The 224279-nt window shown below is 69.8% G+C and carries 212 protein-coding genes, 6 tRNA genes, 2 pseudogenes and 1 riboswitch (1 of these 221 running past the window's edge); of the genes and pseudogenes, 92 read left to right on the top strand and 128 right to left on the bottom strand.

All coding sequences use genetic code 11. From position 1 onward, the window contains the following. Window positions 1–667, bottom strand: partial view of a response regulator transcription factor gene (locus ACZ7L5_RS25940; protein WP_471519171.1) — the 5' portion only. 8 nt of this gene lie to the left of the window's left edge; only the first 667 of its 675 coding nucleotides appear in the window; the start codon lies at window positions 665–667; the stop codon falls past the left edge of the window. An 80-nt stretch (window positions 668–747) separates the two neighbouring features. Next, entirely contained in the window at window positions 748–1452 is a 705-nt protein-coding gene (locus ACZ7L5_RS25935; protein ID WP_471519169.1) for a VanZ family protein, read from the bottom strand. A 249-nt stretch (window positions 1453–1701) separates the two neighbouring features. Between ACZ7L5_RS25935 and ACZ7L5_RS25930 the strand changes: the two genes are divergently transcribed. From ACZ7L5_RS25930 to ACZ7L5_RS25905, 6 genes are all read left to right on the top strand, one after another. Beyond that, window positions 1702–2745, top strand: a complete 1044-nt coding sequence (locus tag ACZ7L5_RS25930; RefSeq protein ID WP_471519167.1) for an ABC transporter substrate-binding protein — start codon at window positions 1702–1704, stop codon at window positions 2743–2745. 124 nt (window positions 2746–2869) lie between these two features. Further along, window positions 2870–3679, top strand: coding sequence for a siderophore-interacting protein (locus tag ACZ7L5_RS25925; protein ID WP_471519165.1), 810 nt, complete (start codon window positions 2870–2872; stop codon window positions 3677–3679). Window positions 3680–3845: 166 nt separating this feature from the next. Next, window positions 3846–5288 (top strand): lysine decarboxylase DesA, encoded by a 1443-nt coding sequence (gene desA, locus ACZ7L5_RS25920; RefSeq protein ID WP_362382825.1) that lies wholly within the window; start codon window positions 3846–3848, stop codon window positions 5286–5288. Beyond that, on the top strand, window positions 5272–6549 hold the full coding sequence (locus ACZ7L5_RS25915; RefSeq protein WP_471519163.1) for a lysine N(6)-hydroxylase/L-ornithine N(5)-oxygenase family protein: 1278 nt from the start codon (window positions 5272–5274) through the stop codon (window positions 6547–6549). The genes desA and ACZ7L5_RS25915 overlap by 17 nt, the downstream gene beginning before the upstream one ends. Continuing rightward, window positions 6546–7085 (top strand): GNAT family N-acetyltransferase, encoded by a 540-nt coding sequence (locus tag ACZ7L5_RS25910; protein WP_471519161.1) that lies wholly within the window; start codon window positions 6546–6548, stop codon window positions 7083–7085. The genes ACZ7L5_RS25915 and ACZ7L5_RS25910 overlap by 4 nt, the downstream gene beginning before the upstream one ends. Then, the gene (locus ACZ7L5_RS25905; RefSeq protein ID WP_471519159.1) at window positions 7082–8854 is read left to right on the top strand and encodes an IucA/IucC family protein; all 1773 of its coding nucleotides are present in this window, start codon (window positions 7082–7084) and stop codon (window positions 8852–8854) included. The genes ACZ7L5_RS25910 and ACZ7L5_RS25905 overlap by 4 nt, the downstream gene beginning before the upstream one ends. Window positions 8855–8987: 133 nt before the next feature. On the opposite strand, the gene ACZ7L5_RS25900 is transcribed toward ACZ7L5_RS25905, so the two are convergent. Continuing rightward, the gene (locus tag ACZ7L5_RS25900; RefSeq protein ID WP_471519157.1) at window positions 8988–10562 is read right to left on the bottom strand and encodes a beta-N-acetylhexosaminidase; all 1575 of its coding nucleotides are present in this window, start codon (window positions 10560–10562) and stop codon (window positions 8988–8990) included. 70 nt (window positions 10563–10632) lie between these two features. On the opposite strand from ACZ7L5_RS25900, the gene ACZ7L5_RS25895 reads away from it, so the two are divergent. Then, the gene (locus ACZ7L5_RS25895; protein WP_471519155.1) at window positions 10633–11517 is read left to right on the top strand and encodes a DUF4429 domain-containing protein; all 885 of its coding nucleotides are present in this window, start codon (window positions 10633–10635) and stop codon (window positions 11515–11517) included. Window positions 11518–11542: 25 nt separating this feature from the next. Here ACZ7L5_RS25895 and ACZ7L5_RS25890 read toward each other — a convergent pair whose 3' ends face one another. Continuing rightward, window positions 11543–13105: a purple acid phosphatase family protein gene (locus tag ACZ7L5_RS25890; RefSeq protein ID WP_471519153.1), complete on the bottom strand. Its 1563-nt coding sequence runs from the start codon at window positions 13103–13105 to the stop codon at window positions 11543–11545. A 208-nt stretch (window positions 13106–13313) separates the two neighbouring features. On the opposite strand from ACZ7L5_RS25890, the gene ACZ7L5_RS25885 reads away from it, so the two are divergent. Together ACZ7L5_RS25885 and glmS are read left to right on the top strand one after the other, a co-directional pair. Continuing rightward, the gene (locus ACZ7L5_RS25885; protein WP_328427477.1) at window positions 13314–13571 is read left to right on the top strand and encodes a hypothetical protein; all 258 of its coding nucleotides are present in this window, start codon (window positions 13314–13316) and stop codon (window positions 13569–13571) included. 14 nt (window positions 13572–13585) lie between these two features. Beyond that, entirely contained in the window at window positions 13586–15403 is a 1818-nt protein-coding gene (glmS, locus tag ACZ7L5_RS25880) for a glutamine--fructose-6-phosphate transaminase (isomerizing) (RefSeq protein WP_471519150.1), read from the top strand. 175 nt (window positions 15404–15578) lie between these two features. Here the strand turns inward: glmS and ACZ7L5_RS25875 are convergent, their stop codons facing one another. Further along, window positions 15579–16145 carry a GPR1/FUN34/YaaH family transporter gene (locus tag ACZ7L5_RS25875; protein WP_471519148.1) on the bottom strand — a complete coding sequence of 189 codons (567 nt, stop codon included), beginning with the start codon at window positions 16143–16145 and terminating at the stop codon, window positions 15579–15581. Window positions 16146–16294: 149 nt separating this feature from the next. After that, a complete protein-coding gene (locus tag ACZ7L5_RS25870) occupies window positions 16295–16822 on the bottom strand; it encodes a universal stress protein (protein WP_328881464.1) in 528 nt (175 codons plus the stop codon). Window positions 16823–17172: 350 nt separating this feature from the next. Here ACZ7L5_RS25870 and ACZ7L5_RS25865 point away from each other — a divergent pair, with 350 nt between their 5' ends. The 5 genes from ACZ7L5_RS25865 to ACZ7L5_RS25845 all read left to right on the top strand — a co-directional run bounded on the left by ACZ7L5_RS25865 (window position 17173) and on the right by ACZ7L5_RS25845 (window position 20612). After that, window positions 17173–17490 (top strand): hypothetical protein, encoded by a 318-nt coding sequence (locus ACZ7L5_RS25865; protein ID WP_362382840.1) that lies wholly within the window; start codon window positions 17173–17175, stop codon window positions 17488–17490. A 377-nt stretch (window positions 17491–17867) separates the two neighbouring features. Continuing rightward, entirely contained in the window at window positions 17868–19097 is a 1230-nt protein-coding gene (locus ACZ7L5_RS25860; RefSeq protein ID WP_328881462.1) for a GlxA family transcriptional regulator, read from the top strand. Window positions 19098–19198: 101 nt separating this feature from the next. Next, entirely contained in the window at window positions 19199–19801 is a 603-nt protein-coding gene (orn, locus tag ACZ7L5_RS25855; RefSeq protein ID WP_363037659.1) for an oligoribonuclease, read from the top strand. A gap of 127 nt (window positions 19802–19928) precedes the next feature. Continuing rightward, a tRNA-His gene (locus ACZ7L5_RS25850) sits at window positions 19929–20001 on the top strand. Between the two features lie 101 nt (window positions 20002–20102). Continuing rightward, window positions 20103–20612 (top strand): GNAT family N-acetyltransferase, encoded by a 510-nt coding sequence (locus tag ACZ7L5_RS25845; RefSeq protein WP_471519145.1) that lies wholly within the window; start codon window positions 20103–20105, stop codon window positions 20610–20612. 58 nt (window positions 20613–20670) lie between these two features. Here ACZ7L5_RS25845 and ACZ7L5_RS25840 read toward each other — a convergent pair whose 3' ends face one another. Next, window positions 20671–21726: a LacI family DNA-binding transcriptional regulator gene (locus ACZ7L5_RS25840; RefSeq protein WP_471519143.1), complete on the bottom strand. Its 1056-nt coding sequence runs from the start codon at window positions 21724–21726 to the stop codon at window positions 20671–20673. A gap of 347 nt (window positions 21727–22073) precedes the next feature. On the opposite strand from ACZ7L5_RS25840, the gene ACZ7L5_RS25835 reads away from it, so the two are divergent. The 4 genes from ACZ7L5_RS25835 (at window position 22074) to ACZ7L5_RS25820 (ending at window position 26935) form a co-directional block, all read left to right on the top strand. Beyond that, window positions 22074–23399: an ABC transporter substrate-binding protein gene (locus tag ACZ7L5_RS25835; RefSeq protein ID WP_471519141.1), complete on the top strand. Its 1326-nt coding sequence runs from the start codon at window positions 22074–22076 to the stop codon at window positions 23397–23399. After that, window positions 23396–24424 (top strand): carbohydrate ABC transporter permease, encoded by a 1029-nt coding sequence (locus ACZ7L5_RS25830; RefSeq protein ID WP_363047069.1) that lies wholly within the window; start codon window positions 23396–23398, stop codon window positions 24422–24424. The genes ACZ7L5_RS25835 and ACZ7L5_RS25830 overlap by 4 nt, the downstream gene beginning before the upstream one ends. Next, the gene (locus ACZ7L5_RS25825) at window positions 24421–25323 is read left to right on the top strand and encodes a carbohydrate ABC transporter permease (RefSeq protein WP_365059010.1); all 903 of its coding nucleotides are present in this window, start codon (window positions 24421–24423) and stop codon (window positions 25321–25323) included. Before ACZ7L5_RS25830 ends, ACZ7L5_RS25825 begins: the two co-directional genes overlap by 4 nt. Before the next feature lie 193 nt (window positions 25324–25516). Next, complete coding sequence (locus ACZ7L5_RS25820; RefSeq protein WP_471519494.1) at window positions 25517–26935, top strand: GH1 family beta-glucosidase; 1419 nt, start codon at window positions 25517–25519, stop codon at window positions 26933–26935. 77 nt (window positions 26936–27012) lie between these two features. Here the strand turns inward: ACZ7L5_RS25820 and ACZ7L5_RS25815 are convergent, their stop codons facing one another. The 3 genes from ACZ7L5_RS25815 to ACZ7L5_RS25805 all read right to left on the bottom strand — a co-directional run bounded on the left by ACZ7L5_RS25815 (window position 27013) and on the right by ACZ7L5_RS25805 (window position 30676). Then, a complete protein-coding gene (locus tag ACZ7L5_RS25815) occupies window positions 27013–28479 on the bottom strand; it encodes a glycoside hydrolase family 18 protein (protein ID WP_471519138.1) in 1467 nt (488 codons plus the stop codon). Window positions 28480–28586: 107 nt separating this feature from the next. Then, window positions 28587–29990 (bottom strand): sensor histidine kinase, encoded by a 1404-nt coding sequence (locus ACZ7L5_RS25810; protein WP_471519136.1) that lies wholly within the window; start codon window positions 29988–29990, stop codon window positions 28587–28589. After that, window positions 29987–30676 carry a response regulator transcription factor gene (locus tag ACZ7L5_RS25805; RefSeq protein ID WP_471519134.1) on the bottom strand — a complete coding sequence of 230 codons (690 nt, stop codon included), beginning with the start codon at window positions 30674–30676 and terminating at the stop codon, window positions 29987–29989. The genes ACZ7L5_RS25810 and ACZ7L5_RS25805 overlap by 4 nt, the downstream gene beginning before the upstream one ends. Window positions 30677–30814: 138 nt before the next feature. Here ACZ7L5_RS25805 and ACZ7L5_RS25800 point away from each other — a divergent pair, with 138 nt between their 5' ends. After that, a complete protein-coding gene (locus ACZ7L5_RS25800) occupies window positions 30815–31336 on the top strand; it encodes a hypothetical protein (protein WP_363037647.1) in 522 nt (173 codons plus the stop codon). Window positions 31337–31358: 22 nt separating this feature from the next. Here ACZ7L5_RS25800 and ACZ7L5_RS25795 read toward each other — a convergent pair whose 3' ends face one another. Both ACZ7L5_RS25795 and ACZ7L5_RS25790 read right to left on the bottom strand, forming a co-directional pair. Continuing rightward, a complete protein-coding gene (locus tag ACZ7L5_RS25795) occupies window positions 31359–32228 on the bottom strand; it encodes a spermidine synthase (RefSeq protein WP_471519132.1) in 870 nt (289 codons plus the stop codon). A gap of 46 nt (window positions 32229–32274) precedes the next feature. Beyond that, complete coding sequence (locus ACZ7L5_RS25790; protein WP_363037643.1) at window positions 32275–32715, bottom strand: hypothetical protein; 441 nt, start codon at window positions 32713–32715, stop codon at window positions 32275–32277. 292 nt (window positions 32716–33007) lie between these two features. On the opposite strand from ACZ7L5_RS25790, the gene ACZ7L5_RS25785 reads away from it, so the two are divergent. Beyond that, window positions 33008–34513 (top strand): hypothetical protein, encoded by a 1506-nt coding sequence (locus tag ACZ7L5_RS25785; RefSeq protein ID WP_471519130.1) that lies wholly within the window; start codon window positions 33008–33010, stop codon window positions 34511–34513. A gap of 28 nt (window positions 34514–34541) precedes the next feature. Here ACZ7L5_RS25785 and ACZ7L5_RS25780 read toward each other — a convergent pair whose 3' ends face one another. Continuing rightward, a complete protein-coding gene (locus ACZ7L5_RS25780) occupies window positions 34542–35138 on the bottom strand; it encodes a histidine phosphatase family protein (RefSeq protein WP_471519128.1) in 597 nt (198 codons plus the stop codon). 184 nt (window positions 35139–35322) lie between these two features. Between ACZ7L5_RS25780 and ACZ7L5_RS25775 the strand changes: the two genes are divergently transcribed. The 7 genes from ACZ7L5_RS25775 to ACZ7L5_RS25745 all read left to right on the top strand — a co-directional run bounded on the left by ACZ7L5_RS25775 (window position 35323) and on the right by ACZ7L5_RS25745 (window position 41745). After that, the gene (locus ACZ7L5_RS25775; RefSeq protein WP_471519126.1) at window positions 35323–36369 is read left to right on the top strand and encodes a phosphatase PAP2 family protein; all 1047 of its coding nucleotides are present in this window, start codon (window positions 35323–35325) and stop codon (window positions 36367–36369) included. Then, entirely contained in the window at window positions 36320–37546 is a 1227-nt protein-coding gene (locus ACZ7L5_RS25770; protein ID WP_471519124.1) for a hypothetical protein, read from the top strand. The genes ACZ7L5_RS25775 and ACZ7L5_RS25770 overlap by 50 nt, the downstream gene beginning before the upstream one ends. Next, window positions 37537–39141 (top strand): hypothetical protein, encoded by a 1605-nt coding sequence (locus tag ACZ7L5_RS25765; RefSeq protein WP_471519122.1) that lies wholly within the window; start codon window positions 37537–37539, stop codon window positions 39139–39141. The genes ACZ7L5_RS25770 and ACZ7L5_RS25765 overlap by 10 nt, the downstream gene beginning before the upstream one ends. Further along, window positions 39138–40475, top strand: a complete 1338-nt coding sequence (locus ACZ7L5_RS25760; protein WP_471519120.1) for an AAA domain-containing protein — start codon at window positions 39138–39140, stop codon at window positions 40473–40475. The genes ACZ7L5_RS25765 and ACZ7L5_RS25760 overlap by 4 nt, the downstream gene beginning before the upstream one ends. 151 nt (window positions 40476–40626) lie before the next feature. Then, window positions 40627–40992, top strand: a complete 366-nt coding sequence (locus ACZ7L5_RS25755; RefSeq protein WP_328881444.1) for a hypothetical protein — start codon at window positions 40627–40629, stop codon at window positions 40990–40992. A gap of 113 nt (window positions 40993–41105) precedes the next feature. Further along, the gene (locus ACZ7L5_RS25750; RefSeq protein ID WP_471519118.1) at window positions 41106–41681 is read left to right on the top strand and encodes a bifunctional DNA primase/polymerase; all 576 of its coding nucleotides are present in this window, start codon (window positions 41106–41108) and stop codon (window positions 41679–41681) included. Beyond that, window positions 41672–41745 (top strand) — tRNA-Lys (locus tag ACZ7L5_RS25745). The genes ACZ7L5_RS25750 and ACZ7L5_RS25745 overlap by 10 nt, the downstream gene beginning before the upstream one ends. Window positions 41746–42077: 332 nt before the next feature. Here the strand turns inward: ACZ7L5_RS25745 and ACZ7L5_RS25740 are convergent. Then, on the bottom strand, window positions 42078–43508 hold the full coding sequence (locus tag ACZ7L5_RS25740; RefSeq protein WP_471519116.1) for a M6 family metalloprotease domain-containing protein: 1431 nt from the start codon (window positions 43506–43508) through the stop codon (window positions 42078–42080). A gap of 384 nt (window positions 43509–43892) precedes the next feature. Between ACZ7L5_RS25740 and ACZ7L5_RS25735 the strand changes: the two genes are divergently transcribed. Next, entirely contained in the window at window positions 43893–45722 is a 1830-nt protein-coding gene (locus ACZ7L5_RS25735) for a putative bifunctional diguanylate cyclase/phosphodiesterase (RefSeq protein ID WP_471519114.1), read from the top strand. Window positions 45723–45731: 9 nt separating this feature from the next. Here ACZ7L5_RS25735 and ACZ7L5_RS25730 read toward each other — a convergent pair whose 3' ends face one another. From ACZ7L5_RS25730 to ACZ7L5_RS25720, 3 genes are all read right to left on the bottom strand, one after another. Further along, on the bottom strand, window positions 45732–46841 hold the full coding sequence (locus ACZ7L5_RS25730) for an LLM class flavin-dependent oxidoreductase (protein WP_471519112.1): 1110 nt from the start codon (window positions 46839–46841) through the stop codon (window positions 45732–45734). Window positions 46842–46962: 121 nt separating this feature from the next. Beyond that, window positions 46963–47694: a maleate cis-trans isomerase family protein gene (locus ACZ7L5_RS25725; RefSeq protein WP_471519110.1), complete on the bottom strand. Its 732-nt coding sequence runs from the start codon at window positions 47692–47694 to the stop codon at window positions 46963–46965. Between the two features lie 26 nt (window positions 47695–47720). Then, window positions 47721–48512, bottom strand: a complete 792-nt coding sequence (locus ACZ7L5_RS25720) for a maleate cis-trans isomerase family protein (protein WP_471519492.1) — start codon at window positions 48510–48512, stop codon at window positions 47721–47723. A 182-nt stretch (window positions 48513–48694) separates the two neighbouring features. On the opposite strand from ACZ7L5_RS25720, the gene ACZ7L5_RS25715 reads away from it, so the two are divergent. Further along, the gene (locus ACZ7L5_RS25715) at window positions 48695–49702 is read left to right on the top strand and encodes a D-2-hydroxyacid dehydrogenase (RefSeq protein WP_471519108.1); all 1008 of its coding nucleotides are present in this window, start codon (window positions 48695–48697) and stop codon (window positions 49700–49702) included. Window positions 49703–49725: 23 nt separating this feature from the next. Beyond that, window positions 49726–51126: an amidase gene (locus tag ACZ7L5_RS25710; RefSeq protein WP_471519106.1), complete on the top strand. Its 1401-nt coding sequence runs from the start codon at window positions 49726–49728 to the stop codon at window positions 51124–51126. Window positions 51127–51174: 48 nt separating this feature from the next. On the opposite strand, the gene ACZ7L5_RS25705 is transcribed toward ACZ7L5_RS25710, so the two are convergent. Continuing rightward, window positions 51175–51672 carry a DUF3830 family protein gene (locus tag ACZ7L5_RS25705; RefSeq protein WP_362382882.1) on the bottom strand — a complete coding sequence of 166 codons (498 nt, stop codon included), beginning with the start codon at window positions 51670–51672 and terminating at the stop codon, window positions 51175–51177. A gap of 47 nt (window positions 51673–51719) precedes the next feature. Between ACZ7L5_RS25705 and ehuB the strand changes: the two genes are divergently transcribed. The 6 genes from ehuB to ACZ7L5_RS25675 all read left to right on the top strand — a co-directional run bounded on the left by ehuB (window position 51720) and on the right by ACZ7L5_RS25675 (window position 55895). After that, window positions 51720–52649, top strand: coding sequence for an ectoine/hydroxyectoine ABC transporter substrate-binding protein EhuB (gene ehuB, locus ACZ7L5_RS25700; RefSeq protein ID WP_471519491.1), 930 nt, complete (start codon window positions 51720–51722; stop codon window positions 52647–52649). Then, window positions 52646–53365 carry an ectoine/hydroxyectoine ABC transporter permease subunit EhuC gene (gene ehuC / locus ACZ7L5_RS25695; RefSeq protein ID WP_471519104.1) on the top strand — a complete coding sequence of 240 codons (720 nt, stop codon included), beginning with the start codon at window positions 52646–52648 and terminating at the stop codon, window positions 53363–53365. The genes ehuB and ehuC overlap by 4 nt, the downstream gene beginning before the upstream one ends. Beyond that, window positions 53365–54015 carry an ectoine/hydroxyectoine ABC transporter permease subunit EhuD gene (gene ehuD, locus ACZ7L5_RS25690; RefSeq protein ID WP_328881433.1) on the top strand — a complete coding sequence of 217 codons (651 nt, stop codon included), beginning with the start codon at window positions 53365–53367 and terminating at the stop codon, window positions 54013–54015. The genes ehuC and ehuD overlap by 1 nt, the downstream gene beginning before the upstream one ends. Before the next feature lie 10 nt (window positions 54016–54025). Beyond that, window positions 54026–54802, top strand: a complete 777-nt coding sequence (gene ehuA, locus ACZ7L5_RS25685; RefSeq protein WP_363047087.1) for an ectoine/hydroxyectoine ABC transporter ATP-binding protein EhuA — start codon at window positions 54026–54028, stop codon at window positions 54800–54802. 172 nt (window positions 54803–54974) lie between these two features. Then, complete coding sequence (locus ACZ7L5_RS25680) at window positions 54975–55733, top strand: IclR family transcriptional regulator (protein ID WP_363037613.1); 759 nt, start codon at window positions 54975–54977, stop codon at window positions 55731–55733. Between the two features lie 88 nt (window positions 55734–55821). Further along, window positions 55822–55895: transfer RNA gene (locus tag ACZ7L5_RS25675), tRNA-Lys, on the top strand. Here the strand turns inward: ACZ7L5_RS25675 and ACZ7L5_RS25670 are convergent. From ACZ7L5_RS25670 to ACZ7L5_RS25650, 5 genes are all read right to left on the bottom strand, one after another. Continuing rightward, complete coding sequence (locus ACZ7L5_RS25670; protein ID WP_471519101.1) at window positions 55861–57513, bottom strand: long-chain-fatty-acid--CoA ligase; 1653 nt, start codon at window positions 57511–57513, stop codon at window positions 55861–55863. The genes ACZ7L5_RS25675 and ACZ7L5_RS25670 overlap by 35 nt on opposite strands. A gap of 40 nt (window positions 57514–57553) precedes the next feature. Further along, entirely contained in the window at window positions 57554–58021 is a 468-nt protein-coding gene (locus ACZ7L5_RS25665; protein WP_471519099.1) for a hypothetical protein, read from the bottom strand. A 90-nt stretch (window positions 58022–58111) separates the two neighbouring features. After that, entirely contained in the window at window positions 58112–58717 is a 606-nt protein-coding gene (locus ACZ7L5_RS25660) for a lytic polysaccharide monooxygenase auxiliary activity family 9 protein (RefSeq protein WP_471519097.1), read from the bottom strand. 133 nt (window positions 58718–58850) lie between these two features. Next, a complete protein-coding gene (locus ACZ7L5_RS25655) occupies window positions 58851–59990 on the bottom strand; it encodes an SPFH domain-containing protein (protein WP_471519095.1) in 1140 nt (379 codons plus the stop codon). Window positions 59991–60047: 57 nt separating this feature from the next. Next, complete coding sequence (locus tag ACZ7L5_RS25650; RefSeq protein ID WP_471519093.1) at window positions 60048–61520, bottom strand: peptidoglycan-binding protein; 1473 nt, start codon at window positions 61518–61520, stop codon at window positions 60048–60050. A 183-nt stretch (window positions 61521–61703) separates the two neighbouring features. Here ACZ7L5_RS25650 and ACZ7L5_RS25645 point away from each other — a divergent pair. From ACZ7L5_RS25645 to glxA, 4 genes are all read left to right on the top strand, one after another. Next, window positions 61704–61777, top strand: a tRNA-Lys gene (locus ACZ7L5_RS25645). Between the two features lie 251 nt (window positions 61778–62028). After that, entirely contained in the window at window positions 62029–62745 is a 717-nt protein-coding gene (locus ACZ7L5_RS25640) for a FadR/GntR family transcriptional regulator (protein WP_363037603.1), read from the top strand. Between the two features lie 325 nt (window positions 62746–63070). Further along, window positions 63071–65071, top strand: a complete 2001-nt coding sequence (locus ACZ7L5_RS25635) for a glycosyltransferase family 2 protein (RefSeq protein ID WP_365059077.1) — start codon at window positions 63071–63073, stop codon at window positions 65069–65071. Then, window positions 65068–67005, top strand: coding sequence for a radical copper oxidase GlxA (glxA, locus tag ACZ7L5_RS25630; protein WP_471519090.1), 1938 nt, complete (start codon window positions 65068–65070; stop codon window positions 67003–67005). The genes ACZ7L5_RS25635 and glxA overlap by 4 nt, the downstream gene beginning before the upstream one ends. A 57-nt stretch (window positions 67006–67062) precedes the next feature. Here the strand turns inward: glxA and ACZ7L5_RS25625 are convergent, their stop codons facing one another. Then, a complete protein-coding gene (locus ACZ7L5_RS25625) occupies window positions 67063–68094 on the bottom strand; it encodes a glycoside hydrolase family 6 protein (RefSeq protein ID WP_471519088.1) in 1032 nt (343 codons plus the stop codon). Window positions 68095–68255: 161 nt separating this feature from the next. Here ACZ7L5_RS25625 and ACZ7L5_RS25620 point away from each other — a divergent pair, with 161 nt between their 5' ends. Beyond that, window positions 68256–69050 carry a GAF and ANTAR domain-containing protein gene (locus ACZ7L5_RS25620; protein ID WP_471519086.1) on the top strand — a complete coding sequence of 265 codons (795 nt, stop codon included), beginning with the start codon at window positions 68256–68258 and terminating at the stop codon, window positions 69048–69050. Between the two features lie 224 nt (window positions 69051–69274). On the opposite strand, the gene ACZ7L5_RS25615 is transcribed toward ACZ7L5_RS25620, so the two are convergent. The 13 genes from ACZ7L5_RS25615 to ACZ7L5_RS25555 form a co-directional block, all read right to left on the bottom strand. Next, a complete protein-coding gene (locus tag ACZ7L5_RS25615) occupies window positions 69275–69940 on the bottom strand; it encodes a class F sortase (RefSeq protein ID WP_471519084.1) in 666 nt (221 codons plus the stop codon). A gap of 2 nt (window positions 69941–69942) precedes the next feature. Continuing rightward, complete coding sequence (locus ACZ7L5_RS25610) at window positions 69943–70497, bottom strand: hypothetical protein (RefSeq protein ID WP_471519082.1); 555 nt, start codon at window positions 70495–70497, stop codon at window positions 69943–69945. Between the two features lie 113 nt (window positions 70498–70610). After that, entirely contained in the window at window positions 70611–71390 is a 780-nt protein-coding gene (locus tag ACZ7L5_RS25605; protein WP_328881418.1) for an HAD-IIA family hydrolase, read from the bottom strand. 76 nt (window positions 71391–71466) lie between these two features. Beyond that, window positions 71467–72999, bottom strand: coding sequence for an alkaline phosphatase family protein (locus tag ACZ7L5_RS25600; RefSeq protein WP_471519080.1), 1533 nt, complete (start codon window positions 72997–72999; stop codon window positions 71467–71469). A gap of 103 nt (window positions 73000–73102) precedes the next feature. Beyond that, window positions 73103–74158 carry a 2-aminoethylphosphonate ABC transporter substrate-binding protein gene (locus ACZ7L5_RS25595; RefSeq protein WP_471519078.1) on the bottom strand — a complete coding sequence of 352 codons (1056 nt, stop codon included), beginning with the start codon at window positions 74156–74158 and terminating at the stop codon, window positions 73103–73105. A 49-nt stretch (window positions 74159–74207) separates the two neighbouring features. After that, window positions 74208–75005, bottom strand: a complete 798-nt coding sequence (locus ACZ7L5_RS25590) for an ABC transporter permease (protein WP_471519076.1) — start codon at window positions 75003–75005, stop codon at window positions 74208–74210. After that, window positions 74992–75846: a 2-aminoethylphosphonate ABC transporter permease subunit gene (locus ACZ7L5_RS25585; RefSeq protein ID WP_471519074.1), complete on the bottom strand. Its 855-nt coding sequence runs from the start codon at window positions 75844–75846 to the stop codon at window positions 74992–74994. The genes ACZ7L5_RS25590 and ACZ7L5_RS25585 overlap by 14 nt, the downstream gene beginning before the upstream one ends. Next, window positions 75839–76906, bottom strand: coding sequence for an ABC transporter ATP-binding protein (locus ACZ7L5_RS25580; RefSeq protein WP_471519072.1), 1068 nt, complete (start codon window positions 76904–76906; stop codon window positions 75839–75841). Before ACZ7L5_RS25580 ends, ACZ7L5_RS25585 begins: the two co-directional genes overlap by 8 nt. After that, window positions 76903–77622: a phosphonatase-like hydrolase gene (locus ACZ7L5_RS25575; RefSeq protein WP_471519070.1), complete on the bottom strand. Its 720-nt coding sequence runs from the start codon at window positions 77620–77622 to the stop codon at window positions 76903–76905. The genes ACZ7L5_RS25580 and ACZ7L5_RS25575 overlap by 4 nt, the downstream gene beginning before the upstream one ends. Further along, window positions 77619–78743: a TIGR03364 family FAD-dependent oxidoreductase gene (locus ACZ7L5_RS25570; protein ID WP_471519068.1), complete on the bottom strand. Its 1125-nt coding sequence runs from the start codon at window positions 78741–78743 to the stop codon at window positions 77619–77621. The genes ACZ7L5_RS25575 and ACZ7L5_RS25570 overlap by 4 nt, the downstream gene beginning before the upstream one ends. A gap of 141 nt (window positions 78744–78884) precedes the next feature. After that, window positions 78885–79640 carry a GntR family transcriptional regulator gene (locus tag ACZ7L5_RS25565; protein ID WP_471519066.1) on the bottom strand — a complete coding sequence of 252 codons (756 nt, stop codon included), beginning with the start codon at window positions 79638–79640 and terminating at the stop codon, window positions 78885–78887. Window positions 79641–79671: 31 nt separating this feature from the next. Continuing rightward, window positions 79672–80583, bottom strand: a complete 912-nt coding sequence (locus ACZ7L5_RS25560; protein WP_471519064.1) for a hypothetical protein — start codon at window positions 80581–80583, stop codon at window positions 79672–79674. A 131-nt stretch (window positions 80584–80714) separates the two neighbouring features. Further along, the gene (locus tag ACZ7L5_RS25555) at window positions 80715–82070 is read right to left on the bottom strand and encodes an ROK family transcriptional regulator (RefSeq protein WP_471519489.1); all 1356 of its coding nucleotides are present in this window, start codon (window positions 82068–82070) and stop codon (window positions 80715–80717) included. Window positions 82071–82162: 92 nt separating this feature from the next. Here ACZ7L5_RS25555 and ACZ7L5_RS25550 point away from each other — a divergent pair, with 92 nt between their 5' ends. Both ACZ7L5_RS25550 and ACZ7L5_RS25545 read left to right on the top strand, forming a co-directional pair. After that, a complete protein-coding gene (locus tag ACZ7L5_RS25550; protein WP_471519062.1) occupies window positions 82163–83236 on the top strand; it encodes a Gfo/Idh/MocA family protein in 1074 nt (357 codons plus the stop codon). Continuing rightward, window positions 83236–83751, top strand: coding sequence for a heme-degrading domain-containing protein (locus tag ACZ7L5_RS25545; protein WP_471519060.1), 516 nt, complete (start codon window positions 83236–83238; stop codon window positions 83749–83751). The genes ACZ7L5_RS25550 and ACZ7L5_RS25545 overlap by 1 nt, the downstream gene beginning before the upstream one ends. A gap of 97 nt (window positions 83752–83848) precedes the next feature. Here the strand turns inward: ACZ7L5_RS25545 and ACZ7L5_RS25540 are convergent, their stop codons facing one another. The 4 genes from ACZ7L5_RS25540 to ACZ7L5_RS25525 form a co-directional block, all read right to left on the bottom strand. Beyond that, window positions 83849–84706, bottom strand: coding sequence for a fumarylacetoacetate hydrolase family protein (locus ACZ7L5_RS25540; RefSeq protein ID WP_471519058.1), 858 nt, complete (start codon window positions 84704–84706; stop codon window positions 83849–83851). A 135-nt stretch (window positions 84707–84841) separates the two neighbouring features. Next, window positions 84842–85555, bottom strand: a complete 714-nt coding sequence (locus tag ACZ7L5_RS25535) for a YidC/Oxa1 family membrane protein insertase (RefSeq protein ID WP_471519056.1) — start codon at window positions 85553–85555, stop codon at window positions 84842–84844. A gap of 117 nt (window positions 85556–85672) precedes the next feature. Next, complete coding sequence (locus ACZ7L5_RS25530) at window positions 85673–85984, bottom strand: DUF6412 domain-containing protein (RefSeq protein WP_328881403.1); 312 nt, start codon at window positions 85982–85984, stop codon at window positions 85673–85675. A gap of 72 nt (window positions 85985–86056) precedes the next feature. Beyond that, window positions 86057–86587 carry a winged helix-turn-helix transcriptional regulator gene (locus ACZ7L5_RS25525; RefSeq protein WP_471519054.1) on the bottom strand — a complete coding sequence of 177 codons (531 nt, stop codon included), beginning with the start codon at window positions 86585–86587 and terminating at the stop codon, window positions 86057–86059. A gap of 69 nt (window positions 86588–86656) precedes the next feature. Here ACZ7L5_RS25525 and ACZ7L5_RS25520 point away from each other — a divergent pair, with 69 nt between their 5' ends. Further along, the gene (locus tag ACZ7L5_RS25520; protein WP_471519052.1) at window positions 86657–88081 is read left to right on the top strand and encodes an MFS transporter; all 1425 of its coding nucleotides are present in this window, start codon (window positions 86657–86659) and stop codon (window positions 88079–88081) included. Between the two features lie 11 nt (window positions 88082–88092). Here ACZ7L5_RS25520 and ACZ7L5_RS25515 read toward each other — a convergent pair whose 3' ends face one another. Continuing rightward, complete coding sequence (locus ACZ7L5_RS25515; protein WP_471519050.1) at window positions 88093–88890, bottom strand: class E sortase; 798 nt, start codon at window positions 88888–88890, stop codon at window positions 88093–88095. 268 nt (window positions 88891–89158) lie between these two features. Here ACZ7L5_RS25515 and ACZ7L5_RS25510 point away from each other — a divergent pair, with 268 nt between their 5' ends. From ACZ7L5_RS25510 to ACZ7L5_RS25490, 5 genes and pseudogenes are all read left to right on the top strand, one after another. Next, window positions 89159–90631 (top strand): glycoside hydrolase, encoded by a 1473-nt coding sequence (locus ACZ7L5_RS25510; protein WP_471519048.1) that lies wholly within the window; start codon window positions 89159–89161, stop codon window positions 90629–90631. A 124-nt stretch (window positions 90632–90755) separates the two neighbouring features. After that, window positions 90756–91778, top strand: a complete 1023-nt coding sequence (locus ACZ7L5_RS25505) for an SEC-C metal-binding domain-containing protein (protein WP_471519046.1) — start codon at window positions 90756–90758, stop codon at window positions 91776–91778. 494 nt (window positions 91779–92272) lie between these two features. Continuing rightward, window positions 92273–92740, top strand: coding sequence for a very short patch repair endonuclease (locus ACZ7L5_RS25500; protein WP_471519044.1), 468 nt, complete (start codon window positions 92273–92275; stop codon window positions 92738–92740). A gap of 215 nt (window positions 92741–92955) precedes the next feature. Beyond that, window positions 92956–94962 (top strand): GmrSD restriction endonuclease domain-containing protein, encoded by a 2007-nt coding sequence (locus tag ACZ7L5_RS25495; RefSeq protein WP_471519042.1) that lies wholly within the window; start codon window positions 92956–92958, stop codon window positions 94960–94962. Between the two features lie 226 nt (window positions 94963–95188). Then, window positions 95189–95750, top strand: a pseudogene (locus ACZ7L5_RS25490) (helix-turn-helix domain-containing protein); the annotation flags it as partial. 168 nt (window positions 95751–95918) lie between these two features. Here the strand turns inward: ACZ7L5_RS25490 and ACZ7L5_RS25485 are convergent. Genes ACZ7L5_RS25485 through ACZ7L5_RS25475 form a run of 3 tightly spaced genes read right to left on the bottom strand, consistent with a single transcriptional unit; the run spans window position 95919 to window position 100010 of the window. Then, window positions 95919–96728: a protein NO VEIN domain-containing protein gene (locus tag ACZ7L5_RS25485; protein ID WP_471519040.1), complete on the bottom strand. Its 810-nt coding sequence runs from the start codon at window positions 96726–96728 to the stop codon at window positions 95919–95921. 28 nt (window positions 96729–96756) lie between these two features. After that, entirely contained in the window at window positions 96757–98601 is a 1845-nt protein-coding gene (locus tag ACZ7L5_RS25480; RefSeq protein WP_471519038.1) for a DEAD/DEAH box helicase, read from the bottom strand. Beyond that, a complete protein-coding gene (locus ACZ7L5_RS25475; RefSeq protein ID WP_471519036.1) occupies window positions 98601–100010 on the bottom strand; it encodes a ParB N-terminal domain-containing protein in 1410 nt (469 codons plus the stop codon). Before ACZ7L5_RS25475 ends, ACZ7L5_RS25480 begins: the two co-directional genes overlap by 1 nt. Before the next feature lie 120 nt (window positions 100011–100130). On the opposite strand from ACZ7L5_RS25475, the gene ACZ7L5_RS25470 reads away from it, so the two are divergent. Further along, window positions 100131–100820 (top strand): hypothetical protein, encoded by a 690-nt coding sequence (locus ACZ7L5_RS25470; RefSeq protein ID WP_471519034.1) that lies wholly within the window; start codon window positions 100131–100133, stop codon window positions 100818–100820. Window positions 100821–101067: 247 nt separating this feature from the next. Further along, window positions 101068–102441, top strand: a complete 1374-nt coding sequence (locus ACZ7L5_RS25465) for a DNA cytosine methyltransferase (RefSeq protein ID WP_471519032.1) — start codon at window positions 101068–101070, stop codon at window positions 102439–102441. Window positions 102442–102495: 54 nt separating this feature from the next. Here ACZ7L5_RS25465 and ACZ7L5_RS25460 read toward each other — a convergent pair whose 3' ends face one another. The 3 genes from ACZ7L5_RS25460 to ACZ7L5_RS25450 all read right to left on the bottom strand — a co-directional run bounded on the left by ACZ7L5_RS25460 (window position 102496) and on the right by ACZ7L5_RS25450 (window position 105396). Further along, window positions 102496–103092 (bottom strand): hypothetical protein, encoded by a 597-nt coding sequence (locus tag ACZ7L5_RS25460; RefSeq protein ID WP_471519030.1) that lies wholly within the window; start codon window positions 103090–103092, stop codon window positions 102496–102498. A gap of 109 nt (window positions 103093–103201) precedes the next feature. Continuing rightward, window positions 103202–104620 (bottom strand): PIN-like domain-containing protein, encoded by a 1419-nt coding sequence (locus ACZ7L5_RS25455; protein WP_471519028.1) that lies wholly within the window; start codon window positions 104618–104620, stop codon window positions 103202–103204. 143 nt (window positions 104621–104763) lie between these two features. After that, window positions 104764–105396, bottom strand: coding sequence for an ATP-binding protein (locus ACZ7L5_RS25450; protein ID WP_471519026.1), 633 nt, complete (start codon window positions 105394–105396; stop codon window positions 104764–104766). A gap of 218 nt (window positions 105397–105614) precedes the next feature. Here ACZ7L5_RS25450 and ACZ7L5_RS25445 point away from each other — a divergent pair, with 218 nt between their 5' ends. The 12 genes from ACZ7L5_RS25445 (at window position 105615) to ACZ7L5_RS25390 (ending at window position 112627) form a co-directional block, all read left to right on the top strand. Beyond that, entirely contained in the window at window positions 105615–106460 is an 846-nt protein-coding gene (locus ACZ7L5_RS25445; RefSeq protein WP_471519024.1) for a helix-turn-helix domain-containing protein, read from the top strand. Further along, entirely contained in the window at window positions 106461–106667 is a 207-nt protein-coding gene (locus ACZ7L5_RS25440; protein WP_471519022.1) for a DUF397 domain-containing protein, read from the top strand. A gap of 68 nt (window positions 106668–106735) precedes the next feature. Further along, entirely contained in the window at window positions 106736–107398 is a 663-nt protein-coding gene (locus ACZ7L5_RS25435; RefSeq protein WP_471519020.1) for an HAD family hydrolase, read from the top strand. Between the two features lie 183 nt (window positions 107399–107581). After that, window positions 107582–107809, top strand: a complete 228-nt coding sequence (locus tag ACZ7L5_RS25430; protein ID WP_467484317.1) for a hypothetical protein — start codon at window positions 107582–107584, stop codon at window positions 107807–107809. Further along, on the top strand, window positions 107787–108299 hold the full coding sequence (locus ACZ7L5_RS25425; protein ID WP_467484315.1) for a DUF6879 family protein: 513 nt from the start codon (window positions 107787–107789) through the stop codon (window positions 108297–108299). The genes ACZ7L5_RS25430 and ACZ7L5_RS25425 overlap by 23 nt, the downstream gene beginning before the upstream one ends. 30 nt (window positions 108300–108329) lie before the next feature. Beyond that, window positions 108330–109178, top strand: coding sequence for a DUF5753 domain-containing protein (locus ACZ7L5_RS25420; RefSeq protein ID WP_471519018.1), 849 nt, complete (start codon window positions 108330–108332; stop codon window positions 109176–109178). Window positions 109179–109305: 127 nt separating this feature from the next. Next, window positions 109306–109515, top strand: coding sequence for a hypothetical protein (locus ACZ7L5_RS25415; protein ID WP_471016029.1), 210 nt, complete (start codon window positions 109306–109308; stop codon window positions 109513–109515). Next, on the top strand, window positions 109425–109745 hold the full coding sequence (locus tag ACZ7L5_RS25410; protein WP_471519016.1) for a DUF7848 domain-containing protein: 321 nt from the start codon (window positions 109425–109427) through the stop codon (window positions 109743–109745). The genes ACZ7L5_RS25415 and ACZ7L5_RS25410 overlap by 91 nt, the downstream gene beginning before the upstream one ends. 266 nt (window positions 109746–110011) lie before the next feature. Continuing rightward, entirely contained in the window at window positions 110012–110452 is a 441-nt protein-coding gene (locus tag ACZ7L5_RS25405; protein ID WP_471519014.1) for a glycine-rich domain-containing protein, read from the top strand. Window positions 110453–110551: 99 nt separating this feature from the next. Then, window positions 110552–110968 carry a hypothetical protein gene (locus ACZ7L5_RS25400; protein ID WP_471519012.1) on the top strand — a complete coding sequence of 139 codons (417 nt, stop codon included), beginning with the start codon at window positions 110552–110554 and terminating at the stop codon, window positions 110966–110968. A gap of 423 nt (window positions 110969–111391) precedes the next feature. Then, window positions 111392–111634, top strand: coding sequence for a hypothetical protein (locus ACZ7L5_RS25395; RefSeq protein ID WP_383608849.1), 243 nt, complete (start codon window positions 111392–111394; stop codon window positions 111632–111634). 219 nt (window positions 111635–111853) lie between these two features. Further along, window positions 111854–112627 carry a YqeB family protein gene (locus tag ACZ7L5_RS25390; RefSeq protein ID WP_471519010.1) on the top strand — a complete coding sequence of 258 codons (774 nt, stop codon included), beginning with the start codon at window positions 111854–111856 and terminating at the stop codon, window positions 112625–112627. Between the two features lie 353 nt (window positions 112628–112980). Here ACZ7L5_RS25390 and ACZ7L5_RS25385 read toward each other — a convergent pair whose 3' ends face one another. Further along, window positions 112981–114495 (bottom strand): hypothetical protein, encoded by a 1515-nt coding sequence (locus ACZ7L5_RS25385; RefSeq protein ID WP_471519008.1) that lies wholly within the window; start codon window positions 114493–114495, stop codon window positions 112981–112983. 569 nt (window positions 114496–115064) lie between these two features. Here ACZ7L5_RS25385 and ACZ7L5_RS25380 point away from each other — a divergent pair. The 3 genes from ACZ7L5_RS25380 to ACZ7L5_RS25370 all read left to right on the top strand — a co-directional run bounded on the left by ACZ7L5_RS25380 (window position 115065) and on the right by ACZ7L5_RS25370 (window position 116839). Further along, a complete protein-coding gene (locus ACZ7L5_RS25380; protein WP_471519006.1) occupies window positions 115065–115922 on the top strand; it encodes an LLM class flavin-dependent oxidoreductase in 858 nt (285 codons plus the stop codon). 62 nt (window positions 115923–115984) lie between these two features. Continuing rightward, window positions 115985–116482 carry a hypothetical protein gene (locus tag ACZ7L5_RS25375; RefSeq protein WP_471519004.1) on the top strand — a complete coding sequence of 166 codons (498 nt, stop codon included), beginning with the start codon at window positions 115985–115987 and terminating at the stop codon, window positions 116480–116482. Window positions 116483–116536: 54 nt separating this feature from the next. Then, complete coding sequence (locus tag ACZ7L5_RS25370; RefSeq protein WP_471519002.1) at window positions 116537–116839, top strand: hypothetical protein; 303 nt, start codon at window positions 116537–116539, stop codon at window positions 116837–116839. Between the two features lie 20 nt (window positions 116840–116859). On the opposite strand, the gene ACZ7L5_RS25365 is transcribed toward ACZ7L5_RS25370, so the two are convergent. After that, window positions 116860–117219: a VOC family protein gene (locus tag ACZ7L5_RS25365; protein ID WP_363039490.1), complete on the bottom strand. Its 360-nt coding sequence runs from the start codon at window positions 117217–117219 to the stop codon at window positions 116860–116862. Window positions 117220–117344: 125 nt separating this feature from the next. Here ACZ7L5_RS25365 and ACZ7L5_RS25360 point away from each other — a divergent pair, with 125 nt between their 5' ends. Further along, window positions 117345–118904: an alginate lyase family protein gene (locus ACZ7L5_RS25360; protein ID WP_471519000.1), complete on the top strand. Its 1560-nt coding sequence runs from the start codon at window positions 117345–117347 to the stop codon at window positions 118902–118904. A gap of 29 nt (window positions 118905–118933) precedes the next feature. On the opposite strand, the gene ACZ7L5_RS25355 is transcribed toward ACZ7L5_RS25360, so the two are convergent. Both ACZ7L5_RS25355 and ACZ7L5_RS25350 read right to left on the bottom strand, forming a co-directional pair. After that, window positions 118934–120436 (bottom strand): MFS transporter, encoded by a 1503-nt coding sequence (locus ACZ7L5_RS25355; RefSeq protein WP_471518998.1) that lies wholly within the window; start codon window positions 120434–120436, stop codon window positions 118934–118936. A gap of 81 nt (window positions 120437–120517) precedes the next feature. Beyond that, window positions 120518–121885 carry a DUF445 domain-containing protein gene (locus tag ACZ7L5_RS25350; protein WP_471518996.1) on the bottom strand — a complete coding sequence of 456 codons (1368 nt, stop codon included), beginning with the start codon at window positions 121883–121885 and terminating at the stop codon, window positions 120518–120520. Window positions 121886–122118: 233 nt separating this feature from the next. Here ACZ7L5_RS25350 and ACZ7L5_RS25345 point away from each other — a divergent pair, with 233 nt between their 5' ends. Next, the gene (locus ACZ7L5_RS25345) at window positions 122119–123456 is read left to right on the top strand and encodes an SGNH/GDSL hydrolase family protein (protein ID WP_471518994.1); all 1338 of its coding nucleotides are present in this window, start codon (window positions 122119–122121) and stop codon (window positions 123454–123456) included. Between the two features lie 69 nt (window positions 123457–123525). Here ACZ7L5_RS25345 and ACZ7L5_RS25340 read toward each other — a convergent pair whose 3' ends face one another. The 4 genes from ACZ7L5_RS25340 to ACZ7L5_RS25325 all read right to left on the bottom strand — a co-directional run bounded on the left by ACZ7L5_RS25340 (window position 123526) and on the right by ACZ7L5_RS25325 (window position 127091). Next, on the bottom strand, window positions 123526–124344 hold the full coding sequence (locus ACZ7L5_RS25340) for a DUF1707 SHOCT-like domain-containing protein (protein ID WP_471518992.1): 819 nt from the start codon (window positions 124342–124344) through the stop codon (window positions 123526–123528). Between the two features lie 47 nt (window positions 124345–124391). After that, entirely contained in the window at window positions 124392–125441 is a 1050-nt protein-coding gene (locus tag ACZ7L5_RS25335; RefSeq protein WP_471518990.1) for an ABC transporter ATP-binding protein, read from the bottom strand. Between the two features lie 17 nt (window positions 125442–125458). Continuing rightward, complete coding sequence (locus tag ACZ7L5_RS25330; RefSeq protein ID WP_384187010.1) at window positions 125459–126223, bottom strand: ABC transporter permease; 765 nt, start codon at window positions 126221–126223, stop codon at window positions 125459–125461. A 67-nt stretch (window positions 126224–126290) separates the two neighbouring features. Then, entirely contained in the window at window positions 126291–127091 is an 801-nt protein-coding gene (locus ACZ7L5_RS25325) for an ABC transporter permease (RefSeq protein ID WP_471519487.1), read from the bottom strand. A gap of 238 nt (window positions 127092–127329) precedes the next feature. On the opposite strand from ACZ7L5_RS25325, the gene ACZ7L5_RS25320 reads away from it, so the two are divergent. Next, window positions 127330–129720 (top strand): transglycosylase domain-containing protein, encoded by a 2391-nt coding sequence (locus tag ACZ7L5_RS25320; protein ID WP_471518988.1) that lies wholly within the window; start codon window positions 127330–127332, stop codon window positions 129718–129720. Here the strand turns inward: ACZ7L5_RS25320 and sugE are convergent. From sugE to ACZ7L5_RS25305, 3 genes are all read right to left on the bottom strand, one after another. Beyond that, entirely contained in the window at window positions 129714–130034 is a 321-nt protein-coding gene (gene sugE / locus ACZ7L5_RS25315) for a quaternary ammonium compound efflux SMR transporter SugE (protein WP_471518986.1), read from the bottom strand. The two genes, ACZ7L5_RS25320 and sugE, sit on opposite strands and share 7 nt — an antisense overlap. A gap of 33 nt (window positions 130035–130067) precedes the next feature. Beyond that, a riboswitch (guanidine-III (ykkC-III) riboswitch) is annotated at window positions 130068–130130 on the bottom strand. Window positions 130131–130187: 57 nt separating this feature from the next. Then, window positions 130188–130544 (bottom strand): GroES family chaperonin, encoded by a 357-nt coding sequence (locus ACZ7L5_RS25310; RefSeq protein ID WP_328881377.1) that lies wholly within the window; start codon window positions 130542–130544, stop codon window positions 130188–130190. A 55-nt stretch (window positions 130545–130599) separates the two neighbouring features. Continuing rightward, a complete protein-coding gene (locus ACZ7L5_RS25305) occupies window positions 130600–130929 on the bottom strand; it encodes a DUF3618 domain-containing protein (protein WP_328427386.1) in 330 nt (109 codons plus the stop codon). 95 nt (window positions 130930–131024) lie between these two features. Here ACZ7L5_RS25305 and bcp point away from each other — a divergent pair, with 95 nt between their 5' ends. After that, window positions 131025–131492 carry a thioredoxin-dependent thiol peroxidase gene (gene bcp, locus ACZ7L5_RS25300; RefSeq protein ID WP_328881375.1) on the top strand — a complete coding sequence of 156 codons (468 nt, stop codon included), beginning with the start codon at window positions 131025–131027 and terminating at the stop codon, window positions 131490–131492. Here bcp and ACZ7L5_RS25295 read toward each other — a convergent pair. After that, window positions 131473–132015 carry a GNAT family N-acetyltransferase gene (locus ACZ7L5_RS25295; RefSeq protein WP_471518983.1) on the bottom strand — a complete coding sequence of 181 codons (543 nt, stop codon included), beginning with the start codon at window positions 132013–132015 and terminating at the stop codon, window positions 131473–131475. The genes bcp and ACZ7L5_RS25295 overlap by 20 nt on opposite strands. A 147-nt stretch (window positions 132016–132162) precedes the next feature. Here ACZ7L5_RS25295 and ACZ7L5_RS25290 point away from each other — a divergent pair, with 147 nt between their 5' ends. The 3 genes from ACZ7L5_RS25290 to ACZ7L5_RS25280 all read left to right on the top strand — a co-directional run bounded on the left by ACZ7L5_RS25290 (window position 132163) and on the right by ACZ7L5_RS25280 (window position 133579). Continuing rightward, window positions 132163–132825, top strand: coding sequence for an HNH endonuclease signature motif containing protein (locus tag ACZ7L5_RS25290; protein ID WP_471518981.1), 663 nt, complete (start codon window positions 132163–132165; stop codon window positions 132823–132825). Beyond that, window positions 132822–133517 carry an HNH endonuclease signature motif containing protein gene (locus ACZ7L5_RS25285; RefSeq protein WP_471518979.1) on the top strand — a complete coding sequence of 232 codons (696 nt, stop codon included), beginning with the start codon at window positions 132822–132824 and terminating at the stop codon, window positions 133515–133517. Before ACZ7L5_RS25290 ends, ACZ7L5_RS25285 begins: the two co-directional genes overlap by 4 nt. Next, window positions 133496–133579 (top strand) — tRNA-Leu (locus ACZ7L5_RS25280). Before ACZ7L5_RS25285 ends, ACZ7L5_RS25280 begins: the two co-directional genes overlap by 22 nt. A gap of 54 nt (window positions 133580–133633) precedes the next feature. Here the strand turns inward: ACZ7L5_RS25280 and rdgB are convergent. The 4 genes from rdgB to ACZ7L5_RS25260 all read right to left on the bottom strand — a co-directional run bounded on the left by rdgB (window position 133634) and on the right by ACZ7L5_RS25260 (window position 136059). Next, window positions 133634–134236, bottom strand: coding sequence for an RdgB/HAM1 family non-canonical purine NTP pyrophosphatase (rdgB, locus tag ACZ7L5_RS25275; protein ID WP_363039471.1), 603 nt, complete (start codon window positions 134234–134236; stop codon window positions 133634–133636). Window positions 134237–134414: 178 nt separating this feature from the next. Beyond that, window positions 134415–134819, bottom strand: coding sequence for a hypothetical protein (locus tag ACZ7L5_RS25270; protein WP_471518977.1), 405 nt, complete (start codon window positions 134817–134819; stop codon window positions 134415–134417). A gap of 147 nt (window positions 134820–134966) precedes the next feature. Continuing rightward, the gene (rph, locus tag ACZ7L5_RS25265; protein ID WP_391402086.1) at window positions 134967–135704 is read right to left on the bottom strand and encodes a ribonuclease PH; all 738 of its coding nucleotides are present in this window, start codon (window positions 135702–135704) and stop codon (window positions 134967–134969) included. Window positions 135705–135825: 121 nt separating this feature from the next. Then, complete coding sequence (locus ACZ7L5_RS25260; protein WP_328881371.1) at window positions 135826–136059, bottom strand: PTS sugar transporter subunit IIB; 234 nt, start codon at window positions 136057–136059, stop codon at window positions 135826–135828. Window positions 136060–136209: 150 nt separating this feature from the next. Between ACZ7L5_RS25260 and ACZ7L5_RS25255 the strand changes: the two genes are divergently transcribed. Together ACZ7L5_RS25255 and ACZ7L5_RS25250 are read left to right on the top strand one after the other, a co-directional pair. Next, window positions 136210–137502, top strand: a complete 1293-nt coding sequence (locus ACZ7L5_RS25255) for a PTS transporter subunit EIIC (protein WP_471518975.1) — start codon at window positions 136210–136212, stop codon at window positions 137500–137502. Between the two features lie 187 nt (window positions 137503–137689). After that, window positions 137690–138955, top strand: a complete 1266-nt coding sequence (locus ACZ7L5_RS25250; RefSeq protein ID WP_362382996.1) for a PTS transporter subunit EIIC — start codon at window positions 137690–137692, stop codon at window positions 138953–138955. 104 nt (window positions 138956–139059) lie between these two features. Here the strand turns inward: ACZ7L5_RS25250 and ACZ7L5_RS25245 are convergent, their stop codons facing one another. After that, window positions 139060–139812: an MBL fold metallo-hydrolase gene (locus ACZ7L5_RS25245; RefSeq protein ID WP_471518973.1), complete on the bottom strand. Its 753-nt coding sequence runs from the start codon at window positions 139810–139812 to the stop codon at window positions 139060–139062. Between the two features lie 254 nt (window positions 139813–140066). Between ACZ7L5_RS25245 and ACZ7L5_RS25240 the strand changes: the two genes are divergently transcribed. After that, complete coding sequence (locus ACZ7L5_RS25240) at window positions 140067–140531, top strand: type II toxin-antitoxin system PemK/MazF family toxin (RefSeq protein WP_471518971.1); 465 nt, start codon at window positions 140067–140069, stop codon at window positions 140529–140531. Window positions 140532–140594: 63 nt separating this feature from the next. Here the strand turns inward: ACZ7L5_RS25240 and ACZ7L5_RS25235 are convergent, their stop codons facing one another. The 8 genes from ACZ7L5_RS25235 to clpS form a co-directional block, all read right to left on the bottom strand. Further along, entirely contained in the window at window positions 140595–141545 is a 951-nt protein-coding gene (locus tag ACZ7L5_RS25235) for a PLP-dependent cysteine synthase family protein (RefSeq protein WP_383239337.1), read from the bottom strand. A 5-nt stretch (window positions 141546–141550) separates the two neighbouring features. Beyond that, window positions 141551–141829: a MoaD/ThiS family protein gene (locus ACZ7L5_RS25230; protein WP_328881365.1), complete on the bottom strand. Its 279-nt coding sequence runs from the start codon at window positions 141827–141829 to the stop codon at window positions 141551–141553. Between the two features lie 112 nt (window positions 141830–141941). Then, window positions 141942–142037 carry a putative leader peptide gene (locus ACZ7L5_RS25225; RefSeq protein WP_316959376.1) on the bottom strand — a complete coding sequence of 32 codons (96 nt, stop codon included), beginning with the start codon at window positions 142035–142037 and terminating at the stop codon, window positions 141942–141944. A 122-nt stretch (window positions 142038–142159) separates the two neighbouring features. Beyond that, window positions 142160–142582 (bottom strand): M67 family metallopeptidase, encoded by a 423-nt coding sequence (locus tag ACZ7L5_RS25220; RefSeq protein WP_328881364.1) that lies wholly within the window; start codon window positions 142580–142582, stop codon window positions 142160–142162. Between the two features lie 231 nt (window positions 142583–142813). After that, the gene (locus tag ACZ7L5_RS25215) at window positions 142814–144253 is read right to left on the bottom strand and encodes an amino acid permease (protein ID WP_471518969.1); all 1440 of its coding nucleotides are present in this window, start codon (window positions 144251–144253) and stop codon (window positions 142814–142816) included. Window positions 144254–144939: 686 nt separating this feature from the next. After that, window positions 144940–145350 carry a hypothetical protein gene (locus ACZ7L5_RS25210; RefSeq protein WP_365059226.1) on the bottom strand — a complete coding sequence of 137 codons (411 nt, stop codon included), beginning with the start codon at window positions 145348–145350 and terminating at the stop codon, window positions 144940–144942. 428 nt (window positions 145351–145778) lie between these two features. Next, window positions 145779–146387: a DUF2017 domain-containing protein gene (locus ACZ7L5_RS25205; protein ID WP_328881362.1), complete on the bottom strand. Its 609-nt coding sequence runs from the start codon at window positions 146385–146387 to the stop codon at window positions 145779–145781. A gap of 56 nt (window positions 146388–146443) precedes the next feature. Further along, entirely contained in the window at window positions 146444–146761 is a 318-nt protein-coding gene (gene clpS, locus ACZ7L5_RS25200) for an ATP-dependent Clp protease adapter ClpS (protein ID WP_471518967.1), read from the bottom strand. Between the two features lie 109 nt (window positions 146762–146870). Between clpS and ACZ7L5_RS25195 the strand changes: the two genes are divergently transcribed. Both ACZ7L5_RS25195 and ACZ7L5_RS25190 read left to right on the top strand, forming a co-directional pair. Beyond that, entirely contained in the window at window positions 146871–148229 is a 1359-nt protein-coding gene (locus ACZ7L5_RS25195) for a nicotinate phosphoribosyltransferase (RefSeq protein WP_471518965.1), read from the top strand. 136 nt (window positions 148230–148365) lie between these two features. Then, window positions 148366–148956, top strand: a complete 591-nt coding sequence (locus tag ACZ7L5_RS25190) for an isochorismatase family protein (protein WP_328881359.1) — start codon at window positions 148366–148368, stop codon at window positions 148954–148956. 37 nt (window positions 148957–148993) lie between these two features. Here the strand turns inward: ACZ7L5_RS25190 and ACZ7L5_RS25185 are convergent, their stop codons facing one another. Both ACZ7L5_RS25185 and ACZ7L5_RS25180 read right to left on the bottom strand, forming a co-directional pair. Continuing rightward, window positions 148994–149338: a hypothetical protein gene (locus ACZ7L5_RS25185; RefSeq protein ID WP_328881358.1), complete on the bottom strand. Its 345-nt coding sequence runs from the start codon at window positions 149336–149338 to the stop codon at window positions 148994–148996. A 146-nt stretch (window positions 149339–149484) separates the two neighbouring features. Beyond that, window positions 149485–151833, bottom strand: a complete 2349-nt coding sequence (locus tag ACZ7L5_RS25180; RefSeq protein ID WP_471518963.1) for an immune inhibitor A domain-containing protein — start codon at window positions 151831–151833, stop codon at window positions 149485–149487. 391 nt (window positions 151834–152224) lie between these two features. Here ACZ7L5_RS25180 and ACZ7L5_RS25175 point away from each other — a divergent pair, with 391 nt between their 5' ends. Next, on the top strand, window positions 152225–152482 hold the full coding sequence (locus ACZ7L5_RS25175; RefSeq protein ID WP_328881356.1) for a hypothetical protein: 258 nt from the start codon (window positions 152225–152227) through the stop codon (window positions 152480–152482). A gap of 45 nt (window positions 152483–152527) precedes the next feature. On the opposite strand, the gene ACZ7L5_RS25170 is transcribed toward ACZ7L5_RS25175, so the two are convergent. Both ACZ7L5_RS25170 and ACZ7L5_RS25165 read right to left on the bottom strand, forming a co-directional pair. Then, complete coding sequence (locus ACZ7L5_RS25170; protein WP_328881355.1) at window positions 152528–153211, bottom strand: RDD family protein; 684 nt, start codon at window positions 153209–153211, stop codon at window positions 152528–152530. A gap of 89 nt (window positions 153212–153300) precedes the next feature. After that, window positions 153301–154851, bottom strand: coding sequence for an RDD family protein (locus ACZ7L5_RS25165; RefSeq protein ID WP_471518961.1), 1551 nt, complete (start codon window positions 154849–154851; stop codon window positions 153301–153303). Window positions 154852–155264: 413 nt separating this feature from the next. On the opposite strand from ACZ7L5_RS25165, the gene ACZ7L5_RS25160 reads away from it, so the two are divergent. After that, entirely contained in the window at window positions 155265–155678 is a 414-nt protein-coding gene (locus ACZ7L5_RS25160) for an SsgA family sporulation/cell division regulator (protein WP_471518959.1), read from the top strand. 19 nt (window positions 155679–155697) lie between these two features. Here the strand turns inward: ACZ7L5_RS25160 and ACZ7L5_RS25155 are convergent, their stop codons facing one another. Further along, entirely contained in the window at window positions 155698–157104 is a 1407-nt protein-coding gene (locus ACZ7L5_RS25155; RefSeq protein ID WP_471519486.1) for an FAD-binding oxidoreductase, read from the bottom strand. 103 nt (window positions 157105–157207) lie between these two features. On the opposite strand from ACZ7L5_RS25155, the gene ACZ7L5_RS25150 reads away from it, so the two are divergent. Next, the gene (locus ACZ7L5_RS25150) at window positions 157208–158725 is read left to right on the top strand and encodes a tetratricopeptide repeat protein (protein ID WP_471518957.1); all 1518 of its coding nucleotides are present in this window, start codon (window positions 157208–157210) and stop codon (window positions 158723–158725) included. A 7-nt stretch (window positions 158726–158732) separates the two neighbouring features. On the opposite strand, the gene ACZ7L5_RS25145 is transcribed toward ACZ7L5_RS25150, so the two are convergent. The 4 genes from ACZ7L5_RS25145 to hppD all read right to left on the bottom strand — a co-directional run bounded on the left by ACZ7L5_RS25145 (window position 158733) and on the right by hppD (window position 161097). Next, window positions 158733–159311 carry a nitrile hydratase subunit alpha gene (locus ACZ7L5_RS25145; RefSeq protein WP_471518955.1) on the bottom strand — a complete coding sequence of 193 codons (579 nt, stop codon included), beginning with the start codon at window positions 159309–159311 and terminating at the stop codon, window positions 158733–158735. Further along, window positions 159301–159588 carry an SH3-like domain-containing protein gene (locus tag ACZ7L5_RS25140; RefSeq protein WP_328881351.1) on the bottom strand — a complete coding sequence of 96 codons (288 nt, stop codon included), beginning with the start codon at window positions 159586–159588 and terminating at the stop codon, window positions 159301–159303. The genes ACZ7L5_RS25145 and ACZ7L5_RS25140 overlap by 11 nt, the downstream gene beginning before the upstream one ends. Further along, window positions 159581–159877, bottom strand: coding sequence for a hypothetical protein (locus ACZ7L5_RS25135; RefSeq protein ID WP_363039440.1), 297 nt, complete (start codon window positions 159875–159877; stop codon window positions 159581–159583). Before ACZ7L5_RS25135 ends, ACZ7L5_RS25140 begins: the two co-directional genes overlap by 8 nt. A 74-nt stretch (window positions 159878–159951) precedes the next feature. Further along, window positions 159952–161097, bottom strand: a complete 1146-nt coding sequence (gene hppD, locus ACZ7L5_RS25130) for a 4-hydroxyphenylpyruvate dioxygenase (RefSeq protein WP_471518952.1) — start codon at window positions 161095–161097, stop codon at window positions 159952–159954. A gap of 137 nt (window positions 161098–161234) precedes the next feature. Here hppD and ACZ7L5_RS25125 point away from each other — a divergent pair, with 137 nt between their 5' ends. From ACZ7L5_RS25125 to ACZ7L5_RS25105, 5 genes are read left to right on the top strand one after another with little or no spacing between them, the layout of a single operon-like run. Beyond that, complete coding sequence (locus ACZ7L5_RS25125; RefSeq protein WP_328884438.1) at window positions 161235–161714, top strand: Lrp/AsnC family transcriptional regulator; 480 nt, start codon at window positions 161235–161237, stop codon at window positions 161712–161714. A gap of 26 nt (window positions 161715–161740) precedes the next feature. Then, window positions 161741–162388 carry an ABC transporter permease gene (locus tag ACZ7L5_RS25120; RefSeq protein ID WP_328427358.1) on the top strand — a complete coding sequence of 216 codons (648 nt, stop codon included), beginning with the start codon at window positions 161741–161743 and terminating at the stop codon, window positions 162386–162388. Then, on the top strand, window positions 162381–163631 hold the full coding sequence (locus ACZ7L5_RS25115; protein WP_471518950.1) for a betaine/proline/choline family ABC transporter ATP-binding protein: 1251 nt from the start codon (window positions 162381–162383) through the stop codon (window positions 163629–163631). The genes ACZ7L5_RS25120 and ACZ7L5_RS25115 overlap by 8 nt, the downstream gene beginning before the upstream one ends. Further along, window positions 163628–164503 (top strand): ABC transporter permease, encoded by an 876-nt coding sequence (locus ACZ7L5_RS25110; RefSeq protein WP_471518948.1) that lies wholly within the window; start codon window positions 163628–163630, stop codon window positions 164501–164503. The genes ACZ7L5_RS25115 and ACZ7L5_RS25110 overlap by 4 nt, the downstream gene beginning before the upstream one ends. Then, window positions 164500–165459: a glycine betaine ABC transporter substrate-binding protein gene (locus ACZ7L5_RS25105; RefSeq protein ID WP_471518945.1), complete on the top strand. Its 960-nt coding sequence runs from the start codon at window positions 164500–164502 to the stop codon at window positions 165457–165459. The genes ACZ7L5_RS25110 and ACZ7L5_RS25105 overlap by 4 nt, the downstream gene beginning before the upstream one ends. Before the next feature lie 86 nt (window positions 165460–165545). On the opposite strand, the gene ACZ7L5_RS25100 is transcribed toward ACZ7L5_RS25105, so the two are convergent. The 8 genes from ACZ7L5_RS25100 to ACZ7L5_RS25065 form a co-directional block, all read right to left on the bottom strand. Further along, on the bottom strand, window positions 165546–166337 hold the full coding sequence (locus ACZ7L5_RS25100; RefSeq protein ID WP_328881345.1) for a YlbL family protein: 792 nt from the start codon (window positions 166335–166337) through the stop codon (window positions 165546–165548). An 88-nt stretch (window positions 166338–166425) separates the two neighbouring features. Continuing rightward, entirely contained in the window at window positions 166426–167535 is a 1110-nt protein-coding gene (gene menC, locus ACZ7L5_RS25095) for an o-succinylbenzoate synthase (protein ID WP_471518943.1), read from the bottom strand. Next, complete coding sequence (locus tag ACZ7L5_RS25090; protein WP_471518941.1) at window positions 167532–168314, bottom strand: chorismate synthase; 783 nt, start codon at window positions 168312–168314, stop codon at window positions 167532–167534. Before ACZ7L5_RS25090 ends, menC begins: the two co-directional genes overlap by 4 nt. Window positions 168315–168430: 116 nt before the next feature. Beyond that, window positions 168431–169072, bottom strand: coding sequence for an IclR family transcriptional regulator (locus ACZ7L5_RS25085; RefSeq protein ID WP_328881342.1), 642 nt, complete (start codon window positions 169070–169072; stop codon window positions 168431–168433). Between the two features lie 315 nt (window positions 169073–169387). Further along, on the bottom strand, window positions 169388–171196 hold the full coding sequence (locus ACZ7L5_RS25080) for a DEAD/DEAH box helicase (RefSeq protein WP_328881341.1): 1809 nt from the start codon (window positions 171194–171196) through the stop codon (window positions 169388–169390). Window positions 171197–171335: 139 nt separating this feature from the next. Beyond that, window positions 171336–171710 (bottom strand): type II toxin-antitoxin system death-on-curing family toxin, encoded by a 375-nt coding sequence (locus tag ACZ7L5_RS25075; RefSeq protein WP_471518938.1) that lies wholly within the window; start codon window positions 171708–171710, stop codon window positions 171336–171338. Continuing rightward, on the bottom strand, window positions 171707–171907 hold the full coding sequence (locus ACZ7L5_RS25070) for a ribbon-helix-helix domain-containing protein (RefSeq protein WP_471518936.1): 201 nt from the start codon (window positions 171905–171907) through the stop codon (window positions 171707–171709). The genes ACZ7L5_RS25075 and ACZ7L5_RS25070 overlap by 4 nt, the downstream gene beginning before the upstream one ends. Before the next feature lie 63 nt (window positions 171908–171970). Then, complete coding sequence (locus ACZ7L5_RS25065) at window positions 171971–173425, bottom strand: MFS transporter (RefSeq protein ID WP_471518934.1); 1455 nt, start codon at window positions 173423–173425, stop codon at window positions 171971–171973. A 216-nt stretch (window positions 173426–173641) separates the two neighbouring features. Here ACZ7L5_RS25065 and ACZ7L5_RS25060 point away from each other — a divergent pair. After that, a tRNA-Cys gene (locus tag ACZ7L5_RS25060) sits at window positions 173642–173713 on the top strand. Window positions 173714–173748: 35 nt separating this feature from the next. Here ACZ7L5_RS25060 and ACZ7L5_RS25055 read toward each other — a convergent pair. Next, on the bottom strand, window positions 173749–174171 hold the full coding sequence (locus ACZ7L5_RS25055) for a hypothetical protein (RefSeq protein WP_471518932.1): 423 nt from the start codon (window positions 174169–174171) through the stop codon (window positions 173749–173751). Window positions 174172–174369: 198 nt separating this feature from the next. Here ACZ7L5_RS25055 and ACZ7L5_RS25050 point away from each other — a divergent pair, with 198 nt between their 5' ends. After that, window positions 174370–175032: a neutral zinc metallopeptidase gene (locus tag ACZ7L5_RS25050; protein WP_471518930.1), complete on the top strand. Its 663-nt coding sequence runs from the start codon at window positions 174370–174372 to the stop codon at window positions 175030–175032. 110 nt (window positions 175033–175142) lie between these two features. After that, a complete protein-coding gene (locus tag ACZ7L5_RS25045) occupies window positions 175143–176390 on the top strand; it encodes an LPXTG cell wall anchor domain-containing protein (protein ID WP_471518928.1) in 1248 nt (415 codons plus the stop codon). Between the two features lie 106 nt (window positions 176391–176496). Here ACZ7L5_RS25045 and ACZ7L5_RS25040 read toward each other — a convergent pair whose 3' ends face one another. The 10 genes from ACZ7L5_RS25040 to ACZ7L5_RS24995 form a co-directional block, all read right to left on the bottom strand. Next, window positions 176497–177696: an SUKH-4 family immunity protein gene (locus tag ACZ7L5_RS25040; protein ID WP_471518926.1), complete on the bottom strand. Its 1200-nt coding sequence runs from the start codon at window positions 177694–177696 to the stop codon at window positions 176497–176499. Between the two features lie 293 nt (window positions 177697–177989). Continuing rightward, complete coding sequence (locus tag ACZ7L5_RS25035; RefSeq protein WP_328881334.1) at window positions 177990–180299, bottom strand: xanthine dehydrogenase family protein molybdopterin-binding subunit; 2310 nt, start codon at window positions 180297–180299, stop codon at window positions 177990–177992. Beyond that, complete coding sequence (locus ACZ7L5_RS25030; protein ID WP_471518924.1) at window positions 180296–181939, bottom strand: (2Fe-2S)-binding protein; 1644 nt, start codon at window positions 181937–181939, stop codon at window positions 180296–180298. Before ACZ7L5_RS25030 ends, ACZ7L5_RS25035 begins: the two co-directional genes overlap by 4 nt. Beyond that, window positions 181936–182829 carry an FAD binding domain-containing protein gene (locus ACZ7L5_RS25025; protein WP_328881332.1) on the bottom strand — a complete coding sequence of 298 codons (894 nt, stop codon included), beginning with the start codon at window positions 182827–182829 and terminating at the stop codon, window positions 181936–181938. Before ACZ7L5_RS25025 ends, ACZ7L5_RS25030 begins: the two co-directional genes overlap by 4 nt. Window positions 182830–183055: 226 nt before the next feature. Next, complete coding sequence (locus ACZ7L5_RS25020) at window positions 183056–184684, bottom strand: beta-N-acetylhexosaminidase (protein ID WP_471518922.1); 1629 nt, start codon at window positions 184682–184684, stop codon at window positions 183056–183058. Between the two features lies 1 nt (window position 184685). Beyond that, window positions 184686–185537: a carbohydrate ABC transporter permease gene (locus ACZ7L5_RS25015; protein WP_471518920.1), complete on the bottom strand. Its 852-nt coding sequence runs from the start codon at window positions 185535–185537 to the stop codon at window positions 184686–184688. Between the two features lie 5 nt (window positions 185538–185542). After that, the gene (locus ACZ7L5_RS25010) at window positions 185543–186496 is read right to left on the bottom strand and encodes a carbohydrate ABC transporter permease (RefSeq protein ID WP_471519484.1); all 954 of its coding nucleotides are present in this window, start codon (window positions 186494–186496) and stop codon (window positions 185543–185545) included. Between the two features lie 47 nt (window positions 186497–186543). Further along, window positions 186544–187857 carry an extracellular solute-binding protein gene (locus tag ACZ7L5_RS25005; RefSeq protein WP_471518918.1) on the bottom strand — a complete coding sequence of 438 codons (1314 nt, stop codon included), beginning with the start codon at window positions 187855–187857 and terminating at the stop codon, window positions 186544–186546. A gap of 216 nt (window positions 187858–188073) precedes the next feature. Further along, on the bottom strand, window positions 188074–188358 hold the full coding sequence (locus ACZ7L5_RS25000; RefSeq protein ID WP_328427332.1) for a DUF3039 domain-containing protein: 285 nt from the start codon (window positions 188356–188358) through the stop codon (window positions 188074–188076). A gap of 29 nt (window positions 188359–188387) precedes the next feature. Further along, entirely contained in the window at window positions 188388–188960 is a 573-nt protein-coding gene (locus tag ACZ7L5_RS24995; protein WP_328881327.1) for a YqgE/AlgH family protein, read from the bottom strand. A 253-nt stretch (window positions 188961–189213) separates the two neighbouring features. On the opposite strand from ACZ7L5_RS24995, the gene murA reads away from it, so the two are divergent. Continuing rightward, a complete protein-coding gene (gene murA, locus ACZ7L5_RS24990) occupies window positions 189214–190554 on the top strand; it encodes a UDP-N-acetylglucosamine 1-carboxyvinyltransferase (protein ID WP_328881326.1) in 1341 nt (446 codons plus the stop codon). A 290-nt stretch (window positions 190555–190844) separates the two neighbouring features. On the opposite strand, the gene ACZ7L5_RS24985 is transcribed toward murA, so the two are convergent. From ACZ7L5_RS24985 to ACZ7L5_RS24960, 6 genes are all read right to left on the bottom strand, one after another. Beyond that, the gene (locus ACZ7L5_RS24985) at window positions 190845–191126 is read right to left on the bottom strand and encodes an HU family DNA-binding protein (protein WP_007498188.1); all 282 of its coding nucleotides are present in this window, start codon (window positions 191124–191126) and stop codon (window positions 190845–190847) included. A 372-nt stretch (window positions 191127–191498) separates the two neighbouring features. Further along, window positions 191499–192923: an NAD-dependent malic enzyme gene (locus ACZ7L5_RS24980; protein WP_471518915.1), complete on the bottom strand. Its 1425-nt coding sequence runs from the start codon at window positions 192921–192923 to the stop codon at window positions 191499–191501. Between the two features lie 313 nt (window positions 192924–193236). After that, window positions 193237–195639 (bottom strand): HelD family protein, encoded by a 2403-nt coding sequence (locus ACZ7L5_RS24975; protein ID WP_471518913.1) that lies wholly within the window; start codon window positions 195637–195639, stop codon window positions 193237–193239. 69 nt (window positions 195640–195708) lie between these two features. Continuing rightward, window positions 195709–196539, bottom strand: coding sequence for an anti-sigma factor family protein (locus ACZ7L5_RS24970; RefSeq protein ID WP_471518911.1), 831 nt, complete (start codon window positions 196537–196539; stop codon window positions 195709–195711). Next, window positions 196539–197060 (bottom strand): sigma-70 family RNA polymerase sigma factor, encoded by a 522-nt coding sequence (locus ACZ7L5_RS24965; protein ID WP_010039908.1) that lies wholly within the window; start codon window positions 197058–197060, stop codon window positions 196539–196541. Before ACZ7L5_RS24965 ends, ACZ7L5_RS24970 begins: the two co-directional genes overlap by 1 nt. A gap of 319 nt (window positions 197061–197379) precedes the next feature. Continuing rightward, window positions 197380–198003 (bottom strand): CGNR zinc finger domain-containing protein, encoded by a 624-nt coding sequence (locus ACZ7L5_RS24960; RefSeq protein WP_471518909.1) that lies wholly within the window; start codon window positions 198001–198003, stop codon window positions 197380–197382. 207 nt (window positions 198004–198210) lie between these two features. Here ACZ7L5_RS24960 and ACZ7L5_RS24955 point away from each other — a divergent pair, with 207 nt between their 5' ends. Further along, window positions 198211–198810, top strand: a complete 600-nt coding sequence (locus ACZ7L5_RS24955; RefSeq protein ID WP_471518907.1) for an anthrone oxygenase family protein — start codon at window positions 198211–198213, stop codon at window positions 198808–198810. A 20-nt stretch (window positions 198811–198830) separates the two neighbouring features. On the opposite strand, the gene ACZ7L5_RS24950 is transcribed toward ACZ7L5_RS24955, so the two are convergent. The 6 genes from ACZ7L5_RS24950 to ACZ7L5_RS24925 all read right to left on the bottom strand — a co-directional run bounded on the left by ACZ7L5_RS24950 (window position 198831) and on the right by ACZ7L5_RS24925 (window position 207958). Then, window positions 198831–199982: a uroporphyrinogen-III synthase gene (locus ACZ7L5_RS24950; RefSeq protein ID WP_471518905.1), complete on the bottom strand. Its 1152-nt coding sequence runs from the start codon at window positions 199980–199982 to the stop codon at window positions 198831–198833. Between the two features lie 239 nt (window positions 199983–200221). Beyond that, complete coding sequence (locus ACZ7L5_RS24945) at window positions 200222–201604, bottom strand: nitrate/nitrite transporter (RefSeq protein WP_471518903.1); 1383 nt, start codon at window positions 201602–201604, stop codon at window positions 200222–200224. Between the two features lie 250 nt (window positions 201605–201854). After that, window positions 201855–203033, bottom strand: coding sequence for an amidase domain-containing protein (locus tag ACZ7L5_RS24940; protein WP_471518901.1), 1179 nt, complete (start codon window positions 203031–203033; stop codon window positions 201855–201857). 115 nt (window positions 203034–203148) lie between these two features. After that, complete coding sequence (locus ACZ7L5_RS24935) at window positions 203149–204435, bottom strand: polysaccharide deacetylase family protein (protein WP_471518899.1); 1287 nt, start codon at window positions 204433–204435, stop codon at window positions 203149–203151. 49 nt (window positions 204436–204484) lie between these two features. Next, window positions 204485–206740 carry a transglycosylase domain-containing protein gene (locus tag ACZ7L5_RS24930; RefSeq protein WP_471519482.1) on the bottom strand — a complete coding sequence of 752 codons (2256 nt, stop codon included), beginning with the start codon at window positions 206738–206740 and terminating at the stop codon, window positions 204485–204487. 228 nt (window positions 206741–206968) lie between these two features. Next, window positions 206969–207958 carry a LysR family transcriptional regulator gene (locus ACZ7L5_RS24925; RefSeq protein WP_471518897.1) on the bottom strand — a complete coding sequence of 330 codons (990 nt, stop codon included), beginning with the start codon at window positions 207956–207958 and terminating at the stop codon, window positions 206969–206971. Between the two features lie 102 nt (window positions 207959–208060). Between ACZ7L5_RS24925 and ACZ7L5_RS24920 the strand changes: the two genes are divergently transcribed. Beyond that, window positions 208061–209323, top strand: a complete 1263-nt coding sequence (locus ACZ7L5_RS24920; RefSeq protein ID WP_471518895.1) for an MFS transporter — start codon at window positions 208061–208063, stop codon at window positions 209321–209323. Window positions 209324–209876: 553 nt separating this feature from the next. On the opposite strand, the gene ACZ7L5_RS24915 is transcribed toward ACZ7L5_RS24920, so the two are convergent. From ACZ7L5_RS24915 to ACZ7L5_RS24845, 15 genes and pseudogenes are all read right to left on the bottom strand, one after another. Further along, entirely contained in the window at window positions 209877–210122 is a 246-nt protein-coding gene (locus tag ACZ7L5_RS24915; RefSeq protein WP_471518893.1) for an acyl-CoA carboxylase subunit epsilon, read from the bottom strand. An 8-nt stretch (window positions 210123–210130) separates the two neighbouring features. After that, window positions 210131–211744 carry an acyl-CoA carboxylase subunit beta gene (locus tag ACZ7L5_RS24910; RefSeq protein WP_471518891.1) on the bottom strand — a complete coding sequence of 538 codons (1614 nt, stop codon included), beginning with the start codon at window positions 211742–211744 and terminating at the stop codon, window positions 210131–210133. After that, window positions 211741–212616 carry a 4'-phosphopantetheinyl transferase family protein gene (locus ACZ7L5_RS24905; protein ID WP_471518889.1) on the bottom strand — a complete coding sequence of 292 codons (876 nt, stop codon included), beginning with the start codon at window positions 212614–212616 and terminating at the stop codon, window positions 211741–211743. The genes ACZ7L5_RS24910 and ACZ7L5_RS24905 overlap by 4 nt, the downstream gene beginning before the upstream one ends. After that, a complete protein-coding gene (locus ACZ7L5_RS24900; RefSeq protein WP_471518887.1) occupies window positions 212613–214013 on the bottom strand; it encodes an MFS transporter in 1401 nt (466 codons plus the stop codon). Before ACZ7L5_RS24900 ends, ACZ7L5_RS24905 begins: the two co-directional genes overlap by 4 nt. Next, window positions 214010–214903 carry an alpha/beta fold hydrolase gene (locus ACZ7L5_RS24895; RefSeq protein ID WP_328881307.1) on the bottom strand — a complete coding sequence of 298 codons (894 nt, stop codon included), beginning with the start codon at window positions 214901–214903 and terminating at the stop codon, window positions 214010–214012. The genes ACZ7L5_RS24900 and ACZ7L5_RS24895 overlap by 4 nt, the downstream gene beginning before the upstream one ends. A 391-nt stretch (window positions 214904–215294) precedes the next feature. Next, window positions 215295–216779: pseudogene (locus ACZ7L5_RS24890) on the bottom strand (FAD-dependent monooxygenase); the annotation flags it as partial. 42 nt (window positions 216780–216821) lie between these two features. Then, entirely contained in the window at window positions 216822–218351 is a 1530-nt protein-coding gene (locus tag ACZ7L5_RS24885; RefSeq protein WP_471518885.1) for an FAD-dependent monooxygenase, read from the bottom strand. A 2-nt stretch (window positions 218352–218353) separates the two neighbouring features. Then, window positions 218354–219304: an aromatase/cyclase gene (locus tag ACZ7L5_RS24880; protein WP_471518883.1), complete on the bottom strand. Its 951-nt coding sequence runs from the start codon at window positions 219302–219304 to the stop codon at window positions 218354–218356. Window positions 219305–219398: 94 nt separating this feature from the next. Next, on the bottom strand, window positions 219399–220187 hold the full coding sequence (gene fabG, locus ACZ7L5_RS24875) for a 3-oxoacyl-ACP reductase FabG (protein ID WP_328881304.1): 789 nt from the start codon (window positions 220185–220187) through the stop codon (window positions 219399–219401). A gap of 146 nt (window positions 220188–220333) precedes the next feature. After that, window positions 220334–220609 carry an acyl carrier protein gene (locus ACZ7L5_RS24870; protein ID WP_328881303.1) on the bottom strand — a complete coding sequence of 92 codons (276 nt, stop codon included), beginning with the start codon at window positions 220607–220609 and terminating at the stop codon, window positions 220334–220336. 43 nt (window positions 220610–220652) lie between these two features. Next, a complete protein-coding gene (locus ACZ7L5_RS24865; protein WP_471518881.1) occupies window positions 220653–221864 on the bottom strand; it encodes a ketosynthase chain-length factor in 1212 nt (403 codons plus the stop codon). Continuing rightward, complete coding sequence (locus ACZ7L5_RS24860; protein ID WP_328881301.1) at window positions 221861–223147, bottom strand: beta-ketoacyl-[acyl-carrier-protein] synthase family protein; 1287 nt, start codon at window positions 223145–223147, stop codon at window positions 221861–221863. Before ACZ7L5_RS24860 ends, ACZ7L5_RS24865 begins: the two co-directional genes overlap by 4 nt. Next, window positions 223144–223473 carry a TcmI family type II polyketide cyclase gene (locus ACZ7L5_RS24855; RefSeq protein WP_328881300.1) on the bottom strand — a complete coding sequence of 110 codons (330 nt, stop codon included), beginning with the start codon at window positions 223471–223473 and terminating at the stop codon, window positions 223144–223146. The genes ACZ7L5_RS24860 and ACZ7L5_RS24855 overlap by 4 nt, the downstream gene beginning before the upstream one ends. A gap of 68 nt (window positions 223474–223541) precedes the next feature. After that, a complete protein-coding gene (locus ACZ7L5_RS24850; protein ID WP_471518878.1) occupies window positions 223542–223760 on the bottom strand; it encodes a hypothetical protein in 219 nt (72 codons plus the stop codon). A gap of 25 nt (window positions 223761–223785) precedes the next feature. Beyond that, on the bottom strand, window positions 223786–224279 hold a 494-nt coding region (locus tag ACZ7L5_RS24845; RefSeq protein ID WP_471518876.1), incomplete at its 5' end, for a biotin/lipoyl-containing protein.

Genomic DNA, 224279 nt, shown 5'->3' with positions numbered 1-224279 from the left:
GCGGGGTACCGGAGTCGATCCGGTAGCCGACGCCGGGCACCGTGGCGATGATCCATGGTTCGCCGAGCCGTTTGCGCAGTGCCGAGACGGTGATGCGCACGGCGTTGGTGAGAGGGTCGGCGTTCTCGTCCCAGGCCCGTTCGAGCAGCTCTTCGGCGCTGACGACCCCGCCCTCGGCGGCGACGAGCACTTCGAGGACGGCGAACTGTTTGCGCGTCAGCGCGACATGGCGTCCGTCACGGAAGACCTCCCGGCGGAACGGGTCGACCCGCAGGTTCGCGATCTCGCGGACCGGGGGCCGGGCATACGCCCGCCTGCGGTCGAGCGCCCTCAGCCGCAGGACGAGCTCCCGCAGGTCGAACGGTTTGGTCAGGTAGTCGTCGGCACCGATCTCGAACCCGGAGGCCTTGTCGTCGATCCGGTCGGCAGCGGTGAGCATGAGGATCGGGATGCCGCTGCCGGAGGCGACGATGCGCCGGGCGACCTCGTCGCCGGAGGGGCCGGGGATGTCACGGTCGAGGACCGCGAGGTCGTAGGAGTTGACGCTGAGCAGTTCCAGGGCGGTGTCGCCGTCGCCTGCGATGTCGGCGGCGATCGCCTCCAGCCGCAGACCGTCACGGACGGCTTCGGCCAGGTAGGGCTCGTCCTCCACGATCAGTACGCGCATACCCGCAGCCTAAGCAGCGGAACATATCGCGGACGTATCCAAGGACATGCGCAAAGACCTGTGCACACCGGACACACGACTCAGCCCGTCGGAGCCGGCGCGGGGCGAGGCCGGTCCGACGGCGCGTCCGCCGAGGTGCGCCACCAGCGGCGCGATGCCAGCGCGGCGAGCACGGCGCCGGCAGCGTTGACCAACACGTCGTCCACGGACGACACCCGGTCGAGGCGCAGCACGTACTGTGCGGTCTCGACCAGGACCGAGCAGCCCGCCCCGAGCGCCAGGATCCGCGGCACGGACGCCAGCGCCGCGAACCGCATCGGGGCGAAGAACCCCAGGGACGCGAAGACCAGCAGGTTGCCGACGATCCCGAGCGGCCCCATCGTGGCCAGGTCCCGCAGCGGCACCAGGCTCACCCGGGCGGGGGCGATGCCGGGCAGGGCGCCCGGCATCATGGTCAGCCACAGGAACGGCACGGTCCCGTGGACCATGCCCACCTCGGCCAGCGACGTCCGCCACGCCGACGGGACCCCGGCGGCACGGCGACGCCGTGCCGGCGCCCATGCCACCAGCACGGCCAACGGCAGCGCGACCAACGTCATGAGCACCACCCCGTTGAAGGTGTCGAAGCAGCCGTGCCACCGCCCTGCCAGGCACCTCGGAGCCGACATCATGAGCGGCCCCCGCACGACGAACAGGGCGCTCGCGACGCCGAGGACCGCCAGACCGAGGAGCACGATCCTGCGTGTGCGGCGGGGCGGTGCCGTCAGGGATGCGTTGGGGTTCATGCCCCCATTGGAGACGGAGGGTCCGTTGCCGCGGCGTATGCGATTTTCGATATGCCCGCGATACGCGCGAAGGCGTCAACAAGCCCTCAATGCAAGGGCGTTGAACCTTGTCGGTTCAGGTACACACCCCTCAGGGCACGCACAGCTTCGATCACAAGGGACCCACCCCTGGGAGATCAGCTCAGGTTAGGCTAACCTACCTTCGAATTGTCCGGCCGGTGATCAGCCCTGTTCGAAAGCAGCGTACCCATGTCCAACGCAAGAGCCACCCACCTCACCCGTCGCGGCATCCTCGCCGCGGGCGGCGCCCTCGGCCTCGGCGCCGTGCTCGCGGCCTGCGGGGACGACGACGCGAAAAACGGTGGCTCGGACGACGCCACGACCGCTGCCAAGTCCGGCCCCTGGGCGTTCAAGGACGACCGCGGCACCACCGTGAAGCTCGACAAGGTCCCCACCAAGATCGTGGCCTTCGTCGGTGTCGCTGCCGCCCTGCACGACTACGGCATCGAGGTCAAGGGCGTCTTCGGCCCGACCAAGACGCAGGACGGCAAGGCCGACGTCCAGGCCGGCGACATGGACGTCAGCAAGCTGACCGTCTTCGGCAACGTCTGGGACCAGTTCAACGTCGAGGCGTACGCGGCGTTCGCCCCCGAGGTCCTCATCTCCACGACCTTCGACAGCGCGGGCACCCTCTGGTACGTCCCGGAGGCCTCCAAGGACAAGATCGCCAAGCTCGCCCCGAGCGCCGCGATCTCCGTCTACGACCGCCAGATCACCCAGCCGCTGCAGAAGATGTGGGAGCTGGCGGAGTCCCTCGGCGCGGACATGAAGGCCGACAAGGCCGCCCAGTCCAAGAAGGACTTCGAGGCCGCCGCGGAGCGTCTGCGCAAGGCCGCCAAGGCCCGCCCCGAGATCAAGGTGATGGCCGGTTCCGCGAGCCAGGACATCTTCTACGTCTCCGGCACCAACCTCTCCATCGACCTCGAGTACTTCAAGGCTCTCGGCGTGAACTTCGTCGAGCCGCCGGAGAAGGCCAAGGAGGAGGGTGGCTGGTACGAGAGCCTCAGCTGGGAGAACGTCGACAAGTACAAGGCCGACATCATCATGATGGACGACCGCTCCTCGACGATCCAGCCGGCCGACATCACCGAGGCCACCTGGAAGAAGCTGCCCGCGGTGAAGGCCGGGCAGGTCATCGCCCGCTCTCCCGAGCCGATCCTGTCCTACGACAAGTGCACGCCGCTGCTGACGAGCCTGGCCGAGGCCATCGAGAAGGCCAAGAAGGTCGCGTAGGCGCTCCGCTGGGAGAGCCGGTTCATCGCCGTAGACCCACCGCACCGTGGTGAACTGCGAGTCCGCCGTGGCTGGTCGCGCAGTTCCCCGCGCCCCTTTGGGGCGCGTCACCTCAGGAGCACATATGACGACCGCCGTAGCCGCCCCGTTCCGCTTCTTCTCCCTCCAGGTCGTACGGACGCGGCGGCTCGGGCCGTCCCTGGTCCGGGTCACCTTCGCCGGGGCCGATCTGCACGCCTTCCACTCCGACGGGTGTGACCAGAGCCTGTCGATCTTCCTGCCGCACCCCGGCCAGACCGAGCCCCAGGTTCCTCTCGAACTCGGTGACGGCTGGTGGCAGGGATGGCGTGAACTCCCTGACGACGTCCGCGCCGTGATGCGGTCGTACACGCTCCGCGCCCTGCGCCGGAACCCCGACGAGATCGACATCGACTTCGTCCTGCACGAACCCGCCGGGCCCGCCTCGCACTGGGCCTCCCGCGCCGCCGCGGGTGACCGGGTCCTGCTGCTCGGTCCGGCCATCGCCGACAACCGGGCGATCCGGTTCCGGCCCCCGCAGGACACCGACCTCGTGGTGATCTGGGGCGACGAAACCGCCGTGCCCGCCGTCTCCGCCATCCTCGAAGCCCTGCCCGCCGGGACCCGCGCCCGGGTGTGGCTGGAGGTGCACGACGCCGGGGACATCCAGGACCTGGTGACCGAGGCCGAGGCCGAGATCACCTGGCTGGTCGAGGAGGACGGCCTCGATGCCGTCCGCGCCGCCGAACTGCCGCCCGCCGAGCGTCCGTACGTCTGGATCGCCGGTGAGTCCGGCCGCGTGAAGGCGCTGCGCCGGCACTTCGTCGGTGAGCGCGGGACCGACCGGCGCCGGGTGACGTTCGTCGGCTACTGGCGCCGGGGCATGACCGAGGAACAGCTGCGCGCCGCCGAGTAGTTACCGCCGGGAGCCACGTGATCACAGTCACGGTCGCGGCTGCCCTGAGTTCGCGTTACTTAGGTTAGGCTAACCTAAGTTCACGCACGCCCCAAGCACCCCGCCCCACGCACCCCGCACCACGCACCCCGCACCACACGGCCCGTCCCCACCGGAGGACCTCCCCATGCGCTCGCACCTGCTCAATGACACGACCGCGGAGCGGTACCGCAGCTCCGTGACCGAAGGTATAGAGCGGGTGGCAGCCAAACTCGCCGCCACCGACCGTCCGTTCACCGGTGTCACCGTCGACGCCCTCGCCCCGGCCATCGACGCGATCGACCTCGACCAGCCGCTGCACGACACCGCCGCGGTCCTCGACGAGCTGGAGGACGTCTACCTCCGGGACGCGATCTACTTCCACCACCCCCGCTACCTCGCCCACCTCAACTGCCCGGTCGTCATCCCGGCCGTGCTCGGGGAGGCGATCCTCTCCGCCGTCAACTCCTCCCTGGACACCTGGGACCAGTCGGCCGGCGGCACCCTCATCGAACGCAAGCTCATCGACTGGACGACCGCCCGAATAGGCCTCGGCGAGAACGCCGACGGTGTCTTCACCTCCGGCGGCACGCAGTCCAACCTCCAGGCGCTGCTGCTGGCCCGCGAGGAGGCCAAGTCCGACAGCCTGGCGAAACTGCGTATCTTCGCCTCCGAGGTCAGCCACTTCAGCGTGAAGAAGTCCGCGAAGCTCCTCGGGCTCGGCCAGGACGCCGTCGTCTCCATCCCCGTCGACCACGACAAGCGCATGCAGACCGTCGCGCTCGCCCATGAGCTGGAGCGCTGCAAGAAGGACGGCCTGGTCCCCATGGCCGTCGTCGCCACCGCCGGCACCACCGACTTCGGCTCCATCGACCCGCTGCCCGAGATCGCCGAGCTGTGCGAGCAGTTCGGCACCTGGATGCACGTCGACGCCGCCTACGGCTGCGGACTGCTCGCCTCCGTGAAGTACCGGGGCCGCATCGACGGCATCGAGCGCGCCGACTCCGTCACCGTCGACTACCACAAGTCCTTCTTCCAGCCGGTGAGTTCGTCGGCCGTGCTGGTCCGCGACGCCTCGACGCTGCGCCACGCCACCTATCACGCGGAGTACCTCAACCCGCGCCGCATGGTCACCGAGCGCATCCCCAACCAGGTCGACAAGTCCCTGCAGACGACCCGCCGCTTCGACGCCCTCAAGCTGTGGATGACCCTGCGCACGATGGGCGCCGACGGCATCGGGCAGCTCTTCGACGAGGTCTGCGACCTGGCGGTGGAGGGCTGGAAGCTGCTGGCCGCCGACCCGCGTTTCGACGTCGTGGTCGAGCCGTCCCTGTCCACCCTGGTCTACCGCTACATCCCGGCGGCCGTCACCGACCCCGCCGAGATCGACCGCGCCAACCTGTACGCCCGCAAGGCCCTGTTCGCCTCCGGCGACGCGGTGGTCGCGGGCACCAAGGTGGGCGGCCGCCACTACCTGAAGTTCACCCTGCTCAACCCCGAGACGACGACCGAAGACATCGCCGCCGTCCTCGACCTGATCGCCGGCCACGCCGAGCAGTACCTGGGAGAGTCCCTTGACCGCGCGTCCTGAAAACCCGACCAGAACCCATGACTTCGTGGGGATCGGGCTCGGCCCGTTCAACCTCGGCCTCGCCTGCCTGACCGAGCCGATCGACGAGCTCGACGGCGTCTTCCTGGAGTCGAAGCCGGACTTCGAGTGGCACGCGGGCATGTTCCTGGACGGCGCCCACCTCCAGACCCCGTTCATGTCGGACCTGGTCACCCTGGCCGACCCGACCTCGCCGTACTCCTTCCTGAACTACCTGAAGGAGAAGGGCCGGCTGTACTCGTTCTACATCCGGGAGAACTTCTACCCGCTGCGGGTCGAGTACGACGACTACTGCCGCTGGGCCGCGAACAAGCTGAGCAGCATCCGCTTCAGCACGACGGTCGCCGAGGTGACGTACGAGGACGAGCTGTACGTCGTGACGACGACCGCCGGTGACACCTACCGCGCCCGTCACCTCGTCCTCGGCACCGGCACCCCGCCCTTCATACCCGAGGCCTGCCAGGGCCTGGGCGGCGACTTCATCCACAACTCCCGCTATCTGCGGAACAAGGCGGAGCTGCAGAAGAAGGACTCGATCACGCTGGTCGGCTCCGGGCAGTCCGCGGCGGAGATCTACTACGACCTGCTCAGCGAGATCGACGTCCACGGCTACCGGCTGAACTGGGTCACCCGCTCCCCGCGCTTCTTCCCGCTGGAGTACACCAAGCTCACGCTGGAGATGACATCGCCGGAGTACGTCGACTACTTCCGCGAGCTGCCGGAGGCGACCCGCTACCGCCTCACGGCCGAGCAGAAGGGCCTGTTCAAGGGCATCGACGGCGACCTGATCAACGAGATCTTCGACCTGCTCTACCAGAAGAACCTCGGCGGCCCGGTCCCGACCCGACTGCTCACCAACTCCTCGCTGAACGGCGCGAAGTACGAGAACGGCACGTACACCCTGTCCTTCCGCCAGGAGGAGCAGCAGAAGGACTTCGACCTCGACTCGCAGGGCCTGGTGCTGGCCACCGGCTACAAGTACGCCGAGCCGGAGTTCCTCGCGCCCGTGAAGGACCGCCTGGTCTACGACTCCCAGGGCAACTTCGACGTCGCCCGCAACTACGCCGTCGACGTCACCGGCCGCGGCGTCTTCCTCCAGAACGCCGGCGTCCACACGCACAGCATCACGAGCCCGGACCTGGGCATGGGCCCGTACCGGAACGCGTACATCATCCGCGAGCTGCTCGGCACCGAGTACTACCCGGTCGAGAAGACCATCGCGTTCCAGGAGTTCTCCGTATGAGCATCGGCACTTTCACCGTCCGCGCCCTCGATCCCCTGAAGGACGCCGAGCTGCTGCACGGCTGGGTCACCGACCCCAAGGCGGCCTTCTGGATGATGCAGGACGCCAGACTCCAGGACGTCGAGCGCGAGTACATGCGCATAGCGGCCCACGAGCACCACCACGCCTACCTGGGCCTGCACGACGGCGAACCGGCGTTCCTGATGGAGAAGTACGACCCCCGGTACGTCGAGCTGGTCGGCCTGTACGAGCCCGAGCCCGGCGATGTCGGCATGCACTTCCTGGTCGCCCCCACCGACCGGCCCATCAGCGGCTTCACCCGCGCCGTCATCACCGCCGTGATGGACGTGCTGTTCGCCGACCCGGGCACCCGCCGGGTCGTCGTGGAGCCCGACGTGGGCAACAAGGCCGTACACGCGCTGAACGAGGCCGTGGGCTTTGTTCCCGACCGTGAGATCGACAAGCCGGAGAAGCGCGCGCTGCTGAGCTTCTGCACGCGCGATCAGTTCTTGTCCGCCCGAGGAGTAGCTGTATGACCCTGTCCGACGCCGTAGCGCATCTGTCCCCCCACCGCTGGGCGCGGGCCAACCGCCTCCTGATCCGCAAAGCACTCGCCGAGTTCGCGCACGAGCGGCTCATCACGCCGGAGGCCACCGGCGCCGGCGAGTACGCCGTCCGCAGCGACGACGGTCTGACGCGGTACACCTTCAAGGCGGTGATCCGGGCCCTCGACCACTGGCAGGTCGACGCCGACTCGATCACCCGCCACCGGGACGGCGCCGAACTCCCGCTCGCCGCCCTGGACTTCTTCATCGAGCTGCAGAAGTCCCTGGGCCTGAGCGACGAGGTCCTGCCGGTCTACCTGGAGGAGATCTCCTCCACCCTCTCCGGCACCTGCTACAAGCTCACCAAGCCGCAGGTCCCGGTCGCGGAGCTCGTGAAGTCCGGCTTCCAGGCCATCGAGACCGGCATGACCGAGGGCCACCCCTGCTTCGTCGCGAACAACGGGCGGCTCGGCTTCGGCATCCACGAGTACCGGTCGTACGCCCCCGAGACCGCGAGCCCGGTCCGCCTGGTGTGGCTCGCGGCCCACCGCTCGCGCGCCGCGTTCACGGCCGGTGTCGGCATCGACTACGAGTCCTTCGTACGGCAGGAGCTGGGCGAGGAGACCGTCGAGCGCTTCAACGGCGTCCTGCGCGACCAGGACCTCGACCCCGCCGACTACCTCCTCATCCCGGTCCATCCCTGGCAGTGGTGGAACAAGCTCACCGTCACCTTCGCCGCCGAGGTCGCCCGGGGGCACCTCGTCTGCGTCGGCGAGGGCGACGACGAGTACCTGGCCCAGCAGTCCATCCGGACCTTCTTCAACCGGTCCAGCCCCGAGAAGCACTACGTGAAGACGGCCCTGTCCGTCATCAACATGGGCTTCATGCGCGGCCTCTCGGCGGCGTACATGGAGGCCACCCCGGCCATCAACGACTGGCTCGCCCAGCTCATCGACAACGACCCGGTTCTGCGGGACACCGGCCTGTCGATCATCCGCGAGCGCGCGGCCGTCGGCTACCGGCACCTGGAGTACGAGGCGGCCACGGACCGCTACTCGCCGTACCGCAAGATGCTGGCCGCGCTCTGGCGCGAGAGCCCCGTCGCCTCCCTCCGGGAGGGCGAGTCGCTGGCCACCATGGCCTCCCTCGTCCACGTCGACCACGAGGGCGCGTCCTTCGCGGGCGCGCTGATCGAGCAGTCGGGGCTGGCGCCGGTGGAGTGGCTGCGCCGCTACCTGAAGGCGTACTACACCCCGCTGCTGCACAGCTTCTACGCCTACGACCTCGTCTACATGCCGCACGGCGAGAACGTCATCCTGGCCCTCAAGGACGGCGTCGTCGAGCGCGCTGTCTACAAGGACATCGCCGAGGAGATCGCGGTCATGGACCCGGACGCGGTGCTGCCGCCGACGGTCGAGCGGCTGCGCGTGGAGGTCCCCGAGGACAAGAAGCTCCTGTCCATCTTCACGGACGTCTTCGACTGCTTCTTCCGCTTCCTCGCCGCCAACCTCGCGGCCGAGGGAATCCTGGAGGAGGACGACTTCTGGCGCACGGTCGCCGAGGTCACCCGGGACTACCAGCACTCGGTGCCCGAACTCGCCGACAAGTTCAAGCAGTACGACATGTTCGCCCCCGAGTTCGCCCTGTCCTGCCTGAACCGCCTCCAGCTGCGCAACAACAAGCAGATGGTGGACCTGGCGGACCCGGCCGGCGCCCTCCAGCTGGTCGGCAACCTGAAGAACCCCATCGCAGGGCTCTGACACAGACCGGCGTGCACCCCCGGAGTACGGTCCTCCGGGGGTGCACGTCCATATGTCCGGGGCGTGGGCGCCCTTGGTCTTCAGGGGCGCGGGGAACTGCGCGGCAAGCCCCCGCCGGCCCGCAGACGACGAATCACCATGGAACCTGCGGCGACCGGTAGAACCCGATCCCCAACGCCTCCCACCGCTCAGCCTGCGCGGCAAGCCGCACCTTGTAGGCATCCCAGTCATGCGTGGAAGCCGGAGACCACCCGAGCTCCGCAACACCCGGCAGCCTCGGGAAGGCCATGTACTCGATGTCCGCGGACTTGGTGAGCGTCTCGCTCCACAGCGGCGCCTCGACACCCCGGATCGCCGAAGCGGGCGCCCCGGGAAGGTAGTTGCCGGGATCCCAGTCGTACGACCGCTTCACCTCCACCAGACCGGCCCAGTCCAGCCCCAGCGGAGTGTCCGCCGTGTACTTCATGTCGAGGTAGATCCGGTCGGCCGGGGACAGCACGATCCCCGTCCCGTTCTGCGCGGCCTTGGCGACCTGCGCCTTCTCGTCGGCGCTCGTGCCGTCCAGGCCCCAGTACTGCGCGAGAGCGCCCTTCGCCGGAGTCGCCCCGGTGAGCTGATGCCAGCCGACCACCGTCTTGCCGTACTTGGCGACGAGCGGCTGCACGCGGTCCATGAACTTCACATAGTCCTCGTGGCTGGTCGAGTGCGCCTCGTCCCCGCCGATGTGGAGGTACTTGCCCGGCGTGAGCGCGGCGAGCTCCCGGATCACGTCGTCCACGAAGTCGTACGTGATCTCCTTGTTGACGCACAGCGAACTGAAGCCGACCTCGGTGCCGGTGTAGAGCGGGGGCGCGACGCCGTCGCAGTTCAGCTCGGCGTAGGACGCGAGGGCGGCGTTGGTGTGGCCGGGCATGTCGATCTCGGGGACGACCTCCAGATAGCGGGAGGACGCGTACCGGACGATCTCCTTGTAGTCGGCCTTGGTGTAGTACCCGCCGGGACCGCCGCCGACCTGGGTCGAGCCGCCGTACGTCGCCAGGCGCGGCCAGGAGTCGACGGCGATGCGCCAGCCCTGGTCGTCGCTGAGGTGCAGATGCAGCTTGTTGATCTTGTAGAGGGCGAGCTGGTCGATGTAGCGCTTGACCTGGTCGACGCTGAAGAAGTGCCGGGAGACGTCGAGCATGGCGCCGCGCCAGCCGTAGCGCGGGGTGTCCTTGATCGTGCCGCCCGCGACCAGCCAGGGGCCCCGCTGGACGGAGTCCTTCTCGACGGCCGCCGGCAGCAGTTGGCGCAGGGTCTGGACGCCGTGGAAGAGCCCGGCGGGCCGGGCCGCGGTGATGGTGACGCCCTTGCGGCCGCTGTCGAGGCGGTAGCCCTCGTCGCCGTACGAGCCCTTCGCCAGGCGCAGTTGGATACCGCCGCCACCGTGGGCGGTGACCGGGAGGCGGTAGCCCGTGGAGGGGCGCAGGACGGCCGCGAGGTAGTCGCCGACGCGGCGGGCCTCGCGGGAGTCGTCGACGCGTATGCGGGTGTCGCGGGTGATCCGGTAGGGGGATCCGCTCGGGGCGACCGAGGCGGGCGCGGGGACCACCCGGTCGAGCGGGGTGGCCGACGCCGCCGACGCGGGGGCCGCCCCCGTCACGGAGACGCCCATCGCGACGAGCAGCAGGGAACCGAGAAGGCGAAACGATCTGTGGCGCTGTCTCACAAGGCCGTCCCTTCCATGAGCCAAGAGGTCTGGACCACTCTCTCGTGAGACTGGTGGAACAATCCACCCCATGGCGGAAATCATCCAGAAGGACGGCACGTGGGTCTTCGACGGCGACGCACTACGGCTGACTCCCGGACGGGACAAGAACGTCAGCCTGTTCCGCAAGACGCTGGGTGAACTGGTCGTCCCCCTGGGGGCGTTGGCGGGGGTCTCCTTCGAGCAGGGCAAGAAGGCCGGGCGGCTGCGACTGCGGCTGCGTGACGGCGCCGACCCGCTGCTGCACGCCACCGGCGGCCGGCTCACCGAGCCCAACGACCCGTATCAGCTGATCGTCGAGTCCGACCGCTACGGCGTCGCCGAGTACTTCGTGGACGAGGTGCGAAACGCCCTCCTGCTCGACCAGGTCCCGGCCGACCCGGTCGACGCGTACCTGCTGCCGGGCCCCTCGGTGCCCCTGTCGGTCTCCGCCGGGGACGGCACCGCGACCTTCGACGGCGAGAACATCCGCCTGGAGTGGAACTGGAAGACGGAGGACGCCAAGGCCGCCGCCGGCAGCCGCTCCCTCACGGTCACCGACCTCACGGCCGTGGAGTGGCATCCGGCGGCGGGCCTGGAGAACGGGCACCTCCGCTTCACCGTCAGGAACGCGCCCACCAAGGCCCCGCCCAAGTACGACCCGAACTCGGTGGAGCTGTGGGGCTTCAAGAAGGACCCGCTGATGGCCCTGGTCGCGGCGGCGGTCCAGGCCCGCCTCCCGCATCCGGCCAAGGCCACCGGTACGGACGTGGCGGACGCGCGACCGGAGCTGCCTTCCCCTCGGGTCGCGGCCGCCGAGGACGACCACGACGCCCTCCTGCGCCGCCTGCGCGAACTCGGCGAGCTCCATCACACGGGCGTGCTGACGGACGAGGAGTTCACCTTGGCCAAGCAGGCGGTTCTCAAGCGGATGTAGCGGACTTGCCGGGCCCCGCGTGGGCCTATTTGGCCCGGCGGGCCACCGTGAAGTGGTCGATCCGGTCACCGGTCTCGGCGATGCCCTGGACCTTCAGGGTGGCGTAGCGGCCCCGCGGGGCGGGCTGGACGTCCACCCGCAGGAACGAGTAGTTGAGGTAGCGCACCCGGGACCAGGCGACCGTCTCGTTCTGCTTGCCGTCCTTGAGGTTGACGAAGGAGGCCACGGAGTCGACCTCGTTCTCGTGCCCCTCGTAGGAGTCCGGAGCGCTGAACGCGTACAGGCTGCGGCCCGCCGCACCCGCGGTCACGTACACCACGCCCTCGGTCTCGGGGTACGCCGTGCCGCCGATCTCCAGCTTCTTCGTGACCTTGTCGCCCTTGATCACGTCCGTGCGCTCGTACTGGTGGTTGTGGCCGTTGATGACCAGGTCCACCTGGTACTTCTCGAACAGCGGCACCCACTCCTGGCGCACACCCCCCTCCGAGGCGTGCGCGGTGGAGGTGCAGTACGCGCAGTGGTGGAAGAACACGACGACGAAGTCGATGTCGTGGGCGGCCCGGAACTTCCTCAGCTGCGCCTCGAACCACTTGGTCTGCGTGCCGCCGGAGATGCCGAGGTTGGCGGGGATCTCGTACGAGACGTCGTTCGGGTCGAGCGAGATGATCGCGGTGTTGCCGTGGACGAAGGAGTAGACGCCCGGCAGGTTCTTCCGGTCCGGCCCGTTGTCGGGGAGCGTGAAGCGGGCCTCCTCGCCGCCGTAGCCGTTGGGCGAGTACCAGGCCTCCATGTCGTGGTTGCCGTAACTCACCATCCACGGCACCGACTTGGCGACGGACTCGGTCTGGGCCAGGAACTGGTCCCACACCCGCGAATCGAAGCCGGTGTCGGCGGCCTTGCCCTGGCCGGCCGGGTCGGCGTACGCGATGTCACCGGCGTGCAGGTGGAACGCCGGGTTCTGACCGAGGAGCAGGCTGTCGTTGGCGAGGCCGTGGTAGCTGACGCCCTGGTCGCCGAAGGCCGTGAAGGTGAACGGCTCCTTGTGTGCGGGCGCGGTGGTGAAGGTGCCGAGGGTGCCGAGCAGGTGCGACTCGGCGGGGTCGAAGCCCTGGTGGCCGACGCCGTAGTAGTACGTCCGGCCGGGGCGCAGGTGGCTGAGCTTGGCGTGGACGTAGTACTGGGTGTGGTCGGCGCTCGCCCCGACGCCGGCCGGGGTGTGCAGGGTGCGGACCTCGGCCTCGATCTTGCGGGAGAGGTCCCAGGGGTGGGCGCCGATCCGCACGAACGGCTTCTTCACGGCGACCGGGACCTGCCACGAGACGGTCATCTCGGTGCGTGCGTCGTTGCCGTAGGCGAGGTGGCGGCCGAAGGGGGCGACGAGGGCGCCGTCGACGGTCTCGGTGTGCGGGGCCGTCCGCGTCGGCACGGCGGCCTGTGCGGTGGCGCCGGGTACGAAGGTGCCGCCCGCGACGGCGCCCAGCGTGACGGCGCCGCCTCTGATCATCGTGCGCCGCGAGAACTTGGCGCGCAGGTACTCGTGCTGCTCGGCCATGCTCATGCGCTCGGCCAGCTGCTGGGGTACTCCCATGCGAGGAATGTCCATGGCGTCCGAAACTCGTCCCCTCAGGCAACGGGATACGGGCCGCGGTATGGACGGCTCCGGAACAGGCCCCCATGAGACCCTCAATGTTCTTCCAAGGAGGTTCAACAGCAGATTGCCAGCCGATTACCAGGCAGCTGCCCGAAATCGGGCAGGATTCTTGCGAAGCGCTCCCTCATACCTCAGGATCTACCGAGTGCACGACGACCTTGTTGATCACCTGACCCGCAGCACGCCCCTCAGCCGGGGCGAGGCACTGCGGGTGATCCAGGACGTGCTCGCCTACTTCGACGAGACGACCGAAGAGGTCGTCCGCCGCCGCCACCGCGAGCTCCAGGCCCAGGGCCTGGTGAACGCGGAGATCTTCGAACGGATCGAGGCGGACCTGAAATACCGGGCGGTGGCACCACCGGAGCTCACGCTCCGCCAGCTGCGCCGCATCGTCTACGGCTAGGGATACCTATATATATGTGCGGAATCGTCGGATACATCGGGAAGCGTGACGTGGCGCCCCTGCTGCTGGAGGGCCTGCAGCGCCTGGAGTACCGCGGCTACGACTCGGCCGGCGTGGTCGTCTCCTCCCCGAAGGCGCCCGCCCTGAAGATGGTCAAGGCCAAGGGCCGGGTGCGCGACCTGGAGGCCAAGGTCCCGGCGCGCTTCAAGGGCACGACCGGCATCGCCCACACCCGCTGGGCCACCCACGGCGCCCCCTCCGACGTGAACGCCCACCCGCACCTGGACGCCGAGGGCACGGTCGCCGTCGTGCACAACGGCATCATCGACAACGCCTCCGACCTGCGGCGCAAGCTGGAGGCCGACGGCGTCGAGTTCCTCTCCGAGACCGACACCGAGGTCCTCGTCCACCTCATCTCCCGCTCGCAGGCGGAGAAGCTGGAGGACAAGGTCCGCGAGACGCTGCGGCTCATCGAGGGCACGTACGGCATCGCGGTCCTGCACGCCGACTTCCCGGACCGCATCGTCGTCGCCCGCAACGGCTCCCCGGTCGTCCTCGGCATCGGCGAGAAGGAGATGTTCGTCGCCTCGGACATCGCGGCCCTGGTCGCCCACACCCGGCAGATAGTGACGCTGGACGACGGCGAGATGGCCACCCTCAAGGCCGACGACTTCCGCACCTACACGACGGAGGGCACCCGTACGACGGCCGAGCCCACGACCGTCGAGTGGGAGGCCGCGTCGTACGACATGGGCGGCCACGACACGTACATGCACAAGGAGATCCACGAGCAGGCCGAGGCCGTGGACCGCGTCCTGCGCGGCCGCATCGACGACCGCTTCTCCACCGTGCACCTCGGCGGCCTCAACCTGGACGCCCGCGAGGCCCGCAAGATCCGCCGCGTGAAGATCCTGGGCTGCGGCACCTCGTACCACGCGGGCATGATCGGCGGCCAGATGATCGAGGAGCTGGCCCGCATCCCCGCGGACGCCGAGCCGGCGTCGGAGTTCCGCTACCGCAACGCGGTCGTCGACCCCGACACCCTGTACATCGCGGTCTCCCAGTCCGGTGAGACCTACGACGTCCTCGCCGCCGTCCAGGAGCTGAAGCGCAAGGGCGCGCGGGTCCTGGGCATCGTGAACGTGGTCGGCTCCGCGATCGCCCGCGAGGCCGACGGCGGCATCTACGTGCACGCCGGCCCCGAGGTCTGCGTGGTCTCGACGAAGTGCTTCACCAACACGACGGTCGCTTTCGCCCTGTTGGCGCTGCACCTGGGCCGCACCCGCGACCTCTCGGTCCGCGACGGCAAGCGCATCATCGAGGGCCTGCGCAAGCTGCCCGCCCAGATCGCCGGGATCATGGAGCAGGAGGGCGAGATCGAGAAGCTGGCCCAGCAGTACGCCGAGGCCCGCTCGATGCTCTTCATCGGCCGCGTCCGCGGCTACCCGGTCGCCCGCGAGGCCTCCCTCAAGCTCAAGGAGGTCTCCTACATCCACGCCGAGGCCTACCCGGCCTCCGAGCTCAAGCACGGCCCGCTGGCCCTGATCGAGCCGGCCCTCCCCACGGTCGCGATCGTCCCCGACGACGACCTCCTGGAGAAGAACCGCGCCGCCATGGAGGAGATCAAGGCCCGCAGCGGCAAGATCCTCGCAGTGGCCCACCAGCCCCAGGAAAAGGCCGACCAGACGATCATCGTCCCCAAGAACGAGGACGAACTCGACCCCATCCTGCTGGGCATCCCCCTCCAACTCCTCGCCTACCACACGGCCCTGACCCTGGGACGGGACATCGACAAGCCGCGCAACCTCGCCAAGTCGGTAACGGTCGAGTAGTTGGCCCCTTTTCAGGGGCGCAGCCCCTGTCTTCAGGGGTGCGGGGAACTGCGCGACAAGCCCCCACGCACCCGCACAGGCCGACGAAACAGGAACGGACCCCCACGTGATGCCACCATGCACGGGGGGTCCGTTCTGATCGCCGGGGAGCCGCCCAACTCCCCAGCCGGCGCAGCTAACCGGTGGCCGTCACCCCCCGGCCCGCAGCGCGTCGCGGAAGTGCGGTCGGCCAGTGCGCGAGAACCGCGGTCGCGGCGTACCAGGCCACCGCACCCGCGGCGACGGCGAACCAGCCGCCCACCTTGGTGAGCCCGTCGTTGTCGGCGAAGCCGGCGATGGCCATGAGCAGCAGGGACACGAAGAACAACCCGTACGCGGCCTGACCGAGTTGGTCGCCCCCCGCGAGGGTCAGCGTCAGCGCCACGAGGGCGAACAGCAGCAGGAACAACCCGGCCGCGTTGGCGGACACCTGGCTGTCGGCGGAGACGGCCCAGGTGAACCACAGGGCGCCCAGCGCCACGAACGCGGTCCCGTTCGCGGAGTCATGGTCGCGCAGGGCCAGCAGGCCGGCGACGAAGAGGGCAATGCCGCCCACGTACTGGGCGATTGATACGGCGTCAGCAGCTGACACGCCGTCGATCACATCGGCGTACCCCAGCCCGAAGGCCAACAGGGTGACACCGAGGGCGAGTCGGCCGACCACGGTGGTTATTCCGCTTCCCGCAGAGACGTCGTTGTCCACGGCGGGCTCCCTTCATGCATGTGCACTTGTGCAGTGAGCGATATATGCCCTTCACAAAGGCACAAACACCTCTACGCGCGAGTAAGTTCACGTATCACAAGAAGGGGGTGACGTCCCGAACGGCTCATCTCACCTGGGACAACGGCGAGTTACGGAATGACAACGACGGGACGCTTGGCCCGCTTGGCAAGCCGCCCGGCGACGGAGCCGAAGATCCGTCCGACGATGCCGTGCGTGGAACCGACGACGATCGCATCCGCCTCGTACTCCCGCCCGACCTCTTCGAGTTCGTGGCAGATGTCTCCGCCGCGCTCGACGAGGATCCAGGGCACCTCGGCGAGATACTCCGCGCAGGCGAGTTCGAGGCCGAGCACCTCGGTGCGGTGGTCCGGCACGTCGACGAAGACCGGCGGCTCGCAGCCCGCCCACACCGTGGTGGGCAGCCGGTTGGCGACGTGGACGATGATCAGGCCCGACCCGGAACGGTGAGCCATACCGATGGCATACGCCAGGGCGCGCTCACTGGAGGTGGAGCCGTCGAAGCCGACGACGACGCCGTGCTTGAAAGCGGGGTCGCAGGAATGGCGTGGCTGTTCCGCCGCCAGGGGCTCGGCCGCCGTGGGGTCGGCGACGGGCCGCTTGCGGTCCGCGGGTTCGAAGAATTCGTGACCGGCCATGGCTGTCTCGGCGTATTGATCCTTTATGGGTGGGCCCGCGAGCGGAGCTCGCTGACGGATCCAGCAGTCTGCGGCGGAGCTGTGTCCGGGAATGGTCTTCCCAACCCCATACCCCAAGGGTACGGCGGCACGCCTCCTTCGCCCAGATCCCCGCTCTCGGTCGTTGCGGGTTCCAGGGAGCATGCACGAGGGGGCGCCCGTCACGCAATGGTTGCTGCGGTGTACAGGCGGTTTGCACAGGGTTCACCCGCGTCGGGAGGTCATGACGGCCGCGTACCAGTTACCGACCGCTCGAACATGCGTTGATCACCACGAGCCACCGCCCAGGGAGCCCAGGGAGCACGCACCCAATGTCCGCACCCCGCACACCCACCGAGGACAGCGTCACCGACGTGGTCCGCTGGGCGGCCTTCAGCTGCGTCCTCGTCCCTGTGGTGCTCCTCTGGTACGGCACCTCGCTCGCCGGCGCCGCCGGCACGGCCTTCGGGCTGGCCGCCGTGACGGCCGTGTGCCGCCTGCTGCTGCGCCAGTCGGAACGCGGCGCGGCACGCCTGAAGGCCGGGGAGCAGTTCGGCCCGACGCCCCGGCGCCGCGGACGTCACCACAGGACCGGAACAGGGGCTCATAGAGGCGGACGTCACACTGGGGGAAATACACCGGCCGGTTGACCGGTTTCCGCGCACGGGCACGCTGCTTTTCGGCCAACTTCTGGCGCGCATGCATCCCCCGCCCAGAACACCCCCCAACCCCCGTTCCACCTGCACGGAAAGGGCCTCAGGGGCCCTGCGCACCCTACGTGGATTGGCCACTGCGACAAGGCGCACTTCCCTGCACGGCCCGGGAGTGCAACGCTTCGTGATCGAATGCTTCACGCCAAGTTGCCAAGTCGACAATCTACCGAGTGCCGAACCGGCCACTCAGGCGTGACGCGACACAGTAGATTCGATCTTGACTGTCTACGGCGGGGGACTCGTGCAGGACCAAGGGGAAACGTGCAGGAGCGACACAACCGAGGAGCCGCGACCACCGAGGGGGGCTTAGCAGTATGAGCCACGACTCCACTGCCGCGCCGGAAGCCGCGGCCCGGAAGCTTTCCGGGCGACGCCGCAAGGAGATCGTCGCGGTGCTGCTGTTCAGCGGCGGCCCCATCTTCGAGAGTTCCATACCGCTGTCGGTGTTCGGGATAGACCGCCAGGACGCCGGCGTGCCGCGCTACCGCTTGCTCGTGTGCGGCGGCGAGGAAGGCCCTCTGCGGACCACAGGAGGCCTGGAACTCACCGCACCACATGGCCTGGAGGCGATCTCGAGGGCGGGCACGGTCGTAGTACCGGCCTGGCGCTCGATCACTTCGCCACCGCCCGAGGATGCGCTCGACGCTCTGCGTCGGGCGCACGAGGAAGGCGCCCGCATAGTCGGACTGTGCACCGGCGCCTTCGTCCTCGCCGCGGCAGGCCTGTTGGACGGCCGCCCCGCGACGACACACTGGATGTACGCACCGACGCTGGCCAAGCGCTATCCGTCGGTGCATGTGGATCCGCGAGAACTCTTCGTGGACGACGGCGATGTGCTGACGTCGGCGGGCACGGCGGCCGGCATCGACCTCTGCCTCCACATCGTGCGGACGGACCACGGCAACGAGGCGGCCGGGGCTCTGGCCCGCCGCCTGGTGGTCCCGCCGCGCCGGACCGGCGGTCAGGAGCGCTACCTCGATCGATCTTTACCAGAGGAGATCGGCGCCGACCCGCTGGCCGAGGTCGTCGCCTGGGCGCTGGAGCACCTGCACGAGCAGTTCGACGTCGAGACGCTGGCGGCACGCGCGTACATGAGCCGCCGCACCTTCGACCGCCGCTTCCGCTCCCTCACCGGGAGCGCCCCGCTGCAGTGGCTGATCACCCAGCGAGTGCTGCAGGCGCAGCGGCTGCTGGAGACGTCGGACTACTCGGTGGACGAGGTGGCGGGCCGCTGCGGCTTCCGCTCCCCGGTGGCACTGCGCGGCCACTTCCGCCGGCAGCTCGGCTCGTCTCCGGCGGCGTACCGGGCGGCGTACCGTGCGCGCCGTCCCCAGGGCGACCGGCCGACGGACTCGGAGCCCACGGTCGGTCCGGGCGCGATGCCCTCGGGCCCCCCGCCCAGCCCGTACGCGGAGGGCGGCCCGGTCCCGCCCCAGACGCGCCGCACCCCGGCGCCCGTGGGCCCGCCCGCGCCCTCGGAGAACGGGCGGGAGCTGTACATCGGAGGCCGGGCGACCCTGCCGGGGCAGCGCAGCGGAGCGTGACCTCATGAACGCCGGGCGGGCATCTCAGCCCGCCCGGCGTTCGTGCACGCCCACTGCGACGCGGGGCACCCAAAGACGGACGTCAGCCTTAGGGTGGTCGCATGAACGATCGCATGGTGTGGATCGACTGCGAGATGACCGGCCTCTCGCTGTCCGACGACGCGCTCATCGAGGTTGCCGCCCTCGTCACCGACTCCGAGCTGAACGTCCTCGGCGAGGGCGTGGACATCGTCATCCGTCCGCCGGACGCGGCGCTGGAGACGATGCCGGAGGTGGTGCGTCAGATGCACACCGCGTCCGGACTGCTCGACGAACTCGCCGGCGGCACGACGCTGGCGGAGGCCGAGGAGCAGGTCCTGACCTATGTACGCGAGCACGTGAAGGAACCCGGCAAGGCCCCGCTGTGCGGCAACTCCGTCGGCACCGACCGCGGCTTCCTGCTGCGCGACATGCCGACGCTGGAGGACTACCTCCACTACCGGATCGTCGACGTCTCGTCGGTCAAGGAGCTGGCCCGTCGCTGGTACCCGCGCGCCTACTTCAACAGCCCCGAGAAGAACGGCAACCACCGCGCCCTCGCCGACATCCGCGAGTCGATCGCCGAACTCCGCTACTACCGCGAGGCCATCTTCGTACCGCAGCCCGGCCCGGACTCGGACACCGCGAAGTCGATCGCCGCGAAGCACGTTCTGCCTGCTCAGTAGCGGTCCGGGAGGGGGACGAGGGGGCCGCTCGGGGCCACCGCGAAAAGCTGTGCGCGAGCACCCCTTCGGACCCTGTACACTTTTTCTCGGCCGGTCGGGGATTCCACGGAAGACATCGCCGGTCATGGTGGGTGTAGCTCAGCTGGTAGAGCACCTGGTTGTGGTCCAGGATGCCGCGGGTTCGAGTCCCGTCACTCACCCTGAGCAGTCAGCCGGTGACCTCGACACAGAGGTCACCGGCTGATCGCGTTCTGCGGCACCGACAGGACCCGGCACGCTGAGGCGAGTTGAGAGGACCCCCGTGCTGACCGAACCGATCCGCACGCCCCGCTTGGATCTCCTCCCCCTCCGGGCCGACCACGCGGCGGAAATGGCCCCGGCCCTGTCCGACCCGGCCCTGCACACCTTCATCGGCGGCTCGCCCCTCTCCGCCGAAGCCCTGCGCACCCGGTACGAACGCCTGGTCGCCGGCTCCCCGGACCCGTCCGTCATGTGGTGCAACTGGGTCCTGCGCCTGCGCACGGACTCCCGCCTCATCGGCACGGTCCAGGCCACGATCAGCGATACGACCGCGGAGATCGCCTGGGTGGTGGGCACCCGGTGGCAGGGACGCGGATACGCCCGCGAGGCGGCGCAAGGGCTGGTGGCATGGCTACGGCAGCGGGCCGCCCTGCCTCCGGTCCGCACCGTCGTGGCCCACATCCACCCCGACCACCTCGCCTCCGCCGCCGTGGCCAGGTCCGCGGGGCTGCTCCCGACGGACGAGGAGCAGGACGGCGAGACCAGATGGCGACGGGTGCTACGCCCCTGAGATCACCACACCCCTGACGTCACCACGCCCATGACATCACCACACGCCCGAAACGCCGCTACGACGACGCCCGCTCCACCAGCTCCGTGGCCAGCACCACCTGCTTCCTCTCCAACCCCCGTGACACCGCCGGCCGGCGGTCCGCGATCTCGGTGAGGAGAAGGTCGATCATGCGGCGGCCCATCTCCTCGATGGGCTGGCGGACGCTGGTGAGGGGCGGGTCCATGTGGCGGGCGATGGCGGAGTCGTCGTAGCCGACGAGGGCCACGTCGTCGGGGATACGGCGGCCCACCTCGCGCAGGGCCTGGCGGGCGCCCGCAGCCGTCACGTCCGACCCCGCGAAGACCGCGTCCAGGTCGGGGCAGCGCGCGAGAAGGGCCTCCATCGCGCGCCGGCCGCCCTCCTCCGTGAAGTCCCCCGGCTCGATCAGCTGCTCGTCCACGCCGGACCCCACGTCCCGCAGGGCGTCGCGGTAGCCGTCGACGCGGCGCTGGGCGCCGTAGACGTCGAGGCGGCCGGTGATGTGGGCGATCCGGGTGCGGCCGTGGGCCACCAGATGCTCGACGGCCGAGCGGGCGCCGCCGTAGTTGTCCGAGTCCACCGACGTCAGGGTCTCGGCGGCCGAGCGCGGGCCGCTGATCACCGCCGGGATCTCCAGCTGGGCCAACAGATCCGGCAGCGGGTCGTCCGCGTGCACCGAGACCAGCAGGACGCCGTCGACGCGGTGTGCCGCCAGGTACTGGGCCAGGCGGCGGCGCTCCTTGTCGCTGCCCGCGAAGATCAGCAGCAACTGCATCTCGGTGTCGGAGAGTTCGGCGCCGACACCCTTCAGCATGTCCGAGAAGTACGGTTCCGCGAAGAAGCGGGTCTCCGGCTCGGGCACGACCAGGGCGATCGCGTCCGTGCGGTTCGCGGCCAGGGCACGGGCCGCCGTGTTGGGGACGTAGCCGAGTTCCGCCACCGCCGCTTCCACCGCCGCGCGGGTTGCGTCGCTGACCCGGGGCGAGCCGTTGATCACGCGGGAGACGGTGCCGCGGCCCACCCCTGCGCGGGCCGCCACCTCTTCGAGGGTGGGCCGCCCGCCGCTCCGGCCCCGCGCTCCGTGGGTTGCCATGGGCTCCGCCTTCCCGCCGTTGTCTTTGCGCCGGCCTGGAATTTAACAGTCCTGCCAGGGAGAGTGACCGTTGCTGAGGGCCGGCACCCTCAGACCCCGGACGGGCTCAACTCGGTCCAGTTAACGGCCCGATAACTGAACGCAGAACTCCGCGTCCGCTCCCTTGACACCCCCGCCCGGACCGACGACCCTTCAACACATCACTTGTGGGAGCGCTCCCACAGTACCTGACACATACACATCCCGCACGTTCCCCGCCCGAGCCGCAGCGACGCAAGATGACGAACTAACGGGCCCAACAATGCCGTTGGCCGGGGGGTCGGCACGTCAGGCAACAGGAGGACGCAATGCGCACGAGTACCCGCGGGTCCCGCCGGCTGATGACCCTCGCGGTCGCAGCCGCGCTGACGACAGGGCTGCTCGCCGGCTGCGCCGAGGACTCGGACGACGGCTCTTCGGGCGAAGGCGGAGGCAACGGCGGGGGCGGCAAGACCACGCTCACCATCGGCACCTTCGGTGTCTTCGGCTACAAGCAGGCCGGTCTCTACGACGAGTACATGAAGCTCAACCCCGACATCACCATCAAGGAGAACATCACCACCCGTACCGACGTCTACTGGCCCAAGACCCTGACGCGCCTCCAGGCCGGTTCCGGCACCGACGACATCCAGGCGATCGAGGTCGGCAACATCACCGAGGCCGTGCAGACGCAGGCCGACAAGTTCGTCGACCTCGGCAAGGAGGCCGACAAGTCCCAGTGGCTGGACTGGAAGAACGCGCAGGCCACCACCAAGGACGGCAAGCTGATCGGGCTCGGGACGGACATCGGGCCCATGGCGATCTGCTACCGCAAGGACCTCTTCGAGAAGGCCGGTCTGGAGACCGACCGCGCCAAGCTCGCCGAGCAGTGGAAGGGCGACTGGGGCAAGTACGTCGACCTCGGCAAGGAGTACATGAAGAAGGCGCCCAGCGGCACCAAGTTCGTGGACTCCGCCTCCTCCGTCTACAACGCGGCCCTCGGCGGCGAGGTCGAGCGGTACTACGACAAGGACGGCAACGTCGTCTGGGACAAGTCCGCGGGTGTGAAGAAGGCCTGGAACGTCGCCATGGAGGTCGCGACCAGCGACATGTCGGCGAAGCTGAAGCAGTTCGACAAGCCGTGGGACCAGGGCTACGCCAACGGCACCTTCGCCACCGTGGCCTGCCCGGCCTGGATGATCGGCTACATCCAGGAGAAGTCCGGTGACTCGGGCAAGGGCAAGTGGGACGTGGCGGCGGCGCCGACCGCGGCCAACTGGGGCGGTTCGTTCGTCGGCGTGCCGACGGCGAGCAAGAACCAGAAGGAGGCCGTCAAGCTGGCGAAGTGGCTGACCGCGCCCGAGCAGCAGGCGAAGGTCTTCGCCAAGCAGGCCAGTTTCCCGTCGACCCCGTCGGCGTACTCCGGTCTGAAGCCGGCGACCGCGACGCAGGCGTACTTCTCGGACGCACCGATCACCGAGATCTTCTCCGCCTCCGCCGAGACCATCCCGACCCAGTACCTGGGCGCGAAGGACCAGCCGATCGGCACCGCGATCACCGACATCGGCATCCTTCAGGTCGAGCAGAAGGGCAAGTCCGCCGACGAGGGCTGGGACGCGGCCACCGCGGAGATCAAGGACGTGCTCGGCCAGTGACCAGCTCCAAAGAGGCCCTCGCGCACCCCGCGTCGAGCGCCGACGCCGCGCCCGGTGACCAGCCGGGCGCGGCCGGCCGCGCGCACGGTCGCGGTACGCCGCCGCCGGGGAGCAGTTCCTGGCGGAGCCGGCTGTACCGCTGGGACATGAAGGCGTCGCCGTACGCGTTCATCGCCCCCTTCTTCATCGTCTTCGGGGCGTTCTCGCTGATCCCGCTCCTCTACACGGCCTGGTATTCGCTGCACAACGTGCAGCTGGCGAACCTGGACGGCCAGACCTGGACCGGCCTGGACAACTACCAGAACCTGCTGTCCTCGGACTTCTTCTGGAACGCACTGTGGAACACCTTCACCATCGGCGTGATCTCCACGGTGCCCCAGCTGCTGATGGCGATCGGCCTGGCGCACCTGCTCAACTACAAGCTGCGCGGCTCGACCGTGTGGCGGGTCGTGATGCTCACCCCGTACGCCACGTCGGTGGCGGCGGCGACGCTGGTGTTCGTGCTGCTGTACTCCTGGGACGGCGGCATGATCAACTGGCTGCTGGAGTTCGTCGGTATCGACCCGGTCAACTGGCGTGAGTCCGACTGGGGTTCGCAGTTCGCGGTCTCGTCGATCGTGATCTGGCGCTGGACCGGCTACAACGCGCTGATCTACCTCGCCGCCATGCAGGCGATCCCGGCCGACCTGTACGAGTCGGCCGCCATCGACGGCGCCAACCGCTGGCAGCAGTTCATCCATGTGACGATCCCGCAGCTGCGGCCGACGATCCTGTTCACGGTCGTCGTCTCGACGATCGGCGCGACCCAGCTCTTCGGCGAGCCCCTGCTGTTCGGCGGGGTGAGCGGCTCGAAGGGCGGCTCCGAGCACCAGTACCAGACGCTCGGTCTGTACATGTACGACCAGGGCTGGATCATCGGCAACCTCGGCAAGGCGTCCGCGATCGCCTGGTCGATGTTCCTGATCCTGCTGATCGTCGCCGTGATCCAATTGCTGGTGTCCCGACGGCTGAGGAAGTCCCAATGACAACAAGTGAACTGACGACTCCTCAGGTGCCGGCCCAGAAGGTACGGCAGCCCCGGCGCTCTCGCGTGATGGGCGCGGGCAAGCAGCTGCACGCCGGTCCGCTCACCTATGTCGTCCTGGCCGTCTTCGCACTCGTCTCGCTGGCCCCGCTGGTGTGGACGGCGATCGCGGCCTCGCGCACGGACCGGCGGCTCGCGGAGACGCCGCCGCCGCTGTGGTTCGGCGGGAACCTGTTCAAGAACATGGACCGGGCGTGGGAGGAGGCCGGGCTCGGAAAGGCGATGTTCAACACCATGTTCGTCGCGGGCACGATCACCATCAGCACGGTGCTGTTCGCCACGCTGGCCGGTTTCGCCTTCGCCAAGCTGCGGTTCCGGTTCTCCGGGGTCCTGCTGCTGCTGACGATCTTCACGATGATGATCCCGCCGCAGCTGGCGGTCGTACCGCTGTATCTGTGGATGGCGGACCTCGGCTGGTCGAACCAGCTGCAGACGGTCATCCTGCCGACGCTGTGCACGGCCTTCGGTACGTTCTTCATGCGGCAGTACCTGGTGCAGGCGCTGCCGAGCGAGCTGATCGAGGCGGCGCGGGTGGACGGCGCGAGCAGTCTGCGGGTCGTCTGGCATGTGGTGTTCCCGGCCGCCCGGCCCGCGATGGCCGTCCTCGGCCTGCTGACCTTCGTGTTCGCCTGGAACGACTTCCTGTGGCCGATCATCGCCCTGAACCAGGAGAACCCGACCGTGCAGGTCGCCCTCAACTCGCTCGGCACCGGTTACGTTCCCGACCAAGCGGTGATCATGGCGGGGGCCCTGCTCGGCACGCTGCCGCTGCTGATCGCCTTCCTGCTGTTCGGGAAGCAGATCGTGGGCGGCATCATGCAGGGCGCGATCAAGGGCTGACCTGCGGTCATATCGCCCTTCCAGTACGTCTCTCGGGGCCGGGTCATTGCCGCCTCGGCCCCTCATCCCCTCGGTCTCATCCCCTCAGCCCCTCATCCCCTCAGCCCCTGATCCCCGTATCCCGTTGCCCCCCCTCCCCTCCTACCCGTCGGTCTCCACGACCCCCTATGGGAGCGCTTCCATGCCTGAGCCCATGACCTCCGTGTCGTTTCCGCCCGCCTTCCTCTGGGGCGCCGCGACGTCCGCGTACCAGATCGAGGGGGCGGTGCGCGAGGACGGCCGTACCCCGTCGATCTGGGACACCTTCAGTCACACGCCGGGGCGCACCGCCGGCGGCGAGCACGGTGACATCGCTGTCGACCACTACCACCGCTACCGCGACGACGTGGCGCTGATGGCCGAGCTCGGCCTCACCGCGTACCGCTTCTCGATCTCCTGGTCGCGCGTGCAGCCCACGGGCCGCGGCCCGGCCGTCCAGCGGGGCCTGGACTTCTACCGTCGGATGGTGGACGAGCTGCTCGCGCACGGCATCAAGCCGGCCGTCACCCTCTACCACTGGGACCTGCCGCAGGAGCTGGAGGACGCGGGCGGCTGGCCGGAGCGCGACACGGCGTACCGGTTCGCCGAGTACGCGCAGATCGTCGGCGAGGCGCTCGGTGACCGTGTGGAGCAGTGGATCACGCTGAACGAGCCGTGGTGCAGCGCCTTCCTGGGCTACGGGTCGGGCGTGCACGCGCCGGGCCGTACGGAACCGGCGGCCTCGCTGCGGGCGGCCCACCACCTCAACCTCGCGCACGGCCTGAGCACCTCGGCCCTGCGCTCGGTCATGCCGGCCCGCAACTCGGTGGCGCTCAGCCTCAACTCCTCGGTGGTCCGGCCGCTTTCGCAGGACCCGGCGGACCTGGTGGCGGCCCGGAAGATCGAGGACCTGGCCAACGGGATCTTCCACGGCCCGATCCTGCACGGCGTCTACCCGGAGACGCTCTACGCGGCGACGGAGCTGGTGACGGACTGGTCGTACGTCCTCGACGGCGACCTCGCGGCGATCAACCAGCCGCTGGACGCCCTGGGCCTGAACTACTACACACCGGCGCTGGTGTCGGCGGCCGAGACGGACGTCAGTGGCCCGCGGGCGGACGGCCACGGGGCGAGCGAGCACTCGCCGTGGCCGGGCGCGGACGACGTGCTGTTCCACCAGACCCCGGGTGAGCGCACGGAGATGGGCTGGACCATCGACCCGACCGGCCTGCACGAGCTGATCATGCGCTACTCCCGGGAGGCTCCGGGCCTGCCCCTCTACATCACCGAGAACGGCGCGGCCTACGACGACAAGCCCGACCCCGACGGCCGCGTCCACGACCCCGAGCGCATCGCCTACCTCCACGGCCACCTCTCCGCGGTCCGCCGCGCGATCGCCGACGGCGCCGACGTCCGGGGCTACTACCTGTGGTCCCTGATGGACAACTTCGAGTGGGCGTACGGGTACAGCAAGCGGTTCGGTGCGGTGTACGTCGACTACTCGACGCTCGCCCGGACGCCGAAGTCCAGTGCGTACTGGTACGGGGAGGCGGCTCGGACGGGGATGTTGCCGGCGGTGGAACCGGAGATCTAGACGGATCGGCCCCGGCCGGATGGGGGGAAGACCGGCCGGGGCACGCCCCCGTGGGCTCGATGGATCCGGTTGATTAGTCAGTTGTAGGCCGCGAACGCCTTCGAGAACGCGAACTTCTCCTGGAGGATCGAGCTGCACGTCGCGTCCGCCGCCGGCTTCTCGCCGCCCGCGCACTGCTTGTCGCGGGTCGCCGACCACATGGACAGCCAGCCGAGGCCCTTGGACTTGGCGAAGTTCACCAGCTGGGTGGCGTCGTCCACCTTGAAGATCTCGGTGACGACGTCGTTGACGCCGATCATCGGGGTGACGGCGACCGTCTTCCAGGCCGCGCTGTCGGAGAGCCCGAGCACGCTCTTGACCTGGGCCTGGGTGGCGGTGGCCGCCTGCTCGGCGTAGGTGCCCATGTCGTCGCTGTACGCGGGGCCGTAGTCCATCGCCATGATGTTGACCGTGTCGATCTGCACACCGTTCTTCTTGGCGTCGGCGAGGAGGTCGACGCCGGGCTGCGTCAGGCCCTCGGGCATGACGGGGAGGGTGAAGGAGACGTCCAGGTCGGGGTGGTCCGCCTGGAGCTCGGCTATCGCCTGGGCGCGGCGGGTGTTGGCCGCCTTGTCCGGCAGCGCGCCGCCCTCGACGTCGAAGTCGACCTTGGTCAGCTTGTACGCGCTCACGACCTTCTCGTACGCCGCCGCCAGCGCGTCCGCCGAGGAGCAGGTCGTCGCCAGCTCGCTGCCTGCGGCGCCGCCGAAGGAGACGCGGACGTCGCCGCCCTTGGCGCGCAGGTCACCGATCTGCGCGGCCACCGCGTCGGTGCCGAGGTCGGTGACGCCGCCCCACTTCGGGGTGCAGCCGCCGCCGTCGGTGACGAAGGCGAGGTTGTAGTCCTTCACGCCGGTCGCCGCCGCGCTCGCGACCATGTCGAAGGCCGGGTAGAGGGATGTGTCGATGTACGGGGCGAAGCCGGCGGTGGCGGCGGTTCCGGAGCCGGGGGTCTGCGAGGGCTTGGCGGTGGAGGTCGCGGACTGCGTGGGGGTCGCGGACCGGGTGGGGGTGGCCGTCGGCTTCGGCGGGGCGGATTCGGTGGCCGTCGGGCGGCCGCTCGGCTCGGGTGTCGCACTGTCGTCCGCGGAGCACTTCGCGTCGTCGATCAGACAGCCCGCCGGAGCGCCCGTGCCGTTGACGACGAAGCCGACCGTCACCGACTCGCCGGCGGCCAGCCCGTCCTTGTCCCACTTCGGCGGCGTCGCGGTGACGTGCTGCCCGCTCACGCTCGACTCGGCGTTCCACAGCGAGCTCAGCTTCGAGCCCGACGGCAGGTCGAACTCCAGCTTCCAGTCCTGCTGCGCCTGACCGCTGTTGTTCGTGACGACGTACTGCGCGGTGTAACCCGTCGACCAGTCGCTGGTCTTCGTGTACGCCGCTCCGATCCCTGCCGCCTGCGCGGTGCCGGTGAACACGAGCGCGGCGCCGCCGACCACGGCCGCGGCGACGAGACCGCCGATCGCTTTGTTCCTGCCGCTGACCTTGCGCCGGTGGGTGCTCATCGCGTGTCTGCCTTTGCTGTTCGGGGTGGGGGTGCGGCAGCACGCTAGCGATCTCGAATCGGGCAAACAGCCTGATCCGGGCGAGGGTTGGGGACCTTAGGGTGCGCTTAAGGAAGGGATCGGGGGCGGTTAAAGGTCGAGACCAATCTGCCCGGCCGGCGACGGCGTACCGAACCCCGGTGGCCCCTGCGCACCGGCGCCCGCGCGTCCAGCTGGATCCAGATCCGCACCTCGGTCCCGCCGAGCACCGACGACCCGATCCGTACGTCCCCGCCAGTCGACTCCGCGAGCTGCCGCACGATGTCCAGCCCGAGGCCGGTCGACCCGGCACTGCCCGAGCCCCGCCCGCGCGCCATCGCCGCCTCGGGGTCGGTTATGCCGGGCCCCGCGTCGGAGACGAGCACGATCACCGCGTCCTCGCCGTTGTGCACGTCGACCGCGAACGCGGTGCCCTCGGCCGTGTGCCGGAAGACGTTGCCGAGCAGGGCGTCCAGCGCGGCCGCCAGATCCGCCCGGGCCACGGGTATCCGCACCGGCCGGTCCACGCCCGCCACCCGCACTTTGCGGCCCTCGTCCTCCGCCAGCGCCGACCAGAACGCCATGCGCTCGCGCACCACCTCGGCCGCGTCGCACCCGGCGCCCGGGCCCGCCGCCACCGTCTGCGGCTTGGCCTCCCGGGCCGTACGGATGATCGTGTCGACCTCGCGCTCCAGTTGGGCGACGGCGGCCCTGGTCTGCTCGGCGGCCGGACCGTCCCCGAGCGACGCCGCGTTCAGCCGCAGCACGGTCAGCGGGGTCCGCAGGCGATGGGACAGGTCGGCCGCCAGCTCACGCTCGTTCGCGAGGAGTTGTACGACCTGGTCGGCCATCGAGTTGAACGCGACGGCCGCCAGCCGCAGTTCGTTTGGCCCCTCCTCCGGCACCCGGGCGCCCAGCTTGCCCTCCCCCAGCTCGTGCGCGCCCTCGACCAGTCGCTGCGCGGGCCGCACCATCCGTACGCCGAGCCGGTCGGCGACTGCGACCGACCCGACGATCAGGGCGAGGCCGACTGCGGCGAGCACGGCCCAGGCCGTGGTGAGGCCGTTGGTGACCTCCGCCTCGGGGACGTACACCTCGACGACGGCGATCTCGCCGGAGCTCAGCGCGACCGGCTGGAGCAGCGTGGACCCGCCCGCGACCTCGGTGGTCGAGGCGCGGCCCAGCCGTCGGACGGTCGCGATGTCGTCGGCGGCGGCGCGCTGCCGGCCGAGGTCGACGGCGGCTTCGTCACCGGAGGCCGGTATGTGCACGGCCATGCCCGCGTCCGACCCGGCCGAGGCGACGACCCGCTCCAGCTGGTCCCGGTCGGTGGTGATGGACAGCGCCGGGGCGACGGCGGCGGCCTCCCGCTCGGCGTTGGAGAAGGCGCGGTCGCGGGCCATCTCCCTGATGACCAGGCCGAGCGGGACGGCGAATGCGACCACGACCATGACGGTGACCGCCAGGCAGACCTTGACCAGTGCCCATCTCATCGCGGCGGCTCCAGCTTCACGCCGACGCCGCGCAGGGTGTGCAGATAGCGCGGGTTGGCGGCGGTCTCGCCCAGTTTGCGGCGCAACCAGGACAGATGGACGTCGATGGTCTGGTCGTCGCCGTACGACTGCTGCCACACCTCGGCGAGCAGCTCCTTGCGCGGGACGACGACCCCGGGGCGTCCGGCCAGGAAGGCGAGCAGGTCGAACTCGCGGCGGGTGAGGTCGAGGCTCGCGCCGTCCAACTCGGCCTGGCGGCGCAGGGGGTCGACGGTCAGGCCGCCCACGCGCAGCACGCTGGAGGGGGCCGCCTCGCCGCCGCCGGAGCGGGCCCGGCGCAGCACTGCGGACATCCGGGCCGACAGGTGCTCCACCGAGAACGGCTTGGTCAGATAGTCGTCCGCCCCCGCGTTCAGCAGCCGGACGATCTCCGCCTCGTCGTCCCGTGCGGTGGCGATGATCACAGGTACGTCCGTGATGCCGCGCAGCATCTTCAGCGCCTCGGAGCCGTCCAGATCGGGCAGACCGAGGTCGAGGATGACGACGTCGAAGCGGAAATGGGCGACCTCGCGCAGCGCCTCCAGTGCCGTGCCGACGCTGCGCACCGTGTGGGTGGCGTCGGTCAGGTGCCGGATCAGCGCCGAGCGCACGAACTGGTCGTCCTCGACCACGAGCACACTTGCCATGCGCCGCACCGTACGCCATGTGCCCGAACCCGGTCCGGGCCTGTGGACAACTCGCCCCCTGTGGACAACTCGGCGTCCATGGCCGCCGTGGGGCGACGGCGCGACACGTCCGGGACGTGTGAGGCAGTATGGCCCGCGATGCGCAGAGGACTCGTACACGTACTGGCTTGGTCGCTCGCCACGGGCGCGGCGGTCACGCTGTCGTGGTGGGGTGTCCACACGGTGATGGCCGGCACGGTGTACGACCGGCCGCGCGCCCTGCCCATCACGGCGGCCGACGGGACGACACAGGAGTCGAAGCCGCTGGCCTCGTCCACGAACCGGCCGACCCCCTCGAAGGCTCCCACCAGTCCCTCGCCGAAGCCGACCGGGACGCCCCGCACTCCGGCCCCGTCGAAGACGCCGCCGAAGAGCACCAACCCCTCCCCCACCACGTCCGGCCAGGTCAAGAGCTATGACACCGACGGCGGCCGCGCGGTCTTCGACATCGGCGAGACCTCCGCGACGCTCGTCTCCGCCACCCCTGGCGCGGGCTGGTCGATGCAGGTGTGGAAGACGGAGACGTGGATCCGGGTGGAGTTCGGCTCCGGCGCGGACCGGGTGTCGGTGTTCTGCACGTGGCACGACGGGCCGCCGCGGGTGGAGATCGGGACCTACTGACCGCCCCCGCGCTTGCGCCGGCTCATCGGAAGACGGAGGCCGGCGGCGCCGGTGAGGCGACTGCCGCCGCGTCGGTGACGGCTGCGGCACCGCCGGTGAAGTCGGTGAGGGACCTGCCGTGTTCGACCCGTCCCGGGTGCGGGTCGGAGGCGGCGAGGCGGGTCAGTTCGGCGACCGGGAGGGGCCGGTCGGCGGCGACGAGAACCGCGTTGCCGAAGCGTTTGCCGCGCAGCACGGTCGGGTCGGCGACCAGCGCGCACTCGGCGAACCGGGCGGCGGCGGTGGCGATCTGGCCGCGCAGATGCGCGAGCGGCGGCCCGTCGGCGAGGTTGGCGGTGTAGACGCCGCCGGGTCTCAAGGCCCTGCGCACGTCGTCGAGGAACTCCGTCGAGGTCAGGTGGGCGGGGGTCCGGGCCCCGCTGAACACGTCGGCGATGACGAGGTCGGCCCACCCGTCGGGCACCTTGGCGAGCCCGTCCCGGGCGTCCACCGACCGCACCCGGATCCGGGCGTTCGGATCCAACGGCAGCTCCCGCCTCACCAGTTGGACGAGGGCGCCGTCCCGCTCGACGACCTGCTGGGTGGAACGGGGGCGGGTGGCGGCGACGTAGCGGGCGAGCGTGAGAGCGCCACCGCCGAGGTGCACGGCCTGTACGGGTTTGCCGGGTGGGGCCACGAGGTCGATGACGTGACCGAGGCGGCGCTGGTATTCGAAGGAGAGGTGGGCGGGGTCGTCGAGATCGACGTGCGACTGGGGAGCGCCGTCGATGAGGAGCGTCCAGGCCCGAGCACGGTCCGGGTCGGGTATCAGCTCGGCGAGCCCTCCGTCGACCCGCTCGACGACGGCATCGACTGCGGCCGACCGGCGCCGGGCTTTCCTGGGCTTGCTCATTGGGTCATTGTCGCAAGTGGGAGGCGGCGCCGCCCGGGCAGCGGCGTCAGCTGCAGTTGTCGGCCGCCTCGATCAACCGCGCGGCCTCCCCCAGCGCCGCCCGCAGCACCGCGGGATCCGTCGCCAGGTCGGCGTCCCCGGGCGGCAGGAGCCAGTCCGAGCCCTCGACGGGCGGTTCGGGGTTCAGGTTCAGGCTCATCCCCCGGCCGTCGGTCTCCGTGCAGGTGCTGCCGGGCACGTCCCAGGCGGCAGCGGTGCCCGGCGGGACCACGAAGCCGAGGGTGTCGCAGTCGTCGTCGTGCAGGACGGGGCCCACGGCCTCCCCGGTCGCGCCCCGCCGCAGGATGTCGACCGCCTCCAGGCCCTGCCGCGCCGGAACCGTGACCACGTCGCAGCCCGCCTCCGGCGGCTCGCTGCACTGTGCGGTCGGTGCGTGCCCCACCGTCGTCGACGGCGTATGCGGAGCGATGCTCTGGCTGGTCTTCATCCCGACCTCCACCACGGAACCCCTTTTGCAGTCCGAAGAGTTCAACGCGGCGCGGCGTCAACGGCTACGGCGGAAGTCCGCCGCAAAGGATGGCAGTTCATGGCAGATCCTGTATGAGATATCCGTTTTGTAGCCAAACACTGCGTGGCGGCTCCGCTACAGCAGGTACGTTCTTGCCCGCTGGAAGCAAGGGCATCACACGGATATTCGGTACGGATACCCGGCACGGACATTCCGTTCAACTCGCCCGGATTCCGGCATGGTTCGACGGTTCGCACGAGAGGACCCGGCCATGGCGTCGTCAGAGCTGACCTCGTCCCAGTCCCCCAGGCCGCCACGGCCGAATCTCGCGTTCCGGCAGTTGCGCGGACAGCGCTCGCCGGCCGAGTTCGCCGCGGCGGTACGACGGGCCGCGCGCGAGATCGGCGAGCGGGTCAGCTGTGACGCTCGTTACGTCGGGCGGGTCGAGGCAGGCGAGATCCGCTGCCCCAACTACGCGTACGAGCGGGTGTTCCTGCACATGTTCCCCGGCCGCACGCTCACCGACCTCGGCTTCGCGCCCCGCTCGTCCGTACGCGGACGCCGGGCGCGCGCCGACGAGGATGCGCCCCTCGTGCACCTCACGAGCCCGGTGTGCGTCACGAGTGAGACGTGGGGGGCCCACGAGCCGTATGACCAGAAGGACTCGCTGAACCCGCAGGACCCGCACGACCCGTACGCCGCGTACGCCGCTTACGGAGCAGATCAGAACCACGAGAACGACGAGATCCACGAGGAGAGCGACGTGCTGCGTCGCGCATTCATGACCGGCGGGGGCGCCACGGTGGCCGCCGCCTCGCTGGGCCCCCTGGGGCTCACCTTCGACGCCGCGGCCGCGGAGCGTCCAATCAGACGTGTCGGGGGCCGCGAGGCGGACGCGTTGGAGGAGGCCGTACGCCGTATCCGGCTGCTCGACGACCGGCACGGGGCCGACGGCCTCTACCGGCGCGCGGCCGCTCCGCTGCGTGCGGCGTACGAGCTGCTCGACGCCGGTACGACCCGGCAGGCGACCGGCGACCGGATCCATTCGGGCGCCGGTGAACTGGCCATCTCGGTGGGGTGGCTGGCGCACGACTCGGGACGGTTCGACGACGCTCGCTCGCACTACGCGGAGGCGTTGGCCACGGCCCGGATGGCGGGCGACCCGGCGCTGGAGGCGCACGCCTTCTGCAACACGTCCTTCCTCGCGCGGGACGCGGGCCGGCCGCGGGAGGCCGTGCGGGCGGCGCAGGCCGCGCAACGCGTCGCGCGGCCCCTGGGCTCCTCGCGCCTGATGTCGCTGCTGGCGCTGCGCGAGGCCGGCGGCTGGGCGGGGCTCGCCGACCGCGTCGGCTGCGAACAGGCCCTCGCCCGCGCGCACGCCCTCTACGACCGGGGACACGCGGACGCCGACCCCGAGTGGATGAGCTTCTACGGCGAGGCCGAGCTGGAGATCCTGGAGGCGCAGTGCTGGTCGATGCTGGGCAACTGGCAGCGGGCCGCGCGGCACGCGGGGCGGGCGGCGCAGCTCCAGGACCCGCACTTCACGCGCAACATCGCCCTCTACACGGCGGAACTGGCGGACGACCTGGCCCGTGGGGGCCGTCCCGATGAGGCCGCGACGGCCGGGATGCGGGTGCTGGACCTCTTGGACCAGGTGCAGTCGTCGCGGGTGCAGACGATGCTGGCCGGGACGGCTCGGGTGCTGCTGCCGCACCGCAGGGCGCGTGGGGTGTCGGCGTTCCTGGAACGCCACGCGAGCGTGCCGCGCACGGCGTGACCGCCCGCGGGCCACACCGCCGGGCGCGCTATCCGGCCAGGTGCCCCAGGTCGTTCCAGCTCTCGATCGCCGGCTCTCCGTAGGCCCATCCGAGCACCGACAGTGACGTCGGGTTGAGCCGTATCCGTGCCGCGAAGTCGAGCGGCAGCCCCAGCCAGCGCGCGCCTATGGACCGCAGGATGTGCCCGTGCGCGAAGACCAGCACGTCCCGGTCCGCCTCGCGCGCCCAAGCCACCACCTCGTCGGCCCGGGCCGCCACCTCGGACAGGGTCTCGCCCTCGGGCACGCCGTCGCGCCAGATGAGCCAGCCGGGGCGGACGGCCTGGATGTCCGCCGGAGTCATGCCCTCGTAGGCGCCGTAGTCCCACTCCATGAGTGTGTCCCAGCTACGCGCGCGCTCCCCGAAGCCGGCGAGTTCGCACGTCTCACGCGCGCGTGACAGCGGGCTGGTGCGGATCTCGACCCCCGCCAGCCCGTCGTACGGCGGCCGGTGCAGGCGTTCACCGAGCAGTTTCGCGCCCTGGCGGCCCTCGTCCAGGAGCGGCACATCGGTCCTGCCCGTGTGCTTGCCGGACAGCGACCACGCCGTCTGTCCGTGCCGGGCGAGCAGGATGCGCGGTGCCATGAAGGGGCCTTTCCGGGAGATACGAGCAGCGGAATGTGTCCATCATCGCGCACGCCGCACCCGGGCAACCCGGTGGGCGATCTCTGCGTCTTGAGGGCCGGGGCGCCCGAAGGGGGCTCGCGCATACACCGTAAAGTGGTACGGCCGGTCAACCGGGCGCTGACAAGAAGGGGGAGGCGATCGGATGCCACACGCCGAAATAGCTGGCGTGGAGGCGACGCCGCGGACCCGCCTGCGCTGGTGGACCGAGCTGCCGCTGATATTGCTGGTCTACGCCTGCTACTCGGCGGGCCGACTGCTCGCCCGGGGCGACGTCTCGCACGCCGTCGACCACGGCCTGGCGATCCTGGACATCGAAAAGGCCCTGCACCTGAACGCGGAGCACCCGCTCAACCGCCTGTTCACCCGCGAGCCCTGGATCGGCGTCCCGGCGGACTTCTGGTACGCGTCGCTGCACTACCTGGTCACGCCCGTCCTGCTGGTCTGGATCTTCCGGTCCCGCACCGTGCACTACCGCGCGGCCCGCACCTGGCTGATGACGTCGACCTTCATAGGCCTGATCGGCTTCACCCTGCTGCCCACCTGCCCGCCCCGGCTGCTCGCCGAGAGCTACGGCTTCGTGGACACGATGGCGCAGTACAGCTCGTACGGCTGGTGGGGCGGCGAGGCGAGCGCGCCCAAGGGCCTCGGCGGCATGACGAACCAGTACGCGGCCATGCCGAGCCTGCACGTCGGCTGGGCGCTGTGGTGCGGGGTGATGCTGTGGCGGTACGGCGGGACGCGCCTCACGAAGGTCGCGGCCGTCGCGTACCCCCTGATCACGACGATCGTGGTGATGGGCACCGCCAACCACTACTTCCTCGACGCGGTGGCAGGCGCCGCCGTGATGGGCGCCGGGCTGCTGCTGACGCCGTACGTCCTGCGCACCGCGGACCGGGTCCGGGCGCGCTTCGCGGTGGCCGCACCCGTCGCGACGGCCTCCGTCGGCACGGTCACGAGGGGCGCCGACGCCATGGTCCCGAGCCGCGCCGCCGCCACGGTCACGAGCGGCTCCGGCGCCTCGGTCGGGAGGGGCTCAGCCGACGCTTCTTCCTCAATTGTCAGTGGCGGATGCCAGACTTCCGCGGGTGAGCGAATTCCACGGCAGCGCGAGTCCCGGTTCGGATCCGGAGCCGAGCCGAGTGCCTCTCCCCAGGACGCGGGGGACGGCGCTCCGGCACCGGCTCGCTGAGCTGCGCGGTCCCGAAGTCCCGGCCAAGGCGCTGGACGCACGCGCCCTGGCCGCCCTCGCCGCCAACCCCGGCTGCAAGCGCAGAGCCATCCTGGACGGCGCCGGGGTGAACAAGGCCGCGCTGGCGAGCGCGCTGGGCTCGCCGGCGGTCTTCGGACAGTCACAGTTCGCCTTCACACGTGGCAACGCCTTCGAGGCCAAGGTCAAGGCGGACGGCGGCGCGGAGCTGCTGCGCCTGGTCCACGAGAAGCTGGACCGCGGTGCCGAACCGCCCGCCCACGCGCGTGTGCCCGAGCTCGTCGCGTCAGGACCCGAGGGCCGCACGGCCCGTACGGCACTGGCGCTGCGCGAGGCCACCGAGGCACGCGGCGAGTGGACCCTGCTCGACCACCCCATGCTCGCGCTGGACGTCGCCGGGTCGCCGGCCTTCCTGGAGCCGGACGCCGTGGTCGTGCACCCGGACGGCAGCTGGACGGTCGTGGAGATCAAGTCCTTCCCGATGCTGGACGGTTCCGCGGACCCGGCGAAGGTGGGCGCGGCCGCGCGGCAGGCGGCGGTGTACGTGCTGGCGCTGGAGCAGATCGCCGGCCGGCTCGGCGCGGAGCCGGAGACCCGGTCGCCCGGGCCGGGGAGCGCCTCGGACAGCGCACCCGCACCGCGCGTGCGCCACCGGATCCTGCTCGTCTGCCCGAAGGACTTCTCCAACCTCCCCACAGCCTCGGCCGTCGACGTCCGCAAGCAGCGCGCGGTGACCGCCCGCCAGCTGGCCCGCCTGACCCGCATCGAGGACATCGCCGACACGCTCCCCGACGGCACCTGCTTCTCCCCCGAGCTGCCCGAGGCCGACCTGACGGCCGCCGTCGAGTCGGTCCCGGCGACCTACGCGCCCGAGTGCCTGTCCGCGTGCGAGCTGGCCTTCCACTGCCGCTCCCGCTCGCGCGCGTCCGGCGCGGTGACATCGCTGGGCCGTTCGGTGCGGGCCGAGCTGGGCGACCTGACGACGGTCGAGGGCGTCCTTTCGGCGGCCCGCGGCGAGTCCGGCGACCCGGCCGACCCGGCGGTGGCGGCCCTGCGCAGGGCCGCGTGGCTGCGAGCCGAGGCCCTCGGCCGGGACGCCCGGGACCTCGGCCGGGACGCCGGTGCCTTCGGCAAGGAGGCGGTGGCCGCGTGTCACTGATCTCCACCCTCGCCCGCCTCGAAGCCGTCAGCACGGGCCGCGCCCAGCCCGCCGCCACAGTCCGCCACCGGCACCTGTCCGAGCGGCCCCTGGTCCTCGTGCCGCTGACCACCGCCGGTGAGGCCGGCGCCCCGCTCGGCGCGCTGGTCGGCACGGACCGGGACGCCCCGCACCTGCTGGTCGTAGCGCAGCCGCGCGACCGGGACCTCAGGTTCGGCTTCCTGTCCGAGCTGGCGGACGTCGTCCTGCCGTACCTCGACGCCTTCGCCGAGGACGTCGAGGCCGCCGAGCGCAGCGAAACCGATCCGGAGACCGGCAAGCGGGTCAAGGTCGAGGTCGAACTGTGCGCGGACGCCCCGCAGTTGATCGTGCCGAGCCGCGCGGGCGTCGACTTCGTGCGCCTTCTCGGCCGCTCCATGCGCTTCCGGCGTACGGCGGAGCAGGACCCGGAGACGCCGTATCCCGCGCCCCCGCGCGTGCCGTTGCTCGGCCGCTGGCTGACCCACTTCGGCGAGCGGGCCCGCGTGCCGGGCTCCTCGCTGCTGCTGGCCATGACGGACGTGCTGACCCGGCACTGGGCGACCGGCCAGTCCACCCTGGAGGACCAGCACTTGGGCGCGCTGCTCGCGTGGATCGCCCCGCCGGAGGGCGAGACGGGCGCCGAGGCGGCCCTGCGCGCGGAGCTCGCGCGGGACCGGGACGGCCAACTGCTGTGCCCGCCCGCCGGTCCCGCCACCGACCCGGCCTTCGACAACAAGCTGCTCGCCCCGGCCATCGAGCGCTACGACCGCGCGCGTACGGCCCTCGCCGCCGCCGAGGACGGGCTGGAGGCCGATGACCGGCTCGGGGACCTGACCGCCGCCGAGCGGGAGATCCGGGCCCTCGTCGCGAGCCGGACCCGGCCCACCTGGGACGCGGTGTGGCGGGGCCTCGACCTGGTGCGGGAGCTGCCCGAGGCCGGGCGGGTCGAGGAGCGGTGGACCCGGGACCGCTGGTCGTTCACCGGCCACCGCGACCGCGTCGTGGCCGGCGAGCCGCCGCAGCCGCGCCGCGACGACGCGGTCACCGCAGCCAACAAGCTCGCCGCGCGCGAGCGCGAACAGGCCCGGCTGGAGGCGCAGGAGGCGCTCGACGACCCGCTGATGATGGCGGGGCGGCGGCTGGCCGGGGAGGCGTTCGCGGGCGAGGTCACCGATGTCGTCATGGCGTACAGCGAGGGCAAGCGGCCCAGTCCGCGCCCCCTGGTGACCGTTCGCACGGATGACCGGCCGCATTTGGGCGAGCGCGCCAAGGTGTTCCGGTCGCTGGGTGGGAAGCCTCAGTCGGCGGAGTTCGTCGGCTACGAGGGGGACTTCGGGGATGACGGCGCGCTGATGGTGCTGCGGGTGCTCGACAAGATGGGCCGCGGCAAGGAGCCGGAGGAGGGGTCGGTGCCGGAGAAGGGCGACCTGGTCTGCTTCACGCTGTTCGAGCACGAGCAGCGCGGCGGCGCGAAGCTGCCCGATCCGGAGGAGACGCCGTGGACGCACGGCGGGCCGCCCGGGGAGCAGGTGTCCGAGGCCGCCGATCCGCTGACTCAGGAGGACGTCCTGTGACGGCCGTGTTCAACCCCGGCGCCGCGGCGACGGAGGCCACCGACGCGATCCTCCACGACACGCTGCACGGCACCGCGCGCGGTGTCGTCGTGGACTCCCCACCCGGCGCCGGCAAGTCCACGCTCGTCGTCCGCGCGGCCCTCGAACTCGCCGACGCCGGGCGCCCGCTGATGGTCGTCGCGCAGACCAACGCCCAGGTCGACGACCTGGTGCTCAGGCTCGCCGAGAAGAACCCCGAGTTGCCGGTGGGGCGCCTGCACAGCAGCGACGCCGACCCGTACGACAAGGCGTTGGACGACCTGCCGAACGTACGGAAGTCGGCGAAGGCGGGCGACCTGAGCGGCCTGTCGGTCGTCATCTCGACGGCGGCCAAGTGGGCGCACGTCAAGGTCGACGAGCCATGGCGGCACGCGATCGTCGACGAGGCGTACCAGATGCGCTCGGACTCGCTGCTCGCGGTGGCCGGCCTCTTCGAACGGGCGCTGTTCGTCGGCGACCCGGGTCAGCTGGACCCCTTCTCCATCGTCGGCAGCGAGCAGTGGGCGGGCCTGTCGTACGACCCTTCCGGGTCCGCCGTGACCACGCTTCTGGCCCACAATCCGGAACTGCCCCAGCACCGGCTGCCGGTCTCCTGGCGCCTCCCGGCCTCCGCCGCACCGTTGGTCTCCGACGCCTTCTACCCGTATACCCCCTTCCGCAGCGGCACGGACCACGGCGACCGCAGCCTGGCCTTCGCGGTCCCGTCGGACGGCTCGGGCCCGGACCGGGTGATCGACGAGGCGGCTCGGTCGGGCTGGGGCCTGCTGGAGCTGCCCGCCCGGCACACCCCGCGCACCGACCCCGAGGCGGTACGGGCGGTCGCGACGGTCGTACGGCGCCTGCTGGACCGGGGCGGCGCGGCGACGTCGGAACGCTCGCCGGATCCCGCGCCCCTCACGGCCGACCGGGTCGCGGTCGGCACGGCCCACCGGGACCAGGCGGCGGCTGTCCGGGCGGCCCTGACCGAGCTGGGGGTGACGGACGTCACCGTGGACACGGCGAATCGCCTGCAGGGCCGCGAGTACGACGTGACCGTGGTCCTCCACCCCCTCTCCGGCCGCCCCGACGCCACGGCCTTCCACCTGGAGACCGGCCGCCTGTGCGTCCTCGCCTCCCGCCACCGCCACGCGTGCATCGTGGTGTGCCGGGCAGGAGTGAGCGAGCTGCTGGACGACTATCCGTCGACGGAGCCGGTGCAACTGGGGACGGTGGTGAAGTTTCCGGATGGCTGGGAGGCGAATCACGCGGTGCTGGCGCGACTCGCCGAGCATCGGGTGGCGTGGCGGCCCGGGTAGGACGCGGTGACCGTGCCTCTGACCTGCGCCCGGTGCCCACTTGCGTGGACGCGGGACAATGGACGGTGGGCCGGTCCGCTGGGGATGCCTCCGCTTGCAGGGGCGGAGGACGGTGACTTACGAGATCGGTGACGTACGAGGAGGACAAGACATGGCGGAGCCCACGCCGCGTCGGAACGAACCGCGGCTACGCCCCGCGCCCCTGCTCTTCGAGCCCGCGCAGGCGGCCTCCGACCCGGAGCACTTCTTCGACCTGGAGTCGATCGACGACCCGCAGGCGCTGCTGGCGCGGGCGACCGAGCTGACGCAGGCGTTCCGGGCGGCGACGGACCGTGCGATGGAGTTCCAGGCCATCGCGGCGGCCCAGCTGGCGGATCCCCGGCGCTTCGACCGGCTGACGCCCGCCGACATCGCCGCGCGGGCCGAGTGGACCGAGGACTACGCCAAGAAGATGGTGGAGTTCGGCAGGGATCTGATGCGGGGAGTCGAGGGACCGGGGCACGTCGATCCCGTGTGACCCCCATGGCATATGCCAGGTGGGCGGGCAAGATACGCCCTGCCACCCCGCCCTGTCCCGGTTTCCGGGAACTCTCGGGAAGCAAGCGCTCACCGTCGGTAGATGTATCTGCCATGAGCAGCACACGCAACGCCCCGTTATCGCCCGCCTCCCTCACCGCGGACGGCGCCGCCTGGCTCGCTTCCGCAGAACCGTATCCGCGCAGCACCCGGGCGCTCTGGGACGAGCGGCCGACGGCCCCCGTGGTCCTGGGCTGCGGTTCCGTCTTCGACGTCGTGAGCGCACCCTCGATCTTCGGCCGGCGCATGGTCGACCGGCTCTGGGAGGAAGGCCCGGGATCGGGGCCGGTGGCGATGCTCCGGGGCCGGATGCTGCTGTTCGCCGCGCCGGGCACGGCCCAGCGGCTGCCCTCGCTGCTGCGGTGGGAGGAGTTCGGCCGCGTGGGCGACGTCCCGCCGCTCCTGTGCCACGGCGCCGGAGACGCGGTGACCGTCCCTGGCGAGTGCGCCTCCGACGCCCCCTCCGGCTCCCGCTGGCTGGTCGCTCCCGACACCCGTAATCCCTGGTTGCCGGGCCCCGAGGTACTGGTCTGGGCGGCCGTGCGAGCGGCTCGCGCTGCCGTTCGGATATCGATTTTTCCCCACCCCGATCAGGGTGCTAAGGTCTACGACGTCAGCAGGCGCCGCTAGCTCAGTTGGTTAGAGCAGCTGACTCTTAATCAGCGGGTCCGGGGTTCGAGTCCCTGGCGGCGCACAGACAGTGAAGCCCCTCGCGGAAGCGGGGGGCCTTCGCATTTGAGGGAGCTCCCGGCCCCGTAGGGCAGGGGCGGCTGGGGGTCCGGGGTTCGAGTCCGACCCGGCACCTGCCTGGCGGCGCGCAGGTGAAAGCCTCTCGCGGAACCACGGGCTCTTCGCATGCCACCCGGCGCACAACCCGCTCGCCGGGCGCACAACCGGCCGGCCCGGCACACAACCGGCCTACGACACGTACCGCTACCGCCCCGGCACACCACCGGGCACCAGGCGTGCCCGTACCACCCCGGCGCACACCCGGCCCGCCACGCGACCCCGCGCTCGGCGCACGCGCTACCTGACCGCCGTGATCTTCACCGTCCACGCCCCCACAGCGGTCCGCCCCTCCACATCCACCCGCACGCCCTCCTCCCGCACCGTGAAGCTCTCACCGAGCCCCACCGGCGCGTCCGCGAGCGGCGGATACACGGACTCCTCCCAGCAGGCCTCAGTGTGCGGATGGGCGTCGATCACCTCGACCGGCCCGCCCCCGGACTCGGTCTCGCTGCGCACCCGGTAGACCAGCACGCCCTGCCGGCAGCCCTGCGCGTCGTTGCCGACGGAGCCGCGCACCTCGAAGGCGAGGGCGCTCTCCGGCCCGGTGGGGACGACGGCGAGCTTGATGCCGTGGCCCAGCCCGAAGCCCGGGACGGCGGCGCCCTGAGCACTGCCGTACGAACCGCCGTAGGTGCCTGCGTACGCCCCGTACGAACCGTACGAACCGACCGCTCCGAAGGGGCCGGGCGACCCCGCCGCCCCCGTCTGCGCCGGGACCCCGGGCCCCGCCGACAGCGGCTCAAGCGTCAGCCGCGTGGAGCCGGTGCCCTGCCCCTGCACGCACACCACCTGGCGGGGCTCCAGCCATCCCAGCTTCCACTTGTGCCAGCCGAACAGATCCGGCGCCATGCCGAACTGGCTGCCCATCAGGTCCCAGTCGCCGACATAGGTGTCCCAGTCACCCTTGCCGTCCACCGGGCGGTGGTACAGGTCCGGCAGGTCGAAGACATGGCCGGTCTCGTGGGCGAGGACCAGCCGGTCCGGCGGATGGTTCTCGAACACCGTGACGACGCGCCGGATGTCGGTGCCGTCGGCCCGCAGCGGGGCGTCCAGGTTGACGACCTTCGTGGCGTCGGAGTCGACGCCGGGCGCGTCCGGGTCGGCGACGAAGTAGACGATGTCATAGCGGGAGAAGTCCACCTCCCGGTCCGCCGCGGCGAGGGCGTCGCGCAGATAGGCGGCCCGGTCGGTGACGCGCCAGTCACGCTGTATGGCGTACGCCGTCGACGGACGCGGCATGCGGAGCCAGTGCCGGAGCGGATGCGGGCGCAGGGTGAATCTGCCGTAGGAGGCGCGTTCGAAGAAGCGGGTGGTGGCCGGGAAGTGGTCGGCCGTCAGTTCGGCGGGTGTCGTCAGGGGGGCCGAGTCCGGGAAGGACAGGAACACCATGACCGCGTCGAGCTCACGGTTCGGGCGCGGATAGGCGGCGTTCCAGGTGTTCAGGCCCTCGGAGTGGTGGGCCGCGGTGCGCTTGAGGGCACAGGGCGTGGGGTCGAACGGTTCGGCGACCGACGGGCCGGCGAACAGGGAGGTCGCGGCGAGCGCCGACATCGTGGTGAACACGGCGGCGGTGCTGCGCAGTCGGGGCCGGTCCCGCAGCAGGCCCAGCCCACGGAGCAGGGGGAACTGACGCGGCACGTGGACCTCCGGGAGCGGCTCGCGGGACACCGCACCCAGCCTGTGTCGGATTGTCGTACTACGTCCTGTTCAGCTGCACCAGACGGGTGAGAGCGCCGAGGGATCGTCAGAACCGACACCCCCGAATCGCTCACGGAACGTCACAACTGGTCGGGGGTCCTAAGAAGCCGTCCACGTGCGGGCAGAAACGATCTGTCAGAAGCTCGCGTCACGCGGGAACACTGAACAGTAGGTGGAAGGCCCTCGGGCCAGCCTCTATGATCGGCACACTTTCCTGACACTTTCCTGCACGGACACGGCCCGGTGGCCGCCCCCAGGGCTCGGCTTCGCTCGAGCAGGGGGGCACCCCCCTTCACCCGGCCGGCCATTCCGATGAGACCCATCCGAAGAACGAGTGCACTGCGGGAGCGAGCGGTGAGCGGAACGTCCGAAGGGCCGACGCCCGCGGCAGACCTCATCGGGGCAGCCGTGACAGAGAGTAATCAACAGCCATCCCCCGGTACCGCGGCGCCGCCCCACCCCGCCGCCTACGCAGCCTTCTCCGCCGCCCCCCTGGCGATGGCCGTGGTCGACCGCGAGGGCCTGGTGACCGGCGCCAACCCGTCCTTCGCCGACCTGCTCGGCACGACCCCCGAGGACCTCCCCGGGGCGGTCGCCGCCGATCTGGTGGACCTCGCGTCCGACGCCCGCACCTGGCACACCTACCGCGAGGTGCTGCGCGGCCGGCAGGCCGAACTGAGCTGCACGCGCCGCATCAAGCACCAGGACGGAAGCTCCCTGTGGGCGCGGGTCACGGTCGCACCCCTGCCCGGCGCGGAGCCCGGCGGCGTTCTGCTGTCCGTCGCCGACATCAGCTCCCAGCGCGAACTCCAGGCGCGGCTGCGGCACTTGCAGATGCACGACCTGGTGACCCGGCTGCCCAACCGCACCCTGTTCTTCGAGCGCCTGACGGCCGCGCTGGAGGTGGAGTCGTACGACGAGAGCGGCACCACCGGCCGAATCGGCCTGTGCTACCTGGACCTTGACGGTTTCAAGGCGATCAACGACACCCTCGGCCACCGGGTCGGCGACAAGTTGCTGGCCGCCGTGGCCGAGCGGCTCACGCACTGCGCCGAGGAGGCGGGACAGGCCAGGTCGATCCCGCCCCTGGTGGCCCGGCTCGGCGGTGACGAATTCGCCCTGCTCGTCGAGGACTCGACGGGCACCGAACAACTGGCCGACCTCGCCGAGTCGGTGCTCGAATCCCTGCGCGCCCCCTTCGACGTCTCCGGCCGGCGGCTGTCGGTGTCCGCCTCGATCGGCGTCGTGGAACGCCACGCGGCCGGCACCACCCCGACCGCCCTGATGCAGGCCGCCGACACGACGCTGTACTGGGCGAAAGCCGACGGCAAGGACCGCTGGACGCTCTTCGACCCCGAACGCAACGCCCACCGCATGACCCGCCAGGCCCTTGCCTCCACCCTCCGGCCGGCGATCGAGCGCGGTGAGTTCGCCCTGGAGTACCAGCCGTTGGTGAGCATGGACGACGGCCGGCTGCGAGGTGTCGAGGCGCTTGTCCGCTGGAATCATCCTCAGTTCGGCGTACTGGCGCCGAATCGGTTCATCGGACTGGCCGAGGAGGACGGTTCGATCGTGCCGCTCGGCCGCTGGATCCTGGAGACCGCCTGCCGCCAGGCGCAGTCCTGGCAGGTGGCCCACCCCGACGAGCCGCCGATCTTCGTGAGCGTGAACGTGGCCGTCCGCCAGGTCTGGGACTCCGACCTGGTGGCGGACGTGGCACGGATCCTCGACGAGACCGGACTCGCTCCGCATCTGCTCCAGTTGGAGCTGACCGAGTCGGCGGTCATGGGCTCGTCGGGACGACCGCTCCAGGACCTCCAGGCCCTCAGCGACATGGGCGTACGCATCGCGATCGACGACTTCGGCACGGGCTACTCGAACCTCGCGTACCTCAGCCGGCTGCCGGTCTCCGTCCTGAAGCTGGACGGCTCCTTCGTACGGGGCTTCCAGTACGAGAGCGACAACAGCGCGGCCGTTCCCCCGAACCCGGCCGACGAGGTCGTGGTCGAGGCGATGATCCAGCTGGCCCACCGGCTGGGTCTGACGGTCACCGCGGAGTGCGTGGAGACGCTGGCGCAGGCCTCGCGGCTGCGGCGGATCGGCTGCGACACCGGCCAGGGGTGGCTGTACTCGCGGCCGGTGTCGCCGGATCGTATCTCCGAGTTGCTGGGCGTACGGGTGTAGCCGATCGGGTCAGGCGGCTGGCAACCCGTAGGCGTCCGCGATGAGTTCGTAGGAGCGCAGGCGTACGTCCATGCCGGGGGCGTTGCTCGTGATCATCAACTCGTCGGCGCCGGTGCGCTTTTGGAGGTCGTCGAGGCCGGAGCGGACCTCGTCCGCGGTGCCATGGATGACGTTGGCGTTCCAGGAGTCGGCGAACTCGCGCTCCATCGGGGTGAATTCGTAGGCCTCGGCTTCCTCCGGCGCCGGGATGAGGCCGGGGCGGCCGGTGCGCAGGCGGACCATGCCGAGGGCGGCGGCCTCGACCTGGCGGCGGGCCTCCTTCTCCTCGTCGGTGGCGAGCGCGGAGACGCCGATGAGGGCGTACGGGCGGTCGAGGACGGCCGACGGCCGGAAGGACTCGCGGTACAGGTCCAGGGCCGGGATGGTGTTCCGGGCCGAGAAGTGGTGCGCGAAGGCGAAGGGCAGGCCGAGGACCGCGGCGAGGCGGGCGCTGAAGCCGGAGGAGCCGAGCAGCCAGAGCGGGGGCCGGTGCGGGGACTGGACGCCGCCGGGTGACGTCGCCTGGACCGGGCCGGGGACGGCGTGGATACGGCGGTAGGGGTGGCGGTCCGGGAAGTCGTCGTCGAGGAAGCGGGTGAGCTCCGCGAGCTGCTCGGGGAAGTCGTCGGCGCCCTCGCCGAGGTGGTCGGTGCGGCGCAGGGCGGCCGCCGTGGCGCCGTCCGTGCCGGGGGCCCGGCCGAGGCCGAGGTCGATGCGGCCGGGGGCCAGGGCCTCCAGGGTTCCGAACTGCTCCGCGATGATCAGCGGGGCGTGGTTCGGGAGCATCACGCCGCCCGAGCCGAGGCGGATGCGGGTGGTGTGGGCGGCCAGGTGGGCGAGGATCACCGCGGGGGAGGACGAGGCCACGCCCGGCATCGAGTGGTGTTCGGCGACCCAGTAGCGGTGGAAGCCCCGGGCCTCCGCGAGCCGGGACAGCTCGACGCTGGTGCGCAGGGCTTCGGTGGCCGTGTGGCCGGAGCTGACCGTGACCAGGTCCAGTACGGAGAGGGGGACGGGGGCGGTGCCTTGGGCTGTGCCCCGGATCTCGTCCGCCGTGCCCCGGGTCTCGTCTGCCGCCACGTGTGCCTCCTGCGGTTGTGCCGTGCGGTGTCCGTCCGGCGTTAACAGGAGGGTGGCTCCGGTTTATTCCCGCCGCTGTCCCTGAGGGCGGAACCCCCAGGGACGGTGGCCGAAGGGGTCACTACGCCTGGACGATCGGCTCCCTCGTGAACAGTGCGCCCAGCGCCGGAGCGTTCACTCGGCGGGCCGTGAGCCGCAGGGCCTCCCAGACCGTGACCTGGTTGGCGGTGAGGACCGGCTTGGAGAGGTGCTGCTCCAGGGCCGGGATGTGGGACGCGGTGTGCAGGGCCGTGTCCGGGAGGAGGATCGCCTCGGCATCGGGGTGGTCGGCCTCCTTCGCCAGGGCGAACACTTCCTTCTCGCCCCAGGTGCCGACCTCCGCCGCCGTGATGATGCCGGACCCCCGGACCGACACCACGTCCACGTCCCCGGCCCGCAGGAAGTCCGAGAAGAGACCCGCCACGTCGTCGGGGTACGTCGCGCCGATCGCCACTCGCCGCACCCCGAGCTCGCGGACCGCGTGCGAGAAGGCGAAGGACGTCGACGACGCCGGCATGCCCGCCGCGACGGCCAGCGTGCGCACCTGCTCGTGGGCGCCCTCCCAGCCGTAGACGAAGCTGCCGCTCGTGCACGCCCATACGACCGCCTCGGCGCCCGTCAGCCGCAGTTCCTCCACGCCCTTCGCGAGGCGCTCGGCAGAGCCCATCTGCAGCAGCGCGTCCACCCGGTGCGCGTCCTCGCCGATGTCGGTGTGCACCAGGTCGAGCCGGATGTCGCTGGCGAGCAACTGCTCGATGCGTGGATAGTCGTCCTCGGCGGAATGGCCCGGGTAGAGGAATCCGAGTGCCGTCATGTCAGCCTTCCTGCTGCTTGCTGCTCCTATTGCTGTTCCTGCTCTGGTACATCCGGTACTTCCGGAAGTGCCGCACCGCCACGCGCCGCCGGATCGATCAGCGCCTGATACGGCCCCACCGCTCGGGTACCCAGTCGGCGCAGCGCAGCCCACATGGTCACCTGGTTGGCCGAGAGCACCGGGATGCGCAGCTCCGCCTCCAGCTGGGGGATCACGTCGTAGGTGGGGAGGTTGGTGCAGCTGATGAAGAGGGCGTCGGCGGCACGGCGTACGGCCTGGCGGGCCATGTCGGCCACATCGCGGTACGGCACCTTCCAGATGTGCCGGGTCAGCCCCATGAACGCGCACCCCGTGACCACGGTCCCGGCCTCGGCGACGTAGTCCTCCAACGCCCGCGTCACCGACACGGTGTACGGCGTCACGATCGCCACCCGCCGTACGCCGAGCTCGGCCAGCGCCTCCAGGAGCGCGCCGGACGTGGTGATGGACGGCACCGCGCCAGCCCGGGTCATCGCCTCGCACATCGCCCGCTCGCCCGCGATGCCGCCGACGAAACTGCCGGAGGTGCAGGCGTAGGCGATGACCTCGGGGGCAATCGCGTTCAGGGTGCGCACGCCCTCGCTCAGCGTCTCGTGCTCGCTCACCAGGCGGGCCAGATCGAGGCTGACCTCGACCGGGACGAACGGTGTTCGGGTCAGGTGCAGCGAGACCTCGTCCGGCACCCAGCGCCAGAGTTCCCGGTCCAGCGCGAAGTCGAAGGGGGCCACGACGCCGACCCCACGCTGGGGTCGCGGTCCGCCGAGGAAGGAGATGTCCAGGGAGCTCATTGCAGGCACCGCCCTCACTACGAGAAACAGGTGAGCAACGGACCGTACGCACGCCCGTGTTGACGAAGGTAGGTTCGGGTGCGAGCGTGGTCAAACCTCGCATGTCAGACGGCCATCCGATCCAGCAGAACTCCGAGAACCGCCCCCCGCAGACCCCGGAGAGACGACCCCGTATGACGGCACCCACCCCCGGTCCGACACCCGCCTCCGGCCCCAGGCCCGACCGCCGGGCCGACGCCCCGCCCACGCTCCTCGTCCTCGACGCCGAGCCCCTCCCCCGCCTCGGCCGTCTCACCGGTCGCGCCCGCGTCGAGCACGCGGACGAGTCGACCCTCGCCGAGCGGCTGCCGCACGCCGACGTGCTGCTGGTCTGGGACTTCACCTCCCACGCCGTACGGCACGCGTGGCCCGGCGCGGGACCCCGACCGCGCTGGGTGCACACCGCCAGCGCCGGCGTGGACCATCTGATGTGCCCGGAACTCACCGAGTCCGACACCCTCGTCACCAACGCGCGCGGGATCTTCGACCAGCCGATCGCCGAGTACGTCGCCGCGCTGGTGCTGGCGATGGCGAAGGACCTGCCGAGAACCCTGGAGTTGCAGGGCGCCCGGGAGTGGCGGCACCGGGAGGGGCAGCGCGTCGCCGGCACACGCGCGTGCGTGGTCGGATCCGGCCCCATCGGCCGGGCAATTGCCCGCACGCTCAAGGCCCTGGACATCACCACCGCGCTGGTCGGCCGGACCCCGCGGACCGGCATCCACGGCCCCGACGACCTCGACCGGCTGATCGCCCGAGCCGACTGGGTGATCGCGGCCGCGCCGCTCACCGACCGGACGCACGGCATGTTCGACGCCCGCCGCTTCGGCGTCATGCAGCCCTCCGCCCGGTTCATCAACGTCGGGCGCGGACAGCTGGTGGTGGAGGACGACCTGGCCCAGGCCCTCACCAAGCGCTGGATCGCGGGGGCCGCGCTCGACGTCTTCGAGCAGGAACCCCTCACCCCCGAGAACCCGTTGTGGCAGGTCCCGAACCTGATCGTCTCGCCGCACATGAGCGGGGACACGATCGGCTGGCGCGATGAACTCGGAGTTCAGTTCGTGGAGTTGTACGAGCGGTGGGAGGCGGGCAGACCGCTGCAGAACGTGGTCGACAAGCAGCGTGGGTACGTACCCGGACGCTGATGTCTACGGCTGGAGGGCGACGCATGACGGATCTCACCGAACTGACCGCCGTACAACTCCTCGACGGCTACCGCAAAGGAGAGTTCAGCCCCGTCGACGCCACCCGCGCGACCCTGGAGCGGGCCGAGCGGATCCAGCCGGAGGTCAACGCCTTTGTGCGCCTGACCGCCGAGGAGGCGCTCGCGCAGGCCGGCGCGTCGGCGGACCGTTGGCGGCGCGGCGAACCGGCCGGGCTGCTCGACGGGGTTCCGGTCACCGTGAAGGACATCCTGCTGATGCGCGGCGGACCAACGCTGAAGGGCTCGAAAACCATCTCCGAGACGGGGAGCTGGGACGAGGACGCCCCTTCCGTGGCACGGCTGCGCGCCCACGGCGCCGTCTTCCTCGGCAAGACGACGACCCCGGAGTTCGGCTGGAAGGGCGTCACCGACTCACCCCAGTCCGGCGTCACCCGCAACCCGTACGACCCGACCCGCACCGCGGGCGGCTCCAGCGGCGGCGCGGCGGCGGCCGCGGCGCTCGGCGCGGGGCCGCTCGCGCTGGGCACGGACGGCGGCGGCAGCGTCCGCATCCCGGCGGCCTTCTGCGGCATCTTTGGCCTGAAACCGACGTACGGCCGTGTCCCGTTGTACCCCGCGAGCGCCTTCGGCACCTTGGCGCACGTCGGCCCGATGACCCGTGACGCGGCCGACGCGGCCCTGCTCCTGGACGTCATCGGCACGCCCGACTCGCGCGACTGGTCGGCCCTTCCGTCGGCGCCGGGTTCCTTCGTGTCGGGCCTGGCCGGCGGGGTGCACGGGCTGCGGATCGCCTACTCGCCCTCGCTCGGCGGACAGGTGGCGGTGCGCCCGGCGGTCGCGGCGGCGGTACGGCGGGCGGTGCAGCGGCTGGCGGGGCTGGGCGCGTTCGTCGAGGAGACCGACCCCGACTTCACCGACCCGGTGGAGGCCTTCCACACCCTGTGGTTCACCGGCGCCGCCCGGGTGACCCAGCATCTGGGCCCGCATCAGCGGGAGTTGCTCGACCCCGGCCTCAGGGAGATCTGCGACACGGGCGCCCGCCTCTCCGCGCTCGACTATCTGGCCGCGGTGGACGTCCGCATGGAACTGGGCCGCCGTATGGGCCACTTCCACGACACCTACGACCTGCTCGTGACGCCGACCCTCCCGCTCACGGCCTTCGAGGCGGGCGCCGAGGTCCCGAAGGGCTCGGGGCATCGCAGGTGGACGGGCTGGACGCCGTTCACGTATCCCTTCAACCTGACCCAGCAGCCGGCGGCCACCGTCCCCGTCGGCACGGACGGGGACGGTCTGCCGATCGGTCTGCAACTCGTGGCCGCCCGGCACCGGGACGATCTGGTGCTACGGGCGGCTCACGCGCTCTACGAAACCGGTTGGGCCGGCCTCACACCCTCCGGGACCTGACGGTCCTACCGGCGTCGATCACCTCGAGGGGCGCGCCCGGGCGACGCGTCACTCGAGGCGCCGGAACCTCAGGGACTCTCCCAGCGCCCCCGACCGCCACAGGTCGTTGCAGCCCTGGGCCAGTTCCTCCAGGCCCTCCACGATCTGGCCCCAGACGATGCCGGGCACCCAGCCCACGTCGCCGTTCAGGAGCAGGTTGTTGCGCTCGTAGAACAGGGCCAGGTCGACCACCGTCGTGCCGGGGCGGACCTCACGGTCGTAGCCGTAGGACTTGGTGCCCAGTTCCGTTCCCGCGAAGGCGAAATAGCACAAATCGCCCGGAATCGGGGTGACTGTCGGGTTTTCCAGCGGCGGCTCCGTTTCCGCGAAGGGCGGGAAGAGGGCGTAGATCTCGTTGCGGGCGTACTTGGCGTGGTAGACGTCGCCGGTCAGGGGCAGGGCGTCCCAGACGGCCGCGCAGGTGAGCGGGGCTCGGTCGTCCAGGAGTTTGGCGGTGCAGTGAATGCCCCGCTTGACCAGCGACACCTCGATGAACCGTTCAGTCATGCACTCCAGGGTGCATACATCGCATGGTCTCGGGTAGCCGCGCCGCCATGGCTCCACCTATGGAACATGTCCGAACACAAGTCGAACACAGATCCGGGACCACACGCCGGTCGCTGCTCGCGGGGGTGGCGGCGCTCGGCGCGCTGGGCGCGGCGGGCTGCTCGCGTGTGGCAACGGCCTCCACCAAGGAAGGCGGCGAGCTGCTCGACCGGCTGCGCGCCGCCGGTGTCGTACGGCTCGGAATCGCGGGTGAGATTCCCTTCGGGTACATCGACAAGAACGGTGAACTCACCGGCGAGGCACCCGAGCTGGCGAAGGTCATATTCAAGCGGCTGGGCGTGGACCGGGTGCAGCCCGTGCCCACCGAGTTCGGGTCGCTGATCCCCGGGCTACGGTCCCAGCAGTTCGACGCGGTCGCCGCCGGGATGTACGTCAACCCCGAGCGCTGTGAACAGGTCATCTTCTCCGACCCCGACTATCAGATGCTCGACTCCTTCATCGTGCGCAAGGGCAACCCGAAGGGGCTGCACACCTACAAGGACGTCGTCGAGAAGAAGGCCAAGTTCGCCACCGGGACCGGCTATGCCGAGATCCAGTACGCCGTCGAGGCGGGGTACAAGGAGAGCGACATCCTCATCGTCCCGGACCAGGTCGCGGGGCTGAACGCGGTCGAGGCGGGACGCGTGGACGTCTTCGCCGGTACGGCGCTGACCACCCGTGAGGTCGTCAAGAAGTCGGCCAAGACGGAGTCCACCAAGGCCTTCGCGCCCCTCGTCGGCGGCAAACCGCACGTCGACGGCGGTGCGTTCGCGTTCCGGCGGACCGAGACCGCGCTGCGGGACGCCTTCAACGTCGAGTTGCACAAGCTGAAGAAGAGCGGCGAACTGTTCCGCATCCTCAAGCCCTTCGGCTTCACCGAGGCCGAGATGACCGACCTCACCGCGAAGGAGCTGTGCGGCGGAGGGAAGAGCGGATGACCTCGGGACTCTGGGAACTCGTACTCCAAGGAATCTGGATCACCGTCCAGTTGCTCGTGCTGAGCACGCTGGTGGCCACGGTGGTCGCCTTCGGGGTCGGCATGGCCCGCACGCACCGGCTGTGGATAGTCCGCTTCCTCGCGGGCGTCTACACCGAGGTGTTCCGCGGGACTTCCGCCCTGATCATGATCTTCTGGGTGTTCTTCGTGCTGCCGGTCGCCTTCGGCTGGCAGTTGGTGCCCCTGTGGGCGGGCACGCTGGCACTCGGGCTGACCTACGGGGCATACGGCGCCGAGATCGTGCGCGGCGCCCTCAACTCCGTCGACCCGGCGCAGCGTGAGGGCGGCATCGCGCTCAGCTTCACGCCGTGGCAGCGGATGCGGCTGATCATGCTGCCGCAGGCGATACCGGAGATGATCCCCTCCTTCAACAACCTGCTGGTGGAGCTGCTCAAGGGCACCGCACTGGTGTCCGTCATGGGCATGGGCGACCTGGCCTTCAGCGCCAACCTGGTGCGCCTCGCGCTCCAGGAGAGCGCGGAGATCTACACGTACATCCTGGTGATCTACTTCGTCATCGCATTCCTCCTCACGCGGGGGATGCGCGGACTGGAGCGCAAGCTCAAGGCCGGTGTGGGCAAGTCCGTCGGGCGTACGCCCGACCAGGAGCTGCACCGTCCTGAAACGACCGGCGTCGGCGCGGGAGGTGCTCTCTGATGACCTGGGACTGGGGCGCTGTCGCCGACTTCATGCCGCGTTTCTGGGACGGACTGCTGCTCACCCTGCAGATCCTCGCCCTCGGCTCGCTGATCTCGTTCGCGCTGGGCCTGGTGTGGGCGCTGCTGATGCGCGCACCGAGCCGCTTCGTGCGCTGGCCGGTCGGGGCGGTCACGGAGTTCATCCGCAACACCCCGCTGCTGGTGCAGCTGTTCTTCCTCTTCTACGTGCTGCCCGAGTGGGGCATCACCGCCTCGGCGCTGACCACCGGTGTCTTCGCGATCGGGCTGCACTACTCGACGTACACGATGCAGGTCTACCGGGCCGGCATCGAAGCGGTGCCCGTGGGCCAGTGGGAGGCCGCGACGGCACTGAACCTGCCGGTGACCAGGACGTGGCGGGTGGTGATCCTCCCGCAGGCGATCCGCCGGGTCGTGCCGGCACTCGGCAACTACGTCATCGCGATGCTCAAGGACACACCCATCCTGATGACGATCACGGTCATGGAGATGCTCGGCCAGGCGCGGCTGTTCGCGCAGGACACCTTCCAGTTCACCGAGCCCCTGACGGTCATCGGTGTGGCCTTCATCTTCATCGCCTACCCGGCCTCCCTTCTCGTACGAGCCCTGGAGCGACGCCTTGTCCGCTGACACCCCTCTGATGAAAGATCCCGACGCGAGCGCCAATCCGCCGGTGGACGGCAGCGAACTGATCCGCTTCGACCACGTCACCAAGCGCTTCGGGTCCAACACGGTCCTCGACGGCCTCGACTTCTCCGTCGAGTCCGGCAAGCACGTCACGCTGATCGGCCCGTCCGGCTCCGGCAAGACGACGATCCTGCGGCTGCTGATGACCCTGCTCAAGCCGGACGAGGGCAGCATCACGGTGGCCGGGGACAAGCTCTTCCCGGCCCCCGAGAAGCAGGTCCGCGAGGTCCGCAAGAACATCGGGATGGTCTTCCAGCAGTTCAACCTCTTCCCGAACATGACCGTGCTGCGGAACATCACCGAGGCTCCGGTCACCGTCCTCGGTCTGCCCAAGGACGAGGCGGAGGCGCGCGCCCGCGAACTGCTCGACCTGGTCGGCCTCGCCGACAAGTGCGACGCCCGCCCGACCCAGCTGTCCGGCGGCCAGCAGCAGCGGGTGGCGATCGCGCGGGCCCTGGCCATGCGGCCGCAGATACTGCTGCTCGACGAGGTGACCTCCGCGCTGGACCCGGAGCTGGTCGCGGGCGTCCTCGACGTGCTGCGGGACATCGCCCGCACCACCGACATCACCATGCTCTGTGTGACCCACGAGATGAATTTCGCCCGGGACATCTCGGACCAGGTCCTGATGTTCGACTCCGGCCGGGTGATCGAGTCCGGCAGCCCGGAGAAGATCTTCAACGACCCCGAGAACGACCGCACGAGGGAGTTCCTCAGCGCTGTGCTGTGACTTCGGGACCGGCCAGTGACGTGGGCATATGCCAGCGTGCTGGTACGCAGTTGAGGGCGTCGCAATCTCGTCAACAACCGCTCACTACAAGCCTCTTGCCCGTTATCGTGAAGGAGATTGGCTGACACGAACCCGGCCCAATGAGAAGCGACGTGCGACCGCAGGGGGAACCGTGGCGCTGCAGCACGAGCCGACGACGCCGTACCACTCGGCCCAGGACGCCCTGCGCGTCCTGGAGACCGTGGCGCGGCACAGCACCGGAGTCACCGACGCCGAGCTCGCCCGGCACACGGGCATCGACCCCGAGCGCCTGACCGGCCTCCTGCTGATGCTGCGCCGCGAGGGCTACGTCGAGCAGGTGGCCGACGGCGCGTACGTCACGGGCGAGGCCCTGGCCCGCCTCGGCTCCGCGCAGGGCCGCGAGCAGGCCCTGCGCGAGAACCTCCAGCGCACCCTGGACCGGCTGCGCGACTCGGTCGGCGCCGCCGTCTACATCAGCCGGTACGTCGACGGCGAGATCAAGATCGACCAGTACGCGGCGGGGCCGGCCACCCCCGTGGTCAACGAGTGGGTCGACTTCCGCTTCTCCGCCCACGCCACCGCGATCGGCAAGAGCCTGCTCGGCCAGCTCGACCACAACGGCCGGCGCGATCATCTCTCCCGCCACAAGATGGCCCGCCTCACCTCGCGCACGATCACCAGCGACCGGGTCCTTCTCTCCCGCCTGGAGTCCCAGCCGCCGACGGTCCCCCACCTCGACCTCCAGGAGTACGCGGTGGGCACGGTGTGCGCGGCGGTCCCGATCACGGCCGGGTCGTCGGTGGGCTGCCTGGCCCTGTCGCTCCCGCTCGAGCACGCCCACCGGCTGCGCCAGGCGGCGGACGCCCTGAACCGGAACGCGGCACCGGTGCTGCTCAGCCTCGCCATCTGACGGTGGTCGGAAGCACCCCCGCGGACCAGGTAGTATTTTCTCCGTCGCCAGCCGCGAGAGCTCGAAATACGCGGTCGGCGCGAGTCATGCGCCGCTAGCTCAGTTGGTTAGAGCAGCTGACTCTTAATCAGCGGGTCCGGGGTTCGAGTCCCTGGCGGCGCACCGGTGAAGGGCCTCTCGTGGGAGCGGGAGGCCCTTCGGCGTCTTCCAGTCTCCGATACGCCTGCTCGCCGGGCGGCCGCCACCACACCGGGTCGGCGCACCGCACGCCGTCCGTCCGCAGCCGCGCCCGGTGAATCTTGTTCGTGGCCGTGACCGGCATCCGCTTCACCACCCGCACGAACCGGGGCGCCATCTTGGTCCCGAGATCGGGCTGAGCGGCCAGGAAGTCCGCGAAGGCCTCCGGATCGAAGGTCCCGGCGATCGTCGCCATCACCTGGTCCCCGGTCACCGGATCGGGCACGGCGTACACGGCGACGGCCACCGCCCCCTCGTACCGCGCCAGGATGTTCTCGATCATCGCGGCGGCCAGGTTCTCGCTGTCCACGCGGATGCGGTCGTCCGTGCGGCCGGCGAAGTAGAGATAGCCGTCACGGTCCCGGTAGAAGAGATCACCGGTCCAGTACCAGCCGTCCCGCCGCCGCTCGGCCTCCGCCTCGGGATTGCGCCAGTACCCCTCGAAGGGGTTCGGCCCCCGGTTCACCAGCTCCCCTATCGCCTCCTCGCCGTTCAGCAGCCGCCCCGCCGGATCGAAGACCGCGGGCGGGCACTCCTCCCGCGTCCGGGCGTCCAGGACGACGAGCCCGGGCCCGGCCCGGCCCACCGCCCCCCGGGGAGCCCCGGGCACCCACGGGATCGCGGCCCCGCCCTCGGACGAGCCGTACCCCTCCACCAGCCGGACCCCGAACCGTCGCTCGAAAGCCATGGCGTCCTGCGCCCCCGCCTCCGTCCCGAAGCCGAGCCGCAGCGGATTGTCGCGGTCGTCCGGGCGGGGCTCGGTGGCGAGGAGGTACTGGATCGCCCGGCCGACGTAGGTGAAGTACGTCGCCCCGTAGGCCCGTACGTCCGCCAGGAACCCGGACGCCGAGAACCGCCGCCGCAGCGCCACGCCCGCGCCGGCCGTGAGGGCGGGTGCCCAGTCGGCGATCACGGCGTTGCCGTGGAACATCGGCATGCAGACGTAGTGCACGTCGTCGGGCCGGACGCGGAACTGGTCGGCCAGCGAGCGTCCGGCGGCGGCCAGCCGACCCTGGGTGCAGATCGCGGCCTTGGGCGCGCCGGTCGATCCGGACGTGAAGTAGAGCAGCAGCCGGTCGTGCGGGACGGCACGGGTGGCGTCGGGCCGCGCGCCGGCGTACGGGGCGAGCAGGGCGTCGTACTCCGCCGAGTCGGTCAGCAGCAGGCGTACGCCGGGCAGGTCGAGGCCGGTGAGGAGGTGCAGGTGGGCCCGCTCGGTGACCAGCACCCGGCACTCGGTGTGCAGGATGTCGCGGGCGAGTTCGGCGCCGCGGCGGGTGGGGTTGATCCCGGCGACGGCGGCCCCGGCGAGGGCGGCCGCGCTCAGCCACAGGGGGTACTCGGGGGTGTTGTCGAGCAGCACCCCGATGTGCGGCTCGGTGCCGGCCGGCAACAGGTCGGCCAGCAGCGCCGCCCGGACGGCGGCCCCGGCCGCCATCTCGTGCTGAGTGAGCATCCCGCCCTCGAACCACAGCCCCGGCCGGTGGTCGTCCCACCGTGCCGCCACGAGCTCCGCGACCGTACGCCCTGTAGTGGACTCCATGGCGGCGCACGGTAGTTGACGCACCGTCAGATGTGGAGGGTCAGAAGCCGCTCATCGGGTCCGTGCCCGAGGACATGTCCGAGTAGGTGCTCATGAAACCGGCGCAGAACACCACGACCACCCCGAGGAACACGAGGATGCCGGCGGTGGCCGCCGCCTGTCTGGCGTGGCCCGGCGCATGGGCCGTGGCCACCACCTGAGCGCCCTCGGCGTAGTGGACGGTGACGAGGTCCCCCTCGACCCTCGTCCCCGGCCCGCCCTCCTCCTCGAACCGGACGAGGCGGCCGTCGCGCGCGACGAACTCGTACACGTGGTGCAGGGTGGTGTGCACGGACGTGTTGCCGTGGCCGCCGCGCACGGTCGCGTACGACCGCAGACAGCGTGCCTGCGCGGTCAGCCCGCTGTTCCACGCCCTGCGCATCTGCAGTGAGCGGAACACCACCCGGTACGCCACGAAGAGGGCCACGGCCATGATGAGACCGGGTATGACGTAGAAGATCGCGTCCATGTTCATCCCCCGAGGTCGGTGCGCCGACCCCGATGGGCCGGCGTGGGAGTGATCTACCCACGCCGGCCTGGGTTCTGACTCAAGAGAACCTCAGAACGTGACGTCCGAGCAGGCGTAGAACGCGTTGCTCGTGTCGGCGATCGTCCACACCGCGAGGATGACGTGGTGGCCGCTCAGCCCGGACGGCAGCCTGCCACTGTGCGAGAGCGTGGACGGCGGCCGCTGCCCGTTGTACGGGACCGTGAAGAACGGCGTGAGGTTGAGGTCGGACCGGGACAGGTTGTGGTTCTGGTTCCAGCCCGGCTTGGTGACGTAGTACCGGAAGTCGGTCGTGGCGTGCATGGCCGTGAACTGCCACCGGAAGGTGTAGTTCTGACCGCCGGTCACCCTGGTGGTGGGCCAGGCGCCGCCGGACGGCGTCTTCGGCGCGCTGAGCTGGCTGAACTGGCCCAGCCCGCCGCTGCATATCGACCCGTCGGCCGGGCCGGAGCCCGGGAAGCCCTTGGGGCCCTCGACGCTCTGCGGCTCCCACTGGATGGACCCGCAGTTGGTCACGGTGCCGTTCTGACAGAGCTTCTGACGGCTGATGGGGAGGTCGGTGTAGCCGTGGCTGGACGCACCCCCGGCGGAGAGCACGAGGGCTCCGGCCGTGGTGAGTCCGAGTGCGGCGGCGGACAGCTTGGTCTTTCTGCGCATGCTGCTGCTCCTGGGAACGTGGGGGAAGTTCGGCGAGCTTGCAGGTCTAGACCAAGTCTCAGATTATTGCTGACTGTTGAACATGTCCATACCAATCGGGGAACACGTTCGCCGTACCGTCACGTTCGCGCCGTCAGACGGCCGTCTCCCCCCGCCCCGCGCAGAAGGCCACCGTCAAGTCCTTGACCAGTGCCTTGCGTTCGTAGTCGTCGAGATCGACCAGGCCCCGCATGGTCAGTGTCGTCACCGTGTCCTCCACCGAGTCGACGACTGAGGTGAGCATGGTCGCCCGGGCCTGCGCGTCCAGTGCGGCGATACGGCGGCGGTGCATGGCGGCGGCGACCTCGGGGGCGTACTCCACCCGCACCGGCCGCACCGAGAACACCTCCAGCCCGACCGCGCCCGCGTCCCGCACGACCGTCCGGGTCAACGCGTCCGCGGTCACCTCGGCGGAACCCCGCGTGGCACCCGGCATCTCCACCGGCACCCGGGCGAGCGCCGCCTCGACGCACTCGCGCAAGTACAGCTCGTGATCCTCCACCCCGAGCGTCGCCCGCGCGGTGTCCCTCACCCGCCACACCACCAGGACGACCACCCGCAGCGCGACCCCGTTGCCGTCCGCCGCCTGCATCGCCTCACTGCGCCAGTGCCGCAGCCGAACGTCGACCCGGCGGCGCAGCAGCAGCGGGTTGACCCACAGCAGGCCGGTGCGCCGGACCGTCCCCTGGTAGCGGCCGAACAGCCCGAGCACCCAGGCCCGCCCGGTCCGCCCCCGCGCGAGCCCGCCCAGGCCGACGCACCCCAGGGCTCCGGCCCCCGCGTACGCCGCCCACTGCGCGGGCCCCAGTCCGGCACCCGCGGACGCGGGCAACCGCAGTGCCTCCACCGCCAGCTGCGGCAGCGCCCCGGCCCACCACGAGGTGGCCAGGCACCCGGCCGCCCCGCAGGCACCGGCGAGCACCCCCGCCGCCCCGGGCAGCACCCGCGCGGGCCGCTCCACCAGGTCGGGGTCGACCTCCGGCGCGGGACGCGGCTTCGGCTGCATCGGACGGCGCAGGCGCGGCTGCTCCCCCGTGCCCTGCCGGCGCGCCACGACCGTCGGCCGCAGCGGCACCGACACCGGTCCCGCCTCGTCGCGGAACAGCAGATGGACGGGGATCTCGGTGGTCACCTCGTTCTGGATCAGCCGCGCGGGCCGGGCAGGCACGTCGGCCGGCCCCTCGAATCCCGCGAGCCCCTCGGGTTCGGGCGTGTGAGAAGTAGTCGTGGTCATGCGTGCCTCCAGCCTCCGCGCCAGATGCGTCACAACAGTGGTTGTCGGATTGCGGCGTTACGAGAAGAGCCGCCGCCAGGTCTCGGGCCCCGGAAGGCCGTCCGCAGCGCCGCCCCGCCAGCCCTGGGCACGCTGGAAGGCCTCGACGCCCCGCCGGTCCGCCTCGCCCCAGCGCGGCCCCGGCCCGGTCTTGTAGTGCTTGCCGAACCCCTTCTTCACCAGCTGCCTGCCGAGCCGGGTGACGTATTCGTTGTCGGCGCCCGGCCGGAACATCGCCCGCCCCGGATAACCCGGCACGCCGTGCGACGCCGGCTGCGCGCGCCCGGTCCCGCCCGGCACGTCCTTGCCCTTGCCGGTCACCAGCAGCAGCCACGTCTGCGGCCCGGGCAGCCCGACCGCGTCCTGGCCCTGCCAGCCCTGCGCCTGCTGGAAGGCCTGGGTGGCCCTGCGGTCAGCGTCCGTCCAGCGCGAGGCGGGGCCGGACGTGTAGTACCGGCCGGCGCCGCGCTCGACGAGAAGCCGGCCCAGCCGGTCGACGTGCTTGTTGTTGGCCCCCGGGCCGAAATACGCCCGCCCCGGGTACGCCGTCGCACTCGGCGGGGCCCCGGGAGCGGCCGGCTCGGGGGTGGTCGGCTGAGCCGCGGTCGGCTGGCTGGTCGCCGGCTCGGTGGTGTCCTGCTTGGTGGTGTCCGGCTTCGTGCTGTCCGGCTTAGCGGTGGCTGGCTTCGCGGTCTCCTCTTTCCCGGTCTCCTGCTTCCCGGTCTCCTGTTTCCCGGTGGCCGGTTCCGTCTCCGTCGTGGCGGTCTTGAGCCCCTTGTAGCGGTAGGGCACGTATCGGTCGGAGTGGCTCGAGTAGGCGTACGGGGTGGTCTTCCGGCGGGCGTGCGGCGGTGTCGACTCGTAGGCGACGTAGTAGGTGTGCGTGTGGTCGGTCCAGCCGCCGAAAATGACGACGTGCGAGCCTTTCTCGGGGTTCGCCGGATTGTGGAACAGCAGAATGTCGCCGGGCTGCAGGTCCTTCTTGGTGATGCGTACGCCGTACTCGTGGAGGCTGCCGGTCCATTCGTTTCCGGGCAGGTTCCAGGCCATCGAGACGAAGCCCGAGCAGTCCTGCCGGTATCCGTCCGACCAGTACTTGGACATGCTGTACGGAACCTTCGCGGCGACCCATTTCTTGGCCCGCGTGATGATCTCCGCGCGGGTGGTCGCGGGCGTCTTGACCGGGCCGACCGGAGAGACCGGCTGTCCACCCGGCCCGTGCAGCGGGGCCCGGCCTCCCTGGGGTGTGGCGGGGTCGTCACCTGCGGGAACGCCCGGACGTTCGGTGATGTGGGGGGCGGCGAGGGCCGGGGCCGTATGGCCTACGGCGAGGGTCGTGGAGGCGGCTGCGGCCAGGATCAGCGCCCGGTGGGCGGCCGGGTGGCGGCCGGTCGTGGAATGCGGCAGAACGCGTCTCCAGTGAACACATCCCGGGCAGTCGCAGTCACTCGCAGGGTCGAATTCCTCGAATACCGGAGTCCGAGTCTCCATGCGATTCCCCTCACACTCCAGTTGGATATCTCCGCGGCAGTACACCCCGCCAGTCTCACAACTGTCTTCCGGACTCGCATGTTGACGGTCCGAATGGTTTACGCCCGCCCCGGAGCCCCAGGCCGCCCCGTCCTCACGGTCAGGACCACCCCCGCAGGTCATGTAGAGTGACGCCGTCAGCAAGCGCCGCTAGCTCAGTTGGTTAGAGCAGCTGACTCTTAATCAGCGGGTCCGGGGTTCGAGTCCCTGGCGGCGCACAGACAGTGAAGGCCCTCCGCGACTGCGGGGGGCCTTTCGCGTTTGGGGTGAGTCCACCCGGACCCTGGCGGGTGCGACTGGGGGTCCGGGGGTCAGCCCCCGGGAAATGCAGCATCAGCGGGTCCGGGGTTCGAGTCCCTGGCGGCGCACAGACAGTGAAGGCCCTCCGCGACTGCGGGGGGCCTTCGCCGTGGAAGCCCCTCGTGCAAGCGGGGGGCTTTTCACGTGTTTGGCCGGATACTCTCTGGTCATGGCAGCGCGTGATCTCCAGGAGCGGATCAAGAAGCTCATCATCGACCGCCGGCTGGCCTCCGGGGCCCCGCTGCCGACGGAGCCCGAGCTGATGGCTCATCTGGGTGCCAGCCGCAATTCCGTGCGCGAGGCGCTCAAGGGGTTGCAGGCGATGGGCATCGTCGAGATCCGGCACGGCTTCGGGACGTATGTCGGGACCATGTCGCTGGCGCCGATGATCGAGGGCCTCGCCTTCCGCACGGTCGCCGGGCACTACCGGGGCGAGGACACCCTGCTCCAGCTGGTGCAGCTGCGGGAGGCCGTGGAGACGGGGCTGGTGTCCCGGCTCGCGGGGCGGCTCCCGGATGCCGACCTCGTTGAACTGGATGCGCTCGTCGACCGTATGGAGGAACAGGCCGCGCGGGGCGGTGACGGCATCGCCGACACCGACCGGGCGTTTCACGCCACCCTCTACCGGGGGCTGGACAACGCGCTGCTGGGCGAGGTCATGGAGGCGTTCTGGGACGCCTTCCACCGCGTCCACACCGATCTCGGGGGTGCCCCGCAGGATCCGCTGGTCACGTGCCGGCAGCACCGGGAGATCGTGGACGCGGTGCGGTCGGGCGATGCGATACGGGCGGAGGGAGCCATACGAGAACACTTCGGCAACATCCGCGCCCGGGTATCCACGACGGGTACACAACACCCCCACAGGTGCCACAATGAGCGCGTATGACCGGTAAACACCTCGTTTCGCATCTTGCGATCATGCGGAACGGCGTAGAACTCTGGTGATTGGTTTTTCAAGATGCTGCGGATACGCGGCAGTTGGGGGGCAAGGAGCCGGTTGCCGGTTTTCGCCGGGGGGTAGGGGCCCCGTTCATGACCGCATGCCGAGGGGGGCATGATGCAACCGGAAGGTCGCTGTTCCATGTCTAAGGTGTGGAAGACGTGGTGACTGCGGCCCACCACTGATACGTCTGTGAAGGTCGAGGGGGACCGAAGCAGCCGTCAAGGAACCGACAGACACGTGGGGTTACCCGCGTGTGGGGGGATGACTCATGACGTCGACGCCGACGGGCGCCCGGCAGAACTTCGACCCGTCTCAAACCACCCAGCTAAGGGTGCCTTCGCATACCCGGACGGGTGCGTTCCGCCGGATCAAGAAGACGCTGCCGAAGTACGACTACGAGCACTACAGCCGGCTGGCCGGTCCCCTCACCCAGCCCGACCCGAACAAGCCGTACCGGGTCGAGTACCGCTCACTGATCTCGCAGGAGCCGCACCGGATCAGGGTCGCGCTGATGCTGGCGGCCGCTCCGCTGCTGTCGCTGGTCCTGCTGTTCTGGCTGCTGCAGCCGGAGCACTGGACCGAACGGGACTATCCCGCCTTCGACTTCCTGCCCGCGCTCGACATCGTGATGCTCGTCTCGATCGGTCTGATCGAGTTCTTCCGCTGCATGAACGTGCTGTCGAACGCGCACGCCACCCTCGTCGCCCGCGACCCGATCCCGGTGGTTCCCGAGACCGGCACGAGAGTGGCCTTCCTGACCTCCTTCGTGCCCGGCAAGGAGCCGCTGGAGATGGTGACGAAGACCCTGGAGGCGGCCGTCAAGCTGCGCCACCGGGGCCTTCTGCACATCTGGCTGCTCGACGAGGGCGACGACCCGGAGGTCAAGGAGGTCTGCAAGCGGCTCGGCGTGCACCACTTCTCCCGCAAGGGCGTCGCCAAGTGGAACCAGGCCAAGGGCCCGCACCGCGCCAAGACCAAGCACGGCAACTACAACGCCTGGCTCGACGCCCACGGCGACGACTACGACTTCTTCGCCTCGGTCGACACCGACCACGTGCCGCTGCCGAACTACCTGGAGCGGATGCTCGGCTTCTTCCGCGACCCGAACATCGGCTTCGTCATCGGCCCGCAGGTGTACGGCAACTACGACAACTTCGTCACCAAGGCCGCCGAGTCCCAGCAGTTCCTCTTCCACGCCCTCATCCAGCGCGCCGGCAACCGCTACGGCGCCCCGATGTTCGTGGGTACGTCGAACGCCGTACGCATCAAGGCGCTCAAGCAGATCGGCGGTCTGTACGACTCGATCACCGAGGACATGGCGACCGGCTTCGAGATCCACCGCCACAAGAACCCGGTGACGGGCAAGAAGTGGCGCTCGGTCTACACGCCGGACGTGCTCGCCGTCGGTGAGGGCCCCAGCGCCTGGACGGACTTCTTCACCCAGCAGATGCGCTGGTCGCGAGGGACGTACGAGACGATCCTCAAGCAGTACTGGAAGGGCTGGTACTCGCTGCCGCCGAGCAAGCTCTTCAACTACACGATGATGATCATCTTCTACCCGATGTCGGCCCTGAACTGGATCCTGGCGGCGCTGAGCTGTGCGCTGTTCCTGGGCCTGGGCGCCTCGGGTGTGAACATCGACCCGACGATCTGGCTGATGCTCTACGGCAACGCGTCCGCGCTCCAGATCGGCCTGTACGTCTGGAACCGCCGCCACAACGTCTCGCCGCACGAGCCCGAGGGCTCCGGCGGCGTGGCCGGCATGGTGATGTCCGCGCTGTCGGCGCCGCTGTACGCGAAGGCCCTGATCGACTCCGCGCTGCGCAAGAAGAGCAAGTTCGTGGTCACTCCCAAGGGCGATTCCGCGAGCCCCGACAGGTGGTTCGGGACCTTCCGGTACCACTGGTACTTCATCGGAATCTTCGGCGCCTCGATCACCGCCGGTTTCGTGTACGGCCACTCGCACCCGGCGATGATCATCTGGGCGACGTTCGCCATGCTGATCACCGCGACGCCGATCTTCGCCTGGCGCTACATGCTGCGGCAGGAGAGGAAGAAGCCCGCCGCGACGGTCCCGGCGCAGCCTGTGCCGGCCCAGCCCGCGCCGTACCAGCCGGAGACGCAACCGCTGCCCGCGCAGCACGCGTCCCATGCCCCGCACGCGGCCCACGCGCCGCAGCACAAACCGAGTTGGGCCGCCTCGTCCGGCAGCGGCACCGACCAGACCATGCAGATTGCCCTTGGTGGACTTGGGGGACGTAAGGAATGAACGACCGTGCAGGCCGCCGCCGCGCCCGTCGACTCGCGATAGGTACGGCGGTGGTGCTCGCGCTGGCCGGAATGAACGGGCCGTGGCTGTATCGCGTCGGCACCGAGAAATACCACCAGTACCAAATCAACAGACCCGAGTACAAAGCCGAGAACGGCAAGTGGGAGATCGTCGAATTTCCCGAGGAGTACCGCCTCAACACGATCCACGCGGCGCTCCTGCACACCGGCAAGGTGCTGCTGATCGCGGGCTCGGGCAACAACCAGGACAACTTCGACGCGAAGAAGTACGACACCCGGATCTGGGACCCGGTCAAGGGCACGATCAAGAAGGTGCCGACGCCGAACGACCTGTTCTGCACCGGCCACACCCAGCTGTCCAACGGCAACCTGCTGATCGCGGGCGGCACGAAGCGGTACGAGAAGCTCAAGGGTGACGTCACCAAGGCCGGCGGCCTGATGATCGTCCACAACGAGAACCCGGACGAGCCGATCACGCTGCCCGCGGGCACCAAGTTCACCGGCAAGGAGAACGGCAAGACGTTCGTCTCCAAGGACCCGGTGCTGGTGCCGCGCGCGAAGAAGGTCTTCGACAAGGCGACCGGCGAGTTCCTGCGCAACGACCCCGGTCTCGGCCGGATCTACGTCGAGGCGCAGAAGAAGGGCGCCAAGTACGAGACCGGAACCCAGGACAACTACCGCATCCAGGGGCTGTCCGGCGCCGACGCGCGCAACACGTACGGCATCGCGCAGAAGCTCGCCCTCGACAAGAAGGACTTCCAGGGGATCCGGGACGCCTACGAGTTCGACCCGGTCGCCGAGAAGTACATCAAGGTCGATCCGATGCACGAGGCCCGCTGGTACCCGACGCTCACCACGCTCGGCAACGGCAAGATCCTCAGCGTCTCCGGCCTCGACGACATCGGCCAGCTGGTGCCGGGCAAGAACGAGGTGTACGACCCGAAGACCAAGAAGTGGACGTACCTGACGAAGGTGCGGCAGTTCCCGACGTACCCGGCGCTGTTCCCGCTGGAGAACGGGAAGATCTTCTACTCGGGTTCGAACGCGGGCTACGGTCCCGACGACGTGGGCCGCGACCCCGGCATCTGGGACGTCGACACCAACAAGTTCAGCAAGCTGCCCGGGCTGAGCGACCCCAAGCTGCTGGAGACCTCCGGCACGGTGCTGCTGCCGCCCGCGCAGGACGAGAAGTACATGGTGATCGGCGGCGGTGGCGTCGGTGAGTCCAAGGAGGCGAGCGAGAAGACGCGGCTGATCGACCTGAAGGCCGACAGTCCGAAGTTCGCGGACGGGCCTTCGCTGGAGAAGGGCACGCGGTATCCGCAGGCCTCGGTGCTGCCGGACGACACCGTGCTGGTGTCGGGTGGCTCCGAGGACTACCGGGGCCGCGGCGACTCCAACATCCTCCAGGCGCACCTCTACCGGGCGGGCGCCAAGGAGTTCGACCGGGTCGCCGATCCGCTGGTGGGCCGTAACTACCACTCGGGGTCGATCCTGCTGCCCGACGGCCGTGTGATGTTCTTCGGCTCGGACTCGCTGTACGCCGACAAGGCCAACACCAAGCCGGGCAAGTTCGAGCAGCGGATCGAGATCTACACGCCGCCGTATCTGTACCGGGACGCGCAGCCGTCGCTGTCGGGTGGTCCGCAGACCATCAAGCGGGGCGGGACGGGCACGTTCACCTCGCAGCACGCCTCGTCCATCGAGAACGTACGGCTCATGCGGCCGAGCGCGTCGACGCATGTCACGGACGTGGACCAGCGGTCGGTGAAGCTGGACTTCAAGAAGTCCGGTGACAAGATCACCGTGGATGTGCCGACGAACCGGAATCTGGTTCCGTCAGGCTGGTACATGCTGTTCGTGACGGACGACCAGGGCACGCCGAGCAAGGCGCAGTGGGTCAAGGTCCCATAGCGGACACGCAATGGGGGCGCCCTCCGCGACGGAGGGCGCCCCCATTTCACGTAGGAGCTACTTGCTGGCCTTCGCGAGACCCAAGGCGTACTGGGCCCACCACTCGCCCGCCTTCGGGCCGCCCTTGCACTCGCCGTCCGACTCGCCCGGACGCTTCACCCACACGTATGCGTCGACCAGCGGGTCGGCGGTCTTGGTCGTGGGTGTCTCCCCCAGGGCGCGGCCCGGCGGGTTGCACCAGCGCTCGTCCGGGTTGCCCTCGGTGTAGGGGCCGTTGCCGTTGCGGCTGGTGTCGATCACGAACGGCTTGTTGCCCACCTTGGCGGAGAGCTCCTTGCCGTACTCGATCGAGTCCTCGGTCGTGTAGAAGTTGGAGACGTTGACGGAGAACCCGTCGGCCTGGTCGATGCCCGCCCGCTTCAGGGGCTCGAAGATCTGGTCGGGGTGACCCCAGCCGACATTGCCCGCGTCCACGTAGACCTTGGTGTTCTTCAGGGACTTGAGCTTGGTGATGGCGCCCTTGAGGAGGTCGTAGCGCTCCTCGTGGAACTCGCCGGGGGTGCAGCCGTCGACCAGGTGCAGTACCGCGTCCGGCTCCAGGATGACCGTCGTGTCCCGGTCCCCGATGCCCTTGGCCACACCGTCGATCCAGGTCCGGTAGGCGTTGCCGTCGGCGGCGCCGCCCTGGGAGTACTGGCCGCAGTCGCGGTGCGGGATGTTGTAGAGGACCAGCAGGGCCGTACGGCCCGCCTTGTCGGCGGCCTCGGTGAAGCCGAGTGCCTCCTGCTCGGGGCTCTCCGGGCCGATCCACTCGCCCGTCGGCTGCTCCGCTATCTTGCGGATCTCCTCGGCGTCCTCCTTCTTACCGGCCTTCACATAGGCCGCCACCTGCTCGGCCGCGTTCCCGTCCGGGTTCACCCAGAACGGGTCGGTCTCCTTGGGCTGTTGGCTGATTCCGGCGCCGGCGTTGTCGTCGGGGTCGTCGCCGTCCCCGGCGGACGAACAGCCCGCCATCAGCAGCGCCACCCCCAGCACCACCGCGGACGTCCGCGCGCGAGCCCCCCGCCAGGCCCCCCTGTTCAGGTACATCCAGCTCCCCCTCGGGTGCACTGTTCCAAGTCTCAATCCTGACATACGTGTCGTGGGGCACACGAGTTCGCCAAGCCTTGTCGGGGAGCTGTTACAGCCACTATGACGGCTGCGACGACGACAGGAGACGCAGGGCGACAGGGGAAGGGGAGGGTGCGGTCATGCACGGGAGGACCCGGGAGATACGGCTGGCAGAGGCGTTGGTGGAGTCGGCGGACACGCTCGTCGACGGGTTCGAGGCCGCGCCCTACTTATCGGGCGTCGCCGACCACTGCGTGGGGGTACTGGCCGCGCGGGGCGCGGGGTTCATGCTGATCGACGACGGGCGGGCGGTGTCGCTGGCGGCGGGCGGCGCGGACCGCGAGGTCGCCTTGGAACTGCTGCGGGCCCAGTACGGCGGCGGGCCCTGTCTGGACAGTTACAGCTCGGGGCGGCCGGTGCCGCCGGTCTCGATCGGAGCGGCCCGGACCGGCTCCCGCTGGCCCGAGTTCACGGAGCGGGCGCTCGCCCACGACATCGCCGCGACGTACGCGGTCCCGCTGCGCCGCCGGGGCCGGCTGCTCGGCGCGCTCAACGTCTTCTGCGCCGCCCACGTCGGCGATTCCCGGTCCGAGGACTCCCGGTCCGAGGACGGTACGGCGCTGCGGCTGGCGCAGCTCCTCGCCGACTGCGCGGCCCTGGGGCTGGAGAACAACACGGCGTACGTCCAGTGCCGCACCCTCGCCGGTCAGTTGCAGCAGGCGCTGTCCAGCCGGGTGCGCGTCGAACAGGCCAAGGGCATGCTGGCCGAGCGCTGGCGCATTCCCGCGGACCACGCCTTCGTGGCGATGCGGCAGTACGCACGCCGGCGCCGGCTGCCGCTGGACCGGGTCGCTCAGGAGGTCATCGACCGGGTCGCGGACGACGCCGAACTGCGTCGGGAGGCGGGGCCTGCGGACGGCGGGGAACGCACGTAGTACCCCCGCGAACTTTCTCTGGGCCCCGGCCGCCATCCGCTCTAGAGTCATTTCCGGACGACCCCAGCCCCCGGTCGGACGAGCCCCCAACTCTGGTCACACAAAGCCTCCCGCGCCGGTCGCCGGGTTACTCCCGCAGCCCGTGCGCGCGCGGTCGAGGACCAGCCCGGTCGGCGACTTCGGGGGAGCGGTCGTCGACCGGGCCAGGTGAACGGCCACGGCCGTCACAGCCCCGACCCCGTGAGGTACGCCGAGACGATCACATTCGCCGTGTAGGTGCGGGTCGCTCGGTCGAAGGTGCCGCCGCAGGTGAGGAGGCGTAGTTCGGCGCGGCCCTGGTGGTGCGTGCCGTAGGCCCGGTGGGCGTCGAAGCGGTTGCGGGGGACGATGTCGACGTCGTCCACGGTGAACTCGGCGACCTTGCCGTCGTCGCGGAGTACTCGCACCGTCGCGCCCGGCTTCAGCGTGCGGAGGCGGTGGAAGACGGCAGGGCGGCTCTCGGTGTCGACGTGGCCCACCATCAGGGCGGCTCCGACGGCTCCGGGCCTGACCCCGGCCGCGTACCAGCCGACGTCGCCGGCCTGGGCGTAGGGCGGTGGATCGATGGCTCCGTGCCGGTCGAGGCCCCGGGCGGCCACCGGTGCCTGGATGCCGAGCCCGGGGATGTCGAGGCGCTGCGGCAGTGCGTCGCCCAGCGGCCGTGCGGCGGGCGGCAGGTCCACCTGCGGCGGCCGGCCGACCGCGGCGACGTCGCCGGCCACGGGTGCGGAGATGCCCTGTTGTACGTCGGTGACCTCGCGCCCCCAGAGCCACAGCCCGAGCAGCAGCACGGTCCAGGCCACGCCCATGAGCAGCCGGCCCCCGTAGGCGGGGCGTTCGTGCTCGGCCATGGTCAGTGCGGCCTGCGCTGCTCGCGGCTGCGGCGGGCGCTGCGCAGCGCCACGGCGGTCGCGGCGACGCCGGCGAGGACCAGCCCCGTCACGGTGTGCGCCGTGCCGGGCCCGGCCTCACGGGCGTCCACGACGGCGAGCCGGGCGGTGCCACCGCCGCCGGCGGGGACGGGCGCCACGGGCGAGGCGTGGCCCGACGGCTCCGCCCCGTGCCGCGCGCCCTGCGGCCCGGCCACCGTGACCGCGCCCGCGCGGGACAGCTCCCCGCAGGCGACCTTGACGTCGTACGTGCCCGCCTTGAGCGTGGAGCGGATGCGGCTCTCGCCCGTCAGGGTGCCGTCCGCGCCGACGGTGAGGCGGGCGTCGGCGACGAACGCCTCGGAGACGGCCTTGGCGGCCCGCTCCGGGCATCCGCTCGCTCGCAGCGCGATCTCCCCGCCCGGGCGGGGAGACGACGGGCTGACCGAGACACCCCCGTCCGCCGCGTATGCCGCCGGAGTGGCGGCGACCGCGCCCAGAGCGGCCATCGCACAGAGAGTGACCCGCAGTGATCCCATCGTGAACCTCCAGTTACCTGGAGACTCCCCCCGGGGCACCCGCCCCGCATCCTCAGCGGGGCCGCACTGCTCCGTACGGGTCGTGTTGCACCCCGTTTCCCCGTCCCCGGGTTTCAGATCCGGTCGACGAGGTCCGCGATGGACTCCACGACCTTGGACGGCCGGTACGGGAAGTTCTCCACCTGCTCGGGCCGGGTCAGCCCGGTGAGCACCAGGAACGTCTGCATCCCGGCCTCCATGCCGGCCAGCACGTCGGTGTCCATGCGGTCGCCGATCATGGCACTGGACTCGGAGTGCGCCCCGATGGCGTTCAGGCCGGTCCGCATCATCAGCGGGTTCGGCTTGCCCGCGAAGTACGGCTGCTTGCCGGTCGCCTTGGTGATCAGCGCGGCCACGGCGCCGGTCGCGGGCAGCGGGCCCTCGGTCGACGGCCCCGTCTCGTCGGGGTTGGTGCAGATGAAACGGGCGCCGGCGTTGATCAGCCGGACCGCCTTGGTCATGGCCTCGAAGGAGTAGGTGCGGGTCTCGCCGAGGACGACGTAGTCCGGGTCGTGGTCGGTGAGGATGTACCCGATGTCGTGCAGCGCGGTGGTCAGGCCCGCCTCGCCGATGACGTACGCCGAGCCGCCCGGGCGCTGGACGTCGAGGAACTTGGCGGTGGCCAGCGCCGAGGTCCAGATGTTCTCGATCGGCACCTCCAGGCCCATGCGGTTCAGCCGGGCGTGCAGGTCGCGCGGGGTGTACATCGAGTTGTTGGTGAGGACGAGGAAGGGCTTGCCGGACTCGCGCAGCCTCTTGATGAAGGCGTCGGCGCCGGGAATCGGAACGCCCTCGTGGATGAGCACGCCGTCCATGTCGGTGAGCCAAGAATCGATGGGCTTGCGGTCTGCCATGTTGCTGTGCTCCTGGCCTGCGTACGGGATGAGCTGGGGGCGCCGGAACCACGGCGTACCGACGCCCCCAGAGTAATCAGGAGTGCCTGATCCTGACCCCGTCGATCACCCAGTACCAGTTGTTGGACCCGGTGTAGCGGAACCGGAAGCTCACGTTGGCGGCACCGGAGGGGACGTCGACGGAAACGGACTGCGGCTGAGAGACGACGTCGGAGGTGTAGCTCTTGACGACGGTGGGCGTGCCGCCGTTGAAGGACGCGAGGATCTGGGCCGTCTGGGAGCCCTCCTGCCGGTAGAGGGTCGTGAAGTCCAGCCGCACCTTCGTCTTGCCGGTGACGTCGTACGCGGGGGTGACGAGGGTCGAGTCGTACGTGCCGGAGAAGCTCTTGTCGGCCCACTCGTCGGAGTCGGCGACCGCGAAGACGCCGCGGGCGCGGACGTTGAGCTCACGCCACTGGTCGCGCTGGGTGCGGGACCAGAACTCGTCGGTGGCGAACGCCCAGCCGCGCCACTCGGTCATGCCGCCGGTGCCCATGGCGTTGTTGCTGACGGACCATCCGCTGGGCGGGGTGTGCGTGTAGCCGCGGACGGTCGACGGGATGCCCGTCTCGTCCGTCCGGGTGGACAGGGTGAGCGCGTCGAAGGGGTCTCCGGAGCGCTCCTGGACCGGCTTGCCGTCCAGGCCCCAGGCCGGGTCGACGGGGATGCCGAGCTGCTTGAGGACGGTCGGTACGACGTCGACGAGCCGGGTGTCGATCGGGCGGGCGCCCGCGGTGATTCCGGGGCCGGTGGCAAGGACGAAGGTGCGGCGCTCCTCGATCGAGGAGCCGCCGTGGCCGCCCGGGTCCGTGTGGCCGTGGTCGGTGGCGACGATGACCGTCCAGCGCTCGGTGGCATAGCTGGGCCGGGCCTTGATCGCGGCGCGCAGCCGGCCCACGAACGCGTCCTGGACGGCGATCTGGTCGAGGTAGGCCTGGCTGCCCGCGCCCTGGTTGTGGCCCACGATGTCGGACTGGCCGAAGTAGACGAACAGGACGTCCGGGTTCTGGTTGCGCAGCAGCGCCTCGCTCTCGGCGGCGATGGTGGCGTCGTGCCCGGTGTAGCCGTCGGCGTCGCCGTCGAGGACCAGCTTCGCGTCCGCGCCGGGGGTGACGGTGCCCTGGGTGTCCAGGGGTTTCCAGTCGACGGCGGCGTAGGTGGACAGGGCGGGCCGGACCTGGGCGAGGCGGGCGAGGAAGCCGGGGTAGCGGGCGTAGTTCTTGCCGATGAAGGTGTTGTCCTTCACGCCGTGCTTGTCGGGCCACACACCGGTGGCGATGGTGGACCAGCCGGGGCCGGAGGAGGTGGCGGCCATCGGGCCCGAGTACAGCAGCGAGGTGCCGTACGTCCCCTCGCTCATCATGGCCTTCAGGTGCGGGGCGTCGGCCGCGTCGATGCGGTCGTGACGCAGGCCGTCCATGCCGATGACGAGCACCTTGTCCTTGCTGGTGCCGTTGGGGAGCGTGGGCAGGGCGTGGGCGCCGGGCGCGGTGGAGGCGCCGAGTGCGAGGGCGGCGGCGGTCGCCGTGGTGGTGGTGAGGACGGTGCGGCGGGACAGGTGTGACGTCACGTGATCCTCCTGAGCGGTGTGTGCGGGCATGGCGACGCCCCCGGTGTGGTGCCAGGGGCGTTGCGTGGAACGGTCCGTACGGGGGTGGGTCAGCTGTCGTGGGTCAGCTGTCGGTGGCCGACTTCCAGGCGTCCACGTACGAGGTCAGGTTCTGGTCGATGTCGTCCCAGTCGGGCTCGAAGACCTCGACACCGTCGATGATCTCGGCGAGCGCGGTGGCGTTGGCGTCGGTGGCCTTGACGTCCTGGCGGGCGCTGAAGCCGCCGCCGATGTCGCTGACCTGCTTCTGGGCGTCCTGGCTCAGCATGAAGTCGAGGAGCTTCCTGCCGTTCTCGGAGTGGGGGGCGTCGGTGACGAGACCGGCGGCGTAGGGCAGGGCGAAGGTGGTGGGCTTGCCGCCGTCCTTCGCAGGGAACCAAATGCCGAGGTTCGGCATGGTCTTGGACTGGGCGAAGTTCATCTGGACGTCACCGTTGGCGACGAGCAGTTCACCCTTGTCGACCTTGGGCGCCAGCTTGCCGGTGGAGGCGGAAGGTCCGACGTTGTTGGACTGGAGCTTTCGGAGGTAGTCCATGGCGGGCTTCTCGCCGCCGAAGTCGTGCATGGCCTTGATGAGCACGGCCGTTCCGTCACCGGCGACGCCCGGAGTGGAGTACTGGAGCTTGTTCTTGTACGTGCCCTCCAGCAGCTCCTCCCACGTGGTGGGCGCCTGCTTCAGCTCGTTCTTGTTGTAGATGAACCCGAAGTAGTTGTTCACGACCGAGGTCCAGGTGCCCTCGGCGCCCTTGTCGGCTCCGCTGACCTGGTCGGAGCCCTTCGGGGCGTACTTCTGCAGCAGGCCCTTGCCGTCGGCCTGCTGGATGAAGGGCGGGAGCGTGACGATCACGTCGGCCTGCGGGTTGCGCTTCTCGCGGGCGGCGCGCTGCACCATCTCGCCCGAGCCGCCCTCGACGTACTCGACCTTGATGCCGGTCTGCTTCTCGAAGTCCTTGAAGATCCGGTCGTACCAGCCGTCGCCCTTCTCGCCCTTGAGGCCGTCGGCGCTGTAGACGGTGACGACCTTCTCGTCGGCAGCGGCGGAGTTGCCGCCGCAGGCGGTGAGCAGCGGGGTGGCGGCGAGCGACACCGCGAGGGCGATCCTGAGCGTGTTTCTGGGCATGACGAGGTGAACTCCTTGCAGTGAAAGGGGTTTGTCCAAGAGGCACTGATCAGCGGTACGAGGCTCGGGTGCGGATGCGGGAGACGGCGAACAGCGCGAGCAGCGTCGCCGCCATCAGGACCACCGCGAGGGCGGAGCCGGCGAACAGGGCGCCGCGGTCGGTGGCCGCGTAGATCAGGACGGGCAGCGGGGTCCAGTCGGGCGGGTAGAGCATCATCGTGGCGCTCAATTCGCCCATGGACAGGGCGAAGCAGAGGCCGGCGGCAGCGGTGAGGGACGGCAGGAGGAGGGGGAGCCTGACCCGCCACAGCACGTACGCGGGCCGGGCGCCGAGGGAGGCGGCGGCCTGTTCGTACGCCGGGTCGAGGCGGGTGAGGGCGGCGGACACGGACTGGTAGGCGAAGGCGGTGACCAGGACGGTGTGGGCGAGGATCACGATCTGGCGGGTGCCGTTGAGCAGGAACGGCGGCTGGGAGAACGCCACCAGGATGGCGAGGCCGACGACCACCGAGGGCACCGCCACCGGCAGGACGAAGAGCGCGTCCAGGACCCTGCGGTACCGCTTGTTCAGCCCGGCCGCCGCGAGGGCCGCCCAGGTGCCGGCGGCCAGGGCGATCAGGCTCGCGGCGGCGGCCGTGACCAGGCTGGTGGTGAGGGCCTGGAGGGCCTCGCCGCGGGTGGTTGCGCTGTAGTGGCCGGTCGTGAAGCCGGAGGGCAGCACGCTCGACCAGTTGGTGGCGAAGGAGGCGCCGAGGACGACGAGGAGCGGAAGGGCAAACAGGGGCAGGAACAGGACGAGGAACAGGGCCCATACGGCCCACTTGGCCCCGCGGCTATGCACGAGCACGGCGGCTCACCACCCGGTAGAGGCCGTAGAGGCCCACGGAGATCAGGACGTTGACGACGGCGACCACACACGCGCCCGGGTAGTCGGACTCCAGGATCGCCTTGCTGTAGACGAGCATCGGCAGGGTCGTGACGCCTTTCGCGCCGGTGAACAGGACGATGCCGAACTCGTTGAGGCACAGCACCAGCACGAGGCTGCCGCCGGCGGCGAGGGCGGGCAGCGCCTCGGGGAGGATCACGCGGCGGACGATGCGCAGCGGGCGCGCGCCGAGCGAACTGGCCGCCTCCAGCTGAGCGGTGTCCAGCTGGGAGAAGGCAGCGAGCAGCGGTCGTACGACGAACGGCGTGAAGTACGTGATCTCGGCGAGCAGGACCCCCCAGGGCGTGGTGAGGAACTGGAAGGGGCCGTCGCTTGCGCCGGTGACGTCGGTCCACAGGCCGTTGGCCATGCCGACCGTGCCGTAGATGAACAGCAGGGCCAGCGTGATCAGGAAGGACGGGAAGGACAGGAAGACGTCGATGAAGCGGGCCACCGCCCGTGCCCCGGGGAAGGGCACGAAGGCGATGACGAGCGCGATCACGAACCCGAGGACCAGACACCCGACGGTCGAGCCGGCCGCCAGCCACACCGTGGTCCACAGCGCCTCACGGAAGGCTTCGGAGGCGAAGACGTCGGCGTACGGCTCCAGTGAGGTGCCGCCGGTGTCCGGCTGGAGGGACTGCTGGACGACGAGGGCGAGCGGGTAGAGGAAGACGAGGGCGAGGAGGGCGACGGGTGGGAGGGCCCACAGCAGCGTTCTGGCCGTACCGCCGGTCCTGCCGGTGGTCACCGCGCTAGTCATGGGTGACTCCGGCGGTCAGCAGCACCGCGTCGTCCGGGGAGAAGTGCAGGGTCACCTCGTCGCCGTGGGCCGGCGGGTCCTTCAGTTCCCGCAGGTCGGCGATGACCCGGTGGCCGTCGACCTCGACGTACAGCCGGTGCGTGGACCCGCGCCACTGGATCTCCGTCACGGTCCCGGCGAGCCGGTTGGGTCCGTCGCCGAGGCCGACGAGGTGGGGCCGTACGCACAGCGTCGCCCTCGCGCCCCGCGCCGCGCCCTCCGTGTCCACCTTCAGCTCGCCGCCGCCGAAGGCGACACCGCCCGAACCCACCGTCACCGGCAGCAGGTTGGCGTTCCCGACGAAGGACGCGGTGAACTCGTTGGCCGGCGCCCGGTACAGCTCCCGCGGGGTGCCGCAGGCCTGGAGGCGGGCGCTGTCCATCACCGCGATCCGGTCGGCGAGGGTGAGGGCCTCGACCTGGTCGTGGGTGACGTAGAGGATCGTGACGTCGGGCAACTCGCGGTGCAGACTGGCCAGTTCGGCAAGCATGCCGGAGCGCAGGCGGGCGTCGAGGGCGGACAGCGGCTCGTCGAGGAGGAGGACGCCGGGGCGGATGGCGAGCGCGCGGGCGATGGCGACGCGCTGCTGCTGGCCGCCGGACAGCTCACGCGGGTAGCGGCGGGCGTAGGCCGCCATGCCGGTCATCTCCAGGGCCTCGGCGACCCGGGTGCGGATCTCGGCCTTGGAGACCTTGGGTGCCTTCTGTGCCTTCTGCGCCTTCAGTCCGAAGGCGACGTTCTCCTCGACGCGCATGTGCGGGAACAGGGCGTACTGCTGGACGACCATCCCGATGCCCCGCCGGTACGGCGGCAGGTCGGTGACGTCCTGTCCGCCGAGGAAGACCCGCCCGGAGGCGGGCCGTACGAACCCGGCGACCGCCCGCAGCGCGGTGGTCTTGCCGGATCCGGACGGCCCGAGCAGCGCCATGACCTCGCCGGGCTCGACGGTGAGGTCGAGGGAGTCGAGGACGACGTTGCCGTCGTAGGCGACGCTGACGGAGTCGAAGCGGATGCCGCTCACGTCAGCACTCCTGGCAACTCCGCGACGGAGCCGAGGACATGGGTCGCGCCGGCCTCCCGCAGTGCGTCGGAGTCGTGCGCGCCGGTCAGGACACCGGCGACCAGGCCCGCGCCCGCGCGGACGCCGCTGAGCATGTCGTAGGAGGTGTCGCCGACCACGGCGATCTCCCGGACGTCGGCGGCGGCAGCCGTCCGCAGGAGCGCGGTGAGGACCATGTCCGGGTACGGCCGCCCCCGGCCCCCGGCGTCGGCCGGGCACAGGGTGAGGGGGACGAGGTCCTGCCAGCCGAGCGCGTCGAGGATCGCGTCCTGGGTGACCCGGGCGAAGCCGGTGGTGAGGACGACGGTACGGCCGCCGGCCTGGAGTTCCTCGATGGCCTCGCGGGCGCCGGGGATCGGCGCGACGAGCCCGCCGTCGACGAGTTCGCCGTACGCCTCCTCGAAGGCCGCGTTGGCGCGCTGTGCCCGCTCCTCGTCGCCGAACAGGTACCGGAAGACAGAGATCTTGGACTCGCCCATGGTGGCGCGGACGTAGGCGAGCTTGTCGGCGTGGTCCGGGGAGCCGGGCTCGACGCCCAGTTCGGTGGCGGCCGCCGCGAAGGCCCGCTCCACGAGCCCGCCGTCGGCGACGGTCGTACCGGCCATGTCGAGCACGACCAGCCGCGTCTGCTGATTGACCGACTGCTTGATCGACTGCTTGATCGTCAACTTACTCACCAACCCAGTTCGTTCGCGGTCGTCTCGGCTATCGCGGGCGAGCAGGTCATCCCGCGCCCGCCGGGCCCGGTCACCAGCCACACCCCGTCGCGCACCTGCTGCCGGTGCACGACCCGGGTCGTGTCGGTGCACTGCGCGTACACCCCGGCCCAGCGGCGCCGGATCCTCGGCAGCGGGCGGCCGAGGAAGGACTCGACGACCTCGGTGAGGTGGTCGTAGGGGTCCTCCAGGGTGTCGAAGGCGAAGGGGTGTTCGTACTCGTGGGTGTCGCCGATGGTCAGCCCGCCGTCGGCGCGCTGCACCATGAGCAGCTGCATGCGGTGGGCCGCGGCGGTCTCGGCCTGCGGCTGCCCGGTGCCGAGCGCGTCCAGGGCGGCGGAGGCGTACGCCGGGTAGTAGCGGAAGCTGTCCGCGTCGGCGACCGAGGTGGTCAGCGGCTCGCCGAGCGGGGCGGTCTGCATCATCTGGAGGCGGACGCGGCGCACGGGCAGGTCGGGGCCGGCCAGCTCACGGACCAGTCCGCCGAGCCAGGCGCCGGTGCACAGGACGACGACGTCGCCGCTGTGGACGTCCCCGTGGTCGTCGCGGACGGCGCTGCCGCCGATGACCTCGCGGACCTCCCGGCCCGGCCTGAACGTGTAGTTCGGGGACTTCAGCAGTTCCTCGCGCAGGGCGAGCTGTGCGGTGCGCGGCTCGACGGCGGCGTCCCGTTCGCAGTACAGGGCGGCGGTGAATTCGCCGCGCAGGGCGGGGTTCACGGCCCGCGCCTCGTCGGGCGTCAGCAGCTTGTGTCCGCGGGCGGCGGCGTCCTCGCGCGCCACGGCGGCCTCGGCGACGGCGAGCTCCAGGTCGCCGCGGACGGGGGTCAGGGAGCCGTTCGGCCGGAAGCCGAGGCCCGGCACGCGGGCTCCGATCTCCTCCCACAGCTCCCGTGCCCGAAGCGCGGTCCGCAGCTCCTCGCCGCCCGCGCGTCCGCTCACCCAGATCTGTCCGAAGTTGCGCAACGACGCGCCGCGAGCCTCCGCCTCGCGCTCGATCTGTACGACCTCGTGGCCGCGTTCCACTGCTTGCCAGGCGTGCATGGTGCCCACCACGCCGGCTCCGACGACTATCACTCTCACGACGGCAACGCTCCTCGGGATCGGGTAACCGGAAGGGTCCGGCTGACAACGAGAGCGTGAACTGGCCATCACGTTTGGGCTAGACCCGTTATCTCTTCGTGATAATTGACTCCATGGCAAACAGGTCGAATTCTGTACTTTTCAGCCGTGCAGATGGGTGGTGAACGAGAACCGGTCTCCCCGGAACAGCGTCCGCACGCGCTCCAGCGGCTGCCCGTCCGTGTCCCGTGAGACCCGGTGGATCAGCAGCATCGGCAGGGCGGGCGGCGTCCCGATGAGCAGGGCCTCGCGCGGGGTCGCCAGCACGGTCTCCAAGCGCTCGTCGGCGTCGCCGAAGACGATGCCCTGTCCGTTGAGGAAGGCGTAGAAGGAGGAGTCGGGGTCGAAGTCGGCGTCCAGCCGGGGCACCCGGGCGACGGCGACGTACGTACTCTCCAGGCCGACCCGCTCGTCGTCGGCGAGCAGGACGCGCTCCATGTGCCAGACGGGTTCGCCGCGCACAAGGCCCGTCTCGGCGGCGAGGGCCGCGGGGCAGGGGAAGCGGTCGAGCGTGACGAGGCCACGGCCGGGGGTGCGCCCCTGCCGCCGTACGCCCTCGGTGTAGCTGGCCAGGGAGAGGGGCTGTTCGAGCTTGGGCCCGGCGACGACCGTGCCCCGCCCCCGCCGGCGCAGCTTGCCCTCCAGCACCAGTTCGCGGATCGCCTGCCGGACGGTCTCGCGGGCGACCTCGTACTCCTCGGAGAGGTCGCGTTCGGTGGGGAGGGGGTCGCCCTCACCGAGTTCGCCGACGAGGAGGTCGAGCCGGGCCTTCACCGCGTAGTACTTCGGGATCCGGCCGTGCTCCGGGATGCCCTGGCGCACGGGGGCGCCGGGGGCCTGGTTGTTCGGGTAGTCCACGCAGGGATCGTCGCAGACGGAGCGGGCACCCTCAGCGGCGCCTCCGCGCGACCAGCAGCGTGATGCCGGCCAGGACGAGGGCCGCGGTGGTGGCGAACGTGGCGCCGGGGGGTGTGAGTCCGGTGCGGGCCAGTTCGTCGGCGAGGGTGAGATGGCCGCGGGGGTTGTCGGCGCCGGGGGTCGCCGAGGGGTTCGCGGCGGCGGAGGCGGCAGGGGAGGCCGAGGAATCCGAGGAGTCACGGCCGGGCGGGGAGGTCGTGTCGGCCGCCTCGCCCTTACCGGTCGGGCGGGCCGGGTCGGCCGGGTCGGCGTCGATGGTGAAGCGGTAGTCGTTGGACTGGCCGACCCAGTCGCCGTCGCCCTCGTGACGCTGCACGACGGCCGCGTTGGCGGTGACCTTGTTCGGTACGGCGTCCGAGGTGACGGCGAGCCGGACCTTCACTGTGACGGTCTTGCGGGGGCCGACGGTGAAGCCGGGGAAGTCGCCGGAGTCGCCGGACCCGCCGAAGGCGCCGACGAGTTCGTCCTCGTCGGTGGTCTCGAAGCGGACGGGGTGGGGGCGGGCACTGTCCGCGGAGTCGTCCGCACCACCCTTCGGACTGCTGCTCGGACCGCCGTCCGTGCTGCCGCTCGGGCTGCCGTAGAACTCCAGGCGGGGCTGGGACGGCTTGAGGGCTCGCTCGGCGTCGATGAGGACGACGACGGGGTGGATGCCGGTACAGGTCCGGCCGGTCTTGTTGGTGAGGTCCAGGTACCAGGTGCCGAATCCGCCGCCGGCCACGTAGGTGTCGGGTCCCCCGTGGAGGCGGGTCGTGAGGGGGAAGGCCCGGTCGTCGGTGGCACAGCTGGGCAGCTCGGCCGGGGGCTCCGCGCGCACCGGAGGCGCCACGGCGAGGAGGGCGGCTGCTGCGAGGCAGAGGGAGGCGGGTGAGTGCAGTCGCATGAACACATGACCATGCCGGGTCGGGACCGGTTCCCGGCGGTGCCATTCCGTACGGCTTCGCAAGTCCGCTCGATCAGCGGACGCCCGTCGTGGGGACCGAGGGCACGGCCACTCGCCTCACCGCCGCCGACTCACCCCTCGGCCCGCCCGAACAACGGCGCCAGCAGCAACTGCGCCGCCCCCTCGGCGACCCCGCGCTCCCCGCCGGCGGCGACCCGCACCGGCACGGCGTCCTCGCCCGCGCGCCGGGCACGCTCGTCGAGGACGGCGGCGACCCCGCGTACGAAGGTCTCCGGGGCGGCCGCGACCGTACGGCCGCCCAGCAGCACGAGGTCCACGTCGAGCAGCGCGACCAGGTTGCCCGCGGCGGTGCCGAGCACCCGGGCCGCCTCGGCCAGGTCACCGCGCGCCACGGCGACCAGGCACAACGCCTCGACACAGCCGCGATTCCCGCACCCACAGGGCGGGCCGTCCAGCTGAACGACCTGATGCCCGAACTCCCCCGCTCCGGTGCGGGTCCCCCGGTGCACCGCTCCCCCGATGACGAGGCCGCCGCCGATGCCCGCACCGAAGTGGAGGTAGGCGAAGGAGGCGGCGGAAGGGATGGGTGGGGTGGTGCCGGTGGCGGGGGTGATGGACGCGGTGGCGCCTGAGGCGGAGGTAACGGGCGCGGCAGTGACGGGCGCTGTGGCCCCTGAAGCGCTCGTACCGGAGGCACTCGTACCGGAGGCACTCGTACCGGACCCGGCATTGGTGGGCGCGGCGGCGCCGGACGCCATCCCTCCCCCGAACGCACCCCCGAACGCGCCCCCCACCGCCAGCCCAAGCGCCGCCGCATTGGTGTCCTTGTCGACCACGACCGGCAGCGAGAGGCGACGGGCGAGTACGTCCCGCAGTGGGAAGCCGTTCCATTCCGGGAACCCGGTGACCCGGTGCAGCACACCGCGCCGGTGGTCGAGGGGCCCTGGCAGCGCCACGCCGACGCCGAGTACGGCACCCGGCCGACCGCCCCCGGCCACCAGCTCCCCCACCTCCCGTACGGCCCGCTCGACGACCGTCTCCGCGCCGGCCCCCAGGTCCAGCGGGGTCCGGCGCTGGGCGACCACTGCGCCCGTCAGATCGCAGAGCACGGCCGTCAGCTCGTCCCGGTCCAGATGGACGCCGACCGCATGCCCGGCCTCGGGTACCAGCCGCAGCACCGTGCGCGGCTTGCCTCCCGTCGACGCCCGGCGCCCCGCCTCCGCCGCGAGCCCGTCCTCCCGCAACCGGGCGGTGATCTTACTGACCGCCTGCGGGGTGAGGCCGGTGCGCTCGGCGAGTTCGAGCCGGCTGATGCCCTCGGCACCGGCCGTACGCAGCAGGTCGAGCACGAGCGCGGTGTTGTGACTGCGCAGGGCGCCCAGGTTCACGCCACCGAGTCCGCCCCCGCCACCAGCACCCGCACCCGCACCCGCACCGTCACCGGCACCACTCTTCGACCTGTTCACGCCACCGTCCGGGCCACTGTCCACACCACGCTTCACGCACCCATTGTCCCCGGCGCTTGCACTTTGGCAACAGCGTTGCGAAAGTGGGATCCATGAGTGCTACTCCCCTCCGCGTCGGCCTGGTCGGCTACGGCCTCGCAGGCTCCGTCTTCCACGCCCCGCTGATCGCCACCACCGAGGGGCTCGCCCTGGACACGGTGGTCACGTCGAACCCCGAGCGGCAGAAGCAGGCCCGCACCGAGCACCCGGACGTACGCGTCGCCGCCACGCCCGACGAGCTGCTCGCCCGCGCCGACGACCTCGACCTGGTCGTCATCGCGTCCCCCAACAAGACGCACGTCCCGCTCGCGACCGCCGCCCTGAAGGCGGGCCTCCCGGTCGTCGTCGACAAGCCGATCGCCGGCACCGCGGCCGAGGCACGCGAGCTGGCGGCGCTGGCCGAGCAGCGCGGCCTGCTCCTGTCGGTCTTCCAGAACCGCCGCTGGGACAACGACTTCCTGACGCTGCGCCGGCTCCTGGCCGAGGGCGAGCTGGGCGACGTATGGCGCTTCGAGTCCCGCTTCGAACGCTGGCGTCCGCAGACCAAGGGCGGCTGGCGGGAGTCCGGCGACCCGGCAGAGATCGGAGGTCTGCTGTACGACCTCGGCAGCCATGTCGTCGACCAGGCACTGGTGCTCTTCGGCCCCGTCACACAGGTGTACGCCGAGGCGGTCGTCCGGCGCACCGGCGCGGAGACGGACGACGACACGTTCATCGCGCTCACCCACGCGAACGGCGTCCGCTCCCACCTGTACGCCTCCGCGACGACCGCCCAACTGGGCCCGCGTTTCCGGGTGCTGGGCTCCAAGGCGGGCTACGTCAAGTACGGCCTGGACCCGCAGGAGGCGGCGCTGCGAGAGGGCCGGCGCCCGGACACGACGGCGGACTGGGGCACGGAACCCGAGTCGCTGTGGGGCCGGGTCGGTTCCGGCGAATCCCCGCTGACCGGCGGCGGCCGCGCCGAACCCACCCTCCCCGGCGACTACCCCGCCTACTATGCGGCCGTGGCAATGGCCCTGCTGGACGGCGGCCCCAACCCGGTGACGGCCCTGGAGGCGGCATCCGCCCTCGACGTACTGGAAGCGGCGGCCCGTTCGGCACGCGACGCAGTGGTGGTGAAGCTGTGATGACCAGCAAGACGCACAACCCGGAGATCACCCCCAAGTTCCACCCCGAGATCACCCCGTCCCTGGAGGAGCTGGAGGCCCAGGAACGCCGCCTGGTCTTCCGCCGGTTCACGTATGAGGACGCCTGGGCCCTGGGCTCGCTGCTGGTCGAGATGGCCCGCGAGCGCCAGGCCCCGGTCGCCGTCGACATCCACCGGGCCGGCCAGCAGCTCTTCCACGCGGCTCTGCCGGGCTCCACCCCCGACAACGACGCCTGGATCGCCCGCAAACGCCGGGTGGTGGAGCGTTACGGCACGTCCTCCTACGTCGTCGGCGCCCGCTTCCGCGCCAAGGGCACGACCTTCGAGGACTCCTCCCGCCTGGATCCCGAGACCTACGCGGCCCACGGCGGCTCGTTCCCCATCAACGTCGAGGGTGCGGGCGTCATCGGATCAGTGACGGTGAGCGGTCTGCCCCAGCTGGAGGACCACCGGATGGTGGTGGAGGCGCTGGAGCACTTCCTGGACAAGCAGTAGGGGCAACGCCCCTGCTGTTGTGTTTTAGGGGCGCGGGGAACTGCGCGAGCAACCACGAACCATCCGCAGTCGCCGAACAAGCGCAGCCCCCCGCCCCTCAGGCATCCTTGAACTCTTGCCGCTGGCGACCGAGCCCCTCGATCTCCAGCTCCACCACGTCCCCGGCCCGCAGATACGGCTTGGGCTCGGGCTGCCCCATGGCAACCCCCGCCGGCGTCCCCGTGTTGATGACGTCCCCGGGGTACAGGGTCATGAACTGGCTGACGTACCGGACGACTTCGGCGACCGGAAAGATCTGCTCGGCCGTGGTGCCGTCCTGCTTCAGCTCGCCGTTGACCCACAGCTTCAGGGCGAGGTTCTGCGGGTCCGGCACCTCGTCCGCGGTCACCAGCCAGGGCCCCAGCGGGTTGAACGTCTCGCAGTTCTTGCCCTTGTCCCAGGTCCCGCCCCGCTCGATCTGGAACTCACGCTCGGACACGTCGTGCGCCACGGCGTACCCGGCGACATGCGCGAGCGCCTCCTCGGCCGACTCCAGATACCGGGCCGTACGTCCGATGACGACCGCGAGCTCGACCTCCCAGTCGGTCTTCGTCGACCGGCGAGGGACCAGCACCGTGTCGTTCGGTCCGACGACCGTGTCCGCGGCCTTGAAGAAGATGACCGGCTCGGCGGGCGGCTCGGCGCCGGTCTCGCGGGCGTGGTCGTGGTAGTTCAGCCCGATGCACACGACCTTGCCGATGCGCCCCAGCGGCGGCCCGACCCGCAGCCCGGCCGCGTCCAGCTCGGGCAGCTCACCGGCGTCCGCCGCGGCGCGGATCCGGCCGAGCGCGGCGTCGTCGGCGAGCAGCGGTCCGTCGATGTCCGGCACGACGCCCGACAGGTCCCGCAGGGTCCCCTCGGCGTCGAGCAGCGCGGGCCGCTCCGCTCCCGCCGTACCGACTCGCAGCAGCTTCATGATCACAATCTCCCTCGATCGCGGGCGCCCGCCGACGGGTGCAGCCATCGGAGGACTGGTCGATCCTCCAAGGTCTACGGCCAGTCCGCAATACCCGGTTCACGTACTGGACCGCAGGCGAGGGATCCCCGGTGTTCAGCGATAGAGCACAGCCCGCTCCACCGCGCTCCACGTCGTACTGGTCACGACGTACAGCGCGGCCGCCAGCGGCACCACCGCCACGGTGAAGAGCGTGAAGAAGGACATGAACGGCATGACCTTGCTCATGGCCCCCATCCCCGGCACCGGCTCCCCGTCGACCACCGGCACCGCCGGATTCGCGGCCATCATCCGCTTCGTACGGCCGTAGTTGAACGCGGCGACGCAGGCGACGACCACGAACAGCCCGACATACACGAGCCCGGCGCCCCCGAACGCACCGCCGTCGCCGAGCGCGTCCGCCCACCGGTCCCCGAGGGGTGCGGCGAACAGCTGGTGCGACAGCAGCTCGTTCGCCTTCCCGCCGATCGTCGTGTTCGAGAACAGGTGGTACAGGAGGAAGAAGGCCGGCAGCTGGAACAGGCTGGGCAGGCACCCCGACAGCGGCGACACCTTCTCCTCGGTGTGCAGCTCCAGCACGGCCCGCTGGAGCCGCTCGGGGTTCTTCGCGTGCTTCTTGCGCAGCTCGGCGATCTTCGGCTGCAGTTCGGCCCGCGCCTTCTGACCGCGTGCGGAGGCCCGGGACAGAGGATGCACGAGCAGCCGTACGAGCGCGGTGAACAGGACGATCGCGGCGGCGGCCGCGGTGGCGCCGAACAGCGGCTGGAGCAGGTCGGCGAGTTGCTGAACAAGGTCGGCGAAAACGGACATGGGTGAGCCCTCCGAGGGTCTCGTCGTGCCGGTGCGATGAGAGAAGTGCCGGAATTCGGCATGGCGGCATGACGACCCGCGCGGGGTCACACGTGGGAGGTGCTGGAGGTGCGTGCCCTACGCGACGGTCGCCGGGAGGGCGTGTCCCGGCGCCCTGGGCCGGGGCCGGCCCGAGGCGTCGGGGTCGCGTTGTGGCAGGAATGCCGTACGGCGGGCCCGGTCGCGGATGGCCGTACGCACGCGCGTGGGCGGCACCGCGGGCGCGGCGCGCGAGGCGAGGAGCGAGCAGACGGCGAACGCGGAACCGGCGGCGGCGGTCGCGGCCAGCGCGACGGTCGCGGAGAGGCTGCCGGTGTCGAGCAGCGCGATCTCAAGGAAGAGCAGCACCAGCGCGGCGGCGGGACGCAGACGCGTCCAACTGCGGATCATCGGCGGCCCTCCCCTCGTACGGCGCACATCGACTCGTCCTGATGTTCGTTTATACAGGATGCGCAGGACCCGTCACGCCGCCGGTTCGGCCTCGATGGGCTGGAGCAGGCGCTTGGGCCTGAGCAGCGCCCGGCTGATCGGATCCGCCGGGTCCGGGTCGAGTGCCGGTCCCGGCACCATCTCGACGTCCGGGACGGGCACGACGGTTCCGCAGGCGGGGCATTCGCCGTACGGACCGAGTTCCGTTCCGCAGCCGGCGTGCCGGAAGACGCGCAGCTTCTCCTCGCCGAAGTGCTCGCGGCCCCACAGACCGAGCGAGCGCAGGGTGGGCCACAGCGCGATGCCGCGGTCGGTGAGGACGTACTCGTCGCGCGGCGGCGACTGCTGGTACCGGCGCTTGTCGAGGATGCCCTCGGCGGTGAGGGCCTGGAGGCGGGCCGCGAGGACGGCGCGCGGGATGCCCAGGTGGACGAGGAAGTCGTTGTAGCGCCGGACACCGTAGAGGGCGTCGCGGACGACGAGCAGCGTCCAGCGTTCACCGACGATCTCCAGTGCCCGGGCGATCGAGCACTCCTGTGTCGCGTAGTCCTTGCCCAGTGCCATGGCGCCCACTGTAACGCCTTTCCACCTTCTTGGTTCAATGAACGAACCTACGATGTTACGGTGGTTTGCATGCCACAGTTCAATGAACGAACTCTCACTGCGGCGGCGCCCGAGACACAGGCCGCGCCCTCCCCCGCTCCCACCGCGCAGCAGCCCGCGAACCCGCGTGCCACCCTCGCCCTCACCAGCGCCGCCACCGTCGTGGCCCTGATGACGTACACCGCGCCGATGGTCACGCTCCCGCAGACCGCCGCCGCCCTGCACACCCCGCTCTCCGCCCAGGCCTGGCTCCTGAACGGCACCCCGCTCGGCCTCGCCGCCCTCCTGCTGGTGGCCGGCAGCCTCGCCGACGACTACGGCCGCCGCCGGATCTTCGTCGCGGGCACCTTCGCCCTGGGCATCACCACGGCCCTGGGTGCCCTGACGACCACCACCTGGCTCTTCACGCTGGCCCGGGTCGCCCAGGGCGCGGCGAGCGCGGCGCTCCTCGCCAGCAGTCTCGGCCTGATCGTCCACGCCTTCCCGACCGCGCGCGGCCGCCTGCACGCGACCGGCGTCTGGGGCGCCTTCGTGAGCGGCGGCATCGCGCTCGGCCCGGTCGTCACCGGCGCGATACCGAACTGGCGGCTCGGGTACGGCGTCCTGGGCGCCGCCGCGCTGATCGTGGCGGCCCTGTCCACGCGGGCCCTGACCGAGTCCCGCGCCCCGCGCGGCGGCCGGCCCGACCTCGCCGGAGCCGTCACCTTCGGACTGGCCCTGGTCGCGCTGGTGGCGGCGCTCACCCTGGGCCGGGACGGCTGGCTGCGGGCACCCGTGGGCCTGCTGCTCCTGGCGAGCGTGGCCCTGCTCGGTCTCTTCGTCGCGGTGGAGCGCCGCACGGCGACCCCGATGATCGACCTGTCCCTGCTGCGCCGCTCCCGCTTCCTCGCCTCCTCCGCCGGCGGCCTGTTCACGGGGCTCGCGGTGATCGGCCTGTTCAGCTTCCTGCCGGCACTGCTCCAGCAGACGCTCGGACTGTCCGCGATGGACACGGCCTGGCTGTTCCTCCTCTGGTCCGGCCTGTCCTTCACGGTCGCCCTCCAGGCCCGCAGACTGTCCGGCCGGGTGTCACCGCGGTGGCAGCTGGCGATCGGCTTCACCCTCCACGCGGGCGGTGCCCTGGCGATGCTGGGCGCGCTGGACGCGGGTTCCTGGCTCCGGCTGCTGCCCGGCCTGCTGCTGGCCGGCATCGGCAGCGGCCTGCTGAACGCCGCGCTGCCACTGCTCGCGGTGGAGTCCGTACCGGCCCAGCGCGCCGCGATGGGTTCGGGCGCCCAGCAGACCTTCCGCTACATCGGCTCCTGCGCCGGAGTGGCCCTGACCATCGCCCTCGCCACGTCCGCCGGCGGCGGCCTGGCACGGGGCGCGGACATCGCGATGGTGGTGTCGGCGGGGCTGGCGCTGGTGGCGGCGGTGAGTGTGGGAGTGCTGCGGGAGCGGGGGGCAGCAGCCTGAGGGCTGCGGCTTCAGCGCGGGCGCATCGAGACGAGCTTGCCCCACACCACCAGGCGGTACTTCGAGGTGTACTCGGGCGTGCAGGTGGTGAGCGTGAGGTAGTACCCCGGGTCCTCGTACCCGTAGCCCGGCTTGACGCCGGAGCGCGGAACGGGCCCGATGACACCGCCGTCATGGGCGGCGGTCTGCGGCAGGGTCCGGTCGACGGCGTACGTGTACGTCGCGCTCCGCGTCTCGACCCGCACGATGTCCTCGGGCGCGAGCCGGTTGATGTACCGGAAGGGCTCACCGTGGGTGTTGCGGTGCCCGGCGACGGCGAAGTTCCCGGCCTGGCCGGGCTGTTGGGTGCCCGGGTAGTGCCCGACGTACCCCTTGTTGAGGACTCCGGCCTTGCTGACGCCCTCGGCGACGGGCACGCGCAGGCCCAGGCGCGGGATGCTGAGGATGGCGTAGGCCTGGGACCAGTCGGGGGCGGGCGGGGCCGCGGACCGGCGCCGGGTGCCGGGGGCCGGCTCGGACACCCCGGGGTGCGCGGAGGCGTCCGCGGGCGCGGGTTCGGCCGTGGCCGAAGGCGCCGATACGGCCGTACGGGAGTCGCCGCCCGCTCCGTCCCAGGCCCGCTCCAGGGCACGGACCTCACGCCCGGCGCCCTCCCTCGCCTCCCGGTTGGTCCACCACACCTGGTGAACGACCAGCAGCAGAAGCACCACCCCGACGGTGACGAGCACCTCCCCGCCACCCCACAGCACACGGCGCCGCAGGGCCCGCCGCCGAAGCCCGCTGTGCTGCACGACGCGAACCCGCACCATCCGTGAGCCTCCTCGGGCCTGTTCAAGCATCATTCGCCGGGCCGCCCGCACGATAGGCGCCGCCGCGCGAGGTCTCCAGACCCATGCGTGTCCGACACCCCGAACACTTCCTACACAGGTTTGCGAAAGGGCTGTCAAAACCCTCGACAACCTCACACGCCACACCCGATGCTTCCTGACGGCACGAACGGGACAAGCCACGGAGCCGGTTCGACGACGATCGACGACGACAGCGCCGACACCGGCCGTTGAGCGAAGCGGAGAAGTCATGATCCGACGTAGAACTCTGCTGGCGGCATCGGGCGGCGCACTCCTCGGCAGCGCCCTGGCGACGGGCACCGCCCACGCGGACGCCACCATCGCCGTCAACCCCGGCACCTCGTACGGCACCTGGGAGGGCTGGGGCACGTCCCTTGCCTGGTGGGCGAACGTCTTCGGCAACCGCAACGACTTCGCCGACCTGTTCTTCACCACCGACTCGGTGACGTACAACGGCACGACCCTCCCCGGCCTCGGCCTCAACATCGCCCGCTACAACCTCGGCGCGTGCAGCTGGAACAGCGTGAACGGCGAGACGATGGTCGAGTCGCCGAACATCCCCGGCTTCAAGCAGATCGAGGGCTTCTGGCAGGACTGGAACAACGAGGACCCCACCTCCTCGGCCTGGAACTGGAGCGCGGACGCGAACCAGCGCGCGATGCTGGTGAAGGCGACGGCTCGCGGCGCGACCACGGAACTCTTCGCCAACTCCCCCATGTGGTGGATGTGTTCCAACCACAACCCCTCCGGCGCGGCGGGCGGCGGCAACAACCTCCAGACCTGGAACTACCGCCAGCACGCCTCTCACCTGGCGGCGACGGCCCTGTACGCCAGGAACAACTGGGGCGTGAACTTCGCGACGGTCGACCCGTTCAACGAGCCGGCGTCGAGCTGGTGGACGGCGACCGGTACCCAAGAGGGCTGCCACCTCGACCCGGCGGTCCAGGCGGCCGTACTCCCGTACATGCGCAGCGAGTTGGACAGCCGGGGCCTGACGGGCATCCGCATCGCGGCCTCGGACGAGACGAACTACGACACGGCCCGCTCGACGTGGGGGTCCTTCGGCACGTCGACGAAGGCCCTGGTCTCGCAGGTCAACGTGCACGGCTACCAGGGCTCCGGCGGCCGTAGGGACCTCCTCTACACGGACGTGGTGACGACGTCCGGCAAGAAACTCTGGAACTCGGAGACGGGCGACAGCGACGGCACCGGCCTCACCCTGGCCTCCAACCTCTGCTACGACTTCCGCTGGCTGCACCCGACCGCATGGTGCTACTGGCAGGTCATGGACCCGTCGACGGGCTGGGCGATGATCGCGTACGACGCGAACACCCTCCAACCCACCACAATCCAGACCAAGTACTACGTAATGGCCCAGTTCAGCCGCCACATCCGCCCCGGCATGCGGATCCTCGACACGGGCGTGAGCTACGCGGCGGCGGCCTACGACGCGTCGGCGCGCCGCCTGGTGATCGTGGCGGTGAACACGTCGACGTCGGCCCAGACGCTGACCTTCGACCTGTCCCGCTTCACGACGGTGAGCGGCGGCTCGGGCGGCCTGGTCCCGCGCTGGAACACGGTGACGACGGGCGGGGACCAGTACCGGGCGTACGCGAACACGTACCTGAGCGGAAAGTCGGTGGCGGTGCCGTTCGCGGCGAAGGCGGTGCAGACATTGCAGGTCGACGGGGTGGTGATCTGAGGGGGTGATCTGAGGGGGGCGATCTAGGGGTTACACCCAGGAACGGCCTGGACCAGGCAATATCTGCCCCCTACTTCCCCCTCTCCCCTCCGTTCGGCCATCCACGGGCAGTACGGTGTCCCCCATGCGCCCCGACACGCCTGCCGAAAACGTCGACCACACCGCCGAGGCGGCACGCCTGGAGCGAACCGCCGGCCTCTACCCCGAGGACGCCGAGGCCCTGCTCCTCCAGGCCGCGGCCCACCTGGAACTGTCCGGCGACCGCCCCGCCGCGACCGCGCTCTACGACCGCCTGCTGTCGTCGTCGCCCCCCCTGGACAACCCTCACCTGGTACGAGCCCTGAAGGCATCGAACCTGTGGGAGTACGGCCACGAGGCAGAGGCCCGCGCGATCATCGAGGGCGTCCGCTCGTCCTCCCCCCGGGACCCGGCAGCGTGGGTGATCGTCGCCGAGGCCCTGGAGTCCCACGACGAGTTGGAACAGGCTCAGGAGGCCTTCACGGAGGGCGTACAGCTCCTCCTGACGGACGTGGCGGAGCCCCCGTACTCCGCGCATCCCCTCCTCTTCGGCCGCCATCGCGTACGCCGCATGCTGGGCGTGGCCCACGACGACTGGGACATCTTCGCGGACACCCTCCACTCGATGCCGATCTCCCTCGACGAACTCCACGACCCGAAGCGCGTCTGGTCCCTGGGCTCGGACAACCCGGCGGAGCTGGAGGCGGAGATCTCGCGGCTGCGGGCGGAGCTGGGCGCGTACCGGGAGGCGTTGTCCCGCCCGTTCCCGGTGGCGGTCCTGCACTGGACGGCGGACGAGCTGACTGAGCTGCTCTCCGCGTATCCCTCGCTGTCGGCCGAGTACCCCTCCCACGAGGAGCACCTGGCGACGATAGAGGGCTCCCTGCGAGAGCTGTCCTCCTCCGGCACCCCGAACCTGGGCATCGTGACGGGCACGGTCCCGTCGTACGAGGCCTTCGCCGCGTCAGAGCTCTCGTCCCCCGAGGACACGACCTTGCTGCCGCAGTACGCGACGACGCTGGCGGCCCGGGGGCGAGCGGTGGCTTGGCCGCCGCAGCGGGGGGCGGTTTGCTGGTGTGGGTCGGGGCGGGTTTATGGGGAGTGCCACGGGGTGCAGGCACCGGCGTGACGCCGCGATGACGGCGCCCGGGCGCAGCCGGGACCACCGGACGAACCGGCTACAAACTCCTCCCCTAACAAGCCCCACCCACCGGCCGCAAGCCGCTGAGCCCACCCGGCGTGCCCCGAGACGCATTCGCGCCACCAACCCTGCCCAGCCACGAAGCCGACCAAGCCCCCAACCAACCTGGGCCACCCATCCCTCCGGGCCGCCCGCTCGCTTCTCCCCCGTGCTGGAGCGGGCCGGGTCAAGGGTGGCCCGAAGGGCCATCGGCGCAGCCGACGCGGAACGCAGCGCAGCGGAGTGAAGCGCCCTTGACGCGGGCCGCGGAAGCACGACACTGCCAAGGAAGCGGGCCGCCCGACAGCACCGGCCAACTCCGGCTGGTCCCGAAAGGCCCTCAGCAGCCACAGCAACACCGCTACTCAACACGAGCAACTAGACAGACGAAGGCCCACACGCGGAAGTGCAGATGCGCCCTGCGCCCGACTACCCTCTCCGGTGTGTCCGAAGATCCCACGTGGGTAGCTCCAGAAGGTTCCTGGGCTTCGTCCGCAGCCCGTCGTCGCAACATGCAGGCGATCCGGAGCCGTGACACAAAGCCTGAGAAACTGCTCCGGCGGCTAGTCCATGCCCAGGGGCTGCGGTACCGCGTCGACGCGCGCCCCCTACGCGACCTCCGCCGGACAGCGGACATGGTGTTCGGCCCGGCCAAGGTGGCGGTCTTCGTCGACGGCTGCTACTGGCACGGGTGCCCCGATCACTACGTCCCACCGAAAACGAACCCTGGCTACTGGTCCGAGAAAGTCCTGCGCAACATGGAGCGCGACCGGGACACTGATCAGCGGCTCAGGGATGCGGGGTGGCTGGTGCTCCGTTTCTGGGAACACGAGTCGGCGAAAGATTGCGCGCTCACCGTCTGCAAAGCGGTCGCCGACAGGAAGGCACGACAGGGCAGGCCATCGCTCTGACGCGACCCGTTCCGGTCGGTAGCAGTGGGCTTGAGCCAAGTGAGCTCAGCGATGTAATAGTCCAGGCCACGAGCCCTTTCGCCCTCCCCTACGCTGTTGCCAGCGGGCGCAGCGACGTAAGTCGGCTTCTGTGGGGGGCCGTCTGGCTGGGCACGCTCTAAGGCACAGCGGCTGCGGGTGAACGTCCGCCACCGCACGGAGCACTGGGGGGCAATGTGGCGGTGGAGCGGACAAACCGCAACGTCCGGACACTCATCACGCAGATCGCGGCAGGGGAGATCATGCTCCCCGAGATCCAGCGCGGATACGTGTGGAAGGCATCTCAGGTCGCCAGACTCATCGAGTCCCTGTACCGCGGATACCCAGCTGGCTCACTTCTCTTCTGGAAGACGGGCCAACTCGCCGAGACCCGGACAGCGGCGATCGGTACACCTCAAGCCCTGCCGCCCGTCATTCCTCTGTATCTCCTGGACGGCCAGCAACGGCTCACCTCACTCTTCCGGGTCCTAACCGATCACCCAGGCGCCCAGGTCGTCTTCAACATCGAGACAGAAGCCTTCCAAAACCAGAGTGCCGCTACCCAGCGGAACCGGAAGTGGGTCAAGGTATACGACGTCGTTGGACCCGATGCCGACATGTTCGCGATTCACGGCGAGCTGAAGGCTGCTGGACTCGCCGTCTCCGAGGCTGAAATCGGGCGCCGACTGAGCGCACTGCAGAAAATCACTCAGCGCGATTTCCACATGGAAGTGCTGCATGAGTTTGAATACGAGGAAGTCGCCGACATCTTCGTCCGCGTGAACAGCGGCGGACGGGCACTAAAGACCACAGACCTCGCGCTCGCGACCCTTTCCGCACGTACACCAGGTTTCCTGGGACAGCTGGAATCGGAATCTGCCCACTGGGCCGAGCATGGGTACGGAGCACTCGACGTCAACTTCCTTATTAAAGCCTTGACATTGAGCCTGTCGACGACAGGTAAGCGACTTGCGTCCGTGGCAAAGCTGACAACTGCCAGCAGAGAAATTGTCGGAGAGGGGTGGGAGAAGGTCCGTCGAGGGCTCTCGCGTGTCGTACCTCTCCTTGAGGACAGACTTCTCATCCCAACTACAGCCCTGGTTCCGTCACTCGCTGCGCTCCATCCACTGGTCCTCTACTACGGGCGCCAGCCCCATGACGCAATTATCGCCAAAGAAGTGGAGAACGGCCTCCTGTACTGGTTCCTGGCTGCCACCGCCCGCAACCGATACGGCGGTTCCACGGACACCACGCTGACTCAGGACATTAGGATGCTTGATGCGGAGGACCCTGTAGCGGCACTGCTCGCCAACCTGGGGCTCCGCGATCACGGTCTATCCGTGACCGCGAGTGACCTGGTTGGCCGCAACCACCAAAGCCCTTACCTGATGTTCTGCTACCTGGCTGCGGCCCATGCTGGCGCGACGGATTGGTGGGACGGCGGCCCGATCTCGGAGAGTGTCGAGAAGTCCGGCAAACCGCAGTACAGCCTTGCGCACCCGGCCGTGAAACTGCGTAGTCACAGCAGAAAATACTCATCGAGCGAGATTAACGAACTCGCGAACATCGTCTTCGTCTCAGAGCAGACAGCGAAGAACATCATCGATAGCCGTTCTCCAGCTGCCTACATGCAAGATGTGGGGGCCATTGACCGCAATGCCCATGCGATCCCCAACGACCCCGCTGTTCTGGAGGCCGACGGATACCGAGACTTCCTGGCTGCTCGTAGGACTCTGCTAGCGGCGCGGATCACTGCGCTGCTCGACCAATTCCGGCCTGGTTTCTTGACTGAGGACGACACAGCAGCCGCTAGTTCCGCATCGCAGTCGCTTGTGCTTACCGGGTACACCGGAGCTGGGCGAAGCGTACTAGCTGCAGCGGCGGAAGCCGACGGTCAAAGCTGGGTGGGGTGGATTGAGCCCACGGACTTCGACGCAGCACTCGACGCTGCCGCCGCCGGGCTCGCGAGCGATGTTGCCGTGGGGGACGAAAGTGCTCCGTTGCGCATCGACGATGAAGGCAGCGTGACCTTCGGACTCGGGCCGTTCGCCATCCGCGGCTCGCTCGATCAGTGGCGGATCGCGGTCAAGGACGCGTTCGAGGACGCCCAGCCGTTGGAAGAGTGCCCCGAGCCCAGCGATGAACATTGGCCTTCGGAACCAAAAGAGTTCCTCCTCTCAGACGCGGGCGTACAGGCGATCTGAGCTCGCCCACCGACATCGTGTCTAAGGGGTGTCCTGTAAGTGCTGGCCGTCCCTGACGGGACGGCTCTGCGGTTCGACGGTCAGCCGAAGATGAGGTCGACGTCCTTGTCCAGGCAGAACCTCATGACGGCGATCGTCTGGCAGGCGTCATCGATGCGCCGTTGGAGGACGGGATCGCTGCCATCGTGTTGCCGCTGGTCGATGATCGCTTCCAGTCCGGGGCAGCATGGCCGCGCAGGCTGGTGTGACCACGGCGTCGGCGTCGTCTTGGACAGCCCCGTCCTCCGGCCTCAGCCCGCGTGCGCTCGGCAAGTTGGTGACCCAGCTGCGCCGCGAGGGGCATCGACGTAGCGGGAATGTCGGCCGTGGAAGCAGCCATTCGAGGACCAGGTTCCGCTGATAGCCGCGTACAGGCGGACCGACCTCACTCGCGGCAACTGGCCCCGTTGTTCGGGGTGTCGACCTTGACGGCCAACCAAGTGACCGACCATCTTGGGTCGAAGCTGGCGTTGCAGCCGCGCCGACGATCCGCGAGGAACGTACTGATCGTGGACGGCACGCCGGCGCCCGCCCGCGATCACCAGGTCGCTGATCAGTCCAAGAACTACCGCTACTCGACGGTCCACCAGGTCGTCATCGACGCCGGCACTCGCCAGGTCGACCTGGTCTGACGGCCACTGCCGGGCAACCGCATCCCCGACGGCGGGTACCGCGGCACCGGTCTGGTTATCCCGCACCGCCTCTACAGCAAGGACGAAGACCTCCCTTACTGGAACCACGCCTACTCCTTCGCGACTGCCGCCTCGCGGTGACGGTGTCCGTCATGAGCGGAATCGCACCGATGCACAACCCCACGCTTGCCGGATAGGCCAGGACCGACCCGGCCGTTGCTTGCCTCCCCCTGGAGTAAAGATCGTTTACGGGACACCCCTCTAGCTACAGTGGCCAGCTAGGAACTACCTAGCTAGAGAGGATCCCCTGAGCAGCTCGGGCGCAGAGTCGGCGAGCATCGGTGCGACGCTTGGAATGCCCGGTACAGGTACGTCTGGCGGTACATCAAGTCGACACGACTCCCATCGCCCCCGCGCTGTGCGGTCCGAGGGCACGTGATTCGCGATCCACTCCTTCGGAACGGCGGCCACTGCCACGAGTTGCAGCTCTGGGGTGAGTCGGACTGTCACAAGCTCCCAAGCTGGGTCGCGCAGCATCGTCTCGTACTCGTTGCGAGAGATGTAAACGGTGAGTCGGCCCGCCCGGACCGTGGTCTTCACTTCCAAGTGGGCTGAGTGCCGAGAGGCGTCGACAAAGATGTCGTAGCCGTAACCGTCGGACCAAGCCGCAACGTGTTCCACTCGGCCTTGGGCTGATTCCGAAAGCAGCTCAAGCAGCGCAAGTTCACCGGCTGAGCCGATTTGGGAACGCTTTTCAGTGTCGACTTTACCCCACACGGCATTTACCTGCGCGTACGCCTCTTCATGGGTGAGGCCCAAGGTCTCCGCCGCGCGTAGGGCGTCCTCGGGGAGTTCGTCCGGCCTGCGAATGAGAAGGTCTGCATCCTGGAACCAGGCCGCTCCGCTATACGCCATAGCCGCGTCAAAGACCCTGCAAGGCACGGGTACGCCGCTATGGGAGTCGTCCAGGAGCCCGGCCTCCCGGATCCACGCGTACGCCGCGTCGTACTGAGTCGGGGTTATGTCACTAAAGTCGCTATGCGACGTGAACAGGGCACGGACGCGCGCGTTGCCGCTGACCGGCAGCCTCTCCAACCACCGGACAGCCGCACGCAAGACTGGCTCAGGCGGCACGGGCACGGAGATGACCCATCAGAGCCTGAAGGTCTCGGTAGTCCAGGCCACCGCCAACGGCAGGCTCCTCCTCAAGGTCGGCCAGCTGCTGAACCGCAGAGTCGTCGAGGATGCGCCCCATGAAGTTCAGCTTGTCGCTGAGCCGTTGATCGACAATTTCGTCGATCGTGCCTTCTGAGGCCAGTACCGTAATGCGTGTTTCCGTGTCGGAAGCCAGACCGAGGCGGTGGATGCGGTCGAGACTCTGCAGGAAGCGGCCGGCTGCGAAGTCGCGGTCCACGTATACGGCGTCATGACAGTGATGGTGAAGGCTGATGCCCTCACCGAGGGTGCCCGGATTGGACAAAAGGACCATACAGTCGGGGTCACACCGGAACCGCTTGATCGCCTCCTCGCGATCAGCGTCGCCCATGCCGCCATAAACAAGGGCGGGCGAAAACTCGCTGAGCATGTGTTCCAGGGTGTTAAGGCTCCGCACAAAGGTGGACCAGACGAGCGTCTTACGCCCTTGGGCTGCGTTCTTGCTGATGATAGCGAGCACCTCACGGTACTTCGGTGACATCTCGTAGCTCGGGAGATCCCGCATCAAGTCGAAGAGCGGTGCGCCCTCAGGTACGGAGAGAGGAGGCACACGGTACGACAGCGGTTCATAACGCGTGGTACCGACAGCGAGCAGCGCCGGGCTGGTTGCCGCCATCAGCATGTAGACAATGATCTTTCCGAGGGACAGAAAGTCATTCTCCGCGCCAGCAGCACGAGCGGAGAACCGGCCGACAAGCGCCTCGTAAACCTCCTGATGGAGAGGCGGCATAGGAACGGTACGCAAGTTCGTGGACACAGGGGGCAGCCCAAGCTCGCCCTTGGTGGTACGAGTGAACAAAGGGCGCAGAACTTGACTTGCCTTGGCGAGGTCTCCACCGGCCACGGCTTGGATCACCTTCTGACGCCCATGGCCTGGCCAGACAAAGCCGAACAGGTTCTCCAGATCCTTGACGCCGTTAGGAGCCGGCGTGCCAGTGAGAATCAGACGGTGCCTGCTGCGCGGCCCAAGTGCGAGGCAGGCGGCACCATCTGTTCCGTCCGCTCCACGCTTCATCCGGTGAGCTTCGTCAAGCAAGAGCATGGACGGTCGCGCGGCCAGCCATTGGCCGAGTTCATTCACGACTCCGTCTTGCCGCAATCGCTCATAGTTGACGATGAGCGCGTCGGCAGCCGGATCAGCATCCTTGGAGTACACGTCCATGCGCAAGGGCTCGCTCAGGCAGTGACCGTTCTCGTACATCCAGGATTCGTAGCAAGACTTCGGACCGACGATGAGAAGGCGTTCAATGGGCTTAGCACGCCGGAGCGAGTGGAAAACGGCCAGTCCCACGCGGGTCTTACCCGCGCCAGGAACAGAGAAGTTGGCTCCGTGACGCAAGGACAGCAGCTTGGCGATGTCCCGGCGCTGGAAAGTTGTGAGATCCGCTACCCAATCAGGGCCGAGCAAGCTCTCGACCTCATCGGGATCGACTTCCCCATCCGAAGCGGCCCCGGGGTCAAGCCGCTTGGCGACGGTCTGCGCGTCGACGGCGGAGTCCGTAGCTAGTGCGGCTAGCTGAGGGTTCCAGGAGACGCTGGAAGGTTCGGGCCAGGTGGCAAGCGCCACCAGGTTCGTCAGGAGGTCGTCAATGTCGACCTCCATGGTCCCAGGTGAACGCTGGACACTGCTCTGGAACCGAAGAGCAAGACGGCGGAGTTCGCCCTCGTAACCACTACCAGCCCGGAGCCGTGCGCGGGTCACACCATCGCCAAAACCAATCTCCAGACTTGGCGCAGGAGATTGCTCAGCCATCAGTTCTCCCGCGTCGCGTCGAGCAGCCAGGCCACCCCGTTGCCCGGGGAACTGAATGTGCGTCCAGCTTGCTTGGCAAGCCGGGCAAGGCTGGCCCTCAGAGTGAGGAGAGCGTCGTCAAAGGCATCCTCGTCCAACGCACGCTTCGCCCTGGCTTCGGCGAACTCAGCGGCACACTGGTTCACGTAGTCAGCAGCATCCGTCAGGCGCTCGGGAACTGCTACCTGGCGCTTCTGGAGTTCTGCGTTCGCTCCGGCCAATTTTACGGCTGTATCGAAGGTCTTGCGTGCCGACTTGATGAGTGCGTCAGCCTGCGTCACGGCCGCGGCGCCCAGTGTGTCGCCGGCCTGTGCTGCCGCCTTCGCCTGGAGCAAGGCATCCGTAAGGGCACGGGTGGTCTTAACCGCTGCCGTGGCGTCCGGAATCGCAACGCCTGCCAGGCCGGGGATCGATACGGCAGCGGACTCTTGAGCTGCGGGCCGCAGTTCATCGGGCAGTCGTGCGGCCAGATAGCGACTGTGGAAGTCAGCTTCTGCGAGCCGCACCGTCGTCTTTGCATAGTTCAGTACCACCATCGCCAGCCGCGACTCTCTGAGCTGCTCGGCGGCGTCGCGATCGGTCTTAGCAAGCTTGGTGTAGTCCCGGTGCAGCTCTCGGAGCTTCTCCTGATGATCCTCGAAGTCGACAAGTCGGAGGACAGCGCCGTTCGTCGTCCGGCTGCGGTCAATCGCGTCATTGATCAACTGGTAGACCCAGCGGTCCTGCTGGAGAGTTGTCCTCTTAATGTTGAAGTCTCGGGCCACGTCTTCTTCGCGGCGCCCATCTGCAAGCTCGTCCTCGATCGCAATCAGACGGTTGATGTACGAGTACTCGCGCCGCTTGTCGCGGCGCAACTGCAGAGCGAGTTCAACGCTGTTGATGTCGCGACGTGACGTGTCTGCAGGGAGCACCCCGACCCGGATATCCCTAATGCCCAGGTCCCTCAGCGCTGCGCAGCGAGTGTTTCCGTCAACGAGGATGCCGTCCGGACTGATGATCCCTGGCTCCCGTTGCCCCACGTCGTCCAGCTCGTCCTGGAGCGTCATGTAGTCAGGGTCGGTCTGGTTGGGGTTGGAGGGCCGACAACGTAGCAGGTCATGCAGATACGTTTGACCAGCCTCACTCCACGGCTCTTCCTCCAGGACCCGATTGCGCTCCGGGTTCAGGGAGCGCTGAGCCCGGATGCGGTGGGTGTCAGGGTTGAAGTAGAGCATGTCGACTGGCATGGAGATCACATGCAGATGCTTCTGCTCGCCGCGCCACTCCACAGTGACCTTAGCGCTGTCCTCGGCCATAGCCTGCTTCAGCCGCTCGTCCACCAGCGAGCGAATCTTCTCGCCCTCGGGCGGAACGCCGAACTTCACAGCCATAACCAGAGCCTCCAAGGGACCAGACGCAGTGTGTCCCAGCATCATGGCAGCACCGGCTGACAGCAGGTGTACCCGTGACCCACAATCAATATCTCGATCACTTGGAGAACGGAGCATGAGGTGACGCTGCCCGCCTGGAACGACCCGGAGCTCAAGGCCGGGACCATGGTTCGCGGAGCACTATGGCTCGTCCAAGTGGTCGGCGAGGGGAACACGTTCAACAAGGAGCAGGTCCGCGAGGCTTTCCCTGGGATCTCGCAAGCTGACCGGCGGATACGAGACCTCCGAGACTACGGCTGGGTCCTCTTCACGAACTCCGACGATGCGACGCTGATGGCCGAGGACCAGCGCTTCGCCAAGGCGGGTGTCCCCGTCTGGGACCCTGCGGAACGCCGTGCCGCGGCACCGCAGAAGGCTATCTCCAGCAAGGAGAAGCAGGCGATCATGGCCCGGGATGAGTACATGTGCACCATTTGCGGCATCTCCGGCGGCGAAGCTTACCTGGACGACTCGAACCAGACAGCCGTGCTCTCCGTGACCCGACGCGCGACTGTACTGCCGGACGGCCGGGAAAAAGCCCTCTTCGTTACAGAATGCAAGCGGTGCCGCGCAGGAAGTGACGGCCAGCCCTCCCGAGCAGATGAAACTGTGGCTGCTATCCGCACTCTTGACTCGGGTGAAAGGCTACGGCTCCTGAGGTGGATCGAGCGCGGACGACGTGGTTCCACGCCACTGGACCGGGCTTGGAACGCCTACCGGCGCCTCCCCGCCGACGCCCGAGATGAGGTGCGGTCAGCTCTGGAAGGCTGACCATCTCCCCCCATCTCCCCGATGCGTGGGAACGTAGGAGGCATGCAGGTTTCGCGTGCCCCAGAACGCCACCGTAGACTTCGCAGTCCATCTGGCACGCCGCCCCAATCAAGTGCCGTCGACAAGATCGACGACTAGGGTGCTACTGCTGGATCTGTGTTCAAGCGGATGCCCGCTGTGATAGTGCGCCGAGGGCAACGGCCCCGGCACCGCGCTGGCCTAGCCCGCGCGCCTGAAAGGAGATCGAATGACGGCGTCAGAGCCCGACAGGCAGCTCGAGGTCGTCGAGATCTGCGCAGGCGCAGGAGGCCAGACCCTTGGGCTGGAGCGGGCGGGTTTTCGCCACCGAGTCGCAGTGGAACTCGATGAGAACGCCGCAATCACGCTGCGCCGAAATCTGCATGAAGTGCTCGGCTACAGCAAGGAAGAGGCGGAAGACACCGTAGCAGTCGGCGACGTTGCGGACCCCAGCACTTGGATGCCCACGGAGTACAAAGACAAGAACATCGACCTGCTCGCCGGCGGTGTGCCGTGCCCGCCGTTCAGCATCGCGGGCAAGCAATTGGGCGCCAATGACGAACGTGATCTCTTCGCCTGGGCAGTCGAACTCTGCGGTGAGATCCAACCGAAGGCACTACTGCTGGAGAACGTGCGAGGGCTCAGCGCCAATCGCTTCACGGCCTATCGGCAGCATGTCCTGGATCGGCTCCACGAGTATGGCTACATCGCCGACTGGAAACTTCTCCACGCCAACGATTTCGGCGTCGCCCAGCTGCGGCCACGGTTTGTGCTGGTTGCTCTCAAGCGCGAGTTCGCAGAGCACTTTGAGTGGCCGACGCCCCACGAGAAGAGGCCGCCCACTGTAGGCGAGCTCCTCGAAGACCTCATGGCGAGCAATGGCTGGGAGGAAGACCAAGTCGCCGAGTGGGTCAAGAAAGCCAATGACATCGCGCCGACCATCGTCGGCGGATCCAAGAAGCACGGTGGCGCTGACCTAGGCCCCACGCGGGCCAAGCGAGCATGGGCAGACCTCGGCGTGGACGCCATGGGTGTGGCCAACGAGGCCCCAGTTGAGGGGTGGCGGGCCCCGGAAGGCGTACCGGGTCCCAAGCTCACAACCGCCATGGTTGCGCGGATCCAGGGCTGGCACGACATCGAACCGCACGCGGACAGCAGCTCAGCCTCGGACAGCGAGTTCCGCTGGAGATTCCACGGACGTAAAACCTCCGTATACAGGCAGATCGGCAACGCCTTCCCTCCGCCGGTTGCCAAGGCGCTCGGGGTGGCCATTCGGAAGGCCATCCGCAAGCAGGGCGGGCGTAAGACCCTCGTAGAGAACACCGACCGCATCCTAGACCCCGTGTACAAGCTGCTCCGCGGTCTTGACCGTCCTCAGACTGTCGACCAGATCATTGAGAAGCTTGCCAAGCAAGGCACTCTCCTTGAGCAGCCAGAGATCGAGCGACGCTTGAACCACCTCGCTCACGACTTTGCGGTGACGATGACTGCGCGTTCCAGCGGAGCCATCGCTTACACCCTTGGCGAGTTCAAAGCGTTCACCGGCCAGGATGGCCATCAGCGGCACGATCTGTTCGCTCTACACCGAGCCAAGATTAGCTAGTACAGAACAGTTGAGGGACGGAGCTAACGCGAGGGTGCAACCTAAGCTGGCGAGCTACTCAGCAAGCCTCGCTATCAAACTGTCCTTCTCGGCCTGACGAAGGGCCTTCGTTTTGTTGATGACCTTCGCTACAAGCTCCGGAACCTTCGTATAGTCAATCCCCAAGTCGCCCAAGGTGTAGAACTGGCTGCCGTCCTCCTCAGACGTCACAACGTTGAAGCCCAACTCGCGGAGTTCCCTCGCGCGTCGCTCTGAATGGGTCTTGTCACCGGTGATGACGCGGAGCCGGTCGCTGTCGACCGGCTTGCCCAGAGCCCGCAGAAGGATCATGAAGAGTAGTTCGTGTATGTTGCTGCCATATGGGACCTTGAGGAACCGCTCCGGGATCCTGTCGGCGTAACGGTTCTTCATCTCTGCCTCGATGCGAGACCGCAGCTCGGCGAACTCCGGGCACTCAGAGGGTAGTTGCGACAGCAGTAAAGCCTGCATGGACTGAGCAAGGTGGCGCTTCGCGAATAGATAGGCGTCGATGAGGTCGTCCGGCGAGGAGTCCTCATTCTCGAAGGCAGACGTAAGCTCGCGCACCGAGTAGGCCGAAGTCAACCTGAGGCTCTTCCATACCTCGTACTGCTCCTCGTTCGCTGCAGGCACGGCAGCATCCTTTCTTGGTCGTGGGAGCGGAGACGGTGACGATAGCTAGCGAGGAAACGGGGCCACGGGCCGGTTTCCCTCCGCCAGCAACTGCATCCCGCAAGTTCGGTCAATGCGTGGGGCGTTGGTTCTCTGCAGCTTGCTCAGAGGCCAGCGCGCTCAGGATTCCGCGATCGGCCGCCGGCAAGGAGCCCAATAGATCAAGGAACCATGGTGCGATCCACGACGAATCCCGATGGATCCATTCCCCGGATGGCAGCACCGTGCCAGGCTTCCAGTCAGGTGCCGGAGCGTCACCGCCCCGTGTAGCCGCAGCGATGTCGACCTGAGGCTCGCCCTCAGTGACTTGCCGTCGCCGCAATTGTGCCGTAACGCCAATCAGCCACCACTGGGCAAGGCAATCCGTCGGCGTCAGCGACTCCATAATGGTGCGTAGAGTCTGGGAAGTAAGTCCAGCGGACCGGTAGGCAGTGATCGGCAGGCCGCCGGGTGGGGCAATTTTTGCAGCCGTGCTTGCTGTGACGACTTTGCCGTCGTCCAAAGCCGGAGCGGTGAACGTCTCGGACACGCGTCGAATCTCCGCATAAGTGTCCTCTGCAAGCTCTGCGTTCAGATACTCGCCAACACCCGCATAGAAGTCCGGTGGAGTCTCAAGGCGCAGCTCGGCCCCGGCACGGCGCTGAATCTCGTCCAGCAATGCAGGCCAGGGACGCTGCATCCCGTTGCTGGTGTCATACCAGTCCTCTTTGAGGTCATTTGACACAAAAAGCACGCGGCGACTCCCCTCCGGGAGCAGCGCAGCCTGTTCAATCACTTCCTCCCATATCAGGAAGTCGCCAGCTGCATTCAGCGGAGTACCCTTGCCGAAGTCCTTGAAGCCCGGCGGGATTTGATTGGGGAAACGGAAAGCCACAGCCTCATCCAATCGTCGCTGTACCAGCTGGTCATCGGGCTGATGGCCAACGCGGTTGCCATAGAGGTCCGCTACCTGCGGCAAGATCGGATCGGCCGTATCGACGTTCACCGGGGTAAGGTCATGCCCGGTTTTCAGCATGTCCAAGTGGGCCTTGAACGCTTCGCGGTACGCAGCGAGATGCTCTTTGACAGCCGCCTCGTTGACCAGTTCATCAAGGGCCTCGATCTCGCCCGGCACTCTCGCGTACTTCTCCAGTTGGGCCCGCACGGTGCCCTTCGCTGCGATGATCGCCTGACACGCTGCTTCTAGTTTTGCGTTGACAGACTTCGTGGCGTCACCGAGGACGCGCTTGCGCGACTCCAGCACGCTACGGCGTCCGCGGACGAACTCAAGACCCACTTGGTACGGCATCCACAAGCTCTGCGAGACCTGACTCAAAGCCGTGAGGACTTCCTCCCGGGACTCTGCCGTGTACTCGTAGAGGCTGAGCAGCACATTGGTGTCCAGAACGATCAGGGCGTCCTGAAAGAAGACCAGGCGTGCAGTGTCCTGCGGCGAGGGCACGGGCTGAAGCCAAGCCTGGAACCGGCGCAACAGTGCTGGGTCCTCCATGGACGCTCTCCCTGAACTCATGCAATCGCAGCCTGAGATCATCCTGACACAGGGACGAGGCGGGGAGCAGAATGGGTATGCCAGCAGAGGAATGCTCGCTCAGCGGAGCATTCCTCACGCCCACTCACCAGCGGCACCAGCACCTAAGCTGCGTGCGCTTCGGCTTCGTAGTGCATCTGAGCTCGGTCGAGAATGTCGTCTGGATCATGGCCTCGGGCGACGGTCCAGTGGAGCAAGTCCGCGATCAGCTCTACTGCCGACTCCTCCAGGCCTGCGCCCAGGCGCGTTCCGGGCAGGGAACCACCGCGAGTGGTCGCCTGGTACATCTCAAGCGTCTCCACGGCTCGCTCAAAACGTCGGCAGCCTCGCCCTGCGCTGATCGGGATCTCACACCAAACCGCCTTGCCCGCCGCGGTGACCATCGTTCCCCATTCGACCGCAAGCGCTGCGAGCAAGTGCAAGCCGCGCCCACACTCCTCATCGCACTCCGACGACCTGAGAGAGGGTGCCACACGGCTCTTGTCATGAACTTCGAACCGTAGCCGGTCCCCCCTCCGCTCGAAGATCAACGTCGCTGGTGCGCCTTCTCCGACATGCTTGAACACATTCGTCGCCAGCTCAGTGACGAGCAGCTCCGCTTCATCGGCTTCCGATGGCATGCCCCACTGGCTCAGCTGCATGGCCGTTGCTCTGCGCAGCAGGGGGACCTCTTCAGGCGCCGCCTCGAACGGCAGTACACAGCGGAGTCGGGGCTCAGTGACTTGCTTGCCAAACATGGCCACACTTCCCTCCCAAGCCACGCACATGCTGCGCCCGCCGTATCCGTACGGCTGCACTGCGTAGCGGTCTGCAACCGAGCATGGCACAGAGAAATCTCACTGTGTAACTTCTCATGAGAATCCATCGGGTGAATCTGATGGTGGGTCTGCTCCAGCCCTGCCTAGCCTGATGGGGATCCCGGGCCTGCCGCCCGGCCGCATGACGAAGGAGCCGCATGCCCGAACGGACCACGACGCGTCGTCGCCAACTCGGCGCAACAATGCGCAAGTTGCGTGCTCGCAAAGGGCTGACCCTTGAGGAGGCCGGGCGGCTCGTCGGCGTCTCCAAAGCGACAGTCAGCAGGTACGAAACCCAGGCCGGGCCGGTCAAATGGATCGTTGTTGATGCACTGTGCCGTGAGTACGGCGCAACCGAAGCCGAGCGCAGCGCAGTAGTCGGGCTGGCGAAGGACGCCAAGCAGCAGGGCTGGTGGAGTTCCTTCGCTGACTCCATCCCGGAGAGCATGAACCTGCTGCTCACTCTGGAGGACGAGGCTGTACGCGAGAGCCACTTCTCGTGCGTCTACGTTCCCGGCATTCTTCAGACACGCTCCTACAGCACAGCACTGCAGACGGCCAACGAAGTGCCACTGGAATCCTCGGAGATCGAGCGGCTGGTCGACATCCGCATGAAGCGGCAGGAGATCCTTACCCGCCCGAACCCACTGCACCTGTGGGCGATCCTCGACGAGTCGGTGATCCGCCGCGTGGTGGGGTCTCCTCAGACCATGCAAGACCAGCTAGACCGCCTGCTTGAAGCGAACGAGTCTCCTCACATCACGCTTCAGATACTGCCATTCTCCAAAGGGGCGCACGCCGCAGCGCTCGGCAGCTTCGTCATCATCGGAGGCACGGAGCCAGCCCTCGACGTCGTCTACGTCGACTTCCACACAGGCTCCCTGTTCCTGGAGAAAGACAAAGAACTGGAGCGATACAGACTTGCGTTCGAGTACCTCAGGGCGCAAGCGTTGGACATCGAGGCCTCCTCTGCCATGATCCATCACGCCCGCAAGGAGCTGTAAATGTCCGCAGGCACTCAGTCCGTCTCGGTGACGAACTGGTTCAAGTCTTCGTATAGCGGCGGCAACACGACGGAGTGCGTTGAGACCGCCTTCGTTTCGAACGGCGTGCTCATACGGGACTCCAAGCGCCCGGAGTTCTCGCATCTCGTCGTCTCGGCCACGGCATGGACCACTTTCCTGGACGGCACGCGTCGTTCTGATCGCTGATCCCGTAATTGTGAACCCAGCCTGCGGCGTAGGCCGGCGTCGTGCCGGTGCACCGCTACCCTGCCTCCATGATTCGCGCCGTGGTCTTCGATGTCGGTGAGTGTCTTGTGGACGAGACCCGTGAGTACGGAACTTGGTCCGACTGGCTAGGCGTGCCGAGGCACACCTTCCATGCGATGTTCGGGGCCGTCATCGCTCAAGGGCGCGATTATCGCGAAGCGTTCCAGGAGTTCCGGCCCGGCTTCGACCTATACGCAGAGCGCGAGAAGCGGGCAGCGGCCGGCCAGCCCGAGACCTTCGGCGAGAAGGATCTGTATGCAGACGTCCGGCCGACCCTCGCCGAGCTCCGGACCGCCGGACTGTGGCTTGGCATCGCGGGCAACCAGACTGTACGGGCGGGGAGGATCCTGCGGACGCTGTTCGCCGACGATGTTGACCTGATTGGCACGTCGGATGACTGGAACGCGGGCAAACCCGAGCCCGGGTTCTTCAAGCGGGTTGCTGAAGCCGTGCCGTTCGCTGCTCACGAGATCCTCTACGTCGGCGATCGCTGCGGCAACGACATCCGTCCAGCCGCCCAGGCGGGAATGCACACCGCGCTGGTACGTCGCGGTCCCTGGGCCACGATCCAGTGGAACAGCGCCACAGCCACTGAGCTACCGACCTTCCGTATCGAGAGCCTGCTCGAACTGGCTCATAACATCAGCCAGTTCAACGGCTGCACGCGCTGACACCCATGGACCGGCGTCACTGGGGCTGTCTGGTTCTTCTGAGCTCAAGAACCAGTTCCGGGCTCCCGACTACCAAGGCCACCCCGAGCAACTTGGCAAGTTCTGGCAAGCACCTGTCCCCCACGCGCGGCTCGGCAGCAAACTCAGGCACACGGATCATCACCCACGACGGAGGTGGACCTCATGGCCCTGCGCAAGCTCGGCAAGGACCCGGAGAGTCCGAGTGGTGGCTCTCCCACTGTGTACCTGGACGAGGGGAAGGACACGTATCTCGTGCAGGGCTGGAAGGTACTTGACGACGAACGACTGGGTCAGATGGACATCCCCGGCCACGAATCCGTGGTGGAGATCCCCCGCCGAATGGTCCAGTTCTTCTTGGAGGTACAGCGTGACGACCGTTCCGACGTTTGAGGAGCTGTTCCGCGACTGCCGTGGGTCGGCGGTGCACCTGGAGATGCGCGACTCCTACATGAAGTCGGATCCGGCCTACATCGACTGGACCGTCGGTGTCACGATCGACCCTGCGCAGAGGTGGGCCGACTGGCTCAACCTGGTGGCCGAGGCGACCGGGCGGGGCGTTAAGGTCCGTCGCGCGCGCATCGTGTCCGAGCCGGTGAGCAACTACATCCGGTTCGAGCATGAAGTGACCGACGGCCTGAACATAGCTGCGGGCGAAGAGGTGCGCTGGCTGCCTCGGCAACGGGCCACCGGGATCGCCTTGCCGGGAAACGACTTCTGGCTGTTCGACTCGTCCTTGTTGCTGGTCAATCACTTCGACGGCGAGGGCGAGTGGCTGGAACCGTCCATCAGCACAGACCCCCGGGAAATCAAGCTGTGCGACAGCGCCTTTGAAGCCGTCTGGGAAATGAGCGTCCCACACGCCGACTACCAGATCGCTTGATCAGCAGAGGTAGAGTACAGCGCCAAGACCATGTCGTCCCCATCTTCCAGCGTTCAGGCAGCCCGCAAGGCACTCGGCCAACGCCTGCGCGAGATCCGGTTCGATGCCGGGTTGAGTGCGAGAGCGTTGGCCGCACTTGCGGGATGGCATGAATCCAAGTGCTCCCGGTACGAGAGCGGGGCCCGCAGCCCCTCCGAGGCAGATCTTCGCGCATGGGCCCTCCACTGCGGTGTGCCACACCTTGCCGACGATCTCGTGACGACAGCACGCGGCATCGACGGCATGTACGTGGAGTGGCGGCGGATGGAGCGCTCCGGCCTGCGGCAGGCGCAGGAATCGGTGGTCCCGCTGTGGGAACGCACGCGGCGCTTCCGCATCTACTCGTCCTGGCTTATCCCAGGGCCTGTGCAGACGGCTCCCTACATCGAGGCCCTGCTGAGATCGATCCGCGATCGCCGGCAATTGGTCGACGACGTCGAAGAAGCCGTACGCGTCCGCATCTCTAAGCAGCACGTCGTCCATGAAGGCAACCACAGCTTCGCGATCGTGCTCGAGGAGGCAGCCCTGCGCTACCGCATTGGTGGACCCGAGGTCATGGCAGGACAGCTCGGCCACCTGCTCACCGCTGCCGCCCTCCCGTCGGTTTCCCTCGGGATCATCCCGCTGACGGCTGACCGTTCTCATATATGGCCTGTGGAGGGGTTCTTCCTGTACGACGCTGACGTAGCCAACGTTGAATTGGTGTCAGCACACTTGACGGTTACGCAGACCCACGAGATCAACCTGTACGCGCAGACCTTCGCAGCGCTCTCGGAGTTAGCCGTGCACGGATCCAAGGCCCGTGAGCTGATCACTGCGGCCATCGACTCTCTCGGGTGATTCCGGGCAAGTTCTGGCACGTTCGTTGAGGCTGCATACGGCTGCTTTCTAGCGTGATTCGCACGACGGGCCAGGTGATCCAAACTCACCCCGCGCGTCCACGACATGCGAAGCCGGAGGTGTCCCCGTGTACGCAGCCCCCGATGTGGGTGAACTCGTCTACGACACGACTCAAGACCGTGTCGGCGAGGTAATGGACTACCAAGGGGGACGTGCCGTGCTGCGCCCCTCGGGCGGTGGTATCGAATGGGAAGCTGCTCCACAAGAGCTGCGCCCCGCCGACGCCTACGATCGCTTGCGAGCACGCGTGAACGAGCTGAACGCGCGTCGGTTCTGATGGCCGTACGTACGGTGTGGCGGTTCGTGACCTACGCCATCAGCCACGTAGCCGAAGCCGGCGTGACGTGGGAAATCCACTGCGCCACATATGGCTGCGATGAGTCTCACGTCGCTGACAGGGACGATGAGTGCGCCGAGTGGGCAATGCGGCACGCGGCAGCCAAGGCCGGTCATGACCTGTTCCGTCGTACGTGCAGCGATCACGCTCGCGTCGCCGCACCGGCCTGAGCCCCGCACCACGCGGCCGGCTTCTAGTTCACGCATAAGGCGGGATGCAGCCGACGGTGCTGCGTGACTCGAGTCGCCATGTCATACGGCGGGATGTAAAACCCCTCTCCCCGAGCACAACAGGCGTTCGGCTCACAGGGAGAGGTCTACCCGAAGTTCCTCCCACAGTGAGGTGAAGCTGTGCAGTACGCAACCCCATCGCGTCCCGGGCAACAGCCGGGCACGAACCCGTCCATGAGCGACGCCAGGCCGCAGGGAGCCAAACGATGACGGCATCACCGGTCGTCACGGCGACACGCAGCGGTCGCTCTCTCGTGACCGACGCCGAATTCGACATGCTCGCCGCCTTCTGCGCCGCCGAGTACGGCCTCGAACGCTGCGTCGCCGACCGTGTCGTCGATCAGGCACTCGCCCTCGTCCATGTCATGGGCTCCACCGGCGAGGGTGCAGCCATGGCGCCTTCCGAGCTGGTTGACCCAGGCTGGCACACGCTGATCCTGCACACGGGCTGGTACGCGGAGTGGTGCGAGAGGGAGTTCGGCTACTTCCTGCACCACCAGCCGAACTCCAAGGTCCGTACGCGCGGCCTGATGGTCGATGTCGTGGGGAAGGTCAGGGCGGCCGGATTCGAGGTGGACGAACGGCTCTGGGGCACCGCCGCCGACTGCAATCCGCCTTCCTGCTGCGGTGACGGCCCCTGCTGCTAGGCAGCACTCTCCCTCAACCACACATTGGGCAGGGCGGGTTGGTGTGTCTCGGGTCCAAATCCCGGCCCCTGTCCCCCCGTGCGAGAACGGACTCACCCCGTGCCCCTCACCGAGCTGACCACGACCAGCCGCGTGACCGTCTTCCCACTCGAAGCCCTGACCGTCGCCTACACCACCCAGTCCAGCGATCGGCGCGCTCTGGGTGACATCGGGCTTGTCGCCGTCGTCGACGAGCTCAGCGAGGGGGAGGAGTTGTGGCGCCTGGCCCATGACCTGGGCGGGCGTACCGTCGGCGAGGACCAGGCCCGGTGGATCCTCACCCAGGCCGGCCGCGCCCGCATGGTCAATACGTACGCCAACCTGCCCGACGAGACATGGACGGCGCATGTCCGCCGCCGCTTCGAACTCGACGCCCTCTTCGCCAACCACGACATCCTGCTGACCGGCAGGATCGCCCTGTCAGGGCCAGGGGCAGGGTCGGCTGTCGAGAAGACGGCCGGGAGGGAAAAGCCGTGACCGGGACCATATGAGCCGGTCTCCACAGGGGTGGACATCACCGATTCCGACAAACTCGACCTTCGCGACGCGCCGTTCGATGCACCGCGCCATGCTCTGCTCGCTATGGGGACACCGCCGACTCCGTGATCGGCAAGGCTTTGCGTTTCCGGAGTGACCCCAATAGGCGGCGACAGCCTCCGGCCCTTGGCTGCGCCTGCGTGGGGTCCCCGGAGGGCCGGAAAGAGCCAGAAAGCCGTCGCTCGGGGTGGCGGGTCCTGAACGGGTGTCAGCCGCCGTGCTACGACGCCGGGCTGATTGGGCCTCACACCTCTGTGGCCCATATGGCAGCCCCAATGAGCGCCACGACGCATATCGGATTAGCCTCCCAAATGAGCGCAATGTGGATCTTTAGGTGTGCGCTCTCGACCCAAGGAGGACAAAATGCGCAAGCTTCAGAAGGCCGCTGTCGCGGCCGCGATGGTCGGGACCCTCAGCCTCATAGCCACCGGCACCGCCTCCGCTCAGCCTGCCTACGACGGTCATGGTTGTAAGTCTCACGACCAGAACATCAACCTGCTCAACAACATCGGGATTGCCAACGGCTTGGCAGGCAACCTGCTGAACGGCGAGGGATCTCCGGGCGGGCAGCACAACCACGTCGGCTCCAGCTGCGGACACCACTGATCGACAGGGGTCGTGTTACGTAGCTCGCTGATACGAGTCTCGGCGCCCGGGCGGCCTCCGCTCGGGCGCTGCGGCCTGTCTTCGATACCAAAGTTGCAGGTGCCGTAGACCGACGGCCGATGACACGGTCTGTGGCCTGCCTCCAGACTCGGCACAGCACGGGGCCGGGCAGCGCCCGCGGTCGGGACGGGTCTCGTCCATGAGAGCAGAAGCGTAGGTGTGGGGGATGTGAGGGGTACGGGGGATCTTTCGAAGAAGGGCGGTCCGTCGGTCGGCGGACCTGAGCGGGATGCCGTCGTGATCGCCGAATCGGCCTGGCTTCTCACTCTCTTCTGTGTGGGGTGCGGGGCCGTGGTCGGGTGGTTGGTCACTCTTCTGGCGAAGTGGCTCGTGAGGTTGGCTTGGGCGCCCCTCCAGGGGCCGGCCGAGCTGCTGACGTCCGTTCCGGAGCCGTGGCTCGGCATCGGGGGCGTTGGGGTGGGGGCGCTGGTGGGGCTGGTGGTGGGGTTCGTCGCCGTGCATGAGTCGTTGGCGGTGAGTGTCTCCGCCGGTCGTGTGGTCCTCAGTGTCACGGACTCTTCCCAGGAGTTCGGGCGGGATGAGATCGCCCTGGTGGTGCGGGACGGTAAGCAGCTCGTGCTGCTCGGGGCGGGCGGTATGGAGATCGCTCGGGAGGAGTGCGGGCTGTCCTGGCAGCGGGTGGCCCATGCCTTCGTCGAGCACGGTTACCGGTGGGCCGCTGAGGATCCGCATCGGGAGGAGTTCCGGCGCTGGGTTCCGGGGATGCCCGGGCTGCCCGAGGGGGCGGACGCACTGCTCAGGGCCCGGGCGACTGCGCGGGACAAGGACGAGGGCGCCGACGACGCCCGGGAGCTGCGCGGGGAGCTGCTGCGGCTCGGCGTGGTCGTACGGGACGAGAAGCGGCGGCAGTACTGGCGTATGCCCCAGGCATCTCAGACACCTCAGACACCTCGCACGTCTCAACAGCCCTGAAGCACCGACGCATCTGGGCCCGCCGGGCCTGGGCTGGGCGGCGGCTGGGAGTATTGCGCGGACACAGAGGAAGAAGGGGGATGAGCATGATCGTGCTCGTCTTGGTCGGCGTTCTCCTGCTCGCCGTCATGGGGTGCGTGTGTGTCGTTTGGGCGTCTCGGGGCGGACCAAGGTGGGTTCGTGGGGTGGCCGTTGTGACCCTGGGACTGGGCGAGGTGGTGCGGGTGTTGGGGCGTTCCGGACGTGGATCGAGGTCCGGCTCGAACTCCGGCTCGGACGACTGACGCCGTACGGCCGCGAGGCGTGCGCGGGCCGCGCCAACGTGGGTGACGGTCGGCGCGGCCCGCGCGAGGTCAGCCGGTCGTTCTCGTTCCTGTCGACGGCGGGCCGGAGGTCGCCGCCTCCCCCTTGCCCTCCGTCAGGAGCCACTCGCGGTGCAGGGCCCCCAGCGGGATCTTCTTCTGGATGATGGGCGTGCCGAATATGGTCAGTTGCAGCTGGAGGGAGCCGGTGAGGTCCACGCCGCCGTAGAGGGCGTAGGTGCCGGTGACCGAACCCGTGCCGTCGGAGGAGCCCTCCGCCGATGCCTCGGCGTGGGCGCGGACGTACGGGGCCAGGTCGGCGGTGACGCCCACGGTGCCGTAGAGGCCCACGGTGGCCTCGGCGCCGAGCGCGGCCTTGACGTCGCCGGCCGCGGTGACCGTGGCCTTGAGGGGCTCGCCCGTCATCTCGGACTCGCTGACCGGGGTCCAGCCCTCGGCCCAGGAGAAGGTGCCGCCGACGCGGAAGTCGCCCTTGATGTCCTGTTCGACGTCGACGGTGACTCGGCCGTCCGCGTTCACCTGGATGTAGCAGGTGAGGTCCAGGTTGACGACCACGGGGATCGGGCCGACCTGGATCACCGGGTCGGAGTGGAGCTCGGCGAAGGGGATGCGGATCGGCTGCCCGTTCGTCGAGCCGGCCGCGCGGCCCTTCAGGGACCACTTCGAGGCCCAGTCACCCGACAGGCCCAGGAAGGCGCCGCCGGGCGAGGCACCCGTGCCGTCGCCGGAACCGTCGTACGAGAACGCGACCTCCGGCGCGAGCTGCACGAAGCCCTCCACGGAGGCCGCCGCCGACGCCGGGGCGCCCTCGGCCGTGGCGACCGCCGCACCCACGTCGATACGGAGGCTGCCCAGCGGGAGTTTCGCGCCCTCGGGGCCAAAGTGGAGGTTGCCGGTCTTCGCCCAGGAGACCTTCACGCCCTTCAGGAGGGGCTCGACCTCCATGGCCGACGGGTCCACCGGGACCGTGCCCTTGGCCTTGCTCTCACCGAGCACGGAGTTGAGCTTCGCCGGTTCCGTGTCGACCGTCGTGTCGCCGTCCTCCGTGGCGCCCACGACCTGCGTGACCTCGGCCAGCACGCCGTCGGGGGCGCCGGGGGCGGGTGCGCTGGCGATGAAGTCGCCGACGGATACCGGGGGTTGGGCGGAGGCAGAAGTGGAGGCGGAGGGGCTGGTCGAGGGCGTCGCGGGCGAGGTGGGCGAAGGGCTGGTACCGGCCGGCGGGGCGGCGGGCGGCTTCGCCACGGACGGCGACGAGATGACGGCGCGTCCGGACTTCCTGTCGTACGAGGCGACCTTGAGGGACGACTTCTTGGCCGTGCCTCCCTCACCTCCGTCGCCGACGGCGGTGGGAGTGGCCGTTCCGGACGGGGCCGACACGACGGCGAGTTGTTCCTGGACCGCGGCCGGGTCGGGGGTCTCGGCCGCCGCCCTGTTCGCCGGGTCGGTGCTGGTCGGGGAGGTGGACGAGCAGCCCGTGATGAGTACGGCCGCGATGGTGGCAGCCGTCAGTAAGGCATGCCTCTTGAGCTTGGGTCTGTGCACGCGTGTTCCTCGGGAGCGGGGTATGGGGGTGCGCTTCGGGAGGTGACACATGGGGAGCGGGCACGCCGGTCATCCAGGCGTGCCCGTACGGCCGTTGCTGCACTGTGCGCAGACGGCGGTTACCCCCCAGTAGTCACGCATGAGCATGCCAGCACCGCGGGGGCAGCACCCGCTTTCTTCTGCCGGGGGTGGCGGTGACGTGGGTCACAGCCGACTGCTGGTCAGTTGCCGCAGTCGTCGCCGGGGTACCAGGCGCCTCCGCCTCAGGCTCAGGCTCCGGCCCGGGGGGCGGGTCCGGCTTCGGCTTCGGCTCATCCGAATACGGCGCCTCATGGCCCAACACCTCCGGCTGCCCCCTCCCCCTCCCCTCGGCTGTGCGCCGGTAATTGGTTTGTCCCGCGAAACCGGCCCGTCCTACAGTGAGTTCACTTCGAAGAGACGTTCCCCTGGAAGCAAGCCGCAGAGCGGGAACGTCCCACCTCACTGAGCCACACCGAGCTCACCCAGCTCACCGAGGTGCCGAAGGGGCGGCAGTCGTCTTTGTCGACCCCTCTTTCGGAGGCCCCTTCATGAACGTCGGTACGAACGTGGGCATCGGTCTGCCCATCGGCGACCCGGCCGCCCTGCTCACCTGGGCCCGGCGCGCGGATGCCGGTCCCTTCAGCACGGTCGGTCTGCTCGACCGGCTCGTCTACGACAACCCCGAACCGCTGGTCGCGCTGGCCGTGCTCGCCGGCGCCACCACGCGCGTCCGCGTCCAGACCGAGGTACTGCTCGCCCCGCTGCGCGACACCGCCCTGCTGGCCAAGCAGGCCGCCACCCTGGACCGGATGACCGACGGGCGGCTCGTCCTCGGCCTGGGCATCGGCGGCCGGGAGGACGACCACCGCGCCACCGGCACCGACCTGCGCACCCGGGGCCGGCGGCTGGACCAGCAGCTGGCGACGATGTGCCGCCTGTGGCACGGCGATCCCTACGGCGACGGCGTCGGCCCGATCGGCCCGGTGCCCGCCCGCCTCGGCGGCCCGGAGCTGCTCTTCGGCGGCTTCAAGCCGGCCGCCCTCGAACGCGTCGCCCGCTGGGGCAGCGGCTTCCTCGCCGCTGCAGCGCCCTCCTGGGCGGGCGGCCTGTTCGACACCGTCCGCGGGTTCTGGAAGGAGTACGGCCGCGACGGTGAGCCCCGGCTCGTCGCTCAGGTCAACGTCGCGCTCGGCCCACCGGAGGTGCTCGACGACGCCCGCGCCCGCATGCACGCGTACTACGCCTTCACCGGCATGCCCGACCGCATGGTCGACGGCCTCCTCACCACGCCCGCCGATATCCGCGCCGCACTCACGGCCTTCGCCGACCTGGGCGCCGACGAGGTCATGCTCTACTGCTACGGCCTCGACCCGGACCAGGTGGACCGTCTGGCGGATGTGCTGTGATCCCGGATCTGTGACGCCGTGTCACCGAGCCCGAGCCCGTGAGACCACTGTCTGGAGGACATGTGCTCCTGCTGTTCCTGCTGTTCGTTGTCATCGCGGTGATCACCGCGGTCGGGCTCTGTGGCTACGGCGCCCGCACTCTGGCCGACCGACGCGCCCAACGCACGGGCGCCCCCGGTTTGCTGCGCGGACTGGCGGCCCTCGCGGGCGCCGGTGCGTTGGTCATGTACGCCTGGGGGCTGCTCGCCGTCACGGGCGCGGTGATGACGGCGGAGGACGGCGGCACCGACTCGTCGCCGCCTCGGTCCTGCCGTACGGCGGGCTGGTGGGAACGGGCTAAGCAGGGCATCGAGATCGTCGACTACACGGTCACGTACGTCCCTCTCGCCTTCGTCTGCGAGACCAGTGACGGCGGGAGTTACGACAACGGCGACGTGCCCGGCTACGTCAACCCGGGTGTCCTAGGCCTCGCCCTCACCGCCGCCGGGTGCGCCATCGGCGCGGGGTACGTGTCGGAGCTGCGGGCCCGGGCCGAACTGCGGAAGGGGGAGGCCGGTTAGCCTCGGACCATCGAGGCCGGCAGGAGTTGCCGGCTGAAGTGGCGGGAGGCAGACATGGCGAAGGTCCCCAGCGCGGCGGTCGCCGCAGGCGGACTCGTCGGCGGTTACGGCGTGGCTCGCTGGACCAGGAAGCGGCAGCTCGGCGGGGCCGTACTGGCCGTCGCCGGGGCCGCGGCCGCGCAGCAGTGGCGGCAGCAGGCGGGCGGGAAGGCTGCCGGCGCGCTGACCGCCGCGTATGTCGCCGCCTTCGCCGGTTCACACCCGCTGGCCAAGAAGGTGGGCGCCTGGCCCGCCGTGTTCGGGGTGGCGGGGGCGGTGGCCCTGGCGTCGTGGGCGGTGGCGGACCGCCGGGGCTGACCCGCCCCGACCCGAGGCCGCTAGGACCGGTGGGTCAGCACATTCACCACCCGCCCGTTCGGATCCCGTACGAAGAACCGCCGTACGCCCCACTCCTCGTCCCGCAGCTCCCGTACGATCTCCGCGCCCGACGCCCTTACCTGCGCGTACACGGCGTCGACGTCCTCGACCTCCACGCTCAGGTCGGGGACGACCGGAGCGGTGCGTTCCGCGGTGAAGAAGCTGATCTGGGCGGTGGGGTTGGCGGGGGACGCCAGGGTCATCACCCAGCCCATGTTCATCACCTCCTCGAAGCCGAGCAGGCCGTAGAAGTCCCGGCTGGTCTCCATCTGTTCCTCGGACCCGACCTGGAAGTCGGGCATGATCCTGCGGATCGTCATGGGATGCGGCTCCTGATCGTCGGCCGGGGTTTTCGGTGGGCCGCGATACCGGCGGCCGGAGTTTCTGTTATGCCCGGCAGTGTCTCCCCGTCTCCTCACCGTCCCCAGCCCCAGGCACGCGAGGAATGAGCCACGTGACACGACAGATCAGCCGCCGGAGCATGCTCAAGGCCACGGGTGCGACCGCCGGAGCCGTCGGGGCAGCAATGGGCGCCGGTGCCGGAATCGGGATCGGGATCGGTACGACCGCTCTCGCGCTCCCGGCAGCCGCCGCCGGCGCCTCGTTCGCGCACCCCGGCCTCCTGCACACCCGCGCCGACCTGGACCGGATGGCCGCCCAGGTGAAGGCCGGCGCCGCTCCCCACACGGCCGGGTTCGCCAAGCTGACCGCCAACCGGCACGCCCAGAGCGGCTGGACGGCCAACCCGCAGGCGACCGTGGTCCGGGGAGGCGCGGGCCAGAACTACGCGATCCTCTACAACGACATCCACGCCGCCTACCAGAACGCCCTGCGCGGCCACGTCACCGGCGACAGCGCGCACCTCGACACCGCCGTGGCGATCCTCAACGCCTGGTCGGCCGAGCTGACCACGCTCGCCGGCAACGCCGACCGCTTCCTGGCCGCCGGGATCTACGGCTACCAGATCGCCAACGCCGCCGAACTCGTGCGCGACCACCCCGACTTCGAGCTCGGGCGGTTCCAGGAGATGCTGACCACCGTCTTCGCGCCGCTCAGCGACAGCTTCCTGGTCAAGCACAACGGCGCCGTCGTCTCCAACTACTGGACCAACTGGGACCTCACCGCCATGTGCTGCGTCCTGGCGACCGGCGTCCTGTGCGACGACAAGGCTCAAGTCGCCCGCGCGGTCGAGTACTTCAAGCACGGCGAGGGGCTCGGCTCGATCCGCAACGCCATTCCCGTCGTACGCGACGACGGCCTCGCCGAGTGGCTGGAGGCCGGCCGCGACCAGGGACACGCGCTGCTCGGCGTCGGCCTGATGGGCACCTTCTGCGAGATGGCCTGGAACCAGGGCATCGATCTGTACGGCCACGACGACAGCCGCTTCCTCAAGGGCGCCCAGTACGTCGCCAAGTGGGCGATGGGCGGGGAGGTGCCCTTCACCGCGAACACCCGCAGGAAGGGTGCGGTCAACGGCTGGTCGGGGTCGGAGACCGTGACCGAGGCCGCGCCCGTCGACCCGGCGATGACCCGCCCGATCTGGGCGATGATCGCCAACCACTACACCAAGCGCCGGGGCCTGCCGGCGTCGTACCTCACCCGGATCGCCGCGAAGGCCTCGCCGGAGGGCGGCGGCGGGGACTACGGGCCCAACAGCGGGGGGTACGACCAACTGGGCTTCGGCACGCTGACGTTCACGCGGGACAAGGTGACGGGGGCAGGGGCGGGGGCGGGCACGGGCGGTTCGGCCGGTCCGGCGGCTTCGGGGGCGGCGTCCCCGGCGGCCGGGGCGGGGGCGGGGCCGGGGTCGGGGTCGGACGCCCGGCCGCGGACGGGGGCCATGGCAACGCCCTCCGCGTCCGCCGCCTCCTCCACCGCCGGCGACCTCGCTGCCACCGGCTCCGACGACGTCGTCGGCTGGACCGCCGCCACCGGCGTCGCCGCCCTCGCCGGCGGCCTGCTCCTCCTTCGGCGCAGGGAGCGGGCCCGGGACGCATCCCAGTAGGGCTCCGCCTCCTGTCCCAGGGGGTGGGGCTACGCCCCTGACGTCTCCGTAGCCTCTGCGGTCCCCGCCTGAGCCGGCTTCGTCACCGCCGTGAGCGGCCGGGCGATGTCCTCCAGCGACCGGCGTTCCGCGCGGACCGCGAGGAAGGCCGCCACGAGGCCCGCCAGGCACATCAGCGCCGCGCCGATCTGGAAGGCGAGGACCGTGTCGCCGACCTTGCCCGTCTCGGTGAGGTTGGCGAAGAGCAGGGGGCCGCTGATACCGCCGGCCGCGGTGCCGAGGGCGTAGAAGAAGGCGATGGACATCGCGCGGGTCTCCATCGGGAAGACCTCGGACACCGTCAGGTAGGCGCTCGACGCGCCGGCCGACGCGAAGAACAGGACCGCGCACCAGCAGGCCGTCAGTGTGCCGGCGCTGAGCGTGCCCTGGTCGAACAGCCAGGCCGTGCCGAACAGCAGGATGCCCGAGAGCAGGTAAGTCGACGAGATCATGATGCGGCGGCCGACCGTGTCGAACAGCCTGCCCAGCAGCAGCGGGCCCATGAAGTTGCCGACCGCGATGACCGCGAAGTAGTAGCCGGTGTTGCCGCTCGGGACGTCGTAGAACGTGGTGAGGATCGCGCCGAAGCCGAAGGTGATGGCGTTGTAGAGGAACGCCTGGCCGATGAACAGGGAGAAGCCGAGGATCGCCCGCCTGCGGTACTTGGAGAAGACCGTGCGGCCGATCTCCACGAACGTCACGCTGCGGCGCTGGCGGATGGTGATCTCGCCCTCGGCGCGCGGCAGCGGCTCGTCCCGCTCGGCCTCCACCCGCTCCTCGATGGAGGACACGATCCGTTCCGCCTCGTCGTCGCGGCCGTGGATCAGCAGCCAGCGTGGGCTCTCCGGGACGTGCCTCCGGACCAGGAGGATGACCAGGGCGAGGACGGCGCCGAGCGCGAACGTCAGCCGCCAGCCGACGTCCGCCGGGAAGATCGCCGTGTCCAGCGCGACGATCGACAGCAGCGAGCCGCCGACCGCGCCCAGCCAGAAGCTGCCGTTGATCATCAGGTCGACGCGGCCGCGGTACTGCGCGGGGATCAGCTCGTCGATCGCGGAGTTGATCGCCGCGTACTCGCCGCCGATGCCGAAGCCGGTCAGGAAGCGGAACAGGAAGAACCACCAGGTGTGGAAGGAGACCGCGGTCAGCGCCGTCGCCGCCAGGTAGACCGCCAGCGTGATCATGAACAGCTTCTTGCGGCCCCACCGGTCGGTCAGGCGGCCCCAGAACAGGGCGCCCAGGCAGGCACCGGCCACATACAGCGCGGCGGCCAGGCCGGTGACCTGGCCGGAGGTGATCGGCAGTCCGCTGCCGGGCTCGGACAGGCGCGGCGCGATGTTGCCGACGACCGTGACTTCCAGGCCGTCCAGGATCCACACGGTGCCGAGACCGATCACGATCGTCCAGTGCCAGCGCGACCACGGGAGGCGGTCCAGGCGGGCGGGGATGTCGGTCGTGACGGTACGGCCGGTCTCGGCTTCTGCGGTGGTCATGGGCTCCCTCCCCATCGAGCGGAACCCGAGCCGAGTGCCCTCAAGGGGCCGGGTCTACGCCACCCGGACCTTGGGACGGGTCTACGCCCCCAGGGCCCGCGACACCGTGTAGATCACCAGGCCGGCGAGCGAGCCGACCACCGTGCCGTTGATCCGGATGAACTGCAGATCGCGTCCGATGTGCGCCTCGATCTTCTTCGTCGTGTGCTCGGGGTCCCAGCCCGCCACGGTGTCCGTGATCAGGGACGTGATCTCCTTGCGGTAGGTGGTGACGACGTACACCGCCGCGCCCTCGACCCAGCCGTCGACCTTGGCCTGCAGCCGCGGCTCGACCGCCATCCGCGAGCCCAGCGACAGCAGCGAGGCACGCACGCGCAGGCGCAGCTCGCTGCGCTCGTCCTCGGCCGCCGAGACGATCATCGACCTTACGGCGGTCCACGCCGACGCGATCAGGTCCTGGACCTCGCCGCGCCCCAGCACCTCGCCCTTGAGCCGCTCGACACGCGCGCGTGTGTCCGTGTCGGACTGGAGGTCGGAGGCGAAGTCGGTGAGGAAGCGGTCGAGGGCGGCACGGGCGGGGTGGGAGGGCATGTCGCGCATCTCGGTGACGAAGCGCAGCAGCTCCTTGTAGACGCGCTCGCCGACCCGCTTGTCGACGAACCTCGGGGTCCAGCCGGGGGCGCCGCCCTGCACCGCGTCCATGATCTCCTCGTCGTGCAGGATCAGCCAGTGCTGGGCCCGCGCGACGATCAGGTCGACGGCACGCTTGTGGCCGCCGTCCGCGACGATCTTGTCCAGCATCTTCCCTATGCCGGGCGCGATCTCCTGGGCGTCGGCCCGACGGGTGATCGCCTCCCCCACCACCGCCTGGACGTCCGAGTCGCGCATGACCGCCAGGGCGCCTCTGAGCGCCGCCGACAGCTCGGCCGTCACGCGGTCCGCGTGCTCCGGGTCCGCCAGCCACGCCCCCAGCCGGCTGCCGATGCCGACCGCGCGCAGGCGCTGGCGTACGACGTCCTCGGAGAGGAAGTTCTCCCCGACGAACTCGCCCAGCGAGACGCCCAGCTGGTCCTTCTTGTTGGGGATGATCGCGGTGTGCGGGATGGGGATGCCGAGCGGGTACCGGAACAGGGCCGTGACCGCGAACCAGTCCGCGAGCGCGCCGACCATGCCGGCCTCGGCGGCCGCCGCGACATAGTCCGCCCACTCTCCGGCGCCCTGGTGCGACGCCACCTTGGCGAGGACGTACACCAGTGCCACGAACAGCAGCAGTCCGGTCGCGGTGAGCTTCATCCGCCGTACGCCGCGCTGTTTCTCCTCGTCGGCGGCGGTGAACGTCGTCATCGCACGTACGGCCGATGCGGGGACGCGCCGGTTACCGGCAGCGCCCGGCCGGGCATGCTGCTCTACGTCACGCGTTCCCGTTTCTTCCGGATTCGTACGTTCCATTCCGCTCCACCCGTCCAGGATCCCCCGTACTCATTGTCCCTACCTGACCGACTCCTGGAACGAAACAAGAGTTCCCGGCGTCTGTTCGGTGGGGGGAGGTCGATGACGAACTCCGGATGAACGCCGGCGGCCCAATGGGGGGTCCGTGCAACTCCCCTCCGCCTTATGACGCATCATGAGGTGATCACATCGGAGCCTCGGGCTCCCATTCCGCCCGAGGAGACACGCACCGCATGACCAGGCGTAACGGTTATGCCTTGCTCGCCGCGATCGTCACCCTGATCGTCACGCTTTCCGCGGCCATATACGTCGGAGTCGCCTCCGACGACGGCAGCGCCACCAGCAAGAGCACCCCCACCAACGAAGGCGCCCCTCGGGGCCCCGCCGCCCCGGCCTCCACCGGCATCTGGGTCGGCGCCTGGTCGACCTCCCCGGTCGGCTCCGAGCCCGGCACCGAGATAGAAGGCCTCGCGGGCCGCTCGGTGCGCAACGTCGTGCACACCAGCGTCGGCGGTACGAGTGCCCGGATCACGCTGTCCAATCTCTACGGCCAGTCCGCGCTGACCATCACGCACGCCTCCGTCGCCGTGGCCGCCGGCACCGGGACCGCGGCGGCGATCGTGGAGACCATGCGCAGGCTGACCTTCGGCGGGAACACCACGGTCGTCATCCCGCCCGGGCAGCAGGTGCTGAGCGACGCCGTACGCATCGCCGTCCCGGCGGACACCGACATCCTTGTCACCACCTACTCCCCCACCCCGTCCGGCCCGGTGACCTACCACCCGCACGCGCGCCAGATCAGCTACGTCGCCGAGGGCGACGTCACCGAGGACGCGACCGGCGTGGCGTACACCGGGCAGGTCGGCTCCTGGCGCTACCTGACCGCACTGGACATCCTCAGCAACGAGTCCCACGGCACCGTCGTGGTCTTCGGCGACTCGCTGACCGACGGCATCACGTCCACCGAGAACGCCAACCGGCGCTGGACGGACGCCCTCTCGCGCCGGCTGCGCGCGGCGATCACGGCCCGCCAGGACGTGCCGCGCTACAGCGTCGTCAACCAGGGCATCAGCGGCAACCAGATCCTCGTCAGCGGCACCGGGCGCCCCGCGAACAACGAGGCCGGACTCACCCGCTTCGGCCGCGACGTCCTCGCCCGAACGAACGTCAAGGTCGTCGTCATCGACCTCGGCGTCAACGACATCCTGCGCAACCCCAGGCTCGCCGACCCCGACCGCATCCTCGACGGCCTGCGCGCCCTAGTCCCCCAGGCTCACGCGCGAGGCATCAAGGTCGTGGGCGCCACCCTGATGCCCTTCCAGGGCCACCGCGGCTACACCGACGCCCGCGAGAACGTACGCCAGCAGATCAACGCCGAGATCCGCAGCGGCCGGGTCTTCGACGCGGTCGCCGACTTCGACGCGGCACTGCGGGACCCGTACAACCCCCGCAAGTTCCGCCCCGACTACGACTCCGGCGACCACCTCCACCCCAGCGACAAGGGCTACGACCGCATGGGAGAGGCCTTCAACCTGGAAGACCTGAGGGGCGCGGCTCCGGCGAAGCTGTAGGGGCGACCCCTCGGCAGGCTGCGGACAGTCGCGCCGCCCGCGCGACGCCTCTCCCGAGAAGCCTGGAGCTCAGTCCTCGTCCCGCTCCCGCGACCGCCTGCCGCGGTCCCGGCGGTCGCCATGCGCATGCCGCCACATGTCCCGGTGCTCGTCGAGCATCTCGTGGTGCGCCTCGTACTGCTCGTCCCGGATCGACGCCCGCAGCTCCCGCTGCTGTTCCCGTCGCGCCAGCTTCTCCCGCCGGCGCTCCTCGCGGAGCTCCTGGCGCTGTTCCCGCGTGCGTTTGCGCTCGACCCCCACACCGCCCCAGAAGGCGAACCCGGTCACGATCACACGAGGGGCGCCCGGATCCCCCGGCACGCCCTCCTCGCGGTGGTCGAACCCGCCCATGATCCCGATCCCTCGCACGACGACCTCGACGCCTGGCGGCACGGTCACCTGCATCCCGCCCATGATCGCGATGCAGTTGATCACGACCTCGCGGTCCGCGAAGTTGGCCTCGCGCAGATCGATCTCCCCGCCGCCCCAGAAGGCGAAGCAGTTGAACCGCCGGGGCACGGTCCACCGCCCCTTGCGCTGGAACCCGGACATGACGGCGACACCCCCCGTCGACGACCCCTCGCCGCCGACGATCCGGTCCGCCCAACTCCCGTCCGGCACCCCGGCCTTCTTGACCATGTCGACCTTGGGAACGGCCACCGTGCCGACGGGCAGATCCCGGGTCAGCGGCGCCAGCTCCCCGTACGTACGCGCCCTATACGTGGCATCCAGGCGTTCCTCGAACTCCTCCATGTCGAGACGCCCCTCCGCGACGGCGTCCCTCAGTACCTCGGCGACTCGTTCACGATCTGCGTCGGAGGCACGAAGCTCCGGGACGTCGTCGGTCATGTAAGCAGCCTACGAGCAACCCCGCCCGGGGGCTACGAGATCGTGGCCTACGAGATGGCCCGCTCGGCCTGATCCGGCGGGGGCTTGGGGGTGTCCCCCAATGAGTGCAGCATCTTGGCGATCACGGCCTCGATGTCCGGCTCCCGCACCGACAGATCCACCAACGGATACTCCGCCGCGATCGCCGCCACCAGCACCGCCGCCGACTCGGCCGCCGGGAACGCCAGCCACTGCCGCGGCCCCTCCACCTTCACCACTCGCGCGGGCGGCGCCTCGATCGGCGGCAGCTCCCGCTCCAGGTCCACGACCAGCGTGCGCTCGCTCTCCCCCACCTCGTGCAGCCCGGCGAGCGGACCGTCGTACATCAGCCGCCCGTGGTCGATGACCATCACCCGTGAACACAACTGTTCGATGTCCTGGAGATCGTGCGTGGTCAGCAGCACCGTCGTGCCACGCTCCACGTTCAACTCCCGCAGGAAGTCCCGGACCTTCGCCTTCGAGATCACGTCGAGCCCGATCGTCGGCTCGTCCAGGTACACCACCTCGGGATCGTGCAGCAGCGCCGCCGCGATGTCGCCGCGCATCCGCTGCCCGAGGGAGAGCTGACGCACCGGGACGTCCAACAGCGCGCCCAGGTCGAGCAGTTCGACGAGCCGGTCCAGGTTCTCGCGGTAACGCCCGTCCGGGATGCGGTACATGCGATGCATCAACTTGTACGAGTCGATCAGCGGCAGGTCCCACCACAGCGTCGTACGCTGCCCGAACACCACCCCGATCCGGTGCGCGAGCCGCATCCGCTCGCGGGACGGGTCGATGCCGGCGACCCGGAGCCGGCCCCCGGTCGGGGTCAGGATGCCGGTCAGCATCTTGATCGTCGTCGACTTGCCGGCGCCGTTCGGCCCGATGTAGCCCACCATCTCGCCGCGCGCCACGCGGAAGGAGATCGAGTCGACGGCCCGTACCTGCCGCCGCTCCCGCTTAAGGAAACCGGTCTTCTTGCGTACCTCGAAGACCTTCTCGACGCCTTCGAGTTCGATGAACGCGTCCGCCCCGCCGTCCACGGCACTCACACCGTTCATGTCGTCCACGTCGTCCATGCCATCCACCGCTGCCCCTAACTCCCCGTGCTCCGATACGACCGCAGCCCGGCCCGCCACGCCAGCCCGGCCAGCGCACAGCACACCGCCGCCACCAGCGGCGACGCGAAGGCCGCCCAGGGAGGCAGGTCGAGCGGATACGGGCGCTCCAGCACATAGGAGGCCGGCACCCAGTTGACGAAGGCGAGCGGCAGCACGAACGTCACCCCGCGAACGAAGTCCTTCCCGAACACCGTCGGCGGGTACTGCAACAACGTGGTGCCGCCGTACGTGAAGGCGTTCTGCACCTCGGCGGCGTCCTGCGCCAGGAACTGGAAGGCCGCGCCCGCCACGAACACGGCGCAGAAGATCACCCCTCCGCAGACCAGCATCACCGGCACCAACAGCACCTTCGCCGCCGTCCAGTCGACATCGACGGCCAGCAGCCCCCAGCCCAGCACCAGCGCGCCCTGGGTGATCCGGCCCAGGCGACGCACCGCGAAGTGGTCCGCGGCGACCTGCGCCAGCACCGGGACGGGCCGCACGAGCAGCGTGTCGAACGAGCCGTCGCGCATCCGGCCGCCGAGGACGTCCATCGAGCCGAAGGTCAGGTCGGCGATCCCGAACGCCGTCGCGGACAGCCCGTACAGGAAGGCGACCTCGGGCAGCGACCAGCCGCCCAGCGAGTCGACCTGCGAGAACATCAGCAGGATCGCCACGAAGTCCAGGCCGGTCACCAGCAGGTTCCCGAAGACCGTGACGACGAACGAGGCGCGGTAGGTCATCGCGGACCGGATCCACATCCCGGCGATCAGCCGGTAGGCCCGCAGCCCCTCACCGGCCCGGGACACCCCGGTGACCCCGGAGATCTCACCCACCCTGCACCACCACCCGCCGCGTCGCCGCCGACTGCACCAGCCGCCCGGCCGCCAGCAGCACCACCGCCCACGCCGCCTGGAAGGCGTACGCCCGCAGCGGGTCGGTCTCCCCCATCAGCACGTCCGCCGGCATCTGGATCTGCGCCGCCCAGGGCAGCACCCGCACGATCTCGCCGAGGACGCCCGGGAAGGCGTTCAGGGGCAGCACCATGCCCGAGAAGAAGATCCCCGTGATCATCAGGACCTGGTTGACGCCCATGCCGTCCATCAGCCAGAACACGCTCAGGGCCGCCAGATAGCGGATCGCGAAGCTGACGAGCGTCGCGAGCAGGAGGGTGACCGCGAACGCCGCCCAAAGGGTGACGTCCGCCGGCAGCGCCATCGGGAAGAAGAGCGCGCCGAACGCGAACGGGATCACTCCCCGCCCCAGCATCTGGAACAGCGCCCGCCCCACGTCCCCGGCCAGCCACCACAGCTGGAGATCGGCCGGCCGGTACAGGTCGACGGCGATCTCACCGGTGCGGATGCGCTGCATCAGATCCTTCTCGGCGCCGCCGCCCTGGATGGCCAGCGTGGCGTACAGGCACTGGCCCAGCCACACGTAGGTGACGGCCTGGGTCTGGTCGTAGCCGCCGAGATGCGGTTTCTCGTCCCACAGCGCCAGATAGGTGTAAACGAGGATCACGCCGAAGACCGTGTTGGTGAACACTCCGGCCGCCGTCGCCGCCCGATAGGTCGCGTACCTTCTGAACCCGCCCACCGCGACGGCTAAGTACAACCGCCCCGATCCCACATCCACAGCCCTCCTCGCCCGCGCCCGGCACCGAAGCGCAGGAGCCTAGTGCGCGCGCGGCAGGCGCTGCCAGCCAATTTCCGGGCACCGCCCGGCGCGAGAGTCTGCTCACTTTCCGCAGACACGCGCCGGTTTCCGGGAACGGAACGCCCGGTGCGAGAGTCTTCAGCAATGGGGGCGCATTAGGCGTACGAGGCGTACGGGAACGTACGACGCGAAACAGGAGTCCGTGCACGAGATGAGTGACGAGCCGCAGCCGCAGCCGCAGGGACAGGCCCAGCAGCCGAACGAGAAGCCCGGGCGGCCGAAGAGGACGGGCTGGCGGCGGATCATCCCGACCTGGCGGATGGTGCTCAGCACCTTCGTCATCGGCACACTGCTGCTGTTCGGGCTGTTCTTCCTGGGCTACTCCCTGGTCAAGATCCCGCCGGCGAACGCGCTCGCGACCAAGCAGGCCAACGTGTACATGTACGCGGACGGCTCGGTGATCGCCCGCGACGGCCAGGTCAACCGGGAGAACGTCACCCTGGCGCAGATGTCCAAGGACGCCCAGCACGCGATCCTGGCCGCCGAGGACCGCGACTTCTACACCGAGTCCGCGATCGACCCCAAGGCGATGCTGCGCGCCGGCTGGAACACGGCGACCGGCAAGGGCAAGCAGTCCGGCTCCACGATCACCCAGCAGTACGTGAAGAACTACTACCTGCGTCAGGAGCAGACCGTCACCCGCAAGGTGAAGGAGTTCTTCATCTCGATCAAGCTGGACCGTGAGAAGTCCAAGAACGAGATCCTCGAGGGCTACCTCAACACCAGCTTCTTCGGCCGCAACGCCTACGGCATCCAGGCCGCCGCCCAGGCCTACTACGGCATGGACGCCAAGGACCTCGACCCGGGCCGCGCCGCCTATCTGGCCGCGCTGGTCAACGCGCCCAGCGAGTACGACGTCGTCGCCCACCCGGAGAACAAGTCCGCGGCCCTGGCCCGCTGGAACTACGTCCTGGACGGCATGGTCACCAAGGGCTGGCTCGACGAGTCCGAGCGGACGGGCATCAAGTTCCCGATGCCGAAGGAGGCGACGGCCTCCACCAACCTGTCCGGGCAGCGCGGGTACATCGTGCAGATCGTCAAGGACTATCTGACGCAGAACAAGATCGTCAGCACGGAGGAGCTGGAGGCCGGCGGCTACCGCGTCACCACCACCCTGCAGAAGAAGCGGCAGGACGCCTTCGTCGACGCCGTCAACGACAAGCTGATGTCGAAGCTGGACAAGAAGAACAACAAGGTCGACAAATACGTCCGCGCGGGCGGCGCCTCCGTCGACCCGAAGACCGGCAAGGTCGTCGCGATGTACAACGGCATCGACTACGTCAAGCAGTACACCCCGAACGCCACCCGCCGGGACTTCCAGGTCGGCTCCACCTTCAAGCCGTTCGTCTTCACCTCCGCCGTGGAGAACGACTCGACGACGCAGGACGGCCGCCCGATCACCCCGAACACGATCTACGACGGCACCAACAAGCGCCCGGTGCAGGGCTGGACGGGCGGCTACGACCCCGCGAACGAGGACGACGTCTCCTACGGCGACATCAGCGTCCGCGAGGCCACCGACAAGTCCGTCAACTCGGTGTACGCGCAGATGGCCGTCGACGTCGGCCCCGACAAGGTGAAGGACACCGCGGTCGAACTGGGCCTGCCCGCGGGCACCCCCGACCTCCAGCCGTACCCGTCGATCGCGCTCGGCACCGCCACCGCCAGCGTCCTCGACATGGCGGAGGCCTACGCCACGCTCGCCAACCACGGCAAGCACGGCACGTACACCATGATCGAGAAGGTCACCAAGGACGGCGCCGACGTCATCGAGCTGCCGGAGCGCAAGACCTCCCAGGTCATCAGCCGCGAGGCCGCCGACACCACGACGTCCGTCCTGCGGAGCGTCGTCGACAACGGCACCGCCACCGCTGCGCAGGCCGCCGGTCGTCCGGCGGCGGGCAAGACCGGTACGGCCGAGGAGGACACCGCGGCCTGGTTCGCCGGGTACACCCCCGACCTCGCCACCGTCGTCTCCGTCATGGGCCAGGACCCGGTCACGGCCAAGCACAAGTCGCTGTACGGCGCGATGGGCCTGGCCCGCATCAACGGCGGCGGGGCGCCCACCGAGATCTGGGCCCAGTACACCGAGGCCGCGCTGAAGGGGAAGCCGGTCAGCGACTTCGACCTGGAGCTCCAGGAGGGCTCCGACGTGCCCCAGTACCCGACGACCGACCCCACCCGGGGCGACGAGGGCACCGGTGGCCAGGACGACGGCGGCACCACCGGGGAGCCCACCACGGGCGGCCAGGACACCGAGGGCCAGACCGGCGGTGAGACGCCGGGTGAGACGGACGGCGGCACGACGGGTGACACGACCGGAGGCACCACCGACGGCGGCACGACGGACGGCGGCACGACCGGCGGGACCGACACCGGAGGCACCACCGACGGCGGCACGACGGACGGCGGCACCACGGGCGGGACCGACACCGGAGGCACCACCGACGGCGGCACCACGGGCGGCGACACCTCCACCGGCGGAGGCGACACCGGCGGAGGCGGAGGGACGTCCGGGAACACCGGCGGCCCCGATCAGTGACCGCTGGTCGCCTTGAGCCCCACCACGGCGACCAGCAGCAGACAGACGAAGAAGATCCGCGCGGCGGTGACCGGCTCCCCCAGCACCACCATGCCCACCACCGCCGCGCCGGCCGCCCCGATGCCCACCCAGACGCCATAGGCGGTACCGATGGGCAGGGACTTGGCGGCGTACGACAGCAGCACCATGCTGGCGACGATGCCGACGCCGGTGAACAGGCTGGGGACGAGCCGGGTGAAACCGTCGGTGTACTTCATGCCGATCGACCAGCCGACCTCGAGCAGACCGGCGACGACGAGCAGAACCCAGGCCATGAGACGCACCTTTCGCAAGGACGGAAACCATTCGGTGCGTCGTCTTTGCGTTCACCCGGTACGGCGCGTCTCGTCGGGGTCCCTTCAAAGGTAGCAAAAGGACAACGAAAAGGGCTGGCGGCAAAAGCCACCAGCCCTTTTGGAGCCGTTGAATCAGAGGTACAGCCCCGTCGAGTCCTCCGACCCCTCGAACCGGTCCGCGGCCACGGCATGCAGATCACGCTCGCGCATCAGCACGTACGCGACCCCGCGCACCTCGACCTCGGCACGGTCCTCCGGGTCGTACAGGACCCGGTCGCCGGGCTCCACGGTCCGTACGTTCTGCCCCACCGCGACGACCTCGGCCCAGGCCAGCCGACGGCCGACGGCCGCGGTGGCGGGGATCAGGATGCCGCCCCCGGAACGCCGCTCGCCCTCGCTGGTGTCCTGCCGCACGAGCACCCGGTCGTGCAGCATCCGGATGGGCAGCTTGTCGTCGTGGGTGCTGTGCTCGTTTCTGTTGGCGCTCACGCCATTGAACCTACCTGCCTTTGCCGCCTGCGTACGCCGCCGGGTCCGCCGCCGCTCAGCCCCTGCGGCGCCGGGTACCGAGGGCCAGCAGGCCCACGAGACCGACGGCGACGAGGGCGACGGGCACGATCCGCTCCAGCCGGGGCGCGCCCTCCTCGTCGGTGAACTTGGCCCGCACGTCGCTCATGGCCCGGTTGACCTCGACGTAGGCCCGCCCGAGCGTGTGATCGATGTTCGAGACGACCTTCGCCTTGGCGTCTCCGACGATCGTCTTCGGGTGCACCCGCACCCCGATCTCGTCGAGCGTCTCGGCCAGCACAGCGCGACGGGCCTTGATGTCCGCCTCGATCTGCGCCGGTGTTCTGGTGTCCGACGTGTCCGCCACCGTACGGCCTCCGAAGTGAAGCTGATGCTGTTTCCGGACAGTCTGTCAGTTCCACGCCGGACCGCACTGTCAGGCTCCCCGGTTACGCTGGTTCGATGAGCGAGCGACTCCAGCCGGGGGACGTGGCCCCCGCCTTCACCCTGCCCGACGCCGACGGCAACGACGTGTCCCTGTCGGACCACAAGGGCCGCAAGGTCATCGTCTACTTCTACCCGGCCGCCCTGACGCCCGGCTGCACCAAGCAGGCCTGCGACTTCACGGACAACCTGGAGCTGCTGGCGGGCGCCGGCTACGACGTCATCGGTGTCTCCCCCGACAAGCCGGAGAAGCTCGCCAAGTTCCGCGAGCAGGAGTCCCTGAAGATCACGCTGCTGGCCGACCCGGAGAAGACGGTCACCGAGTCCTACGGCGCCTACGGCGAGAAGAAGAACTACGGCAAGACCTACATGGGCGTCATCCGCTCCACGATCGTCGTGGACGAGGAGGGCAAGGTCGAGCGGGCCCTGTACAACGTGCGGGCGACGGGACACGTGGCGAAGATCATCAAGGACTTGGGTATCTGAACGAAACCCAGAGGTCAGGGACCAGGTCAGGCCGCCCGGGCACTGGCCTGCGCTCCTCTTTCCAAACTCCCGGCGCCACTGCCTCCGCAACACGCCTCCAGAAAAGAACCGCGCCCCTGTTGGCGTCCTGAAAGGCGATCTCCCAACGCCCCGGGTGCAGGGCGACGACGTCCCGAACGGCTCGCAGCCCGATTCCCGTACGCCGGATTCCGCGCACGACGAAGAAGCTGTTCAGCACCCGCGTGGGCCCGGTGAGACCCCGCACGAACGCGAATCCGGCAGCACTCTCGCCACTGCAGACGAGGTACGGCGCCCAGTCGGCGGAGCCACTGAAGGCAGCCTCCAGCCGCTCACTGCGGAACGTCCCGTCCGGGTTGGGCAGGTGCCCGCCGAACTCCGACATGTCGTGCCTGAACATCAGCCAGAGCCGCTCGACCGCGGGGCGCTCGGCGGGAGCGGCTCGACGGACCGTGAGGTCGCCGGGTGGGGTACGCCTGCTGGGCTGCGCTGAGTGAATGGTCATGAAAAAAGCCTCCCGGGGCGCTCGATTGCCCGAGCCCGGAAGGCTTGCCTGGTGATCCACACCATACCAGCCCTGCCGTGACCGTCCGACAAGCGGTTCGTTGCTCCGTGCGGGCCATGAACATATGACCGAGGACGGAGGCGGGCCATGGGGGCCAGTGCGTACACGAAGGAACGGTTGGAGGAGGCGGCTCGGGGGGCTCGGACGTTGTCGGAGGCACTGGGGAGGTTGGGGGTGGACCCGAAGGGCTGGAAGCGGCGGTACATCCACGAGCGAATGAAGAAGCTCGGGGTGAACATCTCGCACTTCGAGCGGGAGGGCACCAAGTGGACGAGGGCGGTCCTCGAGCCGGTGGTCGCGGCATCGAGGAGCGTTAACGAGGTTCTGCGGAGGCTCGGGCTCGAAGTGGTCGGAGGTCACCACACGAACATCTCCAGACGCATCAAGGCCTATGGCCTCGACACCTCGCACTTCACGCCGGCGGTCCGCACTGTGCGGCAGCGGAACAATCGGCGCCGTAGGACGGCCGAGGAGATCCTCGTCGAGGACACCTCGGCGGGGGCCACGCGCGTTCCGAGCAGCCGACTCAAGCGGGCCATGCGCGAGCTGGGCGTCGCGGAGTGCTGCGCTCTGTGCTCGATCGAACCGGTATGGCTCGGCGAGCCGCTTCCTTTTGAGGTCGACCACATCGACGGCAACTGGCGGAACAACCGAATCGGAAACCTGAGGCTGCTGTGCCCCAACTGCCACTCGACAACCGACAGTTACCGAGGGCGCGGCAAGCCGGGCGCCAAGGGCCGGGCCTCATGACCAGCGGAACCCAGTACACCCGGGAGCGACTGATCGAAGCAGCCCGCGTGTGTCACGACATCGACGAGGTCATCGCCTTCTTCGGCACCCGCCCGTACGGGAGTCTCCGTCGCTACCTCGCCGGACGTTTCGCTCACTTCGGCATCGACACCTCGCACTTCCGCCCGTGCGGCAGGCGTCCGCGCCCCACAGAGCGCGAACTACGCGCAGCGGTATGCCAGTCGACCTCCATCGCAGAAGTACTGCGCCGCCTGAACCGCCCGGGCAACGGCACCCAGCGCACCCAGCTGCACAAGTGGATCGCCGAGCACGAGATCTCGACCGCGCACTTCCTGGGGCAGGCCCATCAACGGGGCAAAACGTCAGTAAACGCCAAGCCCACGCACGCTGTGCTGGTCCAGCACAGCGGCACACATCGGACAACGACCAAGCGGCTGCGTCGTGCACTTCTCGAAATCGGTGTCGCCGAGGAGTGCGCCCGGTGCGGGCTGGGCCCCGAGTGGCTCGGCAAGCCCATGACGCTGGAGGTCGATCACATCAACGGGGACCGGAGCGACGACCGGCGCGAAAACCTTCGACTCCTCTGCCCGAACTGTCATGCCGTCACGAGTACCTGGTGCAGAGGAGGGAAGAGACATCAAGCACCTCCCGGTACGATGGCAGGGCTCGCGCGGCGGTGGTGCAACGGTTGACACAGCAGGTTTAGGTCCTGTGGCCCTGATAGGGCTTGAGGGTTCGAATCCCTTCCGCCGCACATGAACGGCCTGCGAATCGAAGGATCGATGCGCAGGCCGTTTCCGTGTCGGCCTCAGCCCAACAGCTCCCGCACCACCGGCACCAGCGCCCGGAACGCCTTCCCCCGGTGGCTGATCGCGTTCTTCTCCTCGGGGCTCAGCTCGGCGCAGGTCCGGGTCTCGCCGTTCGGCTGGAGGATCGGGTCGTAGCCGAAGCCGTGGGTGCCGACCGGCGTCTGGCGCAGGACGCCCCGCAACTGCCCCTCGACCACCCGCTCCGTGCCGTCCGGCAGGGCGAGTGCCGCCGCGCAGGCGAAGTGGGCGCCGCGGTGGGCTTCGTCGATGTCGCCCAGCTGGGCGAGGAGCAGCTCCAGGTTGGCCCTGTCGTCGCCGTGCCGGCCTGCCCAGCGGGCCGAGAAGATGCCGGGGGCGCCGTTCAGGACGTCGACGCACAGGCCCGAGTCGTCGGCGACCGCGGGCAAGCCGGTGGCCTGTGCCAGGGCGTGGGCCTTCAGCAGGGCGTTCTCGGCGAAGGTGACGCCGGTTTCCTTGACGTCGGGGATCTCCGGGTAGGCGTCCGCGCCGACGAGGTCGTGAGGCAGGCCTGCGTCGGCGAGGATCGCCCTGAGCTCGGTGATCTTCCCGGCGTTACGGGTGGCGAGGATGAGGCGGGTCATGGCGACCAGTATCGCGCGGGGGCCCACGCCTCCTGACGCCCCCTCGCCCGGGCCCCGGTAGGGGCGCGGGGCTGTGACATGTGCGGCTCCGCCGCGTGGGCGCGACCAGCCACATCGAACCCGCAGCCGCCCACGGCAGAACCCGCAGACGAGATGCACCCGCCCAGTCAGCGCAGCGTTACGGCGTGCAGACCTTGGTCAGCTCGCCCGCGGCGTCGGTGACGGGGCTGATGTCCGGGGTCTCGTCGCCGTTCTTGACGGAGTCGCGGACGTTGGTGACGGCCTGCTGGAGGTCGTCCACCGCCTTGTTGACGTCGGCGTTGTCCGTCTTGTCGCCGAGCTTGTCGAGGTTCTTGTCGATGGAGGTCAGCGACTCCTCGAGCTGCGTCGGGTCGTTCGCGGCGCTCTCCACGGCCTGCTGGAGTTCCGTCACGCTGTCGGCGATGGCGTCGGCGGTGCTGACGCAGTCCAGCGCCTTGTTGACGGCATCGCAGCCGGTGGTCAGCCCGGCCGTCAGCCCGACTGCCGCAATGGCTGCGGCGGCTATGGCGATTCGGCTCCGGCGGCGTCGGCTCGTGGCCATGCTTGACGTTCCCTCCCTGCTCAGGCCTCGCAGGCCCCCGTTGTGCATTGGCCGGGCGCACAGCGGTGTGCCGTACGCCCGTACCCCTAGTGACGCCAGGAACGGCGGCACGGTTGCCCGAAGCCGCAACTGCTCTTGGTGCGTCCTTTACTTTTCGAGGACCGTATCAAGGGCCTTGCGCTGCAGGTCCGCGAGCTCCCCGCAGCCCGAAACCGCCAGGTCCAGCAGGGAGTTGAGCTCTTCCCGGGCGAAGGGCTCGGCCTCGGCGGTGCCCTGGACCTCGACGAAGCGGCCGTCGCCGGTGCAGACGACGTTCATGTCGGTGTCGGCCTTCACGTCCTCTTCGTAGCGCAGGTCGAGGAGCGGCACGCCGGCGACGATGCCGACCGAGACGGCGCTGACGGTGCCGGTGAGCGGCTTGCGGCCGGGCTTGATCAGCTTCTTGCCCTGGGCCCAGGCGATGGCGTCGGCGAGGGCGACGTAGGCGCCGGTGATGGCGGCGGTGCGGGTGCCGCCGTCGGCCTGGAGGACGTCGCAGTCGAGGACGATCGTGTTCTCGCCGAGGGCCTTGTAGTCGATGACCGCGCGCAGGGAGCGGCCGATGAGGCGGCTGATCTCGTGCGTACGGCCGCCGATCTTGCCCCGGACGGATTCGCGGTCGCCGCGGGTGTTGGTGGCGCGGGGCAGCATGGCGTACTCCGCGGTGACCCAGCCCTCGCCGCTGCCCTTGCGCCAGCGCGGGACGCCTTCGGTGAAGGAGGCGGTGCACAGGACCTTCGTGTCGCCGAAGGAGACGAGGACGGAGCCCTCTGCGTGCTTGCTCCAGGCGCGTTCGATGGTGACCGGGCGGAGCTGTTCGGGGGTGCGGCCGTCGATTCGAGGCATTGAGGACATGGCGTCGAGCCTAGCCCGAGTTGCGGAAGGGCCCCTCCCGTGGTGGGAAGGGGCCCTCAGGGGTGAAGCGGAGGGTCCGTCAGGGGCCGAGGCCCGGGACGATGCCCGCGCTTCACATCATGTCTTCGATCTCCGCCGCGATCGGGTCGGCGTCGGTGCCGATGACGACCTGGATGGCGGTGCCCATCTTCACGACGCCGTGGGCGCCGGCGGCCTTCAGGGCGGTCTCGTTCACCAGCGAGGGGTCGCTGACCTCGGTACGGAGCCGGGTGATGCAGCCCTCGATCTCCTCGATGTTTTCGATGCCACCGAGCCCGGCGACGATCTTCTCAGCCTTGCTGGCCATGTTCCTTCTCCCTGATCCGAACCGCTTTGTCGCAGTAACCCACAGTTGGCCCATCTTTGCGAGCGGTCATGCCGTACGTGCCGAAGGATGACGTTCACGACAGCGGAACCGTCCGACAACTGGTCTACACCACCTTACCGAGGGGCGTCCATGAGTGCCGACAGCTCCGCCATCAGCCCGGCGCGCGCCCGCTGGAACACCGCGTTCCAGGGCCTGCAGAAGATGGGCCGCAGCCTTCAGCTCCCGATCGCCGTTCTGCCCGCCGCCGGTATCCTCAACCGGCTCGGACAGCCGGACGTGTTCGGCGACGAGGGGCTCGGCTGGGACAACGTCTCGAAGGTGATGGACGGCGCGGGCAGCGCGCTGCTCGACGGTTCGCTCGGTCTGCCGCTGCTCTTCTGCGTGGGCGTGGCCATCGGCATGGCGAAGAAGGCCGACGGCTCGACGGCGCTGGCGGCGGTCGTGGGGTTCCTCGTCTACTACACCGTGCTGCGCGAGTTCCCGGAGGACTGCCCGGGGGGCTCGACGGCGGTCCCGAACGTCGGCTGCCAGGTGGAGGACGGGACGGTGACCGTCTTCGAGTACCAGAACCCCGGCGTCTTCGGCGGCATCGTCATCGGCCTGCTGGCCGCGTTCTTCTGGGCCCGGTATCACCGTACGAAGCTGGTGGACTGGCTCGGCTTCTTCAACGGGCGGCGTCTCGTCCCGATCATCATGGCGTTCGTGGCGATCGTGTTCGCGGTGCTGTGCCTGTGGGTCTGGCCGCCGATCGGTGACGCGCTGGAGAGCTTCAGCGACTGGATGAGCGACCTGGACGCATGGGGCGCGGGAGTGTTCGGCATCGCAAACCGCGCACTGCTGGTGGTGGGCCTGCACCAGTTCCTCAACGTGCCCATCTGGTTCCAGTTCGGGACCTACACCACGCCCGACGGCGAGGTCGTGCACGGCGACATCAACATGTTCCTCGCGGGCGACCCGGACGCCGGTCAGTTCACCTCGGGCTTCTTCCCGATCATGATGTTCGCTCTGCCGGCCGCCGCCCTGGCCATGACCCACTGCGCCCGCCCCGAGCGCCGCAAGGAGGTCGGCGGTCTGATGACGTCGGTGGCCCTGACGTCCTTCGTCACCGGCATCACGGAACCGATCGAGTACTCGTTCCTCTTCATCGCGCCCCTGCTGTACGCGGTGCACGCGTTGCTGACGGGTGTGTCGATGGCGGTGACCTGGGCGCTGGGGGTCCATGACGGGTTCAGCTTCTCGGCCGGGCTGATCGACTACATCATCAACTGGAATCTGGCGACGAGACCCTGGGCGATCATTCCCATCGGTCTGTGTTTCGCCGTCGTCTATTACGCGATCTTCCGGTTCGCGATCACGAAGTTCGATCTCAAGACGCCGGGCAGGGAGCCGGACGAGGAGGTCGAGGACGCGACGAAGGCGTAGCCGGTTGGCCGGGGGCGGCGTAGCCGATTCGTCACAGAAATCGCGGGTTCCTTATCCGCCCTTCACCGTGCTACAACAGGTCTACACCACTAAGTGGTGTAGACCATGCGGCGTTTCCGCATGGCGATGAGACGCCGCCGTCCCCAGCCTTTTTCCCCGGGCGGCGCCATGCCCTCTGGAGGAAGTTGTGACCACGGCCAGCGCCGCTCCCGCGGCCGACAAGAAGAAGGGCGCCGGCGCGATGGCTGTCCTGCAGCGCATCGGCCGCAGCCTGATGCTGCCGGTGGCTGTGCTGCCCGCCGCCGCACTGCTGGTCCGCTTCGGCAACGCCGACATGCTCGGCGACCCGGAGTACCCCGCCTTCCTGACGAAGATCGCGGGCTTCATGACCGCCGGCGGCAACGCCATCCTCGACAACATGGCCCTGCTCTTCGCGGTGGGCATCGCGATCGGCTTCGCGAAGAAGTCGGACGGCTCGACCGCGCTCGCGGCGGTCGTCGGCTACCTGGTCTTCAAGAACGTGCTGGGCACGTTCACCGACGGCAGCCTGCCCAAGAAGGAAGCCATAGTCGACGGCAAGATCGTCATGGTCGAGCAGGCGGTGGACGCCAAGGTCCTCGGCGGCGTGGTCATGGGCATCGTCGTCGCCCTCCTCTACCAGCGCTTCTACCGCACGAAGCTGCCCGACTGGGCGGGCTTCTTCGGCGGCCGTCGCCTGGTGCCGATCCTGTCCGCCTTCGCGGGTCTGCTGATCGGCATCGTCTTCGGCTACATCTGGCCCGTCCTCGGCACTGGTCTGCACAACTTCGGTGAGTGGCTGGTCGGTTCGGGCGCGGTCGGCGCCGGCATCTTCGGTGTCGCCAACCGTGCGCTGATCCCGATCGGCATGCACCACCTGCTGAACTCCTTCCCCTGGTTCCAGGCGGGCGAGTACGAGGGCAAGAGCGGCGACATCGCCCGCTTCCTGGCCGGTGACCCGACGGCCGGACAGTTCATGACCGGCTTCTTCCCGATCATGATGTTCGCCCTGCCTGCCGCGTGTCTGGCGATCGTGCACTGCGCCCGCCCCGAGCGCCGCAAGGTCGTCGGCGGCATGATGTTCTCCCTCGCGCTGACCTCGTTCGTCACCGGCGTGACCGAGCCCATCGAGTTCACCTTCATGTTCATCGCGCCGGTCCTGTACGCGATCCACGCGGTGCTGACCGGTGTCTCCATGGCGCTGACCTGGGCACTCGGCATGAAGGACGGCTTCGGCTTCTCGGCCGGCGCGGTCGACTTCGGCCTGAACCTCGGCATCGCGACCAACCCGTGGGGCCTGGCCCTGGTGGGTCTGTGCTTCGCCGCGGTCTACTACGTGGTCTTCCGCTTCGCGATCACGAAGTTCAACCTGCCGACGCCGGGCCGCGAGTCCGACGAGGAGCTCGCCGAACTCCAGAAGGCCGAGGCGAAGTAGCCGGTCGGCCTGGTAGCGACGACGAAGGCCCCGGAACCGATGAGTTCCGGGGCCTTCGGGCGCGTACGGGCCTGAACCCCCGTGCGGGCCGGTGCCCGACCGGGCTAGATCTCGTACGTCTGCCTGGGCGCCGCGAGCGCCACCGGACCGTCGTAGACCTCACGCGCGTCGGCCAGGTTGGCCTGGGGGTCGGTCCACGGCGGGATGTGGGTGAGGACCAGACGGCGGGCGCCCGCGCGGGCTGCCGACTCACCCGCCTCGCGGCCGTTGAGGTGCAGGTCGGGGATGTTCTCCTTGCCGTGCGTGAAGGCGGCCTCGCACAGGAACAGGTCGGCGTCGCGGGCCAGTTCGTCCAGGGCCGCGCTGACGCCGGTGTCGCCGGAGTAGGTCAGCGTCCTTCCACCGTGTTCGATCCGGATGCCGTACGCCTCGACGGGGTGGGCCACGCGTTCCGTGTGCACCGTGAACGGGCCGATGTCGAAGGTGGACGGCTTGACCGTGTGGAAGTCGAAGACCTCGCTCATGGACGAGGCGGTGGGGGTGTCGGCGTAGGCGGTGGTCAGCCGGTGCTCCGTGCCCTCGGGTCCGTAGACCGGGAGCGGGTCGCAGCGACCGCCGTCGTGCCGGTAGTAGCGCGCCACGAAGTACGCGCACATGTCGATGCAGTGGTCGGCGTGCAGATGGCTGAGGAAGATCGCGTCGAGGTCGTAGAGACCGCAGTGGCGCTGCAGCTCGCCCAGGGCGCCGTTGCCCATGTCGAGAAGCAGCCGGAAGCCGTCGGCCTCGACGAGGTAGCTCGAGCAGGCCGATTCCGCGGACGGGAACGACCCCGAGCAGCCGACGACGGTGAGCTTCATGAAACAGAAACCTCCGCTGGCGGAAAATGAGAAGATCGAGAAGTTTGGCGTCGGGGGTCGTGCGGTTTGTCGAGCGTAAGGCGCAAAACCTTTGGTCGCTCCTCCGCCAAGGGCTGTTGTGGGCGAACTCACCTGTGGTGTCACGCGTTCGGCTGGATGCGGTGGGGGTGCCTCCCACGCTTTTAGGGCTGTGGGGGCGCATGAGGCGGAAGTGACGGCGCGCGGAGTGGGCGCGCGCCGGTACCTTCGTGCCCATGGACACGTCCTGGTGGCTCGCCCTCGCGGCGGTGGTACTGCTCGCGCTCATCGCCACGCTCGTGGACGGGTGGGGGCGGGGAAGACGGCCCGAGGGGCGGCGGACCCGGCCTCCGGCGCGGCCCGGGGGACGTACCCGGGGGCGCAGCACCGCTCGTCCCGAGCCCGCGGAGATCTGGTGGGCGAACGTGCCCTACGAGGACGGGCCGGGCGCGAAGGACCGGCCCTGTCTGGTGCTCGCGGTGCGCGGGAAGCGGGTCACGGTCGCGAAGATCACCAGTAAGTACCGGGACGAGCGGTACGGCGTCATTCCGCTGCCGCCGGGCTCGGTCGGGGACACCCGTGGGCGGGCGAGCTTCCTGGAGACGGGCGAGCTGCGGGACGTCCCGGTGTCGGACTTCCGGCGGCGGGTGGGGGTGATGGACCCGGTCGTCTGGGACCAGGTCCGTCACCTCGCCACATAGGGCGCCGTCACTCGCCCCGTCAGGGCCTCGCGGACCCCGAGCCGGCCGATCGTGCCGACCGGCTCACGCCCAGAGCTGCCCCTGGAGCGTCTCGATGGCCTCTTCGGTCGTCGCCGCGGTGTAGACGCCGGTCGAGAGGTACTTCCAGCCGCCGTCGGCGACGACGAACACGATGTCCGCGCTCTCGCCGGCCTTCAGCGCCTTGTTGCCCACGCCGATCGCCGCGTGCAGGGCGGCTCCGGTGGAGACGCCCGCGAAGATGCCCTCCTGCTGGAGCAGCTCGCGGGTGCGGGTGACCGCGTCGGCCGAGCCGACCGAGAAGCGGGTGGTCAGGACGGAGGCGTCGTACAGCTCGGGTACGAAGCCCTCGTCGAGGTTGCGCAGGCCGTAGACGAGATCGTCGTAACGGGGTTCCGCGGCGACGATCTTCACGCCCGGCTTGTGCTCGCGCAGATAGCGGCCGACGCCCATCAGGGTGCCCGTGGTGCCGAGGCCGGCGACGAAATGGGTGACCGAGGGGAGGTCGGCGAGGATCTCCGGGCCGGTCGTGGCGTAGTGGGCGCCCGCGTTGTCGGGGTTGCCGTACTGGTAGAGCATCACCCAGTCGGGGTGCTCGGCGGACAGCTCCTTGGCGACCCGTACGGCGGTGTTGGAGCCCCCCGCGGCGGGGCTGGAGATGATCTCCGCGCCCCACATGGCGAGCAGGTCCCGGCGCTCCTGCGAGGTGTTCTCGGGCATCACGCAGACGATCCGGTAGCCCTTGAGCTTCGCCGCCATCGCCAGGGAGATGCCGGTGTTGCCGCTGGTCGGCTCCAGGATCGTGCAGCCCGGGGTGAGACGGCCGTCCTTCTCCGCCTGCTCGATCATGTGCAGAGCGGGGCGGTCCTTGACCGAGCCGGTGGGGTTGCGGTCCTCCAGCTTGGCCCAGATGCGGACGTCCTCGGACGGCGACAGCCGCGGCAGGCGCACCAGAGGGGTGTTGCCCACCGCGGCGAGCGGGGAGTCGTAGCGCATGTGGATCAGGCCATGCCGCCGGCCACGGCCGGCAGGATCGTGACGTTGTCGCCGTCGGCGACCTTGGTGTTGATGCCGTCGAGGAAGCGGACGTCCTCGTCGTTCAGGTAGACGTTGACGAAGCGGCGCAGCTGGCCATCGTCCACGATGCGGGCGTGGATGCCCGCGTGCCGGGTCTCGAGGTCGGTGAACAGCTCGGCGAGGGTGTCACCACTGCCCTCCACCGCCTTCTGACCGTCGGTGTAGGTACGGAGGATGGTGGGGATGCGGACCTCGATGGCCATGGCTCAGGGCTCCTGTCGGGAGTAGTCAGTCGGGCGCGCGGCAGCGCAAGTACAGCGGGGGTGGTGCGTGTGAGGCGCCGCGGCTCACGGCCGTACGGCGGCAGGGGCAGCGTCAACAGATGGCGCTGGCGAGCCTGCACAGGTCGACGTGCAGCCGCGCCACGAGCAGCATGCCCGGCGTCTTCTCGCTCACGTCGTGGAAAACCATGGGGTCATCGTATCGATTCCCGGTCCGGCTTTTGGAATGTGATCCCACATCGCGGACGCTTTACGGCCGGGGAGTGAGACCGTGCTGTTCAGACCGGCTCAGTGAGCCGCGGTCCGCCCGGCTCAGTACGCCTCGACGACCTTGACCTCCTCCTCCGTCACCTCGCCGTCGACGATCCGGAAGGAGCGGAACTGGAACTCGCCGAGGCCGTCGGTGTCGGCGGTGGAGACCAGGACGTAGTGCGCGCCGGGCTCGTTGGCGTAGGAGATGTCGGTGCGCGAGGGGTAGGCCTCGGTGGCCGTGTGGGAGTGGTAGATGACCACCGGCTCCTCGTCGCGGTCGTCCATCTCGCGGTAGAGCTTGAGCAGATCGCCCGAGTCGAACTCGTAGAAGGTGGGCGACATCGCCGCGTTCAGCATCGGGATGAAGCGCTCGGGGCGGTCCGAGCCCGCCGGGCCCGCCACGACGCCGCACGCCTCGTCGGGGTGGTCCTTGCGCGCGTGGGCGACGATCTGGTCGACGAGGGCCTGGGTGATGGTCAGCATGCTCGTCAGGATAGACAGAGGGGCCGCTCCGTACCGAGGGATGGTACGGAGCGGCCCATATACCGGACGCCCTGAGCGGCAGCCGTCGGGAGCGCCACGAGTGCTCCCGACGGCGGGACGTCCTGGACAAGCAGTTCGGCAACGCCCCTAAGGGGCGCGGGGAACTGCGCGACAAGCCACGTCGGAGCCGCAGACGACCGACGGCCCTTTGCGGCCCCTTCAGTGAAGCGCCTAGCCGACCTTCTCGAGTTCCGGCTCGTCGCCACCGCGAGCGGTGAGCTGCGGGTTGCGCTTCTTGAGGATCGACCAGCCGACGCCCAGGGCGACGGCCCAGCCTGCCGCGACGTACAGACAGACCCGCGCGTCCTTGTCGTACGCGATCATGAAGGTCACGCCGATGAGGAAGAGGAGCGCGACCCAGCTGAACAGCGCACCGCCGGGAGCGGGGAAGGACGAGGCGCGCAGCCGGCCGGCGTCGACCGCGGCGCGGTAGCGGATGTGGCTGACGAGGATCATCATCCAGGTCCAGATGCCTGCCGCGGTGGCGACGGAGGTGACGTAGAGGAACGCCTTCTCCGGGACGACGTAATTCAGCACGACGCCGATGCCCATCAGCGCCACGGACACCGAGATGCCGACGGCGGGCGTCTTGCGGGCGGTGAGCTTGCCGAACGCCTGCGGGGCCTCGCTGTTGGAGGCGAGGTCGCGCAGCATCCGGCCGGTCGAGTACATGCCGGAGTTGCAGGACGACAGGGCCGCGGTGAGCACCACGAAGTTGACGATGCCCGCAGCGAGCGGGATGCCGATCTTGCCGAAGGCGTGGACGAACGGGCTCTCGCCCGCCGAGAACTCGGTCCACTTGACGACGGAGAGGATCACCAGCAGCGCGCCGACGTAGAAGACGACGATGCGCCAGGGCAGCGTGTTGATGGCCTTGGGCAGGGTCTTCTCGGGGTTCTCGGACTCGCCCGCGGTGACACCGACGAGCTCGACGGCGAGGTAGGCGAACATGACGCCCTGGAGCGTCATCAGGCTGGAGCCGATGCCGTTCGGGAAGACGCCGCCGTGCGACCAGAGGTTGGAGACGGTGGCGGTGTCACCGGCGTCGGAGAAGCCGAGGGTGAGCACGCCGAGGCCGATGACGATCATGCCGATGATGGCCGTGACCTTGATCATCGAGAACCAGAACTCGACCTCGCCGAAGATCTTGACGGAGATCAGGTTGACGCCGAAGAGCACCACCAGGAACACCAGGGCGCTGACCCACCGCGGGATCTCGGGGAACCAGAAGTGGATGTAGATCGCGGCGGCCGTGAGCTCGGCCATGCCGGTGACCACCCACATGAGCCAGTACGTCCAGCCGGTGGCGAAGCCGAAGAACGGGCCGAGGAATTCGCGGGCGTACTCGGCGAAGGAGCCGGAGACGGGCCGGTACAGGAGCAGCTCACCCAGGGCCCGCATGATGAAGAAGATAACGACACCCGCGAGGGCGTACATGAGGATGATGCTGGGGCCGGCCTTGGCGATGTTCGCTCCGGCACCCATGAACAGGCCGACGCCGATGGCGCCGCCGATCGCGATCATCTGGACCTGTCGGCTGCCGAGACCTCGCTCGTACCCCTCTTCCGGGGCACCCGTGGCCGTCGCGTCAGTGACCTTCGAAGAGGTCATGTGTAGTGCGCCTTTCTCCATGCCGACCCGGGCCCTTCGTCGGCCTCGGATCGGGTCTCGATCCCCCCGGATTGCTGGAGCTGTGCCCGGCCGACGATCCGTCGGCCATGTGGCGCACCCGGCCGAACATTCGGGTGGTGTTCGCCCCGGGCGGTCGTGAAGATTTATCACGGCCGTAACAGCGATCGGCTTCATGACATGTGGCGCATCACACAAGAAGAACCAGACAAACGCACCGCTACCGCCCGAATCAGGCGGCGGCGTTGACGGGATCGTTATTCGGATTTGAGCGTCCTCTGAGCGAACACAGAACCGTCACTTTCCACTACAAGAGCGTCACAAACCACGTGATGCGTGGCGTCCGGGAGCCGGTGGAGCAGGTCGACATCGCCCTCGTCGGTGATCTCCAGGCGGAGTCGGCGGCCAGGTGCGGGGCGCCGAGGGCGCCGAGCCACTGCTGGGACTCCTCGGTCGACAGCTTGGGGACCCACCGCCCTCAGCTGCGCCGGCGGAGAAACACACGTGAACGACCGAGGCCGACGGCACATCGAAGCTCCAGTGATTCGAGGCGACCAGGAGATCGGTCACCGCGTCAAACCGGAGCTTCGATGCATTCGATGCATTCGTGGCGGCATGGAAACGCGCATTACGGCGCGATGACCGGCACACTCACGTGCTCACCATGACTACGAAGAAGCCTGGAAAACCTTCCAAGACGAGCAATTCACCGGAGTGGTGTCGCCGGAGCCGTCCACCGTGCACACCTTCATCCTGTAGGTGTCCGAGGTATTGAGGTCCACGGTCTTGTAGACCGAGTTATGCGCTCCCGCCCCGTTGTACCAGGAGGCGAGAGGGTAATAAGTGATGGCGGGATCCCGCCAGTACTCCACATACGCCCGCGTGCCGTGACCGTCCGCACTGTCGTCCCAGAGTCCGAACCTGTCTCCGTCTTCGTAGAAGTACAGGCTGCCGCGGAGGACGGAGTTCACGTACAGATTGACGTTCTGGTTCGCGGCGAAAGCGGGAGTGCTGGCGCCCAGCACAATGACAGGAACGGCCGACAGCGCCGCCACCTTCGCGAGCAACCTCTTGGGCATGAAGGACTCCATTATCAATTAGGAGATGAATTGCGCCTCCACGAGATTCACAAAGCTTGCGGCTTTTGAAGATCGTCGGCGTAGCGAAATATTTATCACGCGAGACGGCGACCACCAGTGAGGTAAATCACTCGCAAAGAGGATGAAGATCGTCGAATGCGGTCGCTAGTTGGACACCTCGAATCCTGTTCGTTATCCGGAATTGAGGTTCCGCTGAGCTTCACAGAATGCGAACATTCACCGCGACCACCGAGGGTGATGATCTTGGGCGTGAGGTGACGGCCGGTGACCGTGGTGGTCGTCGGCTGGTGGGGTGGGGTGTTGGGTGAGGGCGGTGGTGCGGTCGGGCCATCGCCCCGAGCCGGGCGGAAGCACGCCGGGCGGGAACCCTCCCGCCAGGAAGCCGGCGGGGGCCTCCCGTCAGGAAGTCACGGCATCAGGGTGCCGACCAGCGTCTCCTGCAGCCCGCCCAGCCACAGATAGGCCATCACCATCGGCTTGCGCGGATCCTCGTCCGGGAGCCGGTAGAGCAGGTCGGTGTCGTCCTCGTCGGCGATGTCCAGGCGGGAGCCGATGGCCAGGCGCAGGTCGTTGAGGGCGCCGAGCCACTGCTGGGACTCCTCGACGGAGAGCTTGAGCACCGCTCCCCCCTCACCGGCGGAGGCGGTGCTGAGCCCGTCCAGGCAGCGGACCACCGTGAGCGCGTTGTCGCGCTTGCCGGCCCGCAGGTCGTTCTCGGTGTAGCGGCGGAACTCCGCGGAGTACGCCCGCTGCTCCTCGGCCTCCTTGGCCTGCGGGGTGCCCTCGGGGTCGCCGTAGGCGTCCGGGAAGAGGCGCTTGAGGACCGGGTCGGCGGGCGGTTCGCTCGGCCCGTCGTTGAACAGCTCGGCGAGCGGGTCGTCGGGGGCGTCCTCGGCGGGGCCGGGGCCGATGAGCTCCAGGAGCTGGACGGCCAGCGACCGGATGATGGAGATCTCGACGTCGTCGAGGGCGACGGCCGCACCGCCGCCGGGGAGCGGTTCGAAGGTTCCTGGCATGGAGGAGGTTCGCTACTTCCGGTCCTGTCGGGGGTTCCCGGGCTGCGGGCGAGCGGTCATTTGCGGTCCTGCTGGAGGGTGGCCCACAGACCGTAGCCATGCATGGCCTGCACGTCGCGCTCCATCTCCTCGCGACTGCCGCTGGAGACGACCGCCCGGCCCTTGTGGTGGACGTCGAGCATGAGCTTGGTGGCCTTGTCCTTCGGATAGCCGAAGTACGACTGGAAGACGTAGGTCACGTAGCTCATCAGGTTGACCGGGTCGTTGTGGACGATGGTGACCCAGGGGACGTCCGGCTCGGGGACGGCGAAGACCTCCTCCGCCGACTCGGTGCGTTCGATCTCTAGGGGAGCGGGTGACGTCACAGAGCCCATGCTGCCACCGCAGGGGGGTGGTCGCACAAACGGGCTGCGCAACCGCGCCTGTTGTGACGTCCGCCCCAGAAATCGTCAAACTGACGAGATGGGGGTAGCATCCATCTCCATGAACACAGCGGACCTTGGGCTGCCGGTGGATGTTCCCTCGACGGCGCTCTTCACGGATCAGTACGAGTTCACGATGCTGCAGGCCGCCATGAAGGCGGGCACAGCCGAGCGGCGGAGCGTGTTCGAGGTCTTCACCCGGCGGCTGCCGGAGGGGCGGCGCTACGGCGTCGTGGCGGGCACCGGCCGCGTGCTGGACGCCGTCGAGAACTTCCGCTTCGACCCGGACGTCCTCGCCTTCCTGCGCGAGCGGAAGATCGTCGACGAGGAGACCCTGGACTGGCTCGCGGACTACCGTTTCTCCGGCGACATCTGGGGCTACCCCGAGGGCGAGGTCTACTTCCCGGGCTCGCCGATCATGCGGGTCGAGGGCACCTTCGCCGAGTGCGTCCTGCTGGAGACGGTGATCCTCTCCATCCTCAACCACGACTCCGCGATCGCCGCCGCCGCGTCCAGGATGTCGTCGGCCGCCGGTGAGCGCCCGCTCATCGAGATGGGCGCCCGGCGCACCCACGAGCTGGCCGCGGTGGCCGCGTCCCGGGCGGCGTACCTCGGCGGCTTCACCTCCACCTCCGACCTCGCCGCGGGCTTCCGCTACGGCATCCCCACCGTCGGCACCAGCGCCCACGCCTTCACGCTGCTGCACGACCGGGAGCGGGACGCCTTCCAGGCCCAGGTGAAGTCCATGGGCCGGGGCACCACGCTGCTCGTGGACACCTACGACGTCGCCGAGGCGGTCCGTACGGCCGTCGAGGTCGCCGGACCCGAGCTGGGCGCCGTCCGGATCGACTCCGGCGACCTGCTGCTGGTCGCGCACCGGGTCCGGCAGCAGCTCGACGAGCTGGGTGCGACGGACACCAGGATCATCGTGACCTCCGACCTGGACGAGTACGCCATCGCCTCACTGGCCGCGGCGCCGGTGGACGCGTACGGCGTAGGCACCCAGCTGGTGACCGGGTCCGGGCATCCGACCTGCTCGATGGTCTACAAGCTGGTCGCCCGCGCGGAGTCCACCGACCCGACGGCGCCCATGGTGCCGGTCGCCAAGAAGTCCACGGGCGGCAAGACCTCCATCGGCGGGCGCAAGTGGGCGGCCCGGCGCCTCGACGAGTACGGCGTCGCGGAGGCCGAGGTCGTCGGCACCGGGCCGGTCCCGGACGCTCTCGCCGACCGGCAGCTGCTGGTCGAGCTGGTCAAGGGCGGTGACGTGGTGGCCCGTGAGTCGCTGGACGTCGTACGGGACCGGCACACCGCCGCTCGCGCGAACCTGCCGCTGTCCGCGACCCAGCTGTCGCGCGGGGAACCTGTCATCCCGACGGAATATGTCAACGGGCGCTCGGGGAGCCTGACGGGGTCGTGAAGCGAGTGCGCCCGGCGCGCTCACTCCATGCCCCCTCCCGCACCGCCCCCGAAGTCTCTAGGCTCGGAGGTTCATGGCCGGGCCCGCACGCTCCGCACCGCCCGACCTCAGCGTCCATAACCGAAGGACACCGACCATGCGCCGCGCCTTGATCGTCGTAGATGTGCAGAACGACTTCTGCGAAGGAGGCAGCCTCGCGGTGGCCGGCGGTGCCGACGTGGCCGCCGCCGTCACCGAGCTGATCGGGCAGGCGGCCGGGTCGGGCTACCAGCACGTCGTGGCCACCCGCGATCACCACATCGCCCCCGGCGGTCACTTCTCCACGAACCCCGACTTCGCCCACTCCTGGCCGGCGCACTGCGTCGCCGGCACGGAGGGGGTCGGCTTCCACCCGAACTTCGCCCCCGCGGTCGCGTCCGGCGCGATCGACGCCGTGTTCGACAAGGGGGCGTACGCGGCGGCGTACAGCGGGTTCGAGGGGGCCGACGAGAACGGGGTGCGGCTGGCGGACTGGCTGCGGGCCAGGGAGGTCGTCGAGGTGGACGTGGTGGGCATCGCCACGGACCACTGCGTGCGCGCGACCGCGCTGGACGCGGCGCGGGAGGGTTTCCGTACGCAGGTGCTGCTGGATCTGACCGCCGGGGTGGCCTCGGAGACCACGGACCGAGCGCTCGAGGAGATGCGCGAGGCCGGCGTCGAGCTGACGGGCAAGCCGGTCGTCGCCTAGGCCGCCCGGCGGCTCGTACACGCCCTCGCGCAGTGGCTCACGCCGGTGCCGCCGGGCGCCTCATCAGCGCCCTGATCGGGTGCCACAGCTCCTGGGCGAGGTCCGGGGCGATCGCGACACCGTTGTCAGGTGCCGTTCGCCATATCAGGCCGTCGGGGTGGTGCAGGACCGCCGTGATCTCGTCGGGGGTCGGCGGGGCGGCGTTGCCCCGCAGGTAGACGGCGCGCATGCCCAGATTGCGGAGCCTGGTCAGGGCTCGGGCGCGGTTGTGGGCGTGCACGAGGACACGGACGCAGCCCGTGCCGTCGGCGGTGGGTCTGGGCAGGTTCAGCGCCACCACGACGCTGCCGGTCGGCAGCTTGCAGAAACCTCCTGCGGCCATGCGGTCACACCCCCGTGCGAGTCGGTGTCAGGGTCGATGTCGGTTCCGGTGTCAATAACGGAAGCACAGGGTGCACCTAAACACGATCGGCGGCAACCCCGCCAGGGGGTCACCGCCGATAGCGCTCTGACCTGCGAAAATGCGGATTACTTCACCGCGGGACCAACTTCGAGCTCGATCGTCGAGCCGTCCTTGGCCTCCTTGACGATCTTGATCTTGGTGTTGGTGTCAGTGATCTTGACACCCGCGGTCGGGTTCGCCGCGTCGTAGTACGTGCTGGTGCGGTCGTTGAAGACCGACACCCCCGCACTCGACGGGATCTTGGTCGCGACGTCCGCGTTGTGCAGCCACATGCCGTCCGTGCGGAACTTGCTGAACGGCGAGTCGTAGGACTGGATGCGGTTGCGCATCAGCGTGCCGTCGGACCACTTCAGCGCGGTCGGGTGGGAGTCGATCGGCAGGACCAGGCCGGTACCGGGGTGCTGGCTGGTGTTGTTGTCCTGCTGGGAGGTGTCCCACTTCCAGATCAACAGGCCGTTCTGGTACGCGTAGTGCTCCACCCAGTCCGGAAGGCTCTTCGAGAAGCCGAAGTTGTACGGGCCGGTCTTCAGGGTCTTGTCGTACGACACGTACTGACGGTTCTCGGCGATGTAGTACTGCGCGTAGTCGTCCGTGATGGACGCGCCGATGCGCGAGAAGCCCTTCGTCTTCCAAGCGGCGTCGGCGGCCTCGGCGTTGTCGGAGAACACGGCCGTGCCGTCGGCGGTCACCGTGATCTGGTCGGCCGCGAAGCCCTTCTGGGCCACGCCGCCGTCCGTCTGGTAGCGGAAGCGCAGGTCGATCTTCTTGCCGGCGTAGGCGTCCAGCGGGAAGGCCAGCTTCTTGTACGCGTCAACCGTGCCGGTGATCGCCGGCTTGCCGCTGGCGTCCTTCGGGATGGCCGCACCGTCGACCGTGCCGTCGATGGCGGTCCAGTTGGCGCCGCCGTCGGTGGAGACCTCGGTGTAGAGGTAGTCGTACTCGGCCTCGATGTCGTACCAGCCGTCGAGGGTCAGCGAGGCCGCCGACTTGCCGGTGAGGTCCACCGAACGGGTCAGCGTGTTGGCGAGGTTGTCGCCGCTGCCGCTCCACCACTGGTTCGCGCCCTGCGCCGGGGCGACGATCTCGGTGGTGACCTTCTTCTTGGGCAGGTCGACCACGAGGGCCTGCTTGTGCTTGGTGTTGTACTCGGCGACGCCCAGCTTGTGCCAAGAGTTCGTCCCGGCCTTGGCCGTGTCGTACTTCAGCCAGCCCAGCTGGAGCTTGTCCCAGGCGGTCATGTCGCCCGGCAGATCACCGATCTCGTTCTTGCCGGTGCCGAGCCAGGAACCGGAGGACATCAGGGTCCAGAAGCCGGTGGAGTTGTCCCCGCCCTGGGTGTCGTAGTGGTCCGGCAGACCGAGGTCGTGGCCGTACTCGTGGGCGTAGACGCCGAGGCCGCCGTTCTCCGGCTGGACCGTGTAGTCGCCGACCCAGACGCCGGTGTCGCCGATCTTCGCGCCGCCCAGCTTGTTGCCCTCGGGGCCGGTGGCACCCGCGTCGGTGCCGAACGCGTACCAGCGGTGGGCCCAGATGGCATCGGTGCCCTGCGCGCCGCCGCCCGCGGACTCGTCCTCACCGGCGTGCACGACCTGGAAGTGGTCGATGTAGCCGTCGGACTCGTTGAAGTTGCCGTCGCCGTCGAAGTCGTAGCGGTCCCACTGGTCGAACTGCTTGACGTCCGCCTTGATCTCGGCGTCGGTCTTCCCAGCTGCCTTCTGCTGGGCGACCCACGCGTTCAGACCGTCGCTGACGACGTTCCAGACACTGGAGCAGTTGGTCTGGCCGCAGGCGTTGTTGCCGTAACGGGCCTCGTTGTAGGGCACCTTGACCCAGTCGGAGACCTCGCCGTCGACCGTGTAGCGGCCGGAGGACTGCTTCTCGTAGTACTTCTTGACCGACTCGGTCTTCTTGCCGGTGCCGAAGTACAGGTCCTCGAAGTGCTTCTGGTTGTAGTCGGCCTTCCAGGCCGTGGAGTTGTCCTTCTTGCGGTCGGGCTTGGCTATCTGGTTGTGCAGCGGGCCGGCCGTGCCGCCGAACTCGCTGACCTTGTCGCCGAACTCGACCAGGATCGTGAAGATCTTGTCGGTCTTCTCGCGGCCCAGCTCGACGTACTTGCTGTCGCCCTTCTTGCTCTTCAGCTCGACGACCTGCGAGCCGTCGCGCTTCTTCGCTTTGGTCCGGCCGGACAGGACCTGCTTCAGGGCCTCCTCGCGCTGCGCCTCCTGAGTCTTGCTCATCGGGCCGTCGAGGTTGTGGTCGGCGTGAGTGTGCTCCGCCGGGTCGTGCCGCTCGACGGACGCCGCCGGCGCGCCTTCGTCGGCCTGAGCCACCGCGAAGGTCGAGAAAGTCGCCGCTGCGGTCGCGAGCGCGACGGCGGTTGCCGCCGTTCGGAACGTCCAGGGTCTGCTGGTCACTTGCTTCCTCCCCCGCGTCCGGGCACGCGGAAGGAAGGGTCCTGGTCGTGGAGTTTCCGCGTGCGCCTGATGGACGCGTGTAGTCAAGTGACGACATTTGACTAGAGGTTAAGCAGAAAAAACAGACCTTGACTTGGACAGGTCAACGCATTATGCGGAGGTGTTGTTCGTTTAGCGGACAACGACCTTTCCGGCAATGGGCGCGTGTCGCTGTCCACTTGGTGGACGAGATGACTCCGTGCGCCCCCCGTGCACCGGCCCTGTTGGTCAGGTCACGCTTACGGTTTGTTCCACTCGGGCATGCACGCCGTTAGAGTCGGATGGCGGAACGCCCGGACGTCGGCGGAAAGCCAGGCCGAGACCCCCGTGCACACCCGATTCCGAGGACACGATGATCATGCCTCGTCCGACTGCCGCACAGCTCGCCTACGGCTCGTGCACCGTGATCTTCTCGACGCTCGCCATGCTGCTGCTGTCACAGACCAGTTCGGGCGTGGGGATCGCGGTCATCGCCGTATCGGCGCTTCTGCTCGGGCTGCTGGTCGCCATGACGGTGCCCATGCCCAAGAAGCCCCGCGTGGTGGCGGTGCGCAAGCCCGTACGCACCGAACGGGAACAGGCCGAGGAGCCTGTCCTGACCCAGTCCTGACGCACGCAGGCCGCCGGCAACCGACTCCGGTTGCCGGCGTCGGCGTCAGCTGGTGCTGACCACCACCGTCTTCGCCGACTTGTCGTGCAGGCCCTGCTTGTAGGGGCGGTCGAAGTAGCTCCAGCCACCGCAGATCACGGTCCAGATGCAGGCGCAGCAGAACGCGAACGGGATCCACAGCACCGCCGCACGGATCAGCGAGGTCTGCACGGAGGGCGTGGCGCCGTTGTCGAGGTTGGCCACCCGCATGTCGAGCAGCTTCTTGCCGAGCGTCTGCCCCGTCGTGGCGGTGAAGTAGGTGTCGTAACCGATGAAGAGCACGGCGGCGACGAGTGACTGCAGGAACGACTTGCCGTACTCCACCTTGTCGGTGTCCACGTCGTACTCGGTGACGCCGAACCCCCATGTGAGCAGCCAGACGACGACGCCCACCAGGATCATGTCGATGATGCGGGCCAGCGTGCGCTTGCCGCTGCCGGCGAGCGGCGGCATCCCGGCGAGCGGGTCGGCGGGCTGACCGCCGCCGCCGTACGGGTCGCCTCCGTACGGGCCGCCGCCGCCGTAGGGGGGCGGGGGCTGGCCGCCGGGAGGGGGCGGAGGCTGGTCGCCGTACGGCGGCTGATCACCGTACGGCGAACCCGAGCCGCCGGACGGGGGCGGGGGCTGCTTCTTGAACGGATCGTCTTCCGGGGGCTGCTGACCGGGGCCGGGAGGCGGTTCGCTGCTCATGGCCCGAGTCGACCGCGAACCGCGCGGCTCCGCATCCCGCGCGGGGCCGTCCGGGCTACGGAATCATCCGGGCCGTTTGCCGTATGCGGTCACCCCGCAACGAACGTACGCGCCGCCTTGTCGTGCCAGCACTGGTGCCAGGGCCGGTCGAACAGGCACCACAGCACGCCGACGACGCCGACGGCGAGCAGGCCGGGGATGCTGTAGACGAGCCAGCGGCGCAGGGCCGCGCCGAACACCGGGGGTTCGTGGGCCTCGATGTCCCGCACCTCCAGGCCGAGCAGCTTCTTGCCCAGCGTGCGGCCCCACTTGGCGGTGGGCAGGACCTCGTAGACCACTCCGAACAGGAGCAGCACGGCCAGGATGACGCCGAGATACGCGGAGGTCGTGCCGTCCAGCAGCCAGACGGTGACCGTCTCCCCGGAGAGCTTGGCGGCGTCGATCTTGTCGTTGACGTGGTCGAGTGCCTTGCTGCCGAGGGGGACGGCGGCCACGGCGGTGACGGCGGCCAGCACGACGGTGTCGACCAGCCGGGCTGCCAGCCGCTTGCCGAGGCCCGCGGGGCGGGCGGCGGCCTGACGCATGGCGGCCGCCTGGAACGGGTCCAGGGTCGGCGGCTTCCACGGGGCGACCGGCTGGTCGTCGCCGGGGCCCGCGAGCCGGTGCACCTGCTGCGCCCAGGACGACTGGCCGCCGCCGGAACCCGACGACAAGGGCGTGCCGGCCGCGGCCGCCTGCTGCGTGCCGCCGGACTGCTGAGGGATGCTCGGGGAGGCCTGCTGCGGGGCGGAGAAGGCCGCGGGGGCGCCGGTGGCGGCCTGGGCGGCAGCCGCGGCCCCGGCGGCCGTGTGAGCCTGTTCCTGGGCCCCTGCGGCCCGTTCGGCAGCGGCCTTCCCGGCGCCGAAGCCGGGGCCCTGCGGGGCGCCGGCCGCGGAGGGGCGGTCCGCGTCCGGACGTGCGGCGCCCGAACCGGCGGACGCGCCCGTGCTCCCGGACTGCGCCCCGGCCGCCCGGCCCTGCTGCCCCGTGCGCGGGGACAGCGCGCGGATCGCCATGGTGCCGTCGACGGGGGCGGGGCCGCCGGGGCCCGGGATGCCGGGAGTGGCCTGGCCGCCGGAGTCCGCCACGGGCCTGCGCATCATGAACGTGTCACCTGAGGCGACGCCGCCTGCGGGCGCGTCCGGTTCGGCGGGCGGTACCGAGGCGCTGCTGTCCGTGCGGGCGGTGCCGCCCGTGGCCGCCGCCGCGCGCGGGTCCCTCGGGTCGGGCTCCTGCGGGTTGCCCCAGGAGACGCGGTGGTCCTGCTCGCCGCCGAAGCCGGCCTGGTGGGCCGGGTCGGCACCCCAGGCTGACGCCGGCTCGGGCCGGCTGCCGTGCTGGGCGTCCGCCGGCAAGGGCCCCTGGGCCGGCTCCTCGTCGAAGAAGTGCGGGCCGGTCTCCTCGACCGAGGCCGGCGAGAGCCCATCGGGGTTCGCGCCGGGCGGCGGCGCGAGCGATTCGCCGTCCGTCGGCGCCGGACGGCTGGTGCCCGGCACCCAGGAGGCTCCGTTCCAGTACCGGACATATCCAGGAATGGACGGGTCCGGGTAATACCCTTCGCGGGGCCTGTCGTCACCTGGGGCCGGGGTTGGGGCGCTCATGTCCGTCGTCCGGTATCTGCTCGTGGGTCAAATAGAGGCCTCCACATCTATCAGACCGACGCAACAGGCACCGCCAGTCCCGTAGGACCCACCCCTTTCCGGGCAACCTCGTACACGTACTTCACACGAGCGGAAGCAGAACGCGACACAACGGCCCCACACCCCCGCGCCCGGCCCCGCGTCACCCGATCGGGCACGGCCACCCCCGTCGGTCGGCCGGGGGTCCGGGGGTTGGCCCCCGGGAAGACACAGCCGGACCGACGCAACAACCACCATGTGCGGTACGGCCGTGGGAGCGGGGGCGGGAAAAAGTTCTGCGGACCCGCGTAATGGTCCACCCCTGTGCTCCCTCTCCACTCGTACGGGCCCGCCCACACAGGGCAGGCATGCGTCACGAGAGAGGAACGCACGCCATGGAGCACACCGTCGTCGAGCGCGAACTGGAGCTCAGGCTGATCCTGTCGCCGGAGCGCAGCGTCTGCGTGCCGGCGCTGCTGAGCTATCACAGCGACGATCCGTACGCCGTCCACGTCGCCTTCCACATCAACTCCGAGCACCCGGTGCACTGGACCTTCTCCCGCGAACTCCTCGTGGAGGGGGTGTTCCGGCCGTACGGGCACGGGGACGTGCGGGTGTGGCCGACGAAGGTCGAGGGCCGCAGTGTGGTGCTGATGGCGCTGAGTTCGCCGGACGGGGACGCGCTGCTGGAGGCACCCGCGGCGCAGGTGTCGGCCTGGCTGGAGCGGACCTTGCGGGTGGTGCCCCCGGGGACTGAAGGCGGGCAGCTGGGGATCGACGACGCGCTCGACCAGCTGCTCGCCCAGTGAGCGGTGCCCGAGGGACGGATCAGAACAGCTTGCCCGGGTTCAGGATGTCCAGCGGGTCGAAGACCTGCTTGATGCCCCGCTGCATCTCGATCCCGACGGGGCCGATCTCACGCGCCAGCCACTCCTTCTTCAGGACACCCACGCCGTGCTCGCCGGTGATCGTGCCGTCGAGTTCCAGGCCGAGGGCCATGATCTCGTCGAAGGACTCGCGGGCGCGCCGGGACTCGTCGGGGTCGGCGGCGTCGAAGCACACGGTCGGGTGGGTGTTGCCGTCGCCGGCGTGGGCGACGACGCCGATGGTGAGCTGGTGCTTCTCGGCGATCCGCTCGACGCCCTCGATCAGGTCGCCGAGCCGCGAGCGGGGCACGCACACGTCGTCGATCATCGTCACGCCGCGCACCGCCTCCAGCGCGGTGAGGGACAACCGCCGCGCCTGGAGGAGGAGTTCGGACTCGGCCGCGTCATCCGCCGGGACCACCTGGGTGGCGCCGGCCGCCTCGCACAGGGCTCCCACGGCGGCGAGGTCGGAGGCGGGGTCCGGGGTGTCGAAGGCGGCCAGGAGCAGGGCCTCGGTCGTCTCCGGCAGCCCCATGTGCGCGAGGTCGTTGACGGCCTTGACCGTCGTACGGTCCATGATCTCCAGCAGCGACGGCACATGCCCGCCGGCCATGATCCGGCACACCGCGTCACAGGCTTCCGCCGCGGACGCGAACTCGGCGGCCAGGACCAGTTGCTGCGGCGGCTGCGGCCGCAGCGCCAGGACGGCGCGTACGACGATGCCGAGCGAGCCCTCGGAGCCGACGAAGAGGCGGGTCAGGTCGTATCCCGCGACCCCCTTGGCCGTACGGCGGCCCGTGGACATCAGCCGCCCGTCGGCGAGGACGACCTCCAGGCCGAGCACGTACTCGGCGGTCACCCCGTACTTCACGCAGCACAGGCCGCCGGAGGCGGTGCCGATGTTGCCGCCGATCGTGCACATCTCCCAGCTGGAGGGGTCCGGCGGGTAGTACAGGCCGTGTTCGCCCACCGCGCGCGAGAGGGCGGCGTTGATGACGCCCGGCTCGACGACGGCGATGCGGTCGACGGGGTTGATCTCCAGGATGCGGTCCATCTTGGTCAGGGACAGCACGATGCAGCCGTCGGAGGCGTTGGCTCCGCCCGACAGGCCCGTCCGGGCGCCCTGCGGGACGACCGGGACGCGCAGGGCGGTGGCGGTGCGCATGACGTGCTGGACCTCTTCGACGGTCCGCGGCAGGACGACGACGGCGGGGGCGCCGGCCGGGCAGAAGCTGGCCATGTCGTTCGCGTAGGCGGCCGTGACGTCGGGATCGGTGAGGACGGCCTCGGCAGGCAGACCCGCGAGCAGCCGCTCGGTGAGGTCACCCCGGGCCTGGTCGGGTGCGGCTTCGGTACGGCTCATGATCACAGCGTCGCACTCGGGGCCATCGGTGTGAACCCCACGTACGGCGGTCGGGTTCGGACGGGTGTGGTCGTCGTATTGACGCATGGCTTGACGCACAGTGAGCGCCATGGAGAACAGCGCCGCGGGGAGCAGCGGCATGGAGAACGACGCCTCGCAGGACGCGGTGCAGGACGCGGTGCAGGACGCGGTGCAGGACGCGGTGCAGGACGGACCGGGCGCGCCGGGACGTCGGCGGCGCATCCGGCGGCGGGTGCTGACGGCCGCGGTGGCGGGGTGTGCCGTGCTCGGCGGGGTGCTGGTACTGCTGCCGTGGGGTCCGGGTGGGACGCGAGCGCCGTCACCGGCACCGGGGGCGCAGGCGCTCGCCGCGGTCACCGCGGGCGTGCCGGCCGCGCTGCCCGATCTGGCGGTGCTGATCGACGAGCGGGAGAGGCATCTGCAGGCCCATCCGGGGGACGCCCGTTCGTGGGCGGTGCTGGGCGCGGCGTATGTGGAGCAGGGGCGGCGCACCGCCGAGCCGGAGTACTACCCGAAGGCCGAGAAGGCGCTGCGTACGTCGTTGAAGGTGCGGGACCCGAACGCCGAGGCGCTGGCCGGCATGGCGGCACTGGCGAACGCGCGGCGGGACTTCGGCGCGGCGCGGACCTGGGGCGAGGCGGCGCTGAAGGCGGACCGCAAGCGGTGGACGACCTATCCGGCCCTGATCGACGCCTACACGGGGCTGGGCGACCACAAGGCGGCCAAGCGGACCCTGGACCGGCTGCTGGACCTGCGCTCCGGTCCGGCGGTGCAGGCCCGGGCGGCGGCCGTCTACCGGGACCGCGGCTGGCGGGAGGACGCGGCGGTGGCGCTGTCCGACGCGGCGGCCGCCGCCGAGGCCCCGGCCGAGCGGGCCGCGTATCTCGAACGGGCCGGGCAGCTCGCCTGGGAACGCGGCGACCTGGACGTGGCCCTGCGGCACTTCCAGGCGGCCGTACGCCTCGACCCCGACCAGCGGGCCGCGCTCGCCGGGCAGGGGCGGACGCTGGCGGCACTGGGCCGTACGACGGAGGCGCTGAACGCGTACCGGGCCGCCCTCGCCAAGCAGCCGCTGCCCGAGTACGCGCTGGAACTGGGCGAGTTGTACGAGGCCCTGGGCATGGGGCAGGCGGCGCGCGTGCAGTACGACCTGCTGCGGGAGCGGACGGCACGGGCCGCGGCCGGCGGGGTGGACGACGAATTGGTGCTGGGCCACTTCGAGGCGGACCACGGCGACCCGGACTCCGCCGTGCAGCGGCTGCGCACCGAGTGGCGCCGGCAGCCGGGGGTCGCGGTGGCGGACGCCCTGGGGTGGGCGCTGTACCGGGCCGGGGAGGCCGAGGAGGCGCTGAAGTTCGCGAGGCTGGCGAACGACAAGAAGCGCGGGGGCGGGGTGCGCAGCGCGCTGTACGTCTATCACCAGGGCATGATCGAGCTGGAACTGAGGATGTCCGGGGCCGCGCGGCGGCATCTGCAGGAGGCGTTGCGGATCAACCCGCACTTCTCTCCGACGCGGGTGCCGCTGGCCGAGGCGACGTTGAAGGAGCTGGGGGAACCGTCGGTGGAGGACGTACCGGACATGGACGCCAAGCCGAAGCGGCGGTGACCCGTCCCTACAGCACCGCCGTGCCGATCAGCGCGTTGCGGCCGAGCCCCGCCAGTTCCGCCTCCGGCATCCCCTGCGTGTGCTCCGGGCGGCGGGGCAGCACCATGTAGCGCGTCTCCGCGCTGGAGTCCCACACCGTGATCCGCGTGTCGGCCGGCAGGTCGAGGCCGAACTCGGCGAGGACCGCCCGGGGTTCGCGGACCACGCGGGAGCGGTACGCCTCGGACTTGTACCAGCTGGGAGACGGGCCGAGCAGGCGGATGGGGTAGCAGGAGCAGAGGGTGCAGACGATGACGTTGTGCGTCGACGCGGTGTTCTCGACGACGCGCAGGCGCTGGTAACCGCCGTCCATGAAGCCCAGTTCGCGCACGGCCGCCGTGCCGTCCGTCAGCAGACGGGACTTGAAGTCCTCGTCGGTCCAGGCACGCGCGACTACCTGCGCCCCGCTCGCCGGCGAGGCGCCCGCGAGGAACGCGTCGATCGCCTCGTCCAGTTCCCCGCCGGTGAGCACACCCTTCTCCTCCAGGAGGGTCTCCAGGCGCCGCACCCGGCGGGCGATCGTCGCGTCGGAGTGGTCACCGCTCATCGCCACGGTCCTCTTCCAAGTAGCTTTCCCACAGATCCAGTACGACGTGATGGTCGCCCTCGCCCCACAGGTCACGCGCCCGGAACCGCACCGCGTACACCTGCTCCACCGGCACGTCCGCACGCCCCTGCGCGCTGACGTCGGCCAGTTCGGCGGGCCCTTCCGGCTCGATCACGACGCCCCGCTTGCCGCGTGCGTAGCGGGGCAGGCGGGTGTGGTGGGCCGGGTCGTGGAGGTACGTCACCACACGCGACCCCGGGGCGAAACGGTCAGCCATCGAACTCGTCCCGGTCCAGCTCGCCGGGCTCCAGCACGCCCTTGCGTTCGAGGAGGTCGCTGATCGCGAGGAACCAGCGTTCGTAGTACGACGCCGCCAGGTACTCGCGCGGCGGGATCGACTCGATCGCGTCCCGGAACTCGTTCAGATTGAAGATCTGCTGCCCGCGCAGGGCGTTCCAGATCCCGAAGACGCGCGCCTCCCAGTCGGCGTGGAAGGGCTCGGAGTCGTCCGCGGTGTCGACGGGACCGAATCCCTCGACGCCGCCGACGTCGTTGATCCTGGCCATGGGGTCAGCGTACGGCGGTACGGCGTGCGGGTCCCCCCGTGGCACCCGCACGCCGGAAGAGGATCAGCCTGCCGTCAGAGGTTCCCGCGCTTGGCCTGCTCCCGCTCGATCGCCTCGAACAGGGCCTTGAAGTTGCCCTTGCCGAAGCCCATGGAGCCGTGGCGTTCGATGATCTCGAAGAAGACCGTCGGGCGGTCCTGGACCGGCTTGGTGAAGATCTGCAGCAGATAGCCGTCCTCGTCGCGGTCCGCGAGGATCTTCAGGTCACGCAGGGTCTCGACGGGAACGCGGGTGTCGCCGACCCACTCGCCGAGGGTGTCGTAGTACGAGTCCGGGGTGTCGAGGAACTGAACCCCGGCCGCGCGCATGGTGCGTACCGTCTCGACGATGTCGTTCGTGTTGAGCGCGATGTGCTGGACGCCCGCGCCGCCGTAGAACTCCAGGTACTCGTCGATCTGCGACTTCTTCTTGGCGATGGCGGGCTCGTTGATCGGGAACTTGACCTTGAGCGTGCCGTCGGCCACGACCTTCGACATCAGGGCGCTGTACTCGGTCGCGATGTCGTCGCCCACGAACTCCTTCATGTTCGTGAAGCCCATGACCTTGTTGTAGAAGCCGACCCACTCGTTCATGCGGCCGAGTTCGACGTTGCCGACACAGTGGTCGATCGCCTGGAAGGTGCGCTGGGCGGGCGGCTCGACCATGGGGCTCGCCGCCACATAGCCGGGGAGGTACGGGCCGTCGTAGCCGGTGCGCTCGACGAGGGTGTGGCGGGTCTCGCCGTACGTCGCGATGGCGGCCAGGACGACGGTGCCGTGCTCGTCCTTCACCTCGTACGGCTCGGCGACGGACGTGGCGCCGTGCTCGATCGCGTACGCGTACGCCTGCCGCGCGTCCGGCACCTCGATGGCGAGGTCGACGACGCCGTCGCCGTGCTCGGCCACGTGCTGGGCGAGGAAGTGGCCCCAGGTGGTGGCGGGCCTGATGACGGAGGTGAGGACGAAGCGGGCGGAGCCGTTCTCCAGCACGTAGCTCGCGGTCTCGCGGCTGCCGTTCTCCGGTCCGGAGTAGGCCACGAGACGCATGCCGAAAGCGGTCGAGTAGTAGTGCGCCGCCTGCTTGGCGTTGCCCACGGCGAAGACGACCGCGTCCATTCCCTTGACCGGGAAGGGGTCGGCCTGCCGGGCGGTGTCGGGAGTGTGGTGTGTGGTCTGCGTCATAAGCGCAGCCTCACGCCATGCGGCAAGGTGCGCAATAGTTTGGTTTTCGGCTGGGCAATCTGCTCAGTGATGGGCCCGGCTCTGCGGGCTTTCTGTACAGGATGACCACCCCCAGTGGCGAGAAGAGGCGGGCTGTCGTGGCGATCGATCATCTGGACGGGCGGATCATCGTGCTGCTGGCGCGGGAGCCGCGGATCGGGGTGCTGGAGATGTCCCGGCGGCTGGGGGTGGCCCGCGGGACCGTGCAGGCGCGACTGGACCGGCTTCAGTCGAACGGAGTCATCCGCGGGTTCGGTCCCGAGGTCGATCCGGCGGCACTCGGGTATCCGGTCACCGCCTTCGCGACCCTGCAGATCCGGCAGGGGCAAGGGGCCGACGTACGGGCGCACTTGGCGACCGTGCCGGAGGTGCTGGAGCTGCACACGACCACCGGGACCGGGGACATGCTGTGCCGCCTCGTGGCGCGCTCCAACGCCGATCTTCAGCGTGTGATCGACCGCGTTGTCGGTTTCGATGGGATCGTCCGGGCCTCCACGGCGATCGTGATGGAGAACCCCGTTCCGCTGCGGACCATCCCGTTGGTGGAGCAGGCGGCGGAGGACCGGGCGCACAGCTAGCCCGCGACCTGGTGGGGTGAGTCCGAGTGAATTTCTGGGAGTACCTGGGCAACCGTCACCAGCAGCTGCTCACCGACGCCTACCAGCACGCCAGCGCCGTCTTCCAGTGCATGGTCGTGGCGACCCTGCTCGGGGTGCTGATCGGCGTGGCCACGTACCGCAGCGAGTGGGCCGGCAATTTCGCCACGCTGACCACCGCGGGCATCCTGACCATTCCGTCGCTCGCCATGATCGGTCTGCTCATTCCGATCGTGGGGCTGGGCGTGCCGCCCACGGTGATCACGCTGACGCTGTACGGCCTGCTGCCGATCGTGCGCAACTCGATCGTCGGGCTGCGCGGCGTCGATCCGTCCCTGGTGGAGGCGGCCCGGGGCATCGGCATGTCCCGGCTCACCCAGCTGCTGAAGGTGGAGCTGCCGCTCGCCTGGCCGCCGATCCTGACCGGGATCCGGGTCGCGACGCAGATGCTGATGGGCATCGCGGCGATCGCGGCGTACGCCTCAGGACCCGGCCTCGGCAATGTGATCTTCCGCGGGCTCGCGTCGCTGGGCAGCGCGAACGCGCTCAACCAGGTCCTCGCGGGCACGGTCGGGATCATCATCCTGGCGCTGCTGTTCGACGCCGCGTACGTCCTGATCGGACGGCTGACCATCCCCAGGGGGATCCGTGTCTGAGCACGAGTCCGACAGCGGCCACCACGGAGCCTCCATCGAGCTGGAGAACCTGACCAAGCGTTATCCCGGCAGCCCGCAGCCGGCCGTGGACAGCGTGAACATGGAGATCAAGGCGGGTGAGGTGGTCATCCTCGTCGGCCCCTCCGGGTGCGGGAAGTCCACGACGCTCAAGATGATCAACCGGCTGATCGAGCCGACCGGCGGCCGTATCCGCATCGGCGGCGAGGACGTCACCGACATCGATCCGGTGAAGCTGCGCCGCAAGGTCGGTTACGCCATCCAGTCCGCCGGCCTGTTCCCGCACATGACGGTCGCGCAGAACATCGGCCTCGTACCGAAGATGATCGGCTGGTCGAAGACGCGGATCGGCTCGCGCATCGAGGAGCTGCTCGACCTCGTCGGGCTCGACCCGGGCGAGTTCCACGGCCGCTATCCGCGCCAGCTCTCCGGCGGGCAGCAGCAGCGCGTGGGCGTGGCACGGGCGCTGGCCGCCGATCCGCCGGTGCTGCTGATGGACGAGCCGTTCGGCGCGGTCGACCCGATCACCCGTGATCACCTTCAGGACGAGCTGATCAGGCTGCAGCACGAGCTGCACAAGACGATCGTCTTCGTCACGCACGACTTCGACGAGGCGATCAAGATCGGTGACCGGATCGCCGTTCTGCGCGAACAGTCGCACATCGCTCAGTTCGACACCCCGGAGGCGATCCTCACCAACCCCGCCGACGACTTCGTGTCCGGGTTCGTCGGAGCCGGTGCGGCGCTGAAGCGGCTGAACCTGACCCGGGTACGGGACGTGGAGATCACCGACTATCCGACGGTGACCTTCGACGACCCGCTCCAGGAGATCTTCAACCGGCTGCGCTCCAGCGGCACCAACGAGATCCTGCTGCTCGACAAGCGCGGCCGGCCCTACAAGTGGCTGCGGCGCGGGGACCTGATGCGGGCCAGGGGTTCGCTCGCGCGGGCCGGGACGCTGGTGACCGACACGGTGACACGGGACGCCACGCTGCGGGACGCCCTGGAGGCCGTCCTCACCGACAACGCGGGACGGGTGGTGGTGACCGGGCGGCGCGGCGAGTACACGGGCGTCGTCGACATGGAGACGCTGATCAACTCCGTGCACGAGCTGCTGGAGGCGGACCGGCTGGAGGCGCTGGAGGCCCAGCACGAGTTGGAGGGTTCCCGGGCCGGGCGGACGCACGCCGAGCAGGAGGGCGACGGAGGGGAGCAGAAGGCGTGAGCACTCCCGAGACCCCGAGGCCGTCCCGGGTGCAGGAGACGTCCGAACCCGGCGAGGCGCCCGGAACCGCTGCGCCCGACCGCGACGAGCTCGACGGGAACGACGAGACCAGCACGCCCGTCGCCACGAAGCGCCCGGCCCGGAAGCTGAGTTGGCAGCGGCTCACCATCGTGCCGGCGATGCTGGTGGTGCTGCTGCTCGCCACCTGGCTGTGGTTCCAGCAGGCCGACCTCGACCCGGTCTCCGAGAACGCGCTGTCGAACGGTCAGGTCTCGCAGGCCCTGTGGGAGCAGGTCGAACTCACCGCGATCTCCACCTTCTTCGTGCTGATCATCGCGATCCCGCTGGGGATCCTGCTCACCCGGCGGGCGTTCAGGAAGGCGACACCGGTGGCCATGGCCCTCGCCAACATGGGCCAGGCGACCCCCGCGATCGGTCTTCTCGCCCTGCTGGTGATCTGGCTGGGCATCGGCCGGAAGGCTGCCCTGATCGGCATGATCGCCTACGCCGTCCTGCCCGTGCTGTCCAACACGATCGCCGGCCTCAAGGCGAACGACCCGACCCTGCTGGAGGCGGCGCGCGGTATCGGCATGTCCGCGACGGGGGTGCTGACGCGGGTGGAGCTGCCGCTGGCGGTCCCGCTGATCCTGGCGGGCGTGCGCACGGCCCTGGTCCTCAACGTCGGTACGGCGACCCTGGCGGTCTTCGGCGGAGGCGGCGGGCTGGGCGTGCTGATCACGGCCGGCATCACCAACCAGCGCATGCCAGTCCTGGTCCTCGGCTCGATCCTCACGGTCGCCCTCGCCCTGCTGGTGGACTGGCTGGCATCGCTGGTGGAAGTGCTGCTGCGGCCGCGGGGGCTGGACCTATGAGGCGGCCAACCGTCCTGCTCGCGGCGGGGTTGCTGGTGACGGCCGCCGGGTGCGGCCTGACCAGCGGCTCCCCCATGGTCGACGACGTACGGCCCGGAAGCATCGGACGGGGCGAGCCGCTGGAGGGCGCCGAACTGACGGTGACGTCGAAGTCGTTCACGGAGCAGCTCATCCTCGGCGCCATCATGGGCATCGCCTTCGAGGCGGCCGGCGCGGAGGTCCTCGACCGCACCGGCATCCAGGGCTCCATCGGCAGCCGCGAGGCGGTGCGCAAGGGCGACGCCGACGCCGGGTACGAGTACACGGGCACGGCCTGGATCACCTACCTGGGGCACAGCGAGCCCATCACCGACCCGCACGAGCAGTGGGAGGCGGTGCGCAAGGAGGACGCGAAGAACGGGCTGACCTGGCTCCCGCCGTCCGCGCTGGACAACACGTACGCCCTGGCGATGAACCAGGCGAACCACAAGAAGTACCGCACGAACGATCTCTCCGAGGTCGCCGCGCTGTCCAAGTCCGACCCCTCCGCGGTGACGCTGTGCGTGGAGGTCGAGTTCGCCAACCGGGCGGACGGGCTGCCGGGGATGCAGAAGGCGTACGGGATGAACGTACCGACGAAGAACATCACCCAGATGGACACCGGGATCATCTACACGCAGGCCGCGAAGGGAAATTGCACCTACGGCGAGGTCTACACGACCGACGGGCGCATCAAGTCCATGAACCTCGTGGTGATGGACGACAACAAACACTTCTTCCCCAACTACAACGCCGCCCCGGTGATCAACACCAAGACCCTCAAGGAATGGCCGGCCATCCCCGACGTCCTCGACCCGATCACCAAGAAGCTGAACAACACGGTCGCCCAGGACCTCAACGCGAAGGTGGACGTGGACGGGGAGGATCCGCATCAGGTGGCGTTGGACTGGATGAAGGCGGAGGGGTTCGTGAAGTGAGGAGCTGAGCTGCTCGACGCGCTACGCCGTGGACTCAGGGAGGGCCTGCGCCTCGCAACCCCGCCGCAGCCGGCCGTCGTCGCCGGCTAGCAGCTCGGTACGGTCCCCTTGCCCGACTCCAGGGCCTCCAGCGCGCCCACGGCCCCCTTCAGCGTCGTCACCGGCACCAGCCGCAACCCCTTCGGCAGTTCCGCCTTCGCGTCGCCGCACTCGGCCTTCGGTACCAGGAAGACCGTCGCCCCGTCCCGCTTGGCGGCCTGGGTCTTCAGGGAGACTCCGCCGACCGCTCCGACCTTGCCCGCCGCGTCGATCGTGCCCGTGCCGGCGATGCTGCGGCCGCCCGTGAGGTCGCCGCCCTCGCCGTTGCCGTTCAGCTTGTCGATGATGCCGAGGGAGAAGAGGAGACCGGCGCTCGGGCCGCCCACGTCCGCGAGGGTGAGGGTGACCTTGATGTTCTTGTCGTCGAGGTCCAGGTAGTTCAGGGCTGCCTCGGTCGCGGCGTCCTGGGACTCCTTCATCTGCTCGGTGTTGTACTGCTCGATCTCCCGGGTGCTCTGCCCGCTCGGGTAGACCGAGTCGCGCGGCATGACCGCCTTCTCCGTGCTGAACCAGGCGTCGATCACGTCGCCGAACCGCACGTCCGTGTCGGGGGACGTCGCCTCGATGGTCGTCATGCGCAGCTGGCCGCTCGTGTCACGGGTCGGCGCCCCGGAGATCGTGATCACCGGTTCGCCCTTGTTGTCGCCCAGCACGTTCGCCGTCAGACCGGGCTGCGTCAGCGAGAACGGCAGCGGCGCGAAGGCGGCCGTGGCGAGCAGGGCCACGACCGGCAGGGCGCAGACGGCGACGGCCCGGGGGCGCGTGAGACGAGAAAGCACGGGATCAATCTAACGTGGCGGCGGGTTCCGGCCAGGCGCAGGTCAAAGCTGCCGGGGTTTGCCCCGTTCGGGTCACGCGCAGGGCTCGTCAGGTGACGTACAGGTCGCGCCTGTCCTTCGTGAAACGCCGCAGTGTCTCCGGCACCGGCGCCACCCCGATGCCCGGCGACCGTGGCACCGGAAGGTGCCCGTCGACCAGCACGAACGGCTCCGTGATGTCCTCGGCGAAGTAGCGGCTGGACGCCGACGTGTCCCCGGGGAGCGTGCAGCCGGGCAGGGCCGCCAGCGCCAGGTTCGGGGCGCGGCCGATGCCCGTCTCCAGCATGCCGCCGCACCACACCGGCACCCCGTGCGCGTACGCCACGTCGTGCACGCGTCGCGCCTCCAGGTATCCCCCGACCCGCGCGGGCTTCACGTTCACGACCCGGCACGCGTCCATCGCGATCGCGGACGCGGTGTCGGCGGCGTTGTGCAGGGACTCGTCCAGGCAGACCGGGGTCGCGATGCGCTGCTGGAGGCGGGCGTGGGCGTACAGGTTGTTCTCCGCGAGCGGCTCCTCGATCAGCAGCAGCCCGAACTCGTCCAGCCGCCGCAGATGCTCGGCGTCCGCGAGCGTGTACGCGGTGTTGGCGTCGACCTGGAGCGGCAGGTCCGCTCCGAAGCGGTCGCGCACGGCTCGTACCGGCTCCAGATCCCAGCCCGGCTCGATCTTCAGTTTGATCCGGACGTACCCCTCGGCGAGATACCCCTCGACGTCGTCCAGCAACTCGGCGACCGTCGGCCTGATCCCGACCGACACCCCGGCCGGCACTCGCTCGCGCACCGACCCGAGATACGTGGCCAGCGGCATCCCGTACGACCGCAGCTCCGCGTCGAGGACGGCCGTCTCCAGCGCCGCCTTCGCCAGCTCGTGCCCCTTGATCCCCGCCAGCGCCGGGGCGAGGTGGGCCGCACCGAACACGGGCAGGGCGGCGACGCGCGGCAGCAGGAAGTCACGCAGGACGATCTCCGCGCCGGCCACGAACTCCGAGCAGTACAGCGGCTCGGGGTCGGCCGCGAACTCCGACCAGCCCTCGGCCGCGTCCGTGACGACGTGCAGCAGGAAGGTGTCCTTCGTCGTCATCGTGCCGAAGGACGTACGGAAGGGGCTGACCAGCGGGATCGCCACGTGGACGATCTCGACGCGTTCGAGTTTCACGAGGTGGCCTCCCGGCGGGTGAGCGTGTACCAGCCGTCCCGGGACATGTCCGTCGCCGTGAACCCGTCGGCGAAGGCCTTCGTGAACACCTCGCGCACGGCCCGCCGCCAGCCCAGCGCCAGCTCCGGGTCCGCGACCCGCAGCGCCACTATGTCGTCCGGTACGCGGCACCAGACATACCGGTCCTGAGGGTCCCGGCGCGCGAGCGGCCCGCCGTCGGGGGCCGTGTGGGTGGCGGGCGCGGCCTCGCGATCCGGGGTGCCGGGCCCGGCGTGGCCGGACTGCCCTTGCGGTGGCCCGATCAGGTTCCAGGTCACCTCCAGCCGGTCGCTCTCGTCGCCGTCGTTCACTCCGTCCGCCATGGGGCCGTAGAAGTCGACGAGGTAGCCGGTGCCGGTGGCGCCGAGTTTCACGAAGTTGAACCGGGCATTGCGGCCCACCAGCGGATCGAAGGTCCAGCGCATGGTGAGCGCCCCCAGCTCCACCGCCCAGGCCCGCTGCGCCCGCTTGATCTGCGGCCCGAGCCCCTGCTCGGCAGCGGCCAGCAGCGAGTACGTCTCGCGCGACGCCGGCGGGCCGAACACGGCGACACAGGCACCGACGAGCCGTTGTCCGTCGTACGCGGCGTGCACCGCCCCACCGGCGTGGGCGAGGCTGTTCAACGTCTCGGGCAGCAGGGGCGGTGCGGTGCGAGGCGTCTGCCATACGTCACTGAAGTAGTCGGCAACAGCGGTGAACCCGGCGGGGTCGTGGACGGTGCGGATGCTCAGTGAGGTCATGACACGAGTGTCGGAGGTGGTGCGGGGCCCTGCCTAGGGCACCCGCGCGTCAACGCAACGCCTCCGCCGCTCCCGCGCCACATCGGCGCAAGGCTCCCGCCGCCTCCCGCGCCGTATCAGCGCAACGCCTCCGCCACCTCCCGAGCCGCGTCCACGACCCGCGGCCCCACCCGCTCCGGCACCGCGTCGGCCAGCATCACCACGCCCACGCTGCCCTCGACGCCCGTCACGCCGATCAACGGCGCGGCAGCTCCGCTCGCTCCCGCCTCCAACTCCCCATGGGTCAGGGTGTATCCGGGCTCCTGCAGCGGCTGCTGCCGGGCGGAGAGTATGGCCCGGCCCGCGGCACCGCGGTCCAGCGGGTGCCGGAAACCGGCCCGGTAGGCCACGTGATAGTCGGTCCAGGTCGGCTCGACCACGGCAACGGCCAGCGCCTCCGTGCCGTCCACCAGCGTCAGGTGGGCCGTCGCCCCGATGTCCTCGGCCAGCGAACGCAGCGCGGGCAGCGCGGCCTCCCGTACCAGCGGATGCACCTGTCGGCCCAGACGCAGCACACCGAGCCCGACGCGGGCGCGACCGCCCAGGTCACGGCGTACCAGGGCGTGCTGTTCAAGCGTGGCGAGCAGCCGGTACACAACGGTCCGGTTCACGCCCAGTTTGTTGGAAAGCTCGGTGACGGTCAGCCCGTGGTCGGTGTCGGCCAGCAGCTTGAGGACGCGCAGTCCCCGGTCGAGCGTCTGAGAGGTCTCCGCGGTCACGACGCCCACTCCTTAGTGGTGAGGTCGGCAGCCCCCTCGCGGCGGATGCGTCACCGAGTCCCGTCAGTGACGCGCTTCAGAGGCCGCCGATCGGCCGGCGGCCCGGACTGACTGTCCGGACCGCGTCGCTTCACGGCTGCGCTCCGCGGCGGCGCTGCCACGGGGCGTGTGCGTAGCGGGACATTAGCGAAGCCGGTTCGCTGAGCGGAAGGCTCCGTCCAGAATCCGGGCAGCGGCCGGTACGGACCACTCCCGTTTGCCCGGATACGTACGGCGTACGGAGCCCTGCGCGCACTCCCCCGTACGCGCCCGGCGTCACCGCATCCGGGTGGCCCACTCCTGAACCTTGGCGATGCGCTGGCGCAGCTGACCGGCCGTGGCCTCGGCGCTCGGCGGCCCGCCGCACACGCGCCGCAGCTCGGTGTGGATCACCCCGTGCGGCTTGCCGCTCTGATGGACGTACGCGCTCACCATCGTGTTGAGCTGCTTGCGGAGCTCCATCATCTCCTTGTGCGAGACGACGGGCCGCCGCTCGGCGGGCAGCTCCAGCAGGTCGGCCTCGGCGTCCGGCTTCTTGCGGCTGTGCGCGATCTGCCGGGCCTGCCGCTTCTGGAGGAGCATCTGCACCTGGTCGGGTTCGAGCAGGCCGGGAATCCCGAGGTAGTCCTGCTCCTCCTCGCTCCCGGGATGGGCCTGCATGCCGAACTCGGCGCCGTCGTAGAGCACCCGGTCGAAGACGGCCTCGGACTCCAGCGCCTCGAAGGAGAACTGCTCCTGCTCGCCGGTGTCCTCGTCCTGCTCCTTGTTCGCCTCCTCCATCTCCTTCTCGGATTCGGCGTACGGGTCCTCCTCGCCCTCCTTCTTCGGCTTGTCGAGGGCGTGGTCGCGTTCGACCTCCATCTCGTTGGCGAAGGTGAGGAGGTCGGGGACCGTCGGCAGGAAGACGGAGGCGGTCTCGCCGCGCCGCCGGGACCGCACGAAACGGCCGACGGCCTGTGCGAAGAAGAGCGGGGTCGAGATGGTGGTGGCGTACACGCCGACGGCGAGCCGGGGCACGTCGACGCCCTCGGACACCATGCGTACGGCAACCATCCAGCGGTCGTTGTTGCCGCTGAAGTCGTCGATCCGCTTGGACGCCCCCGCGTCGTCGGAGAGGACGAGGGTCGCCTTGTTGCCGGTGATCTCCCGGATCAGCTTGGCGTAGGCGCGCGCGGAGTCCTGGTCGGAGGCGATGACGAGCGCACCGGCGTCCGGAATGGCCTTACGGACCTCCGTCAGCCGCTGGTCGGCGGCGCGCAGCACACTCGGCATCCACTCGCCGCGCGCATCCAGCGCCGTACGCCAGGCCTGGCTGATGGCGTCCTTCGTCATGGGTTCGCCGAGCCGCGCGGCGATCTCGTCGCCCGCCTTGGTGCGCCAGCGCATGTTGCCGCTGTAGGAGAGGAAGATGACCGGCCTCACCACGTGGTCGGCAAGGGCGTTGCCGTAGCCGTACGTGTAGTCGGCGGCCGACCGCCGGATTCCGTCGTTCCCCTCCTCGTACGTCACGAAGGGGATGGGGTTGGTGTCGGACCGGAACGGCGTACCGGTGAGGGCGAGCCGTCGCGTGGCGGGCTCGAAGGCCTCCAGGCAGGCCTCGCCCCAGGACTTGGAGTCACCGGCGTGGTGGATCTCGTCGAGGATGACGAGGGTCTTGCGCTGCTCGACCCGGTTGCGGTGGAGCATGGGCCGCACGCCGACACCCGCGTAGGTCACGGCGACGCCCTGATAGTCCTTGCCGAGCGGTCCGGCGCTGTACTCGGGATCGAGCTTGATGCCTATGCGCGCGGCCGCCTCCGCCCACTGCTTTTTCAGATGCTCGGTCGGCGCGACCACGGTGACCTGCTGCACGACATGGTGGTGCAGCAGCCAGGAGGCCAGCGTCAGCGCGAACGTCGTCTTCCCGGCGCCGGGAGTGGCGACCGCGAGGAAGTCACGCGGCTGCTCCTGGATGTACTTGTCCATCGCCCCCTGCTGCCAGGCACGCAGCTTGCTGGCGGTGCCCCAGGGGGCGCGGCCCGGGAAGGCGGGTGACAGGTGGTGGGAGTGAGAGGCAGAGCTGGAGCTGGCGGCGGTGGTAGTCACGGTCTCCGGGGACTGGGTCGGGCGGCTCGGCGTACGGGTGTTGGTGACTCGGCTACGTATGACAACCGGGCCACCCTACCGGCGGCCCGACCGTGTCCAGGGGCGAGCGGGGCCGGGTCACACGTGGGTGGGACCGACGTCACAACCGCCGCAGCCGCCCCGCGATCACGGCGATGTCTTCCTCGGCACCGGAGGCGACATCGATGACCAGGTCGTAGGCGGTGTCCTGGTCACAGCCCGCGAGGTCGGCGCCGTTGACACCGAGAAAGGTCGCGGCGGCGAGCCAGGCCGTGCGCTTGTTCCCGTCGACGAGCGGGTGGTTCGTCGCGATGGCGTGCAGCAGCGCGGCAGCCTGCTCATACAGGTCGTCGTAGGCCACGCTGCCGAACATGCGGGCGCGGGGGCGGTGCACGGCGGAGGCGAACAGCCCGGTCTCCCGGACCTCGGGGGCCCGCCCGCCGAAGGCGATCCGGGCGATCGCCGTGACCTCCGCGACCGTGAGGTGCCTGGTCATTCGCCGAGCCTCCGCAGCAGATCGGCATGGGCGTCGGCCAGCGACTCCGCCATGACCCGCACCGGCGACGACTCCCGCGCCAGCCGATGCCGTACGGCTTCCAGCGCGATGTCCTCGGGGACACGGCCCGTGGCATCCGCGAGGTCTTCGAGTTCCCGCCGGACGTCCGGCGGGAGGGAGAGGGTGAAGTCGTTCATGCGAGGACGATAGGGAGCGGGCCGTGGAGCGGGCGAGCGGTTTACGGCTCACGCCGCCGGGTCTCACCGCTCCCGCACCCGAGTGGTCACCCAAGCCCCCACCAACGCCACCCCCGCCATCGGCAGGAACACCGCCGCGAACGCCGCCGGATGCGACCCGGCGCCGGACGCCCCCGTGGCCGCATGGCTCACCGTGCCACCGCCCAGGGCGGCGAAGGCGGCGCCTCCCGCGGCCAGGAGCACGACGTTGGACAGGCCGTCGGAGATCTGGAGGGCTGCGGAGTTCGTACCGGCATCCTCGGGGGCGGACAGCTGGAGCAGCAGCACGCTCGTGGAGGAGATGACCAGCCCCATCCCGAAGCAGCCGAACGCCCATGCCACGGCGACGGTCCAGGCGGGCACGGACGCGATCAGCACGCTCGGCGCGGCGGCGATGGAGGCCGCCACCAGCACCATCCCCAGCGTCATCAGCCGGTCCCGGTACGGCTCCACCCGCGGCCGCGACTGCATCCACGAACCCAGCGCCCACGTCCCCCCGCCGGCCGCGAGCGAGAACCCGGCGAGCGTCGGCGACAGCCCTCTCTGGGTGACCAGCATCAACGGCACGAAGGACTCGGCCGCGATGAACGACCCCGCCGCGACCCCGCGCAGCAGCACCACGGACGGCAGCCCGCGCGCCGCCCGGTACGTGCCGCGCGGGAGCAGTCCGAGCACGGCCGGCACGAGCAGCGCGGCGCCCGCGACGCCGGGGACGAGGGAGAGCCACCGCAGGTCCTGGGCGGCGTACTGGAGCAGCCCCGCGCCGAGTGAGATGCCGAGGGCGAGCCGGATCCGGCGCCGGTCGAACGAGGTGCCGCGGGCGGAGGCGTCGACCGGTCCGCCCGCCCGCCGCCGTATCTGCGGCAGCGCGAGCGCGAGCGGAAACACGACGAGCACCGGAATCCCGACGAACACCCAGCGCCAGCCCAGCTGCTCGGTCACCGCCCCGGCGGCCAGTGGTCCCACGATCGACGGCACGACCCAGCTCGCCGCGAACGCCGCCATGATCGCCGGCCGCAACCGCTCGGGGTAGGCCCGCCCGACGACGACGTACAGCGCGACGATCACGAGCCCGCCGCCGAGCCCCTGCACGGCCCGCCCGAGGATGAACAGCCACATCGCCCCCGCCGTCCCGGCCAGCAGCAGCCCGGCCCCGAAGGAGGCGATCCCGGCGGTGAGCGCGCCGAGCGGCCCGCGCCGGTCCGACCACTGGCCCGCGAGCACCATCCCGAACAGGCTGGTGGTGAAGTACCCGGAGAACGCGAAGGCGTACAGCGACACCCCGTCCAGCTCCCGCGCCGCCACCGGCATGGCCGTCCCGACGGCGGTCGCCTCGAAGGCGATGAGCAGCACGACGGAGACGATCCCGATGCTCAGGGCCCGATAGTCCCGGCTCAGCACGGTTCCCTCGGACGCGGGGACCGGGGGGACATCGGATCTCTTCGCGACACCGGCGTCGCGCGGCTCGAGGGCAGTCATGTCCGCCAGCGTAAGGGCCACAACTGACATTGACCCCTGTCGGAAGGAGGCCCCGTCCCGGGACCTTGGTCGTACGACCGACGCCCGACCGACGCCGTTCATGAACGCGGTGTGGCAGTCCCATTGCAGCCCCACCGATTCCCTTGAGCGGCCCGCACACCCCCGCCTACGGTCGACTCACCGACCAGGGGGCAACCCGCCCGAAGCCGGTGCAACGGCCGTGTGCCCGAGTGGTTCAGGGGCTCGCCTGCAAAGCGAGTTACGTGGGTTCGAATCCCGCCACGGCCTCTCTTCCCCCTCGCCGACGCCCGCGTCGGTCCGCATCACAATGCAGGGCGCTGTCGGCCTCCGGCTCGCCGCCCGTTCCAGGGCATGGCTCCGATCACGGCGGAAACCGCGGCCGTCGCGGCGAGGCTTCCGGCCGTGACCATCACCACGCCGACCATGTACAGGCCCGAGGCGTCGTCCGACCAGTCGTAGAAGGCGGCGACGGCCAGGCCCATCGTGGGGCCGAAGACGGCGGCCGTGCCGCGGTGCCGGGACGCCACCCAGTACAGCGGCACCAGCAGGGTCAGCACGAGGCCGATCACCTGCCACGCCTCGTACGGGCCGGTCGTCGAGCCGTCCGGCTGTATGTCGCGGTGCTGATCCCAGCCCAGCCAGGCGGCCCAGCCCGCGAGCGATATGCCGGCCGTCACGAGGGTCGGCAGCAGGGAGGGGGCGATTCTCAGTGGTCCTTGGCGCATGGGCCCAGCGTTGCGGCCGGCCCGCCGCGCGAACAGGGCTCATGTACTCAGATCCGCCCGAGTACATGAGCCTGCTGCGCAGCGACTCGAACAGGGAGCCTCGGGCTCCCAGTTGAGGATGCGACCTGCAGTTCCGGGTGTTGAATTGCATTCGGCGCATTACTCCCCCTCCCCTCCCTCCCCTTAGCAGAGGTTGCCATGAGCAGGGAATTCTGGCTGCGCGTATGCATGACGGCAGCGATCGCTCCGCTGCTGTTCGTCACCACTGGATACGCCACCCCTGCCAAAGCGGTCGACACAATGGAGCAGGACATAGATACTGCGGTGCAAGGCGTCGACGCATTCTGGACCAGGCACTGGCCCGAATACTTCACCGGTACCTATGCGTCCCCCGGCGTGCTGGGCCTGTACGACGGCACCTCCGCCGACGTCCCCACCTGCGGCGGGGAGCAACTGGAGGCGGGCAACGCGGCCTATTGCCGACCGGAGGACTACCTGGCGTGGGACGTCGGACTCATGCGCGAGGGTTATTCGACCGGCGATGCCTATGTGTACTTCATCGTGGCGCACGAGTGGGGGCACGCCATACAAAACCGCTTGAACAGCCAACTGCAAGAAGTCGCCGGCGAACTACAGGCCGATTGCATCGCGGGAGCAGAACTCCAAGGCGCCCAGAACGACGAAACAATTGTGTTCGAAGAAGGCGACGCCAAAGAGTTGATAGAGGCCATCCACAGTGTTTCCGACGAACTCCCCTGGACCGCGGAGGGGGACCACGGGAACGCAGATCAGCGGAGCAACGCCTTCATCAGAGGGCTGGAAGGCGGAGTTGACGCCTGCTTGCCCTTGACGGCCCAGTGACAGTTCCTCGTACGGACAGCACAACCCCAGGCGCCCTCCAGGTGTCCAGTACATGACTGGACGGCCAACCTCCGGTCGCCGTACTTCCTGTCCTACGAGGAGACCCATCCGTGCGCCAGCGCATCCGCCCCTCGCACATCCGTCACTCGGCGGCCCTCGTGGCCGCTGCCGCCGCCGTCGCGGCGCTTCCCGCAGTCGTCGCCCCCGCGGCGTATGCCGAGGAGGGTGACCCCTCCCTGGTGATCTCGACTCTGCCGAGTGCGTCTCCCAAGCCCGGCGAGGTGTACGACGAGAACGTCATCATCACGAACAAGGGCACGGCGGCCGCGGACGGCGTCACCTTCCGGATCCGGCTGACCCGCGGGCTCGACTTCCCGGGGGCCGTCGAGGGCTGCACCTACTCGACCGTCGGGGACAAGGTCAGGCAGGCTCTGTGCGAGCTCGACACCGTCATCGAACCCGGCGCCTCCGTCGAGACGCCCGTACGGTTCAAGGCGCTGCCCCACGCCCTGATGGAGGCGGTCGAGTACGGCACCTCGGCCACCGGTGAGGCCCCGGGCGAAGGGTTCGACGACAGCAACCGGCGCCTGACCCTGACCGCGGACAGCACCGCCGACCTCGTCGCAGTCGGTGAGGACACGGAGGCCCTCGCGGGCGACAAGCAGTCCATCACGGTGCAGCTCCGCAATGACGGCCCCGGCTGGATCCAGAACCAGGAGAGCGACGACCAGCCGGCGCTCATGGTGCGGATCCCGAAGGGCACGACCACCACCGAAGTGCCTGAGGACTGCGCGCCGTTCGGCATCGACGGTCCGTCCGGGCCCGGGGGGACGCCGGGCAAGTCCACGTACGTCTGCTGGCCGGCCGACCACACCATCGAGGCCGGCGAGTCCCTCTCCTTCACCTTCACCCTGAAGATCGGGGAGGACACCCGGACCACCACCGGTGAGGTGAAGGCGACTTCCGTCTACGACATCCACCCGGCCTTCGACAAGAACCCCGCCAACGACAAGGCCCAGATCCGCATAGCCATCCCGACCGACAACGAGCCCGGCCCGGCCACGTCCGGCGGCTCCTCCACCGGCGGCGGTTCCACGGACGGCGGCTCCACCACGGCCGGCAACGGCAACGACCCCGAGGGTCAGTCCACCGGCGGCAACGGGAGCACGGGCGGCACCGGCTCCACGTCGTCCGGCACCTCGACTGGCGGCTCCACCGGATCCGTCGACGGCAACCTGGCCAGCACCGGCTCCGACGGCACCCCGCTCATCGCCGGCGCCGCAGCGGCCGTGGCGGCACTCGGCGGTGTCCTGGTCCTGGCCGTACGCCGTCGCCGCGCCGTCGGCAAGTCCTCCTGACGACGCCTCAGGGATACGGCGTCGTCCGCGCGACGTGGGGCTGGAGCAGGCGGGCCCTTCCAGGGTCTCGGTGATCAGCCGGTCGCCCGGCCCCGCGTCGCATGCCTCACCACACCCCGCCCACCGACTCCAGCACCCCGCTCGACTCGTCCTTGAACACCTCGGTCCAGTAGTGCCGGCCGTCCCCGCCCGCCGCCCTGATGCCGGTCGGGTCGACCGTCGACAGGACCTGGAGCATGGTCATGGCCAGCTGGTCGTAGGTGTCGGTCGTCAGTGCGTGGCCCGACTGCTCGTCGATCGCCTGCTCGCGGTGCAGCAGCCAGAGCGTGAAGGCGAGGGTGGAGACGTCCGTGTTCAGGGGGAAGAGCCTCGCCTCGGGCTCGCTCCAGTTCAGGACCGCGCCCGTCGCGCCGTCGATGACCAGGCTGTTGTCCTCCACGAGATGGCCGAGGCGTATCAAGTGACCGGCCGCGACGGGCAGTTCCGCAGACCACTCGTCGTCGGAGTAGTACTCGGCCAGCGTCTGCAGTGGCACATCGGTGTCGAGGCAGAACAGGAAGCCGTTCTCCGGCAGGCCCACCTCACGCAGGAAGCGGCGCGTCGGCTCGTGCGTGAGCGTGGCGGGGAAGTCGACCTCCTCGAAGCGCACCACCTTGCCCTGCCCGAACTCCTGGTCCAGGAGGCGCCGGGGCAGGTCCAGGGCGAGGCCCGAATGCCCGGCGCGGCCCGCCACGAGCGCCAGGGGGCGGATCAGGGCGGCCATCCTCCAGAACGGCGCCGGCTCGCCGTCCGCGCCCTCGTCGAACACCGCCAGCAGATGCCGGGACGCGTCCGCCACCGCCTGCGGGCCGTAGCGCCCCACGTAGGAGGCGAACTGGCCGCGCAGGTCCGCCAGTTCGTCCGTCGCCTCGGCGAACCGGACCAGCGTCCGCAGCGACGGCGCCAGCGCACGACGGTCCATCAGGTCGGGTCGGTCGTGCAGGAAGTACGCCGTGGAGACCTCGCCCGTCGCGCCGTCCAGCAGGACCGATTCCGTCTCCAGGCCGCCGGGGCCCAGCAGTCCGCCTATCACCAGCTGGTCGCGCAGCTCCGCCGCGAGCCGGTCCGCCGGATCGCCCGTCGAGTCCGCCACCGTCCGCAGGCCGTCACGGCACAGCTCGGCGAAGCTCAACACGCCGCTGTCGCCGGGCAGTCCGGGTCCGGTCAGCCAGCGCCGCGTCGACGCGTGCGTGACGTGCGGATCCAGCACGGCCTCGCTCAGAATGATCGCCGTATCACCGGCGTGCGTCGTGATCGTCGTGCTCATGGCTCCCCCGCATGCGCTTTCCCACCACCCCTGGGCACGACACAGCCGACCGACCGGCCCGCCGGCCCCGGCCGCCGTCCCCACTGCCCAGAACACTACGCGCCACCACTGACAACGCCCGCCGAATCACAACGCCCGCCGAATCGGCACGACCACTGACAGCGCTTCACATCATCAGACGCTCGGCCCACCCTCGCGCGTTCCCTTCTCGCGCGTTCTGTTGCCGCGAGAACTACCGCAGCGGTCTCCCGCCACGGTCTCCTTCCGCGCTCAGCTTCGAAGGGGCCGCCGGCTCACTGGCCGGTCACCACCGCCGCCTGCGGCCGGATCGGGAGGCGGTTGACGGGGCGGCCCGTAGCGGCGCGTACGGCCGACGCGATGGCCGCCGGGGACGTCACCACCGGTACCGCGCTGACCGCCTTCGCGCCGAAGGGCGCGACCACGTCCCGCTCCTCGACCAGTTTCACGATCCGGATGTCGGGGGCGTCCAGGGCCGTCGGCAGGGAGTAGCCGGTGAGGTCCGGGTGGCGGATCAGGCCGCGCGCGGAGCGCAGGTTCTCCGTGAGCGCTATACCCACGCCCTGCGTCACGCCCGCCTCGATGCGCGCCTCCAGCTGGGCCGGGTTGAGCACCCGGCCGACGTCCTGGGCGAGCGCCAGCTCGACCACGCGGACCGAGCCCAGTTCGATGTCGACGTCGACGACCGCGCGGATCGCGCAGAAGGCCATGCCCACGAAGGCGTCGCCCTGGCCGGCGTCGTTGAGCGGTTCGGTCGGGTGCGGGCGGCACTGGGCCGTCGCCCACAGTTCCTTGCCGTCCAGCGCCTCGGTGACGGTGGTCGACAGGACGCCGTCGTACGACGTGATCTTGCCGTCGGTGATCTGGAGCAGCTCCGTGGACATGCCGAACTTGTGCGCCAGGGGCTGCAGCAGCTGCGTACGGACCATCTTGGCGGCCCGTTCCACCGCGCCGCCCGACACCCAGGTGTGGCGGCCGCGGCAGCCCGCGCCCGCCGGAGGCTGGTCGGTGTCCACGGGCGCCACGTGAACGTCGTCGATGCCCAGCGTGTCCTGGACGATCTGCCGGGCCAGCGTCGCGAAGCCCTGGCCCGTCTCGACGGCCGCGCACAGCACCGTCGCCACGCCGTCGTGGACCTTCACGGTCGCCGTGGAGACCTCGTCCGCGCCCTCGGCGCCGAGCATGTGCACCATGCCCAGGCCGTAGCCCACGCCCCTTCGTACGGCACCGGGTTCGCCCGCGCCCTCGGGGCCGCCGGGCAGCAGCCACTCGTCCTCGGGCGTGTCCTTCGGGAGCGCCGGCAGGGGGTGGTCCTGTACGGCCTGGAGCAGTTCCGCGACGGGGGCCGGGCACGTCACCGTCTGGCCCGTCGGGAGTACGTCGCCCGTCGCCAGCGCGTTGCGCAGGCGCAGTTCGGCCGGGTCGACGCCGAGCTTCTTGGCCAGTTTGTCCATCTGCGCCTCGTAGGCGGCGCACACCTGCATCGCGCCCTCGCCACGCACGTGACCGGAGGGCGGGTTGTTGGTGCGTACGGCCCAGCCCTCGATGAAGGCATTCGGGACGACGTACGGGCCGCAGGCGAAGGCGACCGCGGCGGCCAGGGCCTCGGAGGACGTGTCGGCGTACGCGCCCGCGTCCAGCAGGATCTGCGCCTCGACCTTGACCAACCTGCCCTCGGCGTCCGCGTGGTGGCGGTACCGCAACAGGGTGGGGTGCCGGTGCGTATGGCCGAGGAAGGACTCCTCGCGCGTGGCCGTCAGTTTCACCGGGCAGCCGGTCTTGAGCGCCAGCAGGCCGAGCGGGAGCTGGAAGCCCTGGTCCTCGCGGTCGGCGGTGGCGCCGGGGACGCCGGTGACGACGACCTTGACGCGCTCGGGCTCCAGGCCGTAGCAGGCGGCGGCGCGGTCGCGGTCGGTGTGCGGGTCGGTCGAGGCGAGGTAGAGCTCCACGCCGCCGTCGGGGCGCGGTACCGCGAGGCCCGCCTCGGCGCCGATGGGGGCGGGGTCCTGGCGGCCGATGCGGTAGAGCCCCTCGACGACGATGTCGCCGGCCGCGTCGGGGTCGCCGTGGCGCAGCGGGATGTGGCGGATCAGATTGCCGTCGGGGTGCAGCGGCTCGGCCTCGAAGGCCTGTTCTGGGTCGGTCACCGGGTCGAGCACCTCGTACTCGACGATGACGGCCGCGGCGGCCAGGCGCGCGGTGTCCGGGTGGTCGGCGGCGACCGCGGCGATGGGCTCGCCGTGGTGGCGTACGACCTCGGAGGCGAAGACAGGGCGGTCGGCCCTGCCACGGCCCAGCAGCGGGCTGCCCGGCACGTCCTCGTGCGTGACGACGGCACGGACGCCGGGCATCTCACGCGCGTGGGTGGTGTCGATGGACGTGATGCGCGCGTGCGGGTGCGGCGAGCGCAGTACGGCCGCCCACAGCAGGCCCTCGGCCCACAGGTCGGCCGCGTACGGGAAGGTGCCCTCGGTCTTGGCGCGGGCGTCGGCGGCCGGCAGGGAGGCGCCGAGGCCGTGCGGGATCGGCTCGGGGGCGGGGGCTGCCTCCGCGGCTGTGGTCGCGGTGGCGGCTTCGTTGCTCACGTCTGGCCTCCGTCCTGTCCGTACGCCTGGTCATGCGGTCCCATGGCACCGGGGGCCTCGAACGCCGAGCGGTGGACCCCGCCGGCTCCCGGGCCCGCCTGGTGAGGGATACGCGGCTCGTCGCCGTCCTGTTCGCCGTCGTCGCCCGCCGAGTGCGCCTCGCGTTCGGCGACGACCTCCTTGACGGCCTCCACCACGCCCCGGTAGCCGGAGCAGCGGCACAGGTTGCCGCACAGCGCCTGGCGGGTCTCCAGCTCGCTCGGCGCCGGGTTGCCCTCCAGGAGGTCGTGCACGGTCATCGCCATGCCGGGCACGCAGAAACCGCACTGCACCGCGCCGCACCGCGCGAGCGCGCGCTGCACGTCGGAGGGCTGCCCGTCGGCGGCCAGGCCCTCGACGGTACGGACCTCGCTGCCGGCGGCGGTGACGGCGGGTACCAGGCAGGACGCCACGAGCCGTCCGTCGACCTGTACGTTGCACGCCCCGCACTCGCCCTGCGAGCAGCCGTCCTTGGCGCCCGCGAGGCCGAGCCGCTCACGCAGCACGTAGAGCAGCGACTCGCCGATCCAGGCGTCCGAGACGGGCCGGTCGGCGCCGTTGACGCGCAGGACGTAGGAGGCGAGGGGGTGTTCCTCGCCGGTGGGCGCCGGTGCCTCGTCGGAGGCGGCCTCCTCGGGCTCCTGCGCGGCCTCGGAGTCGGAGTGGCGGGCCTCGGCCGGGACGGACGCGGCGGAAGCCTCTGCCGGGCCCTCTGCGGCCTCTGCGGCGCCCCGGGGACCCGTGGCACGGTCGGTGGGCCCGGAAGCGGCCTGTGAGGCCTCTGAAGCGCTTTCGGCGGGGTCCTGGGCGGGCGCCTCGGCGGCGAAGTCGGGTGCGCCCGGGGCGGCCTGGTCCTGCGGGTGCGCGGCAGGCCGCTCGCCGGGCTGGTCACCGGCGTGCACGGCGTGCTGGTCACCGGCGTACGCCCCGGGGTGCCCCGGTCGTCCGGGCACGTGCCCGGCGCCCGTCGGATGCCCGGCCGCGGGCCCGGCTTCCACCGCTTCCCCGGCCACCCCGGCCTGCGCGTGCGGTGCCCACGGCTGCCCGGTCGGCTGCGGTGCCCACGGGGCGGGCGCGCCGCCCGGCAGTGTGGCCGGAGGCGTTCCGCCCCACTGCTCGACGAGCGACGACGTGGTGAACTCGCCCGATTCGTCCGGAAGGTCACCGTCGGCGACAGGGATCGACCACTGTCCGGTGACGTCGTGACGGGACGCGGCAGCGGCGTCCTGGCCTGCGGCGGTCTCCGAGAAGTTCCACTGCTGGGTGGCCCCGGGGTTGTACGTGAACTGGCCGGTGCCCCCGTCCTGCGGCACGGCGTTGGGGTCGGGCCACTGCGCGTTGCCGTCGGGCGCACCCGCGACCGGCCAGCCGCCCGGGGCGGCGGGGTCGGTGCCCGGTCCCGGCGTGACCGTTATCTGCGGGGGCACATAGCCGTGCCCGCGCGCGGCGAGCGGAGTGTCCGAGGATGCCAGGAGGGCGTCGATGCCCCCTTCGGGGAGTTTGACGAAGGCGGTGGCGCCGTCGTCGTAGTCGCCCTGAGGCAGCGGGTCCCAGCGGCCCGCGCCCTGGGGCGTGCCCTCTCCGTGCTGGTCGTCGGTCACGACAGCGCCCTCCCCAGTGCTCGTCGGGCCAGCGCGGCGACGGTGCGCCGCAGGTGCAGTACGGCGGGCGGATGCTGCGGTACGGAGCCGTCCTCGGCCGGCGTCGGGTCCGGAATGCAGGCCGCGGCGACGTACTCCCCGAAGGCGTTCAGCGCCTCGGGGACGATCGCGCGGTTGTTGTCCCAGTCGATCAGCTGGGCGACCCAGTGCTCGGCGTCCAGCGGCCTGAGCGGCATCGGCGCTATGGCGCCCACTGCGCACCTGATGCCGCGCCGGGCGGGGTCGAGGACGACGGCGACGGACGCCATGGCGCGCCCCGGGCCGGTGCGGCCCGTGGCCTTGAGGAAGACCTGCGGGGCGTGCAGCAGCGGCACGCGCACGTAGCCGATGAGTTCGCCGGCCCGCAGCATCTCCATGCCGGCCAGCAGGTGCGACACCGGGATCTCCCGGCGGGCTCCGCCCGGGCCCGCGACGATCAGGGTCGCTTCCAGGGCGGCGAGAACCGGCAGGGCGTCACCGGTCGGGGACGCCGAGGCGATGTTGCCGCCCAGCGTGCCCGCGTTGCGGATCTGCGGCGGGCCCGCGGCGCGTGCGGCGGCGGCGAGCGCCGGGATCAGCGCGGCGAAGTCGGGACGGCCCATACGCGCGTGCGTGAGGCCGGCGCCCAGCAGGGCGTGACCGTCCTGGTACTGCCAGCCGCGGATCTCGCTGATCTTGCCGAGGCCGACCAGCGCGGCGGGCCTGAGCTGCCCGGAGTTGACGGCGGCCATGAGGTCGGTGCCACCCGCGACGGGCACGGCGGCGGGCATGGCGGCCAGTGCCGCCACGGCCTCGTCCAGCGTCGTGGGCAGCGTGACGGACTGCGCCGCCTGCGGTGCGTGCGTGGTCAAACCGGCTGCCCCTTCCCGCTGCCCCACCTGGTCCCACCTGTGCTGCCGTACGGTACGTGCTGACAGGGCGGACGTGGCAACTCTGGCACATCTTCGCAGGACCCGAGGACACGGGTCCGCTAGGAGGCATTCGCCCACCTCATCGGGGAGATGGTCCGTTTTCGCACGGCATCTCCGGTGAGTACCGATTGACACTCTTCGGTGACACCTTGCCGGTTATTTTCACTTACTTGTTCGGGGGCGGGCCGTCGATCGGGCGGCCCAGGACCCCGGGGCGCCGCTGCCACGGCCGCGGCCCGGCCGGCGGACGGTAGGCGACTCCCAGGGCGTCAAGTCGCCCGTAGTGGGCGGCCATCCGCCGCTCGAAACCGGCGAAGTCCCGTTCGGCCGGGGCCGGAAGGCGGCTCCAGGCGACCTCGGCGAAGGCGGCGAGGCGCGGGAAGGTCTGGTAGTCCACGCGTGCGTGGTCCTCCATCACCTCGGTCCACACGTTGGCCTGCGTCCCGAGCACATGCCGCGCCTCGTCCGGCGTCAACTCCGCGGGAACGGGCTCGAACCGATAGACGTCCTCCAGGGTGCGGACGTACCCGATCGGCACCGGCTCGTCGGCGCCCGCGTCCTGACGGTGGTCCAGATACACCTGCTGCTCGGGACACATGACGACGTCGTGGCCCGCGCGGGCCGCCGCGATGCCGCCGGCGTAGCCGCGCCAGGACGACACGGTCGCGCCCTTTGCGAGCCCGCCCTCCAGGATCTCGTCCCAGCCGATCAGCCTGCGCCCGCGCGCGGCCAGCCACTTGTCGAAGTGGCCGATGAACCACGCCTGGAGCTCGTCCTCGTCCTCCAGACCGAGTTCCCTGATGCGCTCCTGCGCGGTCGGGGACTGCCGCCACTGGTCCTTGAGGCATTCGTCACCCCCGACATGAATGAACTCCGAGGGGAACAGCTCCAGGAGTTCCTCGAACACCCCCTCGTAGAAGCGCAGGGTGTTGTCAGTGGGGGCGAGTACGTTCGGATTGATCCCCCAGGTGTCCCAGACGGTGAGTGCGGAGGTGTCGATGACGTCGGTGTTGCCAAGTTCCGGGTACGCGGCGATCGCGGCCTGCGAGTGGCCGGGTACGTCGATTTCGGGGACGACGGTGATATGCCGCTCGGCGGCGTACGCCACGATCTCGCGGATGTCGTCCTGGGTGTAGTAGCCACCGTGCGGCTTGTCGTCCCACAGCGGGGAGGCCCGGTGGCCGAATTTGGTACGCGCCCGCCAGGAGCCGACCTCGGTGAGCCGGGGGTACTTCCTGATCTCGACGCGCCAGCCCTGGTCGTCCGTCAGATGGAAGTGGAAGACGTTGAGTTTGTGGGCGGCCATCAGGTCGACGTAACGCAGGACGCCGTCCTTGGGCATGAAGTGCCGGGAGACGTCGAGCATGAGGCCGCGCCAGCGGAATCGGGGGGCGTCCTGGACATGGATCTCCGGCAGCTGCCACTGCCGGTCGGGCAGCGGGGCCCGGCGGTAGGCGTCGGGGCCTAGCAGTTGCCGTAGCGTCTGGGCGCCCCAGAAGAGACCGGCGGGGCCGCCGCCCGCGAGATGGACAGCTTCGGGCGTGACGGCGAGTCGATAGCCCTCTTCGCCCAGGTCCTTGGCGACCACCGGGTCGATGGACAGGCGGATGACGTCGGCCTCGTCCGCCTGCCCGGGCGTCAGCGGCAGCCCGGTGGCCGCGCCCAGCGATGCGCGCAGCCAGCGTTCCGTCCGTTCCGTGCCTTCTCCCGCGGCCACCCGTGTCGCCGGTCCCAGTTCGAAGAAGCGCGAGCCCTGGCCCGTCACATGGCCCGGCGCTGGAATCAGTTCAGTCACGTCAGTCCTTTACCGCTCCGCCCAGCCCCGACACCAGCCGGCGCTGCACGAGCACGAAGAAGATCAGCACCGGAATCGTCATCACCGTCGACGCCGCCATGACGCCGCCCCAGTCCGGCTCGTCGGGCTTGTAGAAGACGAGCAGGGCCATCGGGAGGGTCGACTGGGAAGTGTCGCTGATGATGAAGGACTTGGCGAAGAGGAAGTCGTTCCAGGCCGAGATGAAGGAAAACACGCTCGTGGCCACGAGCCCAGGGAAGACCAGCGGGAAAAGGATCTGCCACAGAAATCGCGACCGGCTCGCCCCGTCGATGTACGCGGCCTCCTCCAGCGCCTCGGGAACCGCCTTCACAAACCCCCGCAGCATCCAGATCGCGAAGGGCAGCGAGAAGGCGATGTGCGGCAGGATCAGCGAGCCGAGCGTGTTCAGCTGGCCGAAGTCCCGCATCTGGAAGAACAGGGGGATCGTCAGGGCCTCCACCGGCACCATCTGGGCCACCAGAAACATGATCAGCAGGGTGGTCCGGAAGCGGAACCGGAATCGCGTCACCGCGGTCGCCGCGAGAAACGCGATCAGCGCCGAGACGATCACGACCGTGCACGCCACGACAAGGCTGTTGAGGAAGTAGCGGCCGAATTCGTTCTGCTCGAACACCCGGCGGAAGGAATCCAGGGAAGGGGCCAGCGTCCAGGGCCGTGGCTCGCTGGACTCGATCTCCCCGGCCGGTTTGAAGGCGCTGAGCACCATCCAGTACAGGGGGAAGGCCACCACTACGGCGATCAGCAGCGCGGACACCTCCGCGAGCAGCCGCCAGGGCCGCCGTACGAAGGGCACGGAACCCACGGACTTCACGGACCTCACAGTTCCTCCCCCTGCTTGCGCAGCAGCCGCAGATACACCAGCGTCACCGCGAGCAGGATCAGCAGCATCACGATGCCGATCGCCGAGCCGAGGCTGTACTGCGAGGACGCGAAGGCCTTCTGGTACGCGTACACGTTCAGCACGAGGTTCTGGCCCGCGATGCCGCCGCCGTTCGTCATGACGTAGATCTGGGTGAAGACCTTGAAGTCCCAGATGACCGACTGGATGGTCACGACCACGAGGATCGGCCGCAGCATCGGCGCCAGTACCGACCGCCAGATCCGCCACTGCGAGGCCCCGTCCAGCGCGGCGGCCTCCAGCACCTCGGCCGGTACGGAGCGGATACCGGCGTACACCGTCACCATCACGAACGGAAAGGAGCACCACACCACTTCGAGCAGGACGAGGAAGAAGGCGCTGAAACGCCCGTACGTCCACGAGTGGTCGCCCAGCCCCAGGATGCGGTTCACCGGCCCGAAGTCCGGGTCGAACAGCAACAGCCACACGGTCGACCCGGTGATGGCCGGCGTCGCCCACGCCCCCAGCGCCGCCAGCATCAACGTGAGCCGCGGCACGGCACGCACGCGCGTGAGCAGCACGGCGAGCGCACACCCGACGGCGAGGGTCGACACGACACACGCCGCCGCGAACACGACCGTGGCCAGCAGCACCTGCCAGAACTGGGAGTCCGAGAACAACTCCGAGTAGTTGCCGAACCCCTGGAAGGTGGTGGGTTCCCCGCCACTGACCTGCGCCTGCGTGTACTCGAAGAACGAGATCAGCCCGAGCTGATAGATCGGATAGACGAGCAGCCCACCGAGGACGACGAGCGCGGGGGCGAGATAGAGCCAGGGTGTCCTCCGACTGCGCCCACGCGGACGGCCTTGGGGGCGCGGGGCCTTGTTGAACTTGCGGCTACCGCCGCGCGGGCGCGACCAGCCACGATCCACCCGCACCCGCCGACGCTCCACAACCCCCGACTCACCGGGCACCCGCGTCACCCGGCGGAGCCGAACGCGGCGTCCATCTTCGTGGCCGCCTCACCCGCGGCCGCCGCCACGTCCTTCTTGCCGCTGATGACCTCCTGGAGCATGGTCGGCAGCACCAGCGAGGAGTCGATCTGCGCCCACGCGGGCGACGCGGGGACGAACTTGGTGCCGGCGGACAGGGTCTGCGCGAAGGGCTTGACGTACGGCTCCTCGGCGGCGACCTGCTGCCGTACGTCCGAGAAGGTGGGCAGGAAGCCCATCGCCCCGAACATCGAGGTCTGCGTCTTCTTCGAGGCCAGCTGCTCCATGAGGTCGACGGCCAGCGTGCGGTGCGAGGTGCTCTTCAGGACGCCGATGTTGTTGCCGCCCGCGAACGCCGGCGCGATGGAACCGGCCTTCACGCCCGGCAGCGGCACGACCGCGTACTTGCCCTTGGCCTTCCCCGCCTCCACGGCGGTGTGGCTGAAGTCGCCGCCGATCGCCATGCCCGCCTTGCCCGCGGCGAACGCGGTGATCGTGTCGTTGCCGCCCATGCCGGCGCACTTGGCGGCGGGGCAGTTGTCGTCGCTGAACAGGGACGTGTACGCCTTGATGCCCTTCTGGGCGGCCGCGCTGTCGATGGCGGAGGCGTACGAGCCGCCCTTGCCGGTGGCGAGTTCGCCGCCGTTGGCCCACACGAACGGCATCGCGCCGTACGTGTACGCGCCGCCCACCACGAGCCCGTACAGCTCGGGCTTCGCGGCGCGGATCTTGCGGGCCGTCTCGGCCAACTCGTCCATGGTCTTCGGCGCTTCGAGGCCTAGCTCCTCGAAGACGTCCGTGCGGTAGTACAGGGCGCGGACTCCGACGTAGAAGGGCGCGCCGTAGATCTTGCCGTCCACGGTGACGGACTGCTTGGCCGTGGGGTCGGTGTCCTTCGCCTCGGTCCAGTCGCCGAACTCCTCGGTGACGTCGAGGAGTCCGCCGTCCTTCACATAGCCGGCGGTGTCGGTGTTGCCGTACTCCATGACGTCGGGCGCGGACTTCGGGTCGTTGAAGGCGGCCTTGACGCGCTGGGCGCGGGTCTCGATCGGTATGTACTCGACGTCGACCTTCGTGCCCTCGTGAGCCTTCTCGAAGGCGGTGACGACGGAGTCGACAACCTTCTCCTTCGGCTTGTTGCCGACTTCCTGGAAGAGCCAGACCCGCAGGGTGCCGGTCTTCTCGTCCTTGTCGGAGGAGGAGTTGGTGGACGTCTGCGGGGCGCAGGCGGAGACGATCAGGGTGGCGGCCGCGAGAGCGGTGGCCCCAAGGAAACGGACGGACGGCTTCCTGGCGTTCATGGAGTGCTCCTCCGATGGAGTGTTGCAACATGCGCAATGACGGTTTCGCTGTGCACAACACTCGGAGGCTAGGGACTTCATGAACACGATCACAAGAGGTCTCAACCACTCTGTGACCGGCGAACGCACTCCCTGCAACGCGCGGACAGCACAAAGGCCCTCAGGGCGCGCAAAACGCACTCTGAGGGCCTTACGTCTGCCGAACGGAAGGGACCGCTACTTCTTGTCGCCGTCCTTGCCCTTGTCGCCGCCGGCGCCCATGGACTCGTAGATCTCCTTGCACATGGGACACACCGGGTACTTCTTCGGGTCGCGGCCGGGCACCCACACCTTGCCGCAGAGCGCCACGACGGGGGTCCCGTCGAGTGCGCTCGCCATGATCTTGTCCTTCTGGACGTAGTGGGCGAAGCGCTCGTGGTCGCCGTCGCCGTGGGACGTCTGCGGCGTCGGCTCTACGAGGGTTCCCGTACCAGTCCCGCGCTCGGGCTCGAGAGTGCTCATGCCGCCAAGGGTACTGAAGCTCACAGGCATCAGTTGAGCGAAGGGTCGTCCGGATAGGTGGCCACCATCGCGAGCTCGTTGCGCTGCCTGCGCAGGACCTCGCGCCAGAGTCTTTCCGGCGCCGGCGAGGAGACGTCCCCGGGCTCCGATTCGACGACGTACCAGGCACCCTCCACCAGCTCGTCCTCCAGCTGGCCGGGTCCCCAGCCGGCGTACCCGGCGAAGATCCTCAGGCTGCCCACGGCCGAGGCGAGCAGCTCCGGCGGCGCCTCCAGGTCCACGAGCCCGATGGCTCCGTGCACCCGGCGCCAGCCCAGCGGGGCGCTCTCGCCGTTCGCGTCGCCGGGGATGACGGCGACGCCGAGCGCGGAGTCCAGGGACACCGGGCCGCCCTGGAAGACGACACCGGGTTCGCCGGTGAGGTCCGCCCAGCCCTCCAGGATGTCGCCCACGTCCACGGGCGTAGGACGGTTGAGGACGACACCGAGGGAGCCCTCCTCGTCGTGGTCGAGAAGGAGCACCACCGCGCGGTCGAAGTTCGGGTCCGCCAGGGCGGGCGTGGCCACGAGCAGCCGCCCTGTGAGCGAGGACACCTCGGTCATGCCAGACATGATCCCGCATCTTCCCTTCGCGTGGGGAGGCAATGCCGGTTCGTCAGTGAATGCAGCTCAGGGCGGAAAGGAGCGTCCCCCGGCGCACGGCCGGAACGGTGACCGCTCGTACTCGTGGCGGAACGGTTCGTGTTGTGACAGACCTATGACGTTCCTGAGGCGTGCTTGGGCTTACAGAAGGGGGGTCTGCGGCGATTACCCTTTCCCTCCTGGCCCCTGCCCAACTCATCGGAACGCGAGATACATGACCGTCAACGACGATGTCCTGCTTGTCCACGGCGGAACCCCGCTGGAGGGCGAGATCCGTGTCCGCGGTGCGAAGAACCTCGTACCGAAGGCCATGGTCGCCGCCCTGCTGGGCAGCGCGCCAAGCCGACTGCGCAACGTACCCGACATCCGTGACGTCCGGGTCGTCCGCGGTCTGCTCCAACTGCACGGGGTCACCGTCCGTCCGGGTGAGGAACCGGGCGAGTTGGTGATGGACCCCTCCCACGTGGAGAGCGCGAACGTCGCTGACATCGATGCCCACGCGGGTTCGAGCCGCATCCCGATCCTCCTCTGCGGCCCCCTCCTGCACCGCATCGGACACGCGTTCATCCCCGGCCTCGGCGGCTGCGACATCGGCGGCCGGCCCATCGACTTCCACTTCGAGGTGCTGCGGCAGTTCGGCGCGACCATCGAGAAGCGGGCGGACGGGCAGTACCTGGAGGCTCCGCAACGGCTGCGCGGCACGAAGATCCGGCTGCCGTACCCGTCGGTGGGCGCGACCGAGCAGGTGCTGCTGACGGCGGTGCTCGCGGAGGGCGTCACGGAGCTGTCCAACGCGGCCGTGGAGCCCGAGATCGAGGACCTCATCTGCGTTCTGCAGAAGATGGGCGCCATCATCGCGATGGACACCGACCGGACGATCCGCATCACCGGTGTGGACACGCTCGGCGGTTACACCCACGCCGCCCTCCCGGACCGCCTGGAGGCGGCCTCCTGGGCGTCCGCGGCGCTCGCGACCGAGGGCAACATCTACGTCCGTGGCGCCCAGCAGCGCTCGATGATGACGTTCCTCAACACCTACCGGAAGGTGGGCGGTGCCTTCGAGATCGACGACGAGGGCATCCGGTTCTGGCACCCCGGCGGCCAGTTGAAGTCCATCGCCCTGGAGACGGACGTGCACCCCGGCTTCCAGACGGACTGGCAGCAGCCGCTCGTGGTGGCCCTGACGCAGGCGACCGGCCTGTCCATCATCCACGAGACGGTCTACGAGTCCCGGCTCGGCTTCACCTCCGCGCTGAACCAGATGGGCGCACACATCCAGCTCTACCGCGAGTGCCTCGGCAGCTCCGCCTGCCGCTTCGGCCAGCGCAACTTCCTGCACTCCGCGGTCGTCTCCGGCCCCACCAAGCTCCAGGGCGCCGACCTGGTCATCCCCGACCTCCGCGGCGGCTTCTCGTACCTCATCGCGGCCCTGGCGGCCCAGGGCACGTCCCGGGTCCACGGCATCGACCTCATCAACCGCGGCTACGAGAACTTCATGGAGAAGTTGGTCGAGCTGGGCGCGAAGGTGGAACTGCCGGGCAAGGCCCTCGGCTGACGACACCTCACAGCCCCGGGCGGCCCAACGCCGCCCCCGGCTGGGGGTCCGGGGGTCACCCCCCGGGCAGACACAGCATGGAGAAGCTGGTCGAGCTCGGCGCGAAGGTGGAACTGCCGGGCAAGGCCCTCGGCTGACACACGCAAGCCGATGGGGCGGCCACCCGAACCGGGTGGCCGCCCCATCGGCGTTACTGCGGCGCCCTGGAGGGGGCGCGGGGAACTGCGAGACCAGCCACGGCGGGCCCGCAGTCGCCCACGGCGCCATGCCACAACGGCGCTCGCGCGCCCTTACTTGCCCTTGGCGGCTTCCTTGAGCTTGGAGCCCGCGGAGACCTTCACGCTGTAGCCGGCCGGGATCTGGATCGGGTCGCCGGTCTGCGGGTTGCGCGCGGTGCGAGCAGCACGGTGGGTGCGCTCGAAGGTCAGGAAGCCAGGGATGGTGACCTTCTCGTCGCCCTTGGCGACAACCTCGCCGACGGTCTCGGCGAACGCGGCCAGCACGGCGTCGGCGTCCTTGCGGGTCACCTCGGCACGGTCGGCCAGCGCGGCCACCAGCTCACTGCGGTTCATGTTGTTACTCCCGTGTTCTTCTTGCTGTTGAGGCGTGCCACGCGGCGGAGCCGCATTGGGCACAGCGAAGCCGATGCTGCCAGGGTCCTCGGACAGTCCCCGGACCCGGGTCCGTCCACGGACCCTCGCGCCCAGAGACGCATCCTGCCCCTACCTGCGGCGGGAAAGCCAATCCGGCACCCGGAGGAGTCGTGAGAACACCCTTGGGAGTCACACGAAGAGAGGGCCTGAGCTTTTCGCGTCACGATAAACGGCAGCAATGGGCCCCAGGTTCCACGACGCGCCGTCACAAGGGCTTGCCGTGGCGATCCTCACAGCCCATACACATTTTTCAGGACTGTGAGGCAGCGACACCCGGTGATTACTCGATGATTACTCGGCCGAACCCGCCGCGCTGACGGACTTCGCCGCCTCCCGCACCGCACCGGCGACCGCACCCGCGACCTTGTCGTTGAACACGCTCGGGATGATGTAGTTCGGATTCAGCTCGTCCTCGGTCACCACATCTGCCAGCGCCTTCGCGGCCGCGAGCATCATGTCGGTGTTGACCGTGCGGGACTGCGCGTCCAGCAGACCGCGGAAGACACCCGGAAAGACCAGCACGTTGTTGATCTGGTTCGGGAAGTCGGAGCGGCCCGTGGCCACAACTGCGGCCGTCTGGCGGGCGATTGCCGGGTCGACCTCGGGGTCCGGGTTCGCGAGCGCGAACACGATGGCGTCGTCGGCCATGGCGGCCACGTCGTCGCCGTCGAGCACGTTCGGGGCCGAGACGCCGATGAAGACGTCCGCGCCCCGCACGGCCTCCTTCAGCGTGCCCGTCAGACCCTCGGGGTTGGTGTTGTCGGCGATCCAGCGCAGCGGGGAGTCCGCGGGGGCCTGGCGCAGGTCCTCGCGCCCGGCGTGCACGACGCCGTGGATGTCGGCGACGACGGCGTTCTTCACGCCTGCGGCGAGCAGCAGCTTCAGGATGGCCGTACCGGCCGCGCCGGCGCCGGACATGACGACGCGGATGTTCTCAATCGCCTTGCTCGCCACGCGAAGTGCGTTGGTGAGGGCGGCCAGGACGACGATCGCGGTGCCGTGCTGGTCGTCGTGGAAGACGGGGATGTCGAGGGCCTCGCGCAGCCGCGCCTCGATCTCGAAGCAGCGGGGCGCGGAGATGTCCTCCAGGTTGATGCCGGCGAACCCGGGGGCGATCGCCTTGACGATCTCGACGATCGCGTCGGTGTCCTGGGTGTCGAGGCACAGCGGCCAGGCGTCGATGCCGGCGAACCGCTTGAAGAGGGCCGCCTTGCCCTCCATGACGGGCAGCGCGGCCTTCGGGCCGATGTTGCCCAGGCCCAGCACCGCCGAGCCGTCCGTCACAACCGCAACGGAGTTCCGCTTGATCGTCAGACGCCGCGCGTCCTCGGGGTTCTCGGCGATCGCCATGCAGACCCGCGCCACACCCGGCGTGTAGATCATGGACAGGTCGTCACGGTTGCGGATGGGGTGCTTGGACTGCATCTCGATCTTGCCGCCGAGGTGCATCAGGAACGTACGGTCGGAGACCTTGCCCAGGGTGACGCCCTCGATGCCGCGCAGCTGCTCGACGATCTCGTCGGCGTGCGCGGTGGAGGTGGCGGCGATGGTGACGTCGATGCGGAGCTTCTCGTGCCCGGAGGCGGTGACGTCGAGGCCGGTGACCGAGCCTCCGTGGGACTCGACGGCCCCGGTGAGCTGGGAGACCGCGGTTCCGCTCGCGGGCACCTCCAGCCGGACCGTCATCGAGTAGGAGACGCTGGGCGCCGTTGCCATGGCCGACTTCCTCTGCTTTCACCTGTGACGCTGGATGCCGTCCGATCGTCGCACCTACCGCCGAGTAGGAGTTAGCCGGGCTTGGATTGCGAACGTATTGTTCGCCACGCCTTCCCATGAAAAGAGACCCACGTCACATTCGTGACGTGGGTCTCTCCAACGTTCATGACACCGACCCGCCATGCTCGCCTCGCGGCAAGTGGTCGCTCGTAGCGACGAAGGTTGGGCCCGGGGGCTTGGATCGAGCCGGTGCCACACCCAGGCTAACAAACCGATCCCGTAAGGCCATTCCCGTACCGGTGGTTCAGCGGGATCAATCTCGGAGCAGGTCCGGCACCCCGTTCGCGTCCGGCTCGTCGCGCTCTCCCGACACCACCGCGAGCTGCTGGGTGGCCCGGGTCAGTGCGACGTACAGCACCCGCAGGCCGGCAGGGGACTCGTCGGCGATCTCCGCCGGGGAGACGACGATCGTCGCGTCGTACTCCAGCCCCTTCGCCTCCAGGCTGCCGAGCGCCACGACCCGGTCGCCGAGCCCGGCGACCCACTTGGCCGCCTCCTCGCGCCGCTGCATCGCGACGACGACGCCGACCGTGCCGTCGACCCGGTCCAGCAGTCGCGCGGCCTCCTCGCGGACCGTCTGCGCGAGGGAGTCCCGTACGACGGTGAAGCGCGGCTCGACGCCGGTCGAACGCACCGCCGACGGTGACGTCGAGCCGGGCATGGCGAGGGCGAGCACCTTCGCCGCCAGCTGGGCGATCTCGGCCGGGTTGCGGTAGTTCACGGTGAGCTGGAAGCGACGGCGCGGGCGGGTGCCGAGGGCCTCGTCGCGGGCCTCGGCCGCCTCGTCGACGTCGGACCAGGAGGACTGGGCCGGGTCGCCGACGACCGTCCAGGTGGCGTGCCGGCCGCGGCGGCCGAGCATGCGCCACTGCATCGGCGTGACGTCCTGGGACTCGTCGACGATGACGTGGGCGTACTCGGTGCGCTCGGCCGCCAGCCGCTCGGCGCGCTCGCGCTGCGACTCCTCGCGCACCGGCATCAGCTCCTCCAGCCCGGTGAGCTGGTCGAGCGGGTCCAGGTCGCGCTTCTTCCTCGGGCGGGCCGGGGTGCCGAGGATCGACTGGAGCTCGTCGAGCATGGCGATGTCGTGCACGGAGTACCCGTCCCGCTTCAGCGAGCGGGCGACCTTGCGCACCTCACCGGGGTTGAGCACCCGGCGGGCCCAGCGGCCGAGGCGTCGCTCGTCGGCCATCGCCGTCAGGACCGCCTTCGGGGTGAGCTCCGGCCACCAGGCGTCGACGAAGGCGGTGAAGCTGTCCTCCGACATCACGTCCTCGTCGAAGGAGGCGCGCAGCTCGGCGGCGAGCTCCGGGTCGGTGTGCCGGCCGGCCCCGCCCGACTGCGCCCACAGGGCGTCGAGCAGCAGCTTGCGGGCGCGCGGACGCAGCAGGTTCACGGGTGCGGTGCCGCCCAGCGCTGTGCGGCGGATACGTTCCAGCGCGTCGGCCTCCAGCTCCAGGCGGCGCCCGAAGGCGACCACACGCAGCCGGGTGGGAGGTCCGGCGGGGGTCTGTGCGGAGGTGTCGCCGTCGTCGTCGCCGAAGGCCAGCTGTCCCGTCCGGTTCGCCGCGATGTCGCCGTTGGCGGGCCGGCGGGCATCGGCCCCGCTGCCCGGCCCCAGCTCCAGGGCGCCCCGGGCAGCCTTCCGCAGCACCTTGAGCATGCGGTACGAGCCCTTGGCACGGGCGGTGGCCGGGGAGTCGTACAGCGTGGCCTCGGCACCGTCGACGAGGGAGCCGATCGCGCGGATGGCGACCTGGCCCTCCTCGCCCAGCGACGGGAGCACGCCCTCGGTGTACGCCACCAGCAGCGGAGTCGGCGAGACGATCAGGATGCCGCCCGCGTACCGGCGCCGGTCCTGGTAGAGCAGGTAGGCGGCGCGGTGCAGGGCGACGGCGGTCTTGCCGGTGCCGGGGCCGCCTTCGACGTACGTCACGGAGGCGGCGGGCGCCCGGATGACCAGGTCCTGCTCGGCCTGGATGGACGCCACGATGTCCCGCATGGTGTGGCTGCGGGCCTGGCCGAGGGCGGCCATGAGGGCGCCGTCACCGATGACGGGCAGCTCGTCGCCGCCGAGGAACGCCTTGAGCTCGGGGCGCATCAGGTCGTCCTCGACGCTCAGCACCCGGCGCCCCTTGGAGCGGATGACCCGGCGCCGCACGACCCGCCCGGGCTCGACCGGCGTGGAGCGGTAGAAGGGCGCCGCGGCCGGGGCCCGCCAGTCGATGACCAGCGGGGCGTAGTCCTGGTCGAGCACGCCGATGCGGCCGATGTGCAGGGTCTCGGCGATGTCGGCGGTGTCGTCCTCGCGGACCGCGCCCTCGGCGGGCTCGACGGCGGTGTACGCGCCGTCGGGCCCCTTCTTGCCGTCCTTGCCGGGCAGCAGGTCGATACGGCCGAAGAGGAAGTCCTCGAACTCGTTGTTGAGCCGATTGAGGTGGACACCTGCGCGGAAGACCTGCGCGTCCCGCTCGGCGAGCGCACCGGGCGTGCCGACCTGGCCGCGCTGGGCCGCGTCGTTCATGAGGAACTCCGCCTCGTGGATCTTCTCCTCGAGGCGCTGGTACACCCGGTTCAGGTGCACCTGTTCGACGCCGATCTCCCGATCTCTCAAGGAGTCTTCGAGCGCGGTTTCCTGTGGAGCCTGAGCGGCCACCGGGCCCCCTTCTGACGTGCTGGGCAGCCGTCAACCGTACGCGAAGGGGACCCGGAATTGCTACGGCGACTACACGTCTACCTCGACGATCTTCTTTCCGCCGAATTCCATGATCTCTACGTGATCGACCTGGTCCAGGGACATGGACACGCCACCGCTGACATAGAGCGGGTTCCTGGCCTGCTCGGTCTTGGCGTCCGGGATGCCGTAGCCCCACTTCGGGACGGACCAGGAGGCGGCCGTCTCGCGCTCGCCGTCCTTGCTGACGAAGATCAGGGAACACTTGAGCGGACCCTTGACGCCCTTGAGTTCGAGGGCCGTCTCGGTGCCCCACGCCTTCTCCGACATGCCGACGGTCGCGCTGGCGCCGGTCGTCGGGTCGGTCCCCGAGACCTTGTTCTCGGTTCCGGTGAACAGGTCCTTGGCGGGGTTGGCCGCGAGCGTCTGACCGGGGCTGCCGCCGCCGTCCGAGTCGCCGCCGTTCGTCGCCACGGCCACGAACGGACCGCCGACGATCAGCGCGGCCGCCGCGGCCACCATGTAGAAGCTGCGCCGGCGCTTCTGGGCGCGGCGCTCGGCGACCTCGTCGACGAGCTTGTTCACCAGGCGCGGGCTGGGCTTCGCCGACAGGGACTCGCCGATCGCGGGTGAACCGGTACCCGGCAGGTCCGCGAGCGCGGCCAGCATCGGCTCCATCCCGGCGAGTTCGTCCAGTTGCTGGGCGCACCACTCGCAGGTCGCGAGATGTGCCTCGAAAGCGGTTGCTTCGGCGTCGTCGAGAATCCCGAGGGCATAGGCGCCGACGGTCTCGTGTTCGCTCGGAACCGGATGTCCCGTCATGGGTCCAGACATACCCGAACCGCCCATCCCGAATCCCTGGTTTCCCCCGTAAACACTCATCACGCCGTCACCCCCCGCTCCTCCAGAGCCAGCTTCATCGACCGCAGGGCATAGAAGACCCTTGAGCGAACAGTGCCGCTGGGTATGCCCAGCGTCTCGGCCGCCTCATTGACCGTACGCCCCTTGAAGTACGTCTCGACCAGGACTTCCCGGTGGGCGGGCGTCAGGTCGTCGAGTGCGTCCGACAGCGTCATCAGCCACAGCGCCTTGTCGATCTCGTCCTCCGCGGGGATGACCTCCAGCGGCGACGGATCGACCTCCTGCGGCCGGGCCTGCCGGCTGCGGTGGCCGTCAATGACGATGCGCCGGGCGACCGTCACCAGCCAGGGGCGTACCGATCCGGTCGCTCGATTGAGCTGTCCGGCGTTCTTCCAGGCACGGATGAGCGTCTCCTGCACAACGTCCTCTGCTCGTTGCCGATCACCGGCGACCAGTCGAAGGACATACGCAAGGAGGGGTCCGGCGTGCTCTCTGTACAGCGCACGCATCAGCTCCTCATCAGGTTCCGAGGGCTGGGACATGCGATGTCGGGCCCTCGATCCACGTTCATTGGCCACGACGGAATCCTTGCGCACGCCCACCTCCGATGTCCGGGGGTTCCCCCAGTCGGTCGCTCGACTACCCGTACGCAAGCGGCGCTTCGAGTGTTCAAACAGAGGCGACAGTTTTCTTCGGAGTGACGTGACGAGCGGGACATGGCAGCACATTCCCACCGTGCGATCTTTACATTTCCGTCACAACGGCAAGATCGAAAGAGTGCTTCCCTACGGCCCCGTAGGTAAACGACGTGTAATCGAAATCACTTCGACAGTCGTTCCACAGAAGCCGCATAACGGACTGTCAGGCTCGGGTGAGCGCCGCGCGGCGACGATGCCGGGCCACTCTTTCGCGGTTCCCGCAGACCTCACTGGAGCACCAGCGCCTCCTGCGCCCCCGGGACGTATCGACATAAACGATCGGACAGTTGTCGCCCTCGCACTCCCGCAGTCCGGCCCGCGCGGCCGGATCGGTGAGCAGTTCCAGGGCGTCCCGCGCGACGGCGCCGAGCAGGGCGGGGCACTCGGGCGGGTGATCCAACTGCCGCACGAGGGTGCCGTCTTCCCCCCTGACGGCACGGGGGGCCGGTGGCGCCACGCGGGCGATGTCGTTCACGCGGGCGAGCGCGATGTCGTACGACGGCCTGTCGTACGGCCTGTCGTACGACGTCCAGAGCCCCGAGCCGAGATCGCCGCGGACCAACTGGTCGATACGGCCGCGCAGTTCGCAAAAGCGCGCCACCCAGGAGGCGTCGGCGTGGGTCAGCGGTGTGCCCGGCGGGGCGAGGCCGGCCCCGACGATCCAGGCGCACAACACCTCGACGGAGTCGAACCGTTCCTCGGGGTGCGTGGTCGCGAGGAGATCCAGACAGATCCGCCCGGCGTCGAACCGCAGCTCGAACGCGCCCGTGGCCGTACCCAGTGCCATGTGCCTGTCACCGCCTAGGGGTCACCCCGGTCATGAGGGGTCGGTGAGATGCCGTGAGGAGAGCTGGGGAGAACCGTTCCCCCTAACAGTGCCTGCCCGGGGGCGGGGCCGGAACCCCTCGTACCGCCTGCGGGCCTGGACGTCCGCTTATGCGGCTGCGCGTGACGGCCATGTTCGGGGGGCCTGCGGGTCCGTTGACTGGAGGGCATGACCACAACACCGAACAGCAAAGTCGTGGGAACCGTACTGGGCGCGGCCACGGTCGCGATGGGCCTGATCGCCGGGGCCTTCTACATCTTCGCCTGCGGGGTGATGCCGGGGTTGGCGCGCAGCGATGACCGGGTGTACGTCGAGGTCATGCGCGACATCAACGACGCGTTCGAGAACCCGGTGTTCTTCCTGAGCTTCTTCGGGGCGCTGGTGCTGACGGGCGTGTCGGCGTGGCAGGTCCGCGGGACGCCCTACCGGCGGTGGGTATGGGCGGCGGCGATCGCGTACGGGCTTGCCTTCGTGGTCACCGTCCTGTTCAACATCCCGCTGAACGACAGCCTGAAGGGGGCCGGTGATCCGACCGCCCTGCGAGAGGAGTTCGAGGACCCGTGGCTGGCGTGGAATGTCGTACGGACGGTGCTGTCGACGGTGGCGTTGGGGTGCTTGGGGCGGGCGCTGGTCCGGTACGGGCGGATCTCGCGGGGTTCGGCTGAACGCCGGTCGGCACCCCGGCCATCGGACCGGCCGGCGTTTGAGGACGAGGCCCGCTCAGGGCCGAGGGCGGGGGGCTGGGGGCCGCGGGCCCCCAGAGGGTGACTCCGACGCCGGGTGCCTCCCTACCCGTCGGCGTACTTCGCGTCCGTCGCCGGGTCCAGCGCCAGCCGGTACCCCCGCTTCACCACTGTCTGGATCAGCTTCGGCGCCCCCAGGGCCGTACGGAGCCGGGCCATCGCCGTCTCCACGGCGTGCTCGTCGCGGCCGGCGCCCGGCAGGGCACGCAGCAGCTCCGCGCGGGGCACCACCCAGCCCGGCCGTCGGGACAGGGCCCGCAGCAGGGACATGCCCGCGGGCGGTACGGGGCGCAGCGCCCCGTCGACCAGGACCGCATGGCCCCGGATCTCCACCCGGTGCCCGGCGACCGGCAGCGACCGGGCCCGCCCGGGCAGCTCCTGGCACAGCAGCTGGACCAGCGGTCCGAGCCGGAAGCGCTCGGGCTGGACCGTGTCGACGCCGAGCGCCTGCAGGGGCAGGGCGGTGACGGGGCCGACGCAGGCCGGCAGGACGTCGTGGTTGAGGGCGGCGAGCAGTTCGGGAAGCAGCCCGCGCTCCTCTGCCCGCGACAGCAGGGACGCCGCGGCCGGGGCGCTGGTGAAGGTGAGGGCGTCCAGGCCTCGGGAGACGGTCGCGTCCAGCAGCCGGTCGACCGGCCCGATGTCCTCCGGGGGCAGCCACCGGTAGACCGGCACCCCGAGCACCTCCGCTCCCCCGGCCCGCAGCGCCTCCACGAACCCGGGCAGCGGCTCACCGTGCAGCTGGATGGCGACCCGGCGCCCCTCGACGCCCTCCTCCAGCAGCCGGTCGAGCACCTCGGCCATGGACTCGCTGGACGGCGACCACTCCTCCGTCAGCCCGGCGGCCCGTACCGCGCCCTTGACCTTGGGGCCGCGCGCGAGCAGTTCGACGCCGCGCAGCCGTTCCAGCAGGTCCTCGCCCAGGCCCCAGCCGTCGGCGGCCTCGATCCAGCCCCGGAAGCCGATCGCGGTGGTGGCGATCACGACGTCCGGCGTCCGCTGGATGATCTCCTTGGTGGCCGCGAGCAGTTCGCTGTCGTCGGCCAGCGGCACGATGCGCAGGGCAGGGGCGTGCAGTACGGCGGCGCCGCGCCGCTGAAGCAGCGCCCCGAGCTCGTCGGCGCGGCGCGCGGCGGTGACGCCCACGGTGAATCCCGCGAGGGGCCCGTGTTCGGGTTGCTGCTGTTCGTCGTACATAACTCTCGTCCCGCACTCGAGTTGTGATGCCTGCACCAGGGTCTCCCACCGGGGTCGGCGGGAGCGGCTCCTGATCTTCCGGCTCCAGATCTCCTGACTCCTGGTCTTCTGACTCCTGGTCTTCTGACTCCTGGTCTTCTGGCTACCGATCGCGCCCTTGGTGGTTACACCTGTATGCCGAGCGAGCCTGTCAACGGTGCGTGACAGGCTCGGTTCGACTTGATGTCGGTGGTGTTACGTCACACCTCGGCATAGCTGAGCTGCGGCTTTGCGTCGGTGGCAGGTGCCGTGTCGGTCTGCGCGGCGGCCGGGCGGCGAAGGTATACGGCCCAGGTGACCGCGAAGCAGAGGCCGTAGAAGGCGAGGAAGGCGACGAACGCGCCGGTGCCGGAACCCACGGTGAGGAACGACTGGCGGAAGGCGAGGTTGATGCCGAGTCCGCCGAGTGCGCCCACCGCGCCGATGAGCCCCATGGAGGCACCGGAGAGCCTGCGGCCGTAGGCGGCGGCCTCCTCACCTTCGAGCCCCTTGGCGAGGGCCTTCGCGTGGAAGATGCCGGGGATCATCTTGAACGTCGAGCCGTTGCCGAGGCCGCTGAGCACGAACAGGGCGATGAACGCGGTGGTGAACAGCGGCAGCGACTTCTGCATCGAGGCCACGATGATGACCGCGGTCGCGGCGGCCATGGCGACGTAGTTCCACAGCGTGATCTTCGCTCCGCCGAACCGGTCGGCGAGCGAGCCGCCGACGGGCCGGATCAGGGAGCCGAGCAGCGGGCCGATGAAGGTGACGTAGGCGGCCTGGAGCGGCGTACGGCCGAACTGCGTCTGGAGCACCAGCCCGAAGGCGAAGGAGTACCCGATGAACGAACCGAAGGTGCCGACGTAGAGGAAGGACATGATCCAGGTGTGGGCGTCCTTCGCGGCGTCCTTGGCGGCGCCGGTGTCGTTCCTGACGGACGAGATGCTGTCCATCTTCAGCCACGCGAGGGCGGCGGCGATCACGATGAACGGGATGTAGATCCCGAGCAGCAGGCGCGGCCCGCCGCTGGCACCGATGACCGCGAGCCCGACGAGCTGCACGACGGGCACGCCGATGTTGCCGCCGCCGGCGTTCAGGCCGAGCGCCCACCCCTTCTTACGGAGCGGGAAGAAGGCGTTGATGTTGGTCATGCTGGAGGCGAAGTTCCCGCCGCCGACGCCGGCCAGCATCGCGCACACCAGGAAGGTCGTGAACGACGTTCCCGGCTCCATCACGGCGAACGCGGCGACCGTCGGCACCAGCAGCAGGCTCGCCGAGACGACCGTCCACATCCGGCCACCGAAGACGGCGACGGCGAAGGTGTACGGGACGCGCACGATGGCGCCGACCAGCGTGGCCATCGAGACGATCGTGAACTTGTCCGCGGGGGTGAGTCCGTACTCCGGCCCCATGAACAGCACCATCACCGACCACAGGGTCCAGATCGAGAACCCGATGTGCTCGGAGAGGACGGAGAAGAACAGGTTCCGCCGGGCGACCTTCTCCCCGATCTCCTCCCAGAAGACCTCGTCCTCGGGATCCCAGTGATCGATCCAGCGGCCTCCCCTGCTCGCGGCGGGGGCTGTGCTCGGGGCTGTCATGACGCCTCCACGGTTCCTTCGGGGCTCGGTCGCTCTCGATTGCTCCACGAGTGGCTGATCCCGAAGGTAGGGAGGGCGCGTTTCGGGGCTGTGGCTACGGGTGACCGGAAAGGAACTTTGCTCTCACCTGATGGAGTGGAGGGCTGAGAGGTGGCGGCGGTCGGTCCCGGTGTGGCGACAGCAGGGCGGCCCCCGGCATCAGCGCCGGGGGCCGCGTCACGTCGAGCCGGCGAGGCTCGGAAGATGAAGATCAGGTGCGGTACGCGTAGTACAGAGCGTTCGGGTACGACGCGATGATGCTCGCCACCGACCTGCTGTAGGTGTTGGTGGAGTGGTACGTCAGATACGGCACGCCGCGGTTGCGGGACGTGACGATCATGGTGTGGTCCTTCGAGCCGTCCTTGTCGAAGTCGAGCTGGAGGACATCGCCGACGTCGAGCTGGTAGACGTTCGCGAGGCTGGTCGTCCGCTTCGAGTTCTGGGCGAACCAGGACCACTCGTTGACGCCGATGAACGAGTGCGACTGGATGTCGGCGTTGCCGAACCACTTGGTGTAGTCGTACACGTAGCCGGGGACGTGCTTCCAGCCGCCCGCCTTCAGGGACTGGCTGACGAAGTTGGTGCAGTCGCCGCCCGCGCCCTGGCCGTTGAAGTTCGGGTAGGCCGGGTTGTAGTTGGACCAGTACTGCTTGGCGTAGGTGGCCATGGCCGGGTAGTTCAGGCCGGACGCGGTGAAGTTCTTCGGGTTGGCCGGGCCGGGGTACGAGGTCGACGCCTTGGGCGCCGACGGCGTGGTGCTGGCGACCTTCGCGGTCATCGGTTCGACGGCCGGCCTGGCCGTCGAGTTCACGGCGAGGTCGCCCTCGTCGGTCGCCCGGATTCCCGTCAGCTGCCAGTCGCCCCGCCGGTCGGCGCTGAACGTCAGCTCGTGGTGCGCCTGGAACCCGGTGGTCCCCGGCTCGCTGCCACGGACCTTCTCGTAGGTGAGGGTGGTGGTCTCGGTGACCGCGACCTTGGCCTTGCGGCCCTTCACGCTGGTGGCGTCCAGAGTGACCGTGGTGCTGCCCTTGCTGTACTTCTCGCCCAGCTTCGCGAGCTTGTCCTTGCGCTGGTCCAGCGCGGACAGTGCGGCGTCCTCGCTGCGGGCCGTACCGGCGGACATCCTGACGTCACCGGAGAAGCCGTCGGTCAGCGGCTTGTCCCGGTTGCCCTGCCGGCCGTCGACCAGCGCGTCCGTACGGTCGGTGAAGACCGCGTCCGCCAGCCGCTGGAAGGTGGCCTTGGTCCTGGCGTCCACCGTGGGGTCGTCGACGACCGCGGCGCCCGCGCTCCAGTTGGGCAGCATCGCCGCTCCGGCGACGACCGAGGCGGCCGCCGCGCCGAGTATGGTGGCGCGTCGCCGCGTACGGCTCAGTTTCCTTGTCTTCACTGATGGTTCCCCTCTTGTCCCGGCGGACGGATGCCGGGGGCAGCGCATCTTCGCACGCCATGTGTGGCTGTTGTGCAGGGGGATGCGTGCGTGATTCAAGGACGTTATGCGAACGTCACTGGACCACGGTCGACCAGTCCGGGGACTGGGCCGGATCGAGGGTGCGCAGGCGCTCCAGCGTCGCCGGCTTCTGCACGTCCATCCAGTCGGCGAGCTCCTTGAAGGACACGCACTTGACGTCCTTCTTGGTGCACACCTCCTCGATGATCCGGTCGACGGCCCGCATGTAGATGCCGCCGTTCCAGTCCTCGAAGTGGTTGCCGATGAACAGGGGCGCCCGGCTGCCGTAGTACACGCGGTTGAAGCCCGCCAGGTAGGTGCCGACGGTCTCCTCCTCCCACTGGGGGTACCGGGCCGGGTCGCCCTCGGTCTCGCCGTCGGACTGGTTGTAGAGGAAGTTGAAGTCCATGGAGAGGCCCTGGTACTTGCCCCCCTCGTAAGGGAGCATCTGGAGCGGGAAGTCCCACATGCCGTTCTTCTTGGTCGGCCATATCTGGAAGTCGCCGGCGGAGCTGGCGTCGTAGCGGTAGCCGTAGTCCTTGGCGGCCTCCAGCAGGTTCTTCTGGCCCTCCAGGCACGGGGCGCGCCCGCCGGTGATCGCCTTGGAGACGTCGAACGGCAGCGGGGGGAGATCCGTGGCGCCGGTGTTGGTCTTCCACTTCGACACGAACGAGTTGAACTGGTCGATCTCGCTCTTCCACTCCTCGACGCTCCAGTCGCCGCCGCCCTTCTCGCCGCAGAAGTGGCCGTTGAAGTGGGTGCCGATCTCGTTGCCGTCCTGCCACGCCTTGCCGAGCTGCTCCACCGTGGTGAGGATGTGCTCGTCCGTGGGGTAGCTGATCGCCGCGGCTCCCCTGTCGTGCTGGGGCGGGTCGTACAGCGCCTTCTTGTCCTTCGGCAGCAGGTAGATGCCCGTGAGGAAGAACGTCATATGGGCGTCGTACTTCTTCGCCACCTCGCGGTAGTGGGAGAAGAGCTCGTCGTCGCCCTCCAGCGCGCCGTCCCAGGAGAAGACGACGAACTGCGGCGGCTTCTGTCCGGGCTTGAGCGGCACCGGCTTCAACTGGCCCTTCTGCGGACCGGTGTAGGAAGTGGAGCCGTCCCCCAGGATCTTGGTCCTGCCGTCCCACTGCGGTTCCTCGGCGCCCGCCCCGCCCGCCTTGTGCTGTCCCCCGGACGACGCGGTCGGCTCGGTGTTCCCCGTGCGGTTCAGCACCAGGTAGCCCGCCGTCAGCGAGGCGACGACGAGGAGCGCCGCCAGGGCCAGGAACCCCGGACGGCGTGCGGCGGCGGTGCGGCGCGCTGCCCGGGCCTTGCGGCGACGCCCAGACGGTGGCTTCATGTGCGGCTCATTCTCCTGACGGTTGGACTGCGGTACCGGGGGTCGGTGGTCAGCCGAGGGGGCTCATGGCACCGGACCAGATGCCGTAGGGGACGCTGTCGTCGGCGGTGCCGGCGAGGCCCTTCAGCGGCAGTGGTTCGAGGCTCTTGGCGAGGTCGATGCGGTAGACGACGACCGCCGTGGAGACGGACTTGTGGGTGCCGACGTACCAGGAGGCGGTGTCCTTGGGTGTCGTCCCGGCCTTCCCGGCCACCTGCGCGGTGGCGGGCGCCGCGTCGGGGTGGGCGGTCCGGAAGGCGTCCGTGAGCGCGGAGGTGACCTCCTCGGCCACGTCGGCGCCGACCGCCCGGCGCGGGTCCGGCAGGTCCAGGGAGATCTTGTCGCCGTTGTGGGTGATCCGCCGCACCGAGTACGGCTCGGTGTGCTTGCCGGCCGCGGCGAACGTGGAGTAGCCGCTGGCCATGCGGATGGCGCTGGGCGTCGAGCTGCCCATGGACAGCGTCGGCACCTGGGCCCCGATGCTGGAGCTCAGCAGACCCGCGGCCTCGGCGGTGGAGCGCACCTTGTCCAGGCCGGTGTCCATGCCGAGTTGCATGAACGGCGTGTTCACCGACAGCGCCATCGCCCGGTGCAGGGAGATCTGCCCGTACGACTTGTTGCCGTCGTTGCTGGCGGCCACCTTGCGGCCGCTGCGGTCCCAGTACGGCCCCTCCGGCGTGGTCACGGGCACGTCGTCGTCGCCGTCGTAGACGGACTCCCCGGTGACGGCGGTCGCCTCCCCGTCGCGGGTCTTGCGGACACCGTGTTCCAGACCGGCCGCGTACACGAACGGAGTGAAGGCGGAACCGGCCGGGACGGTGGTGGCGTTGGACTCGTTGTAGCCCTGCTTACGGTGGTCGGGGCCGCCGTGGACGGCGAGGATCCGGCCGTCGCCGGCCACCGACGCCGCGCCGTAGTGCACGCTCTTCGCGGCCTTCGGGTCGTCCTTCTGAGCCTTCTTGCGCGCCTTCGTGACGGCCTCGGTGAGCTGGTCCTCCCGTCTCTTGTCGAAGGTCGTGTAGATCTGGTAGCCGCCGAGGTCGTAGTCCTTGTCGGAGATCTGGGCGGCCTTCTTGGCGTACTGGGAGGCGAGTTCGACGAGGTAGTCGCTCTGCTCACCGGTGTCGTACAGCGGGTTGCGTTTCAGCGGCTCGGGGAACTTCTTGTAGGTGTCCCGCTCGGCCTGCGAGAGCTTGCCTATCTGGACCATCCGGTCGAGCGTCCAGGACCAGCGCTCCACGGCCCGCGCGCGGTTGGCGCTGCTCAGGGTCGGGTCGTACAGGCCGGCGCCCTTGAGCAGGGCGGCCAGGAACGCGGCCTCGCTGGCGTTGAGCTCGCTGACGTCCTTGCCGTAGTAGGCCTGGGATGCGCGCTGGATGCCGTAGGTGCCCCGGCCGAACCAGCTGGTGTTCAGATAGCTCTCGAGGATCTCGTCCTTGCTCATCCGGTTGTCGAGCTTGAGGGCGATCATCGCCTCGCTGACCTTGCGGCGCAGCGTCTGGTCCTGGTTCAGGTAGACGTTCTTGACGTACTGCTGGGTGATGGTCGAGCCGCCCTGGGTGTCGCCCTGGCCCAGCGTGCGGAACAGGGCGCGGGTGATGCCCTGGACGGAGATGCCCGGGTCGCTGTAGAAGCTCGCGTTCTCCGCGGCGAGGACGGCCCAGCGGACGTCGTCGGGGATGTCCTTCAGCGGCATCGCCTGCCGCTGCACCCAGCCGGTACGGGCCATGGGCGTCCCGTCGGCCCAGAAGTACACGTTGTCCTGCTGGGTGGCGTACGAGTTGAGGTTGTCCGGGATGTCGGTGGCCGCGTAGGCGACGGCGAGGAGGAGCCCGCTGAGGCCCACGCCGGCGAGTGCGCCGCCGAGCCACTGCCGCCAGGAGGGCAGCCACCGGCGCCACCCGGTGCGTCCGGGCCGGGGGTACTGCGGCCGCATCCGGCGGGCGTAGGGCGCGAGGCGGTCGGCCAGGGGGGCGAGGCGGGCGACGTGGGGGGCGAGGAAGGCCAGCACGGGCGCCAGGTGAAGAGCGGCGACGAGGCGGGGGCCCAGGGGCGGGCTGGGGGCTTTGCGGCGGTTGCGGTTTCTGTGGCGATGCTGCTGGTCGGGCGTGTCATCGCCGGGTATTCGCTGCGATGAGTCCGCCACCGCGGAACGGGATATTTCGGATATCGCCGATTCGCTTTCGGCATCGGATATGCGCTGGGACGGCACACGCAACTGAACGGTCTGGTCCACCGGAAACAAACCGGACACCTTCAGCTGCATGGTGGCGTCCCGCTCTTGAGGCTCCTCCCGCTCCTCCCCGCTCCCCCTCGGCGCCACGACCTCCCCCTCGCATTCGGTATATGCCGACCTCACAGTCCAGCGCGCCTACAAATTACCAGCGCCCTTCACAATCTCTCCACGGAGGAAAGTGTTATGTGACTCAGCACATTGGCGAATAAGGGACATTTGGCGTACAGGTGATGGCGCTCACGTCGGGCCGTTAGACGCTCACGTCGGGCCGTTAGTTGCATACACCCAGGATGTGGAGTCCGCGTCCGAGACCCATCCATCGGCGGGCGGCTCCAGCCAACCCTCTTCGGCCGCGAGCCGGGCCGCGGCGTGTCGCAGAGCGTCGAACGCGGGGTGCGCGAGGCCCTTTCGCCACACCAGCGACACCGGCGACAGGGGCACGGGGTCGGTCAGGGGGCGCAGCACGGTCCCGGGCATGGCCGGGAAGCCGACCACGGCGAGGACGGGGTGGCGCAGCTTGGCCATGATCCGCTGGAACTCCTCGTCACCGACGGCGAGCGGCGCGGGCGGAGCGACCCCGATGCCCCGCCCGTCGAAGAGCCGGTGCGCGAGGTCGGTCCACTCCGGGGTACGGGGGTTGCCGGCGCCGGCGTACACGGTCTCGCCGGCCAGCGCGGCCAGCGGCACCCGCTCCAGGGCGGCCAGCGGGTGGTCCTCGGGCAGCACGATCGCCATCGGCTCGTAGCGGACCGGCTGATGGTCGAGGCCGGCCCGCAGCGCCGGGTCCAGTCCCGCGAACCGTCCGAAGGACGCGTCCAGCCGCCCCGCGACCAGCTCCGCGGCGGCACCCGTCAGGCCGCTCTCGTAGCGGGCCATCAGCTCGTGCTCGGGGGCGAGTTCGCGGGCCCGGTGCAGGACCCGGCGGCCGGTGACCAGGCCCGGCGAGTTCAGGTCCACCAGCAGGGGCCGCGCCTGGCCGAAGGCGGCGAGCAGGTCGTCCTGGGCCTGGAGGGCACGGCGGGCGTACGGCACCAGTCGCTCGCCGTCGGCCGTCAGCGTGACGTGCCGGGTCGTCCGCACGAACAGCTCGGCGCCCAACTCCCGCTCCAGCCGCCGTACGTCCCGGCTCAGCGCCTGCTGGGCGACGTACAGGCGGGCCGCGGCACGCGTGAAGTGCAGCTCGTCCGCCACGGCGAGGAAAGCGCGCAGGAGGCGGGGGTCGAGGTGGGCGGGGGCGGCAGCGGGCATGCGGGGGAATTTACAGCTCGCGCGTCTCTCACAACACAGGTGCGTGAATCCGTGCCGAACAGGTGTTGGACCCCTTGATCCACTGCGGGCGACGGTGGGGCCATGCCGCAATCGCCGTCCACGAACGCCCCCACCCCCTCCGCCGGTCACACCTCCCGCCCGTACCGCCGGCTCTTCGCCCACCCCGGCACCCGCGCCTTCACCCTCGCGAACCTGGCCGCCCGCCTCCCCATGGGCATGTTCAGCGTGAGCGCGGTCGTGATGATCGCCGGCACCCGGGGCTCGTACGCCCTCGCCGGCGCCGTCACCGCGACCGGCCTCGCGGCGACCGCGCTGGTCGCCCCCTGGACGGCGCGGCTCGTCGACCGGTACGGCCAGGCCCGGGTCGCCGTACCCGCCACGCTCTGCGCGGCGCTGGGCAGCCTCGCGCTGCTGCTGTGCGTGCGCTACGACGCCCCCGCCTGGACCCTCTTCGCCGCGTACGCCGCCACCGCGACGACCCCCAACACCGGCGGCATGTCCCGCGCCCGCTGGGCCCACCTGCTCAAGGGCGACCCCGAGGCCCTGCACACCGCGAACTCCTTCGAGCAAGCAGCGGACGAGCTGTGCTTCATGCTGGGCCCGGTGCTCGCGGCCTTCCTGTGCGGGACGTTCTTCCCGGAGGCGGGGACGCTCGTCGGGGTGGTGCTCCTGGTGACGGGCGTGCTGGCGTTCGCGGCCCAGCGGTCGACGGAACCGCCGCCCTGGGCCCCCGCCGCCGGGGCGGCCGGCACCTCGCTGTTCCGCGCGCCGGGGATGCCCCCGCTGCTGGCCGTCTGCCTAGCCATGGGCGCGGTGTTCGGGTCGACGGAGGTCGTCACGATCGCGTTCGCGGACGCCCACGGCCACCGGGCCGCGGCGGGTGCGGTGCTCGCGCTCCAGGCGGCCGGTTCCGGTGCTGCGGGTCTGCTGTACGGGCGGCTGCGGCTCTCCGGTCCCGCCGAGTACCGCTATGTGTGGTGCATAGCCGCGATGACCGCGCTGCTGACGCTGCCCCTGCTGGCCGCGTCCCTCATCGGCTCGCTCCCGCTGCTGTGCCTCGCGCTGCTGTTCGCCGGCATGGCCACGGCTCCGACCATGATCACCAACATGGCCCTGGTCCAGCAGCGCACCCCGGACGGCCGGCTCAACGAGGGCATGACCCTCGCGGTGACCGCCCTGCTCGGCGGCATCGCGTGCGGCAGCGCGACCGGCGGCTGGCTGGCGGAGCGCCTCTCCCCCGCGGCGGCCTACGGCGTGCCGGTCACGGCGGCGGCCGCGGCACTGCTCATCGCCCTCGCGACAGGGGCCGTCGGCTCGGCGCGCGGTCGCGTGAACAGTGGGTGATCGTGCTGCCGGGTGGGGGGCCGTTGTGCTGTACTTGGGTGCAGAAGGGCCCTCGCCCGGCCGTGTGGACGGACGGTGGCCCGAGCTCAGCAGGAGCCTGTCGGATGTCCCCAAGCCGTGTGGGGATATCCGGCTACTTGCTGCACCACCAATGAAAGCGGGCCCCGCCCGAAGCGCGAACTTCGAGCGAGGCCCCGGCTCAGCGGGAGCCTGTCGGATGTCCCCAGGACCGATGGGGATATCCGGCTACCTGCTGCACCACCAGAGCAGCCACCTCCTCGCGTGCCTCGCCGCTCGTTCCGGCAGAAGCCGGATCAGCCGCATGACGAAAGTCAGTTTCTGCTCCTCGTGACCGCCCATCCGGGGGCGTCCTCCCTTCGACGTGAGGCGGCCGGCCACGGTCCCGGAGCCGCTCTCGTCGGGCCGGGCCCCGACGAGGTGGGGCCCGGAATGAAGGGAGGACGCACCCATCGGGTGCGTCACGGGGACAACAATACCGGCTACGGCGTGCTGTCGTGCGACAACGGACAGCGACGGAAGGCCAGTTGATGGCTCAGCCGTGCCAGGCCCGCGGGCATGCGTAGGTGCGCAGGCGCTCCGGGCGGGTCCAGTGGGCCGTGGTGGGGCGTTGCGGGGCGGGGGCGTGGGTGGCGTCCGGGGTGGTCAGACGCAGGGTCAGGACGGCTGTGAACGCCGCGAGTTCCTCGGGACTCGGCTCGCCGCGCAGGACCTTGAAGGACGTGGCGGCGAGCAGGTCGGAGGCGGACGGACGCGTGGCCGGGGTCCGGGGCGTGGTCATGTGGGCTCCTACTGGGGCGGGTTGCCGTGCTTGCGGGTGGGCAGGGCCGCGGACTTGGTGGCGAGCATCGCCACGGCACGGCTGAGGATCAGCCGGGTCTCGCGGGGGTCGATCACGTCGTCGACGAGGCCGCGCTCGGCCGCGTAGTAGGGGTGGACGAGTTCGTCCTTGTACTCCGCGATCTTCTGGCGGCGCATCGCCTCGGGATCGTCGGCGGCCGCGATCTCCCGGCGGAACACGACGTTCGCCGCGCCCTCCGCGCCCATCACGGCGATCTCGTTGGTGGGCCAGGCCAGGGCGACGTCGGCGCCGATGGAACGGGAGTCCATGACGATGTAGGCACCGCCGTAGGCCTTGCGCAGGACGACCGAGACGCGGGGCACGGTGGCGTTGCAGTACGCGTACAGGAGCTTCGCCCCGCGGCGGATGATGCCCTCGTGCTCCTGGTCGACGCCGGGCAGGAAGCCGGGCACGTCCACCAGGGTGATCAGCGGGACGTTGAACGCGTCGCAGAACTGCACGAACCGCGCGCCCTTCTCGCTCGCCCGGATGTCGAGCACGCCGGCCATGGAGGCGGGCTGGTTGGCGACGATGCCCACGACGTGGCCGTCGAGGCGGGCCAGCGCGCAGACGATGTTGGTGGCGAAGGCGGCGTGGATTTCCAAGTAGTCGCCGTCGTCGACGAGTTCCTCGATCACCTTGCGGATGTCGTAGGAGCGGTTGCCGTCCTCGGGGACCAGGTCGAGCAGCGCGTCGCCGGGACGGTCCGCGGGGTCGTCGGTCGGGTGGGCGGGCGGCAGTTCGCGGTTGTTGGAGGGGAGCAGCGACAGGAGGTAGCGGACCTCTTCGAGGCAGCTGCGCTCGTCGTCGTAGACGAAGTGGGCGACTCCGGAGATGCCGCCGTGCACGTCGGCGCCGCCCAGGCCGTTCTGGGTGATCTCCTCGCCGGTCACCGCCTTGACCACGTCCGGGCCGGTGATGAACATCTGGGAGATGTCGCGTACGGCGAAGACGAAGTCGGTCAGGGCGGGTGAGTAGGCCGCGCCGCCCGCGCACGGGCCGAGCATGACGCTGATCTGCGGGATGACGCCGGACGCCTTGGTGTTGCGCTGGAAGATGCCGCCGTAGCCGGCGAGCGCGGAGACGCCCTCCTGGATGCGGGCGCCCGCGCCGTCGTTGAGGGAGACCAGGGGTGCGCCCGCCGCGATGGCCATGTCCATCAGCTTGTGGATCTTCTGGGCGTGGGCCTCGCCGAGGGCGCCGCCGAAGATGCGGAAGTCATGGGCGTAGACGAAGACCGTGCGACCCTCCACCGTGCCCCAGCCGGTGACGACGCCGTCGGTGTACGGCCGCTTCGCCTCCAGGCCGAAACCCTGGGCGCGGTGTCGGCGCAGGGCCTCGACCTCGGTGAACGAGCCGGGGTCGAGGAGGAGTTCGATGCGTTCGCGGGCGGTCAGCTTGCCCTTGGCGTGCTGGCGTTCGGTGGCCTTGGGGTCGGGGCCGTTGCGGGCGCTTTCCTTGATGGTCCGCAGTTCCGTGAGCCGGTCCGCCTCGATGGTGTCCGGGGCGGGGTCGAGCACGGGAGCTTCGGGAGCTCGGGGTTCGGTGACGGTTACGGTCATGATGCCTGGGCCCTTTCCTTCCTGTTCCTGGTGTCGATGAGGGCGTGCGTCCGGACGGCGGAGGGGTCGTGGGCGCGCAGTACCGTGCGCAGGGCCGGCTGGACGGCGGAGATCAGCAGGCCGGCGTCCCGGGTGTGGAGCCACTCGGCGGGCACCGGGTGCAGGGCGGTCCGCCAGTCCTTGTCGCCGGCCAGAGCGGCGGCGCCGACATGGCCGTCGCACAGGGGCATGTTGCGCACCGTCCAGCCGGTCGGGCGCCAGGACTCGGCGGCCTCGCCGAGGTAGTCGAGGTCGGCCGCACGGGCGAGGCCGGTGCCGAGGCCCTTCAGATACGCCTCCTTGCGGGACCACAGCCGTGCGAAGGCCGTCTGGCGCCGGTCGGCGGGGAGCCGGGTGATCTCCTGCCGCTCGGCCGGGTGCAGCAGGGGCAGACAGGCGTCGACGGTCTCCGGCGACGGCAGCGCCTGGACGTCGACGCCGACGCGAGTGCGGGCGACCGCGACCAGAGCCAGGCCGTGGCTGTGCGAGAGCGAGAACTCGGGGGCGCCCGGCAGATCGACCAGGACCGGCCGGCCATGCCGTTCCCCGCACTCCTCGCACCACTCCCGGCCGAGGGGCAGGCTCCGGGGTGCTACGCCGGTGTAGACCGACAGGACCCGGCGCAGGCCCACGTGGGCGGCGACGTACATCTGCCGGTCGCTCTGCCTGCGGTAGGCGGCGGCGCGGCGCCGCTCGTCCTCGTCGAGTTCGCCGACCGGTAGGTCGCGCGGCGAGGTGGGGGGCGGCAGCAGCCAGACGTGCAGGTCCGACGGGCCCAACTCCCGGGTGCCGCGGGGGGTGTTCGGCGTGTTCGGTATGTGAGGGAGGTTCATGGGCGGCTCCCGGTGCCGGGCGTGGGTTCGGATGCGGGTTCGGATGTGGGGTCGGTTTCGGGGTCCGCCGGGCGGGGGTGCGGGTGTTCCTGGGGCCGGTCGGCCTGGGTGGTGGCCGCGGCTCGTGTGTCGCTGCGGTCGGCCACCGCCGCGACGAGGGCGGCCGTCAGGGAGAGCAAGCCGCCCGCCCACAGCGCGGAACGGGTGCCGAGGTGCGAGGTGACGGCGCCGACGAACAGGGCGCCGAGCGGGGCGCTGCCCTGCAGGATCAGGGTGTAGAGGGCCATGACGCGGCCCCGGTAGGCGGCGTCGCTGCCCAGCTGGACGCGGTGGTTGGCGGCCTGTGCGAAGTACAGGGACGCGAAGCCGGTCGGTACCAGCAGGACCAGCGCCGTCGCCAGGTTCGGCGCCCAGCCGGTGGCCGCCGCGAGGACGCCGAAGGCGCAGGCCCAGCCGATGACCAGGCGGGCCCGCGGGCGGCCCCGGCGCAGGGTGCCGGTGAAGGCGGCCAGCAGCGATCCGGCGGCGAGCGCCGCGGTGAGCAGACCGAAGGCGGCGGCGTCGGTGTGGAAGACGGTACGGGCCATGAGCGGCAGGGTCAGCTGGAGGTTCAGGCCGAACAGCGACACCGCCGCGAGCAGGGCCAGCGTCGCCACCAGGTCGGGCCGGGACCGCAGATGGGCCAGTCCTTCGGTGACCCGGGCCTGGCCCGCGGCCGGGCGGGGCGGTCGGTGCAGTTCCCCGGGCCGCATGGCGCGCAGCCCGGCCACGGTCGCCGCATAGCTCGCCGCGTTGAGCAGCATCACGGTGCCGGTGCCGGCGGCCTCGATCAGCAGCCCGGCCAGGGACGGGCCCAGCACCCGCGCGATGTTGAAGTAGGCGCCGCTGAGCGCGGACGCGTTGGGCACCAGGTCGGGTCCCACCAGCTCGGCGATGAAGGACAGCCGGGTTGGGACCTCCACGGCGTTGGCGACACCGAGGGCGAGTGCGAAGACGTAGACGTGCCACAGCTCGGCGGCGCCGCCGGTGACCAGCAGGCCGAGCAGCAGCGCCAGCACACCGGAGACGACGTTGGCGCCCGTCAGCAGGGCCCGCTTGTCGTACCGGTCGGCGATACGGCCGCCGTACAGCGTCAGCAGCAGCATCGGCGTGAACTGGAGCACGGTGACCGTGGCGAGGGCCGTGCCGGAGTCGCCGGTCAGTTCGAGCACGAGCCAGTCCTGGGCGACGACCATCATCCAGGTGCCGGTGGCGGACGCGATCTGACCGCCGGCGAAGAGACGGAAATTGCGTACGGTCAGGGAGCGCAGGCTGGTGGCCAGGAGTCGGCGGGGCGGTCGTCGGGACTTGCGCAGTGCTGTGCGACGAGGATTGCTTGGTGTCCTGGCCGGGGTCATGGACCGTCCCGCTCCGGCATGCCTTCCTCGAAGTACAGGCACTCCTCGAAGAAGGCGAGCGCGCGCAGGTGGTAGGCGCGGGCCGTCAGGCCCAGGCTGATGTTGTGCCCGGCGTCCGGCTGCCGGTCGACGACCACGCGCGGCGCGGCGCTCAGCCTCGCCCGCAGGTCGTCGAGGGCGTCGGTGTCGTGCCGCCACCACAGTTCGTGCTCGGCGAAGGTCATGCGTACGGGGACGCGCACGCGCGGGGCGAGCGCGTCGAAGACGTCCGGCCAGTCCGAGGCGGCCCGCAGCTCCAGTTCGGGGATGGGCTTCACGAAGGCGGCGCTGCGCTTGAAGGTGGCGGGCGGATAGAGGCCGAGCCGGCCCCAGTTGTGCTTCCAGCGGGCCCGGTCGGGGCCGGTCAGCAGTTCCGCGGAGCGCGGGGCGTAGCGGTGGCCGCAGCCGGAGATGTCCAGGCCCAGCAGTTCGGCGGGCGGGGCGTCGGCGGCCAGGGTGAGGGCGAGTTTGCCACCGAAGGAGTGCGCGAGCAGGAACGTACCGATGCCGATGTCGTACTCGGCGTCGAAGTGGTCGAGCGCGGCCCGCAGAACGCGGGCCTGCCCGGCGAGGTCCAGGCCTTCGGGGAGCCCGGCGGCGGAGTCGCCGTAGCCGGGCCGGTCGACGGCGAGGACCGCGTACCCCAGATGCGCTCCCAACGCGCACAGGGAGGCGTCCGGTTGGGCCCCGCCGTCGAAGTACCCCGCGCTCATCCCGGCCCCGTGCAGCGCGACCACGGTGGCACGCGGCGGCGTGCTCTCGGGTGCGCTCAGCAGGGCCGACAGGGTGTACCCGGCGGCATCGAGCGTGATCCGCCGCACGCGCGGGCCGACCGACAGGGACGTGACCATCGTGCTACGCCACCTCCGGGGTGCCGAACCAGTGGTGCAGGGCGATGACGAGGGCCTCGATACCGGTCGGGTCGTCCGCGAACGGCCAGCCGGCCTCGGGCGTCGTGGCCTCGGCCCCGCGGGGGGTGCCGGGGACGGGGCTGTCGGCAGCCGTGGGGCTGGGGATACGGCCGTCGGCGGGCGAAGGAACGGGGCCGGGAGCTCCGGCGGGCGAGCGAACGGGACGGGGAGCTCCGGGGGCCATGGGACCGGAGGCCGGCGGGCCGGAGGGCACGGCGCCGGAGGCGGGCGCGGAGACAGCGGAGACAGGCGTGTCCGCCGCCGGCGGGCCGGAGACACGGCCGTCGGCCGTCGTGGGGCCGGAGGCGGGGGCGGCGGTGGTGGTCGGTAGGCGCCGGGTGGAGGCTGTGGTGCTCTCGCCGACGGCCGCCCAGGCCACATGGCCGTCGGGGCGGACCAGCAGGGCCGTCGCGCCGGCGAAGACGCCGAAGTGTTCGGGGGTGGCCGTGACGACGGTGACCCGGTCGGCCCAGGTGGCCGCGGCCTCGCGGACGGTGGCGTCGTCGGTCAGGTCGAGCAGGACACCGCGGGCCGGGTGCAGCAGGGCCGTCGTGGTGGTCGGGGTGCCGTCGGCCAGCTGGAGCGGGCGCGGGGGCAGGCGGCGGCCGACGAGGGGGTGGGTGCCGGGGCCGAGGTCGTAGGTGATGTCGAGGTGGCTGACGACACCGGCCAGTCGGCGGCGTACGTCCTCCAGCTCCATCAGCTCGCCGAACACCTTGCGCACCGGGTCGGCCTCGGCGCCGCCGAGGAAGATCATGCCCTGCGCGCGGGTGTTCATCAGCAGCCGGGCGCCGACGGGGTGCCGTTCGTCGTGGTAGCTGTCGATGAGGGCGTCCGGCTGCTCACCGCGGATCACCGCGGCCAGCTTCCAGCCGAGGTTGACCGCGTCCTGCACGCCCGTGCTGAGTCCCTGTCCCCCGGCCGGCAGATGGACGTGCGCGGCGTCCCCGGCGAGCAGCACCCGGCCCCTGCGGTAGGCGGAGACCTGGCGGGTGGCGTCCGTGAAGGAGCTGACCCAGTCGGCGCCGCCACCGGCCAGCGACTCGCCGGTGATGCGCTCCCAGGCGGCGGCGACCTCGTCGAACTCCACCTCCTCGGGGCGGTCCCCGGCCGGCGTGCCGTCCTCGCACACGATGATCCGGTCGACGCCCGGCGCCAGCGGCGCGGCCATCACCATGCCGTTGTCCAGCCGCTCCCCCAGGAAGCGGGGCCGGATCTCGCAGCCGGTGACGTCGGCCAGGTACATGCGGCGGGTGGCCGCGAGCCCGGGGAAGTCGAACCCGGCCGCCTTGCGCACGACGCTCTGCCCGCCGTCGCAGCCCACCAGGTACGCCCCGCGCAGCCGCTGCTCGCCCTCGGGCGTGACCGCCACGATCTCGATGCCGTCGCCGTCCTCGGCCAGCTTGGCGAGTTCCCAGCCGCGCCGGATGTCCGCGCCCAGTTCGCCGGCCCATTCCTCCAGGACGGCCTCCGTCTGCGACTGGGGGACGCCCCGGGCGCCGAAGTGGGCGTCCTCCAGGACGGTGTAGTCGAACTGCACGCCGCCGAAGTGGCCCATCGGGCTCTTCTCCAGCGCGCCGAACCGCGGCAGCAGCCCGCGCTGGTCGAACACCTCCATCGCGCGGGCGGTGAACCCCAGCCCCCGGGACTGCCCGGTGGGCCGTGCCAGCTTCTCCACGACGACGACCCGGGCGCCGCCCAGCCGTAGTTCCCCGGCCAGCATGAGGCCGGTCGGCCCCGCGCCGACGACGATCACGTCCGTCACATCCGTGTCCACAGCGCTTCCCTCTCTGAACCTGAATTGAGATGATTTCATCCGTATTGCCATGACTGTGGTGTCCGGTGTCGCGTCTCCCGGTCAGAGCCCGGGATCGGGCCGTCCGAACCAGTGGCGAATCGCCGCCGACGCCGCCCACGGGTCCTCCCCCGCCCAGGCGACATGGCCGTCGGGGCGGATCAGCAGCCCGTCGGCACCGTGCAGCGGTCCGGCCGCGTCCGGTCGTACCGCCACCTGAGTGACGCGGTCGGACCAGACCTTGCCGAGCCAGCGCAGTTCGGCCCGGGCGGAGTCGGCGACCAGCAGGAGTCCGCGTCCGTCGCGCAGGGACTCGGCGACGCCGACCGGGCCGTCCGGCGTCGGCAGCGTGCCGAGCGGGAGCCGGGCGCCGAGCAGGGGGTGGGTGCCGCCGCCCGTGGGGTACCGGATGTCGAGCCCGGTGATCATCGCCGCGAGGTGGTCCCGCGTGGGTCCCGCGGCGATGAGCTCGCCGAGCAGGGTGCGCGCCGGTTCCACCTCCGGCCCGCCGAGCAACAGCAGCGCCTGGGCCCGGATGTTGGCGAGCACTCGGCGCCCGACCTCGTGCCGTTCGTCGTGGTAGGTGTCGAGCAGCCCCGCCGGGACCCGGCCGCAGGCCACAGCGGCCAGCTTCCAGCCCAGGTTGGCCGCGTCCTGGAGGCCGAGGTTGAGCGCCTGGCCGCCGCTCGGCATCTGCCGGTGGGCGGCGTCCCCGGCGAACAGCACCCGCCCGTGCCGATACCGTTCCAGCTGCTGGTTGGCGTCACCGAAGGAGTTGAGCCACACCGGGCGTCCGCCGCTCAGGTCCTCGCCGGTGACGCTTCGCCATACGTCCACCACCTCGGCGAACTCCGGCGGTCCCGTCCGCGGCCGGGCCGGGCGGCCGAAGGCGTGCACCATCACCCGGGTGACACCGCCGGGCATCCGGGCCGCGATGGCCAGCCCGTGCTCCCGGCGCTCGAAACGCCGGTTCGGGATGTCGATCCCGGCGATGTCAGCGCGCAGCAGTTCCCGGCCCGCCGGGGTGCCGGGGAAGGCCGCCCCGGTCAGCCGCCGCACGGTGCTGTCCTCGCCGTCGCAGGCGACGACATACGCCGCCCGCAGCCGCCGTACGCCGTCCGGGGTGTCGGCCGTGACCTCCACGTACCCGTCCTCCTGGGCGAGTTCGCGCACCTCCCAGCCACGGCGGACGTCGGCGCCGAGGGCACCGGCCCAGCCCTGAAGCAGTTCCTCGGTCCTGGTCTGGGGCACCTTCCACTGGCCCGAGTACGGGCCGGGCATGGTCAGGTCCATCGGTACGCCGCCGAAGTGGCCGCGCGGCTCCCGCGGCGGGTCGCCGAGCGCGTCCAGGAGCCCGCGGCAGTCGAAGAGTTCCGCCGTGCGGGCGTGCAGCGTGGAGGCCCGGGACTCCGTGGTGGGGGTGCGCAGGCGTTCCAGTACGACCACGTCGGCGCCGCCGAGGCGGAGTTCTCCGGCGAGGAAGAGGCCGACGGGGCCCGCGCCGACCACGATGACCCGGGTGGCCGGGGAGGAGTCGTCGCCCGTGACCCGGGAGGCCTCGTCCGCCAGGGCGCGGGAGGTGTCGTCGGCCATGGTCAGCGGCTCTTCTCCGCGTGGTCCCTGGCGTGCCCCAGCGTGGCGCGGCTGTTGGTGCTCAGGGCGCCCTGGACGTACTCGCGGGCGTCCTCGACGGTCGCGTCGGGGCCGAGGATCCGCTCGATGTTGTCCGGGTTGAGCACGACCGTGTGCTGCGAGGTGGCGGCGACCCCGCGCGGGTACTCCTCGAACGTCCACAGGCCGGTGTGCAGCGTCATCAGGGCCGGCAGGGTGACCTGCTTGTAGGCGATCGCGCGGTGCGGGAACGTCACCCGGTACGACTTGGTGGTGTGCGTCGAGCCGTCCTTGGCCCTGGTGTCCATCTCCAGCACCTGGAGGCCGGGGGTGGGCTCCTCGAAGCCGACGCGGGCCACGTGCGGCAGCCGGTCCACCCAGAGGTGGGCCTCGTTGATGAAGTCGTACACGTCCTTGGCGGCGCCCTCGATGAGCACCGTGTCCTCGAAGGAGAAGGTCAGCTCGCGGGTGGCGTGGGCGCGCTCGACGTTCTCCTTCAGGGCGGCCAGCTCCGAGCGGGAGTTGCGGTCGACGGCCTCGTCGATCCAGGCGAGGCCCTCGGGGTCGTCGTCGACGGCTCGGTAGTCGTGCAGGAGCCGCACCAGGGAGTCGCCGCCCGGCAGTTCCTCGATCACCCAGGCGCCGCCCATCGCGGCGACCGGGGGCGCGGAGACCTCCTGGCGGAAGGTGATCCGGCGGTTCGCGGGGTCCAGGGTGCGGCGCGAGGTCCAGCTCTTGGGGGCGCCGTTGGCGGTGGCCCAGATGCGGATGCGCTCCTCGCGCGCGCCCTTTTCCAGGTGGTCCACGTAGATGGTGGGCGGGAAGATCCGGGGCCAGTTCTCCACCTCCGCGATCAGCCGGTAGACGGCGTCGGCGGGGGCCGAGACGGTGATCTCGTGCGCCACCTCGCGGGTTGTCTCTTCCGTCGTGGTCACGTCCTCGTCCTCATCTTCCTGTGTTGGTCCGGCAGTGCGGGTGTCGGCGCCGGCGCCGGCGTCTGGAGTGGGCGCCCTCGGGAGCCGGCGGGGATCAGAAGTTGCCCAGGCCGCCGCAGACGTTGATCGCCTGAGCGGTGACGGAGGCGGCGGTGTCGGAGGCGAGGTAGCCGACCATCCCGGCGACCTCCTCCGGCGTGGAGTAGCGGCCGAGCGGGATCTTGGCCTGGAACTTCTCGAGGATCGCGTCCTCGGTGGTGTCGTAGGCGGCGGCGTAGCCCTGACGGACGCGCTGGGCCATCGGGGTCTCGACGTAGCCCGGGCACACGGCGTTGACGGTGATGCCGGTCGGGGCGAGCTCGTTGCCGAGGGCCTTGGTGAAGCCGACGACGCCGTGCTTGGAGGCGGAGTAGGGGGCGCCGAGGACGACTCCCTGCTTGCCGGCGGTGGACGCGATGTTGATGATCCGGCCCCAGGTGCGGCCGCGCATGCCGCCGGTGTTGAGCACCTCGCGGGTCATCCGGAAGACGCTGTTGAGGTTGGTGTCGATGACGTCGTCCCACAGCTCGTCGGCGATGTCGGCGGTCACTCCGCCACCGCTGCGGCCGGCGTTGTTGACGAGGATGTCGACGGCGCCGAAGCGGTCGACGGCGGCCTGCACGAAGGCCTGGACTGCGTCCGCCGAACGGACGTCCACGGCGGCGCCGTCCGCCTCCAGCCCCTCCTCCTGGAGCTGCTTGACCGTCGCGGCCACGTTGTCGGCGTCACGCGCCCCGATGAACACGCGGTGCCCTGCGGCGCCCAGCTGCCGGGCCGCGGCCAGGCCTATGCCACTGGTGGCTCCGGTGATCAGCGCGACGCGCTGCGTCTGGTGCTGCGGCATGCTCTTTCAACTCCCTTGGGTGGAGGACTACGGGGGGTGTGGGGATGGGGGGTGGTGGGGGGACGGGTGGTGAGCCGCCGCCGGGTGAGTGGAGTGGGGATGCGCCGACGGCGGCGTGATCACGAAATGTCGGGTATAGCGAGGCGTCAGGCGGCAGCCTGAGTTCCGCCCCCCAGCTGGGTGTTGACCGCATCGATCAGGGCGCGGGGCGTGTTGCTCTCCGACAGGACGTCGTCGTCCAGGACGATCCCGTACTCCCGCTCGATCCGGCCGCCGGTCTCGAGCAGCGCCAGCGACTCGTAGCCGAGGTGCTCGAAGTCCGCGTCGAGGATGTCGCCGTCGAGATCGACACTCTCCTCGGCGCCGGCGCCCTCGATGAGGATGCGCTTGAGGTCGTCGAGGGTGAACTGCTGCGGTTCCACGTGGGGTTCCTTTCGGGTCGGTTCGTTCTTCGTGGTGTGGTGGTCAGGCGATTGCCCGTACGATCGCCGCCGAGTTGAAGCCGCCGTGACCGCGGGCCAGCACCAGGGCCGTCCGCAGGACCGCCTCGCGCGGCCGGTCGACCACCAGGTCGAGGGCGTAGTCGCCGGACGGGGTGACGTTCACCGTCGGCGGGATCACTCCGTCCCGGATGGCCAGGAACGCGGTGGCCAGGTCCAGGGGGGCCGCGCCCGAGTAGAGGCGGCCCGTCATCGTCTTGGGGGCGGTGACCGGGACGGAGCGGGGGCCGAAGACCGCCGTGATCGCCTCGGTCTCGATGCGGTCGAGCTCGGGGTCGGCCGCCGCGTCGGCGAAGACCACGTCCACCTGGTCGGCCCGCAACTCAGCGTCGTCCAGGGCGAGTTCGATCGCGCGGCGCAGGGCCGGCGGGCGTTCGGTGCCCGGTGCGGGGTCGAACGTCGCGGCGTACCCGGCGATCTCGCCGTAGATCCGCGCACCGCGCGACCGCGCCGACTCCTCGGACTCCATGACGAGCAGCGCACCGCCCTCGCCCGGCACGTACCCGTCGGCGGCCCCGTCGAAGGGCAGATACGCCTGGCTGGGTTCGTCGCGCGTGGTCAGTCGCTGCGCGGCGAGCTGGGCGACCCAGCCCCACGGACAGATGGAGGCGTCCACGGCGCCGGAGACCACGATCGGCGTGCCCTTACGGATCTGGCGGCGTGCCTGCGCCACCGCGTCCAGACCGCCGGCCTGGTCGCTGACGACGACGCTGCTCGGGCCCTTCATGCCGTGCCGGATCGAGATCTGGCCGCTGTTGACCGCGTAGAACCAGGCGAACGACTGGTACGCGCTGACGTACTGGCTGCCCCGGCTCCACAGCGCCTGCAGCTCGCCCTGGCCGAACTCGAAGCCGCCCGACGAGCTCGCCGTGACCACACCCATGTCGAACCCGGGCAGGTCCTGCGGCCGTATCCCCGCGTCCGCGAGCGCCCAGTCGGCGGCGACCAGTGCCAGCCGGGTCATCCGGTCGGTCTGGGGCAGCAGCCGGCTCGGCAGGTGCTCCTCGGCCGCGAAGCCGGGGATCTCACCGGCCAGCCGCGCCGGGTAGCTCGACGGGTCGAAGCGGGTGATCCGCCCGATGCCGCTCTTCCCGGCGAGCGTCGCCGCCCAGTAGTCCTGAACTCCCAGGCCGTTGGGGGCCGTGACACCGAGGCCCGTCACCACGACCGCGTTCATGCCATGCTCCTCTCGGGACGGGCGAGCACCATCGCGCTCTGGAAGCCGCCGAACCCACTGCCCACCGACAGCACCGCGTCGGTCAGCTGCTCGCGGGCGGTGAGCGGCACGTAGTCGAGGTCGCACTCCGGGTCGGGGGTGTGCAGGTTCGCCGTCGGCGGCACCACGTGGTGCTCCATCGCCAGCGCGGACGCGGCGATCTCGATCGACCCGATCGCGCCGAGCGAGTGCCCCACCATCGACTTGATGGAGCTCACGGGAGTGCGGTAGGCGTGCTCGCCGAGGCTCTTCTTGAAGGCGGCCGTCTCGTGCCGGTCGTTCTGCTTGGTGCCGGAGCCGTGGGCGTTGATGTAGTCGATCTGGTCCACGTTCATACGGGCCTCGTCCAGCGCCACCGTGATCGCCTCGGCCATCTCCGCGCCGTCCGGCCGCAGACCGGTCATGTGGTACGCGTTGCTGCGGGTGGCGTAGCCGGCGATCTCGGCGTAGATGTGCGCCCCGCGCCGCCGCGCGCTCTCCAGCTCCTCCAGGACGAACACCGCACAGCCCTCGCCGAGCACGAACCCGTTGCGAGTACCGTCGAACGGCCGCGAGGCCTGCTCGGGGTCCTCCCGGCGCGGGGTCGTCGCCTTGATGGCGTCGAAGCAGGCCATGGTGATCGGCGAGATCGGCGCGTCGGACGAACCGGCGATCATCACGTCGGCCGAGCCCTCACGGATCAGCTCTACGGCGTAGCCGACCGAGTCGATGCCGGAGGTGCAGCCGGTGGACACCACGGTGTTGGGGCCCTCCGCGCCCACCGTCCAGGCGACCTCGGCCGAGAAGGAACTCGGGACGAAGTAGTTGTAGAGGTGCGGTACGGCGTACTCGTGGTCGACCAGGTGCAGCCGGCCGCCGTCACTGACGATCCGGTACTCCTCGTCCAGCCCCATCGTGGCACCGACCGCGCTGCCGATGGTGACGCCCACCCGGTGCGGTTCGTGGGCGGCGAGGTCGATCCCGCTGTCGGCCACCGCGCCACGCGCCGCGACCACCGCGAACTGCGCGGCCCGGTCCATCCGGCGGACCTCCTGCGGGGTGAGCCCGTGCCGGTCCGGGTCGAAGTCCATCTCCGCGGCGACCTGCGAGCGGAACGGGCTCGGGTCGAAGAAGGTGATCCCGCGCGTCGCGGTGCGGCCCTCGCTGAGCAGGTTCCAGAAGCTGTCCTTGCCGACGCCTCCGGGCGCGAGGACCTCGATCCCGGTGATGACGACCCGCGCGGGACTGTCCCGACGGCCGCTCATCGGGAGGCCTCCCAGTTGTAGAAGCGCGTGGCCATGGCGTCGGCGGGGGAACGCCAGGTGGCCGGGTCGTAGGCCTCTATGTGGGGCTTCAGGTCCTCACTGATGCGCACGAAACGCTCGTCGGACTTGGCCTTCTCGATCAGCTCGCCACCGTTGTCCGCGTCGAAGTCCTGCAAGTGGAAGTAGAGACCTCGGTAGTGGAAGAGCTGGCGGCGTCGCGTACCCATCAGATGGGGCATCTCGGTCTCGTCGAACGCGCCGAACAACTTGGCGACATCGACCGCTGAGCCCGGTTCCATCCGAGCCACGATCAAGGTGCTGTGCATGAGCTCTCTCCTTGGAAATGGTGCGTGGGAAAGGGGGCACGGAACACGGAATGGGAAGTCGAGTTCCGTCAGTCGATGCCCCGGCAGATGTGCGGATGGTCGCTGTCGTTCTCGTCGTCCTCGCCGGCCAGGAGCCAGGCGGGCGCCTGGGGCACGGGCGCGTCGTGCCCGTCGTACGACTCGGAACCCGTCCTGGAAAAGGTCTCGGAACAGGTTGCGGAGTACGCCTTGGAATACGTCTTGGAATACTTCTCGGAATACGTCTCGGAGTACGTCTCGGAGTACATCTGGTCACACCTCCCTGGGACTTCCTCAGTCCTTGATCTCGCAGATGGCTGCGCCGGAGGTGAGGGAGGTGCCGACGAGGGCGGACAGGTCCTTGACGGTGCCGGACTTGTGGGCGTTGAGCGGCTGTTCCATCTTCATCGCTTCGAGTACGACGATCAGGTCGCCTTCCTCGACCTCCTGGCCTTCCTCGACGGCGACCTTGACGACGGTGCCCTGCATCGGGGAGGCGAGGGTGTCGCCGGAGGCGGCGGGGCCGGAGTTGCGTGCCGCCCGGCGCTTCGGCCTGGCACCGGCGGCCAGCCCGGTGCGGGCCAGGGTCATGCCGAGGGAAGCCGGCAGGGAGACCTCCAGGCGCCGGCCGCCCACCTCGACCACCACGGTGTCGCGGCCGGGTTCGTTCTCGGTGTCGGTGTCGACGGGGGTGGCGAAGGGCTTGATCTCGTTGACGAACTCGGTCTCGATCCAGCGGGTGTGGACCGTGAACGGGTCGCTGGAGCCGGTCAGTTCCGGCGCGAAGG

It is taken from the genome of Streptomyces sp. NPDC107528, from assembly GCF_055639295.1.
The sequence above is the reverse complement of the archived record's forward strand: the minus strand, read 5'-3'. Positions and strand labels throughout refer to the sequence as shown.

Coding starts and splice junctions, on each gene's coding strand:
- ACZ7L5_RS25935 (WP_471519169.1), bottom strand. CDS start 1,452: ATGAACCCCAACGCATCCCTGACGGCACCGCCCCGCCGCACACGCAGG.
- ACZ7L5_RS25930 (WP_471519167.1), top strand. CDS start 1,702: ATGTCCAACGCAAGAGCCACCCACCTCACCCGTCGCGGCATCCTCGCC.
- ACZ7L5_RS25925 (WP_471519165.1), top strand. CDS start 2,870: ATGACGACCGCCGTAGCCGCCCCGTTCCGCTTCTTCTCCCTCCAGGTC.
- desA (WP_362382825.1), top strand. CDS start 3,846: ATGCGCTCGCACCTGCTCAATGACACGACCGCGGAGCGGTACCGCAGC.
- ACZ7L5_RS25910 (WP_471519161.1), top strand. CDS start 6,546: ATGAGCATCGGCACTTTCACCGTCCGCGCCCTCGATCCCCTGAAGGAC.
- ACZ7L5_RS25905 (WP_471519159.1), top strand. CDS start 7,082: ATGACCCTGTCCGACGCCGTAGCGCATCTGTCCCCCCACCGCTGGGCG.
- ACZ7L5_RS25895 (WP_471519155.1), top strand. CDS start 10,633: ATGGCGGAAATCATCCAGAAGGACGGCACGTGGGTCTTCGACGGCGAC.
- ACZ7L5_RS25890 (WP_471519153.1), bottom strand. CDS start 13,105: ATGGGAGTACCCCAGCAGCTGGCCGAGCGCATGAGCATGGCCGAGCAG.
- glmS (WP_471519150.1), top strand. CDS start 13,586: ATGTGCGGAATCGTCGGATACATCGGGAAGCGTGACGTGGCGCCCCTG.
- ACZ7L5_RS25870 (WP_328881464.1), bottom strand. CDS start 16,822: ATGGCCGGTCACGAATTCTTCGAACCCGCGGACCGCAAGCGGCCCGTC.
- ACZ7L5_RS25865 (WP_362382840.1), top strand. CDS start 17,173: ATGTCCGCACCCCGCACACCCACCGAGGACAGCGTCACCGACGTGGTC.
- ACZ7L5_RS25860 (WP_328881462.1), top strand. CDS start 17,868: ATGAGCCACGACTCCACTGCCGCGCCGGAAGCCGCGGCCCGGAAGCTT.
- orn (WP_363037659.1), top strand. CDS start 19,199: ATGAACGATCGCATGGTGTGGATCGACTGCGAGATGACCGGCCTCTCG.
- ACZ7L5_RS25840 (WP_471519143.1), bottom strand. CDS start 21,726: ATGGCAACCCACGGAGCGCGGGGCCGGAGCGGCGGGCGGCCCACCCTC.
- ACZ7L5_RS25835 (WP_471519141.1), top strand. CDS start 22,074: ATGCGCACGAGTACCCGCGGGTCCCGCCGGCTGATGACCCTCGCGGTC.
- ACZ7L5_RS25825 (WP_365059010.1), top strand. CDS start 24,421: ATGACAACAAGTGAACTGACGACTCCTCAGGTGCCGGCCCAGAAGGTA.
- ACZ7L5_RS25820 (WP_471519494.1), top strand. CDS start 25,517: ATGACCTCCGTGTCGTTTCCGCCCGCCTTCCTCTGGGGCGCCGCGACG.
- ACZ7L5_RS25815 (WP_471519138.1), bottom strand. CDS start 28,479: ATGAGCACCCACCGGCGCAAGGTCAGCGGCAGGAACAAAGCGATCGGC.
- ACZ7L5_RS25810 (WP_471519136.1), bottom strand. CDS start 29,990: ATGAGATGGGCACTGGTCAAGGTCTGCCTGGCGGTCACCGTCATGGTC.
- ACZ7L5_RS25805 (WP_471519134.1), bottom strand. CDS start 30,676: ATGGCAAGTGTGCTCGTGGTCGAGGACGACCAGTTCGTGCGCTCGGCG.
- ACZ7L5_RS25800 (WP_363037647.1), top strand. CDS start 30,815: ATGCGCAGAGGACTCGTACACGTACTGGCTTGGTCGCTCGCCACGGGC.
- ACZ7L5_RS25795 (WP_471519132.1), bottom strand. CDS start 32,228: ATGAGCAAGCCCAGGAAAGCCCGGCGCCGGTCGGCCGCAGTCGATGCC.
- ACZ7L5_RS25790 (WP_363037643.1), bottom strand. CDS start 32,715: ATGAAGACCAGCCAGAGCATCGCTCCGCATACGCCGTCGACGACGGTG.
- ACZ7L5_RS25785 (WP_471519130.1), top strand. CDS start 33,008: ATGGCGTCGTCAGAGCTGACCTCGTCCCAGTCCCCCAGGCCGCCACGG.
- ACZ7L5_RS25780 (WP_471519128.1), bottom strand. CDS start 35,138: ATGGCACCGCGCATCCTGCTCGCCCGGCACGGACAGACGGCGTGGTCG.
- ACZ7L5_RS25775 (WP_471519126.1), top strand. CDS start 35,323: ATGCCACACGCCGAAATAGCTGGCGTGGAGGCGACGCCGCGGACCCGC.
- ACZ7L5_RS25755 (WP_328881444.1), top strand. CDS start 40,627: ATGGCGGAGCCCACGCCGCGTCGGAACGAACCGCGGCTACGCCCCGCG.
- ACZ7L5_RS25750 (WP_471519118.1), top strand. CDS start 41,106: ATGAGCAGCACACGCAACGCCCCGTTATCGCCCGCCTCCCTCACCGCG.
- ACZ7L5_RS25725 (WP_471519110.1), bottom strand. CDS start 47,694: ATGACGGCACTCGGATTCCTCTACCCGGGCCATTCCGCCGAGGACGAC.
- ACZ7L5_RS25715 (WP_471519108.1), top strand. CDS start 48,695: ATGACGGCACCCACCCCCGGTCCGACACCCGCCTCCGGCCCCAGGCCC.
- ACZ7L5_RS25710 (WP_471519106.1), top strand. CDS start 49,726: ATGACGGATCTCACCGAACTGACCGCCGTACAACTCCTCGACGGCTAC.
- ACZ7L5_RS25705 (WP_362382882.1), bottom strand. CDS start 51,672: ATGACTGAACGGTTCATCGAGGTGTCGCTGGTCAAGCGGGGCATTCAC.
- ehuB (WP_471519491.1), top strand. CDS start 51,720: ATGGCTCCACCTATGGAACATGTCCGAACACAAGTCGAACACAGATCC.
- ehuC (WP_471519104.1), top strand. CDS start 52,646: ATGACCTCGGGACTCTGGGAACTCGTACTCCAAGGAATCTGGATCACC.
- ehuD (WP_328881433.1), top strand. CDS start 53,365: ATGACCTGGGACTGGGGCGCTGTCGCCGACTTCATGCCGCGTTTCTGG.
- ehuA (WP_363047087.1), top strand. CDS start 54,026: ATGAAAGATCCCGACGCGAGCGCCAATCCGCCGGTGGACGGCAGCGAA.
- ACZ7L5_RS25670 (WP_471519101.1), bottom strand. CDS start 57,513: ATGGAGTCCACTACAGGGCGTACGGTCGCGGAGCTCGTGGCGGCACGG.
- ACZ7L5_RS25665 (WP_471519099.1), bottom strand. CDS start 58,021: ATGGACGCGATCTTCTACGTCATACCCGGTCTCATCATGGCCGTGGCC.
- ACZ7L5_RS25660 (WP_471519097.1), bottom strand. CDS start 58,717: ATGCGCAGAAAGACCAAGCTGTCCGCCGCCGCACTCGGACTCACCACG.
- ACZ7L5_RS25655 (WP_471519095.1), bottom strand. CDS start 59,990: ATGACCACGACTACTTCTCACACGCCCGAACCCGAGGGGCTCGCGGGA.
- ACZ7L5_RS25650 (WP_471519093.1), bottom strand. CDS start 61,520: ATGGAGACTCGGACTCCGGTATTCGAGGAATTCGACCCTGCGAGTGAC.
- ACZ7L5_RS25640 (WP_363037603.1), top strand. CDS start 62,029: ATGGCAGCGCGTGATCTCCAGGAGCGGATCAAGAAGCTCATCATCGAC.
- ACZ7L5_RS25635 (WP_365059077.1), top strand. CDS start 63,071: ATGACGTCGACGCCGACGGGCGCCCGGCAGAACTTCGACCCGTCTCAA.
- glxA (WP_471519090.1), top strand. CDS start 65,068: ATGAACGACCGTGCAGGCCGCCGCCGCGCCCGTCGACTCGCGATAGGT.
- ACZ7L5_RS25625 (WP_471519088.1), bottom strand. CDS start 68,094: ATGTACCTGAACAGGGGGGCCTGGCGGGGGGCTCGCGCGCGGACGTCC.
- ACZ7L5_RS25620 (WP_471519086.1), top strand. CDS start 68,256: ATGCACGGGAGGACCCGGGAGATACGGCTGGCAGAGGCGTTGGTGGAG.
- ACZ7L5_RS25615 (WP_471519084.1), bottom strand. CDS start 69,940: ATGGCCGAGCACGAACGCCCCGCCTACGGGGGCCGGCTGCTCATGGGC.
- ACZ7L5_RS25610 (WP_471519082.1), bottom strand. CDS start 70,497: ATGGGATCACTGCGGGTCACTCTCTGTGCGATGGCCGCTCTGGGCGCG.
- ACZ7L5_RS25605 (WP_328881418.1), bottom strand. CDS start 71,390: ATGGCAGACCGCAAGCCCATCGATTCTTGGCTCACCGACATGGACGGC.
- ACZ7L5_RS25595 (WP_471519078.1), bottom strand. CDS start 74,158: ATGCCCAGAAACACGCTCAGGATCGCCCTCGCGGTGTCGCTCGCCGCC.
- ACZ7L5_RS25585 (WP_471519074.1), bottom strand. CDS start 75,846: ATGACTAGCGCGGTGACCACCGGCAGGACCGGCGGTACGGCCAGAACG.
- ACZ7L5_RS25560 (WP_471519064.1), bottom strand. CDS start 80,583: ATGCGACTGCACTCACCCGCCTCCCTCTGCCTCGCAGCAGCCGCCCTC.
- ACZ7L5_RS25550 (WP_471519062.1), top strand. CDS start 82,163: ATGAGTGCTACTCCCCTCCGCGTCGGCCTGGTCGGCTACGGCCTCGCA.
- ACZ7L5_RS25545 (WP_471519060.1), top strand. CDS start 83,236: ATGACCAGCAAGACGCACAACCCGGAGATCACCCCCAAGTTCCACCCC.
- ACZ7L5_RS25540 (WP_471519058.1), bottom strand. CDS start 84,706: ATGAAGCTGCTGCGAGTCGGTACGGCGGGAGCGGAGCGGCCCGCGCTG.
- ACZ7L5_RS25535 (WP_471519056.1), bottom strand. CDS start 85,555: ATGTCCGTTTTCGCCGACCTTGTTCAGCAACTCGCCGACCTGCTCCAG.
- ACZ7L5_RS25530 (WP_328881403.1), bottom strand. CDS start 85,984: ATGATCCGCAGTTGGACGCGTCTGCGTCCCGCCGCCGCGCTGGTGCTG.
- ACZ7L5_RS25525 (WP_471519054.1), bottom strand. CDS start 86,587: ATGGCACTGGGCAAGGACTACGCGACACAGGAGTGCTCGATCGCCCGG.
- ACZ7L5_RS25520 (WP_471519052.1), top strand. CDS start 86,657: ATGCCACAGTTCAATGAACGAACTCTCACTGCGGCGGCGCCCGAGACA.
- ACZ7L5_RS25515 (WP_471519050.1), bottom strand. CDS start 88,890: ATGGTGCGGGTTCGCGTCGTGCAGCACAGCGGGCTTCGGCGGCGGGCC.
- ACZ7L5_RS25510 (WP_471519048.1), top strand. CDS start 89,159: ATGATCCGACGTAGAACTCTGCTGGCGGCATCGGGCGGCGCACTCCTC.
- ACZ7L5_RS25505 (WP_471519046.1), top strand. CDS start 90,756: ATGCGCCCCGACACGCCTGCCGAAAACGTCGACCACACCGCCGAGGCG.
- ACZ7L5_RS25480 (WP_471519038.1), bottom strand. CDS start 98,601: ATGGCTGAGCAATCTCCTGCGCCAAGTCTGGAGATTGGTTTTGGCGAT.
- ACZ7L5_RS25475 (WP_471519036.1), bottom strand. CDS start 100,010: ATGGCTGTGAAGTTCGGCGTTCCGCCCGAGGGCGAGAAGATTCGCTCG.
- ACZ7L5_RS25465 (WP_471519032.1), top strand. CDS start 101,068: ATGACGGCGTCAGAGCCCGACAGGCAGCTCGAGGTCGTCGAGATCTGC.
- ACZ7L5_RS25455 (WP_471519028.1), bottom strand. CDS start 104,620: ATGGAGGACCCAGCACTGTTGCGCCGGTTCCAGGCTTGGCTTCAGCCC.
- ACZ7L5_RS25450 (WP_471519026.1), bottom strand. CDS start 105,396: ATGTTTGGCAAGCAAGTCACTGAGCCCCGACTCCGCTGTGTACTGCCG.
- ACZ7L5_RS25445 (WP_471519024.1), top strand. CDS start 105,615: ATGCCCGAACGGACCACGACGCGTCGTCGCCAACTCGGCGCAACAATG.
- ACZ7L5_RS25440 (WP_471519022.1), top strand. CDS start 106,461: ATGTCCGCAGGCACTCAGTCCGTCTCGGTGACGAACTGGTTCAAGTCT.
- ACZ7L5_RS25435 (WP_471519020.1), top strand. CDS start 106,736: ATGATTCGCGCCGTGGTCTTCGATGTCGGTGAGTGTCTTGTGGACGAG.
- ACZ7L5_RS25430 (WP_467484317.1), top strand. CDS start 107,582: ATGGCCCTGCGCAAGCTCGGCAAGGACCCGGAGAGTCCGAGTGGTGGC.
- ACZ7L5_RS25420 (WP_471519018.1), top strand. CDS start 108,330: ATGTCGTCCCCATCTTCCAGCGTTCAGGCAGCCCGCAAGGCACTCGGC.
- ACZ7L5_RS25410 (WP_471519016.1), top strand. CDS start 109,425: ATGGGAAGCTGCTCCACAAGAGCTGCGCCCCGCCGACGCCTACGATCG.
- ACZ7L5_RS25405 (WP_471519014.1), top strand. CDS start 110,012: ATGACGGCATCACCGGTCGTCACGGCGACACGCAGCGGTCGCTCTCTC.
- ACZ7L5_RS25395 (WP_383608849.1), top strand. CDS start 111,392: ATGCGCAAGCTTCAGAAGGCCGCTGTCGCGGCCGCGATGGTCGGGACC.
- ACZ7L5_RS25380 (WP_471519006.1), top strand. CDS start 115,065: ATGAACGTCGGTACGAACGTGGGCATCGGTCTGCCCATCGGCGACCCG.
- ACZ7L5_RS25370 (WP_471519002.1), top strand. CDS start 116,537: ATGGCGAAGGTCCCCAGCGCGGCGGTCGCCGCAGGCGGACTCGTCGGC.
- ACZ7L5_RS25365 (WP_363039490.1), bottom strand. CDS start 117,219: ATGACGATCCGCAGGATCATGCCCGACTTCCAGGTCGGGTCCGAGGAA.
- ACZ7L5_RS25360 (WP_471519000.1), top strand. CDS start 117,345: ATGAGCCACGTGACACGACAGATCAGCCGCCGGAGCATGCTCAAGGCC.
- ACZ7L5_RS25355 (WP_471518998.1), bottom strand. CDS start 120,436: ATGACCACCGCAGAAGCCGAGACCGGCCGTACCGTCACGACCGACATC.
- ACZ7L5_RS25350 (WP_471518996.1), bottom strand. CDS start 121,885: ATGGAACGTACGAATCCGGAAGAAACGGGAACGCGTGACGTAGAGCAG.
- ACZ7L5_RS25345 (WP_471518994.1), top strand. CDS start 122,119: ATGACCAGGCGTAACGGTTATGCCTTGCTCGCCGCGATCGTCACCCTG.
- ACZ7L5_RS25340 (WP_471518992.1), bottom strand. CDS start 124,344: ATGACCGACGACGTCCCGGAGCTTCGTGCCTCCGACGCAGATCGTGAA.
- ACZ7L5_RS25335 (WP_471518990.1), bottom strand. CDS start 125,441: ATGGACGACGTGGACGACATGAACGGTGTGAGTGCCGTGGACGGCGGG.
- ACZ7L5_RS25330 (WP_384187010.1), bottom strand. CDS start 126,223: ATGTGGATCCGGTCCGCGATGACCTACCGCGCCTCGTTCGTCGTCACG.
- ACZ7L5_RS25320 (WP_471518988.1), top strand. CDS start 127,330: ATGAGTGACGAGCCGCAGCCGCAGCCGCAGGGACAGGCCCAGCAGCCG.
- sugE (WP_471518986.1), bottom strand. CDS start 130,034: ATGGCCTGGGTTCTGCTCGTCGTCGCCGGTCTGCTCGAGGTCGGCTGG.
- bcp (WP_328881375.1), top strand. CDS start 131,025: ATGAGCGAGCGACTCCAGCCGGGGGACGTGGCCCCCGCCTTCACCCTG.
- ACZ7L5_RS25295 (WP_471518983.1), bottom strand. CDS start 132,015: ATGACCATTCACTCAGCGCAGCCCAGCAGGCGTACCCCACCCGGCGAC.
- ACZ7L5_RS25290 (WP_471518981.1), top strand. CDS start 132,163: ATGGGGGCCAGTGCGTACACGAAGGAACGGTTGGAGGAGGCGGCTCGG.
- ACZ7L5_RS25285 (WP_471518979.1), top strand. CDS start 132,822: ATGACCAGCGGAACCCAGTACACCCGGGAGCGACTGATCGAAGCAGCC.
- rdgB (WP_363039471.1), bottom strand. CDS start 134,236: ATGACCCGCCTCATCCTCGCCACCCGTAACGCCGGGAAGATCACCGAG.
- ACZ7L5_RS25270 (WP_471518977.1), bottom strand. CDS start 134,819: ATGGCCACGAGCCGACGCCGCCGGAGCCGAATCGCCATAGCCGCCGCA.
- rph (WP_391402086.1), bottom strand. CDS start 135,704: ATGCCTCGAATCGACGGCCGCACCCCCGAACAGCTCCGCCCGGTCACC.
- ACZ7L5_RS25260 (WP_328881371.1), bottom strand. CDS start 136,059: ATGGCCAGCAAGGCTGAGAAGATCGTCGCCGGGCTCGGTGGCATCGAA.
- ACZ7L5_RS25255 (WP_471518975.1), top strand. CDS start 136,210: ATGAGTGCCGACAGCTCCGCCATCAGCCCGGCGCGCGCCCGCTGGAAC.
- ACZ7L5_RS25245 (WP_471518973.1), bottom strand. CDS start 139,812: ATGAAGCTCACCGTCGTCGGCTGCTCGGGGTCGTTCCCGTCCGCGGAA.
- ACZ7L5_RS25240 (WP_471518971.1), top strand. CDS start 140,067: ATGGACACGTCCTGGTGGCTCGCCCTCGCGGCGGTGGTACTGCTCGCG.
- ACZ7L5_RS25235 (WP_383239337.1), bottom strand. CDS start 141,545: ATGCGCTACGACTCCCCGCTCGCCGCGGTGGGCAACACCCCTCTGGTG.
- ACZ7L5_RS25230 (WP_328881365.1), bottom strand. CDS start 141,829: ATGGCCATCGAGGTCCGCATCCCCACCATCCTCCGTACCTACACCGAC.
- ACZ7L5_RS25225 (WP_316959376.1), bottom strand. CDS start 142,037: ATGGTTTTCCACGACGTGAGCGAGAAGACGCCGGGCATGCTGCTCGTG.
- ACZ7L5_RS25220 (WP_328881364.1), bottom strand. CDS start 142,582: ATGCTGACCATCACCCAGGCCCTCGTCGACCAGATCGTCGCCCACGCG.
- ACZ7L5_RS25215 (WP_471518969.1), bottom strand. CDS start 144,253: ATGACCTCTTCGAAGGTCACTGACGCGACGGCCACGGGTGCCCCGGAA.
- ACZ7L5_RS25210 (WP_365059226.1), bottom strand. CDS start 145,350: ATGCCCAAGAGGTTGCTCGCGAAGGTGGCGGCGCTGTCGGCCGTTCCT.
- ACZ7L5_RS25205 (WP_328881362.1), bottom strand. CDS start 146,387: ATGCCAGGAACCTTCGAACCGCTCCCCGGCGGCGGTGCGGCCGTCGCC.
- clpS (WP_471518967.1), bottom strand. CDS start 146,761: ATGGGCTCTGTGACGTCACCCGCTCCCCTAGAGATCGAACGCACCGAG.
- ACZ7L5_RS25195 (WP_471518965.1), top strand. CDS start 146,871: ATGAACACAGCGGACCTTGGGCTGCCGGTGGATGTTCCCTCGACGGCG.
- ACZ7L5_RS25190 (WP_328881359.1), top strand. CDS start 148,366: ATGCGCCGCGCCTTGATCGTCGTAGATGTGCAGAACGACTTCTGCGAA.
- ACZ7L5_RS25185 (WP_328881358.1), bottom strand. CDS start 149,338: ATGGCCGCAGGAGGTTTCTGCAAGCTGCCGACCGGCAGCGTCGTGGTG.
- ACZ7L5_RS25175 (WP_328881356.1), top strand. CDS start 152,225: ATGATCATGCCTCGTCCGACTGCCGCACAGCTCGCCTACGGCTCGTGC.
- ACZ7L5_RS25170 (WP_328881355.1), bottom strand. CDS start 153,211: ATGAGCAGCGAACCGCCTCCCGGCCCCGGTCAGCAGCCCCCGGAAGAC.
- ACZ7L5_RS25165 (WP_471518961.1), bottom strand. CDS start 154,851: ATGAGCGCCCCAACCCCGGCCCCAGGTGACGACAGGCCCCGCGAAGGG.
- ACZ7L5_RS25160 (WP_471518959.1), top strand. CDS start 155,265: ATGGAGCACACCGTCGTCGAGCGCGAACTGGAGCTCAGGCTGATCCTG.
- ACZ7L5_RS25150 (WP_471518957.1), top strand. CDS start 157,208: ATGGAGAACAGCGCCGCGGGGAGCAGCGGCATGGAGAACGACGCCTCG.
- ACZ7L5_RS25145 (WP_471518955.1), bottom strand. CDS start 159,311: ATGAGCGGTGACCACTCCGACGCGACGATCGCCCGCCGGGTGCGGCGC.
- ACZ7L5_RS25140 (WP_328881351.1), bottom strand. CDS start 159,588: ATGGCTGACCGTTTCGCCCCGGGGTCGCGTGTGGTGACGTACCTCCAC.
- ACZ7L5_RS25135 (WP_363039440.1), bottom strand. CDS start 159,877: ATGGCCAGGATCAACGACGTCGGCGGCGTCGAGGGATTCGGTCCCGTC.
- hppD (WP_471518952.1), bottom strand. CDS start 161,097: ATGACGCAGACCACACACCACACTCCCGACACCGCCCGGCAGGCCGAC.
- ACZ7L5_RS25105 (WP_471518945.1), top strand. CDS start 164,500: ATGAGGCGGCCAACCGTCCTGCTCGCGGCGGGGTTGCTGGTGACGGCC.
- ACZ7L5_RS25090 (WP_471518941.1), bottom strand. CDS start 168,314: ATGACCTCACTGAGCATCCGCACCGTCCACGACCCCGCCGGGTTCACC.
- ACZ7L5_RS25075 (WP_471518938.1), bottom strand. CDS start 171,710: ATGACCAGGCACCTCACGGTCGCGGAGGTCACGGCGATCGCCCGGATC.
- ACZ7L5_RS25070 (WP_471518936.1), bottom strand. CDS start 171,907: ATGAACGACTTCACCCTCTCCCTCCCGCCGGACGTCCGGCGGGAACTC.
- ACZ7L5_RS25065 (WP_471518934.1), bottom strand. CDS start 173,425: ATGACTGCCCTCGAGCCGCGCGACGCCGGTGTCGCGAAGAGATCCGAT.
- ACZ7L5_RS25055 (WP_471518932.1), bottom strand. CDS start 174,171: ATGCGCCAAGGACCACTGAGAATCGCCCCCTCCCTGCTGCCGACCCTC.
- ACZ7L5_RS25050 (WP_471518930.1), top strand. CDS start 174,370: ATGAGCAGGGAATTCTGGCTGCGCGTATGCATGACGGCAGCGATCGCT.
- ACZ7L5_RS25040 (WP_471518926.1), bottom strand. CDS start 177,696: ATGAGCACGACGATCACGACGCACGCCGGTGATACGGCGATCATTCTG.
- ACZ7L5_RS25005 (WP_471518918.1), bottom strand. CDS start 187,857: ATGAACGCCAGGAAGCCGTCCGTCCGTTTCCTTGGGGCCACCGCTCTC.
- ACZ7L5_RS25000 (WP_328427332.1), bottom strand. CDS start 188,358: ATGAGCACTCTCGAGCCCGAGCGCGGGACTGGTACGGGAACCCTCGTA.
- ACZ7L5_RS24995 (WP_328881327.1), bottom strand. CDS start 188,960: ATGACCGAGGTGTCCTCGCTCACAGGGCGGCTGCTCGTGGCCACGCCC.
- murA (WP_328881326.1), top strand. CDS start 189,214: ATGACCGTCAACGACGATGTCCTGCTTGTCCACGGCGGAACCCCGCTG.
- ACZ7L5_RS24985 (WP_007498188.1), bottom strand. CDS start 191,126: ATGAACCGCAGTGAGCTGGTGGCCGCGCTGGCCGACCGTGCCGAGGTG.
- ACZ7L5_RS24980 (WP_471518915.1), bottom strand. CDS start 192,923: ATGGCAACGGCGCCCAGCGTCTCCTACTCGATGACGGTCCGGCTGGAG.
- ACZ7L5_RS24970 (WP_471518911.1), bottom strand. CDS start 196,539: ATGAGTGTTTACGGGGGAAACCAGGGATTCGGGATGGGCGGTTCGGGT.
- ACZ7L5_RS24965 (WP_010039908.1), bottom strand. CDS start 197,060: ATGTCCCAGCCCTCGGAACCTGATGAGGAGCTGATGCGTGCGCTGTAC.
- ACZ7L5_RS24960 (WP_471518909.1), bottom strand. CDS start 198,003: ATGGCACTGGGTACGGCCACGGGCGCGTTCGAGCTGCGGTTCGACGCC.
- ACZ7L5_RS24955 (WP_471518907.1), top strand. CDS start 198,211: ATGACCACAACACCGAACAGCAAAGTCGTGGGAACCGTACTGGGCGCG.
- ACZ7L5_RS24950 (WP_471518905.1), bottom strand. CDS start 199,982: ATGTACGACGAACAGCAGCAACCCGAACACGGGCCCCTCGCGGGATTC.
- ACZ7L5_RS24945 (WP_471518903.1), bottom strand. CDS start 201,604: ATGACAGCCCCGAGCACAGCCCCCGCCGCGAGCAGGGGAGGCCGCTGG.
- ACZ7L5_RS24935 (WP_471518899.1), bottom strand. CDS start 204,435: ATGAAGCCACCGTCTGGGCGTCGCCGCAAGGCCCGGGCAGCGCGCCGC.
- ACZ7L5_RS24930 (WP_471519482.1), bottom strand. CDS start 206,740: ATGCAGCTGAAGGTGTCCGGTTTGTTTCCGGTGGACCAGACCGTTCAG.
- ACZ7L5_RS24925 (WP_471518897.1), bottom strand. CDS start 207,958: ATGCCCGCTGCCGCCCCCGCCCACCTCGACCCCCGCCTCCTGCGCGCT.
- ACZ7L5_RS24920 (WP_471518895.1), top strand. CDS start 208,061: ATGCCGCAATCGCCGTCCACGAACGCCCCCACCCCCTCCGCCGGTCAC.
- ACZ7L5_RS24915 (WP_471518893.1), bottom strand. CDS start 210,122: ATGACCACGCCCCGGACCCCGGCCACGCGTCCGTCCGCCTCCGACCTG.
- ACZ7L5_RS24910 (WP_471518891.1), bottom strand. CDS start 211,744: ATGACCGTAACCGTCACCGAACCCCGAGCTCCCGAAGCTCCCGTGCTC.
- ACZ7L5_RS24905 (WP_471518889.1), bottom strand. CDS start 212,616: ATGAACCTCCCTCACATACCGAACACGCCGAACACCCCCCGCGGCACC.
- ACZ7L5_RS24900 (WP_471518887.1), bottom strand. CDS start 214,013: ATGACCCCGGCCAGGACACCAAGCAATCCTCGTCGCACAGCACTGCGC.
- ACZ7L5_RS24895 (WP_328881307.1), bottom strand. CDS start 214,903: ATGGTCACGTCCCTGTCGGTCGGCCCGCGCGTGCGGCGGATCACGCTC.
- ACZ7L5_RS24885 (WP_471518885.1), bottom strand. CDS start 218,351: ATGGCCGACGACACCTCCCGCGCCCTGGCGGACGAGGCCTCCCGGGTC.
- fabG (WP_328881304.1), bottom strand. CDS start 220,187: ATGCCGCAGCACCAGACGCAGCGCGTCGCGCTGATCACCGGAGCCACC.
- ACZ7L5_RS24865 (WP_471518881.1), bottom strand. CDS start 221,864: ATGAACGCGGTCGTGGTGACGGGCCTCGGTGTCACGGCCCCCAACGGC.
- ACZ7L5_RS24860 (WP_328881301.1), bottom strand. CDS start 223,147: ATGAGCGGCCGTCGGGACAGTCCCGCGCGGGTCGTCATCACCGGGATC.
- ACZ7L5_RS24855 (WP_328881300.1), bottom strand. CDS start 223,473: ATGCACAGCACCTTGATCGTGGCTCGGATGGAACCGGGCTCAGCGGTC.
- ACZ7L5_RS24850 (WP_471518878.1), bottom strand. CDS start 223,760: ATGTACTCCGAGACGTACTCCGAGACGTATTCCGAGAAGTATTCCAAG.